The organism is Streptomyces drozdowiczii (assembly GCF_026167665.1).
Classification (GTDB): domain Bacteria; phylum Actinomycetota; class Actinomycetes; order Streptomycetales; family Streptomycetaceae; genus Streptomyces; species Streptomyces drozdowiczii_A.
This window is the reverse complement of the sequence record NZ_CP098740.1, coordinates 6,119,812-6,350,497: the sequence shown is the minus strand read 5'-3', so window position 1 is coordinate 6,350,497 and position 230,686 is coordinate 6,119,812. Positions and strand designations below refer to the sequence as shown.

The 230,686-nt window shown below is 72.6% G+C and carries 169 protein-coding genes, 16 pseudogenes and 1 riboswitch (2 of these 186 running past the window's edge); of the genes and pseudogenes, 77 read left to right on the top strand and 108 right to left on the bottom strand.

Annotated features, from left to right (window positions below):
• Window positions 1-109 carry the end of a methionyl-tRNA formyltransferase gene (locus NEH16_RS28815; protein WP_265545871.1) on the top strand. The gene continues 839 nt to the left of window position 1, outside the view, so 109 of the gene's 948 nt are visible here — the last part of the coding sequence; its start codon lies beyond the left edge, outside the window; its stop codon occupies window positions 107-109.
• A 59-nt stretch (window positions 110-168) separates the two neighbouring features.
• On the opposite strand, the gene NEH16_RS28810 is transcribed toward NEH16_RS28815, so the two are convergent.
• From NEH16_RS28810 to NEH16_RS28775, 8 genes are all read right to left on the bottom strand, one after another.
• Window positions 169-1,569 carry an MDR family MFS transporter gene (locus NEH16_RS28810; protein ID WP_265545870.1) on the bottom strand — a complete coding sequence of 467 codons (1,401 nt, stop codon included), beginning with the start codon at window positions 1,567-1,569 and terminating at the stop codon, window positions 169-171.
• Entirely contained in the window at window positions 1,566-11,549 is a 9,984-nt protein-coding gene (locus NEH16_RS28805) for a non-ribosomal peptide synthetase (RefSeq protein WP_265545868.1), read from the bottom strand. The genes NEH16_RS28810 and NEH16_RS28805 overlap by 4 nt, the downstream gene beginning before the upstream one ends.
• Window position 11,550: 1 nt before the next feature.
• A complete protein-coding gene (locus NEH16_RS28800) occupies window positions 11,551-12,336 on the bottom strand; it encodes an ABC transporter ATP-binding protein (protein WP_265545866.1) in 786 nt (261 codons plus the stop codon).
• A complete protein-coding gene (locus tag NEH16_RS28795) occupies window positions 12,333-13,328 on the bottom strand; it encodes a FecCD family ABC transporter permease (protein WP_265545864.1) in 996 nt (331 codons plus the stop codon). The genes NEH16_RS28800 and NEH16_RS28795 overlap by 4 nt, the downstream gene beginning before the upstream one ends.
• Window positions 13,325-14,350, bottom strand: a complete 1,026-nt coding sequence (locus NEH16_RS28790) for a FecCD family ABC transporter permease (RefSeq protein ID WP_265545862.1) — start codon at window positions 14,348-14,350, stop codon at window positions 13,325-13,327. The genes NEH16_RS28795 and NEH16_RS28790 overlap by 4 nt, the downstream gene beginning before the upstream one ends.
• Entirely contained in the window at window positions 14,347-15,348 is a 1,002-nt protein-coding gene (locus tag NEH16_RS28785) for an ABC transporter substrate-binding protein (protein ID WP_265545860.1), read from the bottom strand. Before NEH16_RS28785 ends, NEH16_RS28790 begins: the two co-directional genes overlap by 4 nt.
• A 94-nt stretch (window positions 15,349-15,442) precedes the next feature.
• Entirely contained in the window at window positions 15,443-16,333 is an 891-nt protein-coding gene (locus NEH16_RS28780; protein WP_265545857.1) for a siderophore-interacting protein, read from the bottom strand.
• A complete protein-coding gene (locus NEH16_RS28775) occupies window positions 16,330-16,569 on the bottom strand; it encodes a phosphopantetheine-binding protein (protein WP_073865580.1) in 240 nt (79 codons plus the stop codon). Before NEH16_RS28775 ends, NEH16_RS28780 begins: the two co-directional genes overlap by 4 nt.
• 482 nt (window positions 16,570-17,051) lie before the next feature.
• Between NEH16_RS28775 and dhbC the strand changes: the two genes are divergently transcribed.
• Window positions 17,052-18,248 carry an isochorismate synthase DhbC gene (gene dhbC / locus NEH16_RS28770; protein ID WP_265545855.1) on the top strand — a complete coding sequence of 399 codons (1,197 nt, stop codon included), beginning with the start codon at window positions 17,052-17,054 and terminating at the stop codon, window positions 18,246-18,248.
• Window positions 18,249-18,274: 26 nt separating this feature from the next.
• Here dhbC and NEH16_RS28765 read toward each other — a convergent pair whose 3' ends face one another.
• Window positions 18,275-18,937 carry a lysophospholipid acyltransferase family protein gene (locus NEH16_RS28765; protein WP_265545853.1) on the bottom strand — a complete coding sequence of 221 codons (663 nt, stop codon included), beginning with the start codon at window positions 18,935-18,937 and terminating at the stop codon, window positions 18,275-18,277.
• 112 nt (window positions 18,938-19,049) lie between these two features.
• Window positions 19,050-19,643 carry a TetR/AcrR family transcriptional regulator gene (locus NEH16_RS28760; RefSeq protein ID WP_265545852.1) on the bottom strand — a complete coding sequence of 198 codons (594 nt, stop codon included), beginning with the start codon at window positions 19,641-19,643 and terminating at the stop codon, window positions 19,050-19,052.
• Window positions 19,644-19,718: 75 nt separating this feature from the next.
• On the opposite strand from NEH16_RS28760, the gene NEH16_RS28755 reads away from it, so the two are divergent.
• On the top strand, window positions 19,719-20,513 hold the full coding sequence (locus tag NEH16_RS28755) for a class I SAM-dependent methyltransferase (RefSeq protein ID WP_265545851.1): 795 nt from the start codon (window positions 19,719-19,721) through the stop codon (window positions 20,511-20,513).
• Here NEH16_RS28755 and NEH16_RS28750 read toward each other — a convergent pair.
• Window positions 20,510-22,465 carry an acyl-CoA dehydrogenase gene (locus NEH16_RS28750; RefSeq protein ID WP_265545850.1) on the bottom strand — a complete coding sequence of 652 codons (1,956 nt, stop codon included), beginning with the start codon at window positions 22,463-22,465 and terminating at the stop codon, window positions 20,510-20,512. The genes NEH16_RS28755 and NEH16_RS28750 overlap by 4 nt on opposite strands.
• A 136-nt stretch (window positions 22,466-22,601) precedes the next feature.
• The gene (locus tag NEH16_RS28745; RefSeq protein ID WP_073969698.1) at window positions 22,602-24,092 is read right to left on the bottom strand and encodes a DHA2 family efflux MFS transporter permease subunit; all 1,491 of its coding nucleotides are present in this window, start codon (window positions 24,090-24,092) and stop codon (window positions 22,602-22,604) included.
• A 243-nt stretch (window positions 24,093-24,335) separates the two neighbouring features.
• Here NEH16_RS28745 and NEH16_RS28740 point away from each other — a divergent pair, with 243 nt between their 5' ends.
• A complete protein-coding gene (locus tag NEH16_RS28740; RefSeq protein ID WP_265545848.1) occupies window positions 24,336-24,944 on the top strand; it encodes a TetR/AcrR family transcriptional regulator in 609 nt (202 codons plus the stop codon).
• A gap of 161 nt (window positions 24,945-25,105) precedes the next feature.
• On the top strand, window positions 25,106-26,491 hold the full coding sequence (locus tag NEH16_RS28735) for an MFS transporter (protein WP_265545847.1): 1,386 nt from the start codon (window positions 25,106-25,108) through the stop codon (window positions 26,489-26,491).
• Window positions 26,492-26,546: 55 nt separating this feature from the next.
• Here NEH16_RS28735 and NEH16_RS28730 read toward each other — a convergent pair whose 3' ends face one another.
• Complete coding sequence (locus NEH16_RS28730; protein ID WP_073969700.1) at window positions 26,547-27,029, bottom strand: NUDIX hydrolase; 483 nt, start codon at window positions 27,027-27,029, stop codon at window positions 26,547-26,549.
• A gap of 30 nt (window positions 27,030-27,059) precedes the next feature.
• Window positions 27,060-28,655, bottom strand: coding sequence for an apolipoprotein N-acyltransferase (lnt, locus tag NEH16_RS28725; RefSeq protein WP_265545845.1), 1,596 nt, complete (start codon window positions 28,653-28,655; stop codon window positions 27,060-27,062).
• A 194-nt stretch (window positions 28,656-28,849) separates the two neighbouring features.
• On the opposite strand from lnt, the gene NEH16_RS28720 reads away from it, so the two are divergent.
• Window positions 28,850-29,965 (top strand): O-antigen ligase family protein, encoded by a 1,116-nt coding sequence (locus tag NEH16_RS28720; RefSeq protein ID WP_265545844.1) that lies wholly within the window; start codon window positions 28,850-28,852, stop codon window positions 29,963-29,965.
• Here NEH16_RS28720 and NEH16_RS28715 read toward each other — a convergent pair.
• Window positions 29,913-30,476 (bottom strand): hypothetical protein, encoded by a 564-nt coding sequence (locus tag NEH16_RS28715; RefSeq protein ID WP_265545842.1) that lies wholly within the window; start codon window positions 30,474-30,476, stop codon window positions 29,913-29,915. The two genes, NEH16_RS28720 and NEH16_RS28715, sit on opposite strands and share 53 nt — an antisense overlap.
• A 69-nt stretch (window positions 30,477-30,545) precedes the next feature.
• Window positions 30,546-31,328 carry a glutamate racemase gene (locus tag NEH16_RS28710; RefSeq protein WP_073969704.1) on the bottom strand — a complete coding sequence of 261 codons (783 nt, stop codon included), beginning with the start codon at window positions 31,326-31,328 and terminating at the stop codon, window positions 30,546-30,548.
• A gap of 58 nt (window positions 31,329-31,386) precedes the next feature.
• Between NEH16_RS28710 and NEH16_RS28705 the strand changes: the two genes are divergently transcribed.
• Window positions 31,387-32,559, top strand: a complete 1,173-nt coding sequence (locus NEH16_RS28705; protein ID WP_265545840.1) for a glycosyltransferase — start codon at window positions 31,387-31,389, stop codon at window positions 32,557-32,559.
• A 21-nt stretch (window positions 32,560-32,580) separates the two neighbouring features.
• Here NEH16_RS28705 and NEH16_RS28700 read toward each other — a convergent pair whose 3' ends face one another.
• Complete coding sequence (locus NEH16_RS28700) at window positions 32,581-33,885, bottom strand: TerD family protein (protein ID WP_430523773.1); 1,305 nt, start codon at window positions 33,883-33,885, stop codon at window positions 32,581-32,583.
• A gap of 168 nt (window positions 33,886-34,053) precedes the next feature.
• Window positions 34,054-35,163, bottom strand: a complete 1,110-nt coding sequence (locus NEH16_RS28695; RefSeq protein WP_073969707.1) for a DUF5954 family protein — start codon at window positions 35,161-35,163, stop codon at window positions 34,054-34,056.
• A 376-nt stretch (window positions 35,164-35,539) separates the two neighbouring features.
• On the opposite strand from NEH16_RS28695, the gene NEH16_RS28690 reads away from it, so the two are divergent.
• The 3 genes from NEH16_RS28690 (at window position 35,540) to NEH16_RS28680 (ending at window position 39,435) form a co-directional block, all read left to right on the top strand.
• Window positions 35,540-36,016, top strand: a complete 477-nt coding sequence (locus tag NEH16_RS28690; RefSeq protein ID WP_073969708.1) for a DUF6643 family protein — start codon at window positions 35,540-35,542, stop codon at window positions 36,014-36,016.
• Between the two features lie 225 nt (window positions 36,017-36,241).
• On the top strand, window positions 36,242-36,838 hold the full coding sequence (locus tag NEH16_RS28685) for an Rv1733c family protein (RefSeq protein ID WP_073969709.1): 597 nt from the start codon (window positions 36,242-36,244) through the stop codon (window positions 36,836-36,838).
• A 173-nt stretch (window positions 36,839-37,011) separates the two neighbouring features.
• Entirely contained in the window at window positions 37,012-39,435 is a 2,424-nt protein-coding gene (locus NEH16_RS28680; RefSeq protein ID WP_265545837.1) for a right-handed parallel beta-helix repeat-containing protein, read from the top strand.
• On the opposite strand, the pseudogene NEH16_RS28675 reads toward NEH16_RS28680, so the two are convergent.
• Window positions 39,408-41,767, bottom strand: a pseudogene (locus tag NEH16_RS28675) (hypothetical protein); the annotation flags it as partial. The gene NEH16_RS28680 and the pseudogene NEH16_RS28675 sit on opposite strands and share 28 nt — an antisense overlap.
• A gap of 152 nt (window positions 41,768-41,919) precedes the next feature.
• On the opposite strand from NEH16_RS28675, the gene NEH16_RS28670 reads away from it, so the two are divergent.
• Window positions 41,920-42,753: a DeoR/GlpR family DNA-binding transcription regulator gene (locus NEH16_RS28670; RefSeq protein ID WP_073969711.1), complete on the top strand. Its 834-nt coding sequence runs from the start codon at window positions 41,920-41,922 to the stop codon at window positions 42,751-42,753.
• A 48-nt stretch (window positions 42,754-42,801) separates the two neighbouring features.
• On the top strand, window positions 42,802-43,254 hold the full coding sequence (locus NEH16_RS28665; RefSeq protein ID WP_073969712.1) for an Immediate-early protein 2: 453 nt from the start codon (window positions 42,802-42,804) through the stop codon (window positions 43,252-43,254).
• 4 nt (window positions 43,255-43,258) lie between these two features.
• On the opposite strand, the gene NEH16_RS28660 is transcribed toward NEH16_RS28665, so the two are convergent.
• Window positions 43,259-44,395, bottom strand: a complete 1,137-nt coding sequence (locus NEH16_RS28660) for a PLP-dependent cysteine synthase family protein (protein ID WP_265545836.1) — start codon at window positions 44,393-44,395, stop codon at window positions 43,259-43,261.
• 226 nt (window positions 44,396-44,621) lie between these two features.
• On the opposite strand from NEH16_RS28660, the gene NEH16_RS28655 reads away from it, so the two are divergent.
• The 6 genes from NEH16_RS28655 (at window position 44,622) to NEH16_RS28630 (ending at window position 48,240) form a co-directional block, all read left to right on the top strand.
• Window positions 44,622-44,963 (top strand): hypothetical protein, encoded by a 342-nt coding sequence (locus tag NEH16_RS28655; RefSeq protein WP_073969714.1) that lies wholly within the window; start codon window positions 44,622-44,624, stop codon window positions 44,961-44,963.
• A gap of 186 nt (window positions 44,964-45,149) precedes the next feature.
• Window positions 45,150-45,668: an ATP-binding protein gene (locus tag NEH16_RS28650; RefSeq protein WP_265545834.1), complete on the top strand. Its 519-nt coding sequence runs from the start codon at window positions 45,150-45,152 to the stop codon at window positions 45,666-45,668.
• 82 nt (window positions 45,669-45,750) lie between these two features.
• Entirely contained in the window at window positions 45,751-46,326 is a 576-nt protein-coding gene (locus NEH16_RS28645; RefSeq protein ID WP_265545832.1) for a TetR/AcrR family transcriptional regulator, read from the top strand.
• 29 nt (window positions 46,327-46,355) lie between these two features.
• Entirely contained in the window at window positions 46,356-46,754 is a 399-nt protein-coding gene (locus tag NEH16_RS28640) for a (R)-mandelonitrile lyase (protein WP_265545830.1), read from the top strand.
• 11 nt (window positions 46,755-46,765) lie between these two features.
• A complete protein-coding gene (locus NEH16_RS28635) occupies window positions 46,766-47,347 on the top strand; it encodes a DUF4865 family protein (protein WP_265545827.1) in 582 nt (193 codons plus the stop codon).
• Window positions 47,341-48,240, top strand: a complete 900-nt coding sequence (locus NEH16_RS28630; RefSeq protein WP_073969719.1) for a phosphotriesterase family protein — start codon at window positions 47,341-47,343, stop codon at window positions 48,238-48,240. The genes NEH16_RS28635 and NEH16_RS28630 overlap by 7 nt, the downstream gene beginning before the upstream one ends.
• 6 nt (window positions 48,241-48,246) lie before the next feature.
• Here the strand turns inward: NEH16_RS28630 and NEH16_RS28625 are convergent, their stop codons facing one another.
• On the bottom strand, window positions 48,247-49,461 hold the full coding sequence (locus tag NEH16_RS28625) for an ROK family protein (protein ID WP_073969720.1): 1,215 nt from the start codon (window positions 49,459-49,461) through the stop codon (window positions 48,247-48,249).
• A 251-nt stretch (window positions 49,462-49,712) separates the two neighbouring features.
• Here NEH16_RS28625 and NEH16_RS28620 point away from each other — a divergent pair, with 251 nt between their 5' ends.
• From NEH16_RS28620 to NEH16_RS28610, 3 genes are all read left to right on the top strand, one after another.
• Window positions 49,713-50,840, top strand: coding sequence for an MFS transporter (locus NEH16_RS28620; RefSeq protein ID WP_265545826.1), 1,128 nt, complete (start codon window positions 49,713-49,715; stop codon window positions 50,838-50,840).
• A 79-nt stretch (window positions 50,841-50,919) separates the two neighbouring features.
• Window positions 50,920-51,291, top strand: a complete 372-nt coding sequence (locus NEH16_RS28615; protein ID WP_073969722.1) for an SCO4225 family membrane protein — start codon at window positions 50,920-50,922, stop codon at window positions 51,289-51,291.
• A gap of 43 nt (window positions 51,292-51,334) precedes the next feature.
• Window positions 51,335-52,090, top strand: a complete 756-nt coding sequence (locus NEH16_RS28610) for a maleylpyruvate isomerase family mycothiol-dependent enzyme (protein ID WP_265545825.1) — start codon at window positions 51,335-51,337, stop codon at window positions 52,088-52,090.
• A gap of 14 nt (window positions 52,091-52,104) precedes the next feature.
• On the opposite strand, the gene NEH16_RS28605 is transcribed toward NEH16_RS28610, so the two are convergent.
• Window positions 52,105-52,806, bottom strand: coding sequence for a TetR/AcrR family transcriptional regulator (locus NEH16_RS28605; protein WP_265545824.1), 702 nt, complete (start codon window positions 52,804-52,806; stop codon window positions 52,105-52,107).
• 113 nt (window positions 52,807-52,919) lie between these two features.
• On the opposite strand from NEH16_RS28605, the gene NEH16_RS28600 reads away from it, so the two are divergent.
• The gene (locus tag NEH16_RS28600) at window positions 52,920-53,414 is read left to right on the top strand and encodes a nitroreductase/quinone reductase family protein (RefSeq protein WP_374215596.1); all 495 of its coding nucleotides are present in this window, start codon (window positions 52,920-52,922) and stop codon (window positions 53,412-53,414) included.
• Window positions 53,415-53,464: 50 nt separating this feature from the next.
• Here the strand turns inward: NEH16_RS28600 and NEH16_RS28595 are convergent, their stop codons facing one another.
• Window positions 53,465-54,679: a geranylgeranyl reductase family protein gene (locus NEH16_RS28595; protein ID WP_073969739.1), complete on the bottom strand. Its 1,215-nt coding sequence runs from the start codon at window positions 54,677-54,679 to the stop codon at window positions 53,465-53,467.
• A gap of 184 nt (window positions 54,680-54,863) precedes the next feature.
• Here NEH16_RS28595 and NEH16_RS28590 point away from each other — a divergent pair, with 184 nt between their 5' ends.
• Together NEH16_RS28590 and NEH16_RS28585 are read left to right on the top strand one after the other, a co-directional pair.
• Entirely contained in the window at window positions 54,864-56,228 is a 1,365-nt protein-coding gene (locus NEH16_RS28590; RefSeq protein ID WP_265545819.1) for a dipeptidase, read from the top strand.
• Window positions 56,229-56,319: 91 nt separating this feature from the next.
• Window positions 56,320-57,045, top strand: a complete 726-nt coding sequence (locus NEH16_RS28585; protein ID WP_265545818.1) for an MBL fold metallo-hydrolase — start codon at window positions 56,320-56,322, stop codon at window positions 57,043-57,045.
• Here NEH16_RS28585 and NEH16_RS28580 read toward each other — a convergent pair.
• Both NEH16_RS28580 and NEH16_RS28575 read right to left on the bottom strand, forming a co-directional pair.
• Window positions 57,004-58,053 (bottom strand): NUDIX hydrolase, encoded by a 1,050-nt coding sequence (locus NEH16_RS28580; protein ID WP_073969727.1) that lies wholly within the window; start codon window positions 58,051-58,053, stop codon window positions 57,004-57,006. The genes NEH16_RS28585 and NEH16_RS28580 overlap by 42 nt on opposite strands.
• 111 nt (window positions 58,054-58,164) lie before the next feature.
• Window positions 58,165-58,431: a hypothetical protein gene (locus tag NEH16_RS28575; RefSeq protein ID WP_073969728.1), complete on the bottom strand. Its 267-nt coding sequence runs from the start codon at window positions 58,429-58,431 to the stop codon at window positions 58,165-58,167.
• Window positions 58,432-58,595: 164 nt separating this feature from the next.
• Between NEH16_RS28575 and NEH16_RS28570 the strand changes: the two genes are divergently transcribed.
• On the top strand, window positions 58,596-59,150 hold the full coding sequence (locus NEH16_RS28570; RefSeq protein WP_073969729.1) for an excalibur calcium-binding domain-containing protein: 555 nt from the start codon (window positions 58,596-58,598) through the stop codon (window positions 59,148-59,150).
• Between the two features lie 44 nt (window positions 59,151-59,194).
• Here NEH16_RS28570 and NEH16_RS28565 read toward each other — a convergent pair whose 3' ends face one another.
• Genes NEH16_RS28565 through NEH16_RS28555 form a run of 3 tightly spaced genes read right to left on the bottom strand, consistent with a single transcriptional unit; the run spans window position 59,195 to window position 62,323 of the window.
• Entirely contained in the window at window positions 59,195-60,106 is a 912-nt protein-coding gene (locus NEH16_RS28565) for a carbohydrate ABC transporter permease (protein WP_265545817.1), read from the bottom strand.
• A complete protein-coding gene (locus NEH16_RS28560; protein ID WP_265545816.1) occupies window positions 60,103-61,017 on the bottom strand; it encodes a carbohydrate ABC transporter permease in 915 nt (304 codons plus the stop codon). Before NEH16_RS28560 ends, NEH16_RS28565 begins: the two co-directional genes overlap by 4 nt.
• Before the next feature lie 16 nt (window positions 61,018-61,033).
• Complete coding sequence (locus tag NEH16_RS28555) at window positions 61,034-62,323, bottom strand: ABC transporter substrate-binding protein (RefSeq protein WP_265545815.1); 1,290 nt, start codon at window positions 62,321-62,323, stop codon at window positions 61,034-61,036.
• A 263-nt stretch (window positions 62,324-62,586) separates the two neighbouring features.
• Between NEH16_RS28555 and NEH16_RS28550 the strand changes: the two genes are divergently transcribed.
• Window positions 62,587-64,623 carry an NPCBM/NEW2 domain-containing protein gene (locus NEH16_RS28550; RefSeq protein WP_265545814.1) on the top strand — a complete coding sequence of 679 codons (2,037 nt, stop codon included), beginning with the start codon at window positions 62,587-62,589 and terminating at the stop codon, window positions 64,621-64,623.
• Here NEH16_RS28550 and NEH16_RS28545 read toward each other — a convergent pair.
• Window positions 64,613-65,572 carry an ROK family protein gene (locus tag NEH16_RS28545; RefSeq protein ID WP_073969732.1) on the bottom strand — a complete coding sequence of 320 codons (960 nt, stop codon included), beginning with the start codon at window positions 65,570-65,572 and terminating at the stop codon, window positions 64,613-64,615. The two genes, NEH16_RS28550 and NEH16_RS28545, sit on opposite strands and share 11 nt — an antisense overlap.
• Window positions 65,573-65,749: 177 nt before the next feature.
• Here NEH16_RS28545 and NEH16_RS28540 point away from each other — a divergent pair, with 177 nt between their 5' ends.
• Window positions 65,750-66,778 (top strand): LacI family DNA-binding transcriptional regulator, encoded by a 1,029-nt coding sequence (locus NEH16_RS28540; RefSeq protein ID WP_073969733.1) that lies wholly within the window; start codon window positions 65,750-65,752, stop codon window positions 66,776-66,778.
• 10 nt (window positions 66,779-66,788) lie between these two features.
• On the opposite strand, the gene NEH16_RS28535 is transcribed toward NEH16_RS28540, so the two are convergent.
• The 5 genes and pseudogenes from NEH16_RS28535 to NEH16_RS28515 all read right to left on the bottom strand — a co-directional run bounded on the left by NEH16_RS28535 (window position 66,789) and on the right by NEH16_RS28515 (window position 71,296).
• Window positions 66,789-68,087, bottom strand: coding sequence for a DUF6986 family protein (locus tag NEH16_RS28535; protein WP_265545813.1), 1,299 nt, complete (start codon window positions 68,085-68,087; stop codon window positions 66,789-66,791).
• Between the two features lie 171 nt (window positions 68,088-68,258).
• Window positions 68,259-69,221 (bottom strand): electron transfer flavoprotein subunit alpha/FixB family protein, encoded by a 963-nt coding sequence (locus tag NEH16_RS28530; protein WP_265545812.1) that lies wholly within the window; start codon window positions 69,219-69,221, stop codon window positions 68,259-68,261.
• Between the two features lie 59 nt (window positions 69,222-69,280).
• Window positions 69,281-70,066 (bottom strand): electron transfer flavoprotein subunit beta/FixA family protein, encoded by a 786-nt coding sequence (locus NEH16_RS28525; protein WP_093705338.1) that lies wholly within the window; start codon window positions 70,064-70,066, stop codon window positions 69,281-69,283.
• A 202-nt stretch (window positions 70,067-70,268) separates the two neighbouring features.
• The gene (locus tag NEH16_RS28520; RefSeq protein ID WP_265545811.1) at window positions 70,269-70,775 is read right to left on the bottom strand and encodes a flavin reductase family protein; all 507 of its coding nucleotides are present in this window, start codon (window positions 70,773-70,775) and stop codon (window positions 70,269-70,271) included.
• 195 nt (window positions 70,776-70,970) lie between these two features.
• Window positions 70,971-71,296: pseudogene (locus tag NEH16_RS28515) on the bottom strand (TlpA family protein disulfide reductase).
• Window positions 71,297-71,515: 219 nt separating this feature from the next.
• Here NEH16_RS28515 and NEH16_RS28510 point away from each other — a divergent pair.
• Window positions 71,516-72,238, top strand: coding sequence for a lysophospholipid acyltransferase family protein (locus NEH16_RS28510; protein ID WP_265545810.1), 723 nt, complete (start codon window positions 71,516-71,518; stop codon window positions 72,236-72,238).
• Between the two features lie 53 nt (window positions 72,239-72,291).
• Here the strand turns inward: NEH16_RS28510 and NEH16_RS28505 are convergent, their stop codons facing one another.
• From NEH16_RS28505 to NEH16_RS28495, 3 genes are read right to left on the bottom strand one after another with little or no spacing between them, the layout of a single operon-like run.
• Window positions 72,292-73,374 (bottom strand): threonine aldolase family protein, encoded by a 1,083-nt coding sequence (locus NEH16_RS28505; protein ID WP_265545809.1) that lies wholly within the window; start codon window positions 73,372-73,374, stop codon window positions 72,292-72,294.
• Window positions 73,353-74,117 (bottom strand): SDR family NAD(P)-dependent oxidoreductase, encoded by a 765-nt coding sequence (locus tag NEH16_RS28500; RefSeq protein WP_073968798.1) that lies wholly within the window; start codon window positions 74,115-74,117, stop codon window positions 73,353-73,355. The genes NEH16_RS28505 and NEH16_RS28500 overlap by 22 nt, the downstream gene beginning before the upstream one ends.
• Window positions 74,118-74,143: 26 nt before the next feature.
• Window positions 74,144-75,541: a DUF6421 family protein gene (locus NEH16_RS28495; RefSeq protein ID WP_265545808.1), complete on the bottom strand. Its 1,398-nt coding sequence runs from the start codon at window positions 75,539-75,541 to the stop codon at window positions 74,144-74,146.
• Between the two features lie 253 nt (window positions 75,542-75,794).
• On the opposite strand from NEH16_RS28495, the gene NEH16_RS28490 reads away from it, so the two are divergent.
• The gene (locus tag NEH16_RS28490; RefSeq protein WP_265545806.1) at window positions 75,795-76,481 is read left to right on the top strand and encodes a glycerophosphodiester phosphodiesterase; all 687 of its coding nucleotides are present in this window, start codon (window positions 75,795-75,797) and stop codon (window positions 76,479-76,481) included.
• Here the strand turns inward: NEH16_RS28490 and NEH16_RS28485 are convergent, their stop codons facing one another.
• Entirely contained in the window at window positions 76,482-77,036 is a 555-nt protein-coding gene (locus NEH16_RS28485) for a GNAT family N-acetyltransferase (protein WP_265545805.1), read from the bottom strand.
• 232 nt (window positions 77,037-77,268) lie between these two features.
• On the opposite strand from NEH16_RS28485, the gene NEH16_RS28480 reads away from it, so the two are divergent.
• The 5 genes from NEH16_RS28480 to NEH16_RS28460 all read left to right on the top strand — a co-directional run bounded on the left by NEH16_RS28480 (window position 77,269) and on the right by NEH16_RS28460 (window position 80,676).
• Window positions 77,269-77,862 carry a DUF5134 domain-containing protein gene (locus NEH16_RS28480; protein ID WP_265545804.1) on the top strand — a complete coding sequence of 198 codons (594 nt, stop codon included), beginning with the start codon at window positions 77,269-77,271 and terminating at the stop codon, window positions 77,860-77,862.
• A gap of 86 nt (window positions 77,863-77,948) precedes the next feature.
• The gene (locus NEH16_RS28475; RefSeq protein ID WP_265545803.1) at window positions 77,949-78,884 is read left to right on the top strand and encodes a M56 family metallopeptidase; all 936 of its coding nucleotides are present in this window, start codon (window positions 77,949-77,951) and stop codon (window positions 78,882-78,884) included.
• A 76-nt stretch (window positions 78,885-78,960) separates the two neighbouring features.
• Window positions 78,961-79,653 (top strand): phosphatase PAP2 family protein, encoded by a 693-nt coding sequence (locus NEH16_RS28470; RefSeq protein WP_265545801.1) that lies wholly within the window; start codon window positions 78,961-78,963, stop codon window positions 79,651-79,653.
• A gap of 71 nt (window positions 79,654-79,724) precedes the next feature.
• Window positions 79,725-80,426: an HAD family hydrolase gene (locus NEH16_RS28465; RefSeq protein WP_265545799.1), complete on the top strand. Its 702-nt coding sequence runs from the start codon at window positions 79,725-79,727 to the stop codon at window positions 80,424-80,426.
• A 70-nt stretch (window positions 80,427-80,496) separates the two neighbouring features.
• Window positions 80,497-80,676 (top strand): hypothetical protein, encoded by a 180-nt coding sequence (locus NEH16_RS28460; RefSeq protein WP_051083973.1) that lies wholly within the window; start codon window positions 80,497-80,499, stop codon window positions 80,674-80,676.
• A 141-nt stretch (window positions 80,677-80,817) separates the two neighbouring features.
• On the opposite strand, the gene NEH16_RS28455 is transcribed toward NEH16_RS28460, so the two are convergent.
• From NEH16_RS28455 to NEH16_RS28425, 7 genes are all read right to left on the bottom strand, one after another.
• Window positions 80,818-81,201 carry an ArsR/SmtB family transcription factor gene (locus NEH16_RS28455; RefSeq protein WP_265545797.1) on the bottom strand — a complete coding sequence of 128 codons (384 nt, stop codon included), beginning with the start codon at window positions 81,199-81,201 and terminating at the stop codon, window positions 80,818-80,820.
• Between the two features lie 55 nt (window positions 81,202-81,256).
• Entirely contained in the window at window positions 81,257-82,336 is a 1,080-nt protein-coding gene (locus NEH16_RS28450) for an aldose epimerase family protein (protein WP_265545795.1), read from the bottom strand.
• 96 nt (window positions 82,337-82,432) lie between these two features.
• On the bottom strand, window positions 82,433-83,461 hold the full coding sequence (locus tag NEH16_RS28445; RefSeq protein ID WP_265545793.1) for a LacI family DNA-binding transcriptional regulator: 1,029 nt from the start codon (window positions 83,459-83,461) through the stop codon (window positions 82,433-82,435).
• 109 nt (window positions 83,462-83,570) lie between these two features.
• Complete coding sequence (locus NEH16_RS28440) at window positions 83,571-84,635, bottom strand: ABC transporter permease (protein WP_265545791.1); 1,065 nt, start codon at window positions 84,633-84,635, stop codon at window positions 83,571-83,573.
• On the bottom strand, window positions 84,632-85,558 hold the full coding sequence (locus tag NEH16_RS28435) for an ABC transporter permease (protein ID WP_430523783.1): 927 nt from the start codon (window positions 85,556-85,558) through the stop codon (window positions 84,632-84,634). Before NEH16_RS28435 ends, NEH16_RS28440 begins: the two co-directional genes overlap by 4 nt.
• A 43-nt stretch (window positions 85,559-85,601) precedes the next feature.
• The gene (locus NEH16_RS28430) at window positions 85,602-87,257 is read right to left on the bottom strand and encodes a sugar ABC transporter ATP-binding protein (protein WP_073968810.1); all 1,656 of its coding nucleotides are present in this window, start codon (window positions 87,255-87,257) and stop codon (window positions 85,602-85,604) included.
• A gap of 118 nt (window positions 87,258-87,375) precedes the next feature.
• Complete coding sequence (locus NEH16_RS28425) at window positions 87,376-88,464, bottom strand: ABC transporter substrate-binding protein (protein ID WP_073968811.1); 1,089 nt, start codon at window positions 88,462-88,464, stop codon at window positions 87,376-87,378.
• A 512-nt stretch (window positions 88,465-88,976) separates the two neighbouring features.
• Here NEH16_RS28425 and NEH16_RS28420 point away from each other — a divergent pair.
• Window positions 88,977-91,421 carry a beta-L-arabinofuranosidase domain-containing protein gene (locus NEH16_RS28420; protein ID WP_265545787.1) on the top strand — a complete coding sequence of 815 codons (2,445 nt, stop codon included), beginning with the start codon at window positions 88,977-88,979 and terminating at the stop codon, window positions 91,419-91,421.
• A gap of 148 nt (window positions 91,422-91,569) precedes the next feature.
• Complete coding sequence (locus NEH16_RS28415; RefSeq protein ID WP_265547419.1) at window positions 91,570-93,840, top strand: AbfB domain-containing protein; 2,271 nt, start codon at window positions 91,570-91,572, stop codon at window positions 93,838-93,840.
• Window positions 93,841-93,897: 57 nt separating this feature from the next.
• Here the strand turns inward: NEH16_RS28415 and NEH16_RS28410 are convergent, their stop codons facing one another.
• Window positions 93,898-94,737 (bottom strand): phytanoyl-CoA dioxygenase family protein, encoded by an 840-nt coding sequence (locus NEH16_RS28410; protein WP_265545785.1) that lies wholly within the window; start codon window positions 94,735-94,737, stop codon window positions 93,898-93,900.
• Window positions 94,738-94,877: 140 nt separating this feature from the next.
• On the opposite strand from NEH16_RS28410, the gene NEH16_RS28405 reads away from it, so the two are divergent.
• On the top strand, window positions 94,878-95,882 hold the full coding sequence (locus NEH16_RS28405) for a LacI family DNA-binding transcriptional regulator (protein ID WP_265545783.1): 1,005 nt from the start codon (window positions 94,878-94,880) through the stop codon (window positions 95,880-95,882).
• 84 nt (window positions 95,883-95,966) lie between these two features.
• Here NEH16_RS28405 and NEH16_RS28400 read toward each other — a convergent pair.
• The 10 genes and pseudogenes from NEH16_RS28400 to NEH16_RS28355 form a co-directional block, all read right to left on the bottom strand.
• Window positions 95,967-99,241: pseudogene (locus NEH16_RS28400) on the bottom strand (LamG-like jellyroll fold domain-containing protein).
• Window positions 99,242-99,473: 232 nt separating this feature from the next.
• Complete coding sequence (locus NEH16_RS28395; RefSeq protein WP_265545782.1) at window positions 99,474-100,571, bottom strand: NADH:flavin oxidoreductase/NADH oxidase; 1,098 nt, start codon at window positions 100,569-100,571, stop codon at window positions 99,474-99,476.
• 119 nt (window positions 100,572-100,690) lie between these two features.
• Window positions 100,691-100,969: a DUF1876 domain-containing protein gene (locus NEH16_RS28390; protein ID WP_164640429.1), complete on the bottom strand. Its 279-nt coding sequence runs from the start codon at window positions 100,967-100,969 to the stop codon at window positions 100,691-100,693.
• A 63-nt stretch (window positions 100,970-101,032) separates the two neighbouring features.
• Window positions 101,033-101,413 (bottom strand): hypothetical protein, encoded by a 381-nt coding sequence (locus tag NEH16_RS28385; RefSeq protein ID WP_265545780.1) that lies wholly within the window; start codon window positions 101,411-101,413, stop codon window positions 101,033-101,035.
• Between the two features lie 39 nt (window positions 101,414-101,452).
• On the bottom strand, window positions 101,453-104,644 hold the full coding sequence (locus NEH16_RS28380) for a glycosyl hydrolase 115 family protein (protein ID WP_265545779.1): 3,192 nt from the start codon (window positions 104,642-104,644) through the stop codon (window positions 101,453-101,455).
• Window positions 104,645-104,664: 20 nt separating this feature from the next.
• Window positions 104,665-105,747: an endo-1,4-beta-xylanase gene (locus tag NEH16_RS28375; RefSeq protein ID WP_265545777.1), complete on the bottom strand. Its 1,083-nt coding sequence runs from the start codon at window positions 105,745-105,747 to the stop codon at window positions 104,665-104,667.
• Window positions 105,748-105,885: 138 nt separating this feature from the next.
• Window positions 105,886-108,299: pseudogene (locus NEH16_RS28370) on the bottom strand (glycoside hydrolase family 3 N-terminal domain-containing protein).
• Window positions 108,300-108,351: 52 nt separating this feature from the next.
• Window positions 108,352-109,245, bottom strand: coding sequence for a carbohydrate ABC transporter permease (locus NEH16_RS28365; RefSeq protein ID WP_265545776.1), 894 nt, complete (start codon window positions 109,243-109,245; stop codon window positions 108,352-108,354).
• Between the two features lie 4 nt (window positions 109,246-109,249).
• Window positions 109,250-110,179 carry a carbohydrate ABC transporter permease gene (locus NEH16_RS28360; protein WP_265545774.1) on the bottom strand — a complete coding sequence of 310 codons (930 nt, stop codon included), beginning with the start codon at window positions 110,177-110,179 and terminating at the stop codon, window positions 109,250-109,252.
• Between the two features lie 2 nt (window positions 110,180-110,181).
• Window positions 110,182-111,429 carry an extracellular solute-binding protein gene (locus tag NEH16_RS28355; RefSeq protein ID WP_079193040.1) on the bottom strand — a complete coding sequence of 416 codons (1,248 nt, stop codon included), beginning with the start codon at window positions 111,427-111,429 and terminating at the stop codon, window positions 110,182-110,184.
• 214 nt (window positions 111,430-111,643) lie between these two features.
• On the opposite strand from NEH16_RS28355, the gene NEH16_RS28350 reads away from it, so the two are divergent.
• Both NEH16_RS28350 and NEH16_RS28345 read left to right on the top strand, forming a co-directional pair.
• Window positions 111,644-112,702 carry a LacI family DNA-binding transcriptional regulator gene (locus tag NEH16_RS28350; RefSeq protein ID WP_265545773.1) on the top strand — a complete coding sequence of 353 codons (1,059 nt, stop codon included), beginning with the start codon at window positions 111,644-111,646 and terminating at the stop codon, window positions 112,700-112,702.
• Between the two features lie 111 nt (window positions 112,703-112,813).
• Window positions 112,814-113,902 carry a WD40/YVTN/BNR-like repeat-containing protein gene (locus tag NEH16_RS28345; protein ID WP_265545771.1) on the top strand — a complete coding sequence of 363 codons (1,089 nt, stop codon included), beginning with the start codon at window positions 112,814-112,816 and terminating at the stop codon, window positions 113,900-113,902.
• Window positions 113,903-113,906: 4 nt separating this feature from the next.
• On the opposite strand, the gene NEH16_RS28340 is transcribed toward NEH16_RS28345, so the two are convergent.
• A complete protein-coding gene (locus tag NEH16_RS28340) occupies window positions 113,907-114,584 on the bottom strand; it encodes a uracil-DNA glycosylase (RefSeq protein ID WP_265545770.1) in 678 nt (225 codons plus the stop codon).
• An 85-nt stretch (window positions 114,585-114,669) separates the two neighbouring features.
• Here NEH16_RS28340 and NEH16_RS28335 point away from each other — a divergent pair, with 85 nt between their 5' ends.
• Together NEH16_RS28335 and NEH16_RS28330 are read left to right on the top strand one after the other, a co-directional pair.
• The gene (locus NEH16_RS28335; protein WP_265545769.1) at window positions 114,670-115,680 is read left to right on the top strand and encodes an N-acetylglucosamine kinase; all 1,011 of its coding nucleotides are present in this window, start codon (window positions 114,670-114,672) and stop codon (window positions 115,678-115,680) included.
• Window positions 115,681-115,818: 138 nt separating this feature from the next.
• Complete coding sequence (locus tag NEH16_RS28330; protein ID WP_265545767.1) at window positions 115,819-116,742, top strand: sirohydrochlorin chelatase; 924 nt, start codon at window positions 115,819-115,821, stop codon at window positions 116,740-116,742.
• Window positions 116,743-116,805: 63 nt separating this feature from the next.
• Here the strand turns inward: NEH16_RS28330 and NEH16_RS28325 are convergent, their stop codons facing one another.
• Both NEH16_RS28325 and NEH16_RS28320 read right to left on the bottom strand, forming a co-directional pair.
• Complete coding sequence (locus tag NEH16_RS28325; RefSeq protein WP_265545765.1) at window positions 116,806-117,852, bottom strand: lactonase family protein; 1,047 nt, start codon at window positions 117,850-117,852, stop codon at window positions 116,806-116,808.
• A 114-nt stretch (window positions 117,853-117,966) separates the two neighbouring features.
• Window positions 117,967-119,420: pseudogene (locus tag NEH16_RS28320) on the bottom strand (FUSC family protein).
• Between the two features lie 372 nt (window positions 119,421-119,792).
• Between NEH16_RS28320 and NEH16_RS28315 the strand changes: the two are divergent.
• From NEH16_RS28315 to NEH16_RS28305, 3 genes are all read left to right on the top strand, one after another.
• Window positions 119,793-120,383, top strand: a complete 591-nt coding sequence (locus NEH16_RS28315; protein WP_265545763.1) for a lytic polysaccharide monooxygenase auxiliary activity family 9 protein — start codon at window positions 119,793-119,795, stop codon at window positions 120,381-120,383.
• A 140-nt stretch (window positions 120,384-120,523) separates the two neighbouring features.
• Entirely contained in the window at window positions 120,524-120,997 is a 474-nt protein-coding gene (locus NEH16_RS28310) for an Lrp/AsnC family transcriptional regulator (RefSeq protein WP_018106209.1), read from the top strand.
• Between the two features lie 204 nt (window positions 120,998-121,201).
• Complete coding sequence (locus NEH16_RS28305) at window positions 121,202-122,269, top strand: serine/threonine-protein kinase (RefSeq protein ID WP_265547418.1); 1,068 nt, start codon at window positions 121,202-121,204, stop codon at window positions 122,267-122,269.
• Here NEH16_RS28305 and NEH16_RS28300 read toward each other — a convergent pair whose 3' ends face one another.
• Both NEH16_RS28300 and NEH16_RS28295 read right to left on the bottom strand, forming a co-directional pair.
• Complete coding sequence (locus NEH16_RS28300) at window positions 122,270-123,262, bottom strand: aldo/keto reductase (protein ID WP_073968833.1); 993 nt, start codon at window positions 123,260-123,262, stop codon at window positions 122,270-122,272. It lies immediately after the preceding gene.
• Window positions 123,259-124,179 carry an aldo/keto reductase gene (locus NEH16_RS28295; protein ID WP_265545761.1) on the bottom strand — a complete coding sequence of 307 codons (921 nt, stop codon included), beginning with the start codon at window positions 124,177-124,179 and terminating at the stop codon, window positions 123,259-123,261. The genes NEH16_RS28300 and NEH16_RS28295 overlap by 4 nt, the downstream gene beginning before the upstream one ends.
• Window positions 124,180-124,525: 346 nt before the next feature.
• Between NEH16_RS28295 and NEH16_RS28290 the strand changes: the two genes are divergently transcribed.
• On the top strand, window positions 124,526-128,008 hold the full coding sequence (locus NEH16_RS28290; RefSeq protein WP_265547417.1) for a M28 family peptidase: 3,483 nt from the start codon (window positions 124,526-124,528) through the stop codon (window positions 128,006-128,008).
• A gap of 65 nt (window positions 128,009-128,073) precedes the next feature.
• On the opposite strand, the gene NEH16_RS28285 is transcribed toward NEH16_RS28290, so the two are convergent.
• Window positions 128,074-129,507 (bottom strand): helix-turn-helix domain-containing protein, encoded by a 1,434-nt coding sequence (locus NEH16_RS28285; protein WP_265547416.1) that lies wholly within the window; start codon window positions 129,505-129,507, stop codon window positions 128,074-128,076.
• Window positions 129,508-130,043: 536 nt separating this feature from the next.
• On the opposite strand from NEH16_RS28285, the pseudogene NEH16_RS28280 reads away from it, so the two are divergent.
• Window positions 130,044-132,163, top strand: a pseudogene (locus NEH16_RS28280) (discoidin domain-containing protein).
• Between the two features lie 90 nt (window positions 132,164-132,253).
• On the opposite strand, the gene NEH16_RS28275 reads toward NEH16_RS28280, so the two are convergent.
• Window positions 132,254-134,854 carry a SpoIIE family protein phosphatase gene (locus NEH16_RS28275; RefSeq protein WP_265547415.1) on the bottom strand — a complete coding sequence of 867 codons (2,601 nt, stop codon included), beginning with the start codon at window positions 134,852-134,854 and terminating at the stop codon, window positions 132,254-132,256.
• Between the two features lie 343 nt (window positions 134,855-135,197).
• Here NEH16_RS28275 and NEH16_RS28270 point away from each other — a divergent pair.
• The 3 genes and pseudogenes from NEH16_RS28270 (at window position 135,198) to NEH16_RS28260 (ending at window position 137,978) form a co-directional block, all read left to right on the top strand.
• Window positions 135,198-135,682 (top strand): annotated as a pseudogene (locus tag NEH16_RS28270) (potassium channel family protein).
• A 141-nt stretch (window positions 135,683-135,823) separates the two neighbouring features.
• Window positions 135,824-137,145 (top strand): annotated as a pseudogene (locus NEH16_RS28265) (geranylgeranyl reductase family protein).
• Window positions 137,146-137,180: 35 nt separating this feature from the next.
• Window positions 137,181-137,978, top strand: a complete 798-nt coding sequence (locus NEH16_RS28260; protein ID WP_265545759.1) for a thioesterase II family protein — start codon at window positions 137,181-137,183, stop codon at window positions 137,976-137,978.
• On the opposite strand, the gene NEH16_RS28255 is transcribed toward NEH16_RS28260, so the two are convergent.
• Window positions 137,968-138,681: a TetR/AcrR family transcriptional regulator gene (locus NEH16_RS28255; RefSeq protein WP_265545758.1), complete on the bottom strand. Its 714-nt coding sequence runs from the start codon at window positions 138,679-138,681 to the stop codon at window positions 137,968-137,970. The two genes, NEH16_RS28260 and NEH16_RS28255, sit on opposite strands and share 11 nt — an antisense overlap.
• A 79-nt stretch (window positions 138,682-138,760) precedes the next feature.
• Here NEH16_RS28255 and NEH16_RS28250 point away from each other — a divergent pair, with 79 nt between their 5' ends.
• Entirely contained in the window at window positions 138,761-140,233 is a 1,473-nt protein-coding gene (locus NEH16_RS28250) for a DHA2 family efflux MFS transporter permease subunit (RefSeq protein ID WP_265545756.1), read from the top strand.
• Between the two features lie 73 nt (window positions 140,234-140,306).
• Here NEH16_RS28250 and NEH16_RS28245 read toward each other — a convergent pair.
• The 3 genes and pseudogenes from NEH16_RS28245 to NEH16_RS28235 all read right to left on the bottom strand — a co-directional run bounded on the left by NEH16_RS28245 (window position 140,307) and on the right by NEH16_RS28235 (window position 144,161).
• Window positions 140,307-142,009 (bottom strand): annotated as a pseudogene (locus NEH16_RS28245) (SpoIIE family protein phosphatase).
• A gap of 918 nt (window positions 142,010-142,927) precedes the next feature.
• On the bottom strand, window positions 142,928-143,116 hold the full coding sequence (locus NEH16_RS28240; protein ID WP_073968844.1) for an antitoxin: 189 nt from the start codon (window positions 143,114-143,116) through the stop codon (window positions 142,928-142,930).
• A 179-nt stretch (window positions 143,117-143,295) separates the two neighbouring features.
• Window positions 143,296-144,161: pseudogene (locus NEH16_RS28235) on the bottom strand (LysM peptidoglycan-binding domain-containing protein).
• A 3-nt stretch (window positions 144,162-144,164) separates the two neighbouring features.
• A riboswitch (cyclic di-AMP (ydaO/yuaA leader) is annotated at window positions 144,165-144,349 on the bottom strand.
• Window positions 144,350-144,773: 424 nt separating this feature from the next.
• Here NEH16_RS28235 and NEH16_RS28230 point away from each other — a divergent pair.
• The 5 genes from NEH16_RS28230 to NEH16_RS28210 all read left to right on the top strand — a co-directional run bounded on the left by NEH16_RS28230 (window position 144,774) and on the right by NEH16_RS28210 (window position 153,930).
• Window positions 144,774-145,610, top strand: coding sequence for a 2,3-dihydro-2,3-dihydroxybenzoate dehydrogenase (locus NEH16_RS28230; RefSeq protein ID WP_265545755.1), 837 nt, complete (start codon window positions 144,774-144,776; stop codon window positions 145,608-145,610).
• Between the two features lie 52 nt (window positions 145,611-145,662).
• Entirely contained in the window at window positions 145,663-147,321 is a 1,659-nt protein-coding gene (locus NEH16_RS28225) for a (2,3-dihydroxybenzoyl)adenylate synthase (RefSeq protein ID WP_265545754.1), read from the top strand.
• Window positions 147,322-147,354: 33 nt separating this feature from the next.
• Entirely contained in the window at window positions 147,355-147,987 is a 633-nt protein-coding gene (locus NEH16_RS28220; protein ID WP_265545753.1) for an isochorismatase family protein, read from the top strand.
• Between the two features lie 163 nt (window positions 147,988-148,150).
• A complete protein-coding gene (locus NEH16_RS28215) occupies window positions 148,151-150,361 on the top strand; it encodes a HelD family protein (RefSeq protein WP_265545751.1) in 2,211 nt (736 codons plus the stop codon).
• Between the two features lie 263 nt (window positions 150,362-150,624).
• On the top strand, window positions 150,625-153,930 hold the full coding sequence (locus tag NEH16_RS28210; protein ID WP_374215633.1) for a GH92 family glycosyl hydrolase: 3,306 nt from the start codon (window positions 150,625-150,627) through the stop codon (window positions 153,928-153,930).
• 68 nt (window positions 153,931-153,998) lie between these two features.
• Here the strand turns inward: NEH16_RS28210 and katG are convergent, their stop codons facing one another.
• The 4 genes from katG to NEH16_RS28190 all read right to left on the bottom strand — a co-directional run bounded on the left by katG (window position 153,999) and on the right by NEH16_RS28190 (window position 160,651).
• Window positions 153,999-156,230 carry a catalase/peroxidase HPI gene (gene katG / locus NEH16_RS28205; protein WP_073968850.1) on the bottom strand — a complete coding sequence of 744 codons (2,232 nt, stop codon included), beginning with the start codon at window positions 156,228-156,230 and terminating at the stop codon, window positions 153,999-154,001.
• 180 nt (window positions 156,231-156,410) lie between these two features.
• On the bottom strand, window positions 156,411-157,010 hold the full coding sequence (locus tag NEH16_RS28200; RefSeq protein WP_265545749.1) for a class I SAM-dependent methyltransferase: 600 nt from the start codon (window positions 157,008-157,010) through the stop codon (window positions 156,411-156,413).
• Window positions 157,011-157,036: 26 nt separating this feature from the next.
• Entirely contained in the window at window positions 157,037-159,259 is a 2,223-nt protein-coding gene (locus NEH16_RS28195) for a serine/threonine-protein kinase (protein WP_265545747.1), read from the bottom strand.
• A 171-nt stretch (window positions 159,260-159,430) separates the two neighbouring features.
• Entirely contained in the window at window positions 159,431-160,651 is a 1,221-nt protein-coding gene (locus tag NEH16_RS28190; RefSeq protein WP_265545745.1) for a chitinase, read from the bottom strand.
• 176 nt (window positions 160,652-160,827) lie between these two features.
• On the opposite strand from NEH16_RS28190, the gene NEH16_RS28185 reads away from it, so the two are divergent.
• The 3 genes from NEH16_RS28185 to NEH16_RS28175 are packed head-to-tail and all read left to right on the top strand — an operon-like array spanning window position 160,828 to window position 163,618.
• The gene (locus tag NEH16_RS28185; RefSeq protein WP_265545744.1) at window positions 160,828-161,700 is read left to right on the top strand and encodes a hypothetical protein; all 873 of its coding nucleotides are present in this window, start codon (window positions 160,828-160,830) and stop codon (window positions 161,698-161,700) included.
• Window positions 161,697-162,929 (top strand): fumarylacetoacetase, encoded by a 1,233-nt coding sequence (gene fahA, locus NEH16_RS28180; protein ID WP_265545741.1) that lies wholly within the window; start codon window positions 161,697-161,699, stop codon window positions 162,927-162,929. The genes NEH16_RS28185 and fahA overlap by 4 nt, the downstream gene beginning before the upstream one ends.
• Window positions 162,926-163,618, top strand: coding sequence for an IclR family transcriptional regulator (locus NEH16_RS28175; protein WP_265545740.1), 693 nt, complete (start codon window positions 162,926-162,928; stop codon window positions 163,616-163,618). Before fahA ends, NEH16_RS28175 begins: the two co-directional genes overlap by 4 nt.
• Before the next feature lie 37 nt (window positions 163,619-163,655).
• On the opposite strand, the gene NEH16_RS28170 is transcribed toward NEH16_RS28175, so the two are convergent.
• Window positions 163,656-164,840: a cellulose-binding domain-containing protein gene (locus tag NEH16_RS28170; protein ID WP_265545738.1), complete on the bottom strand. Its 1,185-nt coding sequence runs from the start codon at window positions 164,838-164,840 to the stop codon at window positions 163,656-163,658.
• Window positions 164,841-165,200: 360 nt separating this feature from the next.
• Here NEH16_RS28170 and NEH16_RS28165 point away from each other — a divergent pair, with 360 nt between their 5' ends.
• The 8 genes from NEH16_RS28165 to NEH16_RS28130 all read left to right on the top strand — a co-directional run bounded on the left by NEH16_RS28165 (window position 165,201) and on the right by NEH16_RS28130 (window position 178,432).
• Complete coding sequence (locus NEH16_RS28165) at window positions 165,201-166,184, top strand: polysaccharide deacetylase family protein (RefSeq protein WP_265545737.1); 984 nt, start codon at window positions 165,201-165,203, stop codon at window positions 166,182-166,184.
• 136 nt (window positions 166,185-166,320) lie between these two features.
• Window positions 166,321-167,067 carry a GntR family transcriptional regulator gene (locus NEH16_RS28160; protein ID WP_265545736.1) on the top strand — a complete coding sequence of 249 codons (747 nt, stop codon included), beginning with the start codon at window positions 166,321-166,323 and terminating at the stop codon, window positions 167,065-167,067.
• An 82-nt stretch (window positions 167,068-167,149) separates the two neighbouring features.
• Window positions 167,150-168,805, top strand: coding sequence for a purine-cytosine permease family protein (locus NEH16_RS28155; protein WP_265545735.1), 1,656 nt, complete (start codon window positions 167,150-167,152; stop codon window positions 168,803-168,805).
• 30 nt (window positions 168,806-168,835) lie between these two features.
• Window positions 168,836-172,417, top strand: a complete 3,582-nt coding sequence (gene uca, locus NEH16_RS28150; protein WP_265545733.1) for an urea carboxylase — start codon at window positions 168,836-168,838, stop codon at window positions 172,415-172,417.
• Window positions 172,414-174,129: an allophanate hydrolase gene (atzF, locus tag NEH16_RS28145; RefSeq protein ID WP_265545731.1), complete on the top strand. Its 1,716-nt coding sequence runs from the start codon at window positions 172,414-172,416 to the stop codon at window positions 174,127-174,129. The genes uca and atzF overlap by 4 nt, the downstream gene beginning before the upstream one ends.
• A gap of 139 nt (window positions 174,130-174,268) precedes the next feature.
• Complete coding sequence (locus NEH16_RS28140; RefSeq protein WP_265545729.1) at window positions 174,269-175,027, top strand: triphosphoribosyl-dephospho-CoA synthase; 759 nt, start codon at window positions 174,269-174,271, stop codon at window positions 175,025-175,027.
• Between the two features lie 60 nt (window positions 175,028-175,087).
• Complete coding sequence (locus NEH16_RS28135) at window positions 175,088-176,848, top strand: PP2C family protein-serine/threonine phosphatase (RefSeq protein WP_265545727.1); 1,761 nt, start codon at window positions 175,088-175,090, stop codon at window positions 176,846-176,848.
• Window positions 176,849-176,923: 75 nt separating this feature from the next.
• Window positions 176,924-178,432: a DUF4246 domain-containing protein gene (locus tag NEH16_RS28130; protein ID WP_265545726.1), complete on the top strand. Its 1,509-nt coding sequence runs from the start codon at window positions 176,924-176,926 to the stop codon at window positions 178,430-178,432.
• A 65-nt stretch (window positions 178,433-178,497) separates the two neighbouring features.
• On the opposite strand, the pseudogene NEH16_RS28125 reads toward NEH16_RS28130, so the two are convergent.
• A pseudogene (locus NEH16_RS28125) lies at window positions 178,498-179,330 on the bottom strand (PIG-L family deacetylase).
• Between the two features lie 201 nt (window positions 179,331-179,531).
• Here NEH16_RS28125 and NEH16_RS28120 point away from each other — a divergent pair.
• Together NEH16_RS28120 and NEH16_RS28115 are read left to right on the top strand one after the other, a co-directional pair.
• Window positions 179,532-180,406, top strand: a pseudogene (locus tag NEH16_RS28120) (alpha/beta fold hydrolase).
• Between the two features lie 4 nt (window positions 180,407-180,410).
• The gene (locus NEH16_RS28115; protein ID WP_265545724.1) at window positions 180,411-181,646 is read left to right on the top strand and encodes a DUF6357 family protein; all 1,236 of its coding nucleotides are present in this window, start codon (window positions 180,411-180,413) and stop codon (window positions 181,644-181,646) included.
• Between the two features lie 12 nt (window positions 181,647-181,658).
• Here the strand turns inward: NEH16_RS28115 and NEH16_RS28110 are convergent, their stop codons facing one another.
• Both NEH16_RS28110 and NEH16_RS28105 read right to left on the bottom strand, forming a co-directional pair.
• Window positions 181,659-182,054 (bottom strand): FKBP-type peptidyl-prolyl cis-trans isomerase, encoded by a 396-nt coding sequence (locus tag NEH16_RS28110; RefSeq protein WP_265547413.1) that lies wholly within the window; start codon window positions 182,052-182,054, stop codon window positions 181,659-181,661.
• 26 nt (window positions 182,055-182,080) lie between these two features.
• Window positions 182,081-183,264: pseudogene (locus NEH16_RS28105) on the bottom strand (threonine synthase).
• 373 nt (window positions 183,265-183,637) lie between these two features.
• Here NEH16_RS28105 and NEH16_RS33975 point away from each other — a divergent pair.
• A pseudogene (locus tag NEH16_RS33975) lies at window positions 183,638-184,006 on the top strand (hypothetical protein); the annotation flags it as partial.
• A gap of 108 nt (window positions 184,007-184,114) precedes the next feature.
• Window positions 184,115-185,992 carry a chitobiase/beta-hexosaminidase C-terminal domain-containing protein gene (locus tag NEH16_RS28100; RefSeq protein WP_374215634.1) on the top strand — a complete coding sequence of 626 codons (1,878 nt, stop codon included), beginning with the start codon at window positions 184,115-184,117 and terminating at the stop codon, window positions 185,990-185,992.
• Between the two features lie 49 nt (window positions 185,993-186,041).
• Here NEH16_RS28100 and NEH16_RS28095 read toward each other — a convergent pair whose 3' ends face one another.
• The 29 genes from NEH16_RS28095 to NEH16_RS27955 form a co-directional block, all read right to left on the bottom strand.
• Entirely contained in the window at window positions 186,042-187,601 is a 1,560-nt protein-coding gene (locus NEH16_RS28095; protein ID WP_265545722.1) for a DUF885 family protein, read from the bottom strand.
• Window positions 187,601-187,792 (bottom strand): hypothetical protein, encoded by a 192-nt coding sequence (locus NEH16_RS28090; RefSeq protein WP_265545720.1) that lies wholly within the window; start codon window positions 187,790-187,792, stop codon window positions 187,601-187,603. The genes NEH16_RS28095 and NEH16_RS28090 overlap by 1 nt, the downstream gene beginning before the upstream one ends.
• Window positions 187,756-188,799 carry an ATP-grasp domain-containing protein gene (locus NEH16_RS28085; RefSeq protein ID WP_265545718.1) on the bottom strand — a complete coding sequence of 348 codons (1,044 nt, stop codon included), beginning with the start codon at window positions 188,797-188,799 and terminating at the stop codon, window positions 187,756-187,758. Before NEH16_RS28085 ends, NEH16_RS28090 begins: the two co-directional genes overlap by 37 nt.
• 8 nt (window positions 188,800-188,807) lie before the next feature.
• Window positions 188,808-190,202, bottom strand: a complete 1,395-nt coding sequence (locus NEH16_RS28080; protein ID WP_265545716.1) for an MFS transporter — start codon at window positions 190,200-190,202, stop codon at window positions 188,808-188,810.
• A 13-nt stretch (window positions 190,203-190,215) separates the two neighbouring features.
• Window positions 190,216-190,758 (bottom strand): cupin domain-containing protein, encoded by a 543-nt coding sequence (locus NEH16_RS28075; RefSeq protein ID WP_073968871.1) that lies wholly within the window; start codon window positions 190,756-190,758, stop codon window positions 190,216-190,218.
• Window positions 190,755-191,960 carry an ATP-grasp domain-containing protein gene (locus NEH16_RS28070; protein WP_265545715.1) on the bottom strand — a complete coding sequence of 402 codons (1,206 nt, stop codon included), beginning with the start codon at window positions 191,958-191,960 and terminating at the stop codon, window positions 190,755-190,757. The genes NEH16_RS28075 and NEH16_RS28070 overlap by 4 nt, the downstream gene beginning before the upstream one ends.
• Before the next feature lies 1 nt (window position 191,961).
• Complete coding sequence (locus tag NEH16_RS28065) at window positions 191,962-193,209, bottom strand: ATP-grasp domain-containing protein (protein ID WP_265545713.1); 1,248 nt, start codon at window positions 193,207-193,209, stop codon at window positions 191,962-191,964.
• Window positions 193,206-194,417 carry an aminotransferase class I/II-fold pyridoxal phosphate-dependent enzyme gene (locus tag NEH16_RS28060; RefSeq protein ID WP_265545712.1) on the bottom strand — a complete coding sequence of 404 codons (1,212 nt, stop codon included), beginning with the start codon at window positions 194,415-194,417 and terminating at the stop codon, window positions 193,206-193,208. The genes NEH16_RS28065 and NEH16_RS28060 overlap by 4 nt, the downstream gene beginning before the upstream one ends.
• Before the next feature lie 3 nt (window positions 194,418-194,420).
• Window positions 194,421-195,242, bottom strand: coding sequence for a 2,3,4,5-tetrahydropyridine-2,6-dicarboxylate N-succinyltransferase (locus NEH16_RS28055; RefSeq protein WP_265545711.1), 822 nt, complete (start codon window positions 195,240-195,242; stop codon window positions 194,421-194,423).
• 13 nt (window positions 195,243-195,255) lie between these two features.
• Entirely contained in the window at window positions 195,256-196,515 is a 1,260-nt protein-coding gene (locus NEH16_RS28050; RefSeq protein ID WP_265545709.1) for a diaminopimelate decarboxylase, read from the bottom strand.
• Window positions 196,516-196,525: 10 nt separating this feature from the next.
• Window positions 196,526-197,224 carry a class I SAM-dependent methyltransferase gene (locus tag NEH16_RS28045; RefSeq protein WP_073968877.1) on the bottom strand — a complete coding sequence of 233 codons (699 nt, stop codon included), beginning with the start codon at window positions 197,222-197,224 and terminating at the stop codon, window positions 196,526-196,528.
• A gap of 12 nt (window positions 197,225-197,236) precedes the next feature.
• A complete protein-coding gene (locus NEH16_RS28040) occupies window positions 197,237-197,998 on the bottom strand; it encodes a hypothetical protein (RefSeq protein ID WP_265545707.1) in 762 nt (253 codons plus the stop codon).
• Window positions 197,932-198,612 (bottom strand): hypothetical protein, encoded by a 681-nt coding sequence (locus NEH16_RS28035; RefSeq protein WP_265545706.1) that lies wholly within the window; start codon window positions 198,610-198,612, stop codon window positions 197,932-197,934. Before NEH16_RS28035 ends, NEH16_RS28040 begins: the two co-directional genes overlap by 67 nt.
• Before the next feature lie 127 nt (window positions 198,613-198,739).
• On the bottom strand, window positions 198,740-200,347 hold the full coding sequence (locus NEH16_RS28030; RefSeq protein WP_265545704.1) for a GMC family oxidoreductase: 1,608 nt from the start codon (window positions 200,345-200,347) through the stop codon (window positions 198,740-198,742).
• Between the two features lie 14 nt (window positions 200,348-200,361).
• Window positions 200,362-201,219 carry a TauD/TfdA dioxygenase family protein gene (locus tag NEH16_RS28025; RefSeq protein WP_265545703.1) on the bottom strand — a complete coding sequence of 286 codons (858 nt, stop codon included), beginning with the start codon at window positions 201,217-201,219 and terminating at the stop codon, window positions 200,362-200,364.
• 49 nt (window positions 201,220-201,268) lie between these two features.
• A complete protein-coding gene (gene asnB, locus NEH16_RS28020) occupies window positions 201,269-203,107 on the bottom strand; it encodes an asparagine synthase (glutamine-hydrolyzing) (protein WP_265545701.1) in 1,839 nt (612 codons plus the stop codon).
• A 272-nt stretch (window positions 203,108-203,379) separates the two neighbouring features.
• On the bottom strand, window positions 203,380-204,114 hold the full coding sequence (locus NEH16_RS28015) for a 4'-phosphopantetheinyl transferase family protein (RefSeq protein ID WP_265545700.1): 735 nt from the start codon (window positions 204,112-204,114) through the stop codon (window positions 203,380-203,382).
• Window positions 204,111-205,385: a cation:proton antiporter gene (locus tag NEH16_RS28010; RefSeq protein WP_265545698.1), complete on the bottom strand. Its 1,275-nt coding sequence runs from the start codon at window positions 205,383-205,385 to the stop codon at window positions 204,111-204,113. The genes NEH16_RS28015 and NEH16_RS28010 overlap by 4 nt, the downstream gene beginning before the upstream one ends.
• A complete protein-coding gene (locus tag NEH16_RS28005; RefSeq protein WP_265545697.1) occupies window positions 205,382-206,338 on the bottom strand; it encodes a hypothetical protein in 957 nt (318 codons plus the stop codon). The genes NEH16_RS28010 and NEH16_RS28005 overlap by 4 nt, the downstream gene beginning before the upstream one ends.
• A 31-nt stretch (window positions 206,339-206,369) precedes the next feature.
• A complete protein-coding gene (locus NEH16_RS28000; RefSeq protein WP_265545695.1) occupies window positions 206,370-206,825 on the bottom strand; it encodes a GNAT family N-acetyltransferase in 456 nt (151 codons plus the stop codon).
• Between the two features lie 46 nt (window positions 206,826-206,871).
• Window positions 206,872-207,792, bottom strand: coding sequence for a hypothetical protein (locus tag NEH16_RS27995; protein ID WP_073968885.1), 921 nt, complete (start codon window positions 207,790-207,792; stop codon window positions 206,872-206,874).
• Between the two features lie 70 nt (window positions 207,793-207,862).
• A complete protein-coding gene (locus NEH16_RS27990) occupies window positions 207,863-208,141 on the bottom strand; it encodes a hypothetical protein (RefSeq protein WP_073968886.1) in 279 nt (92 codons plus the stop codon).
• Entirely contained in the window at window positions 208,131-208,301 is a 171-nt protein-coding gene (locus tag NEH16_RS27985; protein WP_265545692.1) for a hypothetical protein, read from the bottom strand. Before NEH16_RS27985 ends, NEH16_RS27990 begins: the two co-directional genes overlap by 11 nt.
• Entirely contained in the window at window positions 208,298-209,056 is a 759-nt protein-coding gene (locus NEH16_RS27980) for a chlorinating enzyme (RefSeq protein ID WP_265545691.1), read from the bottom strand. Before NEH16_RS27980 ends, NEH16_RS27985 begins: the two co-directional genes overlap by 4 nt.
• A gap of 80 nt (window positions 209,057-209,136) precedes the next feature.
• Window positions 209,137-210,087: an amidohydrolase family protein gene (locus NEH16_RS27975; protein WP_073968888.1), complete on the bottom strand. Its 951-nt coding sequence runs from the start codon at window positions 210,085-210,087 to the stop codon at window positions 209,137-209,139.
• An 8-nt stretch (window positions 210,088-210,095) separates the two neighbouring features.
• Window positions 210,096-210,347, bottom strand: coding sequence for an acyl carrier protein (locus NEH16_RS27970; protein WP_265545690.1), 252 nt, complete (start codon window positions 210,345-210,347; stop codon window positions 210,096-210,098).
• The gene (locus NEH16_RS27965) at window positions 210,344-211,990 is read right to left on the bottom strand and encodes an AMP-binding protein (protein ID WP_265545689.1); all 1,647 of its coding nucleotides are present in this window, start codon (window positions 211,988-211,990) and stop codon (window positions 210,344-210,346) included. The genes NEH16_RS27970 and NEH16_RS27965 overlap by 4 nt, the downstream gene beginning before the upstream one ends.
• A 411-nt stretch (window positions 211,991-212,401) precedes the next feature.
• On the bottom strand, window positions 212,402-213,343 hold the full coding sequence (locus NEH16_RS27960) for a helix-turn-helix transcriptional regulator (protein WP_265545688.1): 942 nt from the start codon (window positions 213,341-213,343) through the stop codon (window positions 212,402-212,404).
• Between the two features lie 1,134 nt (window positions 213,344-214,477).
• Entirely contained in the window at window positions 214,478-214,900 is a 423-nt protein-coding gene (locus NEH16_RS27955) for a YjbQ family protein (RefSeq protein WP_073968893.1), read from the bottom strand.
• Between the two features lie 103 nt (window positions 214,901-215,003).
• On the opposite strand from NEH16_RS27955, the gene NEH16_RS27950 reads away from it, so the two are divergent.
• Window positions 215,004-216,095 carry an NAD(P)-binding domain-containing protein gene (locus NEH16_RS27950; protein WP_265545686.1) on the top strand — a complete coding sequence of 364 codons (1,092 nt, stop codon included), beginning with the start codon at window positions 215,004-215,006 and terminating at the stop codon, window positions 216,093-216,095.
• A 15-nt stretch (window positions 216,096-216,110) separates the two neighbouring features.
• Here the strand turns inward: NEH16_RS27950 and mltG are convergent, their stop codons facing one another.
• On the bottom strand, window positions 216,111-216,971 hold the full coding sequence (mltG, locus tag NEH16_RS27945) for an endolytic transglycosylase MltG (RefSeq protein WP_265545684.1): 861 nt from the start codon (window positions 216,969-216,971) through the stop codon (window positions 216,111-216,113).
• Between the two features lie 65 nt (window positions 216,972-217,036).
• Window positions 217,037-218,842, bottom strand: coding sequence for an ABC transporter ATP-binding protein (locus NEH16_RS27940; RefSeq protein ID WP_265545682.1), 1,806 nt, complete (start codon window positions 218,840-218,842; stop codon window positions 217,037-217,039).
• Between the two features lie 144 nt (window positions 218,843-218,986).
• Between NEH16_RS27940 and NEH16_RS27935 the strand changes: the two genes are divergently transcribed.
• On the top strand, window positions 218,987-219,430 hold the full coding sequence (locus tag NEH16_RS27935) for a MarR family winged helix-turn-helix transcriptional regulator (protein WP_073968897.1): 444 nt from the start codon (window positions 218,987-218,989) through the stop codon (window positions 219,428-219,430).
• A gap of 58 nt (window positions 219,431-219,488) precedes the next feature.
• The gene (locus tag NEH16_RS27930; RefSeq protein WP_265545679.1) at window positions 219,489-222,422 is read left to right on the top strand and encodes an FAD-binding and (Fe-S)-binding domain-containing protein; all 2,934 of its coding nucleotides are present in this window, start codon (window positions 219,489-219,491) and stop codon (window positions 222,420-222,422) included.
• A gap of 10 nt (window positions 222,423-222,432) precedes the next feature.
• Here the strand turns inward: NEH16_RS27930 and NEH16_RS27925 are convergent, their stop codons facing one another.
• On the bottom strand, window positions 222,433-223,152 hold the full coding sequence (locus NEH16_RS27925) for a L,D-transpeptidase family protein (RefSeq protein WP_265547410.1): 720 nt from the start codon (window positions 223,150-223,152) through the stop codon (window positions 222,433-222,435).
• 258 nt (window positions 223,153-223,410) lie between these two features.
• On the opposite strand from NEH16_RS27925, the pseudogene NEH16_RS27920 reads away from it, so the two are divergent.
• Both NEH16_RS27920 and NEH16_RS27915 read left to right on the top strand, forming a co-directional pair.
• Window positions 223,411-225,194 (top strand): annotated as a pseudogene (locus tag NEH16_RS27920) (ABC transporter transmembrane domain-containing protein).
• A 97-nt stretch (window positions 225,195-225,291) separates the two neighbouring features.
• On the top strand, window positions 225,292-227,016 hold the full coding sequence (locus tag NEH16_RS27915; protein ID WP_265547408.1) for an ABC transporter ATP-binding protein: 1,725 nt from the start codon (window positions 225,292-225,294) through the stop codon (window positions 227,014-227,016).
• A gap of 37 nt (window positions 227,017-227,053) precedes the next feature.
• On the opposite strand, the gene NEH16_RS27910 is transcribed toward NEH16_RS27915, so the two are convergent.
• Complete coding sequence (locus NEH16_RS27910) at window positions 227,054-227,845, bottom strand: metal-dependent hydrolase (RefSeq protein ID WP_073968902.1); 792 nt, start codon at window positions 227,843-227,845, stop codon at window positions 227,054-227,056.
• A 108-nt stretch (window positions 227,846-227,953) separates the two neighbouring features.
• Here NEH16_RS27910 and NEH16_RS27905 point away from each other — a divergent pair.
• Window positions 227,954-230,526: pseudogene (locus NEH16_RS27905) on the top strand (DEAD/DEAH box helicase).
• 17 nt (window positions 230,527-230,543) lie between these two features.
• A protein-coding gene (locus NEH16_RS27900) for an acyl-CoA thioesterase (protein ID WP_073969044.1) crosses the window boundary here: on the top strand, window positions 230,544-230,686 show its start. It continues 742 nt past the right edge of the window; the window shows 143 of its 885 coding nt (coding positions 1-143); the start codon lies at window positions 230,544-230,546; its stop codon lies beyond the right edge, outside the window.

Here is a 230,686-nt window from a genome sequence, read left to right as displayed (position 1 = left end):
CCGCAACCACGGCCTGGCCGTCACCCGGGTCCGCACCGAGGACGGCCGCGAGCTGCCCGCGACGGAGTACTTCACCTCCATGGGCGGCTACCTGACCAGCCGCCCCTGATCCCGCATATGGGTGTGCCCCGGCCCTCGGGCCGGGGGCACACCCATATGTCCTGCCGGTCACCCCTTCCGGGGCTGCGTACGGGGCAGCCGCGTCGCGGCGGCCGCTGCGAACAGGCAGAAGCCGAGCACCCACCAGAAGGTGGCACCGAAGGCCGCGGGGACGTCCGCGCCCGTGGCGGCGAGCCGGTTCTCCAGGATCACCGCCACCGCGGCCGTGCCGACCGAACCGCCCACGGTATTGAGGAGGTTGAGCGCGCCGGCCGCCCGGGGCAGCTGCTCCGGCTCGATCCGGCTGTACACGATGTTCATCACGGGCGCGCCGACCATCGACATCCCGAAGCCCCGCACCACCAGCGCCGAGACGACCACCGCGTCCGGGACCCCGTGCCCCAGCAAGGTGAACGGGGCGGTCCCCGCGACGATCAGCACGATGCCGGCCACCACCAGGGTCCTCGGCGCGACCTTGCTGATGGTCCGGTTGACGAGCACCGAACCGGCCGCCGCGCCCAGCCCCTGGGGAGCGAGCAGCAGCCCCGCCTCCCAGGCCGACATCCCCCGCCCCGACTGGAAGTACAGCGGCAGCAGGAACGTCGTGCCGAACACCGAGGCCCCGAGCACCACCAGCGCCAGCGCGGCGGCCCCGAAGGGCGGCCGGGCGAACAGCCGGGGGTCCACCAGCGGCGTGGACCGGGTGCGCAGCCCGTGCACGGTGAACGCGGCCAGCATCACCACCCCGGCCACCACGCCGATCGCGGCCGGGACGGCGCGGTCGTGGGCGACCTCGGTCAGCCCGTACACCAGCACCGCGAGCCCCGGCGAGAGCAGCAGCGCCCCGCGCAGGTCGAACGCGGTCCGCTGCGGGGCCGGGTCCACCACGGGCACGTAGCGGCGGGCCAGCAGGACCGCCGCCGCGCCGATCGGCAGGTTGACCAGGAACAGCCAGGGCCACGGCGCGACGGCGAGCACGGAGCCCCCGGCGAGCGGCCCGAACACCGGGGAGAGCAGCGGGACCACGGCGACGATGCTGATCACCTTGCCGGTGCGGCCGGGGCCCGCGACCCGGGCGAGCAGCGCCTGCCCGGTCGCGGGGAGCAGGCCGCCGCCGAGCCCCTGGACCACGCGGAACACGATGAGGCTGCTCGCCGACCAGGCCGAGGCGCACAGCACCGAGCCGAGCAGGAAGACGCCGATGGCCGCGAGCCAGACCCGCCGGCCGCCGAACCGGCCGGCCAGCCAGCCGGACGCGGGGACGGCGGCGACGACGGCGAGCAGGTACGCGCTGGAGACCCACTGGATCTCTGCGACCGACGCGTCGAACTCCTCGGTGAGCCGGTCGAGTCCGACGCTGACGATGGTGGCGTCGAGCGTGGCCATGAACGTGCCGAGGACCAGGATGAACGCGATCCGCAGCAGTTCCCGGTCCACGCGCTCGGCGGGCGGGGCGGGTGCCTCGGTCATCGGTCCTCCAGGAGGGCGCTCACATCGGCGTCCAGGTGCTGCTCCATGTTCCGCAGCAGCTCCACCAGTCGGCCGGCGAGTCCTTCGGTGTCGGTGCCGGCCCGGTGGGCGAGCACACCGGTCCAGCCGTCGCCGTCCGGCATGACGGTCAGCGTGGCGGGGTGGTGGGTGGACTCCCGGAAGCGCGTGGCGAGCACGGTGAGTCCGGGCGCGGGTTCCCGCAGGCGGTCCGGGTCGACCGGGTAGTTCTCGAAGACCACCATGCTGTCGAAGAGCCTGCGCCGGCCGGTGAGCCGTTCCAGGTCGGACAGGGCCGCGTGGTGGTGCTCGACCAGGTCGCGCTGGCGGCCCTGGAGGTCGGTGAGCGCGGCGGCCAGGGTGCCGGTGAGCCGGGCCCGTACCGGCACGGTGTTGGCGAGCAGGCCGATGATCTCCTCCACGCCCTCCAGCGCCGGGGGCCGGCTCGACACCATGGCGCCGAAGCAGACGTCCCGCCGCCCGGAGCGCCGGGCCAGCAGCACCGACCAGGCGCCCTGCACCAGGGTGTTCGGGGTCAGCCCGCGCCGCGCGGCGAGCCGGGTGAGCCCGGCCACGAGCGCCGCGTCGAACGTGATGACCTCGGGCTCCTGCCAGGCCGGGCCGCTCGCGTCGCCGCCGAGGTAATCGCCCTCGGGCAGCCCGTCCAGCTCGGCCGCCCAGGCGTCGAGGTCCGGCTCGTGCTCCGCGCACCAGTCGAGGTAGTCCGCGAACGGGACGGGGTCGGGCAGCCTGTGCGCGCGGTTCTCGGTGCGCGCGGTGTACAGGGCGAACAGCTCGCCGAGGATGCGCGGGGCGGACCAGCCGTCGGACAGGGCGTGATGGCTGGTCAGGACGAGGTCGGCGCGCTCGGGTCCGAGCCGGATCACGGTGATCCGGTAGAGCGGGCCGCGCGCGAGGTCGAAGGGTTCGGCCAGGTCGGCGGCCAGCACCTCGTCGGCCGGGGCGTCGGTGACCCGGAATTCGGGCCGGGGCGCCTCCGGAATGACCGCGAGCGAGGCGGGGAACACCGCGCCCAGGTTGGGGTGCCGGGCCAGCAGGTCGTCACCGGCCCCGCGCAGCGCCTCGGTGTCGAGCGGGCCCGCGAGCGAGAACACCGACTGCACGGTGTACGGGTCGGGGCGCTCGGTGCGCGAGTGCCGCAGCATCACCTCCTGCAACGGGCTCAGCGGCTGTACGGCGGCGACCGGCCGGTCCCCGAGCGCGGCGGTCTCCGGCGCGGCGGCGACCCGCAGCAGCGCGGCCCTCAGGTGTTCCGCGAGCTCCTCGACCTCGGCGCCGGTGAACAGCGCCTCCGGCCAGGTGATCCGCACCCCGAGCGCGTCGTCGCGCACCAGCGCGTTGACCATGAGGCTGTACGGCAGGGGCATCGGGCCGGAGGCGTCGGAGCCGAGCGGGTCGGCGTCCGGGGCGGGCTGCCAGGGCGTCTCGGTCTCCGGGGCGCCGGGGTACTGGCCGAGGTAGTTCCAGGCGACCTCCGGACGGACCGGGTCGAGCAGCCCCGCCGTGGTGAGGATGCCGGGGGCGAGGCCGTCGCCCTGGGCGCGCAGCCGGTCCCGGACCGCCCGCACGTCGTCGGAGGCGTCGAGCCGGACGGGGTGGATCGCGGTGAACCAGCCGACGGTCTGGGAGAGGTCGACCTCGCGCGGCCGGCCGTGGCTCTCCAGGGCGACCAGCAGTTCGGGGACGCCGCGCCAGTCGCGTACCGCCTGGGCCAGCGCCGTCAGGAGGACGGCGTCCGGGGTGGTGCGGTGGGCGGCGGGCAGGGTGGTGACCAGGGCGCGGGTGGTGTCCGCGTCGAGCCGGATCTCGTGGTGCGAGGCCGTGCCCACGGTGTCCCGGGCGGGGTCGAGCGGCTGCGCGAGGGGCGCGGTCGCCGTCATCCGCCGCCAGTGCGGGAGTTCGGCGCGCCGGTCGGCCTCGCGCAGGGTGCGGGCCCAGCCGAGGAAGGACTGCCCGTGCCGGGTCAGCTCTCCCCCGTCGTGGGCGTGCCTGAGGTCGTCCAGGAGGATGCGCCAGGAGACACCGTCGGCCACCAGGTGGTGGGCGATCAGGACGAGCCGGCCGGGGCGGTCCGGCCCGGCGTCCACCCAGACCGCGCGCAGCATCGGGCCGGTGCGCGGGTCCATGGCCGCGCGTGCGGCGGCGGTCGCGGCGTCGGCGGCGGCGCGCGGGTCGCCGTTCGCCGGGACGCGGATCAGGACGTCGGCGCCGGTCAGGTCACCGGCCGGCGGGATGTGCAGGACGTCCTCGCCGAGGCGGGCGCGCAGCACGTCGTGGCGGGCGAGGAGGGCGTCGAGCACGGCCTGCCAGGTCTTCTCGTCGCCGCCGGCCGGGACGCAGACCTCCACCCACTGGCAGAAGCCGTCGGCGGCCTTCCCCGCGCGGTGCAGCAGGTCGCGCATGACCGGGGTCAGCGGGGCGTCCCCGACGGCCGGGGCGGCCTCGCCGTCCAGGGCGCGGGCCCGGGCGGCGATTCCGGCCACGGTCTCGCCGTCGAACACGTCCTTCGGGCTCAGTCCGAGGCCCTGGCGGCGGACCCGGGAGACCAGCTGGAGGGAGACGATGCTGTCGCCGCCGACGTCGAAGAAGTTGTCGTCGGGGCCGATGTCGTCGCGGCCCAGGACGTCCCGGAACACGGCGAGCAGCAGTGCCTCCGCCTCGGTGGCCGGTTCGCGCCGGGCGGCGGAGACGGTGGCGGGGGCGGGCAGCGCCGAGGCGTCGAGCTTGCCGCTGGGGCTCAGCGGCAGCCGGTCCAGCGGGACGAGCGCGGTCGGCACCATGTGGTCGGGCAGCCGCTCGGCGAGGTACGCGCGCACCTCGGCGGTGTCCAGGTCGGCGCCGTCGGTCGGGATGACGTAGCCGACGAGCCGGCCCTCGCGCATCACGACGGCGCTGGCGCGGACGTCGGGGTGCCCGGTGAGCGCGGTCTCGATCTCGCCCAGCTCGACGCGGAAGCCGCGCACCTTGATCTGGTGGTCGGCGCGGCCGAGGAAGACCAGCTGCCCGTCGTGGCGCCACCGCACCAGGTCGCCGGTGCGGTACATGCGGGTGCCGGGCGGCCCGTACGGGTCGGCGACGAAGGCGCCGGAGGTCAGCCCGGGGCGGCCGAGGTAGCCGCGGGCGACGCTCGGGCCGCCGAGGTACAGCTCTCCGGTGACGCCGACGCCGACGGGCTGGAGTCCGCCGTCGAGCACATAGGCGCGGACGTTCGGGTCGGGGCGGCCGATGGGCAGCGGCCCCTCGTCGTCCGGGTCGTAGTGCCAGGTGGTGGAGTTGATGGTGACTTCGGTCGGCCCGTAGGCGTTGAACAGCGCCCGGCGGTCCCGGCCCCAGCGGTGGGCCAGCTCCGGGTCGAGCCGTTCGGCGCCGACGACGAAGAAGACGTCGGGGTCGACGGTGCGGTCGTCGGGCATCGCGGCGAGGAACGACGGCAGCAGGTTCACGCCGGTGACCCGGTGCTCCGCGATGTAGTCGAGGAGTTCGTCGCCGGGCACGCGCACCTCCTCGGGCGCGATGACGGACGTACCGCCGGACAGCAGCGGCACCATCGTCTGCCAGAACGCCACGTCGAAGCTGGTCGACGCGAAGTGCAGATAGCGGTCGTGCTCGGTGACGCCGACGACCTCCTCCTGGAGGGCGATCAGGTCGGGCACGCCCCGGTGGGTGACGCCGACGCCCTTGGGGCGGCCGGTGGTGCCCGAGGTGTAGATGACGTACGCGAGTGCGTCGTCGGTGAGCCGGGCGCGGGCCCCGGCCGGGTCGGTGTCCGGTACGGAGGCGAGGGTGGCCGGGTCGTCCAGGCGCAGGACGGGGATCTCGCGGTCGACGGGCAGTTCGGCGCCGGTCGTCACCACGGCCGCCGGCGAGATGTCGTCGAACATGTACGCGAGCCGTTCGCGCGGGTAGGCCGCGTCCATCGGCACGTACACCGCGCCCGCCTTGGCGACGCCGAAGAGGGCGACGGTCATCTCGATGTCCCGGCCGATGAGGACCGCGACGGGGTCCTGGGGCCGGACGCCGTGCGCGATGAGCGCGTGCGCGAGGCAGTTGGCCCGCCGGTCGAGTTCCTCGTACGAGAGGCTGCGGTCGCGGCAGACCAGCGCCTCGCCGGCGGGCTTGCGCCGGACCCAGGCGGCGAACTCGTCCAGCCAGTGGCCGCGTTCCTTGGCGGCGACGATCTCGGTGCCCGTACGCAGCATGCGGGCGCGCTCGTCGTCGTCGAGGGCGGGCAGCGCGACGGCGGCCCGGTCCGGGTCCTCGGTGATCTCGTGGAGCAGGTTGCGCAGCCAGCGGCCGTAGTCGCGCACGGTGTCCGCGTCGAAAGCGCCGGGCTGGTAGCCGAGGCCGACGGTGATCTCGTCGCCCGGGATCACGATGACGGTGAGGGCGTAGTGCGTGGCGTCGGTGATGTCGACGCCGGTGAGGTCGAGCCCGGGGGCGAGCGGGGTGCGGGTGCGGCTGGAGAGCGGGAAGTTCTCCATGACGAGCATGGTGTCGAAGAGTTCGCCGATGCCCACGGCCCGCTGGATGCCGGGCAGTCCGACGTGGTGGTGCTCGGCGAGGGCGACGCTCTCCGCGTGCACCTGGGCCATGACGTCCGTGGCCGTGCGGTCCGGGGTGTACCGGACGCGGACCGGGACGGTGGTGCCGAGCTGGCCGATCATCGATTCGACGCCGTCCACCTCGGCGGGCCGACCGGAGACCGGGCAGCCGAACACGACGTCGCGGCGGCCGGTCAGCCTGCCGAGGAGCAGGCCCCACGCCGTCTGGAGGACCGTGGTCAGGGTGATGCCCCGCTCGCGGGCGAAGGCGCGCAGCCGGTCGCTGAACTCGCGGCCCAGCTCGACGGTCTCCCGCCCCGGCCGCTCCACGGCGTTCCCGGTGCTCGCCGGGGCCAGCCGGGTCGCGTCGTCCACACCGGCCAGGGCTTCGCGCCAGGCGGCGACGGACGCCTCCTGGTCCCGGCCCGCCAGCCAGTGGAAGTACTCGGACAGCGGCGGGGAGACGGGTGCGGCGGGGCCGCCGCCGAGTTCCGCGTAGATCGCGAGGAGCGTGCGGCCGACGATGGGCATCGACCAGCCGTCGAGCAGGGCGTGGTGGTTGGTGATGACGAGCTTGTGCTCGGCGGGCCCCACCCGGGAGAGCAGGAAGCGGATGAGCGGCGGGCGCGCCGGGTCGAAGGGGCGGGCCAGGTCGGCGCGGGCCGCTTCGGCGAAGTCGTCGTCCTGCCGCCAGTCCAGGGCGACGTCGGCCGGGATGACCTGCACGACGTCGTCCCCGACGGTGCCCAGGTGGACGCGGAGCGCGGGGTGGCGGCGCAGCAGCTCATGGGCGGCGCGGGCCATCCGGTCCGGGTCCAGTTCACCGGACAGGGTGGTGACGGCCTGGACGACGTAGACGTCGGTGTCCGTGTCCTCGCGGACCATGGTGTGGAAGGACAGGCCGAGCTGGAGCGGGGTGGCGGGCAGCACGTCGCTGACCCGGCCGGCGCGCTCCAGGGCGTCGATCGCCTCCTGGTCGAGGGCCACCAGCGGCAGGTCGGAGGGGGTGAGCCCGCCCGTGGTGTGCAGGGCGTGCGCGGCCAGCGCGTCGAGCGCGGCGGCCCAGCAGTCCTGGAGGGCGGCCAGGGCGTCGGGGCCCAGGACCTCCCCGGCGGCGGTCCACTCGACGGCGAGCCGGGGCGCGTCGCCCTCGTGGACGAAGCAGTTGAGGGCCAGCACCTGTTCGAGGGCCTTGGCGTCGGGCTCGGTCACCGAGAACGCGTCGTGCTCGGGGAGCCGCCAGCCCTCGGCGGCCGGCGGGGCGAACCTGCCGAGGTAGTTGAGCAGCACGTCCGGGGGCGGTGTCGCGCCCAGCTCCGGGGCCGTCTCCGGGTCGAGGTGGCGCAGCACCCCGTAGCCGATGCCGTTGTCGGGGACGGCGCGGCGGGCCTCCTTGGCGGCGCGCAGCGTGGTGCGGACGTCGTCGGAGGCGGGCACCCGGACGGGGTATTCGCTGGTGAACCAGCCCACCGTGCGGGCCAGGTCGAGGTGTTCGCGGCCGTGGCCCTCCATGGTCACGGTGACGGAGTCGTCGCGCAGGCCCCAGCCGCGCAGGGCGAGGACGAGCGCGGCGAGCAGGACCTCGTCCACGCCGGCCCGGTAGGCGGCGGGCAGCGTGGTGAGCAGGGCCTCGGTGGCCTCGGGCGAGGCGGTCGTGACCGAGCGGTGCGCGGTGGACACGGTGTCGCGCGAGGGGTCCAGGGGGCGGGCGCCGAGCCGGGACGCGGAGTCCGAGGCGGAACGCCAGTGGGCGAGTTCACCGCGCCGGGCGCCGGTCCGGCCCTGTTCGGCGAGGGCCTGGGCGTGGCGGCGCCAGGAGGTGGTGACGGGTTCGAGGGCGCCGCCGGAGCAGGCGGTGTGCAGGTCGGGCAGGAGGACGCGCCAGGAGACGCCGTCCATGGCGAGGTGGTGCACGACGAGGACGAGCCGGTCCGGTGCGCCGTCGCCCGTGCGGAGGAGGGCGGCGCGGACCAGGTCGCCGGTACGCGGGTCGAGTGCACCGGCCAAGCGTGTTGCCAGGGCGGTCACCTCTTCGCCAGTGACCTCTTCGCCGGTGACCTCTTCGACGGCGGCCCGGACCGTGCCCCGGGGCAGGATCTCCGGCTCGCCGGCCACCCGCAGCCGCAGCGCGTCGTGGTGGTCGAGGAGGGCCTGCACTCCCCTGGTCAGCGCGTCGAGGCTGAGCGCGTCCACGTACAGGGCGGTCCACTGGGCGTATCCGGCGACCGTGTCGATGTCCGGGTGCGGGTCGAGCAGGGCGCGCACGATGGGCGGGGCGGGGACCGGGCCGACCGGCTCGTCCGCCGGGCCGGCCGCGCCGTCCAGCTGTTCGGCGGAGGCGGCGAGGGCGGCGAAGGTGCGGCGGGCCAGCAGGTCCTTGGGGCGCAGGCCGAGGCCGAGGGCGCGCAGCCGGCTGCTGACGGTGATCGCGGTGATGCTGTCGCCGCCGAGGGCGAAGAAGTCGTCGTCCACGCCGACCCGTTCGACGTCGAGCGCGTCGGCGAGGACGGTGCACAGCAGCCGTTCGCGTGCGGTGCTCGGTTCCCGGCCGCCGCCGGGCAGGGCGGGCGCGGGCAGGGCGGCGCGGTCGAGCTTGCCGTTGGGCGTGACGGGCAGGGAGCCGAGGACGACGACGGCGGCGGGCACCATGTGTTCGGGCAGCCGTTCGGCGAGCCGGGCGCGTGCCTCGTCACCGGTGAGGGACGCGGACACGATGTAGCCGACGAGCCGGGACGACAGGACCCGGGCGGCGGCCGCGGTGACCCCGGGCAGGGCGGCCAGGGCCTCCTCGACCTCGCCGGTCTCCACCCGGTGGCCCCGGATCTTGACCTGTCCGTCGCCCCGGCCGCCGTACTCCAGGCCCCGGCCGGGCACCCAGCGGGCGCGGTCGCCGGTGCGGTACATCCGGTCGCCGGGGGCGCCGAAGGGGTCGGCGACGAAGCGTTCGGAGGTGGCCCCGGGCCGGCCGAGGTAGCCGCGGGCCAGGTGCGGTCCGGCCAGGTAGAGTTCGCCGGCCGTGCCGGGCGGGACGGGCTGGAGGGCGTTGTCCAGGACGTAGACCCGGGTGCCGGCGAGCGGGTGTCCGATGACCGGGTCGCCGCCGTCGATGCGGGCGGTGGTGGCGTCCACGGTGGCCTCGGTCGGCCCGTACATGTTGCGCGCGGCGATCCCGGAGGCGGCGACGCGGCGCCACAGGGCGGCCGGGGTCGCCTCGCCGCCCAGGAGCAGCAGCGCCGGGGGCAGGTCGAGCAGCCCGGCGTCGATGAGCGGGGCGGCCATCGAGGGCGTGGTGTCGATGACGTCGATGCCGTCGCGGGCGTACGCGGCGAGCAGGGCGTCCGCGTCGCGGGCCGTGTCGGCGTCGTACACATGGAGTTCGTGCCCGCAGAGCAGCCAGACGAGGTGCTCGAAGGCGGAGTCGAAGGCGAAGGAATAGGTGTGCGCGGCGCGCAGTCGGCGGCCGGTGGTGCGTTCGGCCTCCGCGACGACGGTGGACCGCTGGTGGTGCAGCAGCGCGGCGAGCCCGCCGGAGCGGCCGAGCACGCCCTTGGGGCGGCCGGTCGACCCGGAGGTGTGGATGACGTAGGCCAGGTGCTCGGGGTGGCGGGGCCGGGAGAGTTCGGCGGTGGTCAGCGGGGCGCCGGACAGGTCCGCGGCCTCGTCCAGGAGCGCCTTCCAGGGCAGTCCGTCGACGGTGCCGTCGGTGAGGACGAGGACCGGGCGGGTGTCCGCGATGAGTTCGCGCAGCCGCTCGGGCGGGTGCGCGGCGTCCAGCGGCAGGAAGGCGGCGCCCGCGTCCAGCACGGCGAGCAGGGCCACGACGGCGTCGGCCGAGCGCGGCAGGGCGAGCGCGACGACGTCCTCGGCGCCGACGCCCCGGGCGCGCAGGGCGCGGGCCACCCGGTGCACCCGGCTGGCGAGTTGGGCGGCGGTCAGCCGTTCGGCGCCGCAGACCAGTGCGGTGTTCCCAGGTCCGGCGGCGGCCATGGCGTCGAAGGCGGTGGGCACGTCAAGAGGGGTGCCGGGCAGGGCGGGCGGGCTCCACTCGGCGAGCTGGGCGCCGGTGTCGGCGGTGAGCGCGATCCGGGCGACGGGCCGGCCCTCGACGAGCCCGGTGAGCAGGGCGCGGAGTCCGGTCATCAGGCTGTCGACGGCGGCCTGGTCCTTGGCGCGGGCGTCCACCTCGAAGCCGAGCAGCAGCCCGCCGTCGCGGGTGGGCAGGACGCTGAGGCCCATGTCCTCGGGCGGTCCGCCCGCGACGTTGCGCATGACGCCCGCCGCCCCGGCGAAGTCGAGCGTCAGGTCGAACGCCTTGAGGTTGATGCCGCGTCCGTGCAGCAGCGCGCCGGCGCCGGGCACGCCGAGGTCGCGGGGCAGGTCCTCGCCCCGGTAGCGCTGGTGGTCGCGCATCTCGCGCATGGCGGTGGTGACGCGGCGGCTCAGGTCGCCGAGCCGGTCGTCGCCGCGCACGGTGACCCGCATCGGCAGCACGTTGACCGCCATGGCGGGGGTGCGCAGCGCGACGGAGCCGGTCCGGCACATCAGGGGCAGGGCGAAGACGACGTCGGTGCGGCCGAGCATGCGGTGCAGGAAGGCGGCGTAGCAGGCGATCAGGGCCTCGCCCCAGGCGACGCCCTCGGCGTCCGCGAAGGCGCGCAGGGCGGCGGTCTCGTCGGCGCTCAGTTCGGCCCGGGCGGTGAGCGTGCGGGCGGGTGCGCCGTCGGTGTCGGGCCCGTCGTGGGCGTCGACGTCGGGCAGCGGTGTGAACCGCTCGACCCAGTAGGCGCGGTCCTCGGCGGCCCGGTCGCTCGCGCGGTAGGCGGTGTCCTCGGCGACGAGCGCCGCGAAGGCGCCGAACGTCGAGCGGGGCGGTTCGGTGCCGCGGACCAGGGCGGTGTAGTGGGCGGCGGTGCGGCGGGCGAGCTGGGCGGCGGTGTAGCCGTCGAAGACGAGGTGGTGGCCGAGCTGGGTGTACCAGACCTCGCGGTCGGAGAGCTTGATGACGGTACGGGAGTAGAGCGGGCGGTCCGTCATGCCCCGGCACGCCTCGGCGAGCCGGGCGCGTTCGGCGTCGACCAGCGCCTGGGCAGCGGCGGCGGGGTCGGCCTCGGCGCTGACGTCGACGAGCGGGGGCAGGGCGACGGGTTCGGCGCCGACCGCCTGGCGGGGGCCGTCGGGCGTCTCGTGCACCCTGAGCCGCAGGCTCTCGGCCTCCTCGGTGGTGGCCCGGACGGCCTGCGCGAGCGCGTCCGTGTCGACGGGTCCTTCGCCGGATATCTCGATCACGTCGCCGACCACGTAGTACGGCGAGTCGGGTTCGATGCGCTGGGCGTTCCAGATGCCGAGTTGGGCGCCGGTCAGCGGAAGGAGGCCGTCCTGGGACACGCTCGCGGTGGTCAACTTACTCTCCTTGCAGTGTGGGTACGACCATCGGAGTGCCGGTCACGGGGTCCGGGACGACGACGCTGGGGAGGTCGAAGACGTCCTTGATCAGCGTGGCGTCCACGATGTCCGCGGGGTCGCCCTCGGCGACCACCTCGCCGGCCTTCATGGCCACCAGGTGGTCGGCGAACCGGCATGCCTGGTTGATGTCGTGCAGGACCGCGACGACGGTGCGGCCCTCGTTGCGCAGCTTGGCGAGCAGGCCGAGCAGTTGGTACTGGTGGGTGATGTCGAGGAACGAGGTGGGTTCGTCCAGCAGCATGTAGGGCGTCTGCTGGGCGAGCACCATCGCCATCCAGACGCGTTGCCGCTGCCCGCCGGAGAGCTCCTGTACGGGCCGGTCGGCCAGGTCCGCGACGCCGGCGGCGGCCATCGCCCCGTCGACGGCCTCCTGGTCGCCGTCCGACCACAGGGCCAGCAGGGACTGGTGCGGGAAGCGGCCCCGGGCCACGAGCTGGCGGACCTTGATGTCCTCCGGCGCGGTCGGGTCCTGGGGCAGGAAGCCGAGCTGCTTGGCCAGCGCCTTGGTGCCGAACAAGCCGACCTCGCGGCCGTCGAACTCCACCTGTCCGGCGTGCGGTTTGAGCAGCCGTACGAGCGCGTTCAACAGGGTTGATTTTCCGCAGGCGTTGGGCCCGACGATGGCGGTGAACGCGCCGTCGGGTATGTCGAGGGTGAGCCGTGTGGACACGACGCGGTCTCCGTAGCGCAGGGTGATCTCCCGCGCCGTCAGGCGTGCGGTCACGCGCGCCTCACCTCCTTGGTCAGCAGCCAGATCAGATAGCAACCGCCGATCGCGGTGCTCACGACGCCCACGGGCAGCGCCACCGGGGCCAGCAGCATCTGCGCCAGCAGGTCCGCGCCCTGGAGCAGGACCGCCCCGGTCAGCGCGGCGGGGAGCAGCGGGATGCCGGCCGCGCCCGCGAGCCGGCGGCCGATCTGCGGCGCGGCCAGCGCGATGAACGCGATGGGCCCGGCCACGGCGGTCACCGTGGCGGTGCAGCCGACGCCGACCAGGACCATGAGCAGCCGCAGCCGGTCGAGTCCGACGCCGGTGGTCACGGCGATCGGGTCGCCGAGTGCGGCCTGGTGCATGGCGTGGGCCCGGGTGGTCATGAGGGCCAGCAGGACGGCGATCACGGTGAACGGGATGCCGAGGTCGTCCCAGCCCACGCCGTTGAGCGAGCCCGCGCTCCAGCCGACGGCGGCGATCGCCACCTCCAGGTCGGCGCGGAGCACGATCCACGAGTTGATCGCGGTGACCATCGCGTTGACGGCGATACCGATGACGACGAGCCGGAGGCCGGAGAAGCCGGTTTCGAGCGACAGCAGGTAGATGGCGGCCGCGACGACGAGTCCGCCGATCACGGAGCCGACGGCGAGCTGCGCGGAGGTCCCGGAGAGCACGGTGAGGGCGACCAGGGCGCCGGTGTAGGCGCCGGCGTCCAGTCCGATGACGTCGGGGCTGCCCATGGGGTTGCGGGTGAGGTTCTGGAAGAGGGCGCCGGAGACGCCGAGCGCGGCGCCGAAGACCAGGCCGGCCAGCACGCGCGGCAGCCGCCAGTCCCGGATCACCACGGAGTGCTCGGAGCCGGTGAGGACGGCGAACACCTTGCCGGGCGGCGCCCATTGCGCCCCGTAGCACAGTCCGAGCAGACCGAGCCCCAGCATCAGGGCGGCCAGTACGGCGACGAGTACCGCCGTGCGCCGTTCGAAGTGGAATTTCAGCACGTTCACAGGGACCCCGCCCCGTAGCGGCGGACCGCCCAGATCAGCATGGGGCCGCCGAGGAAGGCGGTCACGATGGCCACCGGCACCTCGCCGGTGGGCAGCAGGACCCGCGCGGCCATGTCGGCGGCGAGGAGCAGGATGGGGCCGAGGACCATGGTGTAGGCGATGAGCCAGGGCACCGATCCGGAGGCCGGTCTGCGCACCAGGTGCGGCACGATCAGCCCGACGAACAGGATGGGTCCCGCCACCGCCGTCGCCGCGCCGCTGAGCACGGTGATGAGGACGAGGGTGGTGACGCGGACCCGGCCCACGTTGGCGCCCAGGGTGTGTGCCACGTTCTCGCCGAGCGTCAGGGCGTTGAGCGCCTTGCTCAGCAGCAGCGCACCGGCCAGGGACACCGCGATGGCGGTCAACGGCCAGGACAGGGAAGCCTGTTCACGTCCGGCGAGCGTCCCCACCGACCAGAACCGGTAGAGGTCGAAGGTGTCGGGGAGCATGAGGCGCAGCCCGAGGGCGACGCCGTTGAGCACCGCGGTCACCGCCACACCGGTGAGCACCAGGCGCAGCGGTGAGGTGCGGCCGACCGCGGCGACCAGGAGCGCCGCGGCCACGGAGCCGACGATGGCGAAGCCGAGTTCGCCGGCCTGGCCGCCGGCCAGGCCCGCCGCCGACCCGAGGGTGACGGCGAACCCGGCGCCCGCGGTGACCCCGAGGATGCCGGGCTCGGCCAGCGGGTTGCGGGCGAGCGTCTGGATGAGCGCGCCGGCCACGGCGAGCGCGGCACCGACGGCGACGGCGAGCAGCGCACGCGGTGCCCGCACGTCCCGGACGACGACGTGGTCGTCGGTGCCCTGGTAGTCGAAGAGTGCGCGCAGGACTTCGCCGGGTGCGACGTGGCGGGCCCCGACGCCCATGCTGAGGACGGCGAGAACGGCCAGCAGGACCAGTCCGCCGACGAGCAGGGCGGTCTGCGGGACGGCCCGCCGGTTCTTTCCCGCGGCCTCGGACGCGCGGCCCGCGACGGTCACGGCTTCAGCAGCGGAGCGAGCGACTTGTCGATCGCGTCCAGGGTCAACAGGGCCTCACCATAGGTGGCGGCTTCGGTGTAGCGGTACGGGAATGCCTTGCCGGCCTTGACGGCGGGCAGGTTCTTCCAGAGCTTGGAGTCCAGGACGTACTTGACGGAGGGCGGGACGCTGCCGTCGGCGCTGACCGAGTACGTCAGGACGTCGGCCTCGCGGAAGGCGGCGGGCAGTTCCTCGATGGAGGGGTACTCGCTGACGGCCGCGGACCCCGGACCGGCCTTCTTGACCTTGCCGTAGTAGGTGGCGCCCAGGTCCTCGGCGATGTTGGTGCCCCAGGAGCCGTTGAACTCGCGCTGGAAGGTGCCCTTGGCGGCGTCACCGTAGGCGCCGACGTGGCCGAGCTTCAGCTTCGGCAGGATGTCCTTGTACTTGGCGGCCAGTGCGGCGGCCTTGTCGTCGTACGTCTTCTTCTGGGCGTCGAACTGCTCCAGCGCGCCGGCCGCGTCGGCCTGCTTGCGGGAGAGGTCGCGCCAGGCGGACGGGAGGCTCGGACCGATCGCGACGACGGGGGCGATCGACTTCAGCCGCTTCATGTCGATGTCGCCGAGCACGGGCGCCGGCACACCGATGACGATCAGGTCGGGCTCGGCCTCGGCGATGGCCTCGTAGTTGGTCTCGGCCGCCTGCTCGCCCGCCACCTTGGTGAGCTTCTTGTAGGTGGCGAGGTCTTCCTTGTTCATCATCGGCTCGCCGCGCTTCCACGACGAGATGCCGACCAGCGGTGCGTCGGCCTCGATCAGCGCGGGCACCGCATAGCCGGTGGCCACCACACGCTTCGGGTTCGCCGGGATCGTGATCTTGCCGTTGTCCGCGGTGAACACCCGGGTCTTGGTCTTCTCCGAGGCGGAGTCCGACCCGCCGTCCGAGGATGACCCGCATCCGGCCAGTACGAGGGCCAGCGCGACGGCGCCGACCAGGCCGGACGATCTGCGTATGGACATTCCGAAGCTCCTTGCTACTTAGGTAAGGCTCACCTTACTTGATGGCCTTTCGGGGGGACAACTCGCGGGTTGCGCACCCCGGTACCGCGATGGATCAGTGGTCGTGACCGTGGTCGTGACCGTGGCTGTGCTCGTGCTCGTGGTCCTCGTCGAAGTCCGCGACGCCCCGCTTCCAGTAGCCGGCGATGTCGTAGTCGGCCTTGTCCAGGCGCAGTTCGTCCCGGACCCAGCGGCGCAGCGGCTTGATCTGCCCGGCCTCGCCGGCCACCCAGACGTACACCCGCTCGCCCTCGGGCACGGAGACGGACATCGCGGCCCGGGTCAGCGCGTCACCGGTGCCGGCGGGCGCGCCGTCGCGGTGCAGCCAATGGACCTCGACGCCGTCGGGCGCGGAGAGCTCGATCTCCTCGGGGGCGTCCGCGACTTCGATGAACGCCCAGCCCCTGGCGGTCCTCGGCAGCTCTTCCAGCCACCGTGCGACGGCGGGCAGGGCGGTGAGGTCCCCGACGAGCAGATAGCGGTCGTAGCTGTGCGGGACGATCAGCCCGCCGGGCGGTCCGGCGATGTGGATGACGTCGCCGGGCTGCGCCTTGCCGGCCCAGTCGGAGGCGAGTCCGCCCTCGTGGACGGCGATGTCGATGTCGAGCTCGCCGGTGAGGGAATCGTAGCGGCGCACGGTGTACTCGCGCGAGGTGGGCAGGGGCCTCGGCCAGCGCAGCATCGCCCCGTTCCGTTCCGGGAGGCGCAGGGTGCCGTCCGGTTCCCGGAAGATCAGTTTGACGTGCTCGTCGGGCGCGTGGGCCTCGAACCCCTCGGTGCCGGGTCCGCCGAGGGTCACCCGCACCAGGCCCGCACCGACGGCGGCCGTGCGCACGACCTCGGCCTCCCGGATGCCGATCGGATAGCCGACCTTCTCGGCGTGCAGCCCGGCGCGCACCTCGGCGATCCGGTCCAGGTGGCGCTCGCGGTGGTCGGTGCGGCTCATGCGGCCTCACCCGCCAGCAGCGTCTGCCAGTGGCCGAGTTCGGGGAGCTCGAAGAGGTCGGGGAACTCCAGCGTGGTCGCCCCCGCCGCGCGCCAGCGCTCCACCAGGACCATGATCCGCATCGAGTCGAGACCGAGGTCGACCAGGTTCTCGTCGGGCGCGATCTCACCGGGCTCGCAGCCCAGCAGTTCGGCGATGTCGGCCCGGACACGGTCCGGCGACAAGGTCTGGCTCATCGGAGTACTCCTCAGTGGGTGGGCGCCGCGACGGGTCGGAGCGAGAGTTGCGGTGCTTACGAGGCCGGCGCGGCGATGCGCGCGCGTGAAGGCCCGCCCGGGGCGGTTCCCTTCACGGGGCGCGCGAGGGCGCGGCTCGGCCCGCCGACGGGCACGGCGGCCCGCGGCGCAGGTTGACGGAATCGGCCACAGTCCCCCCTCAGGCCGAGGCAAGGCTAACCTAACATCGACATACGCGACACGAGCACCCACCCCGCCAACCGGGCTGCCGGAAAGCGCAGTTCGGACACCGGATCCATGGCCCGAACCCCACCGCCCTCCTGCGCGAACACCTGAACTTAGGTTACCCTCACCTAACCTACCGTAGGTGCTGCTCCGGGTGAAGACCCGCCGCAGGCGTGCCGCCGCGCCGAACCGGCGCAGCTCCTCAGCGCATCCTCATCCCTGGTCCCGCCCGCGGGGCCATCGAGAACGGAGTCCCCGTGTCGACGGCATCCCGAGTCGCCACGCCCATACCCACGGCCCATCCGGCCACCGGGGCGGCCACCTCTCTGCTGGACGCCTACGCGCCCGGCGCCCGCTTCCTCGCCACCCCCAGACGCACCCTGCTCGCCCGGGGCGCCGCACTCCAAGTGCCGCACGGCGCCCAGCCGGTGGACCGGCGCGTGGCGGACACCCTGGCGGAGGCCGCCGACGCCGGACAGCAAGCGCCGGTGGTGATGGGCGCGATCCCGTTCGACCACACGGAACCGGCCGCCCTGAGCGTGCCCGCCGCGCTGCGCACCGCGCCGCCGCTCACCTCCGACCCCCTCATCGCCCTGCCCTCGCCGGGGGCGGACTCCCCCGGCTGGGAGATCCGGCCGGTCCCGGAGCCGGAGGTCTACGCCAAGGGCGTGGCCTCGGCGGTGGAGCGGATGTGGCGCGGCGAGTTCAGCAAGGTCGTCCTCGCGCGCACCCTCGAACTCACCTCGCCCGCACCGCTGGACGTGCCCGCCATGCTCCAGCGCCTGGCCCGCCGCGACCCCTCCGGCTACACCTTCGCGCTCCCCACCGGCCCCGGCCGCACCCTGATCGGGGCCAGCCCCGAACTCCTCGTCTCCCGCCGGGGCCGTCAGCTGGTCGCCAACCCCCTCGCCGGGTCCGCGCCGCGCAGCGACGACCTCGCCGAGGACGTCCGCCGGGCCGCCGCGCTCCTGGAGTCCGCGAAGGACCTCCACGAGCACGCCGTCGTCGTGGACGCCGTGCACCAGGCGCTCGCCCCGTACTGCACGGGCATGACCGTGCCGCCCCGGCCGACGCTGATCCGCACCGCGACCATGTGGCACCTGTCCACCACGGTCACCGGCACGCTCACCGACCCGGACACCTCCGCGCTCACGCTGGCCTGCGCCCTGCATCCCACCCCGGCGGTGTGCGGCACGCCGACGGCGACGGCCCGGCAGGTGCTGACCGAGACCGAACCGTTCGACCGGGGCTACTTCACCGGGATGGTGGGCTGGGGCGACGCGAGCGGCGACGGGGAATGGGTCGTCACCATCCGCTGCGCCGAGGCGGAGGAGCGCACGCTGCGCCTGTACGCCGGCGCGGGCGTCGTCGCGGCGTCCGAGCCCGAGGCCGAGACCGCCGAAACGGCCGCGAAGTTCCGCACCTTCCTGAGCGCGGTGGGCGCCGAGCTCTGAGCGGCCCGTTCACATGAGCGGCTTGTTCACGCCGTCAGGGCGGCGGGCTCGCCCAGCCGGGCGGCCGCCGTCCGCCAGGCGGCGGTGACCGCGTGCCGCGCCTGGGCGGTGGCCGCCGGGCCGTCGCCGTCGAGTCGCAACGGCGGGCCGACGTGGACGTGCAGCCGGGGACGGCGCAGCGGGGCGGTGGCCAGGCCCGCGAGCTGCTTGGCCGCCGGGCCGGAGATGACGCGGCGGGCCCCGGCCTGGCCCACCGGGATGACCGGCACGCCGGTGCGGTGCGCGAGCCGGGCGAGGCCGCGGTGGAAGGCGCCGGGAGCCGCTTCGGCCGCGTCCCCGCGGTCCGGCAGGCCGCCCTCCGCGTAGATGAGGATGTGCCGGCCCTGCTCCAGCGCCTCCTGGGCGAGGACGACGGCCCGGCCGGCGCGGGGGTCGCCGCGGTGCACCGGGATGTGGCCCTCACGCGCGAGGGCGCGGCCGAGGACCGGGACGCGCCAGAGCCCGGCGGCAGCCAGGACGACGGGCCGGGCGCCGAGGCGGCGGAGCGCCGCCAGGACGATCGCGGGGTCCGCGAGCGAGGTGTGGTTGGCGGCGATGATGCCGGCCGGGGGCAGTACGGCGTCCGTGTCGGTGGTGAGCGTCAACCGCCCGAAGGCGGGCACCAGTTGACCGGCAAGGCGGCTGAGCATGAGATCTCCGGTTCGCTCGGGCGGAGTTCCATCGTTCCGCGCCGAACGGCCGCCCGGCTGAGCGGTGGTACTCATCCGCCGTGGGTACCCGGACGGCCCCGCCGCCCGCACCTCACCGCCGTACGACGTCCGCGAGCACCGTGGTCACCAGCTTGCCGACCGCCGCCTCGTCCGGCGGACCGGGGTCGCGGTCCGCGAAGAGCAGATGCCCGCCCCCGACCAGGGACAGGGTGAGCGAGTCGATGTCGGCACCGGCCGACACCCGGCCCAGCGCGCGCTCCGCCGCGAGGTAGCCGGAGACGGCGGTCGTGATCTGGGCCAGGATCGCGATGCCGCCCCCGGGTGTCGCCTCCCTGAGGCGCGCGCGCAGCTCGTCCCGGAAGGTGATGAGGGGGATGATCGCCACCGGCACCGGCCCGAAGAGGGCGGTCAGCGCGGCGGTGAGGTTGCCCGCCACGGTGCCGGTGCCGACGCTCTCGCCCAATGTCCGGGCCCGCGCGTCGAGTTCGGCGGCCCGGTCGAGCACGAGATCGGTGAGGAAGGCGTCGAAGTCGGCGAAGTGCCGGTGCAGGACGCCCTTGGCGCAGCCCGCCTCGTCGGTGACGGCCCTGCTGGTCAGGCCGCCCGCGCCGTCCCGCAGCAGGACGCGCTCGGCGGCGTCGAACAGCTGCTGCCGGGCGTCGCGAAGGTGCACTCCGGTCGGCACGTACCCACTCCTCACGTCGTCCGCGTCCTGCCCCACACTCTGGCACTGTGGGCGCTTGCCCACTAAAGTGAACGCATGCCCACTCTACCGCGAGAGCCCCATCACGCCAGGAAGACCGCCGAGTCCTTCGGTACCGACGCACGGCGGTACGACGAGGCCCGCCCCGCCTATCCCGACGACCTCGTGTCCCGCGTGGTCGCCGGTAGCCCCGGGCCGGACGTGCTCGACGTCGGCTGCGGTACCGGGATCGCGGCCCGCCAGCTCCGGGCGGCCGGCTGCGCGGTGCTCGGGGTCGAACCGGACGCCCGGATGGCGGAGTTGGCCCGCGCGCACGGCGTCCGGGTCGAGGTGGCGACCTTCGAGGCGTGGGACCCGGCGGGCCGGACGTTCGACGCGGTGACCGCGGCCCAGTCGTGGCACTGGGTGGATCCCGCGGTGGGCGCCGGCAAGGCGGCCCGGGTGCTTCGGCCGGGCGGGCGGCTCGCGGTCTTCGGCCATGTCTTCGAGCCGCCCGCCGAGGTGGCGGAGCCGTTCGCGGCGGCCTTCCGCCGGGTGGCCCCGGACTCGCCGTTCAGCGGTCAGCCGGCCCGGCGCCCGCTGGACGCGTACCGGGCGGGGTACGCGAAGACCGCCGAACAGCTGCGCGCGACCGGGCAGTTCCACGAACCGGAGCAGTGGCGCTTCGACTGGGAGCGCCCCTACACCCGGGACCAGTGGCTGGACCTGCTGCCGACCACCGGGGGCCTCACCCGGCTCCGCCCCGACCAGCTGACGGAGATCCTGACGGCGGTGGGCGAGGCGATCGACGCGCTGGGCGGCCGTTTCACCATGCGGTACGTCACCTTGGCGACGACCGCCGTGCGCAGCTAGCCCAGAAGGTCCGGGGCGCGCAGCATCTCGTCCGGGATGCCCCAGGCGTCCACGAGGTCCACCGCGAGCGGCCGGACCTTGCGGCAGAGGTCGTTCACCTCGCGGCTGATCGCCTTGGAGCGCTGGACGGTGAGCCGGCCGTGCTCCATGAACCAGGCCCGGTCCGCCTCGATGGCGGAGAGGGCGAAGAGGTCGCACAGCAGCCGCAGCGCCTCCTTGTTGCCGCCGGCGGGCAGGGCGCGCACCCGGTCCGTGAACGCCTCCAGGACGAGCCGTTCGACGTGCGCGCGGGCGACGGCGATGACGTGGTCCTGGACCCGGGAGAAGACCGCTCCCGGGTCCTCGTGCTCGTCCATGCCGCGCTTGAGCCTGCGGGCCACCCCGGCGAGCATGTGCTCCTCGCGGAAGCGGACCATGGCGAGCTGGTACTCCGGGTCGAGCAGCCCGGCCTCCCGGTCCCACTCGTCGCCGCCCGGCAGCAGGTCCCGTACCCGCTCCAGGAGCTTGTGGGCGGAGGTCTTCTCCAGGACCGTCTCGACGGCGAGCCCGGCGACGTGGCGGACGGTGCCGAGCTGGTCCAGGTCCTCGAACTCGCTCGCGTAGTGGGTGAGCAGGCCCTTGGCGACGAGCTGGAGCAGGACGTGGTTGTCGCCCTCGAAGGTGGTGAAGATGTCGCTGTCGGCCTTGAGCGCGGCGAACCGGTTGACGCTGAGGTAGCCGGCGCCGCCGCACGCCTCGCGGCACTCCTGGACGACCCGCGTCGCGTGCCAGGTGGCGAGCGCCTTGGTGCCGGCGGCCCGGGACTCCAGGAGGCGCCGGGCCTGCGGGTCGTCCCCGGTGCCGGAGAACACCTCGTGCAGCTGGGTGCGTACGGCGTCCTGCGCGAAGTGCAGTGCGTACGTACGGGCGAGCAGCGGCAGCAGCCGGCGCTGGTGCAGTCCGTAGCCGAGGAGCAGCTGCTCCTCCGTGTCCGGGGCCGCCGCGAACTGCCGCCGCCGCACCGCGTACTTGGTGGCGACGGCGAGGGCCACCTTGGCGGCGCCGACCCCGGCGCCGGCGACGCTGACCCGGCCCTGCACGAGGGTGCCTAGCATGGTGAAGAACCGTCGCCCGGGGTTCTCGATCGGGCTCTCGTAGACGCCCTCGGCGGTGACGTCGGCGAACCGGTTGAGCAGCGCCTCGCGTGGCACACGCACCCCGTCGAAGCGGATGCGGCCGTTGTCGACGCCGTTGAGGCCCATCTTGCGCCCGTCGTCCTCGATCCGGACGCCGGGCACCACCTCGCCGTCCTGCCGGACCCGTACGACGAAGGCGTGCACGCCCTCGGCCTCTCCGCCGACCTCCAGCTGGGCGAAGACGACCGCGAACTCCGCGTGGCGGGCGGCGTTGCCGATGTAGTCCTTGCGCGCCCGGTCGTCCGGGGTGGTCAGGACGAACTCCTCGGTGCCGGGGTCGTACCGCGCGACCGTCCCGAGCGACTGCACGTCGGAGCCGTGCCCGGTCTCGGTCATCGCGAAGCACCCCATCAGGCGCCCGGTGATCAGGTCCGGCAGATACGCCTCGTGGTGGCGCCCTGTGCCCAGCTGGAGGATCGCCCCGCCGAAGAGCCCGAACTGCACCCCCACCTTGACCAGCACGGACAGGTCCCCGAAGGCGAGCGTCTCGAACGCGGCGATGGACGCCCCCACGTCCCCGCCCCCGCCGTACTCCACCGGGAACCCCATCCCGGTCTGCCCGGTCGCGGCCATCTCGACCACGATCTCCCGCACCCGCTCGCGGTACGCGTCGATCCCGAGTTCCTCGGCCTCCTCCAGCACGGAGGCGTACGCCACCAGATTGCTCCGGACGAGATCGCGGATCCCGGCGTACTCCCCGTCGAGCACCCGGGTCAGCCCCGGTACGTCGACCTCGGGCTGTACGTATCCGGCAGCGGGCGTGTTCTCAGTGACCATGCACTCTCGCTACCCCGCCCCGGGACGATCAAGCGGCCGACGTGGGCGTTCTGTCCGGTGACGCGAGAACGCCGCCGGGCCGGAGGCGGCGCGAGGCCGTTCCGGCCCGGCGGCGTTCGCCGGGTGTGCCGTGCTGTCAGTGGCCGACCATCGCGGTCGGGTCCGCCGCCTTGACCTTCCTGCGGGGCAGCAGCAGCGCCGGGATCAGGCAGACCGCGATGAGGACGGCCGCCACCAGGAACACCGAGGCGAACGCGTCGCCCATCTGGTCCTTGATGCCGTCCGGGGTCCGCGCGGTGATGTCCTTGAGGCCGTTGGTGAGGAGCACCGAGAACAGGGCGGTGCCGATGGAGGCGGCGACCTGCTGGACGATGTTCATCAGGGTCGAGCCACGGGCGACCGTGTGCTCCCTCAGGGTGGCCAGCGCCGAGGCCATGATCGGCATCATCGAGGCACCCATGCCGAGGCCCATGATGAAGAGCGCGGTGATGATGTACGCGTAGGACGTGTCGGCAGTGAGCTGCGTGAACATGCCCATGCCGACGGTGATGACCACGATGCCGGTGATGACGATCTTGCCGGGGCCGATGCGGTCGGCGAGCATGCCGGCGATCGGCATGGTGATCATCGCGCCGATGCCCTGCGGGGCGAGCAGCACACCCGAGTCGAGCGCCGACTCCCCGCGCACCTGCTGGAAGTAGAGCGGGAACAGCAGGCTGGCGCCGAAGAACGCCATCGCGAAGAGCGACATGGCGATGACGGCGACGCTCAGGTCGCGGTTCTGGAAGAGCCGCAGATCGATCAGCGGGTGGATGTTGGCGGGCCGCAGCGCCCACGGCACGAACGCGGCGACGAGCACCAGACCGATGATCGCGGGTATCAGCACCTTGGCGGCCCAGACCGTGCCGGTCTCGGGGATGGAGGAGACGCCGTACAGGAAGCACGCGAGGCCCGGCGAGAGCAGCAGCACACCGACCCAGTCGAAGGTCTCGGACGGCTCGACGTGGTCCTTGGGCAGCACGAGCGCCGCGTACACGAGGGCGATCGCGCCGATCGGCAGGTTGATCAGGAAGATCCAGTGCCAGGAGGCGATGTCGATCAGCCAACCGCCCAGGATGGGACCGAAGATGGGGCCGAGGAGCATCGGAATGCCGAGCACGGCCATCACCCGGCCGACCCGCTCGGGACCGGCCGCACGCGTCAGGATCGTCATGCCGAGCGGCATCAGCATGCCGCCGCCCAGGCCCTGGATCACCCGGAAGGCGACCAGCATCTCCAGCGAGTTGGCGGCGGCGCACAGCGCCGACCCGGCCGCGAACAGCGCGACCGCGAGCAGATAGAGACGTTTCGTCCCGAACCTGTCAGCGGCCCAGCCGGTGAGCGGGATGACGCTCGCCAGCGCCAGCGTGTAGCCGGTCATCGTCCAGGCGACCTGGGCCGAGGTCGCCTCGAACTCCTTCTGGAACGTCTGCAGTCCGACCGAGACCACGGTGATGTCCAGGATCGACATGATCCCGCCGAGCACGACCACTCCGGCCACGAGGAGGACCTTGCTGTCCAGCTTGTCGCCGGCGCCACCACCACCTCCCCCCGGAGGGCTCGACTCATTCTTCTGCAACGTGGTCATGACTCACCTTTCGGAGAAGCTGCGGGGCCACCCGGGCCCGCTCGATCTGTCCACCCCCCGCGACCTCCGGCTGGTGGCAACGGTGCGCTCCGGCGGGCGTGGATACGGAATCCGCCCTTCCGTCGGGCGGTCGGAGCTCCACCGGTGCACGGTCCACGACGGACGACTCACCGGGCGGGATTCATGCGATCCGTTGTGGAACATGAATGTACCAGCGCCGGTAGGCCAGTATCTTTTGGATTGATGACAAGAAACGGGCACCTGCGCGACCGCGTCGCGGTCGCGATCCTCGACGCCGCGGCGATGCTGCTCGCCCGGCGGGGCGAGAGCGTCAGCATGGCGGACGTCGCGGCGGCCGCCGGCGTGGGCCGCACCACTCTGTACCGCCACTTCCCCAGCCGCGAGACCCTGTTGGACGCCCTGTCCCAGGAAGCCTGTGCCGAACTGATCGGCAAGCTGGCGGACGCCGGCCTGGACTGCGTCGCCGTGCCCGAGGGCGTGGCGCGGGTGAGCCGGATCGCGATGGGCCAGGCCGCCAAGTACCAGGCCCTGATGCGCATCCACGGCAAGCCCGCCGTACCCGACGAGACCGCCCGTCAGCTCATGGCGCCCCTCACCGCCCTGTTCGTCCGCGGTTCGGCCGACGGCACCTGGCGCACGGACCTCGGCCCCGACACGCTCCTCGACCTCTACAGCGCGCTCCTCCAGGGCGCGCTGGGCCAGGCGCTGCACGCCAAGCTGGGCGTGGAGCCCGCTGCCGCGGCCGTCACCTCGGTCTTCATGCACGGCGCGGGCACCCGGCGGCCGGCGAGCGACGACCTGGTGAACAGCCCGTCACCGACAGGCTCCTGAGGCCCGTCCGCGCCCTCCGGCCACGTACGCCGCAACTCCATGGTGCCCCCGCGCACACCCCTGCCCAGAACTGTGGTGTCCCGCCACATACGCCCCTGACCTGCCCCTTCCTACGGTGTGGCGACACGTCCCCGTCCCCCGACCGCCCGGAAGTGGTACCCATGGCCGACGCAGCATCCGCTCCCCCGCCTCCCTCGCACCTCCGGCGCATCGTCGCCGCCAGCCTCATCGGCACGACCATCGAGTGGTACGACTTCTTCCTGTACGGGTCGGCGGCCGCGCTGGTCTTCAACAAGCTGTTCTTCCCGGACTCCGAACCGCTCGTCGGAACGCTGCTGTCCTTCCTGACGTACGCGGTCGGCTTCGCCGCACGGCCCATCGGGGCGCTGGTGTTCGGCCACTACGGCGACCGGCTCGGGCGCAAGAAGCTGCTGGTGCTGAGCCTCCTGATGATGGGCGGGGCGACCTTCGCGATCGGTCTGCTGCCGACGCACGCGACCGTCGGTGTGGCCGCGCCCGTGCTGCTCACCCTGCTCCGGCTGGTGCAGGGATTCGCGCTCGGCGGCGAGTGGGGCGGGGCCGTGCTGCTGGTGTCGGAGCACGGGGACGCCGAGCGGCGCGGGTTCTGGGCGTCGTGGCCGCAGACCGGTGCGCCGGCCGGTCAGCTGCTGGCCACCGGGGTGCTCTCCGCGCTCACCGCGCTGATGTCGGACGCGGCGTTCGAGTCGTGGGGCTGGCGCATCCCGTTCCTGCTGTCCGGGGTGCTCGTGATCCTCGGTCTGTGGATTCGTCTCTCTGTCGATGAATCGCCTCTGTTCAAGGCGGCCCTGGCCCGCGCCGACGAGCGGAAGGCCGCTTCCGGGGCCGCCGAGAAGATGCCCGTCGTGGCCGTGCTGAGGCACCACTGGCGCGATGTGCTGGTCGCCATGGGGGCGCGGATGGCGGAGAACATCAGCTACTACGTGATCACCGCGTTCATCCTCGTCTACGCGACGACCGCGGCGGACCTGAGCAAGCAGACGGCGCTCAACGCCGTGCTCATCGCGTCCGCCTTCCACTTCGCCGTGATCCCGCTGTGGGGCGCGCTCTCCGACCGGGTGGGCCGCAAGCCCGTCTATCTGGTGGGCGCGGTCGGCGTGGGCCTGTGGATGTTCCCGTTCTTCGCGCTGATCGACACCCGGAGCTTCGGGAACCTGCTGCTGGCCGTCACGGTCGGGCTGTTCTTCCACGGGGCGATGTACGCGCCGCAGGCAGCGTTCTTCTCGGAGCTGTTCGCGACCCGGATGCGCTACTCGGGCGCGTCGATCGGCGCGCAGTTCTCGTCCGTCGCGGCGGGCGCGCCCGCACCGCTCATCGCGACGGCCCTGCTCGCCGACTACGACAGCTCGACGCCCATCGCCCTGTACGTGATAGCCGCCGCGCTCCTCACGGTGCTGGCCCTGGTCTGTGCCAAGGAGACCCGCCACCGGGATCTCGCCGAGGTCGGTCCGGTGCCCGGGTCGGAGGCGGCGGCCGAGGCGCCCCGGGACGCCGCGCACACCGTCTGATCCGGGTCCGGAAGGAGCGGGAGCCGGGCGGTCCGCCCGGCTCCCGCTTCGTGCTCTACTGCCGCGGGGCGGTGGCCTCGAACCAGGTGGGCCCGTCGGTCAGCGCCTGCTTGATCCGGAAGAGCGCGAACTCGGCCAGGTCGGGCAGCGCGTCCACGGGGAACCAGCCCACCTCCAGCGACTCGTCGTCGTTGACCCGGGGCGTGCCGCCGGTGGCGCGGCAGCGGAAGGTGATGTCGAGGAACTGGCAGCGGTCGCCGTTCTCGTACTGGATGGGCGGCAGCGCCTGGGTGAGGACGACGCGCTCCGCCACACAGCGCACGGCGGTCTCCTCGTACACCTCGCGCTCCGCCGTCGTCGCGGGCTGTTCGCCCGGCTCGGAGATGCCGCCGATCACCGACCACTCACCGGTGTCGGCGCGCCGGCCGAGGAGCACTCTCCCCTCGTCGTCGAAGACGACGGCGGTGACGCCGGGCAGCAGGAGCAGCTGCTGCCCGGCGGTGGCACGGATCTCGCGGATGAAGTCAGGAATGGCCATGGGACGACCCTACGCGGCGCGCCGCCGCGTTCAGCGGGCCCGTCGTGCGCGCACCGCGAGGGCGCCCGCCCAGCCGAGCGCGCCGAGTGCGAGCAGGATCAGGATGCCCTCGGGGAGCGGTCCCATCCGGGTCGCGGGGGTCAGCGAGGAGCGCAGCGGCACCTCGTCCACCAGGGCGTCCGGGGTGAACATCTTCGTCTTCTCGGCCACCGTGCCGTCCGGGCGGATGATCGCGCTGACACCGCTGGTGACGGGGACGACGACGGACCGGCTGTGCTCGACGGCGCGCACCCGGGACATCGCGAGCTGCTGGTAGGTCATCTCGCTGCGGCCGAAGGTGGCGTTGTTGCTGGGGACGGCGATCAGCTGGGCGCCGTGCTCGACCGTGTCGCGTACGGCGTCGTCGAACGCGGCCTCGTAGCAGGTGACGAGCCCCGTGTAGGTGCCCGCGAGGTCGAAGACGCCGACCTTCTTGCCGGGGCCGAAGTCGCGCTGCACCCGGTCGACGTCCGAGCTGAAGATGCGGACGAAGGAGCGCATCGGCATGTACTCGCCGAACGGCTGGATGTGCCGCTTGTCGTACGTGGCGACGGGGCCCTTGTCCGGCTGCCACTGGATGAGGGTGTTGCGCAGCGGGCCCGAGTCGGGTTCGACCACCGCGCCGATGACGGTCGGCGCCCCGATCGCCTTCACGGCGTCGTCGATGACGATCCGCGCGTCCGGGTTGCGGTACGGGTCGAGGTCGGAGGAGTTCTCCGGCCACAGGACGAAGTCCGGCTGCGGGACCTTGCCGGCCTTCACGTCCCGGGCCAGCTGCTCCGTACGCTTGGCGTGGTTGTCCAGGACCGCGCGGCGCTGGGAGTTGAAGTCGAGGCCGAGGCGGGGCACGTTGCCCTGGATCGCGGCGACGGTCGCGGTGCCGTCCTCGGCGAAGTCGTCCACGAGCGGCAGCGCCGCGAAGGCCGCCGCCACCGGGACGAGGACGGTCGCCGCGGCCACGGCGGCGGCCCCGCGACGGAACTCACCGGCGGACCGGTAGCGGGCGAAGCGGCGCGCCGCCTCGAAGAGGCCGAAGCCGCAGAGCACCACGGCGAAGGAGAGCAGCGGGGTGCCGCCGAGCGCGGCAAGCGGCAGGAAGACGCCGTCCGCCTGGCCGAAGGCGATCTTGCCCCAGGGGAAGCCGCCGAACGGCACCCGGGCGCGGACCGCCTCGTCCAGCGTCCAGACCGCGGCGGCCCACAGCGGTCCGCCGGGGAGCCGGGAGACGGCGGAGACGCCGATGCAGCCGACCGCGACGAACAGCGCCTCGGCGGCGGCGAGGGCCAGCCACGGCACCGGGCCGACCTCCTCGCCGGTCCAGTGCAGCAGGGGCAGCATGAAGCCGAGCCCCGCGAGCAGCCCGAGCCCGAAAGCGGCCCGGGCCCGGCGCTCGTACAGCACCCAGCCGAGCAGGGCGAAACCGGGCAGAACCAGCCACCACAGGGGCCGGGGCGGGAAGCTGAGGTACAGCATCACGCCGGAGAGGACGGCGGCCGCGGGCCGCACGAGGCGCTTCGGCAGCCCGCCCGTCCGGGGGGCGGGGGCAGGGCTCTGCGATTCGCCGACCTGGGCGATGGTGGTGCTCACCCGGCGGAGTCTACGGTGACCGCCGGGCCACACGGGAGCCCCGTCGCGATGGCGGAATCCCGACCACCGCATCATTTCTCCGCATCTTCCGCCCATATGACCGGTGCGGCCGTTAACCTGTGCGCCAGTCCCCCGCCGACGGGCCGGTTCCGGCCCGCGCGTACGGGACGGTCACAGGCCGGGGGACGGACGTGATGGCTGAATCAGTGGGGCGGGGGCCCGAGCGGGGGAACGCTTCCGACGCCGCCGGTGCGCTGATCCTCGCCGCCTGCGCGGTCTGGTCGCTGATCAGCGCGGCGGGGCGGGAGACCCGGCCCGAAGGGGTGCTGCTCGCGCTGCTGGCCGTCGCGGCGGGCTTCGCCTGCGGGCGCATCTGCGGCACGCTGCTGCCGGTGGCGACGGCCGCCTGCGCCGCGTTGACGGCCCTGCTGCTCGCCCTGCTCTGGCGGCACGGCATGCCGGGCGCCACGGCCACCGCGGAGCACGCGCCGGGGCAGACCGGCGGAGCCGCGGCCCTGCTGGTCCTCGCCGTCGGGGCGGCGTGCTGCGCGGCGGCGGGGGCCGGGGGGCGGGTTTCGCGTACGGCCCTGCGGCTGCTGGCGTTGGGCGCCGCCGGCGCCTCGTTCGCGCTGGACTCGCCGGCCGGGTTCGCGGCGGCGCTCGGGGTGCTGGTGTGCTCGCTGGCCGCCGCCCGGACGCGGCGCCGGCTGCTCGCGCTCGGCGGCCTCGCCCTGGTGGCCGGGCTGGTCGTCGGCACCTCGTGGGCCATGGCCGAGGAGGTGCTGCCCGAGGGGCTCACGGTCTCGCTGGAGGGCGGGCTCACCCGGAACCGGGTCGAGCTGTGGCAGGACGCCGCGCGGCTGGCGGAGGAGCATCCGGTGCTGGGGATCGGTCCCGGCCGGTTCGACGAGCTGAGCCCGACCGCGCAGCAGAGCCTCGGATCGGACGGCAAGCCGCACTCGGCGCCGTGGCAGCAGGCCGCCGAGCAGGGGGTCGTGGGGGTGGTGCTGCTGGGCGCCGCGTTCGGCTGGCTGCTGTACGCGCTGTGGCGCTCGCCCCGGCCGACGGCGGTGGTCCTGGCGGCGGGGGCCGCGCTCACGGCACTGGCCGTGCTGGCGAGCGTGGGCAACGCGCTGAGCTTCACCCCGGTGACGGCGGGGGCGGGGCTGCTGGCCGGGCTCGCGTCGGCCAGGCGGCCGATCGGCGCGGACGGACCCGGTGGGCCGGACGGGGCGGAGGACGGAGAGGCCGCCGGGGTCAGGCCCCGGCCGGGAAGCCCGAGGACGGCAGGTGCAGCCGGGCCCGGATGAACCGCACGCCCGCCTCGGCGTCGTCCACCGTGATGGTGAAGGTGCGGCCGTCGCCGAGCCGCAGCACCAGGCCCTCGCCCCGGCGCACGACCACGGCCGTGCCCTTCTCGGGGCGCCAGCGGTAGCCCCAGCCGCCCCACTGCCGGGGGTTCACATGGGGCGCGAAGTCGGCGGCCACCACATGGGTGAGCAGGATGCGGCGGCGCGGGAGCCCCATGTGGCCGCAGCGCACCTCCAGGGCGTCGCCGTCGACGCGGACGGCCACGTTCACGAAGGCGAGGGTGCCGAACAGCATGAGCAGGCCGGCGGCCACGCAGCCGATCACCGACATCAGCAGCGGCGCGATGCCGGAGGTCCAGTTGGAGCTGACGGCAAGCTGGACGCCCAGCGCCAGGCAGGCGGCGCCCAGGGCCGCGAGGACCCACTGGGTGCGGTTGGTGGCCCGGCCGACCCAGACCTGCGAGTGGGTGCCGGTTCCGGTGCGCTTCGGTTCTCCGGGGTGCTCCCTCATGCCGAGCAGCGTACTGAAGAACGGGCGTCCGGGGAGGGCTGCGAAGGCTCCTGCCGGCCCGTCCGGGGGTCAGCGGACGGAGCCGACGGCGGCCAGTCCGCGCCCTTCCGGGTAGGCCAGAGCGGCCTGCGGCAGCTCCGAGACGCGTCCGCTGAGGATGACCGCGATGGACGAGGAGGGTTCGGCCGACGGAGCGGGTTCGGCACCGATCCGGCGCAGCGCCTGGGCCGCGACCGCCCCGGCGGAGCCGTGCAGGGCGACCGGGGGCCGTCCCGGCCGGCCGACGGCCTCGCGGATGCGCTCGGCGACGAGTTCGTAGTGGGTGCAGCCGAGGACCACGGCGCGGACGTCGGGCGGGGTCAGCGCGGCGGCGGCGGCGATCGCCTTCCCGATGGCGTCCTCGTCCGCGTACTGCACGGCGTCGGCGAGGCCGGGGCAGGGCACCTCGGTGACGGCGGCGGACCCGGCGAACTCGGCGATCAGCCCGCGCTGGTACGGGCTGCCGGTGGTGGCCGGGGTCGCCCAGATCGCGACGGGGCCGCCGGCCGCGGCGGCGGGCTTGATCGCGGGGACGGTCCCGATGACGGGCAGGCCCGGTTCGAGCTCGGCCCGCAGCAGCTCCAGCGCGTGCACCGATGCGGTGTTGCAGGCGACGATCAGCGCGTCGGGGCGGTGCGCGGCGGCGGCCCGGGCCACCGCGAGCGCATGGGCCTTCACACCCTCGGGGGCGCGGCCCCAGGGCATGTTGTCCGGGTCGGACGAGAGCACCAGATCGGCGTCCGGCCTCAGCCGGCGTACTGCGGCGGCGGCGGCGAGCAGTCCGATTCCGGAGTCCATGAGCGCGATCTTCACCCGGTCACCATAGTCGACCGCCCTTGCGGTCCCCGCTCAGTGGTGCAGACTTCCGCCAATGAGCGCCGTTGCCTGGATCGCCGTGGGTTCGCTTGTCGCATGGGTCTGGCTGCTGCTGGGCCAGGGGTTCTTCTGGCGCACCGACCAGCGGCTGCCGAGCCGCGCGGAGCCGGAGGACTGGCCCTCGGTCGCCGTCGTCGTACCGGCCCGCGACGAGGCCGCGATGCTGCCGGTGAGCCTGCCGTCGCTGCTGGCGCAGGACTATCCGGGGACCGCCGAGGTCTTCCTCGTGGACGACTGCAGCAAGGACGGCACGGGGGACGTCGCCCGCGCCCTGTCGGTGCGGCACGGGGGTCTGCCGGTGACCGTGGTGTCGCCGAGCGAGCCCGAGCCCGGGTGGACGGGGAAGCTCTGGGCCGTACGCCACGGGATGGCGCTGGCCCGTACCCGTGAGCCGGAGTACCTGCTGCTCACGGACGCCGACATCGCGCATGAGCCGGACAGTCTGCGGGAGCTGGTGGCGGCGGCGGAGACGGGCGGCTTCGACCTGGTCTCGCTGATGGCCCGGCTGCGGGTGGCGAGCGTGTGGGAACGGCTCGTGGTGCCGGCGTTCGTCTACTTCTTCTCGCAGCTCTATCCGTTCCGCTGGATCAACCGGAAGCGGGGGCGGACGGCCGCCGCGGCGGGGGGCTGTGTGCTGCTCCGGACGGAGGCGGCGGTGCGGGCGGGGGTGCCGGACTCGATCCGGCAGGCGGTGATCGACGACGTGTCGCTGGCCCGGGCGGTGCGGCGCTCGGGTGGCCGGATCTGGCTGGGGCTCGCGGACCGGGTGGACAGTGTGCGGCCGTATCCGTGCCTGGCGGACCTGTGGCGGATGGTCTCGCGGAGCGCGTACGCCCAGCTGCGGCACAATCCGCTGGTGCTGGTGGGCACGGTGCTCGGGCTGGTGCTGGTCTATCTCGCCCCGCCGGTGACGCTGGTCGCCGGGGTGCTGGGCGGGGGCGCGGTCGCGGCGTGGGCCGGGGGCGCCGCGTGGGCGGTCATGGCGGGGACGTACATGCCGATGCTGGGCTACTACCGGCAGTCGCTGTGGCTCGCCCCGCTGCTGCCGTTCACCGCGCTGCTGTATCTGCTGATGACCGTCGATTCGGCGGTGCAGCACTACCGGGGGCGCGGTGCGGCCTGGAAGGGGCGTACGTACGCCCGTCCCGAGGCCGCACCGGATCAGTGACTCAGGAGCATCCGGGCGGGGTCACTTGCGGCCCGGGGTCCAGTTCATGCCCCAGCCGTAGGCGTGGTCGATGGTGCGCTGCGGGCTGACGCCGCGCTGCGGCACCAGGTAGCGGGCCTCGCGCTGCACGGTGAGGTCGTTGCCCGTGTTGGTGATGAGCGCGAGCGCGCAGACGGTCGACGGGACGGTGCACTCGTCCAGGGAGAAGTCGATCGGCGCGCCGTGCTGCGGCTGGAGGGTGACGGTGGCGTGCAGGTCGGCGAAGCTGCGGGCGCCCTCGTAGATGGTGACGAAGATCAGGACCCGGCGGAGCTGCGCCTTGTGGTCGAGGTTGATCGTCAGGTTCTCGCCGGTGGCGACGGCTCCGGTGCGGTCGTCGCCGTCGAGCTGCATGAACGGCGGCTGGTGGAGCGCGCCGAAGGCGTTCCCCAGGGCCTGGACGACTCCCTTGCGGCCGTCGGTCAGTTCGTACAGGGCGCAGAGGTCGAGGTCCAGGTCCGAGTGGTTCGCCACGGCACGGCCCAGCTTGCTCCCCCAGCCCTTGAACTGCTTGCGCACCTCCCAGTTGAGGTTGACGCGCATGGCGCCGGACGTGCCGCCCTGCTTGGTGAGCGAGACGGACGGCGCCTCCTTGGTGAGCGTCACCTTGGTCAGCCGTACGGGCTGGGTGACGGGCGGTGCCGGAGGGGCCGGAGGGACCGGAGGGACCGGCGGGGCCATCGGGGGCGCCATCGGCGCGGCGAGCGTGGGCTGCTGCGGCTGCGGGTACTGCGGAGCGGGCGGGGTGGTGACCCGGGGAGCGGGCTGGGGGGCGGCGTGCGGCTGCTGGGGTTCGTCCACCGAGATCCCGAAGTCCGTGGCGAGCCCTTCGAGCCCGGAGCCGTAGCCCTGGCCGACCGCCCGGAACTTCCAGGCGCCCTGGCGCCGGTAGAGCTCGCCGAGGAGGAAGGCCGTCTCCACGGTGGCGTCGGAGCTGTCGAAGCGGGCCAGTTCGGCGCCGTTCGCCGCGTCCAGGACGCGCACGTACAGTCCGCTCACCCGGCCGAACGTGCCGCCGTCGGCCGAGGCGGCCAGCACCACGCGGTCGATGGCCGGTTCCACCCGTGCCAGGTCGACGGCGAGGGTGTCGGTCGTCGCGCCGCCGACGGTGCGCTTGCCCTCGTGGCGCACCGCGCCGGAGGAGTGGGACGGCTGGTTGTAGAAGACGAAGTCCCCGTCGTTGCGCACCTTGCCCGAGCCGAGAAGGAGAAGCGCGGAGGCGTCCACATCGGGCGTCCCCGGGGCGGTGCGCCACCCCGTCTCGACACGCACGGCCTGGGCCGCCACTGGGACATTGGTTCCCTTTTGCATGGTCATGCTCGCCCCCATCACGAGTCCGCTTCCGAGACCTTTCCGGGTCAACCTAATGCCCGCCCCGCCACGGGACCCACCGAGGTACGGATCCGCGCACGCGCCTCCTTCCTCTTCACCGGCTCAGGGGACGTCCCGACCGGGTCAGGGGGCGTCGGTGTCCTCCAGCCGTGTGCCCTCCTCGCCGTTGTGGACGACGCCGTACGCATCCAGGCGGGGGTGGAGGGCCATCGGCTCCACCATGGTGACGTCGGACGGCCGTTGGCTCTCCGGGCCGTCGGACCCCCAGCGCAGCAGGCGCCGTGAGCGGGCGATCCGGTACACGGTGCCGTGGGCCTCGACCTCGTTGAGCCGGCCCGCGCGCAGCCGGTCGGCCGCATCGGCCAGGACCTTCATGTCGGCGAGGTCGGGGTGGGTGCCCTCGGCGACGAGGCTGCGCGCGGTCACGTCCCGTCCGGCGGTGACCGGGATGACGCCCGCCTGCCGGGGCTTGAACCAGGCCAGTGAGAAGTCGAGGGCGCGCCGCGCGTCCTGCGGGGTGGCGTGCGGGCCGCCGCCGACCTGCCACCGCTCGTTGCCGGTCCGTTCCACGACCATGAAGGTCGTCGGCAGCAGCAGGATGTCGGGATGGCTGTCCACGGCGCGCGCGGAGTCGCGCAGGACGCCGCCGGGATACCGGCTCCCCTTGTACGCGAAGGAGCGCATGGTCAGCATCTCCGCCGCCTGGAGGGGCGTCACGGGCGCGTCGGGGTCCAGGACCAGTCCGTCGTCGACCTTGGCGGTGTCGGTGATGCGGTCCCACTCGGGCACGGCGGGCTCGGGGTCGGTGGGGCGCGGCAGCTCGACGCCTCCGTCGGCGTCCAGGCCCGCGTACTCCTCGGCGCGCACCACGCGGTAGCGCGTGCCGAGGACGCTGACCTCGGACGGCTTTCCGGTCTCCAGCCGGGCGACCGCGCCGAGCAGGGCCCGCCGCTCCTCCTCGGTCTCCGCCTCGTCCTTGGCCCGGAACCACAGCTTGGACTGCAGGTCGTCCCTGGCCTGCTGGGGGCAGCCATTCGTGATCGGGACGATCACCTTCCACCGCTGTCCGTCGCCCTCGGACCATGAGGCCACCCCGAACAGCGGGCCGCGTACGGCCAGTTTGTTGCGGGAAGCCGCGTCGAAGGCGTCGGCCTCGATCGCGGCCTCGACGGGTTCCACCGGAATCCTCACCAGCACCGGCCGGGCAGCGGGGGGCACACCGTGTTTCTTCATGGCGTCATCCTGGCGTCAACGGACGGCGTTGTACGCGGCTTTCGCAGGATCATCCACCGTAAGTGCCGTCCGGGATTGCGGTGTTGCCGCCTTCGGTCCACGACGAGTAAGGCTCGGGGCCGAGCCTCGGCGCTCTCGGCGCTCCATTGCCGCCCGGCGCAGGCGCGCACCGGAATTGCGGCCGGGAAATCGGCGCGGTTCACGAACCGGCGGCGCGACCCGTGGATCAGCGGTGAATCAAGGGCCGGATTCCTCTCGGCAGGGCACGGGAAGACAACGATGTTTCGGCAGGTCAGACAGGTAGGGGGAGGGTAAATCCGATGACCACAAAATTGGGACTCCCCAATCTGCACATCGTGGGCTTAACTTAGGTGTCATGACCTCCCCCCGCTCCACCTACGGTGGCGGCTACTACGCCGCGCCGTCGTTTGCCGACACCCCGATCTACGACTCCCTCGTCGCGGAGCGGGGCACCCCTCAGATCGCTCCGATCCGAGTGCCCGCCGCCTACGACACCGGCAACAGCTATCTGCCGGCGCTCCCGTCGGCCCTGCCGGCGCTTCCCGCGGCCCCCTCCCAGCCCCAGCAGTCCTACGGCTACCCCCAGCCGGCGGCTCAGCAGGGCTACACACCGATGCAGCCCGCGCAGCTCCAGCACGCGCCGGCGCCGTACATCCCGCAGCAGCCGGCCGGTGGCCGCGGCATGTACCAGGCGCCCCCGCCGCAGCAGCAGCGCCCGGCGCCGACGTCGGGCTACGAGTCGATGCGCCCCGCCGCGGCCCGGCCCGCCCCCGCGCAGTCCCCGTACGAGGACCCGTACGGCCGGCCCTACCAGGGCGGCCGGGGCTACTAGGCCCTTCGGATCAGGCGGCGCACGGCCCGGGGCGGGGTGCCCGGCAACACGGGTCCGTGCGCCGTTCCGTGTGCTCCGCATGCCCGGTCGGGGGAGCCGGGAACTCACGGGGGCGGGCCGCGCGTTGAGCACGGTGGGCCGCCCGGACCGTGCGGCCTCGGCGCGTGGACGGCACCGTACCGGGTGGGGACGGGTGCGGAAGGGGGTGCGGAGACTGTGCGAGCGATGGCGGGCGTCTGGCGCTGGCGCCACAATCCGCTGCGCCGGGCGACGGACCGGTGCGAGGCGTGGCTGGCGCTGGTCGCGTTCCTGATGCTGCTGCTGGCGGCCCCGGCGGTGGGCTGGTTCTGCGGGGCCCGGACGGACACGGCGCTCCAGGCGGCGGTGCGCGCCCAGCGGGCGGACCGTCACCTCACCACGGCCGTCGTGGTGCGGCGGGTGGCCGGCGCCCGTTATGCGTCCGATCCCGAGATATCCGGCGACTCCATGCGGCGGACCGAGGTCGTGGCCCGGTGGCACACCCCGGACGGCGCGGCCCGCACGGCCCGCGTGACCACCGCCTCGCGCAACGCGTCACCGGGAGCCCGGGTCCGGATCTGGACCGACCGCAGAGGCACCCCGGCGCTCCGGCCGATGGACATACCGACGGCGCACACGCATGCCGCGCTCGCCGGCTTCGGAGCCGCGATGCTGTCCGCCCTGCTGATCGAGTGCGTCCGGCGCCTGATCCTCCGGCGCATGACCTGGCGGCGGTACGAACGGATCGACCGGGCCTGGGCGGCGGTCGGCCCGGACTGGGGCAGGACGGGCACCGGCAGCTAGGGGGTGCACGGCCGGCGCCGGGACCTGCGCATCGGGTCAACTCCGGGCGTCCGCGCGCGCTACGGTGGACCGGCCCGCCCGTCGCTCTCCGGCAGGCGGACCCCGGCTGGTCGCTGCCGCGAGGCCGGTGACACGGGCATCACACACGCACGAGGCGGGGGCACGACAGCGCCATGGCACAGGGCACGGTCCAGGTGACGCACACCGGCACATCGCGGTGGCGGCGCCGCACGGGCGAATACGCCTCCCTCACCGCGGCGCTCGAAGCGGCGGCGGACGGTGATGTGCTCACCGTCGCCCCCGGCACCTACCGGGAGAACCTGGTCATCGCCCGCGCGGTCACGCTGCGCGGCCCCGAGGGCTCCATCGGCTCGGTGCGCATCGCCCCCGCCGACGGGGTGCCGCTGACGCTGCGCGCCTCCGCCGTCGTCCAGGACCTCCATGTGGAGGGGCAGGACTCGGCGGCCCCGGCCGTGCTCGTCGAGGACGGCGCCCCCGAGATAGCGGACGTACGGATCGTGACCCGCTCGGCGGCCGGCGTCGAGGTGCGCGGAGCGGCGCGGCCCACCGTCCGCCGGTGCACCGTCGACAATCCGGCCGGCGTCGGCATCGCCGTGCTCGACGGCGCGGGCGGGGTCTTCGAGGAGTGCGAGATCGTCTCGGCCGGGCAGTCCGGGGTCGCCGTGCGCGACGGCGGGCACCCCCGCCTCGATCGCTGCCGGATCCACCACGCCTCGGGCGCGGGCCTCTCCGTCACCGGCGAGGGCAGCGGCCTGGAGGGGCTGGGCTGCGAGGTGTACGAGATCAAGGGCAGCGGGATCCAGGTGACCGCCCGCGCCTCCGCCCACCTCACCGACTGCACGGTGCACCGCACCTCGGCGGACGGCGTCACGCTGGACACCGACGCGGTGCTGACCCTCGCGGACTGCGACATCCACGACATCCCGGAGAACGCGGTGGATCTGCGTTCGCGGGCGGTGCTGACGCTGACCCGTTCGACGGTGCGCCGCTTCGGCCGCAACGGCCTCTCGGTGTGGGACCCGGGCACCCGGGTGGACGCCAACCAGTGCGAGATCCACGACAGTACGGGCGACTACCCGGCGGTCTGGGTCAGCGACGGGGCGACGGTGATACTGGATTCCTGCCGGGTCCACGACGTGCCGGACGCCCTGTTCGTCCTGGACCGGGGCTCGCGCGCCGATGTCGTGGACAGCGACCTCTCCCAGGTCCGCAACACCGCGGTCTCGGTCAGCGACGGGGCCACCGCCCAGCTGGACGACTGCCGCATCCGGGAGGCGTCGACCGGCGCCTGGTTCCGGGACCACGGCAGCGGCGGCACACTGAACAACTGCACCGTGGACGCCGTGCAGACGGGCGTGATCGTCACCAAGGGCGCCGACCCGGTGATCGAGCGGTGCACGGTGACCTCCCCCGCCGAGGCCGGGTTCTATGTGTCCGCCGAGGGCCGGGGGACGTTCAACGGCTGCCGGGTCACGGGCAGCGAGGGGTACGGCTTCCATGTGATGGAGGGCTGCCGGACGACGCTCACCCGCTGCCGCACCGAGCGGTGCGCGCGCGGCGGCTACGAGTTCCCGGAGGGCGCCGGCCCCGGGAACGGCACCGGGAGCGGACCGGTCGTGGAGGACTGCACGAGCGACGAGAGCGGGCTGCGCACCGCCACTCCCCCGCCGGCCCCGGTCCTGACGGCCACGCAGACCTCGCCCGGGCTGCTCGGTTCGGTCCCCGCGCCGCGCCCCGCGGAGCCGGCGCCGCCCGCCGAGCCCACGCGCACCTCCGGGGAGGTCCTGGGCGAGCTGGACGCGCTGGTCGGCCTGGACAGCGTCAAGCGGGAGGTGCGGGCGCTCACGGATATGATCGAGGTGGGGCGCAGGCGCCGGGAGGCGGGCCTCAAGGCGGCGTCGGTCCGCCGCCATCTCGTCTTCACCGGTTCCCCGGGCACCGGCAAGACCACGGTGGCCCGGCTGTACGGCGAGATCCTGGCCGCGCTCGGGGTGCTGGAGCGGGGCCATCTGGTCGAGGTGTCCCGGGTCGACCTGGTCGGTGAGCACATCGGCTCGACCGCGATCCGTACGCAGGAGGCGTTCGACCGGGCGCGCGGCGGCGTGCTGTTCGTGGACGAGGCGTACGCGCTGTCGCCCGAGGACTCCGGCCGGGACTTCGGCCGGGAGGCGATCGACACCCTGGTGAAGCTGATGGAGGACCACCGGGACGCGGTGGTGGTCATCGTCGCCGGGTACACCCAGGAGATGGAGCGGTTCCTGACCGTCAACCCGGGTGTGGCGTCCCGCTTCTCGCGGACCATCACCTTCAGCGACTACGAGCCCGCCGAGCTGCTGCGGATCGTCGAGCAGCAGTCCCGTGAGCACGAGTACAGCCTCGCCTCGGGCACCGGTGAGGCGCTGCTGAAGTACTTCACGGAGCTGCCCAAGGGGCCGGCCTTCGGCAATGGGCGCACCGCACGCCAGACCTTCGAGTCGATGGTCGAGCGGCACGCCGGCCGGGTCGCCCAGCTCGCCGATCCGAGCACGGACGACCTCACTCTGCTGTATCCGGAGGACCTCCCGGAACTGCCCTGACGTCCTCGCCGACCGGCTCCGCCTGCTGGGGCAGGAGGGGGTCGAGCCGTTCCAGGAGGGCGGCGCGCTCCTCGGCGAAGACGGGGTCGGCCTGGTAGTCGGAGTGGCCGAGCACCGGCTCGGGCAGCGGGTGTTCGGGCGTCCGTCCGTAGACCAGGGGGTCCCTGAGCGGTCCCCGGTCCACCTCGGGTCCGGATTCCTCACCGAGCCGGACCGCGCCGCCGATGGGGTCGGTGGCCCGCCACAGATTGCGCCAGCAGTGCACGGAGCGGTGCAGTCCGTGGAGCTGCCCGGCTCCGAAGTAGGCCGGGAACCAGCGGCCGTAGAGCCGTTCGATCGGCGATCCGTACGTGAGCAGGGCGACCCGGGAGCGGGTGCGGGCGGGCAGCTGCCAGACCGCGGAGGCCGCGAGGACGCTTCCCTGGGAGTGGCCGGAGATGACGAGCCGGCCCCGGGTGCGGCCGGTCCAGCCGGACATGCGGGAGGCCAGGTCGGGCACGGCGCGCTCCGCGTAGCAGGGCGGGGCGAAGGGGTGGGCGGCGCGCGGCCAGAACGTACCGACGTCCCAGAGGATGCCGATCGTGCGCCGGGCGGACGCGTCCCGGTAGGCCCGTCTGCCGCAGGCGACGAAGACGAGGAAGCCGAAGCCGATCATCCAGGAGCCGGTGGACTGCGCCGCCTCGGCCACCGATTCGAGGAACGGGCCGCTGCCGTCCAGAGCGAGTCCGGGGACCTCGCCGGTGGCCCAGGACCCGGCCACCGCCCCCGCGCCCAGGAACAGGGTGGCGCCGGAGACGATCCCCACCACGCGGGGCGCCGAGTCGGTGAGCGCGGCGGTGGCCCGGATGCGGGCGATCCGCTCGGTCCGCGACGGATCGGGGAACCGTTCGCCGTACTCCGCGTCGACCACGGGCTCCAGCCTGCGGGCGGTCAGCCAGGTCCGTACGCCGAGGACGGCGCCCGGCACCAGGAGCAGCACGAGGAGGACGGGGATGACCGACGCCTGCCAGCTGAGCAGCACCGGTGGTCCCTCTATCAGCGCGCTGCGCCCCATGCCCGGGCTGCCGGGTCCGTCGAGCCAGTCGGCGACGCGCTGGGCGACGCCGCCCGTCATCACGCCGCCGAGGGCGCACGCGAGCATCGCGACGGCCGGTCCGCCGAGGCCGCGCAGGACGGTGCGCGGCTCCGGGCAGCGCCGGTACAGGTACAGGGAGATCGCCGCGAGGAGGACCACCAGGACGCCTTCGGCGACGCTGACCGCCCGGAACAGCGTGGTGTCGCCGGGGAGCCGCCCGGAGGAGGTCCAGCCGGGGCGCGGCCAGGCGGCGTGGACGGCGGCGAGGACGAGGAGGGCCAGGGCGGCGCCGGGCAGCCAGGTGATGACGGCCCGGTCGAGCCGGTTGTCGAGGCGCCGTTCGCTGCGGCCCCGGCGGCAGACCACCCAGAGCACGACGACGAGCCCGGCGGCGAGGGCCGCTTCGATGAGCCGGCCGAGGAGCGGGGCAACCGGTCCGGTGACGGCACGGTCGTGGCGGGCGGCGGCCTCGGAGACGGCGGCGGCGACGGTGAGGAAGCCGGCCGCGGTGTGCGCGGCGCGCAGCCGGGCGACGAGGCGTCGCCCGTACCAGAATCCGGGCCGGCCGAGCGCCGGGCGGACGGATTCGGCGGCGGGTGCGGGGCCGTCGTCCTCCTCGTCGTCCGGGTCCGCCCCGGTCAGCGGGCGCTGGGACTCGTAGGCGCTCCAGGTGCGGTTGGACAGGAACCAGAGCAGCCCGACCAGCGCGGCCGGCACCAGCGCGGCCAGGGCGAGGCGGCGGCCGGGCTGGGACCACCAGCCGCCCTGCTCGGCGGAGAGGAAGCCGAGCCAGGAGCGCTTCTCGGAGCAGGCGGCGACGCCCGCGCACTGCCAGGCGGTGAGGTCGAGGGCGACCTCGCAGGCGGCGGCGGTCAGCAGCACGGTGAGGCTGAGCGCGATGAGCCGCACGAGCACGCCGTACAGCCGGATCGCGCGGGGGCGGCGCCGGGCGGTGGGGCGCATCCAGTGGGCGAGGTTGATCACCATGAACGGGAGCAGCAGCAGCCACAGCGCGCGGGAGCCGTTGCCGGAGGTGAGGTTGGACCAGCAGTACGCCTCGGCGATGGGCTTCTCGCGGTACCGCTCCGGGTGCCGTTCGGCGTCGACGTCGGCGGAGCGCCGGTAGATGGCCGCGGTGGTGTCGCCGGTGACCCGGACCGTGCGCGGGTCGGTCAGCATGTCCTGGGGGGTGGTCCCGCCCACCCCGTGGACCAGTAGTTCCAGCGCGGGGCCGGGGGTGCGCGGGGCAGGGGGCACGGGCGTCTCGCTCTCGCAGGGGAACACGGCTGATGGCCGGTCACCGTTACTGACGAATCTCCCCCGGGCGGGGGCCCGCGACACCGCGCGTGGCAGGATGACTCCGTCGATACGGACTCCTGTACGGCCAGAGGGAAGGGCAAGGCCCGGCGTTGAGCGAGAATCAGAATCTGCTCGCGGAGCAGCGGCGCGCGCTGATCCTTGACGAGGTGCGCCGGCGCGGCGGGGTGCGGGTCAACGAGCTGACCCGGAAGCTCAACGTCTCGGACATGACCGTGCGCCGGGATCTGGACGCGCTGGCCCGGCAGGGCGTGATCGAGAAGGTGCACGGCGGCGCCGTGCCGGTGGTCGAGGCCAGTACGCACGAGCCCGGTTTCGAGGCGAAGTCGACGCTGGAGCTGACCGCCAAGGAGGACATCGCCCGGGCCGCCGCCGCGATGGCGGTGCCCGGCAGCGCGATCGCCCTGTCCGGGGGCACCACGACGTACGCGCTGGCCCAGCATCTGGTGGATGTGCCGGATCTGACGGTCGTGACGAATTCGGTGCGGGTCGCGGACGTGTTCCACGCGGCGCAGCGGCCCGGCGCCCCGGGCGGGCGGCCGGGTGCGGCAACGGTGGTCCTCACCGGCGGGGTGCGTACGCCGTCCGACTCGCTGGTCGGCCCGGTCGCGGACCGGGCGATCGCGGCGCTCCACTTCGATGTGCTGTTCCTCGGCGTCCACGGGATCTCGGTGGAGGCGGGTCTTTCCACGCCGAACCTCGCGGAGGCGGAGACGAACCGCCGGTTCGTCTCGTCGGCGCGCCGGGTGGTGGTGGTGGCCGACCACACCAAGTGGGGCACGGTCGGTCTCAGCTCGTTCGCCTCGCTGGACGAGGTGAGCACGCTCGTCACGGACGCGGGGCTGCCCGCGGGCGCCCGGGCGGAGATCGAGGAGCATCTGCCGGGCCTGCTGGTGGCCGGCGACGCCGCGTCGGCCGAGGGCTGAGCATTCCGCTCCGCTCGCGACGGGGCTTTCACACCCTAGGATCGTGGTGTGGCCGTGTTCCGGATCGAGCGTTTCACCTCCTTGCCCGCAGCCGAGTCCTGGCGCCGGGTGACGGACTGGGAGCGGCATGCCGCGCAGGTGCCGCTGACCGTGATCACGGTGCCGACGGGGCTGCCGACCCGGGTCGGGACGGTGTTCGTGGCGCGCACCGGGGTGGGCCCGCTGGCGTTCGACGACCCGATGGAAGTGGTCCGCTGGTCGCCGCCGGCCGGCAGCCGGGCGGGAATGTGCCGCCTGGAGAAGCGCGGCCGGGTGGTGCTGGGCCGTGCGTCGATCGATGTGTATCCGAACCGGGCGGGCTCCCATGTGGTGTGGGTGGAGGAGATGAGCGTACGGCTGCTGCCGCGCTGGGCGGACCCGGTCCTGGCCGGTGCCGGGAAGCGGGTCTTCGGCCGGGTGCTGGACGCCATGCTGGACCGCCCGGCGGGCGGCTACGCCTGAGGTATCACGCCTCCGGCCAGCTGCCGGTGGCCAGGAACTGGTCGATGGTCCGGGTGTACGGGGCGATGTCGAGGCCCTGGGCGGTCAGCCAGGAGTCGGAGTAGTACTTGTCCAGGTAGCGGTCGCCGGGGTCGCAGATCAGGGTGACGACGCTGCCCCGCTCGCCCCGGGCGACCATCTCGGCGATCAGTCTGAGGGCGCTCCACAGCCCGGTGCCGGTGGAGCCGCCCGCCTTGCGCCCGATGGCCCGTTCCAGGGCGCGCACGGCGGCGACGCTCGCCGCGTCCGGGACCTTCATCATCCGGTCGATGGCGCCGGGGACGAAGCTGGGCTCCATGCGCGGCCGGCCGATGCCCTCGATGCGGGAGCCGCAGTCGCTGGTGGCGTGCGGGTCGTGGTGGGTCCAGCCGTCGAAGAAGCAGGAGTTCTCCGGGTCGGGCACGCAGATCCGGGTGTCGTGCTGCATGTAGTGCACATAGCGGGCGATGGTCGCCGAGGTGCCGCCGGTTCCGGCGGTGGCGACGATCCAGGTGGGCTCGGGATAGCGTTCGAGCCGCAGCTGCTGGTAGATGGACTCCGCGATGTTGTTGTTGCCCCGCCAGTCGGTGGCCCGCTCGGCGTAGGTGAACTGGTCCATGTAGTGGCCGCCGGTCTTCGCGGCGAGCCGTGCCGATTCCTCGTACATCCGGCGCGAGTCGTCCACGAAGTGGCAGCGCCCGCCGTGGAATTCGATGAGCCGGCACTTCTCCGGGCTGGTGGTGCGGGGCATCACCGCGATGAACGGCACGCCGATCAGTTTGGCGAAGTACGCCTCCGAGACGGCGGTCGAACCGCTCGACGCCTCGATGACCGGTTTGCCGGGCCTGATCCAGCCGTTGCAGAGCCCGTAGAGGAAGAGCGAACGCGCCAGCCGGTGCTTCAGGCTGCCCGTGGGGTGGGTCGACTCGTCCTTGAGGTAGAGGTCGATGCCCCAGCTCTCCGGGAGCGGGAAGAGCAGCAGATGGGTGTCGGCGGAGCGGTTGGCGTCGGCCTGGACCTTGCGGACGGCCTCCTTGAGCCAGGCGCGGTAGGCCGGGTCGGAGCGGTCGACGTCGACGGTCGGCGCGGCTGCGCCGCCGTGCCCGTGCTCGGTGGTGTCCATCTGCGCGCTCTCCTCGTACGACCGGTCTCGGCGGGGCCCACGATATGCCCCCCACCTGCACAAACGTTGACTTTGATGGTCCATAGCAGTGCCTTGGTGTCGCGGCCGCGCCCATGCGCCCCCGCGCGGCCCGAATGCGCCGTTTACGTACCGTCCCGCTCTGGTGTGCACGCCCCCGGATGGGCACACTTCGTCTCAGAGGTACGTCGAAGGGGGCGAAGGGGCCATGTCGGAAACGGAGTTCAGGGCGACGGGCGTGACGGAGTTCAGCGCGACCGGTGTGCGCATCGACCGGTGGGCGCGCTCGGTCACCAGGGCGGGGCAGGTGACCGTGAAGGACGGGCGGGTGGCCCTTCTGACGAGTTACGGGCGGGAGATCGACAGTGCGCCGGTCGGCACGGTGAGCGCGGGCAGACCGTGGTTCGCGGGGTCGGACGCCACGGTGGCGCGGGTGAACGGGAGGCGGTACCGGCTGACGATGCGGCGGCCGGACGGCAAACCCGGTGACGCGGCGCCCTCGCACCGCTTCCTGGAGGCGCTGTACAGCGCGGGAGGGCGCCGCTCCTGAGGCCGGTGGGGCGCGGGACACCGCGAGTTGCGGAGGCGTATGCCCTGAGCGACATTGGAGTCACGTCACTCATGGTGTACCGGCGGTGACACTGTGATCCAGGCCGCCGGCCCGGACTCAGCAGCGAGCCATGTGCTGGATCCGTTCCTTCGCCTTCTTCCGGACCTATTTCGGGGAGTCGCAGCCGTGATCAGCGAGCCAAGCAGGCACTGCACGGTGGAGCTCCAGGCCCTGCCGTCGCGGATCGGTCAGGTCCGCAGAATCATCTCGGCGCAACTGCGCTACTGGCATCTCGATTCTCTGATCGACCAGACAGCGCTGGGCGTCACGGAGCTCCTCACCAACGTCCACCGGCACGCACAGCCGGACAAATCATGCACCGTCGAGATCGAGCTGCTGCTCGAACGGCTCACGGTGTCCGTCCACGACCACGATCCCCGGCTGCCGACCGTGCGCGAGGCCGACGACTCCAGTACGTCGGGGCGCGGGCTCGCACTGATCGCGGCGGTCAGCGAGAGCTGGGGGGTGCGCCCCCGGGGCGGCGCGGGGAAGGTCGTGTGGTTCACGCTTCCCGCACCGGCACCGCCCGCCCCGCCCTCGCACGTCGTGTACGGGGCGACGACCGACGGGCCGTTCGATCTGAGCGTCCTGAAACACCTGGAGGGCTCACCGCCCTCGGCGTCGCGATCGGCCGTGGTGGGCTGACACGACAGGAGCGGGGCATCCCCGGACGGGGGTGCCCCGCTCACGTATGCGCGACGGCGCCTCCCTTTCTGTACCTACTAGTATGTACACTGCGGGCATGAGCACTCCGGACCGTCTGATCGAAGCCACCCGGGAACTCCTCTGGGAGCGCGGTTACGTGGGCATGAGCCCCAAGGCCATCCAGCAGCACGCCGGTGTGGGCCAGGGCAGCATGTACCACCACTTCACCGGCAAACCGGACCTGGCCCTCACCGCCATCCGCCGCACGGCCGACGAACTGCGGGAGGCCGCGGACCGGGTCCTCGACACGCCCGGATCGGCGTACGAGCGGATCTCGGCCTATCTGCTGCGCGAGCGCGATGTGCTGCGCGGCTGCCCGGTGGGGCGGCTGACCATGGACCCGGACATCATCGCGAGCGACGAGCTGCGGGAGCCGGTGGACGAGACCATCGCCTGGCTGCGCGGCAGGCTCGCCGGCATCGTCCGCGAGGGCGTCGACCGGGGCGAGTTCGCCCCCAGCCTGGTGCCCGAGGAGATCGCCGCCTCGGTCGTCGCGACGGTGCAGGGCGGCTATGTGCTGGCCCGCGCCTCGGGTTCGACGGACGCCTTCGACGCGGGTGTACGGGGACTGCTCAGCCTTCTCGCCCCGCCCGCCTGACCCACCTACCGCTTCAGGAGCAACCGCACATGCGCATCACCAGGAACCGCCCCGACACCGAGCAGGGCCCCTCCGCACACTTCAACGGCACGGTGTGGCTCGACGAGATCGCCGCCCCCGAACCGCCCTCCCGGCTGCGGATGTTCAGCGTGCACTTCGCGCCCGGCGGCCACACCTCGTGGCACACCCACCCGCACGGCCAGGTCCTGCACGTCACCGAGGGCGAGGGCCTGGTGCAGCGCAGGGAAGGCCCGGTCGAGGCGATCCGGGCCGGGGACACCGTCTGGATCGAGCCGGACGAGTGGCACTGGCACGGGGCGTCGCCGCGCACGTTCATGACCCATCTCGCCGTGGTCGAGGCAGCCGAGGACGGCAGCACCATCCACTGGCACGACGACGCACACGTCGCCGACTACCCGGCGTCCTGAGGAGCCCTTCGATGCATGCCATGCAGTACGAGATCACCCTGCCCGCCGATTACGACATGGGCGTCATCCGCCACCGGGTGGCGACCAGGGGCCATCTCCTGGACGACTTCCCGGGCCTCGGGCTCAAGGCGTATCTGATGCGGGAGCGGGGCGAGGACTCCCCGGTCAACCAGTACGCGCCGTTCTACCTGTGGACCCGCCCCGAGGGCATGAACGCCTTCCTCTGGGGCGCCGGATTCCAGGGCATAGTCCAGGACTTCGGCCGCCCGGTGGTGCAGCACTGGACCGGGCTCGCCTACGAGGAGGGGCCCGCGTCGTCCGCACTCCCCCGGTCGGCGACCCGGCACCGCTCGCCCGTACCGCAGTCGGTCTCCCCGGCGGACGCGGTGGAAGCGGCCCTGGAGGAGTGCCGCGGGATCGCGAAGACACCGGGCGCCGTCGCCACGGCACTGGCGGCCGATCCCCGCCACTGGGAGCTCCTGCACTTCACGCTCTGGGACCACGACGCCCCGGACGCGCCCGGCGACCGCTACCAGGTGCTCCACCTCAGCCGCCCCGAGCAGGACCGGATCGCGAGGGGACGCCAGTGGTAGCCGCCGTCCGTACCGTCCTCGGTGACATCGCGCCCGGGGAGCTGGGGGTCTGCGACGCCCACGACCACCTCTTCCTGCGCAGCCCGATGCTGCCGGGCCAGGAGCTGGACGACCGGGAGTCGGCGGCCGAACGGCTGCGCGCCTTCCGCGCGCTGGGCGGCCGGGCCGTCGTGCAGTGGACGCCGCACGGCATGGGGCGGGGGGCCGACGCTCTGGCCGAGCTGTCCCGGACGACGGGCGCGCATGTGGTCGCCGCGACGGGGCTGCACCAGGCCGCCCACTACCCGCCGGAGCTGCTGGACCGGATCAGGGACGACCTCGCCGCGCTCTTCGTCGCGGAGCTGACCGAGGGCATCGGCACCACCGGGGTGCGGGCCGGCCTGATCAAGGTGGCCGGCGCCTTCCACACGCTCGACGCGCACGCCCGGCTCACCATGACCGCGGCGGCCGGGGCCCATCACCGCACGGGCGCGCCGATCGCCGTCCACCTGGAGCTGGGCACGGCCGCGCTCGACGTCCTGGAGCTGCTGTGCGGGGAGTTGGGCGTCCCGCCGCACCGGGTGATCCTCGGCCACCTCGGCCGCTCCCCGGACGGGGCGGTGCAGCGGGAGGCGGCGCGGGCGGGGGCCTTCCTCGCGTTCGACGGGCCGTCGCGCGCGAACCACGCCACGGACTGGCGGCTTCCGGAGGAGCTGGCGGAGCTGGCCGGGGCGGGGTTCACCGGGCAGTTGCTGCTGGGCGGTGACACGACGGTCCCGGAGACCCCCGGCATGCCGCACCTGCTGCGCCGGCTGCGGCCCCGGCTCGAAGGGGTGCTGGGCGCCGAGGTCATGGAGACGGTGCTGGTGGCGAATCCGGCGCGGGCGTTCGCCTTCGAGGCGCCGGGGGCCTGAACCCGCTCAGGCCAGCGCCCCCAGCGGATCGTCCAGGACCGGCTGCCAGGCCAGTTCCGCCGCCCCGACCAGGCTGTTGTGGTCGAGGGTGCACGGCAGGATCGGCACGCTCCCGCTGCGCCCCCACAGGCTGCGGTCGGCCACCACCGCCCGCAGCCGCTCGGGGTCGGCGTCGAGCAGGGCGCGGTGCAGCCCGCCGAGGATGATGCGGTCCGGGTTGAGGATGTTGACGAGGCCGGCGAGCCCCAGCCCGAGCCGGTCGATCAGCTCCTCGGCGGCGGTGCGCACGGCCGGGTCGCCGTACTCGTTGCGCAGCAGGTCCCCGGACTGCTTGAGCAGCGACTCCTCGGGGCCCGGGGTGCGCCCGGCGGCGGTGAGGAAGGCGAGCGGGTCGGTCTCGACGTCCAGGCAGCCGCGCCCGCCGCAGTGGCAGGGGCGGCCCTCGGGGTTGACGGTGAGGTGGCCGACCTCCAGGGCAAGGCCCGAACTCCCGGTGTGCAGGCGGCCGTCGAGGACGAGCGCCCCGCCCACGCCCCGGTGCCCGGTGGCGACGCACAGCAGGTGCTGGGCCTCGCGCCCGGCGCCGTGCCGGTGTTCGGCGAGCGCGGCGAGGTTGACGTCGTTGCCGGTGAACGCCGGTCCCCCGATGCCCGCTTCGCGCACGCAGGTGGCGAAGATCTCGCGGACCGGGGCGCCGGCGGGCCAGGCGATGTGGAGCGGGTTGAGGGCGGTGCCGTCCGGCTCGGCGACCGCCGACGGCACCGCGAGCCCGGCACCGACGCACCGCAGTCCGCTGTCCCGGAGCAGCCGTGCGCAGTGGTCCACGACCTCGCCGATGACCTGGGCCGGGTCGGCGGTGATGGTGACACTGCCGGGGGCGGTCGCGACGAGCCGGCCGCCGAGGCCGACGAGCGCGGCGCGGAATCCGTCCGCGTGCACCTGGGCGGCGACGGCCACCGGACCCGACTCCCGTACGGCCAGCCGGTGCGAGGGCCGGCCCTGCGAACCCGCCGCCGAACCGGGGCTGGAGTCCACCCTGATGAGGCCGAGGGCTTCCAGCTCGGCGGCGACCGCGCCCGCCGTCGCGCGGGTGACCCCCAGCTCGGAGGTGAGGACGGCGCGCGTGGGCGCGCGTCCGGTGTGGACCAGTTCCAGGGCGGGTCCGAGCGCGCTGCGGCCCCTCTCCAACTTCGTCCGGGTGGTGGTCGCCTTGCCGTTCATGGGGGCGAGTCTCCCATGATCCCGGAGGTGCCTTTGACGCCGTCGTGGCCGATTCGCCCCGGGCGGCGGGCCCCGGTGCGGCCCGGAACGGAGCGCTTCGGGCCGGGCGGGGCAGCCGTCTTGCACCGGCCGCCGGGCCACCCCTATGCTGAGTTTGTGCCGCAACTAAACAAACTGCGGACGGCACTCCCGGGGGACTTGGCGGCAACACCGCCCCGCTCTCGTCGGCCCGTCTCCGCACCGCGCTGACCGTGTTCTTCGCCCTCGACGGTTTCCTCTTCGCCGGCTGGGTGGTCCGTATCCCGGCCATCAAGCACCAGACCGGCGCCTCGGCCGCCACCCTCGGCCTCGCGCTCCTCGGCGTCTCCGCCGGGGCCGTGATCACCATGACGCTCACCGGCCGGCTCTGCCGCCGGTTCGGCAGCCACGCCGTGACCGTGGCCTGCGGTGTTCTCCTCTCCCTCAGCATCGCGCTGCCCGCCCAGACGCACTCGGCCCTCGCGCTGGGGCTCGTACTGCTGGTCTTCGGTGCCGCGTACGGCGGGATGAACGTGGCGATGAACAGCGCGGCAGTGGACCTGGTCGCCGCCCTGCGCCGGCCCGTGATGCCCAGCTTCCACGCCGCGTTCAGCCTCGGCGGGATGCTCGGCGCAGGGCTCGGCGGCCTCGTCGCGGCCGGCCTCTCGCCCGCGACGCACCTCTTCTTCCTGACCGGAATCGGACTGGTCGTCACCGCGCTCGCCGGTCCGGTCCTGCTGCGGCACCCGGCGCCCGTGGTGCCGGAGCGGGCGGACGCCCCGCCCGCCGACCGGTCCGGGAAGCGGCTGTCCGGGCGGGCGCGCAAGGTGGTGCTGCTGTTCGGCCTGATCGCGCTCTGCACCGCGTACGGCGAAGGCGCGCTGGCCGACTGGGGCGCCCTGCACCTGGAGCAGGACCTGCACGCCCGTCCCGGGGTCGCCGCCGCCGGATACTCGCTGTTCGCGCTGGCCATGACGGCGGGCCGGCTCAGCGGCACCGCCCTCCTCGAACGCCTCGGGCAGACCCGCACGCTGGTGGCGGGCGGCGCCACGGCGGGCGCCGGGATGCTCCTGGGTTCGCTCGCCCCGACGGCCTGGCTGGCGCTGCTCGGCTTCGCGGTCACCGGGATCGGCCTCGCCAACATCTTCCCGGTGGCGGTCGGCCGGGCCGGCGAACTGGCCGGACCCGGCGGGGTCGCGGCGGCCTCGACGCTCGGTTACGGCGGCATGCTGCTCGGGCCGCCCGCGATCGGCTTCCTGGCCGACTGGTTCTCACTGCCGGTGGCCCTGACCACGGTGGCGGTACTGGCGGGCGCGGCGGCGGCGCTGGGCTACGGCGCCCGCAAGGCGGCGCACACCTGACTGCCTGAGTAGCGGTACTCAGGCAGGAACGATTCCCCGCGCGCACGATGGAGACGCAGCCAACGACGGGGAGCAGACCATGAACAAGCCGGCCGTGAACCAGCGGACGATCCGCACGCTCGCTCGGCTCACCTTCGGAAACGCCGCGTCGCTGCTCTACCTGGGCGCGGTCGCGGCGGCCGCCGTGTTCGTCACCGCGGACACCCTGCTGGTCGGCCATGACGACGCCTCGTTCGCCGGTGTCTGGCTCTTCCTGCTGGCCGCGCCGACGGTCTTCCTGTTCCTGCTCGGCGGCTCGCTGGCCGGGGCGGAATCCTTCGGCCCGGCCTGGTTCATGTACCTGGCGCTGACGGTGTCCGTGCTGGTGCAGTCGCTGGCGCTGGGCTGGTTCGTCCGGCTGGTGCGCGGCGGTGCCCGCCGGAGTCGTACGGCCCATCCGCAGGGCGTTTGACCGCACGGCCCTCCGGACCCCGCCTGGCTGGCACAATCCGTCCATGAAGATCACGGAACACATAGCGGCCCTGGCCGCCGAGGGCCGCCTGCTGGCGGACGCGGCCGACGAAGCGGGCACCGGCGCACCGGTGCCGACCTGCCCCGACTGGCGGGTGCGCGACCTGCTCAGGCACACCACGATGGTGCACGCCTGGGCCGCCGCCTTCGTCCGCGAGGGACACACCTCGTACGTCCCCGACGGCGGTGAACCGGAGCTGGACGGGCCGGAACTGGTGGCCCACTTCCGCGCGGGGCACCGGCTCCTGGTGGAGGCGCTGGAGAACGCGCCGCAGGACGTGCAGTGCTGGTCGTTCCTCCCGGCGTCCTCGCCGCTCGCCTTCTGGGCCCGCCGCCAGGCCCATGAGACGACGATCCACCGGGTGGACGCCGAGTCCGCGCGCGGCGGCGACCTCTCCCCCGTCGGCGCCGACCACGCGCTGGACGGCATCGACGAACTGCTGCGGGGGATGCACGCCCGCCCGAAGAGCCGGGTGCGCACCGAGACCCCGCGCACGCTGCGGGTCCGGGCGACGGACACGGACACCGTGTGGACCGTACGGCTGTCCGCCGAGCCGCCGGTGGCGGTGCGCGAGGAGGCGCCGGCCGGGACGCCCCCGGTGGACTGCGAGCTGAGCGCGCCGGCCCAGACGCTCTACCTCGCCCTGTGGAACCGGCTTCCGCTCACCGCCCTCACGGTGACGGGCGACGAGGACCTGGCCCGGCTCTGGCGGGACAACTCCTCGATCACCTGGTCATGACCCGCTAGCGGGAATCAGCCGCGCCGGCCCAGGAGGCCCACGGTGCGGGCCAGTTCGGTGACGGCCTGGCGGAAGAAGACCTCGCGGGCCTCCACCACCCGGTTGAACTGGCCGAACACCTCGAAGGAGATGAGCCCGAACAGCTGGGACCAGGCCGCGACGAGTGGGGCGGCCACCGCCGGAGCCAGCCCGGGGGCCACATCGGCGGCGAGCCGTTCGGCCTCCGGGCGCAGTTCGTCCGGGAGCGGCGGAAGCGCCAGGCCCTCGTCGCGGCGGGCCTCCTCCACGAGGGCGATGAGCGCCATGCCGACGCGCGCGGCGGGGCCGACGGTGTCCTGCGGCGCCGAGTACCCGGGCACGGGCGAGCCGTAGATGAGCGCGTACTCGTGAGGGTGGGCCAGCGCCCAGTCGCGTACGGCGCAGGCGACGGCGACCCAGCGGGCGAGACCCGTGACGGGGGCGCCGGGCGACGCGGCGGCGCGCTCGGCGGCCTCGCCGACCGCGTCGTACGCGTCGACGATGAGAGCGGTCAGCAGGTCGTCCCGGCTGGGGAAGTAGCGGTAGAGGGCCGAGGAGACCATGCCCAGCTCGCGGGCGACGGCGCGCAGCGACAGCTTCGCCGCGCCCTCGGCGGCGAGCTGTTTCCTCGCCTCGTCCTTGATGGCGGCGGTGACCTCGATGCGGGCCCGTTCCCTGGCTCCCCGGATAGCGCTCATGGGGCTCAGTCTGCCATGCGTACAGAGCAGCGACCAATAACGAGAGCACTGCTCTTGCTTTTGATCGCCGCTTCCGTGCACACTGATCTCAAGCGAGAGCACCGCTCTCGGAAATGTTCGCCACCGTGGGGGTCACCATGTCGCAGTCGCACTCGCCGTCGCAGCCGTACTACCTGCAGGGCAGCCCGCTCAACGTCCGCTTCAACAGCCTCGTCGGCTGGCTCGCACGGCACGGGATCAGCCTGCTCGGCTCGCAGGAGCTGTCGGTGCGGGGCCGCAAGAGCGGCCAGATGCAGCGCGTCCCGGTCAACCCGCACACCTACGAGGGCGTGCGGTACCTGGTCTCCGCCCGCGGCCACTCGCAGTGGGTGCGCAACATGCGGGCGGCGGGCGGCGGGGAGCTGCGCCGCGGCCGCAGGACGCGGGCCTTCTCCGCCGTGGAGATCGCGGACGACGCGCACAAGGCGGCCGTCATCCGCGCCTATCTGGAGCGGTGGGGCTGGGAGGTCAACCAGTACTTCCAGGGCATCACGGCGAAGTCCACGGACGCCGAGATCCTGGCGGCCTGCCCCGACCACCCGGTCTTCCGGATCGGCGAGGAGGGCTGACGCACCGGACGGCGCGTCAGCCCTCGTAGAACCGGACCACGGGAACGGTCCTAGCGGTCCATCGCCGACAGCGCCCGCTGGGCCAGCGGGTGCGAACGGACCAGCTCGGCCAGCGAGGTCGTGCCGCGCGTGATGCCCGCGAACGCGTTCCACGCCGGACGGAAGCCCGTCAGAACGGCGTGCAGCACGCCCGGGCGCCGTTCGAACAGCTTCAGCATGCGTCGGCCCACGCCCATCTCGACGCCGAGGCCGGCCTTGATGGCGAAGGCGTAGTTGAGCGCCTGGCGGCGGGCGTCCACCGCGTCGTGCGCCTCGGCCACGCGCACCGCCCACTCACCGGCCAGCCGCCCCGACCGCAGCGCGAAGGAGATGCCCTCGCGGGTCCACGGCTCCAGCAGGCCGGCCGCGTCACCGCACACCAGCACCCGGCCGCGCGAAAGCGGCGAGTCCTCGCTGCGGCAGCGCGTGAGGTGGCCGGAGGAGATCGTGGGCTCGAAGCCGGCGAGGCCGAGCCGCGCGACGAAGTCCTCCAGATACCGCTTGGTGCCGGCGCCGTCGCCGCGCGCGGAGATCACGCCGACCGTCAGGGTGTCGCCCTTGGGGAAGACCCAGCCGTAACTGCCGGGCATCGGGCCCCAGTCGATGAGGACGCGGCCCGCCCAGTCCTCCGCCACGGTGGGCGGCACCGGGATCTCCGACTCCAGGCCCAGGTCGACCTGGTCGAGCTTGACCCCGACATGGGCTCCTATGCGCCCGGCGCTGCCGTCCGCGCCGACCACCGCGCGGGCCAGGACGGTCTCGCCGCCGGCCAGCACGACCGCGACCGTGCGCCGGTCGGGCACCGCGGCACCGTGCTGCTCCACCCGCGAGACGGTCGCCCCGGTGCGCAGTTCGGCACCGGCCTTCTGCGCCTGCTCGACCAGCCCCGCGTCGAACTCGGGGCGGTTGATGAGGCCGAAGAGCATCCGCTTGGAGCGGCGGGTGCGCGCCAGCCTGCCGTTGAGCGAGAAGGTGACCGCGTGGATCCGGTCCTTCAGGGGGAGTTCGAACCCGGGCGGCAGCGCGTCCCGCGAGAAGCCGATGATGCCGCCGCCGCACGTCTTGTAACGGGGCAGCTCCGCCTTCTCCAGGAGCAGTACCTTGCGGCCGGCGACGGCCGCCGCGTATGCCGCGGAGGCTCCCGCCGGTCCGGCGCCGACTACGACGACGTCCCACACGGACGACTCTTCGTGCTCATGTCCGGCGTCTGCGTTCTCGCTGCTCACGATGTGCTTCTGCTCCCGATCCGACCAGTGGCCCAAGCTGCTCACGGCATCCTACGGCGCGTTCCGGCCGGGAACCGCTGTGGGAGGATCGGCCGAGTCTCCGGGGGACCCGTGACGCCGCACTCCAGGCGGGCGAGTACCCGGAAACGTACACATAACGTCGCACCTACCAGGAGCGTGCCCCATGACCGGCCATCCGATTCCCGAGACCGTCGCCTCGCTGATGCCCCGCGCCAAGGCGGAGCTGACCGAGCTGGTGGCCTTCCAGTCGGTGGCGGACCCCGCGGTCTATCCGAGGAGCGAGTGCGAGGCGGCCGCCGAGTGGGTCGCCGCAGCGCTGCGTACCGAAGGTTTCCAGGACGTCGAACTGCTCGACACCCCGGACGGCTCCCAGTCCGTCTACGGTCTCCTTCCGGGCCCGGAGGGCGCGCCGACCGTGCTGCTCTACGCGCACTACGACGTGCAGCCGCCGCTGGACGAGGCCGCCTGGATCTCCCCGCCGTTCGAGCTGACGGAGCGTGACGGGCGCTGGTTCGGCCGGGGCACGGCCGACTGCAAGGGCGGCTTCCTCATGCATCTGCTCGCGCTGCGGGCGCTGAAGGCGGACGGCGGGGTGCCCGTCTCGGTCAAGGTGATCGTGGAGGGTTCGGAGGAGCAGGGCACCGGCGGTCTGGAGCGGTACGCCGAGGCGCACCCCGGCCTCCTGGCGGCCGACACCATCGTGATCGGCGACACCGGCAACTTCCGGGCGGGGCTGCCGACCGTGACCTCGACGCTGCGCGGCATGACGATGCTGCGGGTCCAGCTGGACACGCTGGAGGGCAATCTGCACTCGGGCCAGTTCGGCGGTGCCGCGCCCGACGCGCTCGCCGCGATGATCCAGCTGCTCGCCTCGCTGCGGGCCGAGGACGGTTCGACGACCGTCGACGGCCTGACCGCGGACGCCGCGTGGGACGGATTGCAGTACGAGGAGGAGGAGTTCCGCAAGGACGCCAAGGTGCTCGACGGGGTCGGGCTCATCGGCACCGGCACGGTCGCCGACCGGATCTGGGCGCGGCCCGCCGTCACCGTGATCGGCATCGACTGCCCGGCCGTGGTCGGCGCGACGCCCTCCGTGCAGGCGAGTGCCCGCGCGCAGATCAGCCTGCGGGTGCCGCCGGGGCAGAACGCGGACGAGGCGACGAAGCTGCTCACCGCGCACCTGCTCGCGCACACCCCGTGGGGTGCGAAGGTCTCGGTCGAGCAGGTCGGCCAGGGGCAGCCGTTCCGGGCGGACATCGCGAGCCCGGCGTACACCGCGATGGCCGAGGCCATGCGGGTCGCGTACCCGGGCCAGGAGATGCAGTCCTCCGGCATGGGCGGCTCGATCCCGCTCTGCAACACCCTGGCCGGGCTGTACCCGGAGGCGGAGATCCTGCTGATCGGGCTCAGCGAGCCGGAGGCGCAGATCCACGCGGTGAACGAGAGCGTGTCGCCCGAGGAGCTGGAGCGGTTGTCGGTGGCCGAGGCGCTGTTCCTGCGCAACTACGCCGCGTCGAAGACGGTCTGAGTCCTCGTCCGGTCCCGGATACGCGTTGAGCGAAGCTCGCCGAGAGCGTAGATCCGTGCGGCGGCCGGCCCGGGCCGCTTAGGTTCGCCGCATGGATCTCGTAGAGGTGCTTCCGCAGTTGCACATGTTCCGCTTCCCGATCGGCCAGGCGTATCTGTGGCGCGACGGGACGGAGCTGACCCTGATCGACGCGGGCGACGTGAACGCGGCGCCCGCCATCGAGGAGGCGGTGCGCGGCCTCGGCCACGACCCCGCCGACATCGCCCGGATCGTCATCACCCACGGCCACCGGGACCACTACGGCGCCGCCCAGGAGCTGGCCGACCGCCACGGTGCCGAGATCCTGGCGCACCGGCTGGACGCGCCGGTCATCCGGGGCGAGGAGGAGGTCGGGGAGCCGGTGCTCCTGGACTGGGAACGCCCGCTGTACGAGCACGCGCTGACCGTTCCCCCGGCTCCCCCGACCCGGGTCGACACCGAGCTGTCCGACGGGGCGGTCCTGCCGTTCGGGGGCGGGGCGCGGGTGGTCCACTCCCCCGGGCACACGCCCGGCTCCATCGGTGTGCACCTCCCCGGGCACGGCGTGCTGTTCACCGGCGACTGCGTGGCCGGGGTCGGGCAGGTGATGCTGGGCGTCTTCAACATCGACCGGGAGCAGGCCGTGGCCTCGTTCCGGCGGCTGGCCGCGCTGGAACCGGCCACGGTCTGCTTCGGCCACGGCGACCCCCTCACCGAGGACGCCGCCGCGGTCCTGCGGGCCGCGGCCGACACGTCCTCAGCCGACGGGGACGCCGGCCTCCAGGTTGAGCACGGCTGAGCGTTCCCGGGCCCGGAGCGCCCAGCGCAGCCGTTCGTAGCGGGTGGGCGGCAGCAGGGTGGCCGCCTCCGCCTCGGTGACGAACCGCCAGCCGCGCAGCTCGGAGCCCGGGAGCAGCAGCCGCTCCGCGTCCGCACGGGGCAGCAGTCCGCCGTCGAAGAGGAGGCGCAGACCGCCGTATCCGGGCGGGTCGGGCGCCTCCCAGTCGATGACGAGCAGCTTGGGCACCCGTTCCAGCTGGATGCCGATCTCCTCGGCGACCTCCCGGATCCCCGCCTGCGCGGGGGCCTCGCCCGCCTCCACGACGCCGCCGGGGAACTCCCAGCCCGGCTTGTACGTGGGGTCGACGAGCAGGAACCGGTCGTGCTCGTCGAAGAGGAGCACCCCGGAGGCGACGGTCTCCCCGGTCGGCTCCGGGGTCTGGACGATCTCGCAGGCGGGGGCGGCGTCGGTGCGTACGGCCTCCGCGATGCGCTCCGCCGTCCGGCGCGGGGTGAGCGCACTGTTGTCGATGGTGTGGGCGTCTCCGGTGATCCAGCCGAGGGCCGAGCGGTACGGTTCGATGCGGTCGTACGCCCAGCGGCCGGTCGGGTCCACACCCTCCGCGTCACCGGGGACGTCACCGGGGAACTCGGCCCGGCGGGCGATGCGCTCGCGCAGGATCGTTTCCTCAGGTGAGAGCAGTACATGGCGCACCGATATGCGCCGGGCGGCGAGACCGCCGAATATCTCGTCGCGGTACTCCTGCCGCAGGAGCGTCATCGGCACGACGAGGACTCCGCCCAGCTCGGCGAGGAGCGCGGCGGCGGTGTCCACCACGAGGCGCCGCCAGATCGGCAGGTCCTGGAAGTCCGTCACCTCGGCCAGTTTCTTCTGGGGCAGCAGGCTCCTGAGCCCCGTCCCGGTGAGTTCCGGGTCGTACAAGGTGCTGTTCGGGATCAGATCGATCAGTTCACGCGCGGCGCTGGTCTTACCGGCGCCGAACGCACCGTTGATCCAGACGATCACGGTTCCCCCTCTTCCGTAGCAGCCCCCTGTGGCTTGCCCGCAACACCCTGCCGCGAAAACACGCCCGGGGCGATGCGTTGCGCGGAGGGGGCGGCAGCCGGCCTCCCGGGGCTACGGCGTATCGCCCCGCCAGTCCCACTTGTCCGGCTCGTCCGGGCGCGGGCCGTACTCGGCTCGGCCGCCCGGTCCGTAGGCCCCGATCTCGGTGACCAGGGCGGAGCCGTCCGCCAGGGCCACCGCCGTCCACCCCGTCACGTCCAGGAGCAGTCCGTCGAGCGGTCCGCCGACCAGCTCCCGGTACTCGCGGCCCGGCCGGGGGCCCGGGTCGGGGTCTTCGTGGTCGGCGCCGTACACCCGCCGTCGCATGATCTCGTCCATGCGTGCAGGATCGCACCCGCCACTGACAACGGCGGGCCCACGCAGGCCGTGGCGGACCCTCGACTTCACGAGATGGTCACAACTCCATCACTTGCGGAGGATTGGCCTCCTCCGGGGTCCGGGCCCGGCTACGGTCGTCCCTCCACGCAACTTTGGGGGGTCCCATGTCGCACAACCCTTCGCCGCAGCCGCCGCCTTGGGGGCCGCCGCCGCAGCCGTCACCGTTCGGCCCGCAGGGTCCGGGCGGCCCCGGGGGCGGCGCGCCCCGCTGGGCGAGGAAACGCATCGTCATCCCGGCGGCGGCCGTTCTCTTCCTCGTCGGTGTGGGCATGGGGGCCGCCGGCGGGGACTCCGGGGCGGACAGGACCGAGGCGGCGGCGAAGTCCTCGCCGGCGCCGACCGTCACCGCCACCGTGTCGGTCACGCCCGCGCCGGAGCCCGCCGTGACCGAGACGGTCACCGCGAGCCCCGAGCCGGTGCCGACCGTCACGAAGACGAAGACCGTCAAGGTCACCGTCGCGCCCGAGGCCCCCGCCGACACCTCGGACGACTCCGGTTCGGACGACTCCGGTTCGAGTGGCGGGGGCTCGGGCGGCGGCTCGGCGTACTACGCGAACTGCACCGCTGTCCGCGCGGCCGGTGCGGCCCCGATCCACCGGGGCGATCCGGGGTACGGCCGGCACCTCGACCGCGACGGGGACGGCGTGGCCTGCGAGTAGGGCGCTTCCGGCCTGTCCGGCGGCACGCCGCCGGACAGGCCCTGTCACCCCTTGCCGGACCCCAGCGTGAGTCCGGCGATGAAGTGCCGCTGGAGCAGCAGGAAGACGACGAGCGTCGGCAGCGCGACGATCACCGAGCCGGCGGCGAGCAGGTTGTAGTCGGTGAAGAACTGCCCGCGCAGGTTGTTCAGCGCGGAGGTGATGGGCAGTTTGTCGCCGTCGGAGATGAAGACCAGCGCCCACAGGAAGTCGTTGTACATCCAGGTGAACTGGAGCGTGCCGAGCGCGGCGAGCGCCGGGCGGCACAGCGGCAGGGTGATCCGCCAGAACCGCGTCCACACCCCGGCCCCGTCCACCACCGCCGCCTCCAGGATCTCCACCGGCAGGGTGCGCATGAAGTTGGCCAGGACGAAAACGCAGAAGCCGATCTGGAAGCCGATCTGCACCAGGACGACGGCCCAGTAGGAGTCGAACATCGTCATCGAGTCGGACATCCAGTACGGCAGCGGGATGCGGTTGAAGACGACGTACAGCGGGGTGACGATCACCTGCTGCGGGAGCAGGTTGCCGGCTGTGAAGAGCATCAGCAGGACCAGGCCGCCGCGCATCTTCAGCCGGGCGAGCGCGAAGGCCACGAACGAGGCGAGGAACAGGGTGATCAGGACGCCCGGCACCGCGATGATCAGGGTGTTGACGAAGTACTTCGTCATGCCGGAGTCGGTGAACGCCTGCCGGTAGTAGTCCAGCGAGAGGTGGCGCGGCAGCGAGAAGTAGCCGTACTCGGAGGTCTCGTCGTACGGCCGCAGCGAGGCGTAGACCGCGAGCAGCAGCGGGGCGAGGAAGGCCAGCGAGACCGCCATCAGGAAGGCGTGCACACCGAGCCGGCCGGGCCGGAGCCCGCGGCGGGCCCTCTCAGGGGTGGCCGGGACCGCGCGGGTGGTCTGCGTGGTGGTCATCGGTCTTTCTCCCCTCGGAGCTCCTGGACCAGGTACGTCACCACGAATCCGAGGGAGACGGTCAGCAGGACGACGGCGATCGCGGAGCCGAAGCCGATCCGGCTGGCCTCGCCGATGATGTTGTCGGTGACGAGCACGGAGAGCAGTTCCAGGCCGTTGCGCCCGTGGTTGACCGCGTACACGATGTCGAAGGCGCGCAGCGACTCGATGACGGTGATGACGCCGACGATGACGTTGACCGGCCGCAGGGTCGGGAAGACGACGCGGAAGAAGGTCTGCGCCTCGCTCGCCCCGTCGATCGCCGCCGCCTCCTTGAGGGACCGGTCGACGGCCTTGAGCCCGGCGAGGTAGAGGATCATCACATAGCCGGTGTGCCGCCAGGCGGCGGCCAGCAGGACCATCCAGATGTTGAGGTCCGGATCGCCGAGCCAGTCCGTCGGCGTCTCCGTGTCGCCGAGTACGGCGTTGAGCGCGCCCTGGTCACGCGAGAAGACGAGCTGGGCGATGAAGCCGACCACCGCGAGCGAGAGCACGACGGGCATGTACAGCGTGGACTGGTAGAAGCGGCTGAACCGCACGCCCCGGTCGATCAGTACGGCCAGGAGCAGCCCGAACGGGGTGGCGACGAGGCCGAGGAAGGCGAGCCAGAGCAGGTTGTGCCGGGCGGCTGGCCAGAACTGCGGGTAGTTCGTGAAGAGGTTCGTGTAATTGCGGGTCCCGACCCACTCGATGTCGCCGATCCCGTCCCAGCTGGTGAACGAGAGGACGACGGAGGCCAGGGTCGGGCCCCAGACGATGGCGAGGTCCAGCAGGACGGGCAGGCCGAGCAGCACACCGAGCACCACGAGGTCGCGGCGGGTGTACCGCCGCGTGCCCCGTCGTCCGGTGCGCCTCCCCGAGATGAACGGCACGGTGCGCACTCCCGGTTCAGTCCGAGGCGAAGATGGTCTTCTTCTGCCGTTCGATGTCGTTGACCAGGCCGTCCACGTCGTCTGGGCTGCTGATGAACTTCTGGATCGCGGGGATCATGACCGTGGACGCGAAGTCCGGACGGGTGTCCCGGTCGAGGAACTGCGAGATCTGCTTGGCGCCCGAGACGAGTTCGACGGCCTTCTTCTGGATCGCGGAGTACCCGGAGGTGTCCGCCTCCTCGCTGACCGCGATGTTGTTGGGGTCGCTCTTGAGGTAGATGTCCTCGGCCTTCCCGGTGGCGAGCCACTTCACCAGGTCCTTGGCGCTCTCCAGCGTCTTCTTGTTCTTCAGGTTCTTGGACTTCTTGGCCAGCAGGAACCCGTCGATGGGCGCCTCCACGGCGTCCTGGCCGTGCTCGGGGTCGATCTCGGGGAAGGGGAAGAAGTCCAGGTCGGTCTGCTCGGCCTTGGGGAACTGCGCGCCGGGGTGGGGCAGACCGAGGACGGTCATGCCCGCCTCGCGCTTCTGGAGGCTGGTGGCGGCCTCCTGCCAGGTGCGGCCGTTGGCGCCGGGCTGGCAGTACGGAAGAAGGCGCCGCCAGGTGTCGAAGACGTCCCGGACGCGTTTGTCCGTCCAGGCTTCCTGACCGGCCATGAGGCTCTTGTGGAATTCGTATCCGTTGGTGCGCATGTTGATGTAGTCGAAGGTGCCCATGGCGGGCCAGCCGTCCTTGTCGCAGAACGCGATGGGGTCCAGCTTGTCCTTCTTCATCTGCTTGGCGAGCGCCACGTACTCGTCGAGCGTTCTGGGCACCTGATAGCCGCGATCGGTGAACAGGCTCTTCCGGTGGAAGACGGCCCACGGATAGTAGTAGTACGGGGTGAGGTACTGCTTGCCGTCCTCGCCGCTGGACTGGTCCTTCAAGGCGTCGGAGAATCCCGTGTAGTGCTGCCAGTTGTCGCTGATGTCGTACAGCAGGCCCTTCTTCGCGAAGAACTGCATGCGGTACCCGGCGAACCACATGAAGACGTCGTCGGGCTTGCCCTGGAGATAGCGGTTGATGTTCTCCTGGAAGGTGTTGTGGTCGACGGTGTTGACCTTCACCTTCCGGCCGTCCGACTGCGCGGCGTACGCCTTGAACGCGTCGGCGAACGCTTTCTTGGGAATGGGGTCGGAGGCATTCGATCCCAGGGTGACGGTCTTGCCGTCGCCACCGGGTCCGCCGCCGCACGCGGTGAGCAGGGCGGGAAGCGTGACCGCGCCGGCACCGAGCGCCGCGCCGCGCAGCAGGCTCCGCCGGGACATCCGGTGTCCCGCGACACTGCCGGGCAGATCCGATCTGTTGTACGAGTGTGCCATGAGCCCGTCCTCCGGAAGGCAACCGAACACAACCGAACGTGCGCTTGGATCTCACCCCCAACATGGGGCGCAGTCAAGGGTTTTGACGAGATGCGGCCGACCGGGCACCCGCCCTCTTCCAACAGACTTCAACACGCCCTAACGTATTCGCTCGCCTTGGCGTGCACATGTCGCCATCCGATCCGGCACGAGTACGGAGGAACGTAACGATGCGTCATCTTCCAAGCCGTCCCACCCGAGCGAGCCGCCGCAGAGTCCTCGGAGCCCTGGTCGCGGGCCTCCTGTGTACGGCGGGGACCGTGGTGCCCGCCGCCGCGCACGCCCCCGCGCCGCCGCCTGCCGCCGGTCCCCGGGCCGCGAACGGACTGGCCCTCACCCCGCCCATGGGATTCAACAACTGGAACTCCACGCATTGCCGCGCCGAGTTCGACGAGGAAATGGTCAGGGGAATCGCCGACATCTTCGTGGAGAAGGGACTGAAGGACGCCGGGTACGAGTACGTCAATCTGGACGACTGCTGGGCGGTTCCGGAACGCGACGCGGAGGGAAAGCTGGTAGCCGATCCGGTGCGCTTTCCGCACGGCATCAAAGCGGTCGCGGACTATGTACACGCGAAGGGCCTCAAACTGGGGATCTACACCAGCGCCGGCACCAGGACCTGCGACAGCGTGGGCATTCCCGGAGCACTCGGCCATGAATTCAGCGACGCGCGGCAATTCGCCGACTGGGGCGTGGACTACCTCAAGTACGACAACTGCAACAACCAGGGCGTGGACGCCAAGGAGCGCTATACGACCATGCGCGACGCGCTCGCCGCGACCGGACGGCCCATCGTCTACAGCATCTGCGAATGGGGCGAGAACAAGCCCTGGGAATGGGCCGCCGAACTCGGCAATCTCTGGCGCACCACGGGCGACATCAACGACAGCTGGGGCAGCATGCTGTCGATCATGAAGCAGAACCTCCCGCTGTCCGCCGCGGCCGGTCCCGGCCACTGGAACGACCCCGACATGCTGGAGGTCGGCAACGGCGGGATGACGGACACCGAGTACCGCACCCACTTCTCGATGTGGTCGGTGATGGCGGCGCCGCTGCTCATCGGCTCCGACCTGCGCACCGCGTCCCGGGAGACCTTCGACATCCTCTCCAACGAGGAGGTCATCGCCGTCGACCAGGACCCGCTGGGCAAGCAGGGCAAGGTGCTCTCCTCCGAGGGCGGACGCTGGGTCGTGGCCAAGGAGATGAAGGACGGCTCCCGCGCCGTGGCGCTGTTCAACGAGACCGGCAGCCCCCAGCGGATCGCCACCACGGCCGCGGCGGTGGGCCTCCCGCGCGCCTCCGGGTACACCGTGCGCGACCTGTGGGACCACACCACCCGCAACACGGCGGGCGGGCTCTCGACGACCGTGCCCCCGCACGGCACCGTGCTGCTGCGCGTCGCGGCCGACCGCCGCTGGGCCGCGCACCCGCCCGGCGTCGAACTCGCCCTGGAGGGCAGCCCGCTGGTCGAGGCGGGCCGCACCGCCACGCTGACGACGAAGGCCACCGACCTGGGCCGCACGCCCGCGCTCACGGTCTCCGCCGCGCTCACCGGCCCGTCCGGCTGGCGGGTGGAGGCCGCATCGCCGACGCGGACGGCCGCGCTGCCCACCGGCGGCGCGCTGGCCACCCGGTGGCGGGTGACGGCCCCCGCCGGAGCGTCCCCCGGCGGCTACGACCTGGCGCTCACCGCCCAGTACCGCTCCCCCACCGGTGAGCGGATCCGGTCCGCCGTCGCGTTCCGGGCCCATGTGGTGGTGCCGCCCCCGGCCGGCGGCGGCTACCTCGGTGACCTGCCGCAGCTCAGCGCCTCCAACGGCTACGGCCCCGTAGAGAAGGACACCAGCAACGGCGAGAGCGCCGCGGGCGACGGCCACCCGCTGACAATCGGCGGCCAGGTGTACGCCAAGGGGCTCGGTGTGCACGCGGCGAGCAGCGTCGAGTACTACGCGGGCGGCGCGTGCGACACCGTGACGGCGCAGGTGGGAGTGGACGACGAGAAGGGATCCAAGGGCAGCGTCGCCTTCGAGATCCGGGCGGACGGCAGGAAGGCCGCGTCCACCGGGGTCCTGACCAACGCGATGGCCCCGCAGCCCCTCTCGGCGGACGTGACCGGGGCCCAGGTCGTCCGTCTGGTGGTGACGGACGGCGGCGACGGCGTCGACTCGGACCACGGGGACTGGGGAGACCTGCGGATCACCTGCTGAGCGGGTCCGCGAGCGGCCGGGCGGTGGTGGCCAGCGCGGCCGCCGCCGCCCCGACCAGGCCCGCGTCGTTGCCCATGACCGCGGGCACCACGGTCAGGTGCTGGACGAAGGAGAGTGTGGCGTACCGGCGCAGGGCCGTGCGCAGCGGGGCGAACAGCAGCTCGCCCGCCCCGGCCACCCCGCCGCCGATCACCGCGATGTCGATCTCGACCAGGGTCGCCGTCGCGGCGATCCCCGCCGCCAGGGCCTGCGCGGCGCGTTCGAAGGAGGCCACGGCGACCGGGTCGCCGGCCCGGGCGGCGGCCGCGACGCCGACCGCGGTCGCGTCGCCGTCCGGACCGGGCCGCCAGCCGGCGTCCAGCGCGCGGCGCGCAATGTTGGGGCCGCTCGCGATGCGTTCGACGCAGCCGCGCGCCCCGCACGGGCAGAGGTCGCCGTCGAGGTCCACGCTGATGTGCCCGATGTGGCCGGCGTTTCCGCTGGGGCCGGGGTGCAGGGCGCCGCCCAGGACGAGCCCGCCGCCGACACCGGTCGAGACGACCATGCACAGCGCGTTGTCATGGCCCCGCGCCGCGCCGAGCCAGTGCTCCGCCGCCGTGATCGCGACGCCGTCGCCGACCAGCGTGACCGGGAGGCCGCCGGTGGCGTCCGCGACGCGCTCGACCAGCGGGAAGCCCCGCCAGCCGGGCACGTTGACCGGGCTGACCGTGCCCGCGGCGGCGTCCACCGGGCCTGCGCTGCCGATGCCCACGGCCGTCGCGCCGCCCCAGTACGGGGACGCGGCCAGGTCGGCGAGGACGCCGCCGACCGCGTCCATGACGCGTTCGCCGCTCTCCCGCGCGGGCGTCGGCCGCTGGGCGCGCACCACGAGCCCGCCGTCCCGGTCCACCAACGCGCCGGCGATCTTGGTGCCCCCGATATCGAGGGCGGCGACGAGGTCGGTCTGCATCGGTGTGGCTCCGGGTGGTGTGGGCGGGACCTGCGGCTCAGGTGCAACAGTCTGCCCAGTCTCCATTCCCTTGACAACGTTGTCCAGGGCCTATGCTCGACGCCACACCCTCCGGGAGCCCCACGGCGGCCGCCGTGGCCCGCCGGGACCGCCCGACCGACGACAGGACAGCGCACCGTGGCCGAGACCGCCCGCCATCCCGAGCCCCGTTACGGCAACCGGCCGACCATGAAGGACGTGGCCGCCCGGGCGGGGGTGGGGCTGAAGACGGTGTCGCGCGTGGTCAACAGCGAGCCGGGGGTCACCCCGGACACCGAGCGCCGGGTGCAGGAGGCGATCGAGGCGCTGGGCTTCCGCCGGAACGACAGCGCGCGGGTGCTGCGCAAGGGCCGGACCGCCTCCATCGGCCTGGTCCTGGAGGACCTGGCGGACCCCTTCTACGGGCCGCTGAGCCGCGCGGTCGAGGAGGTGGCCCGGGCGCACGGCGCCCTGCTGATCAACGGGTCGAGCGCCGAGGACCCGGAGCGCGAGCAGGAGCTGGTCCTCGCCCTCTGCGCGCGCCGGGTCGACGGGCTCATCGTGATCCCGGCCGCCGACGACCACCGCTATCTGGAGCCGGAGATCAAGGCCGGGGTCGCGACGGTCTTCGTGGACCGCCCGGCCGGGCAGATCCAGGCGGACATGGTGCTCTCGGACAGCTTCGGCGGGGCGCGCGAGGGCGTCGCCCATCTGATCGCGCACGGCCACCGCCGTATCGGCTTCATCGGCGACCAGCCCCGTATCCACACCGCGACCGAGCGCCTGCGGGGTTACCACGCGGCGATGGCGGAGGCCGGGATAACCGTCGAGGACTCCTGGGTCTCGCTGGGCTCCACGGACCCCGGCCGGGTCCGCGCCGCCGCCGATGCGATGCTCTCGGGCCCGGAGCCCGTGACGGCGCTCTTCTCCGGCAACAACCGCGTGACGGTGACGGTGGTGCGCGCCCTCGCGGACCGGGAGCGGCCGGTCGCCCTGGTCGGCTTCGACGACATCGAGCTGGCGGACCTGCTCGGCATCACCGTCGTCTCCCAGGACGCGGCGGCGGCGGGCCGCACCGCCGCCGAACACCTCTTCCGGCGCCTGGACGGGGCCGGTCACCCGCCGGCCCGCGTGGAACTCCCGACCCGGCTGATCGCCCGCGGCTCCGGGGAGCTCCCCCCGGCCTGAACGACGCCCCTCAGGGCGCGGTGACCGTCAGGGTGCCGCGCCGGGGCGAGGCGAAGGCGTCCAGGTCCGCGCGGGTCAGCCCGGTCAGCTTCGCCACCTCGTCGGTGTCCAGGGCGCCGCAGTCGATGCCGCGCAGCAGGTACCCGCTGAGCGCCTTGGCGGTGGCCGGTTCGTCCATCACGTCGCCGCCGGCCTTGGAGACGTACGCGGCGAGCCGGGCGGCGGCCTGCTCCAGTCCCTCGCGGTAGAACATGTAGACGGCCGCGTAACGGGTCGGCAGGTGGCCCGGGTGCATGTCCCAGCCCTGGTAGTAGGCGCGGGCCAGGGCGCGGCGCGTGAGGCCGTAGTGCAGCCGCCACGCCTCGTGGACCTGCGGCGTCGGCCCGACGGGCAGGACGTTGGTCGAGCCGTCGGATACGCGTACGCCGGTGCCGGCCGCGGCGACCTGCATGACGGCCTTGGCGTGGTCGGCGGCCGGGTGGTCGCTCGCCTGGTACGCGGCGCTGACGCCGACGCAGGCGCTGTAGTCGAACGTGCCGTAGTGCAGCCCGGTCGCCCGCCCCCGCGCCGCGTCGATCATGCGGGCCACGGCGGCGGTGCCGTCGGCGGCCAGGATGGACTGGCTGGTCTCGATCTGGATCTCGAAGCCGATGCGCCCCTCGGGCAGCCCGTGCGCCTGCTCGAAGGCTTCGAGGAGCTGGACGAAGGCGGTGACCTGCTCGGGGTACGTCACCTTCGGCAGGGTGAGGACGAGCCCGTCGGGGAGGCCGCCCGCCCGCATGAGGCCGGTCAGGAAGACGTCCGTGGTGCGGATGCCCCGGTCGCGGACGGCGGCTTCCATGCACTTCATCCGGATGCCCATGTACGGGGCGGCCGTGCCGTCGGCGTACGCCTCCGAGACGAGCCGGGCCGCGCGGGCCGCCGCCTCGTCCTCCTCGGCGTCGGAGCGGGGTCCGTAGCCGTCCTCGAAGTCGATCCTGAGGTCTTCGACCGGCTCGCGCTCCAGCTTGGCGCGTACGCGGTCGTGGACGGGCCCGGCCAGCTCGTCCGGGATGCCGAGCACTCCGGCGAGGGCCGCCGCGTCGGGGGCGTGCTCGTCCAGCGCCTTCAGCGCCTCGTCGCCCCAGGTGCGCAGGGTCCCGGCCGTGAAGACGTCGCCCGGTACGTAGACCGTGTGCACGGGCTGGCGGGTGCCGGGGTCGCCCGGGTAGCGGCGGGCGAGTTCGGCGTCCACCGGCGCGAGGGACGCGCTGATCCCGTCGCTGACCGCACCGGCGAGGCTCGTCGCCACCTTCTCCTGCTGACCCATCGTCCGCACCCTCCACGCTCCGGTCGTTTCCGCTTCCCGGAAACAACAATCCGTATAGTGAAGTTATAAGGCGGTCGCAGCCGAGTCAACGGTGACCGGAAACGGCCCGGGGCCGCACGGTGCGTTCACCGTGCGGCCCCGGGCCGTCGCTCGTGCGAAACCGTCCGGCGATCAGCCCTTGCGGGTGTTGATCTCCTCGGTGAGCTGGGGGACGACGGCGAAGAGGTCGCCGACGACGCCGTAGTCCACGAGGTCGAAGATCGGGGCCTCGGCGTCCTTGTTGACCGCGACGATGGTCTTCGAGGTCTGCATGCCGGCCCGGTGCTGGATGGCGCCGGAGATGCCGTTGGCGATGTAGAGCTGCGGGGAGACGGACTTGCCGGTCTGGCCGACCTGGTTGGTGTGCGGGTACCAGCCCGCGTCCACCGCGGCGCGCGAGGCGCCCACGGCGGCGCCCAGCGAGTCCGCCAGGGCCTCGATGACCGCGAAGTTCTCCGCGCCGTTGACGCCGCGGCCACCGGAGACCACGATCGCGGCCTCCGTCAGCTCCGGACGGCCCGTGGACTCACGCGGGGTACGCGAGAGGACCTTCGTGCCGGTGGCCTGCGCCGAGAAGGTGACCGCGAGGGTCTCCACGGCACCGGCGGCCGAGGCCGCCTCGACCGGGGCGGAGTTCGGCTTGACCGTGATGACCGGAACACCCTTGGAGACACGGGACTTGGTCGTGTACGAGGCGGCGAACGCGGACTGCGTGGCCACCGGGCCCTGGTCACCGGCCTCCAGGTCGACGGCGTCGGTGATGATGCCGGAGCCGATCCGCACCGCGAGGCGGGCCGCGATCTCCTTGGCCTCCGCGGAGGAGGACAGCAGCACGGCGGCCGGGGACACGGCGTCGAAGGCGGCCTGGAGCGCGTCCACCTTCGGTACGACGAGGTAGTCGGCGAACTCGGGGGCGTCGGCGGTCAGCACCTTGACCGCTCCGTGCTCGGCCAGCACGTCGGCGGTGTCGGCGGCACCGTTGCCCAGGGCGACGGCGACGGGCTCACCGATGCGGCGGGCGAGCGTCAGCAGCTCCAGGGTGGGCTTGCGGACGGCACCGTCCAGGTGGTCGACATAGACGAGAACTTCAGCCATGGGACTTCAATCTCCTGCGTGTGCGAAGTAGGCGGGGGTGGCGAACGGGATGCCGGGGCTCAGATGAACTTCTGGCCGGCCAGGAACTCGGCCAGCTGCTTGCCGCCCTCGCCCTCGTCCTTCACGATCGTGCCCGCGGTACGGGCCGGACGCTCGGTCGCGGAGTCGACCGCGGTCCACGCACCCGCCAGACCCACCTCGTCCGCGTCGATCCCCAGATCGTCCAGGTCCAGGGACTTCACCGGCTTCTTCTTCGCCGCCATGATCCCCTTGAACGACGGGTAACGGGCCTCACCCGACTGGTCGGTCACCGACACGACCGCCGGAAGCGACGCCTCCAGCTCCTCCGACGCACTGTCCCCGTCCCGGCGCCCCCGCACCACACCGCCCTCGACCGACACCTGCGACAGCAGCGTCACCTGCGGCACACCCAGCCGCTCCGCCAGCAGCGCCGGAACCACACCCATCGTGCCGTCCGTCGACGCCATCCCCGAGATCACCAGGTCGTACCCGGTCTCCTCGACCGCCTTCGCCAGCACCAGCGACGTACCCAGCGCGTCCGTACCGTGCAGATCGTCGTCCTCGACGTGCACCGCCTTGTCCGCACCCATCGACAACGCCTTGCGCAACGCGTCCTTGGCATCCTCCGGACCCACCGTCAACACGGTGACCTCCGCATCGTCAGCCGCCTCCGCAATCTGCAACGCCTGCTCGACCGCATACTCGTCCAGCTCCGACAGCAGACCGTCGACGTCCTCACGGTCCAACGTCAGGTCATCGGCGAAATGCCGGTCACCGGTCGCGTCGGGCACGTACTTCACAGTGACAACGATCCTCAAGCTCACGCCGGCTCTCCTACTGCATCGTCATTTCCGGGCTGCCTTGTTGCACGCAGCATAGGCGCCTGATGGGGCGTTTTCCGGTCGGGGCGACCGACGCTCCGACCGTCATATTACTCGCCAGTACATCCAGCGTGTGCCCAATGAGCAAGCGCTTCGCACTGTGATCTGTCCTACCCGGTATGCCCAGGAACCCCCGGGCATCGCGTCAGTCCCGCAGAGCCGTGAACCGGCCCTGGTGATAGACGAGCGGCCGGCCCGTGCCGACCGGGTCGCCCTCGACCACCTGCGCGATCACGATGTGGTGGTCGCCCGCCGGGACCCGGGCCACGACGCGGCAGACCAGCCACGCCAGCACGTCGTCCAGCAGCGGAACGCCCTCCGGGCCGCTGCGCCAAAAGGTGGAGGGGCCGAACCGGTCGGCGCCGCTCCGGGCGAAGGTGGCGGCCAGCTCCTTCTGGTGTTCGCCGAGTATGTGCACGCCCACGTACTCGGCCTCGGCCAGCACCGGCCAGCTGGAGGACGAGGTGCCGACACCGAAGGAGACGAGGGGCGGCTCGGCGGCCACGGAGTTGAGCGAGGTGGCGGTGAAACCGACCGGGCGCTCCCCGGCGGCGGTGATCACGGCGACCCCGGCGGCATGCCGGCGGAACACGGAGCGCAGGAGGTCGGGAGATGCCGTGCGCGCCTTGCCGAGCCCGGGTGATGCCGTCATGGAGATGTCCTTCTCGCGTCGGAAGTGCGGGGTCGTGGATGCTCAGGCACCCGGACAGCACGCACCGGCGCTGCGGGCGAGATCGAGGGGGGCCCGGCCATGGAGAAGGGGATCTGACGGCATAACGTCAGACTGACGATGCGGGGTCCGCGCCGTCAAGGGCGTCCCGTCAGGTGGGAGGAGCATCACGGCCCGTCAGATCGCCCGGCCGAGGGCGGCGACGACGTCGACGGTACGGGGCTGCCCCTCGGCCCGGCGGACGATCCGGCCCCCGCGTCGAGGACCAGGACGGTCGGGGTCCGGCTGATGCCGAGGTCGCGTACGAGCGCGAGACGCGCCTCCGCGTCGATCTCCACATGGGCGACGCCCTCGACCATTCCGGCCACCTCCGCGAGGGTGCGGCGGGTGGCCCGGCATGGCTGGCAGAAAGCGGTGGAGAACTGGACGAGTGTGGCCCGCTCCCCCAGTTCCGCGCCGAGTCGTGCCGCGTCCAGCCTCTCGGCGCCTGCCTGCCCGTCCACCTTCGGCCTCCTGTCAGAGTTCTACGCAAGGGGTCAGCGTCCGCGACGCCCCGGGCATTCCCGGGCGCCCTACGTGACGAGAATCTCGCGGCCCGGCGCCGCCGGGACTGGCCACCACGTCACCGCATGGGGCACGATCGGCGCAATGCCGAAAACCTACGGCTGCGTAACTTCCGCCGGGAGAACCTCCGCGGGCGCTGAAGAAAGGGTCTTCCCCAGATGGCAGAACTCGTCTATCGGCCGGTCATCGGCGCCGCTCGCACGTTTTTCAAGGCGCTCGACCTGAAGATCGACACTCAGGGTTCGGAGCACATCCCGAAGACCGGTGGCGCTGTTCTGGTCAGCAACCACATCAGTTATCTGGACTTCATCTTCAGTGGCCTCGCCGCCCTTCCGCAGAAGCGGCTGGTTCGTTTCATGGCCAAGGAATCGGTATTCCGGCACAAGGTCTCCGGGCCTCTGATGCGCGGTATGAAGCACATTCCCGTCGACCGCGAGCAGGGCGAGGACGCGTACGCGCACGCGCTGGAGTCGCTGCGTTCCGGGGAGATCGTCGGGGTCTTCCCCGAGGCGACGATCTCGGAGTCGTTCACGCTCAAGAGCTTCAAGTCCGGCGCCGCGCGTTTGGCGCAGGGGGCCGGGGTGCCGCTGATCCCGATGGCGCTGTGGGGCACCCAGCGGCTCTGGACGAAGGGCCGGCCGCGCAGCTTCAAGCGCAACCACATCCCGGTCACCATCCGCGTCGGGGAGCCCGTGGAGGCCCCCACCGACCAGTACGCGGGCGCCATCACGCGGCGGCTGCGCGAGCGGGTGCAGGAGCTGCTCGAAGCGGCCCAGCGGGCCTATCCGGTCCGGCCGAAGGACGCGAGCGACACCTGGTGGGTGCCCGCGCACCTGGGCGGCACGGCTCCGACGCCGGCCGAGGTCCGCGAGCGCGGCTGAAACGCCACGCCGGGGTGCGGACGTCCCGCACCCCGGCGACGGCCGGGCCCCCGCTAGGCGGCGGCCATCTCCTCCTTGAGCGCGAGGAGGAACGCGTCGACGTCCTCCTCCGTGGTGTCGAAGGCGCACATCCAGCGCACGTCCCCGGCCTGCTCGTCCCAGAAGTAGAAGCGGAAGCGCTTCTGGAGCCGCTCGGTCACCGCGTGCGGCAGCCGTGCGAAGACGGCGTTGGCCTGGACGGGGTGAAGGATCTCCACCCCGTCGATGCCGCGCACGCCCTCGGCGAGCCGCTGGGCCATGGCGTTGGCGTGGCGGGCGTTGCGCAGCCACAGGTCGCCCGCGAGCAGCGCCTCCAGCTGTACGGAGACGAAGCGCATCTTGGACGCGAGCTGCATGGACAGCTTGCGCAGGTGCTTCATGGCCCGGACCGCGTCGGGGTTGAGGACGACGACGGCCTCGCCGAAGACGGCCCCGTTCTTCGTGCCGCCGAAGGAGAGCACGTCGATGCCGACGGTGTTGGTGAACGTCCGCATGGGCACGTCCAGGGAGGCCGACGCGTTGGCTATGCGGGCGCCGTCGAGGTGCACCGTCATGCCGTGCCCGTGGGCGTGTTCGCAGATGGCGCGGATCTCGTCGGGTGTGTAGACGGTGCCCAGTTCGGTGTTCTGCGTGATCGAGACGACCTGCGGCATGGCGCGGTGCTCGTCGTCCCAGCCGTACGCCTGCCGGTCGATGAGCTCCGGCGTGAGCTTGCCGTCCTCGGTGGGGACGGTGAGCAGCTTGAGGCCGCCGACGCGCTCGGGTGCCCCGCCCTCGTCCACGTTGATGTGGGCGGACTCGGCGCAGATGACGGCGCCCCAGCGGTCGGTCATGGCCTGGAGCGACACCACGTTGGCACCGGTGCCGTTGAAGACCGGGAACGCCTCGGCCGTGGGACCGAAGTGGCTGTGCATGACGCGCTGGAGATGGCCCGTGTAGTCGTCCTCGCCGTAGGCGACCTGGTGGCCGCCGTTGGCGAGGGCGAGTGCCGCGAGGATCTCGGGGTGCGTCCCCGCGTAGTTGTCACTGGCGAAACCGCGGACCTGCGGGTCGTGATGGCGACGCGCGTCGGTCCTTACGGTTGCGGGGTCAGCCACAGGCGCTTTCCGTTCACTTCCGGGGCGGGCCGGTCCCAGACGCCGGCGATGGCATCGGCCAGGTCCTTGACGTCGGTGAAGCCCGCGAACTTCGCATTCGGGCGCTCGGCGCGCATCGCGTCGTGCACCAGTGCCTTCACGACCAGGATCGCAGCCGCGCTGCGGGGGCCGTCCTCGCCCCCCGCCTTGCGGAAGGAGTCGGCGAGGGCCAGGGTCCACGCCTCGGCGGCGGCCTTGGCGGCGGCGTAGGCGGCGTTGCCGGCGGTGGGCTTGGTGGCGCCCGCCGCGCTGGTCAGCACGAAGCGCCCCCGGTCGCTGCGCAGCAGGCAGTCGTGGAAGGCCAGCGAGGTGTTCTGCACCGTGCGGATCAGCAGCTTCTCCAGCAGCGTCCAGTCGGCGGGGTCGGTCTCGGCGAAGGTCGCGCTGCCGCGCCAGCCGCCCACGAGGTGGACGACGCCGTCGATGCGGCCGAACTCCTTCTCCGTCTTGGCCGCCCATTCCCGGGTGGCGGCCAGGTCGAGCAGGTCGACGGTGTCGCCGGTGACGGTCGCGCCGCCGTGGGCGTAGCGCGCCGCGTCGACGGCCTCCGCGAGCCGGGTGGGGTGGGAGTCCGACGCGACGACGACCGCGCCCGCTTCGGCGAGGCGCAGCAGCGTGGCCCGGCCGGCCGGGCCGGCGGCTCCGGCGACGGCGACCACGGCCCCTTCGAGCGCGCCCTCGTCGCCCGTGCTTGTTCCGTTCATGGCCTCCGCCTCCTTGGGACCTGTGCTCACGCGGCAGCCTTCCCCGCGTCCGAGGCGGTGATGCCCTTGGTCGAGGCGATCACGTTCTTCAGCTTCTTGGAGAGGGCCTCATAGAACATGCTCAGGGGAAACTCGTCCGGAAGCACGTCGTCCACGAGTTTCCGCGGCGGCTGGGAGAGGTCCAGGGCGTCCGGGCCCTTGGCCCAGCGGGAGCCGGGGTGCGGGGCGAGGTAGGTGGAGACGAGGTCGTAGGCCGCGAACCAGTGGACGATCTTGGGGCGGTCGATGCCGTCCCGGTAGAGCTTCTCGATCTCGGCGCAGAGCTGGTTGGTGACCCGCGGTGCGCGCTCCCAGTCGATCCGGAGCGTGTTGTCGGTCCAGCGGACCACGTCGTGCTTGTGGAGGTACGCGAAGAGGAGCTGGCCGCCGAGGCCGTCGTAGTTGCGGACGCGCTCGCCGGTGACCGGGAAGCGGAACATCCGGTCGAAGAGCACGGCGTACTGCACGGCGCGGCCGTGGGCGTTGCCCTCGGCCTCCAGCTTCACGGCCTCCTTGAAGGCGGTGAGGTCGCAGCGCAGCTCTTCGAGGCCGTACATCCAGAACGGCTGGCGCTGCTTGATCATGAAGGGGTCGAACGGCAGGTCGCCGTGGCTGTGGGTGCGGTCGTGGACCATGTCCCAGAGCACGAACGCCTGCTCGCAGCGCTGCTGGTCGCCGATCATCGCGCGGATGTCGTCGGGCAGTTCGACGCCGAGGAGGTCGACGGCCGCCTCGGTGACGCGGCGGAAGCGGGCAGCCTCGCGGTCGCAGAAGATGCCGCCCCAGCTGAAGCGCTCGGGGGCCTCGCGGACGGCGATGGTCTCCGGGAAGAGCACCGCGGAGTTGGTGTCGTAGCCGGAGGTGAAGTCCTCGAAGGTGATGCCGCAGAACAGCGGGTTGTCGTAGCGGGCGGCCTCCAGCTCGGCGAGCCAGTCGGGCCAGACCATGCGCAGCACGACCGCTTCGAGATTGCGGTCGGGGTTGCCGTTCTGGGTGTACATGGCGAAGACGACCAGGTGCTGGAGGCCGTCGGCGCGACCCTTGGCGGGCTGGAAGGCCAGCAGGGAGTCCAGGAAGTCGGGGACGTCGAAACCACTGCCCACCCAGGCGCGCAGGTCCTTCACGAGGGCGCGGTGGTACGCGGCGTCGTGCGGCAGCAGCGGGGACAGCTCCTCGACGGCGCCGATGACCCGCTCCACGGCGGCTTCGGCGAGCGCCGGGGCGGGCGCGCCCTCGGCGTCGAAGTCGATGGATCCGTCCTTCGACTGCCAGGGGCGGATCTCCTCCACGGCGTTCTTGAGCGCGGGCCAGGCCGGGTGCTCGATCACCCGTGGGGCGGCAGCTATGTCGCCGGATGCGGCGTCGTGCACAAGAATTTCCGTCATCACACTTCCTCCACGGGAGAACCTCGCGTCCGACCACCGTATCCGCGTGCGAGTCCCCAGGACAAGTGGGATTGTGGAAATTATCCTGCCGACCCCCCATGGTCACCGTCATTTTTCCTGTGGTACGCCGCTGAGGCGGCTTCTTCGGGGGTTTCGCGGGGCGCTGCGCGACCGGCCCCGCCCCTCCCCCGTACGGCGTTCCGAGGCCACTAGGCTGCCTCGGGAACAGAGCGTCGACGGAAGCGAGCGGGCCTTGTCTATTCTCACGATCGGTCATCGCGGAGCGGCGGGCTTCGAGCCGGAGAACACTCTGCGCTCGTTCGTCCGTGCCGAGAAGGAGGGCGTGGACCTCATCGAGCTGGACCTGCATCTGAGCAAGGACGGCGCGCTGGCCGTCATGCACGACGCGGAGGTGGACCGGACGACCGACGGCGAGGGCCCGATCGCGGAGAAGACGCTCGCCGAGCTGCGCGCGCTCGACGCGGGCCTGGGCGAGCGGGTGCCCGTCTTCGAGGAGGTCCTGGACGCCGTGCGGTCCCCGCTCCAGGCGGAGATCAAGGACGTGGCGGCGGCCCGCACCCTGGCCCGGGTGATGCACGAGCGCGATTTGGTCGAGCGCGTCGAGGTGATCTCGTTCCACGACGAGGCGATCGCCGAGATCGCGCAGCTGGTCCCGGGCGTGCGCACGGCGCTGGTGGCCAGCCGCTGGGGCGGGGACCTGCTGGACCGCGCGAAGGCGGTGGGCGCGACCCGGCTGATCCTGAACGTCCGGCGCATCACGCTGGAGCTGGTCGACAAGGCCCACGCCGAGGGGCTGACGGTCTTCGGCTGGACGGTCAACACCCAGAAGCAGCTGCGGCTGGCCCAGGGGCTGGGGCTCGACGGCGTGACCACCGACCACCCCGACATCCAGCGCGGGGGCGGCGCCCCCGCGCAGTGATCAGCCGGCCAGCTCCTTGACCAGCAGCTCGAAGGCCAGGTCGTCGCGCTGAGGGATGCCGAAGCGCTCGTCGCCGTACGGGAACGGGGAGAGCTTGCCCGTGCGGCGGTAGCCCCGGCGCTCGTACCAGGCGATGAGCTCCTCGCGGACGGAGATCACGGTCATGTGCATCTCCCGCACGCCCCAGCCCGCCCGGACGGTGCGCTCGGCCTCGGCGATGATCACCTTGCCGAGGCCGGCGCCCTGGAGCGCGGGCCTGACCGCGAACATGCCGAAGTACGCGGCCTCGCCGCGGTGCTCCAGCTGGCAGCAGGCGACGGGCGCGCCGTCGCGCTCCACCACGAGCAGTCGGCTGCCCGGGCTCTCGACCACCGCGCGCACGCCCTGCGGGTCGGTGCGCTGCCCCTGGAGGATGTCCGCCTCGGTGGTCCAGCCGGCGCGGCTGCTGTCGCCGCGGTACGCCGACTCGATCAGCTCGACGAGCGCGGGGATGTCCGCCTCGGTGGCGTCGCGGAACGTCAGCTCTCCCGTGTCCCGGGGCGGGGCGGTGTCCATGGCGGGGTCTCTCCGGATTCTGTGCGGGGGCGGTGCCGGAGCAGCGTAACTCCGAGGGCGGCGCCGGGGCTCCCGGCGGTCCTCAAGGGGCGCGCGGGGGCGCGCACCGGGCGCGTCGCGGAGAGACCCCCGTCGCGCGCTCCCCCAGTACCTCCGTGCGCCGCGTACGGGTGTCCGGCCCCGGGCATCTACCGGTCGACGGCGATGTCGTTCGCCCGGGGGGAGGGCCGCTGTGCACGGACCGGCGATGTCCGGATGGCTGCTGATGGCGTTGTGCGCGGGGACGGGCTCGTACTGCTTGCTGCGCACCCGTACGGGGAGAGCGGAGGAGCGCGGAGCGGCGCGGGCCGAGGCGCTGATGGGCTTCGGCATGGCCGCGATGGCGATACCGGCGGCGGCCGTCGCCCCGCCCGCCTGGGGGTGGGCGGTCTGTGCGGTGTTCTTCGGGGTCGCGGCGCTGCGGGCGCTGTGGTTCTCCCGGCGCGGCGGACACCATCTGCACCATCTGGTCGGCTCCTCCGCGATGGTCTACATGGCGGTGGTGATGGCCCGAACCGGGGCGGGCGGGCACGGCGGCGGCCATGCCGCGCACGCGATGGGTTCCCCCGGCATGGCCGGCGCGGGCGGCATACCCGTGCTGACGGGGCTGCTTCTCGTCTACTACGCGGTGTACGTGCTGCGCTCGGGCGCCCGGCTGGTGCCGGTGGCCGCGGCGGCCACCGCCGTCGGGCCCGCGCCCGGCGGCTGGGGGGCGCGCCCCGAGCTGGCGCTGGCGTGCCGGCTGACCATGGGCCTGGCCATGTTCGCGATGCTGCTCACCCTGTGAGACGGGAAGGGCCGCCTTTCGTGGTGTGCGTCACTTGGCGCGCGGAGCCATATCCGTGTGTGGCGCGGCCCTCATAGGCTGACGCCATGTGGGTCTCCCTAGCGCTGCTGCTGCTCGGTGCACTGGCCGCCGTCGTGACCCCGCGCCTGATGGCGCGGGCCGAGTGGCCCGAGCGCGAGCCGGTGGTGGCGCTGTGGGTGTGGCAGTGCGTGGTGGCCGCGGTGCTGCTGTCGTTCGCCCTCGCCATGACGATCAGCGCGGCCGCCGCCTGGCAGGCGGTACGGGGCCATGTCTTCGCGCCCGCCCCGCACGCCGTCGTGGAGGCGTACGCCCTCGCGGGCCACGGGGCGTGGTCGGCGGTGATGGCGGTGCTGCTGGCCCTCGGCGGGGTGTGGACGGCCGCCATGCTGGCCCGGGAGATCCACCGGGCGCAGCTGCGGCGCAAGCGGCGGCGGACCGAACTCCTGGTGCGCGCCCCGCTGATGCCCGGCGAGGAGCCGGGGTCCGGGCGCCTTGTCGTACTGGAGGGCGAGCGCCCCGACGCCTGGTGGCTGCCGGGTTCCGCGCCCCAACTCGTCATCACCACGGCCGCGCTGGGGCGGCTGAAGGGACGCCAGCTGGACGCGGTCCTGGCCCATGAGCAGGGCCACGCGCAGGCCCGGCACGACTGGCTGCTCAACTGCTCGGAGGCGCTGGCCTCCGGCTTCCCGCAGGTCCCGGTGTTCGCGGCCTTCCGCAACGAGATGCACCGGCTGGTCGAGCTGGCGGCCGACGATGTGGCCTCACGCCGCTTCGGCCGGCTGACGATCGCCCTCGCCCTGGTCGAACTCAACGAGGACCGGGGCGTGTTCGGCCCGTCCTCGGCCGCGGACGCGGAGCTGCCGTCGCGGGTGAACCGGCTGCTGGCCCCGGCGGGCAGGCTCACGGCGGCACGGCGGCTGCGGCTGACCGCGGCGGCGGCGCTGGTGCCGGTGGTCCCACTCCTGGTGGCGTTCGTGCCGGGGCTCAGCGCACTGAAGTAGCGAGAGCGGGCGCTCTCCCGGGCCTTCCGGCGCGCTGAAACAGCCACGGGCGGCGCGCGTCGGCGAGGATCGTGCCATGCACATTCCGCTGCTCTCCCCCGTCGGCCGGGTCCGCGCCGCCTCGCGCCTCTCGCGGGCGGGCACGGTCTGCGCCGTGTTCGGCGGTGCGGTGACGGCGCTGGTCGTCGCCCGGTGGCGGCCGCTCGTGGACCTGGACGAGCGGATCGCGGAGGCGCTGCACCGGCGGGCGGTCACCGAGCCCGGCTTCGTCCATGTCAACCGGCTGCTGACGGACTGGCTGTGGGACCCGTGGACCTTCCGCGCCCTGGTCGCCGTCGCGGTGGTGGCCCTGTGGTGGCGCGGGGCCCGCCCACTCGCGGTGTGGGTCGCGGCGACGATGTTGCTCTCGGCGCTCGTCCAGCAGGGTGTGAAGGCCGCCGTCGGGCGGGACCGGCCGCAGTGGACGGACCCGGTGGACTCCGCCCACTACGCGGCCTACCCCTCGGGGCACGCGATGACGGCGACCGTGAGCTGCGGGCTGCTGCTGTGGCTGCTGTACCGGGCCGGTGTGCGGCGCGGGGTGTGGCGGGCGGCGGTGGGCGCGGCGGCCGTCTCGGTGCTCGGGGTGGGGCTCACCCGGCTGTATCTGGGCGTGCACTGGCCGTCCGACGTGCTGGGCGGGTGGCTTCTCGGGGCCGCCCTGGCCGCCTTCGCGATCCGGGGCTTCGACCGCTGGTGCGCCGCCTCGCCCGCGCGCCGGGGGCTCTGACCAGGCAGGCGCCGTGGCCGCCGGACAGGCGCCCTTGCCCGGGGCCCGCCGGTTCGGCGAGGATCGGTGCCATGCCGATCAAGGGTGCCCTCTTCGACTTCTCCGGGACGCTGTTCCGGATCGAGCCGGTCCGTTCCTGGCTCGCCGCGACCCTCGCCGAGCGGGGGGTGCGGGTGGACGAGGCCGCCTTCGAGCGGTACGCGGCGGAGCTGGAGGCGTTCGGCGCGCTGCCGGGCGGGCCCAACCCGAAGCGGATGCCCGAGGAGCTGGCGGAGGGCTGGGCGCACCGCGACGAGAACGCCGAGCTGCACCGCGCGGTGTACACCGGTCTGGCCCGCCAGGTCGCCCTGCCCGACCCCGGTCTCTATGACGCGCTGTACGACCGCCATCTGCGCCCGGACGCCTGGCGCCCCTACCCGGACGCGGCGGAGGTGCTGGAAGGGCTGCGCGCGGCCGGGGTCCGGATCGGGATCGTCAGCAACATCGGCTGGGACCTGCGCCCCGTCTTCCGCGCGCACGGCCTGGACCGCTACGTGGACGCGTACGTCCTCTCCTTCGAGCACGGAGTCCAGAAGCCGGACGCACGCCTCTTCCGCACCGCCTGCACACTTCTCGGACAGAATCCGACGGATGTGGTCATGGTCGGCGACGACCGGCGTGCCGACGGCGGGGCCGCGGCGCTGGGCTGCGAGGTGCGTTTCGTACGCCATCTGCCGGTGGAAGAGCGGCCCGACGGGCTGCGGGAGCTCGGACTGACCGAGAAGGTTGCCTGAGACACATGTGAGAGATGTCCCTGACGCGCAATGGGTCGGATTGTCACATCGTGGCCTTAGCCTGGAGAACATGTCCCCGACTCCGTGCCCGTCCGATTCCGTACGCCCCGCAGCAGTGGTGAATGAAGACATTCGCGACCTGTGGCGGCGTTCGGGCGGCCACCTGTCCCCGGAGGACGAGGAGCAGTACCAGCGCCTGCTGGTCGAGTGGGCCGCCGCGACCGGGGGCGGCGAGCGGCCGGCGTTCTGAGACGTCCCGGCTCCGGCGATCCCCTGCGTCGCCGGAACCGGTCCGTGGCGGGGGTACAGCATGTCCCGTCATGGCTGATCGGTCAATGAAGTACTACGGTCCGTGAGAACACCGGCCCGTACGGTGACGGAGCGCGCCGCCTCACGCCTCGCCGAGGCGCTCCGCCTGGCCGGCCGCCGCTTCCAGGACGCGGTCGAGCAGCCCGGGGAACAGCGCGTCGAGGTCGTCCCGGCGCAGTCCGTTCATCTTGGCGGTGCCCCGGTAGGTCTGCTGGACGATGCCGCTCTCGCGCAGCACCCGGAAGTGGTGCGTGGAGGTGGACTTGGTGACCGGCAGCTCGAAGCAGGAGCAGGTCAGCTCGGACCCGGCGGCGGCCAGTTCGCGTACGACACTGAGCCGCACCGGGTCCGAGAGGGCGTGCAGGACCGCTTCGAGCCGGATCTCCTCACGGGCGGGGTGGGGCAGGGCGCGCGCGCCCGCTGCCGGGGCGGTGGTGCTGGCAGGGGTCACGGTCGCTCTCCGCATCGTCGCTCCGTCCGGAGCTCCCATACTACGAGACTCGTCGTAATTCGCCTCCCCCTCACCCCTGCGGCGCCGCCAGGTGCGGGAAGCGGTATTCGGTGCGGCTGCGGAGGTGTTCCCCGGGGCGCAGCACCGTGGACGGGTGGTCCGGGCGGTTGGGCGAGTCGGGGAGGTGCTGGGTCTCCAGGCAGACGGCGCTGTGGCGCTCGTGGTGGCCGCCGTCCGGGTCGGCGAGGGTGCCGTCCAGCTGGTTGGCGGTGTAGACCTGGATGCCCGGTTCGGTGGTCCACACCTCCATGACCCGTCCGCCGCCGGGTGCGGTGAGGCGGGCGGCGCGGCGGGGGGCGGCCGGTGCGTCCGCGCCGTCGAGGACCCAGCAGTGGTCGAATCCGCCCGCTCGGCGCAGCTGTTCGTCGGGCAGGGCGATCCGGTCCGCGAGGGTCTGCGGGGCGGTCAGGTCGAACGGGGTGGCGGCGACGGGCGCGGCGGGGCCCTCGGGGATGCCCTCCTCGTCCACGGGGAGGTAGTGCCCGGCGTCCACCTGGAGGGTGTGGCCGAGGATGTCGCCCCGGGCGGTCAGGTCGAAGTACGCGTGGTTGGTGAGGCTGACGACGGTGGCGCGGTCGGTGGTGGCCGCGTAGTCGAGCGCCAGGGTGCCGGCCGCGTCGAGGGTGTACGTCACGGTCACGTCCAGCGCGCCGGGGAAACCCATGTCGCCGTCGGGGCTGTGCAGCGTGAGCCGCAGGACGGCCGCCTCGTCCGTCGCGGTGCCCTCGGCCCGCCAGATCCGGGTGTGGAAGCCGTCCGGCCCGCCGTGCAGGGCGTGGCCCCGGTCGGTGGTGGGGACCTGGTGCTCCGTACCGTCGAGGGTGAACCTGCCGTGCGCGATGCGGTTGGCGTAACGGCCGACGAGGGCGCCGAAGAACGGGTTCTTGCCCGTGTAGTCGTCGAGGGCGGGCAGCGAGCGGACGACGGAGGCCGGGGTTCCGGCGGTGTCGGGCACGGTGAGCCGGTGCAGGATGCCGCCGTAGGTGAGGATCTCGGCCCGGACTCCGGTGCCGGAGTCGAGCGTCCAGATGTCGACGTCCGTGGACCCGTGGGCGCCGAACGGTTTGCTGTGCACGGTGGGGCGAGGCATCAATGATCCTTGGGGCGATCGGAAGGCCGGAGCGGCCGGACGGGCGGGGCGTGGGCGGCGGACTCCCCAGGGGTGGCGGGGAGTCCGGCCCGTGGCTCAGGCCCGGTCGGCGGCGGGCCGGGGAACGGTGGATTCGCGGACGACGAGGCGGTAGCCGGGCCGGGGCCGCCTGGGCTCCGCCACCGGCTCGCCGGAAAGGCGCTCGACCAGGCTGTCGACGGCGAGCCGGGCGATGGCCTCCTTGTCGGGCGCCACGGTGGTGAGGGTGGTCGCGCCGTAGAGGCTCTCCTCGATGTCGTCGAAGCCGACGACGGCGACGTCCTCGGGGATGCGCAGGCCGCGTGCGGTGAGGGTGCGCATGGCGCCGATGGCGATGAGGTCGTTGTACGCGAAGACGGCGTCGGGGCGCTCGCCCCGGTCGAGGAGCGCGGCCATGCCGGAGGCCCCGTCCTCGCGGCCGTAGCCGTCGGTGACGACGACCAGCGCCTCGTCGGGCTCGATCCCGGAGGCGGCCAGCTCCTCGCGCCAGCCGCGCAGCCGGAGGTGGGCGGGCTGGCGTTCGCGGCCGGTGCGGGAGCCGAGGAAGGCGATGCGGCGGTGGCCGAGCTGGACGAGGTGGCGTACGGCCTCGCGGGCCGCGGCGACGTTGTCGATGGCGATGTGGTCGTACGGGGCCTCGTACTCGCGCTCGCCGAGCAGGACCAGGGGCGCGGTCTCGGTGCGCGCCATCAGGTCCTCGGTCTCCAGGTGGATCGGGCTGAGGATGAGCCCGTCGATGACGTGGGACCGGAACCCCTGGCTGACGAGGAGTTCCTTCTCGCGCAGTCCGCCGGTGTGGTCGACCAGCACGGTGTAGTCGTGCCGGGCGGCGGCGTCGACCACCGCGCCGGCCAGCTCCGCGAAGTACGGGTTGCCGAACTCGGGGACGGCGAGCGCGATGATCCCGGTGCGGCCCTTGCGCAGATGGCGGGCGGTGAGGTTCGGCCGGTAGCCGAGCTCGTCGATGGCCTGCTGCACCTTGGCGCGCATCTTCGGTGTGACGTGCTGATAGTTGTTCACCACGTTCGACACGGTCTTGATGGACACGCCCGCCCGTTGCGCAACGTCCTTGAGGCTGACGCCCACGGCACTCCCTGAATCGACTTGTCGCGCGGTGAGGCGCGGTGGCCCGGCTCCCGCCGGTTCGGCTCGATCGGCTCGAACGGTGCCGGGGCCGTGGGGCCCCGGCACCGGTTCAGGTGGTTCTGCGGCTGCGCGCCAGATAGCGCTGGGCCACGACGACAACGATAAGGAAGCCGCCGCTGACGACCGACTGGTACGAGGAGTTCAGCGAGCCGATCTGGTTGATCAGGTTCTGGATGACCTGGAGGAGCAGGACGCCCCAGAGCGTGCCGCTGATGGAGCCGGCGCCGCCGATGAGGAGGGTGCCGCCGATGACGACGGCGGAGATCGCGTCCAGCTCCATGCCCACGCCGATGATGGTGACCCCGGAGGAGAGCCGGGCGGCGTTGAGCGCGCCGGCCAGTCCGGCCAGCAGTCCGCTGAGCGTGTAGACGAGCATCTTCGTACGGGCGACGGGCAGGCCCATCAGGGTGGCGGCGTCACTGCTGCCGCCGACGGCGAAGATCGACTGGCCGAACGAGGTGCGCTGGAGGAGGAGTCCGCCGAGGCCGAACAGCGCGAGGGCGATGAAGATCGGGTAGCCGAAGCCCCAGATCGCGCCCTGTCCGAGTTCCGCGAAGGCCGAGTCCTTGGACACCAGGTAGGTGGTGGCGCCCTCGTCCGTGATGGCGAGGAGCAGCCCGCGCGCCCCGAGGAGGGTGGCGAGCGTGACGATGAACGGGGCCATTCCGGCGCGGGCCACGAGGAAGCCGTTGAGCAGGCCGATCGCGCCGCACACCACGAGCGGGACCAACAGGGCGGGCAGGATGCCCCATTGGGAGGCCCAGGCGGCGAGCACCCCGCCCAGGGCGAAGACGGACCCGACGGAGAGGTCGATGCCGCCGGTGATGATGACCATGGTCATGCCGAGCGCGACGACGGCCAGGAACGACGCCTGGACGGTCACCCCGCGGGCGTTGTCCAGGGTGGAGAACGTCGACGGGTAGATGCAGGACGCGACGATCACGACCGTCAGGAGGACGACCAGGACGCCCTGGCGTTGCAGGAGTTCGGCGATCCGCCCGCCGGTCGTGCGCGGCGATCCGGCACCGGGCGCCGGCGTGGTGGCGCCGGAGGCGGCGGGGGTCTTGCGCGGGGCCGGGGCGGAGGCCGCCGGCGCAGGTGAGGTTTCGTTCATCGGGACCGACGCTCCCGGGCGACGTAGACGGCGGCGATGATGATGGCCGCCTGGGCGATCTGTGCGGTGGAGTCGGGCAGGTCGTGCTTGATGAGGGTGGCCCGCAGCAATTGCATGAGGAGGGCGCCGGCGACGGTGCCGAGGACCCGGATGGAGCCGCCGTTGAGCGGGGTGCCGCCCACCACGACCGCCGTGATGGCGGAGAGTTCCATGAGGGTGCCGAGCGAGGAGGGGTCGCTGGCGGTGAGCCGGGCGGTGGCCAGGACTCCGGCGAGGGCGGCGAGCACCCCGCAGAGCACGTACACCCCGATGAGCACCCGGCGTACGGGCAGTCCGGCCAGGGCGGCGGCGGAGCGGTTGCCGCCGATGGCGACGACCTGGCGGCCGAAGGTGGTCCGGGTGACGAGGAAGGCCACGGCGACGGCGAGCACGCCGGCGATGAGGACGACCAGCGGGATGCCGAGGAAGGAGCCGGTGCCCAGCGAGAGCAGGTCGGGGTTGACGATCTGCTTGAGCTGGCTGTCCGCCATCACCAGGGCGAGGCCCCGGCCGCCGACGAACAGGGCGAGCGTGGCGACGATCGGCTGGAGGCCGACGAGCGAGACCAGGGTGCCGTTGACCGCTCCGACGAGGGCGCCGGCGAGCAGCGCCATGACGAGTGCGGGGACCAGTCCGTAGCCGAGGTAGAGCGGCAGCAGCGCGGCGGCCAGGGCCATGGTCGAGCCGACGGAGAGGTCGACGCCCTCGGTGCCGATGACGAGCGCCATGCCGAGGGCGACGATGACGATCGGGGCGACCTGGACGAGCTGGGTGCGCAGGTTGTCCACCGTCATGAAGTGCTCGGTGAACAGGGCGTTGAAGACGAGGACGACCGCGACGGCGAGGTAGACGCCGTACTCCTGGTACCAGGCGGGGTCGCGCAGCCGGGCGAGCGGCCGGGCTGCGGGGTGGTGACTGCGGCCTGGGTCATCGGGGGTCCTCCTTCGCGGCCGGCGCCTTGTCCGCGGCAGCCGGTGAGTGGTCGGCGAGCACTTCGAGCAGATGGCTCTCCGCCACCTCGTCGCCCGCCAGCTCGCCCGCGACCGCGCCGCCCCGCAGGACGACGATCCGGTCGGCGCCCTCGATCAGTTCCTCGATGTCGGAGGAGATGAGCAGGACGGCCAGGCCCTCGCGGGCGAGGTCGTCGATGAGGCTCTGGACCTCGGCCTTGGCGCCGACGTCGATGCCCCGGGTGGGTTCGTCGAGCAGCAGGACCTTGGGCTCCAGGCAGAGCCAGCGGGCCAGCAGCACCTTCTGCTGGTTGCCGCCGGAGAGCTCGCCGACCTTCTGCTCGGGGCTCGCCGCCTTGATCCTGAGTCGCTTCATGAAGATGTCGACAATGCGGTCCTGCTTGGCGCGGGAGACGATGCCGGCGCGGGAGAGCCGGGGCATCGCGGCCAGCACGATGTTCTCGCGGACCGAGAGGCCGGGCACGATGCCCTCGGCCTTGCGGTCCTCGGGCAGCAGGCTGATCCCGGCCCGGATGGCTCCGGCCGAGGTGAGGCGGCGCAGGGTGCGTCCGGCCACGCTGACCTCGCCGGAGTCCAGGGAGAGCGCACCGGCGATGGCCTTCGCGGTCTCGCTGCGCCCGGAGCCGAGGAGTCCGCCGAGGCCCATGACCTCACCCGCGTACAGGTCGAGGGAGATGTCGTGCAGCTGGTGGTCGCGGGAGAGGCCGGTGGCGGTGAGGACGGGGGTGCGCGCGGCCTCGTGGCCCTCGGAGTCGAAGTTGGTCAGCCCTTCGCGGCGCACCTCGGCCATGTCGCGGCCGAGCATCATCGAGACGAGCTGCATCCGGTCGAGGTCGGCGAGGTCGCCGGTGTGGATGTGGTGGCCGTCGCGCAGGACGGTGACCCGCTCGCAGATCCGGTACAGCTCGTCCATGCGGTGGCTGACGTAGAGGACGGCGATGCCGCGTCCGCGGAGGTCCTCGATGACCCGGAAGAGCGTCTCGACCTCGCGGGGCTCCAGCGAGGAGGTGGGTTCGTCCATGATGACGACCTGGGCGTTCACGGAGACGGCGCGGGCCATGGCGACCATCTGCTGGGTGCCGATGCCCAGGGTGTGCAGGGGGCGCTTCGGGTCGACGCGGACGCCGAAGCCGTCGAGGAGTTCGCTCGCCTCGCGGTACATCCGGGGGAAGTCGATCAGGCCGAAGCGGTTCTTGGGCTCGCGGCCGAGGAAGATGTTGCGCGCCACGCTCATCAGCGGGACGAGGTTCACCTCCTGGTAGATCGTGGAGATGCCCGCTTCCTGCGCCTCGAAGGGCCGGCTGAAGGAGACCTGTTCGCCGGCCAGCCGCAGCTCGCCCTCGTCGGGCCGGTAGACGCCCGTCAGCACCTTGATGAGGGTGGACTTGCCGGCTCCGTTCTCCCCCACCAGGGCGTGGGTCTCGCCGGCGCGCAGGGAGAAGGAGACGCCGTCGAGGGCGACGACGCCCGGGAACCGCTTGCTGACCGAGCGAGCCTCCAGGACGGCGGGTGCCGCGCCGGGCTCGTCCGCGAGGGCCGTTCCGGTCGCGCTGCTCTCCTTCACGTCGGCGGCCGGCTCCGGCGGCTGCGGTACTGCTTCGGGTGGTGCCATGGCTGGTCTTGGCCTTCCGCTCTTCCAAGGATGGGGGCCCGGTGGCCGCCGTGGCGGGGGAGCGCCACGGCGGCGGTGAACCGACGGAGCCGGTACGGGCAGTTGGGGCCGGCTGGGATCAGAACGCGTTGCCGACCGTGGACTTGGCGTTGGCCTCGTCGTACGAGCGGTCGCTGATGATGACGTTCTCGGGGATCTCCTCGCCGCCGTAGAACTTCTGGGCGGTCGCGAAGGCCAGCGGGCCGAAGCGCGGGTTGGACTCGATGACGGCGTTGTACTCGCCGTTGACGATGGCCTGGACGGCGTTGCGGGTGCCGTCGACGGAGACGATCTTGATGTCCTTGCCGGGCTTCTTGCCGGCGGCCTTCACCGCGGTGACGGCGCCGAGGCCCATCTCGTCGTTCTCCGCGTAGATGGCGGTGATACCGGGCTTGGACTGGATCAGCTGCTCGGTGACCTGCTGGCCCTTGTCGCGGGCGAACTCACCGGTCTGCTGGGCGACGATCTCCATGTCGGGGGCCTTGGCCTTGAGCTGGTCCACGAAGCCCTTGGTGCGGTCGGTGGTGACGTTGTTGCCCGACGAACCGAGGAGGATGGCGACCTTGCCCTTGCCGCCGGTCGCCTTGATCATCGCGTCGGCGGCGCGCTTGCCCTGCTCCACGAAGTCGGAGCCCAGGAAGGCCACGTAGTCCTTGCAGGCGGTGGCGTTGAGCTTGCGGTCGACGGTGAGGACCGGGACCTTCTTGGCGGCGGCGGCCTTGAGGGCCGGCTCCAGGCCGTCCGAGTTCAGCGGGGCGACGATGAGGAACTGGGCTCCCTGGGCGAGCATGTCCTGGATGTCGCTGATCTGCTTGGACAGCTGCGACTGGGCGTTGGTGGTGAGCAGCTTCTTGACGCCGATCTTCTTCGCCTCGTCCTTGATGGACTGGGTCTCGGCGATACGGAACGGGTTGGCCTCCTTCTCCGACTGGGAGAAGCCGACGACCGCGTTCTTCAGGTCGAGCTTCGGGGCGCCGTAGCTCTGGAGCGAGCAGCCCGAACCGGACGAGGACTCGGGGGTCTTGGCCGCCTGCGCTGCCTGGCTGCTGTCGCTGCTCGCGTTGTTGTCCGAGCCCTCCGACTTGGAGCAGCCGGAAACGGCCAGCGTGGCGGTGGCGGCGAGGACGCAGGCCACGGCGAGGGTACGGGATCGACGCTGGATCATCATGCGCGGGAGCTCCTTGGCGGGATGACGGCACGCCGGAGGGCGTGCGGTCGGTCATGGCTGGACGATGCATCGGCCGCTGCGCGGCGGCTGATGTCACTGCACTCACGGCCCCGCTAGGAGACGGCCCCTAGCTGCACAAACTGCGGTCGTGAGAGCCTGCGCGGCCTCTCGGCGGCTCGGTTTACAACGTTATATAGGCGGTGCGGCACGGGCGGCAAGAGCGTTGTCGATGCGTTTCCAAAATGTGTCGCAGCCACTTCGTCCGGCTCCGGCACCCGGACGCGAACGTTGCCGTCGTACCTCTGGACAGCCGCCTGACGGCGTGCTGTCATACCGCCGGAACCCCATTTTCCAACGTTGCAGAAAGGTGCCGCGCCCTCCGTACGGATCGCGACGGCGCTCTTCGTCATGCGCGCAGCCGGTCCATGCCGACGCGCCGTGGCGCCACCCTCTTTTGTCATGCGCATTCCCAAGCCGGAGTTCCAGGTCCGGCAGAGCAGGAGCCCTCCCCCATGCCCCTGAACCGCAGGCAGCTCATGACCACCGCGCTCGCCACCGTCGCCGCCACCACGGCGGCCGGCCGCTGGTCGGCCACCGCGACCGCCGCCGAGCACCGGGTGCGGCCCGCGCACGGCGGCCACTACTCCCCCAACGCCGCGCCCCTGCACCCCACCGCCTTCCTGAAGCTCCCGCCCGGCCAGGTCACCGCGCGCGGCTGGCTCGCCGGTCAGCTGAAGCTCCAGCTCGACGGGCTCTGCGGCCGGTACGAGGAGTTCTCGCACTTCCTCGACTTCTCGGCCACCGGCTGGGTCCGCCCCGACCTCGGCGGCTGGGAGGAGGTCCCGTACTGGCTGCGCGGCTACACCGACCTGGCGATCGTCACCGGCGACGCGAAGGCCCTCGCGGCGGTGCGCCGCTGGTTCGACGCGATCCTGGCCACCCAGCAGTCCGACGGGTTCTTCGGCCCGAAGGCGCTGCGCACCTCGCTCAACGGCGGCCCGGACTTCTGGCCGTTCCTGCCGCTGGTGCAGGCCCTGCGCTCCTGGCAGGAGTACACCGGGGACACCCGGATCATCCCCTTCCTGAGCCGCTTCTTCCGGTACATGAACACCCAGGGCCCGGGCGCCTTCAACACCAGCTGGATCGCCCTGCGCTGGGGCGACGGCCTGGACAGCGTCTTCTGGCTGTACAACCGGACCGGCGACAGCTTCCTGATGGACCTCGCCGACAAGATCCACACGTACGGTGCCGACTGGGGCGACAACCTGGTCAACCCGCACAACGTGAACATCGCCCAGGGCTTCCGCGAGCCCGCCCAGTACGCGCTGCGCAGCGGCTCGGCGCAGGACACCCGGGACACGTACGGGACGTACGGCAAGGCCATGGACCAGTACGGGCAGTTCCCCGGCGGCGGTTTCGCCGGGGACGAGAACGCGCGGCCCGGGCACGGCGACCCCCGGCAGGGCTTCGAGACCTGCGGGATCGTGGAGTTCATGGCCAGCCACCAGCTGCTGACCCGGATCACCGGCGACCCGCTGTGGGCCGACCGCTGCGAGGAGCTGGCGTTCAACTCGCTGCCCGCCTCGCTCGATCCCTCGGGCAAGGCGATCCACTACATCACCAGCGCCAACAGCGTGGACCTGGACAACGTGCCCAAGTCGGAGCGCCAGTTCCAGAACGGGTTCGCCATGCAGGCGTTCCTGCCGGGCGTCGACCAGTACCGCTGCTGCCCGCACAACTACGGCATGGGCTGGCCGTACTTCACCGAGGAGCTGTGGCTCGCCACCCCCGACGGGGGCCTGGCCGCCGCCATGTACGCCGCCTGCGAGGTGAGGGCCAAGGTCGCCGGCGGCACCGAGGTCACGTTCACCGAGGAGACGGACTACCCCTTCACGGACACCGTCACCCTCACCCTGAAGGCCCCCAAGCGGCTGGCCTTCCCGCTGGTGCTGCGCGTCCCGGCCTGGTGCGACGCCCCCGAGATCGCGGTGAACGGGCGGCGCGTGGCCGCCCCGGCCGGCCCCGCCTTCACCCGGATCGACCGCACCTGGGCCGACGGGGACCGGGTCACCCTGCGCTTCCCGCAGCGCACCACCGTACGCACCTGGGCGGACAACCGGAACTCCGTCAGCGTGGACCGCGGCCCGCTCACGTACTCGCTGCGCATCGGTGAGTCGTACGAGCGCATCGGCGGCAGCGACCGGTTCCCCGAGTACGCGGTCCACGCGACCGGCCCGTGGAACTACGGGCTCGTCCTGGACCCGAAGAAGCCCGCCGCCTCCCTGCGCCACCACAGCGCCCGCGGGGTGAAGGCCGGCAACCCCTTCACGCTCGACGGCACCCCGCTGTCCATCACCGCGAAGGCGCGCCGCATCCCTGAGTGGACGGCCGACGACGAGCACGTCGTGGCCCCGCTCCAGGACTCGCCGGCCCGCAGCACCGAGCCGGTGGAGGAGGTCACCCTCGTGCCGATGGGGGCGGCCCGGCTGCGCATCACCTCGTTCCCGACCGCGGACCCGGGCGCGGAACCGTGGCTCGCGGACCGCTGGTACCGCATCCGCAACCGCCACTCGGGCAAGGTCCTGGGCGTCGACGTCATGTCCACCGCCAACAGCGCGCACGTCGTGCAGTTCGGGGACACGGGGACCGACGACCACGACTGGCGGCTGGTCGCGGAGGGCGACGGCTGGTACCGCATCCGCAACCACCACTCGGGCAAGGTCCTCGGCGTCGACAACATGTCGATGGACAACAGCGCCCATGTCGTCCAGTTCGACGACAACGGCACCGACGACCACCTCTGGCAGCTCGTCCCGGACGGCGGCGGCTGGTACCGCATCCGCAACCGCCACTCCGGCAAGGTCCTCGGCGTCGACAACATGTCCACGGCCGACAGCGCCCATGTCGTGCAGTACGACGACAACGGCACCGACGACCACCTCTGGCAGCTCGTCTGATTCCCGGCGCGCCGCGCCTCCCCCAGACCGCTCCCGTCCCCCGGGGGCCGAACCGAATCAAGGAGACGAACCTGTGAGCCGTTTACGAGTACCCGGCCGAAAGCCGTGGTGGAGACGGGCGATCGCGACGACCGGCCTGCTGGCGCTGGTGTCCTCCGCGCTCGTCGGGGTCGGCGCCTCGCCGGCCGGTGCCGCGTCCTGGTCGCCCAAGACGCCGCCGATGACGACGCCCTGGACCAACCAGGTCCCGGTCGACAAGCCGCTGCCGGAGTATCCGCGCCCGCAGCTGACCCGGTCCGACTGGGCCAACCTCAACGGCATCTGGGACTTCGCGGTGACCGGCCGGGACGCCGGGCAGCCGTCGTCGTGGCCGGACCAGATCCGGGTGCCGTTCGTCGCCGAGTCCGCGCTCTCGGGCATCCAGCGCAGGATCACCGAGAACGACAAGCTCTGGTACAAGCGCACCTTCACCGTGCCGTCGAACTGGAACGGCCGCCGGACCGTGCTCAACTTCGGCGCGTCCGACTGGCAGACCACGGTCTGGGTGAACGGCACCCAGGTGGGCGCGCACAAGGGCGGCTACGACTCGTTCTCGTACGACATCACTCCGCAGCTCAACGGCGGTACGAACACGATCGTGGTGTCCGTCTACGACCCGACGCAGACGGGCGGCCAGGCGGTCGGCAAGCAGCGGATCAATGATGTGCAGCCGCACAGCGGGGGCGGGATCTTCTACACCGCGGCCTCCGGCATCTGGCAGACGGTGTGGCTGGAGCCGGTCGCCGCCGCGCACATCACCCGGCTGGACATGACGCCGAACCTGGGCGACAGCACCCTGCGGGTGAAGGTGCAGGCCGACTCCGCCTCGGGGCGTACGGCCAGGGTCACCGTCTCCAGCGGCGGCACCGTGGTCGGCACGGCCAGCGGTACGGTCGGCTCCACGGTCTCCGTGCCGGTGCCGAACACGCATCTGTGGACTCCGGACGACCCGTTCCTCTACGACGTCAAGGCGGAACTGCTCGACGGTTCGGCGGTGACGGACTCGGTCGGCAGCTACACCGGGATGCGCTCGATCGCGATCGCGAAGGTCGACAACGTCCTGCGGCCGGTCCTGAACGGCAAGTTCGTCTTCCAGACGGGCACCCTGGACCAGGGCTACTGGCCGGACGGCATCTACACCGCGCCGACCGACGCTGCCCTGAAGTCGGACCTCCAGGCCCACAAGGACCTCGGGTTCAACATGGTCCGCAAGCACATCAAGGTCGAACCGCAGCGCTGGTTCTACTGGGCGGACAAGCTGGGGCTCCTGGTCTGGCAGGACATGCCGGCCATGGACACCGGCAAGTCCCCGAGTTCGGCGGCCCGCACCCAGTGGGAGGCCGAGTTCCACGCGATCATCGACCAGCACCGCAGCTCGCCGTCGCTGGTCATGTGGGTGGACCAGAACGAGGGCTGGGGGCAGTACGACCAGGCCAGGATCGCCAACGAGGTCAAGGCGTACGACCCGACCCGGCTGGTCGACAACATGAGCGGGGTCAACTGCTGCGGCTCGGTGGACGGCGGCAACGGCGACGTGGTCGACAACCACATCTACGTCGGCCCCGGCAACACCGCGCCGACCGCGACCCGGGCGGCCGTCCTCGGCGAGTTCGGCGGCCTCGGCTACAAGGTCCCCGGGCACGAGTGGTTCCCCGGCGGCGGCTTCAGTTACGAGGACCAGCCGAGCATCGCCGCGCTGAACAACCGGTTCGTCGGGCTCATCGACGGCATCCGGATCGGCCAGCTCCCGGCGGGCCTCTCCGCCTCGGTCTACACCGAGATCACCGATGTGGAGAACGAGGCCAACGGGCTGCTCACCTACGACCGCCAGGTCGTCAAGGTGGACACGGCCCGGGTGCGGGCCGCGAACCAGGCGCTCATCAACGCCTCGAAGAACCCGGCTCCGCCGGTGACCCTGCCCACCGGGGGCTACAAGTCCCTGCGGGTCACCACGCCCGGCTACACCAACAAGTATCTGCGCCACCAGGACGCGCTCGCCTTCACCGAGGTGGTCGACGGCAACAGCAGCGCGCTGCTGAAGAACGACGCCACCTGGAAGATCGTGCCGGGCCTGGCGAACGGCAACTGCTACTCGTTCGAGTCGCGCAACTACCCGGGCGAGTACCTGCGCCACCGGGACTTCCGGGTCCGCCGCGAGGCGAACGACGGCTCCGCGCTCTACAAGGCCGACGCCACCTGGTGCGCGGTCGCCGGCACCGGCGGGGTGCGGCTGACCAGCGCGAACCTACCGGGCAGCTATCTGCGGCACATCAAGTCGGAGGTGTGGCTCGCCACTCCGGGCGGCGGACACGACTGGGACAACCCGGCCACCTTCACCGAGGACACCACCTGGGCGGTGGAGGCGCCCTGGGCACCCTGAGATGAGGTGACACGCGTGTCCGGGGCCCGGCGGTTCGTCCGCCGGGCCCCGGCTCCGTCAGGCGTCGCCCATCACCAGGCCCTCGATGGTGTGCTTCTGCACGATGGGCGCGAGTTCATCGACCACCGGGCAGACCAGGTGTGCCCGGACCCGCTCGGGCAGCGACTCCCAGAAGCCCCGGGTGACCGCCATGTCGTGGTGGCCGTCGTTCCCCGCCCCCGGGGCGTCCACCCCGAGCACCAGGACCGGGCGCGGGTCCTGCGACCGGTTGGCCGTGCCCCGGTGGATGGTCAGGGCCGACCGGGCCGAGATGTCGCCCCGCTGCGGGTACTTGCGCTCGGCCAGGGCCGCGTAGCGCGGGTAGTCCTCGCGGCGCGGGAACATCGCGTGTCCGAAGCGGGCGCCGTCGTCCCACTGGGTGCCGGGCGCGATCTCGAACGGGCCCATGTCCTCCCGGGTGTCGACGGCCGTGAGGTTGAACGCCAGCGAGGTGAGCCGGCGGTCGCGGCGGGTCTCCTCCGGCATCGGGAAGTCGCGGTGCCAGGGCTGGTTCACCGCCCCGGCCAGCGGCACGTCGAAGCCCAGCTCCACGATCCGGTAGTCGGGGCCGAGGACCGCCTCGCTCACCGCGCGCACCCAGGGGTGGTCGACCAGGTCCACGAAGCCCCGCAGCTGCTCGGGGTGGATCTCCACGTAGTAGCGGTGCGGGCCGCGGCCGACCGCGCCGCCCTCCCGGCCGCGCGCCTCGGCGAACGCCGCGTCGATGTCCTCGCGCATCCGGTCCGCCCACTCCGGGGTGAACGCCCCGCGGCAGGCGGTGATCCCCGGACCGTACAGGTCGCGCACCGCGTCCTCGGCGGGCGGGAAGGGGGCGGTGGTGGTGGCGGCCTCAGTCATGGTGTGGTCCTTCCTTCGTTCGGGGCACCCTCATATTGCAACGTTGCAACCAACGTGGCAAGAGCGGGTACGGGGGTAACTCGCGCCACCTGTTACGGTCACTGCGCACAGCCCGCCGGCAGAGAGCAGGAGCACCGAACGTGGCAGCGAGACTCAAGGACGTGGCCGCGCTCGCCGGGGTGTCCGTCAGGACCGTCTCCAATGTGGTGAGCAACGCGGCGGCCGTCGCCCCCGACACCCGGGCCCGGGTGCTCGCCGCGGTGGAGGAGCTGGGCTACCGGCCCAACCTCGCCGCCCGCAACCTCCGGCAGGGCCGCACGGGGATCGTCGGGGTGGCCGTCCCTGAGATCCACTCCCCCTACTTCGGCGCGCTCACGGGCCTCCTCATCGACGCGGCCCAGGAGCGCGGCTGGACGGTGCTGGTGGAGCGCACGGGGGGCCGGGCCGACCTGGAGCGGCGGCTGCTGGACGGCTCCGCGGGGCACCAGGTGGACGGGATGATCATCAGCCCCTGGTCCACTCCCCCCGCCGAACTGGCCTCGCTCGCGGGCGGGCTGCCGCTCGTCGTCCTCGGCGAACTCGATCCGCACGGGTCCATCGACCATGTGGCGCTGGACAACGTGGCGGCGGCCCGGGACGCGGCCCGGCATCTGGTGGCGACGGGCCGCCGGCGGGTCGCCGCGATCGGGCTCCAGTCCGCGCTGGGGCACGGCACGGCCGAGCTGCGGGCGGAGGGCTTCCGGCTGGGGCTCGCGGAGGCGGGGCTGAGCCCGGTCGCCGAGGTGGAGGTGGCGGACCTGCACCGGGCGGAGGGTTCGCGGGCGCTGCGCGAGCTGCTGGATCTGCCGGAGCGGCCGGACGCGGTGTTCTGCTTCAGCGACGAACTGGCCCTGGGGGCGCTGCGGGCCGCCGGTGAGCTGGGGGTGCGGGTGCCCGGGGAGCTGGCGCTGGCGGGCTTCGACGACATCGAGGACGGGCGGTTCGCCACGCCTTCGCTGACCACGGTCTCGCCCGACCTGGCGCAGCTCGCCGAGCGGGCCGTGCAGTGTCTGAGCGAGCGCGTCCTCGGGCGGCTCTCGGGGCTGGCGGCGCGCCGGATCGTGGTGCCGCACCGGCTCCTTGTGCGGGAGAGCAGCGGGGCGTAAGGCGCCTTCTCCGGGCAGCCGGAAGCTCCCGGCGGTGCGGGCCTGTGCCGCGCACCGCCGGGAGCGGTCCTGGGTGGCGGGGTGTTACGCCTTCCCGCCGTCGTACAGCGCGGTCACCTCCTGGTCGGTGAGCGCCTTGTCGAACACCTGGACCTGGTCCACGGAGCCGTTCCAGAAGTCGGTGTTGTTGCCCGACCACTTGGCGCGGCCCACGGACAGGGCGCCGCTGCTGACGTCGGCCGATCCGGCCGGGGCGGTGGAGGCGAGCTTGCCGTCCACGTACAGCTTGATCAGGTCACCGCTGCGGACGCCGACCAGGTGGTACCAGTGGCCCAGCTCCGGGGTCAGCTCCGCCCGGGCGCGGTGGGCGCCGGGGGTGGAGAAGGCGAAGGCGCCCTGACCGTACTGGAGGTAGAACGGGTTCTCCTGGCGCCGGCCGTCCTGGCTGACGACGGTGGCGTAGTTGCCCGGGAGGGCGTCGAGGGAGGCCCAGGCCGAGACGGTGTAGTCACCGGTGGTGTCGACGACCGGGCCGCTGGTCTCCGCGTACTGGCCCTCACCGTTGAACTTCAGCGCCGAGCCGTGCACGCCGGGGGTCCAGGACGTGCCCTCGGAGAGGGTGAGGTCCTTGTGGTTGGGGCCGCTGTCGGCGGCCTTGGTGCCCTTGTTCTCGTCCAGCGACCAGGAGCCGCCGCCCTTGACGGGGGTGCGTGAGCCCGCCGCGGCGCCGGCGGCGATGACCTCGCGGTTGATCTTGCGGACCTGGGCGGCGTCGACCTTGATCTCGCGGCGGTCGTACGTCCAGAGGCCGTTGAGCTCGTTCTCCAGGTCGGTCACCTGGGTGTAGATGGAACCGGACAGCTCGGCGCCGGCCGCTTCCAGGTAGTACTTGCGGGTGTTCTCGACGTACTTGGCGGTCAGCGCGGCCTTGTCGGCGACACCGCTGTAGATGACGGTCGGGGCGCCGGGCCACATGTGGCCGGGCATCCGCAGGGTGAAGCCGCCGTGCTCGCCGTCCATCGCGGCGCGGGTGGCGTCCGGGAAGGCCGGGTCGGTGTTGTTGTAGTCGTGGTGGTCGATGATGTCGCCCTTACCCGAGTCACCCTTGGAGTTGCAGCAGTTGACACCGCTGTGGGCGTTGACGATGCGGGAGGGGTCGGCGGCCTGGACCTTCTCGGTGATCTTGCCGGTCTCGGTGCGGTCCCACTCGCCCCAGCCTTCGTTGAAGACGATCCAGGAACCGATCGAGGGGTAGTTGTGGAGCTGCTCCATCTCCTCGGCGCCCTGGTCGATGAAGGCCTGGTGGCCCTTCTCGTTGGTGAGGTTGCCGGAGACGAAGTCCTGCCACACGAACAGGCCGAGCTGGTCGGCGTGGTAGTACCAGCGGGCGGGCTCGACCTTGATGTGCTTGCGCACGGAGTTGAAGCCGAGGTCCTTCTGCGCCTTCAGGTCGAAGACCAGCGCGTCGTCACTGGGCGCGGTGTTCAGGCCGTCCGGGTAGAAGCCCTGGTCGAGCTGGGCGAGCGAGAAGAACGGCTTCCCGTTGAGGACGATCTTCTGGTAGCCGCCGACGTTGGCGATGCCGACGGAGCGCATGCCGAAGTAGCTGTCGACGGTGTCCTTGGAGCTGCCGTCCTTGAGGGTGACCTCCAGGTCGTACAGGTACGGGTCGTCCGGGGACCACAGGTGCTGCTTGGCGACCGGGAGGCTCAGCTCGCGGTTGGCCGGGCCGCTGATCCGGCCGACGACCTTGCCCTTCTTGTCCCGGGCGACGGCGGTGACCGTCGCGGACTTCGACGCCTTCCCGGAGTTGACCGTCAGGGCGAGGTTGCCCTTGTCGATGTCCGGGGTGGTCGTCAGGGAGTCGACGGCCGCCGGGGCGACGGGCTCCATCCAGACGGTCTGCCAGATGCCGGAGGAGGCGGTGTAGAAGATGCCGCCCGGGTTGGCCGACTGCTTGCCGGTGGGCTGGTCGGGGCCGGTGGTGTCGGTGACCCCGACGACGATCTCCTGCGGGCCGCTGCCCTTGATCGCGTCGGTGATGTCGGCGGTGAAGGCGGTGTAGCCGCCGGTGTGCTCGGCGACCTTCTTGCCGTTGACCCAGACGGTCGCCTGGTAGTCGACGGCGCCGAAGTTGAGCTTCAGCCGGTTGCTCTTGCCGTGCTTGTCGGCCTTGACGGCCCAGTTCTGCGGGACCGTGACGAGCTTGCGGTAGAACATGTGGTCTTCGTGGCGCTCCAGGCCGGAGAGCTGCGACTCGACCGGGTACGGCACGGTGATGCGCTCACCGAGCTTCTTGCCGAAGACGGGCTTCTCGCCCGCCTTGGCCCGGCGAACTCCCACTGGCCGTTGAGGTTCTTCCACTTGTCGCGCACCTGCTGCGGCCGGGGGTACTCGGGCAGCGGGTGGTTGCGGTCGACCTTGTCGCCCCACTTGGTGGTGAGGCGGTGCGTGGAGTTGTTGGTGGCCGTGCGGTTGATCTCGGGGACGGTCTCGCCGCCCGCCTTCAGGCCGCCCTTGCCGTCGTACGCGATCTTGACGCGCTGGTCCTTGAGGACGGCGGCGTCGAGCTTGACGACGAGTTCCTTGCCCCCGCGGGCCCGGGTGACGGACTTGACCGGCATCGGGGTGGTGTCGGCCTCGATGGTGAGGTGGTTCTTCAGGTCCGCGTAGTCGCTGACCTTGTCGTCGAAGACCGCGTGCAGCTCGGTGCCGTTGTCCGCGACGCTCAGACCGACCGGGTAGACCTCGAAGTCGGCGGGCGGGGTGAAGGCGGACTCGGGGACGAACTGCTTGGCCAGCTTCGGGCTGGACCAGCGCAGGAACATGTTGGCGCCGCCGGTGTCCTGGAACATCTCCAGCTTGAACTCGTGCGGCTCGCCGGCCTTCAGCGATATCGGCGCGCTGGTCTGCTCGTTGTCCCAGTCGGGCTCCCAGTGGTCGATGACGGCCTTGCCGTCGATGAACAGCCGGAAGCCGTTGTCGCCGCTGGCGGCGAAGGTGTAGTCGCCGTCCTCGGGAGCGGTGATGAAGCCGCTCCAGCGGGCGGTGGTGTTCTCGCTCTGGCCGGTGGTCGACTCGAACGTGCCCGCGAGACCGGGGAAGTTGATGTTCGGTTCGAGGGCGACCCCGCCGAGCTTGTCGAAGTCCCGCGCGCCGGGCGCGGACATGCTGAAGTACTCGCCCTTCAGCCCGTGGACGGTGGTGGCCGGGTCGCCGGCCTTGAAGGTGGTCGAGGCGGCGCTCGCGGGGGCGGCCGCGGCGGCCGGGACGAGCGTGGCACCGAGCGGGATGAGCAGCGCGGCGGCGCAGGCCGCTGTCCTGAACAGAGCGCGGGGGTGGGGCGTTTGTGGTCTCAAGGCGTCGTCCTGTCGAGAGAGCTGAAGTGCCTCGAACCTGTGAGGCACAGCACACAATCGAACATTGAGCCACAGCATCAAACGCAAAACAACAGTCGTGCGCGAGGATTTTTCAACGATAGAAAGCGCGTCCCGTGCGAACCGGGCGGCGGGTCCACGCAGACCGCCCCCTTCGCACACCTTGGGTGCGAAGGGGGCGGTCGGGGGCGAAAGGGAATCGCCTGAGGGTGGGTCAGATGGCGTAGCCGTACGGGGTGGGGGCGTGCACGGTGCCGTTCAGCGCGCGGGCGGCCTCCCGGGCCCACGAGGGGTTGCGCAGCAGTTCGCGCCCGAGGAGGACGGCGTCCGCGCGGCCCTCGGTGAGGATCTTCTCGGCGTGCTGCGGGTCCGTGATGAGGCCGACCGCGGCCACGGGCAGCGAGGTCTCCCGCTTCACACGCTCGGCGAAGGGCACCTGGTAGCCGGGGCCGATGGCGATGCGGGCGCGGGGCGCGTTGCCGCCGGAGGAGACGTCGAGCAGGTCCACTCCGTGCTCCCGCAGCAGCGCCGCAAGCCGCACGGTCTCGTCGGCCGTCCAGCCCTCCCGCTCGTCCTCGGGGTTCTCCGTGAGCCAGTCCGTGGCGGAGACGCGGAAGAAGACCGGCAGTTCCTCGGGCCACACCTCGCGCACGGCGTCGACCACCTCGATGGCGAGGCGCACGCGGTTCTCGAAGCTGCCGCCGTACTCGTCGGTGCGGTGGTTGCTGTGCGGGGAGAGGAACTGGCCGATCAGGTAGCCGTGGGCGCCGTGCACCTCGGCGACCTGGAAGCCCGCGTCGAGGGCGCGGCGGGCGGCCTGCCGGAAGTCGTCCACGACGCCCGCGATCTCGTCGGCGGTCAGCTCGTGCGGGACCGGGTAGCCCTCGTCGAAGGGCAGCGGGCTGGGGGCGACCGGGGTCCAGCCGTGCGCCTCGGGGCCGACGGGCCGGCCGCCGGTCCAGGGCGCGGCGGTCGACGCCTTGCGCCCGGCGTGGGCGAGCTGGATGCCCACCACCGAGCCGTGCGCCTTGACGAACTCGGTGATCCGGCGGAACGCCTCGGCCTGGGTGTCGTTCCAGATGCCGAGGTCGGCCGGGCTGATGCGGCCCTCGGGGCTGACGGCCGTGGCCTCGGTGAGGATGAGGCCGGTGCCGCCGGTGGCGCGGGCGGCGAGGTGGGCGAAGTGCCAGTCGTTCGGCACGCCCGTCTCCGGGCCCTCCACCGCGGCGCTGTACTGGCACATGGGCGCCATCCACACCCGGTTGGGCACGACAAGCGACCTGAGGGTGTAGGGCTCGAAGAGGGCACTCACGACGGACTCCGTTTCGCCGGGTACGGAAGGATCGCTAGTACGATACATCCCGTAGTACGACGCCCGTCAAATTACGACCACTCTCGTACAAGCGGCCCGCGGTCTCGGCGGAGTCCGGGTCAGCGGGGTTTCAGCGGGTACGAGCTGCGGCCGGCCGCCTCGTCTATCTCGTCGTGGGCCTTGGTCAGGAGCTTCATCGCCAGTTCGTTGAGCGCGCGGGCTCCGGCGATCTCCTCCCCCACCCGGGGCTGCTCGGCGTCGGAGGGGTGGCGGCTGGCGTAGCCGTGGGCGCGCACCTCCTGTCCGTCGGAGAGCCGCACCAGGGCGGCCGCGCGGGTGCGGTGGGTGTCCTCCTCGAATTCCAGCTCGATGTGCCAACCGACAGCGGTTCGGGTCATGGCGTTCACCTCCGGAAGGTCTCCCTTCCAGGGTGCGCCCGCCGCCGGGCCGCGCGCGAACGCTCACGCCCCCGGCAGCCGGCCCCGGCGCCGGAGCGGGATCGAGGCGTCGGCGTCGTACATCTGGTTCCAGCTGCGGCCCGCCCCGGACGCCCAGGTGACCTGGGCGGTGCCCCCTTCGACGCGGACGGCCTCCACGGTCATGGCGCGGTCGCCGTCGCGCACATCGCCCCGGCGCAGTTCGTCCGCCCGGACGGTGACGTGGCGGGCCGGCCCGCTCTCGGCCTCGTCCGCCGCGAAGCCGAGAGCGGCGGCCAGTTCCCGGGCGCGGGCGGGGGTGCACAGGAAGGTGTGCCCGCCGGACGGCATGGCGACGGTGATCCCGACCTCCGCCCCGGCGGGGGCGATCTCCAGGATGCCGCTGTCCCCGTGCTCGTCCGTCATCGCTGCGCACCTTCCCGTGTACGTTCGCGGCCCCCGGGCTCAGTCCAGCCGGAGGCTTTCCGGCGGACCCAGGTAGCTGGGTTCGAGGCCGCCGGTGTCGATCACCAGGTTCTGGAGGACCACGGTCGGGTCGACCATCCAGAATTTCAGCACATGCGTCCCGGGGGCGGCGATGCGGTGGACCGTGCCGGTGAGGGCGACGTTGTCGGAGGTGTGCCGGGCCCACTGGGCGTTCATGGTCCCGTCGTCGGCCCCCGTCACCTTCGTGACGTTCACCCGCTGCGGGGTGTCGTCGTCGAAGGAGACCGCGTAGGTCAGCCCGTCGGTCGGCAGCGCGTTGTTGCGGGGCGAGAGGTACGCGTACACGGTGACGGGCCCGGTGGTGAAGAGGCTGACCCGGTACTCCAGGCGCGGGCTCCGGCCGCCGGGGGTCCGGCGGGCGGCGGTGACCGGGAAGGGCTCCATGCCGGCCCCGGTGCGTCCGATGTCCGGGATGCGCTGCCAGGTGACGCCCCCGCCGCCGACGGCACGGTGGTAGTGGTCGGCCTCGATGGACACGTATCCCCCGGCCTCCACGAAGCCGCCGAGCCGGGCCCGGGAGAGCGTCGGGCGGTCCGCCACCGCCGTGACGGTCACCTCCGCCCCGTCGGGTCCGGTGACGGTGACCGGGACGCGGGTGACGCCCCTGGGTGCCCGGTCCCAGTCGACGCGCAGGGTGATCCGGTCCTGTGTGGTGACGCGGCCGCGCACCCGGTCGGCGGTCAGCCAGGACGCTCCGGTCCGCACCCGGTAGTCGAACGGGGCGCGGCCCCGGTTGAACACCTCGATGTACTGCGCGGGCCGGGTCTGGTACGGGCTGAACACCGGGAGCACGGCGGGCGCGGTCTCGTGCGGCCACCAGGCCGTGGAGCCGTCCACGGCGACGCCCATCGCGGCCCGTGCGGGCAGCTCGATGCGCCGGACGGCCGGGAAGAGCACGTCCTTGATGGCCACGTTGTCGATCTCGGGCTGCTGCCAGGGGGCGTTGGGCCCGTAGCGTTCGACGTCGCCGTAGTCGATGTGCGGCTGGGTCTGGAAGCCCTGCCACTTGCCGCCGGCGATCTTGCGGTTGAAGCGGTCGGCCAGCGCGAAGTCGTCGGCGAGCCGTGCCTCTGCGGTGGCCGCCAGTTCGTTGGTGAGGGCCCGGCCCTGTGCCGCGTAATGGATGTTGGTGAACTCCGCCTCGCGCAGCGCGTACAGGTTGGCGGTGGCCGCGACCTCGTAGCCGACGAGTTCGTACCAGGCGTCCTGGGCGGAGGCCGGCAGCCGGCGCCCGATCCGCCGGGCGCGCTCGCCGAGCAGGCGCCACTCCTCGGTGACGCGCTCCAGCTCGCGGTAGTGGACGAGGCCGAACGGGGACGCCTGGTCGTCGTAGACCACGGCCGAGCCGTCGGTGGCGGGGTCCTTGGCCGGGTCGAGGGTGATCCGGCGGTTGAGCAGTTCCGGCTTGCGGCGGGCCTGGAGCCGGGCGTACTCGCGCAGGACGGAGGCGATCTCGGCGGCCTGCTTCTCGCCGAAGTTCTGCCGGGCGTACGTCTCCTCCCACTCCGGCAGCCGGTCCAGAGTCCAGCGCTCCGGGTCCCAGGCGTACTCCAGGAAGAACTGCGTGGGCAGTTCGTTGCCCTTGAGATCGCCGACGTTGGTGACCCACAGGCCGTGGTTGCCGTAGGCGTGGCACTGGTGGAGCTGGTCCCACATGTTGGGGAGGGACGTGGTGTCGACCCACTTGTAGTTGCGGCCGACGCCGACGTAGTCGAAGTGGTAGTACAGCCCGTAGCCGCCCTCCCTCGGGGCCTCGGCGGGGTCGGGGAGCTTGCGGAGGTTGGCCCAGTTGTCGTCGGTGAGGACCACGGTGACGTCGTCGGGGACCCGTAGGCCCCGGTCCCAGTAGCGCTGGACCTCCTTGTAGAGCGTCCAGACCTGCGGGATCGTGGTGACGTCCTTGCCGGAGACCTCGGCGAGGATCTGCCGCTGGGTGGCGATGATCTCGGTCATCAGCTCGATGCCGTCCCCGTCGGGGAGGCTGACGTCGCCGTTGCCGCGCATGCCGAGGGTGACGACGCCCTCGAAGTCCTCGTCCTTCATCCGGCGGATGCCGTCCGCCCAGTACGCCTTGATCGCTTCGGCGTTGCGGCGGAACGACCACTCGCCGGTGCCGCCGTAGGGGTCGTGGCCGGGGGTGGTGACGGTGCCCTCGGCGTCGCGTACGGCGGCGACGGCGTGCCGGTTCCACTCCTCGATGCCGCGCATCATCGGTGCCTCGTGCGAGGTGCCCATGACGACGCCGTACGCCTTGGCGGTGGCGTGGTTGAGCGGGTCGTCCTCGGCGAAGGCGCGGCCCCAGACGGCCGGCCACAGGTAGTTGGCCTTGAGCCGGAGCATGACCTCGAAGACGCGGGCGTAGAAGTCCGCGTTGAAGCCGCCCTCGAAGCCGGGCGCCTTGCCGGGGCCGAAGTAGGCGGGGGCCCAGGTGCCGAGGGCCGGGTTCTCGTCGTTGATGAAGAACCCGCGGTACTTCACGGCCGGGGTGCCCTGGGTGTGCCGCCCGGGCCGTACGTGGATCTCGTCGCGGTGTACGGGGGTGACGTCGTCCCACCAGTACCAGGGCGAGACGCCGATGCCGCGCGAGACGTCGTACGCGCCGAAGATCGTCCCGCGCTGGTCGCTGCCGGCGATGACGAATGCCCGCTCGACGCCGGGCATCGGGTGGTCGACGACGGTCTGGAGGCTGGTCTCCCACTTGCCCCGGATCGAGGAGACGTCGAGCCGGCCCCCGGCGACCAGCCGGTCGATCAGGGGGCTGCGGCCCACCGTGCCGATGATGGTGATCTCGCGGGCCTCGGGCACCGCCCCGTGCGCGAGGCCGGGGCGGACCCCGGTGACGCGTGCGATGTCGTCGCGGAGGTCGCCGGCGACCCTGACGACGCCCGGCCAGTCCTGGTCGCTGACCAGGACCGGGGCCGCCCGTCCGCGCCTGACCAGCGGGAAGCTGCCGCGCTGTGCGGTGAACGTGATGTAGGCGCCGGGGTCGGTGGGCCGGGGCGCGGGGCCGTGTCCGGTGGCGGACGCCTCACCGGTCAGTCCGACGAGGGAGCCGAGGGGGGTGGCGGTGAGCGCGGTGAGGCCGAGGCCGAGGCCGAGGACCGCTCTGCGGCTGGTCTGCCCGGGGGTGTTGGGGATGTCGCTGTCCATGCTGCTCTCCTTCTCGGTGCTCAGCCGCGGCCGGCGGCGAGCAGCAGGTCGTCGCGCAGGGCGCTGTAGGCGGGCTTGGCCCTGTAGTTCTCGTCGTAGAGGTTGGCCGCGCCCTCGCCCTCGAAGGTGCCGGGCACCCAGGAGTACTTGTCGGTGAAGCCCCACACGGTGAAGTCGGTGCACTTGCGGGTGAGCAGGCAGCCGCGCAGCAGTACGTCGTAGCCCTCGGCCTGCGCCTCCTGCTCGGTGCTGTCGGAGGGCATCGGTACGCGGACGTCGGCCTCGGTGATCGCGGTCTCCAGGCCGAGCGCGTCGAACCGCTTCATGTTCTCGGCGATGTCGTGGGGCGCGTTGTACTGGACGGACAGGTGGCCCTGGATGCCGACGCCGTCGATCGGTACGTGCTGCTTGCGCAGCTTCACGACCAGGTCGTGGAGGGCGGTGCTCTTCGCGTTGACGCCCTCGATGTTGTAGTCGTTGATGAAGAGCTTCGCCTTGGGATCGGCCGCGTGGGCCCAGCGGAAGGCGTCCGCGATGTAGCCGGGGCCCAGCTTCCGGAGCCAGATCGAGTCGCGCAGGGTGCCGTCGTCGTTGAACGCCTCGTTGACGACGTCCCACTGCCAGATGCGGCCCTTGAAGTGGCGGGCCTCGTCGGTGATGTGCTTGCGGAGGATGGCGCGCAGCTCGTCGGCGGTGAAGTCGCCGGTGGTGAGCCAGGAGGGCAGCTGGTTGTGCCAGAGCAGGGTGTGGCCGCGCACCAGCTGGCCGTTGGCGCGGGCGAAGTCGACCAGCTTGTCGGCCTCCTTCCAGTCGTACCGGCCTCGGCTCGGCTCGACGACCTCCCACTTCATGACGTTCTCGGGGGTGACCGAGCTGAACTCGCTCGCGGCCTTGGCGCGGTAGGGCGCGTCGTCCGCCAGGGCCGCCATGTCGACGGCGGTGCCGATGCGCACGCCGGACCGCTGGCCGAGGGCGCCGAGCGTGGTGTCCCGGGGGTCCTTCGGCCCGCCGTGCTCGGAGTGGGCGAAGGCGTTGATGGTGCAGGGGGCGAGCAGGGCCGCGGCGGCGGTGCCGATCAGCACGGCCTTGATTGGCTTGCGCATGACAGAAACCTTTCGAGAGGCGCACGGCCGGGTTCCCGGTGACCGGGTGGGCCTGCGCGGGTATGGGTGTTTCGAAAGTTTCGTGGAGCCGGACCGGGCGGGGGCGCGATGCCCCCGCCCGGTGTTCACCGGGTGCGGTCAGCCCCGTACGGGGGCGGCCGCCGTGACGGGTTCGACCACCGCGTCGCACACCAGCCGCCGCCGGTGGTCGAGGGTGCGCTCGGGACCGGTGAGGCGCAGGTGCACCGTGTGCCGGATGTCCTCGGCGCCGCTGGACGCCGCGAGCCGCAGCTCCAGCGCGCCCGGCTCCACGACGCGCCGCCCGCCGATGCCGGTGAAGGACACCAGGTCGGCGTGGAACCGGAAGCGCACCCGCGCCTCCTGGCCCGCGTCGAGCGGCACCCGGGCGTAGCCGATGAGCCGGTTGTCGGGCCGGGTCGTCTGGGCGACCGGGTCGTGCACGTAGAGCTGGACGACCTCCGCGCCGGCCCGGTCGCCGGTGTTGCGGACGGTCAGCTCGATGTCGGCGGAGCCGTCGGTGGGGATCTCGTCCGGGGCGGCGGCGCCGGGCTCCCAGGCGAAGGAGGTGTACGTGAGGCCGTGGCCGAAGGGGTACAGCGGCGTCGGGTCCAGGTTGCTGACCCCGTTGGCGAGCCCGAGGGGCGGCTGGAGGTAGGTCCACGGCTGGCCGCCCGGGTGGCGCGGGACGGAGACCGGCAGCCGGCCGGAGGGGTTCACCCGGCCGGAGAGCACGGAGGCCAGGGCCGGGCCGCCCTCCTCGCCGGGGAAGAACGCCTGGACCACGGCGGCGGTGCGGTCCGCCCAGCGGCCGAGCGCGTACGGGCGGCCGGTCAGCAGGACCAGGACGACCGGCGTCCCGCTGTCGAGCAGCGCGTCGAGCAGTTCGCCCTGCACGCCGGGGAGCGCGAGGTCGTCGGCGTCGCAGCCCTCGCCCGAGGTGCCGCGCCCGAAGAGCCCGGCCCGGTCGCCGAGCACCGCGACGCAGACGTCCGCATCCCGGGCCAGGTCCACCGCCTCCGCGATGCCCGAGGTGTCGGTGGTGTCGACCTCGCAGCCGGGGGCGCCGGTGACCGTGGCGGCGGGGAACTCGCCGCGCACCGCGTCGAGCACGGTGGGGATGTCGATGCCCATGGCGGTCTCGGGGTGCAGGACGCCGACGTGGCTGGGGAAGGAGTAGCAGCCGAGCATGGCGAGCGCGTCGTCGGCGCGGGGGCCGATCACCGCGATCCGCCCGGTCCCGGCGAGCGGCAGCGCCCCCTGCGGGTTGGCGAGCAGGACCACGGCCTGTTCGGCGAGTTCGCGGGCGAGGGCGCGGTTGCGCGGCGGGTCCAGGTCGATGGTCTCGCGGGCCCGGTCCGGGTCGGTGTCGCGCAGGAGCGCGGGGAGCGGGGACCAGTCGGGGTCGAGCAGCCCGAGTTCGCACTTCTGGAGGAGGACCCGGTGCAGCGCGCGGTCGACCAGGGCCTCGGGGACCGTACCGGCCAGGACGGCGGCGGCGAGTTCGTCGCCGTAGCTGCGGACCGTGGGCAGTTCCACGTCGACCCCGGCGCCCAGGGCGAGGCGGGCGGCGTCGGCGCGGCCCTCGGCGACCTTGTGCAGGGTCTCCAGGAAGCCGATGGCGAAGTAGTCGGCGACGACGGTGCCCTCGAAGCCCCAGGTGTCCCGGAGCAGCCCGGTGAGCAGGGCGGGGTCGGCCGCCGAGGGGACGCCGTCGATCTCCGCGTACGACTGCATGACGGAGCGGGCGCCGCCGTCGATGAGGGCCATCTCGAAGGGCGGCAGGATGACGTCGGCCAGTTCCCTCGCCCCGGCCCGGACCGGCGAGAGGTTGCGGGCGCCGGCCGAGGCCGCGTACCCGGCGAAGTGCTTGAGGGTGGCGACGATGCCGGCGGACTCCAGGCCCTTCACGTACGCGGTGCCGATGGTCGCGACGAGGTAGGGGTCCTCGCCGATGGTCTCCTCGACGCGCCCCCAGCGCAGGTCCCGCACCACGTCCAGGACCGGGGCGAGGCCCTGGTGGATGCCCACGGACCGCATGTCGCCGCCGATCCGGTGGGCCATCTCGGTGACCAGGTCCGGGTTCCAGGCGGCGCCCCAGGAGAGCGGGACGGGGTAGGCGGTGGCGCCCCAGGCGGTGAAGCCGGCCAGGCACTCCTCGTGGGCGAGGGCCGGGATGCCGAAGCGGCCGGCGCCCGCGATGGCCCGCTGGGCGCGGGCGAGCGAGATCGCGCCGACGGCCGGGTCGACGGGGGCGGTGCCGAAGGGGCGGGTCAGCTGGCCGAGGCCGCGCGGGATGAGCGCGTCCCAGTCGATGGCGTCGACCATCTCGTTCTGGTGCGGGGCGACCCCGTCCCCGTCGGCATCGGCGCCCACCCAGATTCCGTACAGCTGGGCGGTCTTCTCCTGGAGGGTCATCCGGGAGACGAGGTCGGCCACGCGCTCCTCGGGGGGAGCGCGGGGTCCTGCCAGGGGCCGTCGACGGCGGTGGCCGCTTCGGTCCTGCGGGCATGCGGAACAGGGGGGTTTGCCATGGCGGCGGGGATTCCTCTCAAGAGTGCGGTGGTACGCGGCGGCATGGGTGCGCTACTTGCCGCCCACCCCCATCAGTCCGTTGACCAGTGCCTTCCGTGCCACGAGGTACACGGCGAAGATCGGTACGACGGAGAGCACGATCGCGGCGAGCACGGCCGGGATGTTCACCCCGAACTGGGACATGAAGTTGAAGAGACCGAGGGTCAGCACCCGGTTCTCCTCCGACTGGGTCAGGATCAGCGGGAACAGGAAGCCGTTCCATGCCTGGAGCGCCGTGTAGATCGCGACCGTGCTGATGCCCGCCTTGGACATCGGGATCGCCAGCTGCCACAGCATCCGCAGCGAGGAGGCGCCGTCGAGCGCCATGGCCTCGTACATCTCCTCGGAGACGTCGCGCATGGTGCCGCTGAGGATCAGCACCGCCACCGGCATCGCGAACGCGGCGGTCGGCAGGATGATGGCCGGCAGGCTGTCGTACAGGCCCATCTTGCTGATGAGCAGGTAGAGCGGCACGATCACGGCCTGGGCGGGGATGGCGACGCCGAGCAGGAAGGTGCGGAAGGCGAGTCCGGAGAGCCTGCTGCGGGTGCGTACCGCGACGTACGCGACGGGGATCGAGAGGACCAGCACGATCGCCACCGTGGCCACGGCGACGATCGCCGTGTTGGAGAGCATCGTGGAGAAGCCGCTGTCCAGGACCGTGCGGTAGTTCTCGAGCGTGGGGTCGGTCGGGACGGCCAGCGGGTCGCCGTTCAGCGCCTCGTCCTGGTGCATCAGCGAGGACGAGACCAGCGTGTAGAGCGGGACGATCACGAGCACGAGCCAGACCAGCGAGCCGAGGCCGGCCAGCGGGTTGCCCCACCTGCGCCGGCGCCGCGGGGTGGCGGGGCGGGTACGGGTCAGGGGCTGCGCGGGGCGCGTCGCGGGGCGGGTGTCGGTCGACATCGCGTCACATACCTTCCCGGGTGGAGCGCATGTTCCCGAAGCCGCTGAAGCGGACGAGGATCAGCGAGAGGGCGGTGGCCACGACGACGAGGGCGGTCGCGATGGCGGCGGCGTACCCGAGGTCGTAGGTCTGGAAACCGGTGCGGTACATCAGGTACGGCAGGATGGTGGTGTCCGTGCCCGGACCGCCCTTGGTCATGATGAGCACGGTGTCGAAATAGGTCAGCGAGCCGACGATCATCAGGACCGAGGAGGTCGTGATGGTGTTGCGGAGCTGCGGCAGGGTGATGTGGAAGAACTGCCGGAACATGCCCGCGCCGTCGATCTCGGCGGCCTGGTAGAGGACCTGCGGGATCTGCCGGGTGCCGCCCTGGTAGATCAGGGTGTGGAAGGGCATGAACTGCCAGCCGCCGACGAACGCCACGGTGAGCAGGGCGCCGGTGGACGAGCCCATGATGTTCGGGTCGATGCCGAACCAGGGCCCGATCTCCTTGATGACGCCGAAGTTGGGGTCGAGCAGCGCGTGGAACAGCATCGCGATGGCGGTGGTGGAGAGCAGCAGCGGGATGAAGAAGACCGCCGAGAGCACGGCGCGGCTGCGCTGCCGGCCGGCCGCCCAGACGCCGAGGAGCAGGGCCACCGGGGTCTGGAAGAGCCAGCTGATGGTGGTGAGGAGCAGGCTGAGCCAGGCGGCCTGGCGGAACTCGGGGTCCTTGAAGAGCCGGGTCCAGTTGGCCGTGCCGGCGGAGGTCGGGGAGTTCAGCCCGTCCCAGTGGCAGAAGGAGAGGTACACGGCGATCGCCAGCGGGACGATCGCGAAGAGGGCGAAGAAGAGGATGCCGGGCAGCGCCCAGGCGACCGGGGGGCGGCCGACGTTTCCGGCGGCCGCCTTCCGTCCTCCGCGCACCTTGGGTGACGAGGAGACGTGGGACATCGTTACTTGACGGCCTTCATCGCGGCGACGAACTGCTCGGGCGTGGACTTGCCGGCGAACAGCTTGCTGATCTCGGTGAGCAGCGGGGTGGCGATCTTGGACTCGAGCGCCTGGTCCCAGGACAGGGTGAAGTCGGGGGCCTTCTGGACCATCTCGTACTGGTCGGTGGCGAACTTCGGGTTGGGTGAGCCGCTGAGCATGGAGGCGGCGTTGGAGGTGGTGGGCACGTCGCCGTTGTCCACGAGGGCCTGCGCGTACGACTTGGACGCCATGGTCTTCAGGAAGGCTATGGCCGCGTCCTTGTGCTTGGTGCGGGCGTTCACCGACCAGTAGTTCGTGGGGTTGCCGACCACGTCGGCCGGGTCGCCGACGCCGCCCGCGACGGTCGGGAAGGGCGCCCAGCCGAGGTCCTTCTTGGCGAAGTCGGGCGCCTTGCCGAGCTGCGTGGAGTACTCCCACGAACCCATCAGGTGCATGGCCGCCTTGCCCTTGTTGAGCAGGGTGGGCGCACCGCCGTTGCCGTAGTCGACGGAGTTGAAGTTCTCCCCGAAGGCGCCGTCGTCCACGAGCTGCTTGACGGTCTGGGCGGTCTTCAGGACGGCCGGGTCGCCCCAGGCGGAGCTGTCGCCGTTCTGGATCTTGCGGAAGACGTCGGGGCCGCCGATCCGGTCGAGCAGGTACTCCATCCACATCAGCTCGGGCCACTTGTCGGAGCCGCCGAGCGCGAACGGGGTGACGCCCTTGCCCTTGAAGGTCTTGATGGCCTTCTGGAGGTCCTCCCAGGTCTTGGGGACCTGGACGCCGTTCTCGGCGAAGAGGGTCTTGTTGTAGAAGAGCATCACGGGCTGCATACCGCGCATCGGGACGCCGTAGACCTTCCCGTCGAGGCTGCCCGCGGTGACGATCGACGGCAGGAAGCCGTTCTTCAGGGTGGCGTCGTCCTTGAACGTCGAGGTGAGGTCGACCAGCTGGTTCGCGTCCACGTACGGCTTGATCGAGCCGCCGCCCCAGTTGAAGAAGATGTCGGGGGCGCTCGGGGAACCCATGGCGCTGCGGAGCTTGTTGACGTAGTCCGTGCCGGGGACGGAGACGAGCTTGACCTTGACGTCGGAGGTCTTGTTGAACTCCTTGACCGCGGCCTGCTGCACCTTCACGGCGTCGTCGCCGTAGACGTACGCGGTCAGCGTGGCGCCGCCGCCTCCGCTGTCACCGTCCGATCCGCAGCCCGCCAGGACTCCCGCCATGACCATGGCCGCACCGGCCGCGGTCCATCTCGCCGCACGCTTGCCCTGACTGAAAATTCCCGACCGCATGACCGCACCTCTGTCGAATCTTTCGGAGTTGCTTGCGAATGTTGCCGGAACCGTACGGTCGTGTTTCCGGCCAGTCAAGAGGTCGCGGACCGCGAATTTTTCGCCCGGGCTCCCGCGCCCGTTCGGGCGCCGGGCGGTTACGATTCGCTGTATGAGCCCCGCAAACGTCCAGTCACATCAGGAGAATGCGCCTGCCGCAGCGCCGTCGGACGGCACTGCCACGCTGGCGGAAATCGCCCGAGCGGCCGGAGTCTCGGCTCCGACAGTTTCGAAGGTGCTGAACGGCCGCGCCGATGTCGCGCCCGGTACGCGCACCAAGGTCGAGGAGCTGCTGCTCCAGCACGGCTACCGCCGCAGACGCGGCTCGACCACGCAGTCGCAACTCATCGACCTGGTCTTCCACGAGCTGGACAGCGCGTGGGCCATGGAGGTCGTACGCGGGGTGGAGAACGTCGCCCGCGAGGAGGGGCTGAGCCTGGTCCTCTCGGAGAGCGCGGGCCGCCTCAGCCCCGGGCAGACCTGGGTCGACGGGGTGCTGGCCCGCCGGCCGGTCGGGGTCATCCTGGTGCTGTCCGACCTCACCGCCGCCCAGCGCGCGCAGCTCACCAGCCGCAGCATCCCGTACGCGGTGGTGGACCCGGCCGGCGACCCGGGCGACGACATCCCGTCGGTCGGTACGACGAACTGGCAGGGCGGTCTCGCCGCGACCCGCCACCTCACCGGGCTCGGCCACCGCAGGATCGGCGTCGTCGCCGGGCCGTCCCGGATGATGTGCAGCCGCGCCCGGGTGGACGGCTACCGCGCCGCCCTGGAGACGGCGGGCGTGCCGATCGACCAGTCGCTGATCCGCGAGGCCGAGTTCTCGCACGAGGCGGGGTACGCGGCCGGGATGGAGCTGCTGCGCTCGGCGGACCGGCCGACCGCCGTCTTCGCGGGCAACGACCTCCAGGCGCTCGGTGTGTACGAGGCGGCGCGCGAGCTGGGTCTGCGCATCCCGGAGGACCTGAGCGTCGTGGGCTTCGACGACCTGCCGCTCACCCGGTGGATCGGGCCGCCGCTGACGACGGTGCGCCAGCCCCTGATCGAGATGGCCGAGACGGCGGCCCGGCTGGTCCTGGACCTGGGCCGCGGCCGGCAGCCCGCGACGACCCGGGTGGACCTGGCGACGAATCTGGTGGTCCGCAGCAGTACGGCGCCGCCCTGCCGCTGAGACGCGGACCGTCCGGGCCGGGGACACCCCGGGCCGTGGTCCGGGCCGCTGTCAGTGCCGGGGTGCAGACTGACCGATATCCGGCACAACGGCGTTTCGGGAGGTTCGGTCATGACCGATGTACTGCTCACCGTGGGCACCCGCAAGGGGCTCTTCATCGGCCGCAGGCGCGGCGGCACATGGGAGTTCGAGGGGCCTCATTTCAACGCCCAGGCGATCTACTCGGTCGCCATCGACACCCGGGGCGACCGGACCCGGCTGCTGGTCGGCGGCGACAGCGCGCACTGGGGCCCGTCCGTCTTCCACTCCGACGACCTGGGCGCGAGCTGGGTCGAACCGAAGACCCCGGCCGTGAAGTTCCCGGAGTTCACCGGGACCTCGCTGGAGCGGGTGTGGCAGTTGCAGCCGGCGGGGCCCGAGGCGCCGGGCGTCGTCTACGCGGGCACGGAGCCGGCCGCGCTCTTCCGGTCCGAGGACGGGGGCGAGTCGTTCGAGCTGGTGCGCCCGCTGTGGGAGCACCCGACGCGTTCGCGCTGGGTGCCCGGCGGGGGCGGCGAGGGGCTGCACACGATCCTGACCGACGAGCGGGACGCGCGCGCCGTGACGGTCGCGGTGTCCACCGCCGGGGTGTTCCGGACGACCGACGGCGGTGCGAGCTGGACCCCGGCCAACAAGGGGGTCTCGGCGGTCTTCCTGCCCGACCCGGACCCGGAGTTCGGCCAGTGCGTGCACAAGGTCAGCCGGGACGCGGCCGACCCGGACCGCCTCTACCTCCAGAACCACTGGGGGGTCTTCCGCAGCGACGACGCCGGGGGCCGCTGGACGGACATCGGCGCGGGCCTGCCCTCGGACTTCGGCTTCGCGGTGGCCGCCCACCCGCACCGCGCGGACACGGCGTACGTCTTCCCGATCAACGCGGACGCCGACCGGGTGCCCGCCGAGCACCGCTGCCGGGTCTTCCGGACCACCGACGCGGGCGCCCACTGGGAGCCGCTGTCGGCGGGCCTGCCGGAGAGCGCGCACTACGGCACGGTGCTGCGCGATGCGCTCTGCACGGACGACGCGGACCCGGCGGGGGTCTACTTCGGCAACCGCAACGGCGAGTTGTACGCGAGCGCGGACGACGGGGACAGCTGGGAGCAACTGGCCTCGCATCTGCCGGACGTGCTGTGCGTACGGGCGGCGGCGGTCGAGGTGTGAGCTTTTAGGGAAGCCGCCAGTCGACGGGCTGGGCGCCCTGGGCGACGAGCAGTTCGTTGACCCGGCTGAACGGCCTGGACCCGAAGAAGCCGCGGTCGGCGGACATCGGGGAGGGGTGGGCGGACTCGATGGCGGGCAGGTCGCCGAGCAGCGGCCGCAGGTTGCGGGCGTCGCGGCCCCAGAGCACGGACACCAGCGGCTTGCCCCGGGCGGCCAGGGCGCGGATGGCCTGTTCGGTGACCTCCTCCCAGCCCTTGCCGCGGTGGGCGCCGGGCGAGCGGGGCGCGGTGGTCAGCGCCCTGTTGAGCAGCAGCACGCCCTGGCGGGTCCACGGGGTCAGGTCGCCGTTCGACGGCCGGGGCAGCCCGAGGTCGGCGTTGAGCTCCCGGTAGATGTTCTCCAGGCTGCCCGGCAGCCTGCGCACGTCCGGGGAGACCGCGAAGCTCAGCCCGATCGCCATTCCCGGTGTGGGGTACGGGTCCTGACCGACGATCAGGACCCGTACGTCCGCGAAGGGCTGCTGGAACGCGCGCAGCACGTTCGCCCCGGAGGGGAGGTAGGTGCGGCCGGCCGCGACCTCCGCACGCAGGAAATCGCCCATCGCGGCGATACGCCCCGCCACCGGGGCCAGGGCGTCGGCCCAGCCGGGCTCGACTACTTCGTTCAACGGTCGCGCTGTCACGGAAGATCACCCTACCGGCGCAACGCGGCGCCCCGGGGATAGGGTGCTGCCCGTTACTCACCTCTGCGCACCCGGGAGCCGGTCCATGACGTCACACGGGCAACCGGACACCTATGTACTCGGCGTGGATTCGGGCGGCTCGGGGCTCCGGGTGGCGCTGGGCACGGCCGGTGCGGACGCCCCACTGGCCACCGTCGCGTGCGGCGGCCCGGTGCGCACGGGGCCGCGCGGCATCGACGCAGCGCATCTCCTGGACCAGGTGCTCCCCGCCGTACGCGGTCTGCTCGACGGGCACGCCCCCGGTGGGCGGATCACCGCCGCGGCGGTCGGCGCCGCGGGGATGGCCACGCTGGGCGACGGGTTGCGCGCCGAACTGCCGGGCGCCCTGGCGGACGCGCTGGGGGTGCGCCGGATCGCGCTCGCGGCGGACGCGGTGACCGCGTACGCCGGGGCGGTCGGGCAGCGGCCCGGCGCGGTGGTGGCCGCCGGCACCGGGCTGATCGCGCTCGGCACGGACCTGACGGAGTGGCGGCGGGCGGACGGCTGGGGGCACCTGCTCGGCGACAGCGGGGGCGGCGCCTGGATCGGGCGGGCCGGACTCGACGCCGCGATGCGCGCGTACGACGGGCGGCGCGGTGGTTCGCGCGCGCTGCTGGCCAGGCTGGAAGCGGTGTTCGGGCCGCCGCAGGAGCTGCCCGGTCTGCTCTATCCGCGCGCCGACCGGCCCGCGCTGCTGGCCTCGTTCGCGCCGGAGGTGGCCGTGTGCGCGGACCGCGACCCGGTCGCCGCGGGCATCCTGCGGGAGGCCGCCGCGCATATCGCGGAGGCGGCCGCGGCGGTGTGCCCGGAGGCGGAGGCGGACGAGGACGGCTACGAAGTCGCGCTGACCGGCGGGCTGTTCCGGATGGGCGAGCCGCTGCTCGTACCGCTGCGCGAGGAGCTGGCGCAGCTGCTGCCCCGGGCACGGGCGGTCCCCGGTTCGGGTGATCCCCTGATCGGTGCGCTGCGCATCGCCCAGGCCCTCGACACCGGGGGGCTGAGGCTGCCGCGCCACCCGACGCTGCTCTGCGTTCCGGCGCCCGGGCCCCGCTCGTAGGGCGACGGGCACGAGAGCGCTGACGACAGATCAGGGCAGTCGCCCGGTAAGCCGCTGATCGGATAAAAGCGGACAGAGGCCGCTCGACCGGACCCTCCCCGCGCAGGGAGCCGTCCGAAACCAGTAGCATGCGGCGCCATGAGCACCCCCACTGGGCCCGCTTCCGGCCTGCCTGTACGAATGCCGCGACCTCGCCAGTCCGGACGGCACCGCCGCCCGGAGCCCGTGGTCGCACCCGAGGGCGCTGCCGCGCTCGTTCTCGCCGTTCCCGGTACCCCCTCCTCGACGAGCCGCGGTCTCGCCGAAGAGGTCATCAGCATCGCCCGTTCCGAGCTGCCCGGTCTGAACGCCCTGATCGGTTACGTGGACGGGGACGACGCCGAGTACCCGGCGCTGGCCTCCGTGATCGCGCACTCCGCCGCCGAGCGCACCGCGCGGTACGAGCAGGCACTGGCCGCGGGCCGTGAGGTCGCCGAGCCCGCGGGCCCGGCCGCCGTGGTGGTCCCGCTGCTCGCGGGTCCGGACAGCGCGCTGGTGCAGCGGATACGTCAGGCGATCACCGACAGCGAGGCCCCGGCGGAGCTGACCGATGTGCTCGGCCCGCACCCGCTGCTGGCCGAGGCGCTGCACGTCCGGCTGTCGGAGGCCGGGCTGGCCCGCGCGGACCGGGCCAGGCTCTTCACGGTGGCGACGGCCGCCGACGGCATCGTGCTCGCCACGGTGGGCGGCGAGGAGGCCGTGCAGGCGGCGGGGATCACGGGCATGCTGCTCGCGGCCCGGCTCGCGGTGCCGGTGATGGCCGCCGCGCTCGACGTGGAGGGTTCCGTCGCCGCGATCGCCGATCAGCTGAAGGGCTCCGGCTCGCTCCAGCTGGCCGTGGCGCCGTACCTGGTGGGCCCCGAGGTGGAAGAGGGCCTGCTGGACGCCGCGGCGAAGGAGGCCGGCTGCGCGAGCGCCGAGCCGCTGGGCGCGTACCCGGCGATCGGCAAGCTGGTCCTCTCGATGTACACCTCGGCCCTCGGGATCGCTCCCGCCGTGGCCCAGGGGGCGCAGGCCCGCTGACCCTTCCGGCATGCGTGAGGCCCCGGCCCGGACGGCAGTCCGGCACCGGGGCCTCGCCGGTTCTCAGCCGAAGACCACGCAGGAGGCCGCCGGGGCGTCCAGGGTGCCCCCGTGGGCCGGGACGCCCGTCTCCGGGTCCACGGTGAACCAGGCGACGTTCCCGCTGCGCTCATTGGCCGCGTAGAGCCGGCGCCCGGCCGGGTCCAGCGCGAGGTCGCGGGGCCAGTGACCGCCGCAGCCCACGGTCGTGACCAGGGACGGGTGCTCGCCGGTCGCGTCGAGCGCGAGGACGGAGATGCTGTCGTGGCCCCGGTTGGCCGCCCACACGAACCGGCCGTCGTGGGCGACGACGACCTCGGAGGCGTAGCTCTCGACGGTCACGCCCTCGGGGAGCACCGGCACCTCGCGGACCGGTTCCAGGACGCCCGCCGCGGCGTCCCAACGGCACACGGTGAGCGTGGGCTCCAGCTCGTTCAGCACATAGGCGTGGCGGCCCGAGGGGTGGAAGGCCAGGTGGCGCGGGCCGGTGCCGGGGCGCAGGGCCGTCTCGCCGTGCGTGCGCAGCTCGCCGGTGGCCGGGTCGACCGCGCAGACGCGGACCGAGTCGGTGCCGAGATCGACGCTGAGCACCCAGGCTCCGGAGGGGTCGGGCAGGACCTGGTGGGCGTGCGGGCCCTCCTGGCGGTCCGCGACCGGTCCGCCGCCCTCGTGCGCGAGGACCGCGGCGACGGGTCCGAGCGTGCCGTCCCCGGCGACGGGCAGCACGCTGACGCTGCCCGAGCCGTAGTTCGCGGTGACCAGGTGTCCGGCGGCGAGGGCGAGGTGGGTCGGGCCGTCGCCGTCCACCGCCCGGACCGCGCCGAGCGGGCGGGGTTCGTCCGTGCTGACGTCCAGGGCCGCCGCGCCGCCGGGCTCGGTCTCGCTGACCGCGTAGAGGACCGTGCCGCCGGGGCCGAGCGCCAGGTAGGAGGGGTCGGGGACGGCGTCCGTGGCCCCCAGGACCGTGAGCGCGCCGGTCTCCGCGTCCACGGCGGCGACGGTGACGCCCCGCCCGCCCGCCGAGGTGAACGACCCGATGAATGCCCGTCCCGCTCCGTTGCTGCTGTCCACCGCTGCTCCTCCCCGCCGGCTGTGCGCGGCGGACGTGGCCGTCGTGATCTTTCGCGGCGACGGTAGCAGTGCGGGTGCGCGGTCTAGACCAAGGGTGGCGGAAAGGCCCTGGGGTCAGGCCGTGACGAGGGGGGCGCTCGGCGGGCTGTGCAGCGGCACGGCGAGTTCGGCGAGCGCGCGTTCCAGGCTGTGCAGGTGGGCGAGGGCGGGTTCGGTGGCGGCCGGGTGCGCCGGGACGGCGGACGCGACGGCGGTACGGCCGGTCAGGGCCTCGACCGCGTTCTCCACGCGCCAGCAGGCGGCGGCGAGCCGGGCGTCGTGGGACGCCTCCGGGTCGGCGGCCACCGAGGCGAGGCCCCGCACCTCGCGGGCGCACTCGTCCAGCAGGGCCAGGACGTGTCCGGCCCGGGCCCGGCGGGCGCGGAGCGGGCTCAGCGGGTGGACGAGCGGGGCGAGCGAGAGGCGGACGCGGCCGAGGAGCGTCTCCAGCTCGGCGATGCGCGGGGCCGGGTCGGCGGTGGCGGAGCCGGAGAGGCGGGCGGCGGCCTCCTCGGTGCAGGCGTGCACGCAGCGCAGGGCGCGCTGGATCCAGGCGTCGGTCGTGGCGTGCGTGGTGACGGGCAGCACGCACAGCACCGCGAGCATCGCGCCGAGCGCGCCGACGGCGGTCTCGCCGAGCCGCAGGGCGAGCAGCCCGGGGTCGAGCACGCCCAGCGAGCCGTAGAGCGCACCGGCCATGACCGTCACCGAGAGCATCATCCAGGTGTAGGAGACCGCGGCCGTGTAGAAGATCCCGAACACCCCGGCGGCGACGACGAGGGCGGTCGGCACGGGCGCCCCGTGCAGCGGGACGACGACGGCGAGGCCGACCGGGATGCCGATGAGGGTGCCGAGCACCCGGCGGAAGCCGCGTACCAGCGTCTCGCCGCGCGAGGCGGTGTTCACGAAGACCCACCAGGTGGCACCGACGGCCCAGTACCAGCGCTGGTCGGACATCAGCTGCCCGGCCATGAGGGCGACGGCTCCGCCGGTCACCGCCTGGACGGCCTGCCGGGTGGTGACCCTGGCCAGGCCGGTGCCGGCGGGCGGGGCGGGCGCGGCGGGGACGGTCAGCCGGCGTTCGTAGCACCAGAGGCCGAAGCGGACGGCCGCCGCGCAGAGCAGGGACAGGGCGACGGCGGAGTAGAGCTCGGGGAGCTGCCCGGGCAGGGTGTGGAGGAACTGCGTGGTGAAGAAGGCCATGAACGCGAAGACGCCGAGGGAGTGCCCGCGCGGCCCCCACCGCCTCGCGTAGACCCCCGCCCCATGACCGCGAGGAACGCGGTGTCACGGGCGAGCGGGTGGTCGTGGAGCAGGGCGGCCAGCGCGAGCACCGGGAAGCCGACGGCGGGCAGCAGGGCGGTGGTGACCGCCTGGCCCCGGACCGTGGGGTCGGTCACGGTGAAGAGGGCGAGCAGCGCGGCCAGGCCGCCGGTGATGGCCGCCACGAGCGAGTGGCCGACGAGCCCGCACACCACGACGGCGAGTCCGATGCCGAGCACCGCGCGGCAGGCGAAGCGCAGCCGCATCCGGCCGGGGTCCCGGGCCCCGAATGCTTTCCTCAGCACTGCTGCTCCCCCACTCCGGTTCACCGGCTCTCCGTTTCGGTCAAGAGTTCAGGCATGAAAAAGGCGCCGCGGAGGTCCGCAGCGCCATCGACGGATACATGAGACCATCCGGAGGGCGGTTGGCTCAAATTGAACTCGATCGACTGAGCCATTGGCCCACCCGAAAGCGCATCGGGGTGACCAGACGACAGCCAACGGACCAACCTCGCCGGAAACCCTTAGCACAAGGCACCTTTCCTTGGTCTAGACATGTCAAATTGCCACCGTTACGCTCACCCTTGGTCTAGACCGCAGCACTCTCCGGACATCACCCCACATCTCCAGGAGCGATATATGCGCAGGAAGATCACCTCGTTACTGGCCGGGTCGGCGGTCGCCGGTGCGGCCCTGCTGGCCACCTCGGCCCCCGCCCAGAGCCACGGCTACACCGACTCGCCGATCAGCAGGCAGCAGCTCTGCGGCATCGGCACCGTCAAGCGCTGCGGGCAGATCCAGTGGGAGCCGCCGAGCGTCGAGGGTCCCAAGGGCTTCCCCACCCGCGGCCCGGCCGACGGCCACATCTGCTCGGGCGGCATCGGCCGCTTCTCCGAGCTGGACGACCCGCGCGGCGGCGCCTGGCCCGCCACCAAGGTCACCGCCGGCCAGAACTACACGTTCAACTGGCGGATCGAGGCCCGGCACGCCACGACCGACTTCCGCTACTACATCACCAAGGACGGCTACGACCCCGCCAAGCCGCTCACCCGGGCCGACCTGGAGACGCAGCCGTTCCTCACGGTGCCCTTCGGCGGACGGCTGCCCGGCTCGACGGTCAGCCACTCCGGCGTACTGCCGCAGAAGTCCGGCAAGCACCTGATCCTCGGCGTATGGACGATCGCCGACACCGGCAACGCCTTCTACGCCTGCTCCGACGTGCAGTTCTGACCGTCCGGCCGGTGCCCCGCGCCACCCGCCCGTGCGCGGGGCACTTCCGGCCGGACCGGTGACACACGGCCCGCCGTGAACGGACGCCGTTGATACAGTCGCTGGCCCCCGGAGGACGCACCGAAAGAGGCCGGCGAAGCATGGCGGTGGACGCGCTCGACACCCGTATCCTGCGGCTGCTCATCGAGCAGCCGCAGACGAGCGTGCGCGAGTACGCACGCATCCTGTCCATCGCCCGGGGCACCCTCCAGGCGCGCATCGACCGGCTGGAGCGGGACGGTGTGATCACCGGGAGCGGCCCCTTCCTCTCCCCCGCCGCGCTCGGCCACCCGGTCCTCGCCTTCGTGCACCTGGAAGTGACCCAGGGCCATCTGGACGAGGTCGGAGACGCGCTCGCCGCCGTGCCCGAGATCATCGAGGCGTTCTCGACCACGGGCGGCGGCGATCTGCTGACCCGGGTGGTCGCCCGGGACAACGGCCACCTGGAGGACGTCATCCAGCGGCTCATCCGGCTGCCCGGCGTGGTCAGGACCCGGACCGAGGTCGCGCTGCGCGAACGCGTGCCGCACCGGCTGCTTCCCCTGGTCGAATCGCTGGGCGGCACCGCCCGTTGAGGAGGGCCGGTCGTACGGGGTCCGCGCGCCGGATATCCTGATCTTGCCGCGCTCCCCCCACCCCGCTCTCGCCCCGGCGAGGCCGTCGCCGCGGCAGTCGAAGCGGTCCTCGGCCAGGCCCTGGGCCCGAGCCATCGAGATTGGTGTGCACAGGTGCTGGTTGCTGGTCGGTACCGGCTGATATCCGCCATCGGCCGGGGCGGGATGGGTGAGGTCTGGCGGGCCACCGACGAAGTCCTCGGCAGGGCCGTCGCCGTGAAGCTGCTCCTCGGGGAGCACGCCGACGAGTCGGCCACCGCGCGGTTCCGTCTGGAGGCGCAGACCGCCGCCCGCCTGAGCCACCCTCACCTGGTGGCCGTCTTCGACTTCGGGGCCTGGGAGAACCGGCTCTTCCTCGTGATGGAGCTGGTCGAGGGCCGCAGCCTGGCGGATCTGCTGCTGGCCCAGGAACGGCTCGGCCCCGAACAGGCCGCCCGCATCGCCGGACAGGCCGCCGCCGGACTGGCCGCCGCGCACCGGCAGGGCATCGTCCACCGCGACATCAAGCCCGGAAACCTCATGCTGGACGGCGAAGGCACCGTCAAGATCGGGGACTTCGGCATCGCGCAGTTCGTGGACGACCCGTCCGCCGCGCTGACGACGACGGGCCACATCGTCGGTACGAGCCTCTACCTCGCCCCGGAGCGGGCGCTCGGCCGCACCGCCGACGCCGCCTCCGACATGTACTCGCTCGGCTGCGTGGTCTACCAACTGCTGCTCGGTGAACCGCCGTTCCGTTCGGACACCGCGACGGCCACCCTGTACCAGCATGTGGACACACCTCCGGTGCCGCTGCGGCAGCGCGGCGTGGACGTCCCCGCCGCCTTCGACACGTATCTGCTCGGTCTGCTCGCCAAGCAGCCGGAGGACCGGCCCACCGCCCAGCAGGTCGCCGACTGGTTCCACGGCGACGCCTGGCGGGGCCGCCCGGAACCGCTGCCCCCGCACCACCCGGCGCCCGCCCCCGCGCCCTTCCCCGCCGTGCCCGCCCCGCTGCCCGGGGCGGATCCCGGTGCGCCGACGACGTACCGACTCCCGCAGGCACCGGCAGGGCCCGCGCCGGCCCCCGCACAGGGACACGGGCGCCGTGCGGCCGCCAGGCCCGGGAAGGCCCGGCGCCGGACCGCCGGTGAGGCGATCCGGCGCCGGCCCCGGGTGGCGAGTGCCATCGCGGGGGCGATCGCCTTTCTGGTGGCCGTGTTCCTGGGGATGAGCCTGTTCTCCGGGCGGTGACTACCAGCGGCCGTGGACCGTCGCGCGGAACCGCCGGTCGTAGAGGTCGCGCACCGCGTCCAGCGTGCTCTCCGGGAGCGGGTCGAGTCCGGCGGCGGCCGCGTTGGCCCGCGCCTGCTCCGTCGAACGCGCGCCGGGGATGACGCTGGTGACGCCCGGCTGCTGGATGATCCAGCGCAGCGCCGTCTGCGCCGGGGTCGCGCCCTCGGGGGCGAGGGCGGCGAACTCGGCGGCGGCGGCCACACCGGTGCCGTAGTCGACACCGGAGAAGGTCTCGCCCTGGTCGAACTGCTCGCCGTGCCGGTTGAACGTGCGGTGGTCCTCGGGCGCGAAGACGGTGTCCGCGGTGTACTTGCCCGAGAGCAGACCGGAGGCCAGCGGCACCCGGGCGACGATGCCCACCCCGGCCGCGCGCGCCGCCGGCAGGACCTCGTCCAGCGGCTTGAGGCGGAACGGGTTCAGGATGATCTGGACGCTCGCGACGCCCGGCCGGGCGATGGCCGCCAGCGCCTCGGCGCACGTCTCGACGCTGACCGCGTAGGCCGCGATCCGCTGCTCGTCGACGAGGGTGTCCAGCGCGTCGTACACCTCGTCGGAGGAGTAGACGGCGGTGGGCGGGCAGTGCAGCTGGACGAGGTCGAGGGTGTCGACGCCCAGATTGGCGCGGGAACGGTCGTTCCAGGCGCGGAAGTTGTCCAGGGTGTAGTTCTCCGGCACCTGGTCGACGCGGCGGCCCATCTTCGTCGCGACGAACACCCCGGCGTCGGGCCGCTCCTTCAGATAGCGGCCGATGAGCTGTTCGCTGCGGCCGTCCCCGTAGACGTCCGCCGTGTCGAAGAAGGTCACCCCGGATTCGACGGCCGCGTCGAGCACCCCGAGGGCGTCCTCCTCGCGGACCTCGCCCCAGTCCCCGCCGAGTTGCCAGGTGCCCTGTCCGATGACCGATACGTTACGTCCGGTCCTGCCCAGTTCGCGCTGTTCCATGGGGATCATGCTACGTCCGCCCCGGTGGCCCGGCCGAGCGCGGTGAGGCGGGCCGTCTCCTCATCGGTCAGCCGCAGGGCGCCCGCCGCCACATTGGCCTCCAGGTGGGCCGGGTTGCCGGTGCCCGGGATGGCCAGGACGTGCGGGCCCTGCCGGAGGGTCCACGCCAGCCGGATCTGGGCGGGCGACGCGTCGTGGGCGCGGGCCACGTCGAGCACCTCCTCGTGCTCCGGGACGGCCCCGGACTCGCGGCCGGCGCCCGCGATGGCGAAGAAGGGGACGAAGGCGATGCCCAGTTCACCGCACAGGCGCAGGACCTCCTGGGAGTCGGCGCGCCGCTCGCCGATGCCGTAGCGGTTCTGGACGCAGACGACGGGGGCGATGGCCCGGGCCTCGGTGATCTGCTCCGGCCAGACGTTGGAGAGGCCCAGGTGGCGGATGAGCCCTTCCTCGCGCAGTTCGGCCAGGGCGCCGAAGAGGTCGGAGACCGGACGGTTGCCGTTCATCCGGAGGTTGACGACGTCGAGGTGGTCGCGGCCGAGCTGACGGATGTTCTCCTGCACCTGGCCGCGCAGCTGCTCGGGGCGGGCCCAGTCGAGCCAGTCGCCCGAGGGGCCGCGGCCCGGGCCCACCTTGGTGGTGATGACCAGGTCGTCCGGGTAGGGGCCGAGCGCCCGGTTGATCAGCTCGTTGGCGGAGCGCAGGGGCGAGAAGTAGAAGGCGGCCGTGTCGATGTGGTTCACGCCCAGCTCGACGGCGCGGCGCAGCACCGCGACGGCACGGTCACGGTCGTGCGGGGTGCGGTCGTCGCTGAACGCCCGGCCGTTCTGGGTCAGCCGCATGGCGCCGAAGCCCATCCGGTTGACGGTCAGATCACCGAGCCGCCAGGTGCCGGCTGCCGCTGCGCTGAGGGAGTGCGAGGTCAAGGCGTGTGCCTTCCTTGTGGGTTCGAGCGAGGAGAAGGGTCCGCGTGAAACGGGTCTGCGTGAAGGAGGGCCAGAAGTGCTTGTGCGCTTGCCGATTCAGTGATATGCTCGCTTCGACAGTTGCGTGTAGATCGCCGTTCTGGTGAGAGTGCAGAATAACTTCCGCCTCCCCGCCTGTCCATCCCCTTTCTTTCGCGTGCGCTTCCGTGGCGCGTCCGCCCGACTTGACGAGACTTGCCAACTCCCCTGCGGGCGCTCGCAGTTCGTTGACGGGGTCATGACCACATGTGAGTGTTCGGTCGCTCGTTCACGGACACCACGAGGAGCCTCGATGAAACGCAGACCGATGACGGCCGGGACGACCCTGGCCGTCCTCGCCGGGATGCTGGTCGCCGTCAGCGGCCCGTCCGCCTCGGCGGACCCCGCACCGCCGCCCGCCCCCAAGGCGCTCACCACCGCCGTCTCGGCCGCCGACAAGGCCGCGGCCAGCGGGCTCGACACCCTGGCCAAGGGGCCGGAGGAGCGCTACGAGCGCCGGATGGTCACCCCGTGGATCAACGGCCTCTACTCCGTCGCGTACGAGCGCACCTACCGCGGCCTGCCCGTGGTCGGCGGGGACGCGGTCGTGGTGGCCGACTCCAAGGGCCGGGTGCGCGGTTCTCAGTCGGCGGTGTCGCGGCGCATCAACGTGCCCACCACCGCGACCGTCTCCGCGAAGGCCGCCGAGGCCGCCTCCCGCAAGCGACTGCGCACGGTGGACGAGGTCGAGAGCCACCGGCTGGTCGTACGGGCCACCGGCAAGCGCTCCCGGCTCGCCTGGGAGACCGTGCTCACCGGCCGGACCGCGAAGGCGCCGAGCCGGCTGCACGTCTTCGTGGACGCGGGCACCGGCGCCGTCATCGACAGCTACGACGACGTCCGGGCCGGCACCGGCAACAGCCAGTGGAACGGCCCCAACCCGCTCACCATCAACACCACGTCGTCGGGTAGCAGTTACTCGCTCCGCGACCCGAACCGCCCCGGCCTCAGCTGTGCCGACTACAGCACCGGCGGTGTGTTCACCAAGTCCACCGACTCCTGGGGCACCGGCAACGCGTCCAGCAAGGAGACCGGCTGCGTCGACGTCATGTGGGCGGCCCAGCACGAGTGGGACATGCTGCGCGACTGGCTCGGGCGCAACGGCCACGACGGCAACGGGCGTAGCTGGCCGGTCAAGGTCGGCCTCAACGACGTCAACGCGTACTGGGACGGCTCCACCGTCTCCATCGGCCACAACCAGGCCAACCAGTGGATCGGCGCGATGGACGTCGTGGGCCACGAGTTCGGCCACGGCATCGACCAGTACACCCCGGGCGGCGCCAACAACGAGTCCGGGCTCGGCGAGGCCACCGGTGACATCATGGGCGCGCTGACCGAGGCGTACACCAACGAGCTGGCCCCGTACGACGACCCGGACTACACCGTAGGCGAGAAGATCAACCTCGTCGGCAACGGGCCGATCCGGATCATGTACAACCCCGGCCAGATCGGCGACCCGAACTGCTACAGCTCCTCCATACCCAGCACCGAGGAGCACGCGGCGGCCGGGCCCCTCAACCACTGGTTCTATCTGCTCGCCGAGGGCTCCAGCCCCGGTGGCGGCAAGCCCTCCAGCCCCACCTGCAACAACTCCTCGGTGACCGGCGTGGGCATCCAGAGCGCCGGCAAGGTGTTCTACGGCGGCATGCTCCTGAAGACCAGCGGCATGACGTACAAGCGCTACCGCACGACCACCCTCACCGCGGCCAAGAACCTCGACGCCACCTGCACGCTGTACAACCGCACGAAGGCGGCGTGGGACGCGGTCAGCGTGCCCGCCCAGAGCGGCGACCCGACCTGCTCGCCGAGCGGCAACAACGACTTCTCGCTGTCCCTGGACCCGGCCTCCGGCTCGGTGAAGCCCGGCAGCTCGGTGACGTCCACCGTCCGTACGACGATCTCGTCCGGCGGCGCCCAGACGGTGAACCTCTCCGCGAGCGGCCTGCCCGCCGGCGTGAACGTCTCCTTCAGCCCGTCCTCGGTGCAGTCCGGCGCCACGTCCACGATGAACGTGTCGACCACCTCGGCCGCCGCCCCCGGCGCGTACACCTTCACCGTGAAGGGCGCGGGCACCCAGGAGCACACCGCCCAGTACACGCTGACCGTCAACGACGGCGGCGGCAACCCCGGCGGCACCGCGCCCGACATCAGCGTCGCCAATGTGCAGGCCCACCTCACCCAGTTCAACACCCTCGCCTCGCAGAACGGCGGCAACCGGCGGGCCGGCAGCAGCGGGTACAACGCCTCGCTCGCCTATGTGAAGGGCAAGCTCCAGGCGGCCGGTTACACCGTCACCGAGCAGACCTGCGCCACCTGCACCTACACCGGCAAGAACCTCATCGCGGACTGGCCGGGCGGGCCCTCCGGCAGCACCGTGATGTTCGGCGCCCACCTGGACAGCGTCTCCGCCGGGCCCGGTATCAACGACAACGGCTCCGGCTCGGCGACCCTGCTGGAGAACGCGCTCGCCCTGGCCCAGCAGAACCCCACCATGACCAAGCACGTCCGGTTCGCCTGGTGGAACGGCGAGGAGCAGGGGCTCCAGGGCTCCAAGTACTACGTCAGCCAGCTGAGTTCGGCGCAGCGCAGCGCCATCACCGCGTACTACAACTTCGACATGGTCGCCTCGGTCAACGGCGGCTACTTCATCAACAACCTCAACTCGGCCGCCTCGGCGCCGATGAAGGAGTACTGGACCTCGCTCGGGCTCGCCCCGGAGGAGAACGTGGAGGGCCAGGGCCGCTCCGACGACTACTCCTTCCAGCAGGGCGGGATCGCCACCTCCGGCTACGCCACCGGTGCCAGTGACACCAAGACCTCGGCGCAGGCGGCCAAGTGGGGCGGCACGGCAGGCCGTTCGTACGACCCGTGCTACCACCAGTCCTGCGACACCACCTCCAACATCAACGCCACCGCCCTCGACCGCAGCGCCGACGGGGTCGCGTACACGCTGTGGAAGACGGCGGTCGGCTCCACCGCGCCGGCCGACGACTTCTCCGTCTCGGTGAACCCGGTCTCGGGCAGCGTCCAGCCCGGCTCCTCGGTCACCGCGACCGTGTCCACGGCCACCACCGGCGGCTCCGCGCAGAGCGTGCGGCTGACGGCGTCCGGTGCGCCGAGCGGTGTCACCGTCTCCTTCTCGCCCGCCTCCGTGCAGTCGGGCTCGTCGGCCACCATGACGGTCTCCGCGAGCGCCCAGGCCGCGGCGGGTACGTACACGCTCACCGTGACCGGCACCGGCACGGCCACCCACACCACCACGTACTCGCTGGTGGTCGGTGGCGGCGGCAGCTGCCAGCCCCGGCAGGTGGTGGCCAACGGCGGCTTCGAGAACGGGACTTCGCCCTGGACCCAGACCGACGGTGTCATCAACAACCGGACCTCCGAGAAGCCCGCGCACAGCGGCTCGTACCAGGCGTGGTTCGGCGGCTGGGGCAGCACCCACAGCGACACCGCCACCCAGTCGCTGACCGTTCCGGCCGGCTGCTCGACGTACCGGCTGTCGTTCTACCTGCGCACCGACACCGCCGAGACGCCCGACGGGAACGCGTACGACACGTTCACCGTGAAGCTGGGGTCCCGGACGCTGGCCACGTACTCGAATCTCGACGCCACCAACGGCTATGTGCTGAAGACCTTCGACGTCGCGTCGGCGGCCGGGCAGACCGTGACGCTGGGCTTCACCAGTAAGGAGGACGCCTACTTGCAGACCAGCTTCGTCGTGGACGATGTCGCCCTCGACGTGAGCTGATCCACCGGCGCGTACACGGGGGCGGGGCGTGGTCCACACGTCCCGCCCCCTGCCGTCGTCCGTGCTCAGTGGACGACGGCGGCCAGTCTGCGGACGAAGTCCTCGGTCTCCGCGCGCCCGTCGGCGCGGCCGGTCAGCCGTCCGTGGAGTCCGCGCAGCTCCTGGCCGAGCAGGGTCGCCGGGTGCACCTCGGTGCTGTCCAGGACCGGTCCCGCCACCGCCGAGGCGGCTGCGGGTTCGCCCGCGCAGACGTAGGCGTCCGCCGCGCGGGCCAGGAACAGTCTGCGGGCCGAGTGCAGGCCCGGCGGCAGCAGCCGGATCGCGCTGCCGACCGCGTCCAGGGCCCGCAGCGCGTACCGGCGCTCCCCCGTCGCGGCGGCGAGGTCGCGCAGGGCGCCCGCCGCACCCGACTCCACCCGCAGGCGCACGGAGGCGACGGAGAGCCAGGGCGCCTCCGCCTCGTCCCCCTCATCGGCCAGGTCCATCTGCGACCAGGCCCGGGCGATGTGGTGCAGGGTGCGGCCCGCGTCACCGCGCACCGCGTGGCCGCGCGCCTGGTACAGATCGCTCATGGCCCCCGCCCAGGGCCGGCCCGCCGCGGCCGCGTGGATGGCTTCGCCGTACGCGAGGGCCGAGGGCCCGTCGCCCTCGAGCCGGGCGAGGGTGCTCATGTCGCTGAGCGCCGCGACCCGCACGCCGACATGGCCGGACACGGCCGCCCACACCAGGGACCGGTCCAGCCAGGCCATCGCCGTCCCGTTGCGGCCCCACAGCAGCCTGAGGCACCCCGCCGACTGCGCGTACTCGGCTGCCAGGGGCGCGAGTTGGCGTTGGTACGGGGCGGCCGGGAGCGCCATCCAGCGGAGCATCGCGTGCAGGGTGCGCTCGACCACGGCGGTGGCCCCGGGCCAGGCGCGCTCCTCGTCGGCACGCAGGCAGACGGCGAGCAGCGCGGTCAGGGCGTGCACCGTTTCGGTGTCCAGGGCGGGGTGGCCGGCGGCGTCGGGCCCCAGGGCGCAGAACCGCGCGTGCAGGGCGACGACGTCCGGGAGCGCGGGGACCACGCAGCCGTCGCGCCCGTGCAGCGGGCAGACGAGGCCGTACGCGGGCAGCCGCCCGGGCAGGACGGTCCCCGGCGGGAGCATCGCCGACAGCTCGGCGCCCGCGGGTTCGCCGGGGAGCGGGCCCTGCCGGACCGGATCGGGCAGCGGCCCGGGGGCGACCGGCAGCACCTCGGCCCGCTCCCGCTCCTCGGCCTCCTCGCAGGCGGCGACGAGGTCGCCCTCGGCGCTCAGCAGCTGGTCCAGGCGGCGGGCCAGCCGAAGCGGGGTGCGGCGGCTGCCGTGTTCGAGTTTGCTGATGGCGGTGTGGTCGTAGCCGACCCGGGCGCCCACCTGGGCCTGGGTGAGACCGGCCCGCCTGCGCCGGAGACGGAGCCGGGCGCCGAACGCCCGCCATGCCTCGGCACTCCGGGCGTCCGCCGGCGCGGGGCCCGTCATCTCGGTCACCCCGGGCCTCGTCGTGCCTGGTCAGCGGTGCTTCTCGCGCCACGCTCACGGCTCATGCCCCGGAGGATAGCGAGGGGCCGGGCCCGCTGTCCCCGGGGCGGGAACAACATGTCCGGTAACTGGCGTGGGCGTGGGCGGCGGAGGGGTCCGCGCGTGCGCCGGGCGCGCGTGACGATTGCGGTGGCAACGATCAGCGCAGCCTCACCCACTCCCCGTACGCGCTCCGTCATCACCTGAACCGACGCCTCGTCAGTTCCCTTGCGGTGGGCGCTGTCAAGATGGCCGCAACACGGACACTCGTGAGCTTTCCGTCGTCAACTGTTGTCCGCAAGGCCACCCGAACAAGCAGTCACTGCACACCTATTGACGTGTCGTGAGCCGGGGGTGAAGTATCCCCCTCGCCGGAGAGAGCGCTCTCCGGCTTCGTGTCGTGCACCCGTTCCGCGACTCAGGAGACAAGCCCCCATGTATGGACCCCCTCGCTCCGCAGACCCGCATCTTCGACCGGAAGAAGACGGACCGGCGTACTGGCCGCCGTCGCCGGTCTCGTCGTCTCGCTCCTCGCCTTCGTGCCCTCCACCTCGGCCAGCGCGGCCCCCACCCTGCTCTCGCAGGGCAAGACGGTGACCACGTCCAGCCAGGAGAGCGCCGGCACCCCCGCCACCGCCGCCGTCGACGGCGACAACGGCACCCGCTGGTCGAGCGCGTTCTCCGACCCGCAGTGGATCAAGGTCGACCTCGGCGCCTCCGCCTCGGTCAGCCAGATCGCGCTGCGGTGGGAGGCCGCCTACGCCAAGAGCTACAAGATCGAGTTCTCCACGGACAACAACACCTGGAGCACCGCCTACTCGACCACCACGGGCCCCGGCGGCAACGAGACGCTGAACGTCTCGGGCACCGCCCGCTACGTGCGGCTGACCGGTACCGCCCGCGCCACCGGATACGGCTACTCGCTCTGGGAGTTCCAGGTGTTCGGCACCACCGGCGGAGACGGTGGCCCGCAGCTCCCGGGCGGCGGTGACCTCGGCCCGAACGTCCTGGTCTTCGACCCGTCGACGCCGGGCATCCAGGCCAAGGTGGACGAGATCTTCCACCAGCAGGAGTCGGCACAGTTCGGCAACGGCCGCTACGCGCTGCTCTTCAAGCCGGGCACGTACAACAACATCAACGCGCAGATCGGTTTCTACACCTCGATCGCCGGTCTCGGTCTCAAGCCCGACGACACCACGTTCAACGGTGACGTCACCGTGGACGCGGGCTGGTTCAACGGCAACGCCACCCAGAACTTCTGGCGTTCGGCCGAGAACCTGGCGCTGAACCCGGTCAACGGCACCGACCGCTGGGCCGTGTCCCAGGCCGCGCCGTTCCGCCGGATGCACGTCAAGGGCGGCCTCAACCTCGCCCCGAACGGGTACGGCTGGGCGAGCGGCGGGTACATCGCCGACAGCAAGATCGACGGGCAGGTCGGCCCGTACTCGCAGCAGCAGTGGTACACCCGTGACAGCTCCATCGGCAGCTGGGGCAACGGCGTCTGGAACATGACGTTCTCCGGCGTCGAGGGCGCGCCCGCGCAGAGCTTCCCCAACCCCCCGTACACCACCCTCCAGAACACCCCGGTCTCCCGCGAGAAGCCGTTCCTCTACCTGGACGGCAACAACTACAAGGTGTTCGTCCCCGCCAAGCGCACCAACGCGCGCGGCGTCTCCTGGAACGGCACGCCGCAGGGCGAGTCGATCCCGCTGAGCCAGTTCTACGTCGTCAAGCCGGGGGCCACCGCCGCCACCATCAACGCGGCCGTCCAGCAGGGCCTGCACCTGCTGTTCACGCCCGGCATCTACCACGTCAACCAGACGATCAACATCGACCGCGCCAACACCGTCGTGCTGGGCCTCGGCCTCGCCACGATCATCCCGGACAACGGGGTCACCGCCCTCAAGGTCGGTGACGTGGACGGCGTGAAGCTGGCCGGGCTCCTGGTCGACGCCGGTCCGCAGAACTCCCAGGTCCTCGTGCAGGTCGGCCCCGACAACGCCTCCGCGAGCCACGCGGCCAACCCGACCAGCGTCCAGGACGTGTTCGTCCGGGTCGGCGGCGCGGGCGCCGGCAAGGCGACCACGGGCATGGTGATCAACAGCAACGACACGATCATCGACCACACCTGGCTGTGGCGCGCCGACCACGGCGAGGGCATCGGCTGGGAGACCAACCGCTCCGACTACGGCCTCCAGGTCAACGGCGACAACGTCCTGGCCACCGGGCTCTTCGTCGAGCACTTCAACAAGTACGACGTCCGCTGGTCCGGCGAGAACGGCAAGACGATCTTCTTCCAGAACGAGAAGGCATACGACGCCCCCAACCAGGCGGCCGTGCAGAACGGCAACATCAAGGGCTACGCCGCCTACAAGGTGGACGACTCGGTCAACACCCACGAGGGCTGGGGCTGGGGAGCTACTGCTACTTCAACGTCGACCCGAGCATCCGCCAGGACCACGGCTTCGAGGCCCCGGTCAAGGCGGGCGTGAAGTTCCACGACCTGCTCGTCGTCTCGCTCGGCGGCCAGGGCCAGTACAACCACGTCATCAACGACACGGGTTCGCCGACCTCCGGGACCTCGACCGTGCCGTCAAACGTGGTGTCCTACCCCTGACGGGGGCGCACAGGACATGAGGCACCCGAGGTGAAGCGGCGCGGGGCCCGGCAGTCCGCCGGGCCCCGCGTCCGTCGTCCGGCACGTCGTCTACAGCAGACCGGCCGGCGGAGGGCCGCCGACGGTCTGCTCGGACCAGATGACCTTGCCCCGGTCGGTGTACCTGGCGCCCCAGCGCTCCGCGAACTGGGCGACGAGGAAGAGGCCCCGGCCGCCCTCGTCCGTCGTGGTGGCGTAGCGCAGATGCGGGGAGGTGCTGCTGCAGTCCGACACCTCGCAGGTCAGGGCCCTGTCGTACAGCAGCCGGACCGTGATGGGCTCGGAGCCGTAGCGGATGGCGTTGGTGACCAGCTCGCTCAGGATGAGTTCGGTGACGAAGCCCTCCTCGTCCAGGCCCCGGTCGGAGAGCCAGCGCATGGCCTGCTTACGGATTCCGGCGACCGCGGCGGGGTCCGGGGGCACGTCCCACTCGACGCGCCGGGACGGATCCAGGGTGCGGGTCCGGGCGACCAGCAGGGCGACGTCGTCGCCGGGGCGGCTGGGCAGCATGGCCTCCAGCACGTCGTCGCAGGTCTCCTCGGGGGTGCGGTCGCGGTCGGCGAGTGAGCGGCGCAGCAGCTCCATGCCGTCGTCGATGTCCCGGTCCCGGCGCTCCACCAGGCCGTCCGTGTACAGGACGAGGCGGCTGCCCTCGGGGACGTCCAGCTCGGTCATCTCGAAGGGCATGCCGCCGATCCCGAGGGGCAGTCCGGCCGGGATCTCCGGGAAGCTGACCGTGCCGTCGGGCAGCACCAGCGCGGGTCCGGGGTGGCCGGCCCTGGCGACCGTGCAGCGGCCGGACACGGCGTCGTAGATCGCGTACAGGCAGGTGGCACCGGTGATCGCGGCGCCGCCCGACTCCTCGTCCTGGTCCATCCTGACCACCAGTTCGTCCAGGTGGCCGAGGAGTTCGTCGGGCGCCAGGTCGAGCGTGGAGAAGTTGAGGACCGTCGTGCGCAGCCGGCCCATGGTGGCCGCCGCGTGCAGCCCGTGCCCGACGACGTCGCCGACGACGAGGGCGACCCGGGCGCCGGAGAGCGGGATCACGTCGAACCAGTCGCCGCCCACGCCCGCCTGCGCCGGCAGATAGCGGTAGGCGACGTCAAGGGCGTTCTGCTCGGGCAGGCCGCGCGGCAGGAGGCTGCGCTGGAGCGTGACGGCCATCTCGTGCTCGCGGGTGTAGCGGCGGGCGTTGTCGACGCTGACCGCGGCCCGGGCCACCAGTTCCTCGGCGAAGGAGAGGTCGTCCAGGTCGAAGGGGTCCTCGTGGTGCCCGCGCCAGAAGTTGGCGACGCCGAGGATGACGCCCCGGGCGCGCAGCGGGACGGAGAGGAGTGAGTGGTAGCCGTATCGCAGGACACGGTCGGCCTGTTCCGGATCAGTGTCGCGCCACGGCCGGGAGGCGGCCAGGTCGGAGACGATCCAGGTGTGCCCGACGCCGGTGCCCAGGCCCTCGGCGGTGGTCGGCCGGTAGCCGATGACGTGGCCGGGCGGGAGGAGCGGGTGGTCATCGGCGGCGCTGCGGACGGCGGTGCGGCGGAGCTCCAGGGTGTCGCCGGTGGGCGGTGTCGGCTCCCCGCCGCGCAGGACGGCGTCGGCGAGGTCGACCGTCACGCCGTCGGCGAATCCGGGGACGGCGACGTCCGCGAGTTCCTGGGCGGTGGTGGTGACGTCGAGGGTGGTCCCGATCAGGGCGCCCGCTCGGTAGAGGAGCGTCAGCCGCTCGCGTACGGTCTCCGCGCGGCCGGTGAGGGCCCGCAGTTCGGTGGTGTCGCGGAGGGTGGCGACCATGCCGGGCTGGCCGCCGCGCTCCTCGGTGGGGCGGAGGTTGACGGCGAGCAGCCGGTCCCCGGCGGGCCGCAGCTCGTCCGTGGCGACCTGCCCGGAGGCCAGCAGCTCCGCGGTGCCGGACGCGAGCCCGATGTCGGTGACCGCGCGGCCCTCGGCGTCGGGCGGGAGGTCGAGCAGCCGCCGGGCCTCGTCGTTGGCGAGCAGCAGCCGGTGGTCGGCGCCGATGATGAGGACGCCCTCGCGCACGGCGTGCAGGACGGCGTCGTGGTGTTCGTACATCCGAGTCATCTCGGCCGGGCCGAGGCCGCGCGTCTGGCGGCTGAGCCGGCGGCTGACCAGGGCGGCGCCGACCGTGGTGAGGGCGAGGGCGGTGACCCCGGCACCGATGGTGAGCGGGACGCTCGGATACGCCAGCCTGTTCACGGCCTCGACCTTGATGCCCACGGCGACCAGACCGGCCACTGATCCGTCCCGGCGTTCGACGGGCACCGCGGAGGCGACCGATCTGCCCCGGCTGGCCTCGACGGTGCGGGTGACGGCGTCTCCTTCGAGCGCTTCCTTGTAGGGGCCCGGGATCTTCTTGCCGATGAGCGCAATGTCCCGGTGCGTGTACCGGATGCCGTTGTCGCCGGCCACCACGACGTATTCGACGCCGGTGCTCTGCCGGATCTCCTCGGCGCGCGGCTGGAGGACGGCGGTGGGGTCCTTGCTGTCGAGCGCCGCCGCCACGCCCGGGGCGTGGGCGAAGGTCTCCGCGACGCTCAGCGCCTGGGCGCGCGCCGCGCTCATGCTGTCGCGCCGGCCCTGTACGACGAGGGCGACGACGGCGGCGGCGTCGAGCAGGACGACGATGCCGAGCATGAGGACGAAGAACTGTCCGGCGACGGTGCGGACGCCGAACAGGGAGCGCAGGCCGCGGCCCGGGGCGCCGCGCCGACCCGGCGGCTCGGCGGGCGCGGGCGCGTCGCCCCCCGGGCGGCCGCCCTCGTGTCGCTGCGGACGCCGGGCGGAGCGGTGGAATTTCGCCCGGAACCGACCTGTGCCACCCACATATCCAGGTTTAACACGGATTGTCGCAGGGCGATCGGCGTGCGGCACGGGTCCGCCTTCCCCGGCGGGCCGGGCCGGGCGCGATCGGGTGACGCGCGGGCGGCGGGCGCGTGCCCGGGCGCCGGGACCGCCACCGGCGCCCGATGATCCGGAAATGGTGCCTGTATTCCTGACCAAGGCGGTCGAGCTGCTGCTCGGCCGGGAGAACCGCTCGCTGCATCTGAAGGCGGCGGGCTGGGCGACGGTGCTGCTCGCCGTGACCATGCTGGCCGGATCGTGGCTGGTGGTCCTGGCCGAGCGGCACGCGCCGGACGCCACGATCACCTCGTATCCGCGGGGCTGTGGTGGTCGGTGGAGACCGCGACGACCGTCGGTTACGGGGATCTCTTCCCGGTGACGCTGTGGGGGCGGGTCGTGGCCGCCGTCGTGATGGGTGTCGGCATCACGACGTACGGGATGGTCACGGCCGCGCTGGCGACCTGGTTCGTCGGGCACGAGCAGCGGCGCCGTCACCGGCTGGCCGCCGAGGCCGAGCACGCCGCGCGCCGGATGCGGGACGACACGGAGCGGCTGCTGCACGAGCGCTTCGACCGCATCGAGCGGCTGCTCGCCGACGCGGGCCGCAGGCCCCCGGACTGAGCGGCGGGCGCTCCGGGTGTGAACGGCCCGGGGCCGGGCACCCCTTTTTCGATCACCCGCCCCGGGGCCCGGGAAACCGGCAGGATGTCGGTGTACAGGGCCGTCGTCCCGGCGGCGGTGCCGAGCGAGGAGAGGAGCCCCATGCGGGATTCGCGTGCAGAGCAGTCGCCGTCGGACGAGGAGACCGCTCACGGCGCGGCCGAGGAGGCGCAGGTCATCGTGGTCGGCGCGGGCCCGGCCGGTTCGTCCGCCGCCTACCACCTCGCGAGGGCCGGGGTCGATGTGCTGCTCCTGGAGAAGTCCCGCTTCCCGCGCGAGAAGGTGTGCGGGGACGGGCTGACCCCGCGCGCGGTGCACCAGCTGATCCGCATGGGCGTCGACATCCAGGCCCCCGGCTGGACCCGGTCGCGGGGGATGCGCTGGGTGGCCGGTCCCCGGCAGGTGGAGATCGACTGGCCGGCGCTGGGCGGCTTCCCGGATTTCGGGCTCACCCGCAGCCGGCACGACTTCGACGACATCCTGGCCCGGCACGCCGTGGCGGCCGGGGCCCGGCTGCGTACCGGGGTGAAGGTGAAGGAGCCGGTGACCGACCGGGCGGGCCGGATCACCGGGGTGTCGGCGGTGTCCGGCGCGGGCACGGTGGTGCACCGGGCCCCGGTTGTGATCGCCGCCGACGGGGCCTCGGCCCGGATCGCACTGGCCATGGGCCTCGAGCGGGACGCCAAGCGGCAGATCGCGACGGCCGCCCGGCGCTACTACCGCAGCCCGGAGCGTTCGCGGGAGGACTTCCTGGAGCTGTGGGCCGACCTCCGCTTCCCCGGGAGCGACGCCTACCTGCCCGGGTACGGCTGGATCTTCCCGATGGGGGACGGCCGGGTCAACGTCGGCCTGGGCGCGCTCCCCCACCGCCGGCACGGCAGCGCGGACCTGCGGGCCACGCTGGACCGGTGGCTCGCCCGTACGCCCGAGGAGTGGGGGCTGCGGGAGGAGAACGCGGAGGGGCCCGTGCGCAGCGCCGCCCTGCCGCTCGGCTTCAACCGCCACCCCCTGTACACCCGGGGGCTCCTGCTCGTGGGTGACTCCGGGGCATGGTCAGCCCGTGGAACGGCGAGGGCATCGGGCAGGCGATGGAGGCGGGCGAGGTCGCCGCCGAGACGACGGCCCTCGCGCTGGCGCTGCCGCCGGGACCGCGGCGGGAGCGGGCGCTGTGCCACTACCCGGCCGAGATGAACCGGCGCTGGGGCCGCTACTACCGGCTCGGCAACACGGCCGCCGATCTGATCTTCAGCCGGTCGGGCTTCCAGCCGGTGCTGAACCGGTACGTGATGGGCTCGCCGGCCCTGCTCAACACCCTGGCCCGGCTGCTCACCAACCTCACGGAGCACCCCTCGCGCGACGCGATCGACCATGTCCTGAACACGGCGGTCCGCCTGGTGCCCGCGCCGGGCGCCCGGCGCCGCTGACCCCGCACACCAGATGTGAGAACCGAAGGCGATCCATGCACAAGCAAGAGACCGAAGAGGCCGGCCGGGGGGCGGGCGCGCGTCCGGAGACGTGGCTGCGCCGCTACCACCCCACGGACGCCCGCGCCGAGCTGGTGTGCTTCCCGCACGCGGGCGGCGCGGCCGGGTTCTGGCGCCCGCTGTCCGAAGCCGTGCGGCACGCGCTGGACGTGCGTGCCGTGCAGTACCCGGGCCGGCAGGACCGCTACCGGGAGGAGCCCCTCGACGATCTGCACCGGCTCGCCGACCTGATCGCCGAGGCCCTGGCGGCCGGCCCGGCCCCGGCCGGGCCGCGTGTCCTCCTCGGGCACAGCATGGGCGCCTCGCTCGCCCACGAGGTGGCGCTGCGGCTGTCCGGCGTCCCGGGACAGGAGGTGGCGGCGCTGATGGTGTCCGGTCGGCGGGCCCCCTCGTGCCTGGGATCCGGCCGGCCGGAGACGGACGAGGCGCTGCTCGCCCGGGTCCGCGAGCTCGGCGGTACGGACCCGGCCGTGCTGGCCCATCCGGAACTGCTCGACGTGATCCTGCCGGCGTTGCGCGCCGACTACGCGGCCGTCGCGGGGTACGTGCCGGGCGGGGGCCTCCTGTCGTGCCCGGTCGTCGCCCTCACCGGGGACGGTGACCCGGAGGTGGCGCCGGACGATGTGGGGCCGTGGCGCGAGACGACCACGGGCCCCTTCGCGATGCGGGTCCTGACGGGCGGGCACTTCTTCCTGAACGACCATCTGCCGGCCGTCTCGGAGCTTGCCGTGTCCCTGTCCGCGGCTCCGGCGCGGGGACCGCTCAGCCGCTGACCCCGCCCGAAGCCCCCGACGCCGCCGCCCCCGGCGCGTCGGGGGCTTCCTTGTGGGTGCCGAAGGCGCGCAGGAAGGTGTCGACCCCCGCCCTGACGACCTCGGCGACCTCCGCCGGGTCGAGGGGGCGGGTGCCGAGCGCGCTCATCCCCGGCAGCTCGTCGTAGACCAGCGCGATGAACTGGTTGGCCGCCCTGACCGGGTCCTCGACCCGCAGGTGACCGGCGTTGGCCAGCCGGGCGAGGCGGCCCGCGAGCGCCTCGGTGAACTGGTTGGGCCCGCTGGCCCGTACCGCGTCGAAGAGGTCCGGGAAGCGCACGGCCTCCGCGTACAGCAGCCGGCGCACGGCCTCGGACTGCTCGTCGCAGTAGCAGTCGACCAGCTTGGCGGCCAGGTCCTCGAGCGCGGGGCGCAGCCGGTCCGGGTCGGTGGGGAAGTCGGTGAGGACGTCCAGGGTCTTGGCGTTGGACCGGGCCGCCGTCTCCGTCAGGACGTACCGGAAGAGCTTCTCCTTCGAGCCGAGGTGGTTGTAGATCGTCGGCTTGGAGACCCCGGCCTCGGCGGCGATCACATCCAGGCTCGCCTGGGCGTATCCGACCTGCGCGAAGACCCGCAGGGCCGCCTCCACGATCGCCCGGCGCTTGTCGAGGCGCCCGCGGTCCGCCGGGCGCCCGCCCGTCTCTTCCTTCTCGCCAACGCTCATGCGCCCATGCTACGGTGCCAGCCACCTGATTTAACTACCCAGTTAAATTTACTGACTGAGCTGGTTCAAAGGAGTTGCCGTGCCTGTACTGAAGCCAGGGGGGAGCGAGCCCGCCCGGCTCGATGCCGCTCTGCTCACGCTCGTCGGTGTCATGGTGCTCGGCGGGATGATGTCGTACCTGGACGCGACGATCGTCAATGTCGGGATCAGCACGCTGGGCGGGGAGTTCCACGCGACGCTGGCCACCATCGAGTGGGTCACCACCGGCTATCTGCTCGCGGTCGCGCTGGCGATTCCGCTGGCCGGCTGGGCCGTGGTCCGGTTCGGTGCCAAGCGCATGTGGCTGCTCGGCCTCTCGGTGTTCCTGCTCGGCTCGACGCTCTGCGCCTTCGCCTCGAACGCGGAGAGCCTGATCGCCTTCCGCGTCGTCCAGGGCTTCGGCGGCGGCATGGTCGACCCAGTCATGATGACGGTGGTGGCGGGCGCCGCGGGACCCGCCAGGATCGGCCGGGTCATGGGCCTGGTCTCCGTACCGATCACGCTGGGCCCGGTGATCGGCCCGGTGGTCGGCGGGCTGCTGCTGGACCACTTCTCCTGGGAGTGGATGTTCCTGGTCAACGTCCCCTTCGCGCTGGCCGCGATCGTCCTGGCGGTCCGGGTGCTGCCGGCCGACCCGCCGCGGGGCGGGGACCCCGTCCCGTTCGACGCGCTGGGCGTCGCGCTGCTCTCCCCCGGATTCGCCGCGATCGTGTTCGCGCTCTCCCGGGCGGGCGGCGACGGCTTCGGCAGTACGACGGTGATCATCGCGCTCGCGGTGGGCGCCGCCCTGTTCGTCGCGTACACCGTGCACGCGCTGCGCACCCCGGTGACGCCGCTGCTGGACCTCCGGCTGTTCGGCGGCAAGGGGTTCAGCGCCAGTGTGACCACGATGTTCCTGCTCGGCGGCGGGCTGTTCTCGCTGCTGTTCCTGCTGCCGCTGTACTACCAGCAGGTGCGCGGCCACACCGTCCTGGAGTCCGGGCTGCTGCTCGCCCCGCTGGGCCTCGGCACGCTCATCGGGATGCCGGTCGCGGGCAGCCTCGCGGACAAGGTGGGGGCCCGGCGGCTCGTCCCGACCGGTGCGCTGCTGATCGGCGCCGGCGCCCTGGTCTTCACCGGCTCGGGCTCCGGCACCTCCCAGGCCGCCCTGACCGCCGCGCAGTTCGCCGCCGGCTTCGGCATGGGCCTGGTGGGCGCGCCCACGATGGGCTCGGTCTACAAGACGGTTCCGGGCGAGTCGGTCGCCGGTGCCACGGGCGCGGTCTTCATCCTCAACCAGATCGGCGCCTCGCTCGGCATCGCCGTCGTCGCCCTCATCCTCCAGGGCGGCGGCTCCCACGCGGCCCCTACCGCCGACTCCTTCTCCGACGCCTTCTGGTGGCCGGTGGCCGCGGCCGTCGTGGTCTTCGCCGCGGGGCTGCTGCTGCCCGGGAGGCCCGGACCCGCACCGGCCGCCCCCGATGCACCGGAGGAGGCGGACACCGGGCCGGAGCCGGTCACCGGCCGGACCTGAGTCGTCCCTACGGCGCCGTGGCGCGCGGGACCCGGGAGCGGGCTGCCCCCGGTGTTGCGCGCCGAGGGCGTGCTCAGCCGTCGCCCCCGGTCCACCGCGCCGCGAGGAGCAGCGCGATGTCGTCGGGCCGGTCGGCCGCCTGGCGGGCGCGGCGGATGACGTGGTCGGCGGTGTCGGCGAGCGGGGCGGTGCCCAGGCCCTGGAGGGTGGAGCGCAGCCGCTCGACCCCGACGTCGATGTCGATGCCCGCCTGCTCGACCAGGCCGTCGGTGTACAGGGCGAGCGTGGCGCCCGGGTCGAGGTGCAGTTCGGTGACGGGGTAGCCGGCCTCGGCGTCGATGCCGAGGACGATGCCGCCCGGGAGGTCCATGACCTCGGCGGTGCCGTCGGGCCGGCGCAGGACGGGCTGGGGGTGCCCGGCGCGCACGGCGTGCGTCCGGCCGGTGGCCGGGTCCGTCACGATGTAGCAGCAGCTCGCGAACTGGCCGGTGTCCAGGTCGATGAGCAGGCGGTTGGTGCCGCTCATGACCTCCTGGGGTCGTGGCCGCTGAGCGAGAAGGCCCGTACGGCGCTGCGGAGCTGGCCCATGGTCGCGGCGGCGGCCACGCCGTGGCCCTGCACGTCCCCGATGACGAGGGCGAGGCGGCCGTGGGTCTCGATCACGTCGTACCAGTCGCCGCCGACGTCCATGCCCTGGGTGCCGGCGAGATAGCGGCCCTGGGTGTCGATGCCGCGGACGGCGGGCAGCCGGTGCGGCAGCAGGGCGTCCTGGAGACCGCGGGCGAGGGCTGCCTCGGTGTCGTAGCGCTGGGCCCGCTGGAGGGCCTGGGCGATGAGGCCGGCCAGGGCGGTCAGGACCGTGCGCTCCTCGGGGCTGAAGCCGCGCGGCTGGTCGAAGCCGAGGATGCAGGAGCCGACGAGCCGCCCGGAGGCGATGAGCGGGAGGAAGGCGCGGGCGCCGACGTCGGCGTCCATGGGGATGCCCGGGTAGGCGGCGGCCAGGCGCTGCATGGACTCGAAGAAGATGGGGCGCCCGGTGGTGAGCGTTTCCACGCCGGGGATGCGGGCGTCCAGGCCGACCGCGTCGAACCGGTCGAGGAAGCCCTGGGGGAAGCCGGTCTCCCACTCCAGGTAGAGGTGGCCCTCCTTGAGCAGGTAGATCGCGAGCTGCCGGCCGCCGAACGCGGGGAGCAGCTCGTCGGTGACCACCCGGGAGACCTGCCGGGCGGTGACGGCCTCGGTGAGCGCGATGGCGAGGGCGACCGGCCGGTAGAGGGCGGCGGACCGGTCGGCGGGTGAGCCGAGCCCCAGTCCGGGCGAGACGACGGAGTCCGGGGCGTAGGCGGGTGTGTCGCTGGGCGTGAGGACGGCGGTCAGGCCGTCGTGCCCCGGGTACAGGGAGACGGACAGCCAGGGGGGCGGGTCGCGGCGGGCGAGGAAGTGGACCGGGGCGTCGGAGATCATCGCGGCCCGGTAGTGGTCCTCGTACGCCGGGTTGGCGAACCAGGGCAGTGCCTCCCAGAACACCCGGCCGACCAGGGCGGCGCGGTGCCGGCCGAGCATGTCCTCGGCGAGCGGGTTGACGTAGGTGATCCGGCCGAAGCGGTCGAGCGAGAAGATGCCGCGCGGCAGCCGGTCGGCGGCCTCGGCGACGACCGGGCCGATGCCCAGGTCCACCAGGAAGCCGGTCAGGTGCCCGCCGCGGCCGGCGCCGTCGTCCCGGCGCCCGGAGACCTCCAGCAGGTGGGAGCGGCCGTCCGGGCCGCGTAGCCGCATCCGGCGTACGACGGGGCCGTGCGAGTCCGCCGCCTGCCGGGCCAGCGCCCAGAGGCCGTAGACGTCCTCCGGCGCCAGTCTGGCCGCCAGGGCCCCGATGGTGCCGGGGAAGCCGCCGGTGCCGGTGCCGAGGATCGCGTCGAGATCCGCGTCCGCCTCCACGGCGCCGGTGGCGAGGTTCCAGTCGAAGCGGCCGATGCGCACGGGCGGCGAGGTCCTGGCGGGCAGCTGTACGGGGAGCGGCTCGCCCTCCCACTCGGGCCGGATGCCGGCGTCCGCGAGGCCGGCCAGTTCGGTGCTAAGGCGGTCGGCGATCCGCTGGAGGCGGTCCCGCTCGACGGCGGGCACCGGCTCGTCGGCCGTCGCACCGCGCAGGACGACGAGGACGCCCACCGGTGCGCGGCGGCGCAGTACCGGCATGTACAGGGAGCCGAAGGGGAACGGCAGTCCGGCCATCAGCTGCGGGAAGCGCCGCATGGCGTCCTCCGCGTCGGTGAGATACACCGGGCTGCCGGTGCGGAACGCCTCGGCGACCGGGAACGGCCGGTTGACGTGCATCCGCCACCAGGGCGGAGCAGGGGGCCGGGGAATCCGGCGAGGACGGCGAGCCGGAGCAGGCCGGGGGTGCGCGAGGGGAGGTAGATCCCGCCGGCCCGGCCGCCGACCGCCTCGATGGCGTGTACGACGGACTGGGCGAGCACCAGGGACAGGTCGTCCGGTGCCCGGCCGTCCTCCGGTCCTGCGGGCGGGCCGTCGCTCGGGCCGAACGGCAGCTGCCCGGCCGCGCCGTGCCAGGTCACACAGCAAGGATGCTCCCGGGCGGGCCGCGCGGCACGTCGGAGGCCGCCCCGGACGCGCGGGAGCGGTGGACACCACCGGCTGTGGCGTCCACCGCTCCCGTACGGTCCGTGCGAGCGCCTACCGGCCCTGGTCGGGCGGGCGGCGGTCGCCGAGCTGGTCGTTCATCTTCTGCTGAGCCGAGTCGACCTGGCCGCCGTACTTGCCGCCGGTCTTCTTGTCGACGTAGTCGCCGCCCTTCTCGACTCCCTGGCGGGCCTGGTCCGGATGCCCCTTGATCATGTCCTTGATCTTGTCGAGCATGCCCATGACTGACCTCCTAGAGACGCTGACCGTTCCAGCATCCACGTCCTGCCGTGCCCTCGCATTCCGGGACGGGCGCCGGCGCCGCCGCGGGCGGCAGGGCACGCGAAAGGGGTGGAAAGAAGCGCTTCCGCTTCTTTCCACCCCTGCTCACGGCCCTGCCCCGAGCGCGGGGCCGGTGTGGATCAGTACGCGCCGAAGACGTTGTCCATCGAGCCGTACGTGGCGGCGGCGTAGTTGCACGCGGCCGTGATGTTGGCGACCGGGTCGTAGATGTCCGTCGACGTACCGGGCACGTGGTAGGCGTCGAAGGTGGGCTGGATCACCTGGAGCAGACCCTTGGAGGGGGTGCCGTTGACGGCGTTGATGTCCCAGTTGTTGATCGCCATCGGGTTGCCCGAGGACTCGCGCATGATGTTGCGGTAGATGCCGTCGTAGCTGCCGGGGATGCCCTGCTGCCCCATGATCGCCAGGGATTCCTTGATCCAGCCGTCGAGGTCGTCGGTGTACGTGACGGACGCCTGGGTCTCGGCGGGCTTCTCGGCGGCGACCGGGACAACCGTGCGCTCGGAGCGGTCGGCGCGGTCGGCGCTCTCGGTCCGGGGGCGGTGTCGCCGTTCTTCTCGGCGGTCTCCGCCTTGAACGCGCTCTTCTTCGCGGCCTTCGGGGCGGCGGCCTCGGACTTGGCGCCGATGGTGAGCTTCAGGCCCGGGTGAATGAGGTCGGGGTTGCTGCCGACCGCACCGCGGTTGTCCTTGTACAGCCGCTCCCAGCCGCCGCTGAGGGAATGCCCCTGGGCGATCTTGTAAAGCGAATCGCCGGACACCACGGAATAGGTGGTGGGCGTGGCCTTGCGCACGGCAATTTCCTTGCCGGCGACGGAAGTCGGGGCCGCGGCCTTTTCGGCGACGACGGTCTTGGCGGGGGCGGCGGAAGCCGATCCGGCCGAGATCAGGGGGAGCGCGAGAACGGCTCCGCCCGCGCTGACGGCGATGAAACCGCGGGTCAGGGACGCGGACTTGGCACGACGGTGCTTACCCGTGATGGGCATGGCGTATTTCCTCTCCGTCGCCTGCGAGGTGAGCTGTCGGGTTCGGACTGGAGATGTCCGGTCGCGCATGGCGACTTCACCCCTAGCCGCTCCGGATTCCGGACCGGCGGCAAACCTGGGTCCCCCGCTCCTGCCGTACGTGAGTGGTCGGGTTCCCGGACGGCGGCAGGATTCGGCGTTCCATCCGGATTGATGACGGGACCGTAAGCGAGAAACGACGGCCGGAACAAGCCCGGAATTGCTGATCACAATTGTTTTGCAAGATCAATCAAAGGAAATGCTCATGATCGCCCGCGCCGGGGGAAGTCAAATTTCTTGGCACGACTGGGAACCGGGAGATCGGATTGCGCGTCAGAAACGGCTGACGTGACGCTGCCCACTGAGGACACAATGGCAGCATTCGTCCGTTTTGAGATCATCTGACATCATCAAAACCACCCCGAACGCCCGCAATTGACCTTTTGCCTAAATAGGCTCAAAAGGGACATGAGGCAACCCGGGAAACGGCCGGGATCGCGGATTCGGACCCCCTCGTCGGCGTGATCACTCTATGGTTAGGCTTACCTAAGTGTTGCCGCCCCTCGTTCACCGTCACAGGGAGACCCCAAGACCATGGCGCCGCGTTCCGCCCCTTCTTCCCGTCATTCCGTCGCCCCCGCCGACCAGGAACTCGCCGGGCGGCTGGCCCTCGTGACAGGAGCCGGACGCGGTATAGGAGAGGCGGTCGTGCGGGCGCTCGTCGCGCGCGGCTGCCGGGTCCTGGCGACCGACGCGGCCCCGGAGGGCGTCGACGCCCTCGCCCGGGAGTACGAGGGGAGCGTCGTGGCCCGGACGCTGGACGTCACGGACGCGGCGGCCGTCGAGGCCCTGGTCGCGGATGCGGAGGACACGCTCGGCGCCCTCGACATCGCGGTCAACGTGGCCGGGATCCTGCGCTGTTCACCCGTCACCGAGCTGACCGACGAGGACTGGCGGGCGACCTTCGCCGTCAACACCGACGGGGTCTTCCACGTCTCGCGGTCCGTGGCGGGCCGGATGGCGGACCGGGGCGCGGGCAGCATCGTCACCGTCGCGTCCAACGCCGCCGGCATCCCCCGTACGACCATGGCGGCGTACGCCGCCTCGAAGGCCGCCTCCGTCATGTTCACCAAGTGCCTCGGCCTGGAGCTGGCCCCCCGGGGCGTCCGCTGCAACACCGTCTCGCCCGGCTCCACGCTCACCGACATGCAGCGCGGGATGTGGCCGGCCGGTGAGGCGCACGACGACGGGCCCGCCGCGCGGCGCGTCATAGCCGGGGACCTGGCGAGCTACCGCACGGGCATACCGCTGGGCAGGATCGCCGAGCCGGCCGACATCGCCGAGGCGGTCGCCTTCCTCGTCTCCGACCGGGCCCGCCACATCACCCTGCACGACCTGTACGTCGACGGCGGCGCCACCCTGCGCGCCTGATCCGTCCGCCCGGCGCCCCCGAAAACGGCCCTCCCCCTGGAGACCTGGAACGATGACTGCTGCACCGTACGAAGACGCCCCGACCTGGCCCGCGGAGTTCGCCGCCCGTTACCGCGCGGCCGGGCACTGGCGCGGCGAGACCTTCACCGGCATGCTGCGCGAACGGGCCGAGGCCCACGGCGACCGCGTCGCGCTGATCGACCCCGCGCCCGAGCGCCGCGCCTGGACGTACCGGGAGCTGGACGAGCGCGCGGCCCGGCTGGCGGCCGGCTTCCGGGCGCGCGGGATAGCCAAGGGCGACCGGGTCGTCGTCCAACTGCCCAACATCGCCGAGTTCGCCGAGGTCGTCTTCGCCCTCTTCCGGATCGGCGCGCTCCCGGTGTACGCGCTGCCCGCCCACCGCGAGACGGAGATCGGCTACTTCTGCTCCTTCGCCGAGGCCGTCGCCTACGTCATCCCGGACCGGCACGCCGGATTCGACCACCGCGCGCTGGCCACCGCCGTACGGAAGCAGGCGCCCACCCTGAAGCACGTCTTCGTCGTCGGCGACCCGGGCGAGCACACCGCCCTGTCCGATGTGCCGTGCGACGCCGCCGGGGAGCCCGAGGACGGGCCCGAGCCGCACGACCTGGCCTTCCTCCAGCTGTCCGGCGGCACCACGGGGGTGCCCAAGCTCATCCCCCGTACGCACGACGACTACATCTACTCGCTGCGCGGCTCCAACGAGATCTGCGGCGTCGACGCGGACACCCGCTTCCTCGTGGTCCTGCCCGCCGCGCACAACTTCCCGATGAGCAGCCCCGGTTGGCTCGGCACGCTGTACGCGGGCGGCACCGTGGTCCTCTGCCCGCGCCCCGACCCGGCCACGGCGTTCCCGGTCATCGAGCAAGAGCGCGTCACCATGACGGGCATGGTGCCGCCGCTCGCCCTGGTGTGGACGGACGCGGCCGCTTCGGCGGAGCGGGACCTGTCGAGCCTCGAACTGATTCTGGTCGGCGGCGCCAAGTACAGCGAGACGGCCGCCCGGCGCCTCGAACCGGCGCTCGGCTGCCGGCTGATGCAGGTCTTCGGCATGGCCGAGGGCCTCGTCAACTACACGCGCCTGGACGACGACTACGAGACCGTCGTCTCCACCCAGGGCCGGCCGATCTCCGAGGACGACGAGATCCGCATCGTGGACGACGCCGGACAGGAGGTCCCCGAAGGGCAGTTCGGGCACCTGCTGACCCGGGGGCCGTACACGATCCGGGGCTACTGGCGCGCCCCCGAGCACAACAGGACCGCGTTCACCGAGGACGGGTTCTACCGCACGGGCGACATCGTGCGCCGCACCCCGAGCGGCCATCTCGTCGTGGAGGGGCGGGCCAAGGACCAGATCAACCGGGGCGGCGAGAAGGTCGCGCCGGAGGAGATCGAGAACATCATCCTGGCCCACCCGGCGGTGCACGACGTGTCGGTGGTCGGGGTGGCCGACCCGTATCTCGGTGAACGCACTCTGGCGTACGTAATTCTGCGCGAGGGCGCCGAATCGCCCGGGGCGCTCGCCGTGAAGCGGCATGTACGTGAACGCGGAATCGCCGCGTACAAGGTGCCCGACCTCGTCGAATTCGTGGACGTGTTCCCGCAGACGGGGATCGGCAAGGTCAGCAAGAAGGGCCTGCGCACCGATTCCGTCCCCACCTCCGCGTCAACTCCCCCCGCACAGAACTGAGTCCGCCCCGCGCGGCACCGAAAGGCTTCCCCCATGGCACTTCCCGCCATCGCCCCCTATCCCCTGCCCGGCGCCGACGAGCTCCCGGCGAACCGGGTCGCGTGGACCGTCGACCCCGCGCGCGCCGTGCTGCTCGTCCACGACCTCCAGAACCACTTCCTGCGCGCGTACCGCCCCGGCGAGGAGCCGCTGACCGGCATGCTCGCGAACACCGCCCGCGTGATCGAGGCCGCCCGCCGCGCCGGAGTCCCGGTGGTGCACTCGGCGCAGCGCGGCGGCCAGACCCCGGAGGAGCGCGGCCTCCAATTGGACTTCTGGGGGCCGGGGATGGCGGACGACCCGGAGGCACTGGCGTCACCGGACGAGGTGGCGCCCGCGCCGGGCGACACGGTGCTCACCAAGTGGAAGTACAGCGCGTTCGTCCGCACCGAGCTGGAATCCCTCATCCGCGACGCCGGCCGCGACCAGCTGGTGATCACCGGCGTGTACGCGCACATCGGCGTCCTGATGAGCGCCGCCGACGCGTGGATGCGCGACATCCAGGCGTTCGTGGTGGCCGACGCGGTCGCGGACTTCTCGCGCGAGGAGCACGACATGGCGCTGCGCTGGGCGGCGGGCCGCTGCGCGGTCGTGACGACGACGGACGCGCTGCTGAAGGAGATCTGAGCGGACAAGCACGCGAAATCCCCGGTGCGCAATTGCGGACCGGGGATTTTCTCACGTATATTTAGTGGTTCTGTGCGCCCACAGAAAAGGCCCCTCACCGGGGGCCAACAAGAATCACCATATCCGTCAGGGAGCTGTTTTGTCAACTCGGGAAAGCGCCGAATTGCAGAAGGAACAGGAATACATCGACCGGCTCCACCACCGTGTCGACGTACTGCGCGGTGACGCCGCCGAGCAGGTCCAGGACGCCCTGACGCCGGTCGGCACCGGCCAGCAGGCCCGGCTCGAACGCGATGTCCTGGTCGCCGAGCGCTCCGGTCTGCTCGCCGCGCTGAACGCGGTGGACGGCTCGCTCTGTTTCGGGCGCATCGATCTCACGAACGGCGTCGCGCACCATATCGGCCGTATCGGAATCCGCGAGGACGACACCGAGCACACGCCTTTGCTGATCGACTGGCGCGCCCCGGTCGCCCGCCCCTTCTATCTCGCCACCAGTCACACCCCGATGGGTCTGCGCAGGCGCCGCCACCTCACGACCGAGGGCCGCACGGTCACCGAGCTGCACGACGAGATCCTGGACGTCGGGGACCGCGAGCGCACCGGTTTCGAGGACCCGAGCGGCGACACGGTCCTGCTCGCCGCGGTGAACTCGGCGCGGACCGGACGCATGGCGGACATCGTGCGGACCATTCAGGCCGAGCAGGACCGCATCATCCGGGCACCGCACCGGGGCGTCCTGGTGGTCGAGGGCGGGCCCGGCACCGGCAAGACGGCCGTCGCCCTGCACCGGGCGGCGTTCCTGCTGTACGAGCAGCGCGAGCTGCTGGCCAAGCGCGCGGTCCTCATCGTGGGCCCGAACCCGGCCTTCCTCGGCTACATCGGCGAGGTGCTCCCCTCGCTCGGTGAGACCGGCGTCCTCCTCGCCACCCAGGCCGAGCTGTTCCCCGGTGTCCACGCGCGCGGCACGGACACGCCCCGGGCGGCGGCGGTGAAGGGCGGCGCGGCCATGGCCGAGGCCCTGGAGCTCGCCGTGCGGGACCGGCAGCTGCTGCCCGAGCCGGGTGCCCCGCTGATCGTCCCGCACGACGACGGGGACCTGATCCTGGACTGGGAGATCGCCTACGAGGCCCGGCAGGCGGCCCGCGACACCCGGCTGCCGCACAACCTCGCCCGGCCGCACTTCGCGTTCCGGATCATCGACGCGCTGACCGCCCAGCTCACCGAGCGCATCGGCGCCGACCCGTACGGCGGGCCGAACTTCCTGGGTCCGGACGACATCGCCCAGCTCGGCAAGGCGGTCGCGGTCAGCCAGGAGGTGCACGCGGCGATCGAGGAGCTGTGGCCGGCCCTCACCCCCGAGGGCTTCCTCGCCGACTTCCTGGCCGAGCCGGTCCACCTGCCGGAGGCGGACGCCGAGGCCATCCGGCGGGCGCCCGGCGAGAGCGCGTGGACACCGGCGGACGTGCCGCTGCTGGACGAGGCCGCCGAACTGCTCGGGACGGACGACAGCGCCGAGCGGGCGGCGGCCGAGGCGGAGCGCCAGGAGCGGATCGCGTACGCCCAGGGCGTCCTGGAGCTGTCCCGGGGCTCGGAGTCCTTCGAGTTCGAGGACGAGGAGTCGGAGCTGCTGGCCGCGCACGACATCATCGACGCGGAGCGGATGGCCGAGCGCCAGGAGGAGGCCGACCACCGCAGCGCGGCCGAGCGGGCCGCCGCCGACCGGACGTGGGCGTTCGGGCACATCATCGTGGACGAGGCGCAGGAGCTGTCGCCGATGGCGTGGCGGCTGCTGATGCGGCGGTCGCCGACCCGGTCGATGACGCTGGTGGGCGACCCGGCGCAGACCTCGGAGGAGGCCGGGGTCGGCTCGTGGCAGGACATCCTGGAGCCGTACGTGGGCGACCGGTACGAGCATGTGCGGCTCGCGGTCAACTACCGTACGCCGGCCGAGGTGATGGAGGTCGCGGCGAAGGTGCTGCGGGCCGAGGACCCGTCGTTCGAGCCGCCGGGCTCGGTGCGCTCCACGGGCGAGGTGCCGTGGGTCCGGGACTCCGGGGCGGACCTGGCGGGTGCGGTGGCGCGGGCGGTCGAGGAGCTGACGCCCGCCGAGGGGCGCCTCGCGGTGATCGCGCCGCGCGAGCTGCACGAGGAGATCGCGGCGCCGCTGGACGGGGTGGTGCCCGGCGGCGAGCCGGATCTGACCCGCACGGTGGTGCTGCTGGGGCCCCGGCAGGCCAAGGGCCTCGAATTCGACCACGTCCTGGTGGTGGAGCCCGGCCGGTTCGGGACGAGCGACCTGTACGTGGCGCTGACCCGGGCCACGCAGCGGCTGGGCATCCTGCACCGGGAGGCGCTTCCGGCGTCCCTGCGCTGACGGACGCCCCCGGATCAACCGGGTGCGCGGGCCGGGCTGTTGTACGGGGGGGCGGCCCGGCCGGACGGGCGGGTTCCGGGGAGCCTTGACACCCCGGACCGGCAGGAGGAGCATCCTCACGTCGTTGACAACGTTGTCGGGTCGTCGCCGTTCCTCCGCGGTCACGGCGTCGGCCTTCCGCCGCGTTGACCGTCCGTCACATCAGAAGGGCAGGAACGGTGCCACAGACGCACAAACGCCGTACGCACACCGCGATCCGGGCCGTGGGCTCCGTCACGGCCGCCGCCATGGCCGTCGCGGGGCTCGCGGTCGCCGCCGCCCCGGCTTCGGCCGCGCCGGGCAGGGACATCGTGAAGAACCCGGTGTCGTACGTCGATCCCCTCATCGGCACGTCCAACGCGGGCAACACCTACCCGGGCGCCGTGCAGCCGTTCGGCATGCTGGCCTGGAGCCCGCAGAACTCGAGGGGCAAGCAGGTCTCGACGCCCGCTCCCGGCGGCTACCAGTACGACGCGAAGAAGATCCGCGGCTTCAGCCTCACCCACCTCAACGGGGTGGGCTGCTCGGGCGCGAACGGCGACATCCCGATCATGCCGTACGTGGGTGACGTGGACTCCTCCCCCACTTCGGACACCACCGACGCGAAGTACGCGAGCGACTTCTCGCACGACGACGAGACGGCCACCCCCGGCTACTACAAGGTCGGCCTGGCCAGCGGTGCTTCGGCGGCGCTGACCACGACCGCCAGGACGGGGTCCGGGGAGTTCGGCTTCCCGGCGGACAAGCCCGCGAGCCTGCTGTTCCGCACCTCCAACTCGGAGACCGGCAGCACCGACGCCACCGTGCGGATCGACAAGGCCGCCCGGACGGTGACCGGTTCGGTCACGGCCGGCAACTTCTGCGGGCCGCAGAGCGCGAACAACCGCAAGGACCTCTACACGCTGTACTTCACCGCCCACTTCGACAAGCCCTTCGCGAAGACCGGCACCTGGAAGGACGGCACCCTCACCCCCGGCTCCACCTCCGCCTCCGGCGGTACGGGCTACAGCTCGTCCGGCAACGCCGTGGAGGGCAAGGGCTCCGGCGGGTACGTCACCTTCGCGGACGGCACCACCGAGGCGCGCGCCAAGGTGGCCGTCTCGTACGTCAGCGCCGCGAACGCCGAGGCCAACCTCCGCAAGGAGAACGGGCCCGGCAGGAGCTTCGACGCGGTGAAGCGGCAGGCCGCCGCCAACTGGGACAAGGCGCTGAAGGCCGTCGAGATCGGCGGCGGCACCGAAACGCAGCGCACCGCCTTCTACACCGCGCTCTACCACTCCATGCTGGAGCCGACCCTCACCAGCGACGTGGACGGCCGCTATCTCGGCGCCGACCGCAAGCCGCACCGGCTGTCCAAGGGGCAGAAGGCGCAGTACGGCACCTTCTCCGGCTGGGACCAGTACCGGGCGCAGGTGCAGCTGATGGCCCTGCTCAACCCGCGCGCGGGCAGCGACTACGCGCAGTCCCTCTTCAATTACGCGAGCCAGCGGGACGGCGAGTGGGACCGCTGGCTGCTGGAGAACGGCAAGACGAGCGTGATGTCGGGCGACCCGTCCGACGCGGCGCTCGCCGGGATCTATGCCTTCGGCGGCCGTGACTTCGACGTCAAGGGCGCGCTGAAGTCGCTGGTGAAGGCGGCGACCGTGCCGACCGCCAACGACTCCGACAGCTCAGGCTGCAACGTCGAGTGCGTGGGCCAGCGCCCCGCCCTCGACAAGTACCTGGAGCTGGGCTACGTACCGGCGGACAACTGCCACTGCTGGGGCGGGGCGGCCGAGACGCTGGAGGACGCGGCGGCCGACTACGGTCTGTCGGAGCTGTCCCGGCGGCTGGGCAACAAGGGTGACGCCAAGAAGTTCCTGGACCGGTCGGGCAACTGGACCAACGTCTTCGACGCCAACGCCACCGAGCACGGCGGGTACATACGCGACCGGAAGGCCGACGGCAGCTGGGCGGGCACCTTCACGCCGGGCACCGGCGCCGGGTTCGTGGAGGGCACCAGCGCCCGGTACACCTGGATGGTCTACTCGGACGTGGCCGGTCTCGCCGGTGCGATGGGCGGCAACGAGCGCGCCACGGAACGCCTCGACGCGTTCTTCCGTACGCCGGACGGGAAGTTCGACTTCTCGGCGAAGGACGCCACGCGTTACGACCCGACGAACGAGCCCGACATCAACGCCCCCTACCTGTACAACTACTTCGGCGCCCCGTACAAGACGCAGGAGACGGTCCGCGCGGAGCTGGACCAGCTGTGGACCGACGGTCCCGGCGGGATTCCGGGCAACGACGACGCGGGGACCATGTCGTCCTGGTACGTCTTCTCGGCGCTCGGCATGTACCCGCAGAACCCGAGCCGCGCCGATCTGACGCTGACCGCACCGCTGTTCCCGCACGCGGTGGTGCGCACCGGGCACGGCAAGCGGATCACCATCGAGGCACCGGCCGCCTCGGCGGACCACACGTACATCCACGGGCTGAAGGTGAACGGCCGTACGTCCACGCAGTCGTGGGTCGGTGACTCGCTGGTGGAGCACGGCGGGCGGCTGGACTTCACGCTCGGCACGACTCCCGACACCTCCTGGGGCAGCGCACCGGCCGACGCTCCGCCGTCCTTCCCCGGCGGCGGGCTGAAGTACTTCACGGGCGCGTCGCCCGACCAGCTGAAGGTCGAGCCGGGCGGCGCGGGCGCGCCGACGGTCGTCAAGGTGCAGAGCCTGGAGACGAAGGCCACCACCGTGCACTGGAAGGCGGAGGCTCCGGAGGGGGTCACCGTGACGCCGTCCGAGGGCGACTTCACGGTCCCCGCGAGCGGCGCGGCGCAGGCGAAGCTCACCGTGTCGGCGGGCAAGGACACCGCCGAGGGCTACTACACGGTCCCGGTGACACTGACCTCGTCGGCGGGCACGGAGCTGCCGAAGACGTCGGCGGCGGTGACGGTCGCCGAGAAGAACGGCCTGCTGTGGAACCGCAACAGCACCGGCATCTCGGCGGACGACGAGAACCCGCAGGCCAACTTCGACGGCGAGGGCTGGAGTTACTCGGCCCAGGCGCTCGCGGCGGCCGGTGCGCAGCCGGGCGGCACGGTCTCCTCGGGCGGCTTCGACTTCACCTGGCCGAAGGTGGACGCCGGTGACCCGGACAATATCGAGGTGGTCGGTACGAGCCCCCAGGTGCTGGACGTTCCCTCCGCCGAGGGCGACACGAAGCTGGCGTTCCTCGGGAGCGCCGCCGAGGGCAAGGCGTCGGGCACGGTGACGCTCACGTACACCGACGGCACCACGCAGCAGGCCGAGATCGGCTTCAGCGACTGGACGCTGGGCGGCGGCTCGCAGCAGCCGTCGTACGGGAACACGGTGGCGGTGCACACCGAGTACCGCGATGTGCAGGGCGGCGGAAAGGACCCGGTGGGCACGGAGGTCTTCACGACCGCGCCCATCGCCCTCCAGGCCGGGAAGCGGCTCGCCTCCGTGACGCTGCCGGCCACCACGGACGGCGGGATCATCCACGTCTTCGCGGTGGCCACCGCCTGATCGGATCCGCGTGACGGAAAGGGCCGGTCGCCCCGCGCGGGGTGACCGGCCCTTTCGGTGTCGTCGGATCAGACGAGGTCGAACCGGTCCAGGTTCATGACCTTGTCCCAGGCGGCGACGAAGTCGCGCACGAACTTCTCCTTGGCGTCGTCGCTCGCGTAGACCTCGGCGACGGCGCGCAGTTCGGAGTTCGAGCCGAAGACCAGGTCGGCGCGGGTGCCGGTCCAGCGGACCTCACCGGTGACGGCGTCGCGGCCCTCGAAGGCGCTCTGGTCGTCGGCCGTGGACTTCCACGTCGTGCCCATGTCGAGCAGGTTGACGAAGAAGTCGTTGGTGAGGGTCTCCGGCGCGTCGGTGAGCACACCGTGCGAGGTCTGCTGGTGGTTGGCGCCCAGGACGCGCAGACCGCCGACGAGGACCGTCATCTCGGGCGCGCTCAGGTTGAGCAGGTTCGCCCGGTCGAGCAGCAGGTACTCGGCGGGGAGCCGGTTGCCCTTGCCCAGGTAGTTGCGGAAGCCGTCGGCGACGGGCTCCAGCTCCACGAAGGACTCGACGTCGGTCTGGTCCTGCGAGGCGTCGACCCGGCCCGGGGTGAACGGCACCTCGATCTCCGTACCGGCGTCCTTGGCCGCCTTCTCGACCCCGGCGGCGCCCGCGAGGACGATCAGGTCGGCCAGCGAGACCTGCTTGCCGCCCTGCTGCTCGGCGTTGAAGGACTCCTGGACGGACTGGAGGGTGCGCAGGACGCCCGCGAGGCGGTCCGGGTCGTTGACCTCCCAGCCGTTCTGCGGTTCGAGGCGGATGCGCGCGCCGTTGGCGCCGCCGCGCTTGTCGCTGCCCCGGAAGGAGGAGGCGGAGGCCCAGGCGGTGGAGACCAGCTCGGAGACGGACAGGCCGGAGGCGAGGACCTTCTCCTTGAGCGCCGCGATGTCGGCGGCGTCGATCAGCTCGTGGGTGCGCTCGGGCAGCGGGTCCTGCCAGATCAGCGTCTCCTGCGGGACCTCGGGGCCGAGGTAGCGGACGACGGGGCCCATGTCGCGGTGGGTCAGCTTGTACCAGGCGCGGGCGAAGGCGTCGGCGAACTCCTGCGGGTTCTCGTGGAAGCGCCGCGAGATCTGCTCGTACGCCGGGTCGAAGCGCAGCGAGAGGTCGGTGGTGAGCATGGTCGGGGCGTGGCTCTTCGACGGGTCGTGCGCGTCGGGCACGGTGCCCGCGCCGCCGCCGTCCTTCGGCCGCCACTGGTGGGCGCCGGCGGGGCTCTTGAACAGCTCCCACTCGTAGCCGAAGAGGATGTTGAAGAAGCTGTTGTCCCAGGTGGTGGGGGTGTCCGTCCAGATGCCTTCGAGACCGCTGGTGATGGCGTCGGCGCCCTTGCCGGTGCCGTACGAGTTCTCCCAGCCGAAGCCCTGGTGCTCCATCGGGGCGGCCTCGGCGTCGGGGCCGACACTTTCGGAGGGGCCGGCGCCGTGCGTCTTGCCGAAGGTGTGGCCGCCGGCGATCAGGGCGACGGTCTCCTCGTCGTTCATCGCCATCCGGCGGAACGTCTCGCGGATGTCGCGGGCCGCGGCGATCGGGTCCGGGTTGCCGTTGGGGCCCTCCGGGTTGACGTAGATGAGGCCCATCTGCACGGCGCCGAGCGGTTCCTCCAGCTCGCGGTCGCCGGTGTAGCGCTCGTCGCCGAGCCAGGTGGTCTCGGGGCCCCAGTACACGTCCTCGTCCGGCTCCCACACGTCCGCGCGGCCGCCGCCGAAGCCGAAGGTCTCGAAGCCCATGGTCTCCAGGGCGACGTTCCCGGTGAGGACGAGGAGGTCGGCCCAGGAGATGCTCTGGCCGTACTTCTTCTTGACCGGCCACAGCAGGCGCCGCGCCTTGTCGAGGCTCACGTTGTCCGGCCAGCTGTTGAGGGGGGCGAAGCGCTGCTGGCCGGAGCCCGCGCCGCCGCGGCCGTCGCTGATGCGGTACGTGCCGGCGCTGTGCCAGGCCATCCGGATCATGAGGGGGCCGTAGTTGCCGAAGTCGGCGGGCCACCAGTCCTGGGAGGTCGTCAGCACCTCGGCGATGTCCCGCTTGACGGCGGGCAGGTCCAGCGCGTTGAACGCGGCGGCGTAGTCGAAGTCCTCGCCGAGCGGGTTGGCCACGGCGGGGTTCTTGGCGAGAATCCGCACGTTGAGCCGCTCCGGCCACCACTGGCGGTTGCCGCCGCCCTGGGTGGGGTGCGGCGCGCGACCGTGCGCGACGGGGCAGCCGCCGGCCTCCTCCGACTTGGGGTCGGTGACGAGCGCGTCGTGGTTCTCAGTCATGGAATTCCTTCCGGACGGGGCGGATCTCGGTGCTCTGAGAATGCGGGGCTGGCCTGACCGGTCTCGCCCGGAGGGCGTCCTGCCCTGGCTTCGGCCGGAATCGATCCTACGATGGACCTAGTCCAAGTCAATACGAACACGCGATGGAATGGATCAACGGCCCTCCCGTCCGCGGCCGTCCTAGTCCTCGCCCCGCCGGTGCACGCTGACCGCGTAGCCGCCGCCGTCGTACGGGGCGGCGTCCCAGGTGGCGAAGCGGTCGACGGGGGTGAGCCCGGCGGCGGCGCAGTGGGCGTCGTACTCGGCGAGCGTGAGGCCGGGCGGTACGGGGAGGTGGGCCGCGTCCAGGCCGAAACCGGCGACCAGCAGACCGCCCGGGCGCAGCGCTCCGGCGAGTCGGGCGACGACGGTGGCCTCGGTGCCGGGGGCGAGCAGCGCCATCACGTTGCCCGCGGCGACGACGAGGTCGAACTCCGGTTCGACGGACAGCTCGGCCAGGTCGGTGCGGTACCAGGGCAGCTCGGGCGCCTGCTTGCGCGCGACGGCCAGCATCGAGGCGTCGACGTCCACCCCGGTGCAGTCGTACCCGAGTTCCGCCAGCCGGATCGCGACCCGGCCGGTGCCGCAGCCCGCGTCCAGCACCCGCGCCCCGGCGGGCACCAGAGCGGCGCAGAACCGTGCCTCGCCGTGCATGTCCTTGCCGCTGCGGGCGAGGGCCGCGAAGCGGGCGGCGTAGTCCTCGCCCGAGGTGTCTCCGGTGAGTTCGGTCCAGCGGTTCATGCGGGCCACTGTAGACGGGGCCCGGGTCAGCCCGACTTCGGCGGGCGGTGGGCGTCGAAGGCGAAGACGGTGTTCCGGGCGGCCGTCACGACCACCGCGCGTCCGGCGACGGTCACACGGGGGCTCGCGCCCTGCTCGCCGTTCAGGCCGTCGGCCCTCGGGTCCGTCGCCCACAGCACCGTGCCGTCGGCCGGCGAGAGGGCGACCACGCGGCCGGTGGCGGAGCTGAAGAACAGGGCGCCGTCCCCGGCCGCGGGGCCCGACGCGCCCTCCACGCTGGTCTGCCGGGACCACTTCCGCCGGCCGGTGGCGGGGTCGAACGCCGTGACGCGGCCGGTCTGCCCGCTCACGTACACGGCGCCGTCCGCCATGCCGGGCGTGCCCTCGTACGGGGCGGGCAGCGGGGCCTTCGCGACCTTCCCCGAGGCCGGGTCGACCCGGACCACCGCGTCGTAGCCGGTGAGCGCCGGTCCGTCCCGGTGCTCCCGGAGCAGCACGAGCCGGCCGCCGGTGACGCCCACCGGGACGGCGGGTCCGTCGACGGCGATGACCTCGCCCCAGCTGCCGGAGGCCGGGTCGAGCGGGTACAGGGCGGGGTGGCGCACCTCCGAGGCGTCGAGCTCGGCGTCGGTCGCGCACATGGCGAGCAGCCGGGTGCCGACCGGGACGGGGGCGCAGCGGGAGCCGGCCGGGAAGGGAGCCGTCCGCGTGAGGTCGCCGCTGTGCGCGTCCCGGACCTCGAAGGCGGTGTCGGAGGCGTTCACCGTGATGACGTCGCCGCCGAACACGACGGCATCCCGGGTCCGGCCGGTGACGGCCGTCGACTGGGCGCCGGAGACCGCGGACCACAGCTCCTTGCCGCTGTCGGCGTCGACGGCCACCACCTCGTCGCCGCGCGCCTCGGGGTCGTCCTGGGCGGGGAACCGGTAACCGAGCACGGTGTCGTCGGTGGCGCCCACGAGGTGCATGCCCTGGACGGGGACGCCCGGGCTCTTCACCGTCCAGGCGCGGGAGCCGTCCCGGACGTCGATCCGGGTGGCGACGACGCCGCCGCCCCCGCAGAACACGGCGTCGGCGCGGGCGACGCACCGCAGTTCGTCGGGGATGTCCTCCTGCCCGCCGGGCACGGTCACGCGCCAGGGCGTGAAGCCGTGGGGCAGGGTGCCGGCGGGCGCGGCGACCGTGCGGGCCTTGCCGTCGTCCGGCTCGTCCCCGAAGCCGCCCGCCTTGAGGACTGCCACTCCCCCGCCAATGGCGGCCACGGCGACCGCCGCCGCGAGCACGGGCCGCCAGCGGCCGCGCAGCCCGCGTCCGCCGGGCGAGCCTGTCTGCTCCGGGGCGGGGGCGCCCGGCGCCTCGGTGTCGCGCGTGGCCAGGTGGTGCTGGGTGGCCACGTCCCGGGTGCGGCCGGGGGCGGGCCCGGGCGCCGCCGCGCCGCCGAGGTCGACGGGCAGGTCCCGTAGCAGCTCCAGGAGCTGGTCGGCGGACGGCCGGCCCTCGGGCTCCTTGACCAGGCACGGTTCGACGACCGTGCGCAGCGCCGTCGGCACGGCGTCCAGCGAGGGTTCCTCGTGCACCACCTGGTAGGCGGTGAGATAGGGGCTGTCCGCGTCGAAGGGGCCGTGGCCCGTGGCCGCGTACACCAGGAGGGTGGCCAGCGAGAAGACGTCGGAGCGGGGTCCGACGCCGCGCGGGGCCTGGAGCTGTTCCGGCGACATGAAGGGCGGGGTGCCGATGACGCGTCCGGTCATCGTCAGGGTCTGCTGGTCGGCGGCGCGCGAGATGCCGAAGTCGATGACGCGCGGCCCTTCGGGCGACAGCACGACGTTCGACGGCTTCAGGTCGCGGTGGACGACCCCGACGCGGTGGATGTCGCGGAGCGCCTCGGCGAGCCCGATGGCCAGGCTGCGCAGTCCGGCGCCGTTCAGCGGGCCCTCGGCGGCGATGCGCTCGGCGAGGGTGGGGCCCTCGATGTAGGTGGTCGCCATCCAGGGCTGTTCGGCCTCGGGTGCGGCGTCCACCACGGCGGCGGTGAAGGCGCCGCTGACCCGGCGCGCCGCCGCGACCTCCTGGCGGAAGCGGATGCGGAACTCGCTGTCGCCGGCGAACTGCTGATGGATCAGCTTGATCGCGACGGGGCGGCCGGAGCTCGTACGGGCCAGGAAGACCGTGCCCATGCCACCTGAACCGAGCCGCGCCTCCAGCGGATAACCGCCGATCTCGGTTGGATCGCCTGCGCGCAGCGACACTCTTCCCGACCTCTCGTCCCCGTGCACCTCTGCCGTCACGGACCGCCCGTCTGTGCTGCACACAAACTAGCCGCAGGGTGGCGGGGCGGAGCAAAGCGGGTGACGCGTGCGGGCACCTACGTGGTACGGGCCGCCCCGGCCGGGACCGGGGCGGCCCATCGGGTCGGCGGGTCAGCAGGGGCCGAGGTCCTGCCAGACGCCCCATTCACCGGTGGAGCCGGGCGTCTCGTTCTGGGTCCACCACTTGGCCTTCCAGGTGTGTCCCCCGTACGAGACGGTGTTGCCGCCGGTGTAGACGGCGCTGCTGCTCCACGCGGCGGCGGCGCAGCTGCCGGTCGGGGGCGGCGTGGTCGGCGGGGTGGTGGTGGGCGGGGTGACGCCCGCGAACCTCACCGAGTACTTCGCGAAGTCCCAGTCCGCCTGGGCCACGCTGCTGCACGTACCGGAGGTCTTGCCGTTGTTGTCGGGCGGGCTGCACTGGCGGTCGCGGTTGAGGGACCAGAAGGTGAAGCGGTCCATGTGGTGGCCGGTGGCGAAGTCCAGGACGGTCTGGAAGTCGGCCTGGGTGAAGTACTCGCCGGTGTCGCTGCGGCCGTTCATGCCGGAGAAGCCCTCGTGGGCGTAGGCGGTGGCCTCGTCCCAGCCGAAGGTGGTGCGCAGGATCGCGTTGAAGTTCGTCAGGGCGCTCGTCTGGGCGGCGGCCCCGTTGAAGCCGCCGTCGAACGGCATGATGGAGAAGTTGTTCGGTGTGAAGCCCTGCGCCTTGGCCTCGTTGAGCATCTGCTTGCCGAACCAGCCGGTGCCGTCGGCGGTCCCGGCCGTGGTGACCGAGACGTAGAGGCCCGGGTTGTTCTGCTGGAGGATCTTGGCGGCGCCGATCTCGCGGGCGATGGCGGCCGTGTTCTCGTACTCCGGCTCCTCCAGGTCGAAGTCGATGGCCTTCAGCTGGTACTTGGTGATGACCTGCTGGTACGCGGCGGCGGTGGCGGCCGCGTCGGAGCAGGTCTGGCCGAGCTTCGTCCCCCCGTAGCCGCCGATGGACACCGACACGTCGCCGCCCTTGGCGCGGATCGCGCTGATGACGGAGGCGACCGCGGTGTCCGAGGAGACCGGCGACGTACCGTCCCAGGTGGGGCTGCAACCGCCGCCGTTGGGGGCGAGGACGAAGGCGAGCTGGAACGCCTTGAGGCCGGTGGCGTCCATGATGGCGCCCGCGTCCGGCGGATTGTTGTCGTGCGGCATCAGATAGGGCGCGGCGGCGTACCAGCGGTTGGAGAGCGCGGTGGCGTCGGCGGACGCACCCGATGCCTGCTGTGCGGCGAAGGCCGCGAGTCCTGCGGTGGCCAGGGCGGCGGTGGCCACGCCGGAGAGCAGGGCGCGAAGACGTCTCATGGAGGCTCCTGTCGGGAGAAGGTGCCGCCAGAATCGAAGGATGACGCATTCACGTCAATGAGTTGGCCTAGACCATTGCGCATTCTTGAAGATCCCACCGGATCTCCGCGAGCCCGGTGACCGATATCGGAACAGGTACCGTCCGTATTACGGGTCTCTCGGCTAGGGTGTCGCGCGTGTCCTTCCCTCTCGCCTTCCGTCATCTCGTGGACGACGCCGCGGTCTTCCCGCCCGGCCTGGCTCCGCTGCCGCGTGCCGTGACCGAGCACGCCGGGCATCTCGCCTCCGGCCACGCCGAACTCGTCGGTCCGTTCGTGATCGGCGCCGACCGGCTCGGCGAACTGGCGGGGCTGGCCGAGCCCCGGCTGTTCCCCGGCGGACTGCGGGTGAGCGTGGTGGCCGGGCCGGCCGCGCTCCCGGCGGTCCCGGCCGCCTTCGCGGGGAGCGACCGGCTCGTGCCGGCGGCCGTCGAGTTCAAGACGGACCCGGCCCTGCCGCTCGGGCCCCAGATCGAGGAGCTGGCCGCGCTCGGCCTCCCCGGCACGGTGTACGTGGAGGTGCCGCGCCCCGGTACGCCGGAGTGGGAGCAGGCGCTCGCGGCGGCGGCACGCCACGGCTTCCGGCTGAAGTTCCGCACCGGCGGGACCGAGGCGGCGGCGTTCCCCACCGAGGACGAGGTGGCGGCGTGGATCCACGGGGCCGTCGCCGCCGGGGCCGCCTTCAAGTGCACGGCCGGGCTGCACCACGCGGTCCGGCACACCGCCGCCGCCACCGGCTTCGAGCACCACGGCTACCTCAACGTGCTCCTGGCGACGGCCCGGGCCCGCGCCGGGGCGCCCCTGTCCGAGGTCCGCGCGGCCCTCGCCGAGCGCGACCCGGAGGCGCTGGCCCGTGCCGTGAGGGCGCTCCCGGCCACCGAGGCCGCCGCCGCGCGGGAGGCGTTCGTCTCGTACGGGTCGTGCAGCGTGCTCGAACCGCTGGAGGACCTGACCGCTCTGGGCCTGCTCGGCCCCGCGACCGACAACGATTCCGAAGGACTTCACGCATGAGCACCCACCCCGTCACCTGGGTCGAGGCCGCGGCCGGCAGCGCGTACGACGTCGACAACCTCCCGTACGCCGTCTTCTCCACCGAGGACACCGCCCCGCGCATCGGCGTCCGCATCGGCGACCACGTCCTGGACCTGGGCGCCGCCGCCACCGCCCTGCGCCCCGACCTGGCGCCGCTGCTCGACGCGCCCGCGCTCAACCCGCTGATGGCCGCGGGCGCGACGGTGTGGGCCGAAGTCCGCTCCTGGGCCACCGAATTGCTCACCGACACCGCGCACCGCGACCGCGTCCGCCTCGTACCGCTGGCCGATGTGACGTTGCACCTGCCGTTCGAGGTCGGGGACTACGTCGACTACTACGCGTCCGTGGACCACGCCACCAACGTCGGACGGATCTTCCGGCCCGACGGGGACGCCCTGATGCCCAACTGGCGCCACCTGCCGGTCGCTTACCACGGCCGCGCGGGGTCCATCGTCGTCTCGGGCACCCCGGTGCACCGCCCCGCCGGACAGCGCAAGGCCCCCGCCGACCCGGCGCCCACCTTCGGCCCGTCGCTGCGCCTGGACATCGAGGCCGAACTCGGCTTCGTCGTCGGGCGTACGGTCCCGCTCGGGCAGCGCGTCGCGACCTCCGAGTTCACCGAGACCGTGTTCGGCGTCACCGGCGTCAACGACTGGTCCTCGCGCGACATCCAGGCGTGGGAGTACGTCCCGCTGGGCCCCAACCTCGGCAAGTCCTTCGCCACCAGCATCAGCGCCTGGGTTACCCCGCTCGCCGCCCTCGAACACGCCCGCACCGAACTCCCCAGCCAGGAACCCGCCGTACTGCCCTACCTGCGCGAGGAGGGCCCGTCGGGCTACGACATCGACGTGGAGGTCGAGGTCAACGGCACGGTGGTGGCACGCCCGCCGTACGCGTCCATGTACTGGTCGCCCGCGCAGATGCTGGCCCACCTCACGGTCAACGGCGCCTCGCTGCGGGTCGGCGACTTCTACGCCTCGGGCACCATCTCGGGCCCCGAGAAACACCAGCGCGGCTCGTTCCTCGAACTGTCCTGGGGCGGCAAGGAGACCTGGACGGCGGGCGGCGAGGAGCGCACCTTCCTGGAGGACGGCGACGAGGTCGTCCTGCGCTACTCGGCTCCGGGCGCGCGGGGGCGCATCGGCCTGGGCGAGGTCCGTGGCAGGATCCTCCCCACCATCCGGCCGCTCCCCGAAGAGGTGGAATGACACCGTCGAACGACTCCGAGAGCGGCGGCTCGCAGACCCTGGAGCGCGGACTCGCCCTCCTGGTCGAACTGGGCCGCCACCCTCAGGGGCTGACGACCAGTCAGCTGTCGGCCGCGACGGGTTTCCACCGCTCGATCGCGCACCGCCTGCTCGTCTCGCTCCACCGGACGGGGTTCGCCGCACGCGACGACAGCGGCCGCTACACCGTGGGCCCGGCCGTGACCGGGCTCCTCGGCGGCTCCGTCCCCAGCCTGCGGACCGTCGCGGAGCCCGTCCTGCACCGCCTCGCCCGCCGCCTGGACGCCACCGCGAGCCTGGTCGAGGCGGTCGGCACCGCCGCCGTCACCACGGTGGTGGCCGAACCGCCGACGGACGGCCCCCTGTTCTGGTACCGCAAGGGCAGCCGCGACCCCCTGGACCACGGCTCCGGCGGCCTCGCCGCCCTGGCCTCCGGTCCCCCGCGCGCCGCCGAACCGCCCCGCGTCCAGGCGATCCGCGAGACCGGTTACGTCATCACCCACAGCGAGGTCAACATCGGCGCCCACGGCATCGCGGCCCCGCTGCCGGGCTGGCCGGTCCGGGCCGCGATCAACGTGGTCACCTCCGACCCCGACCTCGCGGACCGGGCCGTCCCGCACGTCCTGGAGGCCGCCGCCGCGATCGGCACGCCGGGCGACCACCTCGGGTGAACGGCGTACCGGCCGGGGTGGCCGGTACGCCCGCCCGTCAGCAGCCGATCGGCGCGGAGCCGACCGCCACGTCGTCGAACCACAGAGTGTCGTCGCCGACCCCGTAGCTCTCCCAGCCCAGCCGCAGGGCGGTGGGCCGGGGCGGGGTGGTCCGCGAGAGCCACTGGTCGTCCACGTCGCGCGTGGGGACGCCGTCGGCGTGCAGACCGGGCACCTGCTCGTCGCCCAGCCAGGTGTCGAGCCCCGGAGCCGTGGTGTCGACCTTGAAGCGCAGGCACTGCCAGCTGCCCGTCGGCAGGGGCCTGCTCAGCCCCACCCCGGTCGGGCTCTGCGCCGGGAGCGTCGCGTCGTCGCTCTCCCGGTTCCACTGGAGCGCCCCGTTCTGCCCGCCGATCCGCAGGGCCTTGCCGCCCTGGGAGCTGTCGGGCATCGACACGAAGGCGACGTGCGCCGCCGGGAGCGCCGTGGTGTGCCGCACCCACATGCGTACGTACAGCACGGGGCCGACCGTCGAGAGGTCGGCGGTGGAGGCCACGAAGGCGTGGTTGCAGTAGCCCGCCTTCCCGTCCAGTCGCAGCGAGCGCGTGCCGCTGTGCGCGGTCCCCGTGTCCACGGCCGCCGTTCCGGTGCCCTGGCAGTCGGGCGCGGTGAACCGCCAGTTCCCGGCCGGGGCCGGGCCGGCCTGGTCCTCGAAGTCGTCGCAGACGACCGCGTCACCGCAGTCGGCGGAGGGCGGGGTGGTGGGCGGCGGTGTCGTGGGAGGCGTGGTCGGGGGCGTGGTGTCCTCGCCGCCGCAGGAGACGCCATTGAGCGCGAAGTCCGTGGGCGCGGGGCCGCCCGACCGCGAGGTCCCCTGCACACCGAAGGAGACCGTACCGCCTTCGGCCACCGACCCGTTCCAGGCCGTGGCGACGGCGGTCACGGCGTGGCCGGACTGCGTGACGGTGGCGTTCCAGCCGGAGGTGACGTGCTGGTCGCCCACGTATGTCCAGGTCAGCCGCCAGTCGCTGAGCGCAGGGCCCTCGTTGGTGACGCTCACCTCGGCGGTGTAGCCGCCGGTCCACTCGTTGGCGGTGTAGTCGACCTGGCAGCCGGGCGCGGACTCCGCCGCCGCGGCCGGCCCGCCGACGGGCATGGCGACGAAGAGCGACAGGGCCAGCGCGACGGCGGAACCGGCCGCGGCCCGGGGTCTGCTCAGTAAGCGGCGGGGGTGGATGGGCATGTGCGCCTCCTCGGGGCGTGGGGAAGTCATATGGGAGCGCTCCCATGTATGACAGCGAGTTGACGGCACACTGTCAATACGTCGGTAGGTTGCGACTTCTGGCGCCCCGAAAGTTTCGGCGTACGATCCCCTGCCGCGACATCTGCACAGGCCGACCCGCCCCGGGGTGGCGGGGCGAATCACGCCGCACCCCCGCTGACATGCGCGACTGCGGTCCGGACCCGGCGCAGCACACGGCCGACGCTTTCGAAATACCTGCCGAAACTCTTGACAGCCACCGGAGGCGGCCCAAAAACTCCGTGCTCAGGCCCGGCCGCGCCGCCCGTGCGGCCGGACCTCCCCTCACCTGGAGGACAGTTCATGCGTCTCCGCTTCCACCGCCGCCCGGCCGCCCTGGCGGCGGGGCTCGTGCTCGCCTCGGCGGGTTCCCTGGGGCTGACCGCCACGGCGACCGCCCCGGCCCAGGCCGCCGCCTGCAACGGCTACGTGGGCCTGACCTTCGACGACGGCCCGTCCAACGACCACACCCCCGCCCTGCTCAACGCCCTCAGGCAGAACGGCCTGCGGGCCACCATGTTCAACGAGGGCCAGTTCGCCGCCTCGTACCCGGCGCAGGTGAAGGCCCAGGTGGACGCGGGCATGTGGGTCGGCAACCACAGCTACACCCACCCCCACCTCACCCAGCAGAGCCAGGCCCAGATCGACTCGGAGCTCTCCCGGACCCAGCAGGCCGTCGCGGCAGCCGGCGGCGGCACACCGAAACTGTTCCGGCCGCCGTACGGGGAGACCAACGCCACCCTCAAGGCCGTCGAGGCCAAGTACGGGCTCACCGAGGTGATCTGGGACGTCGACTCGCAGGACTGGAACGGGGCGAGCACCGACGCGATCGTCCAGGCCGTGTCGCGCCTCACCGACGGCCAGGTCATCCTGATGCACGAATGGCCCGCCAACACCCTGGCCGCCATCCCGCGCATCGCCCAGTCGCTGACCGCCCGGGGCCTGTGCTCCGGCATGATCTCGCCGCAGACCGGGCGCGCCGTCGCCCCCGACGGCAGCAGCGACGGCGGAGGGAACACCGGCGGCTGCACGGCGACCCTGTCCGCCGGCCAGCGCTGGGGCGACCGCTACAACCTCAACGTCGCGGTCTCCGGCGCCGGCAACTGGACCGTGACCATGAACCTCCCCTCCCCGGCGAAGATCCTCTCCACCTGGAACATCAGCGCCTCCTACCCCAGCGCCCAGGTGCTGACCGCCAAGCCCAACGGCAGCGGCAACAACTTCGGCGTCACCATCCAGTCCAACGGCAACTGGACCTGGCCGACGGTCTCCTGCGCGAAGGGCTGACCACCCGCCCCCATGGTGAAGCGCCCCGCGTACGGGGCGCTTTGCCGTGTGCCCGGGCCGCCGTGAGCTGCCCGAAACCAGTCGTTCACCCCGCCGTGGCCTCCGGCGAAACAACCGGTTCCTAGCGTCTCCGCCCATGGATGCGACGCTGGATACGACGCTGTATACGCCCTCGGACACGGCGCGGGTCACCGACGCGGAGCCCGCGCCCTCGCTCCGCGAGACGGTGTACGGACAGTTGCGCGCGGCCGTGCTCGACGGCGAGTTCGGGCCGCGCGAGCGGCTGGCCGAGACGCGGCTCGCCGCACGCTTCCGCGTGTCGAGGACGCCGGTGCGCGAGGCCCTGGCGCGCCTGCTCGCGGACGGCCTGATCGAGCGCGGCGACGGCGGCTTCTTCGTCACGATCCCCAACCTGGCCCAGCTGCGCGATCTCTACGAACTCCGGGTCACCCTGGAACTGCGCGGCATCGCCCGGGCGATCGACGACCCGTCCGTGCGGCACGATCCGGCCGTCCTCACGGCCGAGTTGGACCGCTGGTACGCCATGCGCGAGCGGCCCCCGGACCCCGACCCCCGCTTCGTCGTCCAGGACGAGCGCTTCCACGCCCAGCTCTCCCGTGCCTCCGGTAACCCGGCGCTGACGGACGCCCTGGTGGCCGTGGGCGAGCGCATCCGCCGGGTCCGGATGTACGACTTCCTCACCCCGGACCGGGTCGGCACCACCATCACCGAGCACATCGCGATCATGGAGGCCGTCCGCGACGGACGCCTCGCCGACGGCCACCGCGCCCTGCACGTCCATGTCGGCGACTCCATGGCCGTCGTGCTCGAACGGGCCCGGCGCGCCATGACGCAGATGGCCCTGCACGCCGACCGCATCTGAGACCCCGGCGGCCGACGACGTCCGCCCCCGCCCGTCCTCAGCACGGCCTTCCCTCCGCGCACCGCTCCCCGAGAGGCTGCCCATGAGTACGACCGAGTCACGCGCGACGTCCACCCCACCGACCACCACCGAGAGCCGGGCGACGAGCGAGACCCTGGAGGACTACACCCTCCGGTTCGCGCCCAGGAGTTACCGCCGCTGGACCCCCGCCGTCGTGGCCACCACCGCCCTGGGCGGCATCGCCTACATGGCCGACTTCTCGATCGGCGCGGGCATCGGCCTGGCCCACGGCACCGGGAACGCGCTGCTGGCGATCGCGGTGGCCGCCGTCGTCATCTTCGCCACCGGCTTCCCGCTGGCGTACTACGGCGCCCGGTACAACCTCGACCTGGACCTGATCACCCGTGGCTCCGGCTTCGGGTACTACGGCTCGGTCCTCACGAGTGTCATCTTCGCCAGCTTCACCTTCATCTTCTTCGCCCTCGAAGGCTCGATCATGGCGCAGGGCCTGAAACTGGGCCTCGGGCTGCCGCTCTGGCTCGGCTATCTCGTCTCGACGCTGATGGTCATTCCGCTGGTGATCTACGGAATGTCGGCGCTCAGCAAGCTCCAGGTGTGGACGACCCCGGTCTGGCTGCTGCTGATGGTCGGCCCGCTGGTCTATCTGGTCGCCACCGACCCCGGCACGGTCGACCGGTTCCTCTCGTACGCCGGAACGGACGGCCAGGGCGGCATCGACACCGCGTCCGTGCTCCTCGGTGCCGGCGTCTGTCTCTCGCTCATCGCGCAGATCGGCGAGCAGATCGACTACCTGCGCTTCATGCCGCCGAGGACCGAGGCCAACAAGCGCGGCTGGTGGACCGCCGTGGTCATGGCCGGACCCGGGTGGGTGGTGCTCGGCGCGCTCAAGCAGGCCATCGGGGTGTTCCTCGCCGTGTACATCATCGCGGAGGTCGGGGCCGACGCCGCGCCCGAGCCGATCCAGCAGTTCCGGGGCGCCTTCGACGCGATGCTGCCGTCCTGGCTGGTCGTGCCGCTGGCCGTGGTCCTGGTGGTCATCAGCCAGATCAAGATCAACGTCACCAACGCATACTCCGGCTCGCTCGCCTGGACCAACTCCTTCACCCGGGTCACCCGGCACTACCCGGGCCGGCTGGTGTTCGTCCTGGTCAACCTCGGCTTCGCGCTCGCGCTGATGGAGGCCGACATGTTCAGCTTCCTCAACGACATCCTCGGCTTCTACTCCAACTGCGCCATCGCCTGGATCGTCACCGTCGCCACCGACATCGGCGTCAACAAGTACCTGCTGCGCATCTCGCCGCTCCGGCCGGAGTTCCGCCGGGGCATGCTGTACGCGGTCAACCCCGTAGGCGTGATCGCCTTCACCGCCGCGTCCGGCCTGTCGATCGCGATGTACTTCCACGCCCTGGGCGACACCCTCCAGCCGTACTCCCCCGTCGCCGCCGCCGTCATCGCCTTCGTGCTGACGCCCCTGGTCGCGTACGTCACCAAGGGCCGGTACTACCTGCGCCGCACCGACGACGGCCTGGACGAGCCGATGCTCGACGCGGACGGCAACCCGAGCGCGGTGACCTACGACTGCCACGTCTGCCACCAGTCGTACGAACGCCCCGACCTCGCCGCCTGCGCCACCCATGACGCGGTCGTCTGCTCGCTCTGCCTGAGCACCGACGGCGTGGGTGACCACCTGCTGCCCGCACAGCCTCCGCTCGCCTGAACCCCGGCCCCGTACCCAGGAGTTGCCGTCATGTTCGACACCCTGCTCATCGCCAACCGCGGCGAGATCGCCTGCCGGGTCATCCGCAGCGCCGAAGCCCTCGGCCTGCGTACGGTGGCCGTGTACTCCGACGCCGACCGCACCGCCCCGCACGTCCGCCTCGCCGACGAGGCCGTGCGCCTCGGCCCCGCCCCCGCCGCCGAGAGCTATCTGCGGGCCGACGCGGTCCTGGAGGCCGCCCTCGCCACCGGGGCCGGGGCCGTCCATCCGGGGTACGGCTTCCTGTCCGAGAACGCGGAGTTCGCCGCCGCCGTGGAGAAGGCGGGCCTCGCGTTCGTCGGCCCCACGCCCGCCCAGCTGGAGGTGTTCGGCGCCAAGCACACGGCACGGGCCGCGGCGCTCGCGGCGGGCGTGCCGCTGCTGCCCGGCAGCGGGCTCCTCGCCGACGAGGAGGACGCCCTGCGCGCGGCGGAGCGGACCGGATACCCGGTGATGCTCAAGGCGACCGGCGGCGGAGGCGGCATCGGCATGCAGGCGTGTGCCGGGCCCGAGGAGCTGCGGGACGCCTTCGCCCGGGTGTCGCGGCTGGCCCGGGGCAGCTTCGCCGACGGCGGGGTCTTCCTGGAGCGTTACGTGGAGCGCGCCCGCCACGTCGAGGTGCAGGTCTTCGGGGACGGCGCCGGCTCCGTCGTGGTCCTCGGCGACCGCGACTGCTCCCTCCAGCGGCGCAACCAGAAGGTGCTGGAGGAGGCCCCCGCGCCGGACCTGCCGCCGCACCTGCGCTCCGTACTCCACACCGCCGCACGGGAGTTGTGTGCCTCGGTGGGCTACCGGTCGGCCGGGACCGTGGAGTTCGTGTACGACCCGGTGCGCGAGGAGGCGTATTTCCTGGAGGTCAACACCCGTCTCCAGGTGGAGCATCCGGTGACCGAGGAGATCCACGGCATCGATCTCGTCGCCTGGATGCTGCGACTGGCGCGCGGCGAGCGCGGGTTCCTCACGGAGCCGCCCGCCCGGGGCCACGCGGTCGAGGCGCGCGTCTACGCCGAGGACCCGGCCCGGGACCACCGCCCCAGCTCCGGCCTGCTGACCCGGGTCGCCTTCCCCGAGGGCGTACGGGTGGACGGCTGGGCGGAGACCGGGCAGCACGTCTCCACGGCGTACGACCCGATGCTCGCGAAGGTCGTCGCGACCGGCGACACCCGCGCGGAGGCGTTCGCCCGGCTGGCCGAGGCCCTGGACGGGACGGTGGTGGACGGGGTGGAGACCAATCTCGGGCTGCTGCGCGCCGCCTGCCGCGCACCGGTCGTGCTCGACGCCCGGCACACCACGGCGACCCTGGCCGGTCTGCGCGACCCGCGCCCCCGGATCGACGTGGAACGCGGGGGCGCGCAGACCACCGTGCAGGACTGGCCGGGGCGCACCGGCTACTGGGAGGTCGGCATCCCGCCGGGCGGCCCGATGGACGACCTCTCGTTCCGCCTCGGCAACACGGCCGTCGGCAACCCGGAGGGCGCCCCCGGCCTGGAATGCACACTGGAGGGGCCCGCGCTGCGCTTCTCCGCCCCGGCCACCGTCTGCGTCACCGGCGCCCCGGCCGCGGTCACCGTCGACGGGCTCCCCGCGCCCATGTGGGAGCCGGTCGAGCTCGCCGCCGGGCAGCTGCTCGACGTCGGCACCGCGCAGGGCCCCGGGATGCGCACCTACGTCCTGGTGCGCGGCGGTCTCGATGTCCCCGCCTACCTGGGCAGCGCGGCCACCTTCACCCTCGGTGCCTTCGGCGGCCACGCGGGCCGCGCCCTGCGGACCGGTGACGTGCTGCGGCCCGTCCGGCCCGGGAGCGATGCCCCGGCGCCCGCTCCCGTCCCGGCCGCCTCGCGTCCGCACTTCGCCGCGCACTGGCGCATCGCGGTCAGCGAAGGGCCGCACGCCGCACCGGACTTCCTCACCCGGGACGGCATCGGGACGGTGTACGGGACGCACTGGAAGGTCTCCGCGCAGTCGGCGCGCACAGGGGTGCGCCTCGTCGGCCCCCGCCCCGAGTGGGCCCGCCCGGACGGCGGCGAGGCGGGACTGCACCCGTCCAACGTGCACGACACCGCGTACTCGGTGGGCGCGGTCAACCTCACCGGCGACACCCCGGCGATCCTCGGCCCGGACGGGCCCAGCCTGGGCGGTTTCGCCTGCCCGGTCACCGTGGTGCGCGGCGAGCGGTGGAAGACCGGCCAGCTCCGGCCCGGCGACACCGTCCAGTTCGTCCCGGTCACCGAGCGGACCGCCGACGCGCTGCGCCGCACCCCGGCGCTGCTCACGCTCCCGGCGCCGGGCGGCCCGGACGGTGACGACGGCGTGCTCGGGCGCCGCCCCGCCACCGATGCCGCCCCCGAGGTCACCTACCGGCGGGGCGCCGACGACAACATCCTCGTCGAGTACGGCCCGATGACCCTCGACCTGGGCCTGCGGATGCGCGTCCACGCCCTCGCCGAGCACATACGGGCGCTTGCCCCGCGCGGACTGGTCGACGCCACTCCGGGCGTACGGTCGCTGCATCTGCACACCGATCCGGACGTGCTGCCCCTGCGCACCCTGCTCGGTCTGCTCCGGGAGGCCGAGGACCAGCTGCCGGCCACCGCCGAACTGCGGGTGCCCAGCCGGGAGGTGCACCTTCCGCTGTCCTGGGACGACCCGACCGTGGACGAGGCCATCGACCGCTATGCCGCATCGGTGCGCGGGGACGCCCCCTGGAATCCGTCCAACATCGAGTTCATCCGCCGTATCAACGGCCTGGCCGGCGTGGAGGACGTACGCCGTACGGTCTTCGACGCCCGCTATCTCGTCCTCGGCCTCGGCGACGTCTATCTCGGCGCGCCGGCCGCCACCCCGCTCGACCCGCGCCACCGCCTGGTGACCACCAAGTACAACCCGGCGCGCACCTGGACGGCGGAGGCGGGGGTGGGCATCGGCGGCTCGTACCTGTGCATCTACGGGATGGAGAGCCCCGGCGGCTATCAGCTCATCGGCCGGACGGTCCCGGTCTGGGGCGGCCTGCGCCCGCCCCGCTCCTTCGCCGACGGCACGCCCTGGCTGCTGCGGTTCTTCGACCGGATCGTCTGGCACCCGGTGGATCCGGCCGAACTCCTGGACATCCGGGGCGATCTCGCCTCCGGGCGCACCGCTCTCGACATCCGCCCGGGCGTCTTCTCGCTCGCCGAGCACGAGGCGTTCCTGCGGGAGAACGCGGCGGACATCGCCGCCTTCCGGCACCGCCAGTCCGCCGCCTTCGAGACCGAGCGGCGGGCCTGGGAGGCGGCGGGCGAGTTCGCCCCGCGCGCCGAGCCGGAGCCGGCCGCCGAAGCCACCGCCCCGCTCGCCCTCCCGCCGGGCTCGGGCCTGGTCGAGGCCCCGCTCAGCTCCACCGTATGGAAGGTGGAAGCCGGGCCCGGCACCCGAGTTGAGCCGGGACAGGCACTTCTGGTCCTGGAAGCCATGAAGATGGAGGTCGTGGTGCGCGCCCCCGCGCATGGCGTCGTCACCGACGTCCTCGTCACCCCCGGACAGCAGATCGACGCCGGCACTCCGCTGGCCGTCGTCGCACGAGAGGAAGCAGCGTGACCCAGAGCTGCACCGCACGCGTCACCGCCGCCTACCGCCGCATCGCCGAGACCGACCGGCCGGAGGTGTGGATCCTCCTGCGCCCGGAGGAGGAAGTCCTCGCCGAGGCCACCGCCCTGGACGCCCGGCTGGCCGCCGGGGAGCCGCTGCCGCTGGCGGGCGTCGTGTTCGCGGTCAAGGACAACATCGACGTGGCGGACCTGCCCACGACGGCCGGCTGCCCCGGCTTCGCGTACCACCCGGACGCCTCCGCGACGGCCGTGCAACGGCTGCTGGACGCGGGGGCGCTCCTGCTGGGCAAGACCAATCTGGACCAGTTCGCCACCGGTCTGGTCGGGACGCGGAGCCCGTACGGTGCCGTGCGCAACGCCCTGTTGCCCGAGAAGATCTCCGGCGGATCCAGCTCCGGTTCGGCGGTCGCCGTGGCCCTCGGCATCGTGGACATCGCGCTCGGCACCGACACGGCGGGCTCCGGTCGCGTCCCCGCCGCCCTGAACGGCATCGTCGGCATCAAGCCCACGCTGGGCATCGTGCCCACCACCGGCGTGATCCCCGCCGCCCGCTCCTACGACGCGGTCACGGTGTTCGCCCGCACCCTCACCGAGGCCCAGACGGCCGTGGGCTTCATGACGGGCGCGGACCGGCACGACCCGCGTAGTCGGACCTGGCCCGACGACGTCCGCCTGGCCGCCCCGGCGCGGCCCCGGATCGCGGTGCCCCGGGACGAAGACCTCGCCCCGCTGTCGCCAGGGGGGCGAGCGGCGTTCGCGGCGGCCGTCAAGCAGTTGGAGGCCGCCGGCGCCACCACCGCCGTGGTGGACGTGTCACCGCTGCTGGAGGCGGCCCGGCTGCTCTACGACGGGGCGCTGGTGGCCGAACGCTACGCGTCCGTCGGTGACTTCATCGCGGACAACCCGTCGGCGGCGGACCCCACGGTGGCCCGCATCATCCTCGCCGCCGCCTCTCTGCCCGCCCATGCGCTGGCCACCGACCAGGAACGGCTGGACCGGTACCGGGTGCACGCGGACGGTCTCCTGTCCGGTTACGACGCGCTGGTGCTGCCGACGACCACCGGGCACCCGGACATCGCCGAGGTGCTGGCCGATCCGGTGGTGCTCAACTCCCGGATGGGCACGTACACCAACTTCGTGAACCTCCTGGACATGGCGGCCGTCGCGGTCCCGGCCGGGGAGGCCGACGGCAGCCCGTTCGGCGTCAGCGTCATCACCCGCGCGTTCCGGGACCAGCCGGCCATCGACATCGCCGCCCTGCTCACCGGGGAACAGGCGCCGGGTCCCCTGCCGGACGGGGGCATCGACCTCGCCGTGTTCGGCGCCCACCTGACCGGGCAGCCGCTCAACCACCAGCTCACCGATTCCGGTGCCCGGTACGCCGGTGAGGTGACCACCGCCGCGTGCTACCGGCTCACGGCACTGGCGACGGCCCCGCCCAAGCCGGGCCTCGTCCGGGTGGGGCCGGGCGACGGCGCCGCGATCACGGGCGAACGCTGGACCCTCTCCCCCGCCGCCCTCGGGCGCTTCCTCGCCGCCCTCCCGGCGCCCATGTCCCTGGGCCGCGTCGAGGTGGCCGGGGGCAGCTGGGTCCTCGGCTTCCAGTGCGACCCGCACGCCGCGGCCGGGGGCACCGACATCACGGAGCACGGCGGCTGGCGCGCCTATCTGGAGGCGACCGGGGAGGCGACGACCGCCTGAGGTGCGCGGGTGCGGGGAGAAGGACCCACGCCGTAGGGACATTGGTCCCGGTTTGTCCCTGCGGCGGCGGGCATCACCCCGGGAGCCCGGCCCCGCGCCGGGCCCGTCCGAGCCCCGCCGCCCAGTGGAAGCGATACGCATGTCCTCTCAGCACCTGCCCCGGATCGACGCAGACGGCCTCGCGGACCTCGCCGTCGCGGCCTTCACCCGCGAGGTGTTCCTGACGCCCAAGCCGGGACTGCCGGACTGCCGCACCGCGCAGACCCCCGCCAACTCGGTGTTCTCCTCGCTCGTGGACGTCGGGGCACGGCTCCACGGCCCGTTGCGCGCGGCCGCCCAGGCCGGGCCGGACACCGGGAGGCTCGCCGCCGCCTGCCGCGCGGCCGAGAAGCTGCTGCCGCCCACCGCGTCCCCGCACGGCTTCGACCTGGCGGCCCGGGCGCTCTGCCTGCTGACGGCCGCCTGGGCGCAGGGCGCCGCCGACCCCCGGGACGCCTGCATGCGGGCCGTCGCCCTCGATGAGCGGGCGGGGCCGTCCGGCGGCTTCCGGGACCTCGGGACGACCGAGGTGGCGCTCTCCGCCGTGCGCGAGGCCCGGGCGCGGGGCCTCGCCGAGGAGACCGCCCAGCTCGACGCGCTGCTCACGCTGATGGCGGCCATGGACGACGAGCGGGTCGTACGCGACAAGGGGCCGCTGGCCCTGCGGATCGTCCGCGAGGACGCCGCCGCGGTCCTGGCCGCCGGGGGCGCCGGGATGCCCGAGGGGCGCCGGCGCCTGGCCGAGCTGGACGAGCAGCTGACCCGGTACGCGATCTGCCCGGCGACCAGCGGCGCGCTGCACACCGTGGTGCTCTTCCTGGACTCGGTGGACAGCCGGCCGCTCGCCGTCGCGGGCTGACACAGACCGGGCCGCCGCCACCCGGCGTACACCGAGTGGCGGCCCCGGTTCCCCGCCCCGATGCTGTTCCGGCGCCGCCCGTACACCCGCACCGAGAGGCCCGACATGCCCGTGGACGAACCCCCTTCCGCGGGCAGCGCACGCGCACGTCTGGAACTCCAGGCGATCCGGGCGCTGCTGGACGCCCAGCGGCGGCGCGTCACCCGGTACGCCGAGCGGTACGGGCCCCCCGCGCCCGCCACCGTGCCCCGGGCCCCGCAGGCCCTCGCCACTCCCCCGCCCTCCGGACAGGAGGTGCTCGACGCCCTCCCGGTGGCCGCCCTGCTGCTGACCCCGGTGTTCGGCGAGGACGGCGAGGTCCGGGACGTCGTCCTCCTCGCCCGCAACGCCACGGCCCGCGCCGACGAGGCTTCCCGGTTCCCCGGCGAGGCGCTGCCCCCGTGGACCGGACCGGTGTCGCTGTTCGAGCGGGTCCCCTCGCTGGCCGCCACGGCGATCCCGCGCATGCTGGCCGAGGCGCGCCGCCTGGGTGTGCCGCAGCAGAGCGACACGGTGGAATGGCTGGTGAACACGCGCACGGGGCCGGTCCGGGTCAGCGCGGAGGTCCGGGTCGCGCCCTGCGGCGACCACTTCCTGCTGACCTGGGAGCCGGGCGGCCGGCTCAGCATGGCCGCCGCGGCCCAGCAGCTGGTGCGGACGTGCTGGGCGGAGTGGAATCTCGCGGACGACGGCATCCAGCCGTCCCGGGGGTTCCGCCAGGTGCTGGGCCTGGCGGAGAGCGCCCCGGTGCCCAGCCTGTCCGGCCTGGCCGCCGCCACCGCGCCGGAATGCCTGACCACCCTGTACCAGGCGCTGTACGACGTCCTCCTGCGCAAGCGGGTCACCCAGTGCGAGCTGCGCCTCCGCGGCAGCGAGCGCGTCTTCCGCATGGTCGCCGAGCCCGTGCGCATCGTGCCCGGCGGCCTGGTGTGGGCCCTGCGGGCGGTGCTGACCGACGTCACCACGGACCGGCGCAGGCGGGAGGCGGCCCAGCGGGCCGAACGCGCCGCGCGCCGCGAGCACGAGCGCGCCGACGCGGTGGCGGAGATCGCCGATGTCCTGCGTGACGCGGTGCTGCCGCACTTCCAGGACGAGCTGGACGGCTACGGTCTGGAGGCGGCGGCCGTCTACCGCCCCGACGCACCCGGAGCCGGGGTCGGCGGCGACTGGTACAAGGCCCGCGGGCTGCCCGACGGGCGGCTGCTGCTCGCGCTGGGCGATGCCCGGGGCCACGGCCTGGAGGCGGTCACCCTGATGGCCAAGCTCCGTTACGCGCTCGCGGGGCTCGCGTACACCTCGCAGCCCGTGGAGCGGCTGACGCAGTGGCTCAACGAGGTGGCGTGCGCGGACGCCCGCGAGTCCACCGCCACCGCGATCATCGCCCGCTACCACCCCGAGCGCTCCATGCTCCGCTGGACGTGCGCCGGGCACCCGCGCCCGGTGCTGCTGCGGGAAGGCCACGCCGCTCAGCTGCCGGCGCCCGCCGGAGGGCCCGGGCTGACCCTGGGCGTGCTGCCGGGGACGACGTACAACGCCACGGAGACGAAGCTGGAGACCGGCGACATCGTCCTGATGTACTCGGACGGGCTGACCGAGCGCCGTCCCGCCGACCCCGACCAGGACACCCTCCGCTTCCTCGGCGCGGCCGAGAGCTGCTTCCGGGAGTCCGCGCCGGGCCCCGGCCACGCCGGGCTCCAGGACTACGTCGAACGGCTCGTGGCCCGCCTGGACGGCCCCCACTGCACCGACGACGCGACCCTCCTGGCCCTGCGCCGCCCCTGACCGGCGCCCGGGGCGGTGTCAGTGGGCTCCCGTAACCTTCCGGCCATCACTCACCGCCTGGAAGGACCAAGAGAGTTGACTGGCCTGTCCGCCTTTCTGCTGCCGTTCCACTCCTCCCGCGCCCGCGGGGTCGCAGAGCCCCGGACCCTGCGCGAGCTGGAGATGATCGCGTGCAGCGCGCACCTTCGGGCGAAGCCGGGATGGTCCGAGAAGATGCACGACACCGCCATAGCCGCCAGATGGACGCGGGAGGCGGTCGACCAGGGGCTCACCGAGGCGCAGGCCCGCTATGTGCTGGCCGAACTGGCGCACTACGCGCGGCTGCGGGACGCCCGTACCGGCATCGAGGTCTCCGCCGTCGACGGGGTCTGGCAGTCGGACACGCTGATCGACGCGGAGCTGCGGTCGCGGCTGCGCGAGGCGGTCCGGGTGCTGGAGGAGGTCCCCGAGGAGGAGAGGGACTGGCATCCGGGATCGGACGGCCAGGTGCTGGACCTGGTGCATCCCTCGCTGTTCTGCCTGGTACGGGACGTGAGCGGCGGCCCGGAGCGGGCCTGGGAGAACCCGACGAGCCACTACTCGGCGTACGAGTTCTCGGACCGGTTCCAGTGGCTGCCCACGGACGTCGACGTCAGCGCGGACGGCGAGGCCGCCTTCCTCTCGTACGTGAACAACGTCCACCCCGAGGACCACCGGGAGCTGGCCGCCGTCCTGCCGGAGCTGGTCACGCGGATGCTGCCGCTGTGGGAGAACGTGCTCACCGATCTGCGCCGTCCGCGGCCCCCGCGGATCGAGGCCGACCCGTACGGCTGGTACGACTCGGAGCCGGAGCATCCGGACGAGGACGACTTCGGCGACGGGGCGGCGTACGACGAGGCGGTCGAAGCGTACGAGCTGGCCCTTGACGACTGGTACCAGAACCGTCGCCCGGTCGTCCCGGACGCCCCCGAATTCACCGCGCCCGAGCCGGTCGACGCGTCCGACCGGGTCGTCCTGCGCGGTCGCCGGCTCCAGGTCGTCGCCAAGCTGGCGACCATCCACCTGACGCCCGAGAAGCCCGAGTACGCCGGTGGTTCCTGGCACGTCGAGGGGATGCTGAACGAGCGGATCGTGTCGACCGGCATCTACTACTGGGACAGCGAGAACATCACGGACAGCCGGCTGAGCTTCCGTGCCGCGGTCGACGATCCGGACTACGAGCAGAACGACCACAACGGCGTGAGCGACGTGTACGGCCTGGACGACGAGGGTCCGCTGAACCAGGTGCTGGGCTCGGCCGCGACCCCGGCCGGGCGCTGTCTGGCGTTCCCCAACGTCCTCCAGCACCGCGTCGGTTCGTTCCGCCTCGCGGACCCGAGCCGCGCCGGGCACCGCAAGATCGTGGCCTTCTTCCTGGTGGACCCGTCGGAGACGATCGTCTCGACCTCCGACGTGGCGCCGCAGCAGCCCTGGGCCGGGACCTCGACCATGACCCTGGAGGAGGCGAAGGCGTACCGCGAAGAGCTGATGCGGGAGCGGAAGTTCTTCGTGGACGAGCACAACGAGCAGCTGTTCGAGCGGGAGTTCTCCCTCTGCGAGCACTGAGTACGCCCTCCGGCTCACACCCGGGCGGGGTGTGAGCCGGAGGACGGGGCCGGGCGGCCCGGAGGTCAGCGCAGTCCGGCGAAGAGGTCGTTCTCGGGGAGGGGGCGTCGGTGGTGTCCCTGACGCGCACGAAGGGTTCCACGCCCATCATCTCGCCGAACCGCTCCTTGCCCATCTTCAGGAAGAAGATGTTCTCGCCCTGGCTGGCGTGCGCGGCCAGGGAGTCGAACTTCTGGCCGCTGAACGCGGTGGTGTCGACCCAGGTGGTGATCTCGTCGTCGGGCAGGCCGATCTCCGCCATCGCGGCGGCCTCCTCCGGGTCGGGCTCCGGCAGGTCCTCCCCGAACTCGCGCATCATCTCGCCGAAGCGCTGCATCATCGAGCGCGGTGCCGTCGTCCAGTAGACCTTGGGCGTCAGCCCGGTCATCTCCAGGGCGGCCATCGTGATGCGGTTGGCCTGGATGTGGTCGGGGTGTCCGTAGAAGCCGTTCTCGTCATAGGTGACGACCACGTCGGGCCGGTAGTGGAGCATCAGCTCGGCGAGCCGGGCGGCGCCCTCCTCCACGGGCGTGCCCCAGAAGGAGCCGGGCGCGTCGTTGGCCGGCCAGCCCATCATCCCGGAGTCGGCGTAGTCGAGCATCTCCAGATCGCTGATCTTCAGGACCTCGCAGCTGGCCTCCAGCTCCCGGCGGCGCATCACGGCGACGGCCGCCGGGTCGTGCCCGGGATCACCCGGCTTCACGCCTCCCGGCCCGTCCCCGCAACCGCCGTCGGTACAGGTCACCAGCACCGTGCGGATGCCTTCCGCCGCATACCGGGCGAGCACGCCCCCGGTCCCGGTGGCCTCGTCGTCGGGGTGGGCGTGCACTGCCATGAGGGTCAGCGGCCGGTCAGTCATCACACAGTCCTCCAGCGGAAACAAGCATGCGGTACGGGGGCACGACGGACGCACCGGGCCCCCTGACATGCAACCGCCCCGACCGGACCAGGTGTTCCCGGCGGGGCCGATCCGTATGGCCGAAACCCGCCGCCCGACCTCCCCGGCGGTGACAGATTCCTCAGGGAGACGGTGGACGCGCGTACGGGGAGGCGATGGGACATGGCTGAGGCAGACCTTTCGGCCGGGACGGTCGAGTATCTGGACACCGGCGGCGAGGGGCCGGTCGTGGTCCTGCTGCACGGTGTGGCGATGGACGGCTCCCTGTGGCGGAACGTGGTGGAGCCCCTGCGATCCGATGTCCGCTGCGTGGTGCCGACGCTGCCGCTGGGGGCCACCGCCGGCCGATGCGCCCCGACGCCGACCTGTCGGTCGCGGGCGTGGCCCGGCTGGTCGCCGAGTTCCTCGACCGGCTCGACCTGCGCGACGTCACGCTGGTGATGAGCGACTGGGGTGGTGCGCTGGCCCTGGTCTCCGAGGGCAGGGACGAGCGGATCGGGCGGCTCGTCATCACGTCGTGCGAGGCGTTCGACAACTTCCCGCCGGGCGTGCCGGGCAGGAACCTGTACGCCTCGGCGAAGCTGCCGGGCGGCATCGGCCTCGCCTTCAAGCTGCTGAAGCTGAAGCCGATGCGCCGGCTGCCCGTGACCTGGGGCTGGATGACCAAGCGCCCGGTGCCGCACGAGGTGATGGACGCCTGGTTCACCCCGCTGTGGACCTCCGGGGAGATCCGCCGGGACCTGCGCAAGTACGTGCTGGGCGTCCCGCCGAAGAACGAACTGCTGGGCTGGACGGAGAAGCTGCGGGACTTCGACCGGCCCGCCCTCGTGGTGTGGGCGGCCGAGGACAAGGTGATGCCCCCGGAGCACGGGCGCAGACTCGCCGAGCTGCTGCCCAAGGGCCGGCTGGTGGAGATCGAGGACAGCTACACCCTGATCCCCGAGGACCGGCCCGCGGAGCTGAGCGCCCACATCCGGTCCTTCGTGCTGGACGACGGGGGCGCCTCCTCCAGGAGCCGGGACCGTGGGGAAGACTGACGCCATGAGCGAGGTCGTATTCACGCGTGGGAGTGGCTGGATCCCGCGCGTGGTCCGCGAGGACGGGGTGCTGAAGCTGACGCTCGGGGCCGGGGCGGATGCCAATCACGAGCCCCGGACGTTCACGTTCCCGATCGGGGAGGAGCATCTCGCGGTGATCCGGGAGGACCTGGGCAGGCACCTGCTGCTGTGGAGTGCGGTGCTGCCGCTGTGCGACGCGGCCGGGACGCGGGGCCGGCTCGATGAGGACGCCGCCGTCGCGCTCCTGGACCCGGTCCTTCTCGCCGCACCCGCCGAGGTCGACGCGTACTTCCGGCGCATCCCCTGGGACAAGGGCCGGCTCGTCGCCCACGGGGCCGGCATCGACCTGCTCGAACAGGGCCAGGTCTGTGCGGCGATGCGTACGGCGACCGAGGCGTCGGACGCGAACCGGGCCCAGGAGTACCGGGCCGAGCGCCGTCGGGCCGAGCGCGGCACCGTACTCGGTCCGCTCGACGCGGCGGTGCTGAGGTACACGGGCCAGTACGTGCACGGCGCGACCCTCCCGAGGCGGCTGCCCGACGCCGTCGAGCCGGCGCTGCTGCCCGAGGTCATGCGGGTGGTCGCCACCGCGGAACGCGCGTGCGCCGGTCTGCGGATCGGCCGCGACCCGCGGCGGGGCAGGCGCGGCACGGACAAGCGGGACTGGGAGCGGATGGCGGCGGCGGTCGAGTCGGCCGTACGCCGGGCGCACCCGGAACTCGCCGCTGACGCGGTGCGCACCCTGGGCTTCCTGATGTGCTCGGAGGCCGTCGACCGCGCCAGGAGCACGCCCCTGGAAGCCTACGAGGAGGCGGCCGACGGCCGCGGGGCCCTCTCGTTCACCGACGACAAGGGCGCCGAGCGGACGTGGCGCCCGGGCGGTCCCCGTACCGCCGCCGTGGCGTTCTGGGAGTTCGTGGAGGACCGTGTCGCCTCGGGCAACGAGGTCTTCACGATCGAGGACGAGGAGCGGGGCGAGGGGGTCCAGGTCCACTTCTACGCGGACTCGATCGCCCGGATCACGACCGTGCGCGAGGGCCGGGGCGGGGCCGATCCGGAGTACCGCGTCGAGTACAGCCTGGTCGACGGGATGAGCGGGTACCGGCGCCTGGTGAGCGCCTTCGTCCGGGGCGGCTGCGCCGCGCTCGACGGGCTGGGTACGTGGATGTCGGACCACGCCGAGTTCGAGCGCGCGCGTCGGCGGCGGGGCGGCCGGTAGTCCGCGCCGGGTTCAGGCCGAGCCGCCCGGGCCCACCACGGTGAGCAGGTCCACGACGAAGACCAGGGTCGAGTTCGGCGGGATGAAGGCGGACGGTGACTGCTTGCCGTAGCCGAGACGCGGGGGAACGATGATCTCGCGCCGACCGCCCGCCCTCATACCGCGCAGGCCGCGGTCCAGGCCCTTGATGGCCTTGCCGCCGCCGATGGCGAACTTGAACGGCCGGTCCTGCTCCCAGGAGGAGTCGAACTCCCTGCCGGACGCGAACGTGACGCCGACGTAGTGGACCCGCACCACCCTCCCGGGCAGTGCCTCCGGCCCCTCTCCCACCACGAGGTCCCGGATCGTCAACTCGGTGGGCGCGGCGCCCTCCGGCACCTCGACCTCGGGCTTGGCCGGTTCGCTCATCATGGATCCCCTGCTCGTCGGCACGGCTACTCGGTGCTGTCCGCTTCCCGGACGCCGTCACCGTAACCGGCGAAGACCGCGGCCATCCTCTCGGCGGACTTGAGCCCCGCGCCGGTGAGCACGACGACGGTCGTCTCGTCCGGTGCGATCTCGCCGGACGCGATGAAGTGGTCGAGGGTCGCCGCGGCGACACTGCTGGTCGGCTCGGCGTACAGGCCGCGCGCGCTCAGGGCGCGGACGGCGGCGTGGATCTCCGCCTCGGGCACGGCGTACGCGGCTCCGCCGGAGCGGCGAACGGCCTCCACCGCCTCGGGCAGCCGGACCGGGCGGGCGATGGACGCGCCCTCGGCGATGGTCGGCACCCGCTCGCCGCGCGAGGCCGGGTCGATGCCGTTGAACGTGTCGGCGATGGTCGCCCAGTGCTCGGGCTGCCCGACGAAGAGGCGCGGACGCCGGTCGATCTGCCCGGCGGCGAGCAGCTCGCCGAAGGCGAGGTCGCACCCGATGACGTTGCTGCCGGCCCCGGCCACGAGGACCACGTTGTCGGGCGCCGTGAAGCCCAGGGACTCCCACATCTCGTAGGCGACGGTCTTGGTGCCCTGGATGAACATGGGGTGCCAGTTGTGGCTGGCGTACGGAATCCGCTCCGACTGCCGGACCGCCTCCTCCGAGACCTCGTCGCGGGTGCCTTCCACGAGCTCGATCTCGGCCCCGTACGCCCGGGCCTGGAGGATCTTGGCCGCCGAGGTGGCGGCGGGGACGATGATCTTGGCGCGGATCCCGGCAGCGGCGGCGTAGGCGGCCACGGCGGAACCGCCGTTCCCCGAACTGTCCTCCAGCACCCGGTCGACACCCTGCGCCACGAGGTGGGAGACCATCACGGACACCCCCGGTCCTTGAAACTGGAGGTCGGATTGAACCACTCCAGCTTGAAGTGGACCCGCCGCCCGCCCCAGTCGACCGGGATCATCGGCGTACAGCCTTCCCCGAGACTCACCCGCCGGCCGGCCGGCACGGGAAGGGCGGCCCGGTAACGCCAGAGCGACCGCTCGGCGCCATCGATCTGCTCCGGCCGCAGCCCCGGCAGGGCACTGACGGCGAGAGGTCCCCCGTCGTCACCCCGCCAGCGCGGATCGTCCAGCGGGTAGCGCCCGCCGGACCGATCGAGGAGAACGGGCGCGTGGAGGCCCGAAGGCTGTTCAGAGGTCATGGGCGATCCCGGGTGTTTGTCGACGGCCGCCATGTCACAGCCGATGCACATCAGTACCCGACATCGCGGGCCGCCACCATCGGATTGCTGGTCCTTCAGGCCACACTGCGGCTCAAGCGGGCACAGCGCGCAAAAAGCGTTCAAGACTTGAAGCCTGTGCATCTTCTTGACGGCTCACCCCTGTCACCCAACACTGCCTTGACGGCGCCAGCACCTCGCTCATCCGTAGATTGAGAGCGTTTTCAAGAGGTTCATTCAAAGGTCCGCAGAGTTGGCAAGGCGATGCCCGCACAGTGTCGAGACCGTCTGCACCTGTCCTCCGCAGCGTTGATCCGGTGTTCACTTCACAAAACCAGGTGAAAGGACTCCCCCCATGCGCACAACCGTCCCACCCGGCCGCATGAGATCCCTGCAAGGTCCGAAGCACCGCGTCATCGCTCTACTGAGTGCCCTCATACTCGCGCTCGTCGGACTGCTCGGCCTCGATCAGAGCGCCGCTCCCGCGTCGGCAGCCGCGCCCGACTACACCCAGAGCGTCGCTCAACTGAGCTCCACACAAGCTCAGATCGCGTTCACACCGGCCACGTCCGCGGTCTACGTAGATGTGCACTACCTGGTCAACAGCGCCAACCAACAGAACGTCCGTATGACGAACAATGCGGGCACATGGACCCAGACCGTCGGCTCGCTCGCCAACGGAACGGTCCTGGAGTACTGGTTCACCTACGAGAAGAGCGGGCCGCAGTACGACACACCCCACTTCACGTACACCCAGGGCGGTGGTGGAACCGGCACTGTTGCCACACCCACCTTCACTCCCGCGGCGGGCACCTACGCATCGGCCCAGAGTGTGACGCTCGCCGACGCGACCGCGGGCGCGAGCATCCGCTACACGCGTGACGGCTCCACCCCCACCGCGGCGTCCACTCTGTACAGCGGGCCGATCAGCGTCACGGCCACCACCACCATCAAGGCCATCGCCATCAAGTCCGGACTCGCCGACTCCGCGGTCGCCAGCGCGACGTACACGATCGGCGCGTCGGCAAGCTGCCCCGCCCAGTCGGACACGCCGAACTTCGGCCCGAACGTGCACATCTACGACCCGAGCATGTCCAGTGCCACCATTCAGGCGCAGCTCGACGCGCAGTTCGCCCAGATGAAGGACACCGCCTCCGCGCAGTTCAGCGAGAACCGAGTGGCACAGCTCTTCAAGCCGGGTACGTACGCCGTCGACGACAATGTCGGCTACTACACCTCGGTGGCGGGTCTCGGACAGAATCCGGGTGACGTGACGATCAACGGACACGTCACCGTGGACGCCTTCAACGCCTCGGACGCCGGCAACGCGACGCAGAACTTCTGGCGCTCGGCCGAGAATCTGGCCATCAATCCGGTGGGTGGGAACCGTTGGGCCGTGGCGCAGGCGGCCCCGTTCCGCCGGATCGACGTCCGCGGCGACCTGCAGCTCTACCCGGCCAGCTACGGCTGGGCGAGCGGCGGCTACATCGCCGACACCAAAGTCAGCGGCCAGGCGGCGTCCATCTCGCAGCAGCAGTGGTACACCCGGGACAGCAACCTGGGCAGCTGGGCCGGCGGCGTGTGGAACATGGTCTTCTCCGGCACCGTCGGTGCTCCCGCGAACACCTTCCCCAACCCGCCCGAGACCACCCTGGCCACCACCCCGGTCTCCCGTGACGTGCCGTATCTGTACGTCGACGGCGCCGGAAAATACCGCGTGTTCCTTCCGTCGCTGCGCACCAGCGCATCGGGGGCGAGCTGGGCGAACGGCAGCACTCCCGGCACCTCGCAGCCGATGAGCCAGTTCTACGTGGTCAAGGCCGGCGACACTGCCGCGACCATCAACAACGCCCTTTCCCAGGGCTGCAACCTGTTCGTCACGCCGGGCGTCTACCACCTGAACCAGACGCTGAACATCACCCGGCCCAACACGGTCGTCCTCGGCATCGGCTACCCGACCTTCGTCCCGGACAACGGCGTCAACGCGATCCAGGTCGCCGACGTGGACGGAGTCCGTCTCAAGGGCCTGCTGATCGACGCAGGAACCACCAACTCGGCGGCGCTGCTGACCGTCGGCCCGTCCGGATCGTCCGCGAGCCACGCGGGCAACCCGACGACCGTCCAGGACGTGTTCTTCCGGATCGGTGGCCAGATCGCCGGCAAGGCGACGACCAGCCTGATCGTCAACAGCAACAACGTGATCGTCGACCACATCTGGGCCTGGCGGGCCGACCACGGCAAGGCAGGAAGCTTCGGCTGGACGACCAACACGGCGGACACCGGCGTGATCGTCAACGGCAGCAGCGTTCTGGCAACCGGTCTCTTCGTCGAGCACTACCAGAAGCACGAAGTCGTCTGGAACGGCCAGAACGGCAAGACGATCTTCTTCCAGAACGAGATGCCGTACGACGTGCCCAATCAGGGCGCGTGGATGAGTGCGGCAGGGGTCAACGGATATGCCGCTTACAAGGTGGGCGCGGGCGTCACCACCCACGAGGCGTGGGGACTCGGCAGCTACTGCTATTTCAACGTCAACCCCGCGGTGAACAGCTACCACGCCTTCGAAGTGCCCAACACCCCCGGCGTGAAGTTCCACAACGCTCTGACGGTCTCACTCGGCGGCGTGGGCACCATCACCCACGTCATCAACGACACGGGGGCGGTGACCGCCTCGAACACCACTCCCAGCAATGTGGTCGCCTACCCATGAGGCAATGACCTGAAGTGAAAGGTGGTCCGCCGCGCGCGGTTGTGGTCGTCTACGGCGCCTGCGCCGCGCCCCCGCGCGGGGCGAGGTCGCCCACGACCGCCCTCTCCAGCAGGCCGATCGGGGGCATGCCGAGGGACAGCAGCGTGTCGTGGAAGCGGCGGTGGGTGTAGCGGTGGCCCCAGCCGGTGCGTGCCAGGGCACGCACCCGCAGGATCTCCGACTTGCCCAGGGTGTAGCGGCCGTACGTGGGCTCGACCGCGCCCCGCAGGGCCTCGGCGCGGGCGGAGCGGCCCCGCAGGAACGCGTCCGCCTCGAAGCGCGCGGTGGCCTCCTCGGTGGTCAGGGCGCCGGTGTGCAGGCCGATGGCGCAGAACAGGCGGGTGACGCGGAGCAGTGCTTCGAGGGCGGTGCCGACGACGTAGCGCGGGTCGTGGTCCCGGAAGCCCTCCTCGACGTACAACTCCTCCGCGTAGTGCGCCCAGCCCTCGACGAAGGCCGGGGACTCCAGGGACCTGCGCACGTCGCTGGTGAGGGCGCGCAGGGCGCGGCCATGGGCGTAGTGGCCCGGGGTGACCTCGTGGACCGTGATGGCGGGCAGTGAGGTGGAGCTGAAGACCGCGAGCCATTCGGCGGCCTCGTGCGGCGGCCAGCCGGGGTCGGGCGGTACGACGTAGTACCAGCTGGGCGCGTCCTGTTCGTACGGCGCCGACCAGGACATCATCGCCTGCGCGTAGGCGCGCGAGGCCGGGGCGGGGCCCACCTCGCACCGGCCGCCCGGGTCCGCGATCAGGTCGCGCGCGACCGCGAAGCCGGTGACCTCGCCGAGCAGCGCCCGGGCCGCCGTGAACACGCCCTCGGTGGTGGCCGGGTGGTCCGCCAGCAGGGCGGGGACGACCTCGCGCACCCGCCCGCCCGGCTCAAGGCGCTCCACCGCGTCCTCCAGCAGGGCCCACAGGCGGGCGCGTTCGGCCTCGGCCGCGGCCGTCAGCGCGCCGGTGTCGTACGTCATGGCCTCGCCCGCGCCCAGCAGGCGCAGGAACACGGCCTCGCCCAGCGCGGCCGACGGGTCGCCCCCGGCCGCCGCCGCCTCGACGTGGGCGACCAGGCGGCGCACCGCCGCCAGGGCGGGCGCGTCGTCGGCCGCGTCCTGCGCCAGGCCCCGCAGCGCGGGCAGGGCGGCCAGCGCCACCGGGGCCGGGACCCGGTCGAGCGCGGCCACCGCGTGCTCCACCGCGTCGGGCCAGGCCGCCAGGTGGCGCAGCCGGGCGCGCCGGCGCTCCCCGGCCGGGGCGTACTCCCGGTCGTAGCAGGCCAGGTCCATGGCGGCCAGGTGGAGCAGCGGGTCGCGGCGGTGCAGCAGGGCCTCGCCGAAGCGGGCGCGCAGGCCGTCCTCGTGGACCGCGAGCACCTCGGCGTCGAAGGGGTCGGCCGGGAGCGGGCCGGTGCCGAGGCGGGCGAGGGCCGCGGACACTCCGGCGGGCGACAGGTCCTGGAGGACGCCGTCGTACTCGTGCAGCCCCGCGTACTCGCGGGCGCGGGCGTGGTCGAGTTCGACGGCCGCCCTGACCCGGGCGTCCCGCAGGCCCGGCGCGGCCGTACCGCCCGCCATCAGGGCGCGCCGAGGCGCGTCGCCACCCGCAGCGTGCTGCGCACGTCGTCGAGGGCGACCTCGAGCGAGCCGGGGTCGGGGGCCGAGAGCAGCACATGGCCGACGCGCTCGACGGAGGAGCGGGCCGGGGCGACCGCGTCCCCGGGTGCCGCCGTCACCCGCGCCGCCACGACGTGCGGGTGGGCCAGCACCTCGTCGAGGCCGCGGATCTCGGTGACGGTGCCGGGGCGGGCCGCGGGCAGGTAGCTTGCGGTGCGGCGCAGCGGGGCGGCCGGGGGCCCGGCAGGTCGGCGCCCAGGGCCAGGCGCACGACCATCTCGTACCAGTCGATGCCGTACGCGTCGCCGAGCAGGTCCATCAGGTGGTCGCCCGGCGTGCGCACGGCGACCTCCATGACCGAGGGGCCGCGGGCGGTGAGGCGGAACTCCAGGTGCACGATGCCGGTGCGCATGCCGAGCGCGGCAAGGACCTCGGCGCCCAGCCGGTCGACCGTGGCGCGGGTGGGGGCGTCGACCTCGGTGGCGACGCGGTGCGCGACCTCCACGAAGTACGGCGGGCCCGTGGTCTCCTTGGCGGTGAGGTTGGCGAACCACACCTCGCCGTCGCGGACGAGCGCCTCCCAGCTGTACTCGGGGCCCGCCGCCGCGCGCTCCACGAGGAGCCGGCCCTCGTCGTCCCTGCGGGCCACCACCTTCTCGAACGCGCCCTGGTCCATGACGAGTTCGACGCCCGCGCTGCCCGCGGAGGACAGCGGCTTGACGACGACGGGCAGGCGTTCGGCGGCCCAGTCGCGGCCGTCGCCGAGCCGGTCGGCGACCATGAAGTCGGGCTGGCCGATGCTCGCGGCGGCGAACCGGCCCCGCTGGAGCGCCTTGTTGCGCGACAGGACGGCGGCCCTCAACGAGGGTCCGGGGAGGCCCAGTTCGTCCTGGACGAGAGCGGCGGCCAGGACATGGGGTTCGCTGAAGGCGACCACGCCGTCAGGGCGTGCGTGGCGCACCGCCGCGCTGGCGGCCTCGTACCACAGCTCGTCCGAGCCGCCCCGGCAGACCGTGACGTCGTCGGCGACCCCGGCCAGGTCCGCGGCCCTCGGCTCCGTCTCCACGGCGTGGACCCGTACGCCGAGGCGCCGGGCCGCTTCGAGGTAGGGCCGTCCGGTCATGCCCACCCCGACCAGCAGCAGTCTCTGCCCCTCCATGGGATGGATCACCTCTCCTTCGCGATGGTCTCGTGCGGCTCACGCGGCTCGTGAGCCTTGTGTGGCCCAGATGGCTCATGTAGCGCATGTAGCTTTTGTGGTTCATGCGCCGTCGCGGGTGGCTCGGGGGCCGTCTCGTGCGGCGTCTCGTGCGGCTCGTGCGCCTTCCCGGGCGGTTCGGGGGTGCGGATGCCCCGGGCGGCGCCCGCCGCGATCACGACCACCAACGACCCGGCCACCGCGAAGCCCGCGGCCAGGGCCGCCCAGCCGGTCGTGCCGTTCCCGGCGACCGCCCAGGTGATCAGGGCCGGTCCCACGGCCGACGCGGCGCTGGTGCCCAGCTCGTACACCGACAGGTGGTAGGCGCGCGACTCCGGCGGCGAAAGCGCGTACGACAGGCGCCAGGCGCCGACCGACTGCCAGATCTCGCCCAGCGTGAGCACCAGGGTGGCGGCGGCCACCAGGACCGTCGCCGCGACCGGGCCGACCCGCGCGGTCAGCGCGGTGAGCAGGCAGCAGGCCGCCAGGCACCAGCCCGCCCAGCGCTGGCGCCTGGCGGCGTTGCGCAGGTCGTCGGCGCCGCCGCTCAGGCGCACCTGGAGCAGGATGACCAGGGCGGTGTTGAGGACGACGACGCCGCCGATGACCCAGGTGGGCGCCTCGGTGCGGGTCGCGATCCAGAGCGGGAGCGCGGCGGCGAGCAGCACCGAGTGCAGGAACAGCACCCCGTTGAGGAACGCCAGCGCCAGGAAGCGCGGGTCGCGCACCCGGGTCGGTGCGCGGCCGTCGCGGGCGCGCGGGGAGCGGACGTTGGCGGCGGCGGGCAGCCGGGTCAGCACGGCCGCCGCGGCGAAGAAGGTCAGCGCGTCGGCGAGCACCAGTGCGGAGAACGCCGTGGTGTCGTCCAGCGCGAGGACCAGGGAGGCGAGCACCGCGCCCGCGCTGAAGCCGACGTTGCGCACGGAGGCGATCACCGCCATGGTGCGCACCCGGGCCGCGTCGCCCTCGACCGCGCCCACGATGCCCTGCACGATCGGCCCGCCGCCCCACTCGGCGACGCCGATGAGGAAGGCGACGACGTAGAAGACCTCAGGTTCGCGGGCGAAGGGGTAGACGCAGAAGCAGGCGCCGCGCCACAGGTAGAGGGCGACCAGGGCGCGTTTGCCGCCGATGCGGTCGGCGAGGCGGCCGGTGGGCACCATGCCGAGGAACCCGGCCAGGCCGGTCAGGGACAGGCCGATGCCGACCTGCACGGTGGACAGGCCGAGGGCGCGGGTGAAGAAGAGGGCCGATCCGGCGAGGAACAGGCCGGTGCCGAGGGAGTCGACGAGCGCGGCCGCGACGAGCCTGCGGGCGGGGCCGCCCGCGGGCAGCCACGACCGCACCGCTGCCTTGGGGTCCATGGGTCGCCTCCGATCAGCTCTCGCGCTCGGCGCCGATGCCGACGAAGCACATCAGGGCGGCGCTGGTGCCCCGGTTGTGCCAGGTGTGGCGGGTGCCGAGCTGGACGACGCAGGTGCCCGGGGTGACCAGGACCTCTTCGCCGTCGTCGAGTTCGAGGTGCAGCTCGCCCTCCAGGCAGACGCCGTAGTCGACGGTGTCGGTGGTGTGCATGCCGGTGCCGCCGGGTTCGAAGACCTCCCACAGGCCCGGCAGCCGCTCGCGGACCTCGGCGGCGTGCTCCTCGGGGTCGCCGGCGGGCGCGGGCGTGGCGGACTGCGGCTCGTAGCGGGCGAACAGCAGCCGGGTGCCGCCGGGTCCGGGGAAGAAGGGCAGGGTCACGGGCGCGGCCGGTCCTTCGCCGACCCGGGCACCGCCGTCCGGCGTCCCCCAGGCCAGGTGGAAGCGCGACCCGGGCCAGGCGGCCACGGTGACGGCGGGCACGGGCCCGTCGCCGGTGACGGCGGAGGTGCCGTCCGCGGTGCGGGACGCCACGACGAGGCGGGGGGTGAGGGTCATCGCGGGTCCTCCCCGGGGGCGACGGTCACCGAGGCGAAGAGGTCGGTGAGGAAGCGTTCGAGTACGGCGCTGGGCGCGGGGCCCACGACGCCTGCGAGCGGGACGTCGGCGTCCGCGTAGGTGACGGCGGTCTTCACCGGTTCGTGCGGGGCGCGCTGCACCCAGCGGTGCACCAGCGGGTCGTCGCGGAAGGGCTTCTCGCCCTCGACGCGGCAGAAGCGCGAGCCCAGCGTGTGGCCGGGGACGACGAACCAGCCGTAGCGGGCGTCGGGGGCCGCGGCGGGTGCGGCGGCCGGGACGTGCGACTCGCCGGTGAGCAGGCGCAGGTGGACCGACGACATGTGCACGCCGGTGGCCAGTTCGAAGGTGTCGGACACGTCCGCTCCCCCGACGCGCGCGCCCACTTCGAGGAAGACCGGGCCGTCGGCGGTCTCGATGGCCTCCAGGTGGAAGGGGCCCTCGGTGATGCCGACCGCGCGCAGGCAGGCCAGCGTGAAGTCGACGGTGGCGGGCGGGGTGTCGACCTGCAGGGAGCCGAGCGGCGCGCCCTGCGCGTAGCCGAGGCAGGTGCCGACGTACCGGCTCGCCTGGACGGCGAGCGGGCGGCCGTCGGCGAGCACGCCGTCGACGTGCACGACGTCCCCTTCGACGAACTCCTCGACCTCGTGGTCGTCGACGTCCACGGCCACGGCCCCGCCGCGCACCGCGTCGAGGGCCTCCCTGACCGTGGGGTAGGCGGTGACGCCCTCGCTGGACGCGCCCGCGAGCGGCTTGAGGACGGTGCGTCCCGTCCACTCCACCCCGGAGGCGAGGGCGCGGGCCAGCGGGGCGTAGCGCGGGGTGCGCAGGCCCGCGGCGGCGACGGCGGCCTTCATGACGACCTTGTCGCGGGTGGGCAGCACGTCGGCGACGCGCGGGCCGGGGACGCCGAGGGCCTCGCGCACGCGGGCGGCGGGCAGCAGGTCGTACTCGGACAGGGCGACGACGAGGTCGGGGCGCGGCAGGTCGTGGACGGCGGCGACGACCTCGGCCGCGGTGTCGCCGGTGCCGGGGCGTTCGAGGCGCAGGGCGGGGACGTCGGCGGGCAGGGTGGCGGCCCGCTCGGGGGTGCTGACGTACGTGACCCGGTGGCGGGCGTGGTCGAGGTTGTCCGCGTAGCGCGCGAAGGGGTCGGGCACCCGGTGCATGACGAGGATGTGCACGTCAGGAGCCCTCCACGGTGAGCCGCAGCGCCCGCGCGGCGTGGTCGATGGCGGCGGCGCACTCCGCGGCGGTGTCCGCGACGGCGGTGGCGAGGGCGATGCGGCCGTCGATGAGCCCCTTGCGGGGCGGGGAGACGACGTCGCCGGGGCCGACCAGGGGTTCCAGCAGGTCGATGGCCGCGGGTAGCTCGGTGCGGTCGAAGTCGAGCGCGGCGATCCTGGTGTCGTCGGCGGGCGGGTAGAAGAAGCGGATCGCGGCGTGGGCGTCGCGGCGGGGCGCGGTGTCGGGCTCCGCCCCGCAGGCGACATCGGCGGCGGCCAGGCCGGGGTCGGTGCCGGTGGCGCGCAGACCGAGGTAGGGGATGAGGTCCCCGCCGACCCGGCCGTTGACCTCGATCAGCTTCGGTCCTTCGGCGGTGAGCCGCAGCTCGGTGTGGGTCCAGCCGTCGGTGACGCCGAGCGCCCGGTGGATGCCGGTGAGCAGGCGCAGCGCCTGCGGGTCGTGGAGCAGCGGGTCGTCGGCGGACACGCGGTGCCCGGTCTCCTCGAAGTACGGCGGGAAGCCGACCTCCTTGCGGCCCACGAACAGGGGGGTGACGCGGCCCTCGCGCACGACCGCGTCGACGCTGACCTCGGGGGCGTCCAGGTACTCCTCGACGAGGACCAGTTCGGCGAAGTCGGGGTTGTGCGGGACGTGGACGTCGCGGGTGGCCGCGAACTGGTCGGCCAGCTCGTCGGCGTCGTGGACCAGGACGACGCCCTGGCTGCCGCCCGCGGCGCGCGGCTTGATGACGACGGGCCAGCCGAGCTTGTCGGCGGCGGCGAGCGCCTCTTCGAGGCTGCCGGCGAGGGCGAACTCCGGCTGGGGCAGGTCTGCTTCGGCCAGTGCCGTGCGGGTGGCGTACTTGTCGCGGCAGCGGCGGACCGCGTCGGGCGGGGTGCCGGGCAGGCCGAGTTCCCCGGCGACCAGGGCCGCCTGCACGATGTGCTCCTCGTGCCAGCTCATGACCCCGGCCACCGGCTGCCGGGCCGCGACCTCCCTGGCCGCGGCGAGGACGGGTCCCGCGCCCGTGTCGGGGACCACGGAGTGGCCGGACAGGTACGGGAGTTCCCAGGTGGGGGCGGTCGCGTCGATGAGGTGGACGCGGTAGCGGCCCGCGATGGAGGCCAGCAGGTACTCGCGGTAGCGCCGCAGCCCGCTGGTGATGATCAGCAGGAGCGGCTTGTCGTCGGGTCGTGTCAGCGTCATGCGGGGACGTCCTCGCGGAGAAGGGGGTCGGTTCGGGTCAGGCCGGCGCGCAGGCGCAGCAGTGCCCTGCGCATCAGCGGCCCGTCGTGCACGAGGGCGACGCGCAGGTGTCCGGCGCCCGGGTTGGTGCCGTCGGGCCCTTCGGCGGCCAGGTAGCGGCCGGGCATGACGGACAGCGCCTGGTCGCGCCAGAGGTGGCGGGCGGCGGCCTCGTCGTCGTCGACGGGCAGCCAGAGGAAGAACCCGGCGTCGGCGCGGCGGTAGCCGGGGACGTCGGCCAGCAGCCGGTCGGCGAGGGCCCAGTTGGCAGCGAGTGCGGCGCGGGCCCGCTCGACGTGGGCGTCGTCGTCCCACAGCAGGGCCGCGGCGGCGCACACCGGCAGCGGGGTGGAGACGCCGCACGCCTGGTTGTGCCGGGCATAGTCGGCGACGGTCGCGGGGTCGCCGGTGACGAAGCCGCTGCGCAGCCCCGGTGCGCCGGAGCGCTTGGACAGGGTGTGCAGGACGAGGAACCGGTCCGGTTCCAGCACGCCCCGCTCCACGAGCGTGAGGTACCCGGCCGCCGGGTGGGTGAGCCACAGGTCGGTGTAGCACTCGTCGACCAGGAGCAGGGCGTCCCGGGCGACGGCGGCGCGGGTGGCGGTGCGCAGGAAGCCCGGGTCAAGGAGTTCGCCGCGCGGGTTGCCCGGGTCGCAGACGACGACCGCGGCGACCGGCGCCCCGGCCGCGGCGACGGCGGCGCGCAGTGCAGGGCCCCCGCCGCGCGGGTCGTAGAACACCGGCCGCGCGCCGACGGCCTCGGTGGCGGCGTGGTAGGTCGGGTAGAACGGGTTGGGCATGACCACGGCCGCCCCGCCGCCCCCGCCGCCCGCGCCGCGCACCCGCTCGACCGCGCGGGCGACCGCCACGGCCACGGCCTGCTTGGTGCCCGGGGTGGGCTCGACCGCGACGGTGCGCCGGTCCAGCAGCCGCCCCGCCGCGAACCTGCGGCGCAGCCACCCCGTGTACGCCGCGCGCAGCTCGGGGGTGCCGCCGAGGACGGGGTAGCGGGCCCAGCCGTCGGCGTCGGCGAGGAGCGTGGCGTCGACGGCGCCCGCGCCGAGCCGGGACTCGCCCAGGTGGAGGTGGACGGGGGCGAGTCCGGCCGGGGCGTCGATGCCGTGGTGCAGGGCGCGCAGCCGGGCGAAGGCGCTGGCGAGGGGGGTCATGGGTCAGTCCCGCACCAGGTCGTTCAGGGCCGTCTTGCCGCGGGTGCGCTCGTCGGCGTACTTCACGATGACCGCGGCGTACGTGGCGAGGCCGGGGTTGCGGGGGTCGGTGCGGGTGCCGGGCACGACGACGGCGTCCTCGGGGACCTCGCCGCGGGTCACCTCGCCCGTCGCGCGGTCCACGATCGGGGTGGAGGCGCCCAGGTAGACGCCCATGCCGATGACCGCGCCGCGCCGTACCCGTACGCCCTCGGCGATCTCGCTGCGGGCCCCGACGAAGACGTCGTCCTCGATGACGACGGGGCTGTCGCCGATGGGTTCGAGCACGCCGCCGAGGCCCGCGCCGCCGGAGATGTGGCAGCGCTCGCCCACCTGGGCGCAGGAGCCGACCGTCGCCCAGGTGTCGATCATCGTGCCCGCGCCGACGTGGGCGCCGATGTTGACGAAGGAGGGCATGAGGACGGCGCCGGGGCCGATGTGCGCGCCGCGCCGGACGACCGCGCCGGGCACCACCCGGATGGCGGCCTTCTGGAAGTCGGCCTCCTGCCAGTGCGCGAACTTCAGCGGGATCTTGTCGTAGCTCTTCGGCAGTCCCGCGCCCGCCTCGGCGACGGCGTTCTCGCCGAGGGGGAAGGAGAGCAGGATCAGCTTCTTGACGAAGGGGTCGGCGGCCCAGGAGCCGTCCACGGGGTGCGCGGCGCGCAGTTCGCCGCGGTCGAGCGCGTCGATCCCGGCCTCGACGTGCGGGGCGAGCGCGGCGAGTTCGGCTTCGGTCAGCTCGGCCCTGCGGGCGAAGGCGTCCTCGATGAGCGGTCGGGAGTACATGGGGGCGCTCCTGTCAGGCGTGGCGTGCGGCCGGGAGGACGGGGCCCGGCCGGTCGGGGACGGTGGCGACGTAGTCGTCGTAGGTCTCGGCGCGGCGGATCTCGACGACGTCGCCCTCGCGGGTGAGCAGGAGTTCGGCGGGGCGCAGGCGGCCGTTGTAGGTGAAGCCCATCGCGAGGCCGTGCGCGCCGGTGTCGTGGACGAGGAGGATGTCGCCCTCGCGCGGGTCGGGCAGCGGCCGGTCGATCGCGAACTTGTCCATGTTCTCGCACAGGGAGCCCACGACGTCGTACGGGGCCTGGGCGCGGCCGTGCGCGAAGGGCAGGGTGACGTGGTGGTAGGCGCCGTAGAAGCCGGGGCGCATCAGGGCGGACATGGAGGCGTCGACGCCGACGATCTCCCGGCCCTTGCCGCAGCGGTTGACGACGGTGGTGACGAGGACGCCGTGCGGTCCCGTGACGTAGCGTCCGCACTCCATGAGGATGCGGGGCGCCGAGCGCGGGAATGCGGCGCGGCGGGCGGCCAGGACGGCCTCGGCGTAGCGCCGGAAGTCGACGGGCCGGTCGCCGGGGCGGTAGGGGATGCCGAGTCCGCCGCCGACGTTGACGTAGTCCAGCTCGATGCCGACCTCTTCGGCGATCCGCGCGCCGAGTTCGACGACGTCGGTGGCGGCGCGTGCGGCGCGGTCCACGTCCAGTTCGTTGGCGCAGGTCATGCCGTGGATGCCGAACCGGCGGGCGCCGCGCGCCTTGGCCTGCCGGTAGGCGTCGGCGAGCTGGTCCACCGGCACGCCGAACTTGGTGGCCTGCGCGTCGCCCATGAGGCGGGACCCGGCCGCGAGGCCGTGCGGGGAGACGCGGAAGGCGACCGTCTCGGGCAGCGGGTCGGTGCGGTCCAGGGCGGTGCGGTCGTCGAAGGTGATCAACGAACCGGTTTTGAGGGCGAGTTCGAACTCGGCGCGGGTGGTGTTGTTGGAGGTGAACACGGTGTCGCCGGGGCCCGCGCCGAGGCCGGCGGCGAGTTCCAGCTCGACCGGGGAGGCGCAGTCGAGGCCGCTGCCCTCGGCGAGCAGCAGGGCCAGCACGTGCGGGTTGGGCAGCGCCTTGACCGCGAAGTACTGGCGGAACGGCTCGCCCGCGAAGGCGTCCGTCATGGCGCGGTAGGTGTCGGCGATGCCCGCGGCGTCGTAGACGTGGAAGGGCGTTCCGTAGGCGGCGACCAGGTCCCCCAGCAGGGGTTCGAGGCGCGCGGCGAAGGCGTCGGATATGGGCACGGGTTCCCCTCTACGGCACGCGGGCGATGCAGATGGTGCGGTTGCGCATGCCGCTGACCGGGCGCAGGTAGGGGAAGTAGTAGCTCTCCACGGCGCGGTAGCCGCGGTCCTCCAGGCGTTCGGCGAGGTAGTCCTTGGACAGGTACCAGAAGTCCTCGACGCGCTGGTGTGGGGCGAAGCGCGCCTCGCGGTCCTGCGGCGCGTCGTTGGAGAAGACCAGGTGGGCGCCGGACTTCAGGCCGAGGGTGGCCAGTTGGTCCAGGGCGGGGCCGGTCTCGTGCTCGGCGTCGAAGAGGTGGCCGAGGAAGCCGTCCGCGTAGACGATGTCGGTGCCCGCGACGTCGGCGGCCCGCAGGGCGTAGTAGTCGGCGGCGAAGGCGTCGACGCCCTTCTGCCGGGCGAGGCGTACGGCCTCCTCGTTGAAGTCGATGCCGCGCACGGTCCTGCCGAGGCCGACGACGACGCCCTCGACGGCGGCGTTGCCGCAGCCCAGCGAGAAGACGCTGGCGCCCTCCTCGGTGAGGGAGAGGAGTTTGAGGGCCATGTGGGAGCGGTACTCGGGCACGTACGTGGACGGCGTGACGGAGTCGTTGTAGGCGCCGCCCTTCTCCCAGATCGCGTAGATGCTCTCCTCCTCGCCGCCGGTGGAGCGCTGCGCGGTGTAGTAGTCGCGCACCCTGGCAAGGTTCTGGTTCGCCTCGGTGATCATGGTGTCTCGCTTTCAGCGGTCGGTGGTGGCGGCGGTGTGCAGGTGCTCCTGGCCGTACTCGACGGACCGGAAGGGCTCCGGGCGCAGCCGCTCGACGAGCGGGGCGAGCGGTCCCGCGGTGGCCGGGCCGTACTCGGCGTACAGCTGGGCGGCCCGGTCGGCGTCGGTGGCCAGGAGCGTGTCGGCCAGCACGCGGGCCAGTGAGCGCAGGCCCGCGAGGACGACCTGCGGCTCCCCGGCCAGCGTGGCGTCCTCGGTGAGTTCGAGGGCGCCGAGCCGGACGAAGTAGGACAGCTGGAGGAACATGCCGTCGCTGTCGGGGAAGTGGCCCAGGCCCCGGTCGGTGTAGCGCAGGCACTCGGCGAGGTAGTACGCGACGCAGTCGGCCGGGTCGATGCCCATCCGGGGCGCCCAGACCTCGGCGAGGATCAGGATGCCGAAGACGTCGGCGGCGACCTCCTGGAGGACCACGGAGGCCCAGCGGTCGGCCGTGTTCAGGGCTTTGTAGTCGGTTGCGGGACGGTGCGCGAAGTGGCCCAGTTCGTGGCTGAGGACGCCGAGGGTGGGGATGGCGGCGAACCGCGCTGCCGCCGGGTCGAAGTCCACGCCGACATCGAGGAAGCGGCGGGCGAGGGGGGCGGAGACGGTTTCGAGCAGGGCGCGGTGGGTGTTGGCGAAGTAGTAGGTCTTCTTGAACGGGGAGTACTTCACCCCCTCGTCCTCGGGCAGGAAGTAGGCGATGTGCTTGGGGTGGAGGTTGCCCTCGCCCGCCATGAAGAACAGTTCGGCGGCCCCGAAGGCCGGCAGGTCCCCAGGCGCAGGTCGGCGTGGAGGCCGCGCAGGTGGGCGGCCGCCTCGTCGCGGTCGGCGAGGGCCTCGGCGACCAGTGCCTGGCGGGTGTCGTCGGTGCGGCAGCCGAAGGCGGTGGGCAGGCCGCGCACCTCCTTGCCGTACCAGGTGGAGACCTGGCCGGCGACGAGCGTCACCTCCTCTTCCAGGGCGGCGAGTTCGCGCAGGATGTCGTCGTCGTAGCCGTCCTGGACGGCGTTGGCGCGCAGTTCGGCGGCGCGCCGGTCGGCCTCGCCCGGCAGGTGCTTGGCCACGCCGCGCACCGCCTCGGCGATCGCCATCGGTTCGTTGAAGCGGCGGCGGGCGGGGATGCCGATCTCCTTGACGCGCTGCCACTCGGCCTCCACGGCCCCGCGCAGGCCCCCCAGGGCCCGGCGGAAGCCGTCGCCGAGGTCGGGGGTGGCCGCGGCGAGGTCGAGGCAGCCCAGGGCGTAGGAGGCCGCGGGCGGCCAGAAGGCGCTGCGGTGGGTGCGGTACGAACCGGCCCTGGCGAGGTTGGACGGGTAGTCGAACCGGTCCGGCATCGGGTGTTCAGGCATGTCAGTCACCGTTGTGGTCCCGTTCTGGTCGGTCACCCTGCTGGATTCGGGTGCGGGGGCGGTGTCCGTCCCCGCACGCGCTCATGCGTCCGGGGAGGGCGGCGTGTGGCGCGGGGGGGCGGGGTTGCTACGCGCGGGTCCTGGCCCGGTGGTCGGCCAGGACGAGGGCGGCGCCCTTCTCGCCGATCATCATGCTCGCGGCGTTGGTGTTGCCCGAGACCATGGCGGGCATGATCGAGGCGTCGATGACGCGCAGGCCGTGCAGTCCGTGCACCCGCAGGCGGGCGTCGACGACCGCTCCCGGGTCGTCGCCCATCCGGCAGGTGCCCACCGGGTGGTAGGAGGTGTCGCCGTTGCGGCGCGCGTAGTCGAGGAGTTCGTCGTCGGTGCGGACCTCGCTGCCGGGCAGCAGCTCGAACGCCCGGTACGGGTCCATGGCCGGCTCCTCGACGATGCGGCGGCCGATGCGCATCCCGGCGACCAGGGCGGCCCGGTCGGCCTCGGACTCCAGGAAGCGGGTGCGGATCGCCGGCGCGGTCAGCGGCTGCCGGGAGCGGATGTGGACGGAGCCCTTGGACTCGGGGCGCAGCGGGTAGACGCCGAGCGTCATGCCGGGCACCGTGTCCAGGCGGCGGCTGCGACCGCCGCCGTAGCTGGCGGGCGCGAAGTGGAACTGCAGGTCGGGACGGGTCAGCGCGGGGTCGGAGCGGACGAATCCGTGGCCGAGGGCGATCGGCAGGCTCAGCAGGCCGCGCCGTTCGCGGGCGTAGCGGCCGATCTCGCGGACCAGGCCGAGTCCGCGGGAGCGCTCGTTGAAGGTGATCGGGCGCCGCACCCGCCAGCGCAGCCGGGAGGCGAAGTGGTCGCGGAAGTTCTCGCCGACGCCCGGCAGGTGGTGCGCCACGGGCACACCGACGTCGGCGAGGTGGTCCGCGTCGCCGATCCCGGAGAGTTCGAGGAGCTGCGGGGACTGCACGGCCCCGGCGCTGAGGATCACCTCGTGGGCGGCGTCGGCGGTGTGCTCGGTGTCGCCGCGCCGGTAGGAGACGCCGACGCAGCGCTTGCCCGCCAGGCGCAGGGCGGTGACGTGCGCCTCGGTGACCAGGGTGAGGTTGGGGCGGGTGCGGGCGGCCTTGAGGTAGGTGCCCGCGGCGGAGGAGCGGCGGCCCTCCTCGTGGTTGACCTGGTAGTAGCCGAAGCCCTCCTGGTCACCGGAGTTGTAGTCCGGGTTCTCGGGGTGGCCCGCCTTGACCGCGGCGGTGAGAAACGCGTCCGTCAGCTCGTCGCGGTCGCGCGGCAGCCCGACGGCGATGCGCCCCTCGCGGCCCCGGCTCGCGCCCTCGATGCCGGTGACGCGCTCCATGCTGCGGAAGTGCGGCAGCACGCCCTCCCAGGACCAGCCGGGGTTGCCCAGGGCCTCCCAGTCGTCGTAGTCCTCGCGCTGGCCGCGCACGAAGATCATGCCGTTGATCTGGTTGGAGCCGCCCAGCAGGCGCCCGCGGGGGATGCCGACGCTGCGGCCCTCGATGGTCGGGTCCGCGTCGGTCTCGAAGCACCAGTCGTACTTCGGGTTCCCCATCAGGATCGTCTCCGCGGCGGGGACGTTGAGCAGCGGGCTGCGCCGTTCGCTGCCGGACTCCAGGAGCAGGACGCGGACGGAGGGGTCCTCCGTGAGCCGCCCGGCGAGCACGCAGCCCGCGGCGCCCGCGCCGACGACGATGTAGTCGTACGTCACCGGTGCCCGCCCCCTCACGCGGCCGAGGCCGCGCCGGCGCGACGACCCGTGATCGTCGTGCGGTGCAGCAGGCGGCGGTGGTTGACGTGGTCGTACGGGGTGGCCCGGTGCATCGCGCTGCGGTTGTCCCACAGGACGATGTCGCCGACCTGCCACTGGTGGCGGTAGGTGAACCGGGGCTGGACCGCGAACTCCTGGAGGAACGTGATCAGCGGGGCGCTCTCGTGCTCGGAGAGGCCCTCGATGCGCCAGGGCACGTTGCCGCCCGCGTAGAGCGCCTTGCGGCCGTTCTCCTCGTGGACGCGCACCAGCGGGTGCGAGACGTCGGCCCACTCGGCGCGCTCGCGCTCGGTGGGCGCGGGGCGGTCGGGGTAGTTGTAGGGCCGGGACTGGACGCGGCTGATGACGACACGCAGGTCGGCGATGCGCTCCTTGACCCGCTCCGGCAGCGCCTCGTACGCGGCGAACATGTTGCCGTACCAGGTGTCGCCGCCGGCGGGCGGTATCTCGCGGGCGTAGAGCATGGAGCCCACCGGCGGGTCGGTCAGGTAGGCGCCGTCGCTGTGCCAGACGCGCCCGCTGTAGGCCGAGCCGATCGGCTTCCCGTCCTTGGTGAGGTTGGACAGGATGAGGATCTCGGGGTGCTCGACGTCGTTGAACTGCGAGCGGGTGTAGGCGTACACCTCGCCGAAGTTCCGGGTGAACGCGATGTGCTGCTCCGGGGTCATGTCCTGGCCGCGGATGAGCAGAATGGTCGTGTCGATCCAGGCCCGGTGGATGCGGTCGGCGTCGCGGTCGGACAGCGGCCGGGTGACGTCGAGGCCGCGGACCTCGGTGCCGATGCCGTCGGTGATGGGGACCAGTTCGAGCATGAAGGGGTACTCCCTGGGGTGTGCGGTCGGGACGTCGGCGGGGCCTGGGTCAGGGGAGGGACACCTGGTACTCCTCCATCCAGCGGCGCAGTTCGACGAGCTGGATCAGCAGCGCGGCCTGGTTGGAGCCGCCGGGCAGCTCGCCGTGGACGGCGCCCGCGGAGATCTGCGCGATGAGCCCGTTCGTGCGCCCGGTGTCGAACAGGTCCTTCAGCGGCGAGGCGTCGTCGTTGACGATCCAGGTCGCCTCGCGGACCAGGGTCCGGTCGTAGTCGGGGTTCTGCACATGCGGGTAGGCGCTCTTCTTGCGGTGGACGGTGGCGGGCGGCAGGACGTCCGCCATGGCCGCCTTGAGCAGTCCCTTCACGCCGCCGCGCGACTTCAGCTCCCAGGGCACGTTCCACACGTACTGGAGCAGCCGGTGGTCGCAGAAGGGCACCCGGACGTCGAGCCCGTGGGCCATGCTCATGCGTTCCTTGCGGTCCAGGATCACCGAGAGCGGTCCTGACAGGCCTAGGAAGAAGACCTCCCGCAGGCGGGCGTCCGCGGCGCTCTCGCCCGCGAGCCGGGGCACGCGCGCGAGGGTGTCGGCGTAGCGGGCCCGCTCGTCCTCCTCCGGGTCGATCGCGGCGAGCAGGTCGGGGGCCAGGTAGCGGGAGAGCTTCGGTCCGTCGAAGAGCCACGGGAAGCGGTCGGCGCCCAGCACCTCGGGCTTGGTGAAGTACGGGTAGCCGCCGAACACCTCGTCGGCGGCCTCGCCGGTCAGCGCGACGGGGCAGTTGTCCCGGATCCGCTGGAAGATCAGATACATCGAGGCGTCGAACTGGCCCCAGCCCGGCAGGTCGCGGGCCCGCCGGGTGGCGGGGATGACGTCCAGCAGGTCCTGCACCGACGCGGTGAGCGTGGAGTGGCGGGTGCCGAGGAACGCGGCGGCCTGCGCGGCGTAGGGCGCGTCGATGTCCGGGCGCAGCTCGGTGGCCACGAAGTGCTTGGGGTCGCTCTCGAACTCCACGCAGAACGTGGCGAGTTCGCGGTCCGGGTCGTCCTTGCGCAGGGCGTCCGCGGCGAGGGCGGCGACGGAGGTGGAGTCGACGCCGCCGGAGAGCATCGCGCCGAGCGGCACGTCGCTGGTGAGCTGGCGGCGCACGGTGTCGTCGAGGAGTTCGCGCACGCGGCGCGCGGTCTGCTCGAAGGTGTCGTGGTGCGGCTCGCTGACCAGCTGCCAGTAGCGGCGCCTGCTGGACCCGGTCTCGCCGTACGTCACGACGTGGGCGGGCTCCACCTCGTACAGGTCCTTCAGCGGCGTCTCGCCCGGCCTGGCCAGCCTGGGCTGGAGGACGACCGGCAGCGCGGAGAGGTCGAGGCGGGGCCGGAAGAGGGGGTTGGCGAGGATGCCCTTGGGCTCGGAGGCGAAGAGGACGCCGCCGTTGTAGGGGTGGTGGTAGAGCGGTTTGACGCCCATCCGGTCGCGGCCCAGGTGCAGGCGGCGGGTGCGGCCGTCCCAGATCGCGAAGGCGAAGGCGCCGTTGACCCGTTCGACGAAGTCGGTGCCCCACAGCAGGTAGGCCCGGAGCAGGGCCTCGGCGGTGGTGCCGCCGCGCGGCGCGCCCCCGGCCGCCTCTATGTCGCGGCGCAGTTCGTCGCCGTTGTAGACCTCGCCGGTGTGCGCCGCGTACACGGTGGCGCCGCCCAGGGTGACGCGTGCGGGGCGCACCGCGTCGGGGTGACCGGTGGCCAGGCCGCGGTGCCCGATGGCGGCGTGCCCGTCGATCCAGACGTCCTCGGTGTCCGGGCCGCGGTGGAGCATGGTCCGCGTCATCGAATGCAGCAAGCTGTGCTGGTCGCCCAGTTCGCGCCGGAAGTCGATCCAGCCCACCACGCCACTCATTCGGTTCACCTCCAGGAAGTACGAAGAAAGCTTCGGCAGTTCGGCAGTGCGGCGGCGCGGGGGACGCCGGGGGCCGGCACGGCGGTCGTGGACAGCAGGCGGGGACGGCCGGCGGGGACGGCGCCGGGCCGGGGGCGCCGGGCGAGGGAATCGGGTGACTGCTTCTCGGCCGGTGTCGGCGCCGTGGACGACTGTGCCAGACCGGGCGCCGCCACAGCTCGCCCGGCCGTGGGCATCAAGCTGCGTGGCAACTTGATGCCCGTGGAGACAAATCAGACATGCGCGGGTACGGCGACGGCCGTGCCCACCAGGGCGCCGCCGGGCCCGTCGAGGACCCGCCAGCGGCCGGTGAACCGCTCCAGGCGGACCCCGGCCACCTCCGGCCCCGGCACGCGCAGCACGGCGGTGAACGTCCCGCGCGTCGGATCCGGTGCGCCGGCGCGGTCCGGGAGGACGGCGCAGTCAAGGAAGCCCAGCCAGCGCCCGGTCAGCGGGAACCAGGCCTTGTAGACGCTCTCCTTGGCGCTGAACAGGACGCTGTCCCAGGCCACCAGGGGGTGGGCGCGGGCCAGGCGTGCCAGATGCCGCCGCTCCTCGGGCAGCGTCAGCGCCTCGACCACCCCCGCGGGCAGCGGGGCGTGCGCCTCGGCGTCGACGCCGAGGGAGGCGAGGTGGTGGTCGCGGGCCACGGCGGCGGCGCGGTAGCCGGTGCAGTGGGTCATGCTCCCGACGACGCCCTCGGGCCAGACCGGGGCGTGCCGCGCCCACGGGTCGGGCCCGCCGCGGGGCAGCACCGGGGCCGGGGGGACCCGCAGGCGGGCCAGGGCGGTGCGCGCGCACGTCCGTACGGTGGCGAACTCGCGGCGGCGCTCCTCGCTGGCGGCCAGGTCGGCCAGCGCGCGCTCCTCGGGGAACAGCTCGGCGTCCGGGGAGTCTTCGAAGGCCTCGGCGAGTTCGGCGCCGGGGGGCAGCAGCCCGGCCAGCGGCCCGTGGCGGGCCGGGGTCACCCGCGGGTGCCGGCCACCGCGCGCGCCCCGCGTCCCGCGGCGAGGTCCGGGTCGAGGAGCGCGGGCGCGCCGTCGCCGCGGCCCATCAGGCGGCCGAGCAGCGGGCCGGTCATGACGGTGGTGACGACGGCCATGACGACGAACAGGGAGTACAGGCGCTCGTCGATGAGGCCCGCTTCGAGGCCGACGCCGAGCGCGACGAGTTCGGTGAGCCCCCGGGTGTTCATCAGGCCGGCCAGGACCGCGGAGCCGCGGGCCGGGACGCCCTGGGAGCGGGCGCCGAGCCAGGTGCCCGCGAACTTGCCGGTGACCGCCACGACCATGATCCAGGCGAGCTGGACGAGTCCTTCGGTGCCGATGCCGGAGAGGTCCACCTTCAGCCCGGCGACGATGAAGTACACCGGCAGCAGCAGTGTGGTGGTGTGCTCGGTGCGGCGCAGCAGCCCGTCGTGGGCGGCTGTGTGCAGCCGGGGCATGGCGAGCCCGAAGAGGAACGCGCCGATCACGAAGTGCAGTCCGAGCAGCTGGGTCACGGCCGCGGAGCCCAGGGCGCCGCTGACGACGACGGTGACGTCACCGGCGGACAGGGGCGTGCCGCTCCCCCGCCGGGCCAGGTACCGGGCGAGCAGCGGCCGTACGCCGAGGAAGAGCACGAGGGCGTACGGCAGGACGAGCAGGACCAGCCAGGGGTGGGCGCCGCCCGCACCGGCCAGGGCCTGGAGTCCGGCCAGGGTTGTCCAGGCGGCGAGGTCGCAGAACGCGGCGGCGGACAGGGCGACGGCGCCGAGCCAGGTGCCGTTCATGCCGCGGTCGGCGAGGATGCGGGCGAGGACGGGGAAGGCCGTCACGGACACCGCGACCCCGATGAACAGGACGAAGGCGGGGCGGTTGGCGGGGTCGTACGAGCGCAGCAGGTACGCGCCGAGCAGGACGCCGAGCGCGAACGGCACCAGCGTGGAGCCGAGGACGGTGGCGCCGGTGACCCGGCCGGAGCCGCGCAGCCGCGCGAAGTCGAACTCCAGGCCGATGACGAACATGAAGAGCACCAGGCCGAGGTTGGCCACGGCGCCCAGGTAGGGCCGCACCTCGGTCGGGAAGAGCGCGGCGGACACGGCCCCGTCGAGGAGGGTCGGGCCCAGCAGGACGCCCGCCGCGATCTCGCCGGTGACGGAGGGCTGGCCGAGGCGGCGGGCGAGGCGTCCGGCGACCCGGGCGACGGCGATGATCAGGGCGATGTCGGCGAGCAGCACCGCCGTCTGGAACTCGCTCACGCCCGCCCCCCGGCGCCCGCGGCGGCGTGTAGCCGCGGCAGGAGTTCCCGCTCGTCGCGCCGCAGTCCGAGGCACGCGTCCGCGGTCCAGCGCGCGTCGAGGGCGCCGGTCACCTGGGCGAGGAGCAGGTGGTTCATGACCTCGGACGCGCCGCGCACGAGCCGGTCCAGGAGGTCGTCGGCGGCCGGGTCGCCGCCGGCGTGCCGCAGGTACTCCCTGAGGACGGTGCGCGAGCCCTGGTAGAGGGAGAACGCGGCGTGCAGGGAGGCGACGACGCGCTCCCGGGCGATCCAGGCGCAGGAGATGAGGTCCGCGGCGCCGGTGAGGAGTTCGTGGCTGTCGCGGTGCCCGTCGAGGAGCGCGGCGAAGGCCGCCCGGGTGCCCTGCTCGGCCCGCCCGGGGTCGAGGTCCTTGGTCGCGTAGAAGCGGAGGCGGCGCAGTGCGCCGTTGTCGAAGGAGGCCGCGATCACGTCCTCGGGGTAGCGGTAGGAGCAGAGCAGGCTGGCCGGGTTGTCGTCGACGACGTCCCAGTGGCCGGTGTCCGCGTCGTGGCCGGTGAGCACGATGGTGTGCACCAGGTGCTGCTTGCGGTACTCGGGGCAGTGCGGCCAGTAGAAGACGTCGCCGACGAGGATCGCGTAGCCCTCCCGAGCGACCACGTCGAGGAGGAGGTCACGGGCTTCGGCGTACGACTCGAAGGCCGCCTCCTCCTTGACGACGCCGAGGTGCGCGAGGTCGTCCTGCCCGGCGATCCCGCTCTCGAAGTCGTACTTGGGGCGCTGCTCCCTGATGACCTGCCGCAGGATCTCGTCCGTGCTGACCAGGCCGCGGAAGAGCAACCGGTGCACGGGGCGGCCCCGTTCGGCGAGCATCACCAGGGACTGGCGCTGGTAGCAGTTGAGGAACAGCCGGCTGTAGAGCGTGGTGTCGTACGGGTAGGGGGTGTCCTTCATCGACCGTTCCTCGTCGGGGGAGGGTGGGATGTCAGAGGAGGCGCGTCATGAACGCGCTGTTGGGGTCTTCCTTGTAGTCCGCGAAGGGCGCGCAGTAGGTGAACTGGAACTTCTCGTAGAGCGCGCGGGCCGGGGCGAAGAAGTCGGTCGCGCCGGTCTCCAGGCTGAGCCTGCGGTACCCCATGGCGCGGGCCTCGGAGATGATGTGGGCCAGCAGCAGCGAGGCCACGCCGGAGCGCTTGCGGGTGGGTTCGGTGCGCATCGACTTGATCTCGGCGTGGCCCTCCTCGATGCGCTTGACGGCGCCGCAGCCGACGAGGGCGTCGCCGTCGTGCGCGGTCCAGAAGGTGACCTCGGGCACCCGCAGTCCGTCGAGGTCGAGGGCGTGCTTGCTCTCCAGCGGGGTGATGGCCCGCATCTCCTCGACGTGCGCCTGGAGGAACTCCGCGATGTCGCGCCCGGAGAGGTCGTCCACTGAGATCTTCATGCGTCTCGCCTTCGCTGTGTTCGTCTGCTTGGTCGTCCGGCCCGGTTCAGGCGCCCGCGAGCAGCCCGCAGGCGAAGAAACCTGGGGCCGAGGACAGGGCCAGGTACGTCTCGTCCGGGCGGATGCCGACCTGGTCGTGGTAGTCGGCCAGGTTGATCATCCAGTCGGAGTTGCCGCAGTGGCCATAGTGTTCCAAGGGGCCGCTGAAGTGCAGCTGTTCCCGGCCGATCCCGGCGATGGTCGCATTGAAGAGCGCGACGGGGCGGTAGAGGTTGGTCGGGAAGACCTTCGTCACGTCGCCCGGTACGAGGTCGTGCGCGCCGAGGGCGGCGGCCAGGGCGGTCTGCGCCACCTGCTGGCGGGACAGGAACGAGTCCTGGCCGCGCAGCCCCGCGTGGTCCACGCCGACGGCCGAGGACAGCAGCCGTACGAGGCCGTCGCCGCGGGTCAGCAGGCAGCTGGCGACGGCGTCGCCGAACAGGGCGAACGAGCGGACGCGGTCGGCGTCGTCGGGCGTGTAGTCCAGCGAGACGAGGACGACGTTGCGCACCTCCTCGTCGGCCAGCAGGTCCCTGGCGTGGCGCAGCGCGGCGAGCGAGCTGCAGCACTGCTGGAAGGAGAGGACCACCGGTACGCAGTGGACCAGGCCGAGGGCGCCGAGGACCTCGGCGGCGAAGTCGGGCCGCAGCGAGGCGAGCCGGGCGTCGCTGGTGGCGAAGACGACGCGGTCCACGTCGGCGGGGCGCACCGAGGCGTCGCGCAGGGTGGCGCGCACCGTCTCGACGACGTGGTCCTCGACGGGGCCCGCGAAGGCGCGGAAGGTCCCGCAGCCCATGGTGGCGAAGTCGGCGTCCGAGGACTGCTCCTGCCACAGCCGCTCGAAGTCCGGGATGTCCTGCGCCTTGCGCTCCAGGGCACCGAAGGTGCACGCGAAGGAGCCGAGGCCGATGGTCGGGTGTGGTGTCACTGTCTCCCGTTTCCATGGGCCCGGACGCGGCGGGGGTACCGCCGCGTCCGGGTGCGCGGTGCCGTGCGCGTCACTTCGCCGCGGCGAGTGCGCAGGCGTCGATCTCGCGGACGACGGAGACGATGCCCTCGACGTCGCCCAGCCTGGACACCCACTCGGGGCGCAGCTGGACGCTGTCGTTCGTCTCCTCCTTGATGTAGTTCACGAGCAGCAGGATGATGTTGAGCGAGCTGATGCCCAGCTCCTCGCGGGTGGTGGCCCGTTCGACGTCCTCGCGGGTGATGCCCGCCGTCATGGGCTGGGTGGCGAGGAAGTCGGCGAACTTCGCGCGGCCGTCGTCAGCGCTCATCGGTCTCGACCTTCTTGAAGGGGACGCCGTTCAGGTTCTTGTCGAGGATGCGGTTGTGGCCGTAGGCGTCTTCGCCGGAGACCAGGACGCTGCCGTGGTAGTCCAGGCTGATCGTGTCGCCGAACTCGCTGAGGCTGTCGACGTCCTCGTAGACCTTCACCGAGGGGCGACGTAGCGGGAGGCGTAGCCGAGGCGGGTGGTGTCGCTGACGTTGGGCAGCGAGCCGTGGATGCACTTGGCGAGGAAGATGACGAACTGGCCGGGCTTCATCTCCATCTCGAAGACGTCTTCCTCGTCCGGGTTCCAGTCCTTGTCGAGCTGGAGCTCGGAGTAGTCGTAGCCGAAGAAGTCGTGGGACTTGCTCTCCACGTCGTAGGTGAGCGGCTTGGACTCGTCGTAGTACCACTTCTTGTGGCTGCCGGGGATGTAGCGCAGGCAGCCGTTCTCCTTGCCCGCCGGGGAGAACGCGGTCCACACGGTGAGTTCCTGGGTGTAGGCCTGGCCCTCCTCGGTGTACTTCAGGGAGGGCGTGGCGTCCGTGGTGGTCTCGCCCACCACGAAGGTCTCCACCTGGTGCCAGCCGGTGCCCGCGTCGCCGGGCGCCTTCTTGAAGATGTTGGTCTTCCAGCACAGGATGTCGTCGCCGATCAGGCTGCGCAGTTTGTGCACGATCTCGGGGCGGCCGACGTGCGCGGACAGCGTGTCGCAGTCCAGGTGGCGGTCGTAGTTGATGACCGTGGAGTTGTGCGGCTTGTTCTGCGAGGTGACCATCTCGATCATGGCCTGGTTCCACAGCAGTGGAGCCTCTTCCTCGCCGTACAGGTCGAACGGGCCGACGAAGCCGTTCTCCTGGAAGAACTTCACCTGTTCGTCGGTGAGGCCGAGGAACTCGGTCTCGGTCGAGCTTTCAGACACGACGCTGCCCTTCTGTAACCGGAAATGATCTTCTGCGACCGGAATGGGGTACGGGGGGATGGGGCGGGTCCCGCGGCGGTTCACGCGGCGGGCGGCGCGCCCTGCTTCAGCTTGTTCTTGGCGAGCAGCCGGGCCGCGTTGCCGTGGAAGAAGAGGTCCCGGTCGGTGTCGCTCATCGACTCGGGGAAGGCCCCTTCCTTCTCCAGCTTCTCCACCAGGTTCACCTGGCGCCCCTGGAGCCGGAAGACCGGCCAGTCGGTGCCGAAGAGGACCTTGTGGTTGATGCCGCGCCCGAACAGCGTGCGCAGGGCCGTGGCGCCGAACGCCTCGTAGCCGCTGACGTCCACGTAGACGTTGGGGCGGTTGTTGCACAGCATCGCGACCTCGTCCGGGTAGTGGACGCTGCCGTGCGCCAGGACGAAGTCGACGCCGGGGAAGTCCTTGGCGGCCCGGTCCACGTAGATCGGCTGGGCGATCTCGAAGTCGAGGACCGGCGAGGTGGCCCCGATGTGCGAGAGCACGGGCAGGGAGTACCGCTCGCAGATCTCGTAGTACGGGTAGAGGGCTTCGTCGGAGAGCTTGTAGCCGCACGGCGGGTACAGCTTCATGCCGTCGAAGCCGTACTCCACGATCGACCGCTCGAAGAGCGCGAGCCCGTCGGCGCCCCAGCGCGGGTCCACGCCCACCAGGACCCGGAAGCGGCCGGGGTGGCGCTCCACGACGGCCCGGTGGTGGTCGATGAGCTGCTCGATGGTATGGGTGCTGTCCCTGAGCGCGTACGTGAAGTCGGGCAGCAGCAGGACGGACTCGGAGATGCCCGCCTCGTCCATCTGCCGCACCAGTTCGTCGCAGTCGGGGTCGGTCAGCGTGCCCGCGTGCATGCGCGCGACCTTGTCCCGGGAGACGGGCAGGCCCTTGCTGGTCAGCGCCACCGTCATGTTGTCCACCACGCCGTCGTTGAACGACCTCGGGAAGCACATCCCGGAGGCCACGTGGGTGTGGAAGTCGATGATCTTCTGCTTCTCGTCCATGGCGTCCCTCAGCCCCGCCGGACGATGGCGATGACGTCCGCCACCGATTCGGCGGCGACGAACGCGTCGACCCGGCCGAAGGCGTCGATGCCGGTCTTCTCCTCCAGGACGAAGACGATGCTCATCAGCGCCAGGGAGTCGACTCCCAGGTCGCCCCTGAGGCTCATGTCGGGGCGCACCCCGCCCTTGGCCGCCTTCTTCGGGATGGCGCCCGCGATGATCCGGCACATCTCTTCGTCGCTCGCTTGGCTCGTGTTCAACGTCCCACTCCGGTCCGTTCGGCGAAGACCCTTCGCGTGACCGCATTGCGGTCGATCTTGAAATTCCTCGTCAACAGGCCCTCTTCGACGGTCAGTTCCGCCGAGGGCCGGAAGACGGTCCGCGCGATCCTGAGCGCGGACTCCCGCTTCCCGTTCGCCTCCTCCAGGTACGCCTCCACCTGCGCGACCCGGTCCGCGTCCGCCACGTCCTCGACCCAGACGACGCAGCTCAGCAGTCCGCCGCCGTCCGGCGCCGCGACCATCGCCCGCACGCCGGGGCATGCCTTCTCCAGGGCGAGTTCCAGCTCCTCGGGGTTGATCTTCACCCCGCTGCGCGTGATGATCACGTTCTTCTTGCGGCCCTTCAGCCGCAAGAAGCCCGCGCGGTCGAACTCCCCGAGGTCCCCGGTGACGATCCGGCCGTCGCCGAGGAAGACCGCGTCCTGCGTGCCGACGCCCTCGAAGACGTACCCCAGGCACTGGGGCAGTCCGGTGCGCACGGTGATCTCGCCGTCGTCCGCGACGTCCACGCGCACCCCGTCCACCGGGCGCCCGGCGCTGCCGATCCGGTGCCCGCCGGGCAGGTTGAAGGCGATCCAGCCGATCTCGCTGCTCCCGTAAACCTCGAAGAGCGGTGCGCCCAGGCGCTGGAACACCCGCACCGTGCGCGGGGGCACCGGGGCCGAGCCGGTGAGCATCAGCCGCACCCGCGACCCGTACACCCCCGTCCAGCGGCGCCCGAGACGGGCCCGCAGCCGGCGGCCGGCCCGCCCGGGGACGAGCGCGTGCAGGGCCGTGGCCAGGAGGTAGGGCAGCCGCTCGCGCGGGCCCGCCGAGCCGACCCGGTTGGCGGGCAGCTCGAAGAAGGACGGCGGCCCGAGGACGACCGTGGGCGCGAGTTCGCGCAGCTTCTGGAGCATCCGCTCCGGGGGGACCACCGTCACGTCGGTGCCGTACCGCACGGCCGTGTACAGCAGGTACCGCTGCTGGAAGTTGGAGAACGGCATCACGATCAGCAGGTCGTCGTCGGCGGTGAGCCGCCACGCCTCGGCGGAGATGCGCATGGTGTTCTCCACCCCCGCTGCGGACATGAGCAGGCCCTTCTTGCTGCCCGCGGTGCCCGAGGAGAAGGCGATGGTGAAGGCGTCCCCCGGCAGGGTCGGTCGCGCACCGGCCGGGACGTCGCGCCGGACGAGCTTCAACGGCCGCGCGGTGAGCGCCGCGACGCCGTCCGGCAGCTCCCCGTCCGGCAGCTCACCATTCGGCAGTTCTCCGGCCGGTCGTTCTCTGTCCGGCGCGGGCGCCCTGGTCGTGAAGACCGCCGCGAGGCCGTACGCGTCGGCGAGGGCCGCCAGCGCCCGGCCGTCGGCGCCCTGCTCCAGCGCCAGGGCCACCGGGACGCAGCCGAGGCCGAGCAGGGCCAGGTCCGCGAGGACCCACTCGTAGGAGTTGGGGCCCGTCACCCCCACCAGGTCACCGGCCCGGCACCCGGATTCCCGCAACTCGTCCATGAGTTCCATGACGTCCTTGTAAATCTCCGGGAAATTCCTCGTTTCGAGTTTCCCGGCGAAGGACACGAAACGCATCCGGCGTTCGGGGTGCTCCGCCAAGCTCCGGTACAGGTCATTGATCGAATTCGACACGGAATTATCCCCAGCCGGTGTCGCCGGCCGGAGCGGCGGTCGCGGTCGCGGGAATTCCCCGCTGCCCTGCGGCGGAAACCTCCGCACTGCCCAGGACGGCCACGATGATCGCGATTCCCGCAGCAGTCACCTTGCCGAAGCGATGCACTGTCCAGCCCCTCACTACGTCCGTTGCCGCGCCTTGTCACCGGTTCTCGCGAATTCCGCCGTACCGCGCTGCGGGCCGCTCACCGTTCTGGCATCAACGTGCCAGGAGCGCGGGCCGAGTAGTGAAAAACCGGTGGAGCATCAAGCTGCATGGCAACTTGATGTCCACGAGAAGGAAAGGGGCAAGCCGGACGAGGGGGAGCCAATCGGGCTGCGGTGTGAAGGAACCGTGGCGACGCGGCGGCACTGGCGCGTCACCGCAGGTCACTTGGGCTGTTCCTGCAGAGCGAGCAGGTAACCGGCCTGGAAGCGGCTCTCGGCGTCGAGGGACGTCATGATCTCGGCGACGTGGCGCCGGCAGGTGCGTACGGACATCCCCAGGCGGCGGGCCACGGCCGCGTCGGTCATCCCCGCCGTGAGCAGGCGGACGATGGCGTCCTTGAGGTCGTCCATGATCTCCGGCTGGGCGTCGCCGTCGGCCTCGAAGGGCTCCGCGGTCAGCCACAGGCGCTCGTACGTCTCCACCATGAAGGCGACGACGAACGGATTGCGCACCACCACCGCGCCGTTGGGGTCGGCGGGGTTCGCGAACACCGCGCACTCCCGGTCGAACACCAGGAACCGCATGAACTGGTCGTCCAGCGTGCGCACCTGGGCCCCGCGGCGCGTGACCTGCTCCACGTAGGACTGGGTGCCCCGGCTCGAGCGGGCGGTGTGCTGGTAGAGGATCCGCATCACCACGCCCCGGTCGAGGGTGTCGTAGTCCCGCGGCGCCGCCTCGACCAGCACGTCCTCGCGACGGCCGCCGCCCGGCTGGGCCGTGAGGATCTCCCGGCCGGCCTTGGCCGACAGCTCGGCGATCGCGGCCCGCACGTCGGGGAGGTTGTCGATGGTCTCGATCTGGCGCCGGTTCTCGCGCGCCAGCAGGCTGGCGTCGAAGACCGGCGAGAACGACACCAGGCGGCGCCTGACCTCCTCCACCCGCGCGCGCCGGGTGCGCAGTTCGGACTCCAGGGGGAGCAGTACGCGGGTGGTCGCCTCGTCGGGGGACACGGCGACGAAGCCGCGCCCCGGCCGGTTCACCAGCAGGCCGAGGGCGACCAGGTCGGCCAGCGCCTCCCGGAAGTGCTCCTCGCGCACCTCCAGCTGTGCACACGCCGTCTCCACATCGAGCGCGTCCCCGTCACACCTGCTGGCGTCGAGCATGAATCCGTACACGCGTCGGAGAAGTCCACTGTCCAGGAACTCCCCCGGAACATCCTCATGTGTCTTCAATTTCCGCCTTCTCGCACCCATGGCAACTAAATGCCGTGCAGCAACCGGACACGGAGACGATAAAGCGCGACGGAAGATCTTGTTAAGGCGTGGTCCGACAGATGGACAGGCCCCCCGCGCAAAACGATCACGGGTCTCGCCGGTTCCGGCCAGGCGGGCCGCCGGGCACCGACCCGTACGGCGTCCGGGAGCGTGAAGACCCCAGGTCATCCGGGGGTCCTCACCGCCATGACGAAGAAACACTGCGAAATCAAGACACGGCCCGGCGCCGGACGGCAGGAAAATAACGGCCGGTACCCGTTGGGCGCCAGGATTCTTCGCGTACGGCGGGCCGCTGGCCGAACTTCACCCCCGCCGGATTTCCCCGCTGCCCCGTATCGGGGGCCGGGACGCCCCCGGCGTGCTTCAATTGGCTGCGCGCGAGTACGGGGGTGCTGTGGGGGTGCGCTGCGACGCCTGACGTCCGAAGGAGCCACGGCGAGAACCTGTACGCCCGCATCGCCGCGGACCCGCTCCGGCGGCCCGATCAGGTGCGCCGCGAACTGGACTGGTCTGGCGAGGAGTTCGCCGCCGCGCCGGCGGCCCTGGCCGAGCCGCGACTGGTCGCCGCGTCCCGCACCGCCCCCAGCGGCTGGACGGTGCCTCGGCTCAGCCTCGAGAGCGGCCAACTCCCGTCCCGACGCGGCGTATCGGTCCCGGAACCACACGGCGTGGTACGGGCCGACAGTGTCGCGCCTGAAGCCGGCCCTTGTTCCGCGCCGTACACGAGCAGCGCGGTGGGGCGCCCTGTGACGTCTGGGTGCAGAGCCGCGTATGGCACTGCCCGCACAGGGCGACCGTGGTCAACAGGTATTCACGGCTGCGGCGACCAAACCGTCGTACGGGCCCTTCTCGTCACGGAGCCACGGGCCCAGGCTGGGGCGGGTCACGGGATCGGTGGCCCCGGAGACCTCCCAGTCGTCCGCCCAGCCGATGACGTGAGCCCCGACGGAGGCGGCGGCAGAGAGTCGTTCGAGCGCGCATGGTACGGAGAATCGGCGGTACGACCCAGCTGAACGATCTCGATCAGCCCAGGAAGCTCAGCCGCACCTGCCGCTCCGCGTTGTCCACGTTCGTGTCGACCAGGCACACCGACTGCCAGGTGCCCAGTTCCAGTCGGCCCGCGATCACCGGCAGGGTCGCGTGCGGGGGGATCAGGGCCGGGACGACGTGGTCGCGGCCGTGGCCGGGGTGGCCGTGGCGGTGCTGCCAGCGGTCGTCGGCCGGGAGCAGGGTGTGGAGGGCGGAGAGGAGGTCGTCGTCGCTGCCCGCGCCGGTCTCCAGGACCGCGATTCCGGCGGTGGCGTGCGGGACGAAGAGGTTGAGCAGGCCGTCGCGGCCGGAAGCCGCGCGGGCGAGGAACTGTTCGCAGTCCGATGTCAGGTCGGTGACGGTCTCCGTGGAGCCCGTCGTGAGGTGCAGGACCGTGGTGGTGAAGGCGGAAGGCATGGGCCCCATCCTGCCGTGGCCCGGGGCCGGAACCGTTGAGCGACGGGCGCGCGGGAAGTTCCGCGGGACCGTCGGAGTTGGTAGAAGCGTGAACGATTTGGCGATGCGGTCGGTGGACGTCGTGGTGATCGGCGCCGGGCAGGCGGGGCTGTCCGCCGCGTACCACCTGCGGCGCGGCGGTCTGGAGCCGGACCGCGACTTCGTGGTCCTCGACCATGCCCCGGCCCCGGGCGGCGCCTGGCAGTTCCGGTGGCCTTCGCTGACGTACGGCAAGGTGCACGGGATGCACGCGCTGCCGGGCATGGAGCTGACCGACGCGGACGAGGAGCGGCCCTCGTCCGAGGTCATCGGCGCCTACTTCGACCGGTACGAGCGTGCCAACGGGCTGCGCGTGCACCGACCGGTCGACGTCGTCGCCGTGCGCGAGGGCGACAGCGGCCGGCTGCTGGTCGAGACCTCCGAGGGCACGTACGCGACGCGCGCCCTGATCAACGCGACCGGGACATGGGACCGGCCCTTCTGGCCGCGCTACCCGGGGCAGGAGACGTTCCGGGGGCGGCAGCTGCACACGGCCGGCTATCCGGGCCCCGCCGAGTTCGCCGGACAGCGGGTGGTCGTCGTCGGCGGAGGCGCCTCCGGTACGCAGCATCTGATGGAGATCGCCGAGGTGGCGGCGGAGACCCACTGGGTGACGCGCCGGCCTCCGGTCTTCCGGGAAGGGCCCTTCGGGGCGGACCAGGGGCGGGCCGCCGTCGCCATGGTGGAGGAGCGGGTCCGGCGCGGGCTGCCGCCGCAGAGCGTGGTGAGCGTGACCGGGCTGACCGTCAACGACGCCATCCGGCGCGCCCGCGAGTCCGGGGTGCTGGACCGGCTCCCCATGTTCGACCGGATCACGCCCTCCGGGGTCGCCTGGGACGACGGCCGCCACATCGAGGCCGACGTCATCCTCTGGGCCACCGGCTTCCGCGCGGCCATCGACCATCTCGCCCCGCTGCGGTTGCGGGAACGCGGCGGCGGTATCCGGGTAGAGGGCACCAGGGCCGTGCGCGACCCGCGTATCCACCTCGTCGGCTACGGCCCCTCCGCCAGCACGATCGGCGCCAACCGTGCCGGGCGTGCCGCCGTGCGGGAGATCATCGCGCTGGTGCGGGACGGGGTGCCTGCGGGGCCCGCGAAGGCGCCCGCCCTGGTCTGAGGCCGGGGCCCGCTCTCATCCCCCTCCCCCGCGGTTCCGGTTGAACTCCGCCACGTTCCGCTGCTGTTCCGCGTAGTCGTCCGTGAAGCGGGTGTCGCCCGGGGCCACCGTGACGAAGTACAGCCAGGGGCCCGGGGTGGGGGTGATCGCGGCGGTCATCGCCTGTTCGCCCGGGTTGCCGATGGGCGTGGGCGGGAGTCCCTTGTGGGCGTAGCTGTTGTAGGGGCTGGCGAGCTTGGTGTCGCCGGTGGTGGTGTCCAGGGTGCTGCGGTTCAGCGCGTAGTTGAGGGTGGAGTCCATCTGGAGGGGCATGCCCCGGTCCAGGCGGTTGTGGATGACGCGGGCGACCTTGCCCATGTCGGCCTCGGTGTCCGCCTCGGCCTGGACGATGCTGGCGATGGTCACCGTCTGGTACACGGTCACGTCGTTGCGGCGGGCGCCCGCCGTGATGTGGTCGGCGCCGAAGTGCCGGCCCGCCGTGTCGGTCATGTAGCGCAGCAGGCTCTTCGGGGTGGTCGCGGAGGTGACCGGGTACGTCGCCGGGTAGAGGTAGCCCTCGGGGTTCCCCTTAGCGGCGGCCGGGAGCGGCAGGTCCGATGTCGGCGCGGCTGCGGCGGTGGTGCCGGCGGGTACGCCGAGGGCTTGGTCGACGGCCTCGTAGACCTGGGGCGCCCGGCGGCCCTCGGGGATCACCAGTGTGCGGGGTGTTTCCTCGGTCTTGGTTTCTCGTGTGAGCAGGGGGACGAGCACCGCTGCGGCCACGACGAGGACGAGCAGGGAGCCGATGAACAGCGTCAGGCGGCCGCGCCGGGTCAGGCGCGTGCGGCGGCGGGGCGGGGTGACCGGGGGCGGGGGATCCGGGGTCTCGTGCGCCATGCGGGCACGCTAACCCGCGCCGGTCCCGGGGCCGGGGACGCCATGCCCGGCGGCAAGCCTCCCGGTCAGCCCGCCACGGGGGCCATCTCCGTGTCCCGGCGGACCAGTGCCGCGTACCGTCCGTCGAGCCGGAGCAGCTCCTCGTGGGTGCCGCGCTCCGCCGTGCGGCCGCCGTCGAGGACGACGATCTGGTCGGCGTCGCGGACGGTGGAGAGCCGGTGGGCGATGGTGATCGTGGTGCGTCCGGCGGAGAGCGCGTCGATGGCCTCCTGCACGGCGTGTTCCGTACGGGTGTCGAGCGCGCTCGTCGCCTCGTCCAGGATCAGCACCGGCGGGTCGCGCAGGATGGTCCGCGCGATGGCGAGGCGCTGCTTCTCGCCGCCGGAGAAGCGGTATCCGCGCTCGCCGACGAGGGTGTCGTAGCCGTCGGGCAGTGAGGCGATGTGGTCGTGGATCTGCGCGGCGCGGGCCGCCGCCTCGATCTCCTCGTCGGTGGCGTCCGGTTTCGCGAAGCGCAGGTTCTCGGCGACCGAGGCGTGGAAGAGGTATGTCTCCTGCGAGACGACGCCGACCGCGCGGGCGAGGGTGTCGAAGTCGAGGTCGCGCACGTCGACCCCGTCGAGGGTCACCCGGCCGCCGGTCACGTCGTAGAGCCGGGGCACCAGGTAGCTGAGGGTGGACTTGCCGGAGCCCGTGGGCCCGACGACGGCCAGTGCGGCTCCGGCGGGCACGGTGACGTCGACGCCGCTGAGGGTCGGGCCGCTCTTCTCGTCGTAGCTGAAGTCCACGTTCTCGAAGCGGACCTCGCCGCGGATCTTCTCCAGGCGCACCGGGTTCTCCGGCTCCGTGATGTCCACGGTGAGGTCGAGGTATTCGAAGATCCGCTGGAAGAGCGCGAGGGACGTCTGCATCTGCACCCCGGTGGAGAGCAGGCTCACGGCGGGGCGGAAGAGGCCCTGCTGGAGGGAGACGAAGGCGACCAGGGTGCCGATCGAGACGGCGGGCCCGCCGGACTGGAGGGCCATGCCGGCGGCCCAGTAGATGACGGCCGGCATGGCGGCCATGACGATGCCGATCGTGGACATCCGCCAGCGTCCGGCCATGCTGGAGCGCACTTCGAGGTCGACCAGCCGCTCGGACTCCTCGGAGAAACTCTGGGTGAGCGAGTCGGAGCGGCCCATCGTGCGGCCGAGCAGGATGCCGCTGACGGACAGCGACTCGGTGACGGTGGCGGCCATGGCGGCCATCTGCTTCTGGCGCTGGGTGGTGATCTTCTTGCGCTCGCGGCCGACCCGGCGGCTGATCCAGACGAAGACGGGCAGCAGGAGCAGCGAGACGACGGTGAGCCGCCAGTCGAGCGCGAGCATGGCGACGACGGTGGCGATGACCGCGGTGAGGTTGGAGACGAGCGAGGTCGCCGTCGAGGTGACGGTGGCCTGCATGCCCCCGATGTCGTTCGCGATCCGGGACTGGACCTCACCCGTACGGGTCCGGGTGAAGAAGGCGAGCGGCATCCGCTGGAGCTGGGTGTAGACGGCCGTGCGGAGGTCGTGCATCACGCGCTGGCCGACGGTGGTGGAGATGAGCGTCTGGAGCACACCGAAGACGCTGTTCATCACGGCGGTGAGGACCATGCCGAGGGCGAGCAGCGTGAGCAGCCCGGTCCGGCCCTGCGGGAGGGCGGTGTCCAGGATCTCGCGCAGCAGGAACGGCGAGGCGACCGACACCAGCGAGGAGGCGCCGACGAGCAGTCCGACCACCGCGAGGCGGCCGCGGTACGGGCGGAAGAGGCGGAGGATGCGGCGCAGCTCGACGGGCGGCTGGGCGGCGTCCTTGGGCGGGGGTGTCCACATGGGTTCGTCGGGTTTCATGGGCTCCTTCGTCGGACGTGCGGCAATGGGGCGGGCGGGGCCGCCCGGACGCGGGGATCGCGACCGTGACAGTCGAGCCGAATGAGAGCATAGCTCATTGTTACCCCTACTCACAATGAACCAAGTCCTGATACTGTTCCTCCCATGGACTCCCCCGACCCCGACGGCATGCTCGCCGAACAGCTGCTGCGGCTCACCCGCAGGCTCCAGCGCATCCAGGGCCGCCAGCTGGAGCCGATCGGCATCACCCCCGCGCAGTTCCGGCTGCTGCGGACCGTCGCCCATTACGACGGACCGCCCCGGATGGCGGATCTCGCGCAGCGCCTCGACGTGGTCCCCCGCGCCGTGACCACGCTGGTGGACGCCCTGGAGGCGAGCGGCAGGGTGCGCCGCGTCCCCGATCCGGACAGTCGTAGGGTGGTCAGGATCGAGATCACGGACGAGGGCATCGCCACGCTCCGCTCGCTGCGTGACGCGCGCCGGGCGGCCGCGGAGGAGATCCTTGCTCCATTGACCGCCGGCCAGCGCGAGGTGCTCGGCGGCCTGCTGACCGCCCTGGTCGACGGAATGCCGGAGCGCCGCTGCTGACCGGTCACGGGACGCGGCGCCGAGCCGCCGGACCGACGAACCGCCGAGGAGAACCACCATGCCGCTGCTGGAGCCCGACCCCGACACCCTGCGCCCCGCCGCGGTCCGCCCGCCCTCCCACGACCGCGTCCCCGACGCGCAGGCGCCGGGCACCCCGGAGACACTGCGCACCGAGCTGACCGCCCTGCTCGGCGCGGACAAGGTGCTCTGGAAGGTCTCCGACCTGGTGAAGTACGCCTCGGACGCCAGCCCGTACCGCTTCGTGCCCCAGGTGGTGGTCGTCCCCGAGGACCTGGACGACATCTCCGCGATCCTGTCGTACGCGCACGGCAAGGGCCGCAACGTGGTCTTCCGCGCCGCCGGCACCAGCCTCAACGGCCAGGCCCAGGGCGAGGACATCCTCGTCGACGTCCGGCGGAACTGGGCGGGCATCGAGGTCCTGGAGGACGGCGCCCGCGCCCGTATCCGCCCGGGGACGACGGTCGTGCGGGCCAACGCGGCCCTCGCCCGGTACGGCAGGCTGCTGGGCCCGGACCCGGCGAGCGCCATCGCCTGCACGATCGGCGGAGTCGTCGCCAACAACGCCTCGGGCATGACCGCCGGCACCACCCGCAATTCGTACCGGACCGTCTCCTCGCTCACCTTCGTGCTGCCGAGCGGCACCGTCGTGGACACCGCCGACCCGGCGGCCGACGCGGACCTGGCCCGGGCCGAGCCGCAGCTGTGCGAAGGGCTGCTGGCGCTGAAGGCGGAGATCGAGGCGGACGCGGCGCTCACGGCCCGCATCCGCGCCAAGTACGAGATCAAGAACACCAACGGCTACCGGCTGGACGCGTTCCTCGACGGCTCGACCCCGGTGGAGATCCTGCGCGGCCTCATGGTCGGCTCCGAGGGGACGTTCGGTTTCATCTCCGAGGTCGTCTTCGACACCCTGCCGCTGGACCGGCGGATCTCCACGGCACTGCTGTTCTTCCCCTCGCTGACCGCCGCTGCCGCCGCCGTCCCGCTGTTCAACGAGGCGGGGGCCATCGCCGTCGAGCTGATGGACGGCAACACGCTGCGCGCCTCCGTGAGCGTGCAGGGGGTCCCGGCCGACTGGGCCGGGCTGCCGAAGGAGACCACCGCGCTCCTGGTGGAGTTCCGGGCCCCGGACGAGGCGGGCCAGGAGGCGTACGAGCGGGCGGCGGCCGATGTGGTGCGGCGGCTGGAGCTGGTCCGGCCCGTCACCTCGGTGACCAACGAGTTCACCCGGGACGCCCGCACCATCTCGGGGTACTGGAAGGCCCGCAAGGCGTTCGTCACCGCGGTCGGCGGCTCCCGCCCCTCGGGTACGACGCTGATCACCGAGGACTTCGCGGTCCCGCCGTCCCGGCTGGCCGACGCCTGCGAGGCGCTGCTCGCCCTCCAGGCCGAGCACGGCTTCGACGCCGCCGTCGCCGGGCACGCCGCCCACGGCAACCTGCACTTCCTGCTGGCCTTCGACGCGGCGCGGCCCTCCGACGTCGACCGGTACGCCGCCTTCATGGCGGACTTCTGCCGGCTGACGGTCGAGCGGTTCGACGGATCACTCAAGGCGGAGCACGCGACGGGCCGCAACATCGCCCCCTTCCTCGAACTGGAATGGGGCCCGCAGGCCACCGAGCTGATGTGGCGTACGAAGCAGGTCATCGACCCCGACGGGGTCCTGGCGCCGCGGATCGTCCTCGACCGCGACCCGAAGGCCCATCTGCGCGGGCTGAAGACCATCCCGAAGGTCGAGGCGATCGCCGACCCCTGCATCGAGTGCGGCTTCTGCGAACCGACCTGCCCCAGCCACGACCTGACGACCTCACCGCGTCAGCGGATCGTGCTGCGCCGCGAGATGATGCGCCAGCCCGACGGCTCGCCCGTCGAGACCGGCCTGGTCGACGCCTACGGCTACGACGCCGTGGACACCTGCGCCGGCGACTCCACCTGCAAGCTGGCCTGCCCGGTCGGCATCGACACGGGCGCCATGATGAAGAACTTCCGCCACCAGCGGCACTCCCCGCGCGAGGAGCGGATCGCCGCGCTCGCCGCCAAGCACTTCCGTACGGCGGAGACGGCGGCGCGGCTCGCGGTCGCCGCGGCGAGCCGGATCGACGACCGGCTGCTGCAAGGGGTCACCCGGCTCGCCCGCCGGGCGGTGAGCCGCGATCTGGTCCCCGAGTGGCTTCCCGAGATCCCCGGCGCCGCGCCCCGCAAGCTGCCGCGCACCTCCAGGGCGGGGGCGAGCGCGGTGTACTACCCGGCCTGCGTCAACCGCATCTTCGGCAGCCCGGACAGCCATCGCGGCCCGTCGCTGCCGCAGGCCGTGGTGGCCGTGTCGGCCCGGGCGGGAAAGCCCGTCTGGATCCCGGACGACGTCAACGGCACCTGCTGCGCCACCATCTGGCACTCCAAGGGCTACGACTCCGGCAACGCCGTGATGGCCAACCGGATCGTGGAAGCGGCCTGGGGCTGGACGGCCGGCGGAAAGCTGCCGCTGGTGGTCGACGCCTCCTCGTGCACGCTGGGAATCGCCCATGAGGTGGTCCCGTACCTCACCGAGGACAACCGGGCGCTGCACCGCGAACTGACCGTGGTCGACTCCCTGGTCTGGGCGGCGGACGAACTGCTTCCGGAGCTGACGGTGGTGCGCAAGTCCCGTTCGGCCGTGCTGCACCCGACCTGTTCCATGGAGCATCTGGACGATGTGGACCGGCTGCACGCGGTCGCCGATGCCTGCGCGGACGAGACCGTGATCCCCGACGACGCCGCGTGCTGCGGTTTCGCGGGCGACCGCGGGATGCTGCACCAGGAGCTGACGGCGTCCGCGACCGCCAAGGAGGCCGCCGAGGTGGGGTCCCGGGAGTACGACGCGTATCTCTCGGCCAACCGGATGTGCGAGATCGGCATGGACCGGGCGACGGGCCGCTCGTACCACTCCGCTCTGATGGAGCTGGAGTGGGCGACCCGCCCGGGCCCCGCCTGAGCGGCGCGCGTCAGGCGCGGAGGCTGGCCCGGTCGCCCATGACGACGACCGGGTGCTGCTTCGGGTCGAGGGTGCGCAGCAGCTTCTCCATGGCCTCCTTGGAGACACTCACGCAGGCCGAGGTGCCGCTGCCGTGGTCCATGTGCAGCCAGATGCTGCCGCCCTTGGTCTGGCCCTGCGGGCGCGTCGGGTCGTTGGGCGGGGTGCCCTTGACCCGGTTGTAGTCGATGGCGATGACGTAGTCGAAGTCGTGCCAGTGCGACTTGGCCCAGTAGTGCGGGGCCTGGATCGAGGCGGTCTGCGTGTACGGAAGGCGGGCGCCCGGGTCGGGCAGGACACCGGCCGCGTCGCTGAGGGTGTAGACGCCGACGGGGCTGCGGTTGTCGTTCTCGTGGTGGTCGGGCGTCCAGCCCTTCTTGCCGTTGTGGCCCTTCCAGGAGGCGGCCTTGTCCCAGGTGGAGCCGGACTTGGTGTAGAGCACGACGGTGGAGTCCGCGGAGTCCTTGCCCTCGCCGTAGACGGCGACGACCTGGCGGGACTCGGCGGGGATCTTCGACTGGAGCCGGTCGCCCACATCGGGGATGCGCTTCAGGTCCTTGACGGGGGCCTTCGTACTGCCCTTCCCTGCGGCCGGGCGCTCGGCGGCGGCGCCCTTCTTCGTGTCCCCTCCGTCACCGCAGGACGTCAGGGTCGTGAGCAGGACACCACAGGCGGCCGCCGAGGCCACCATCCGAACCGCACCGGCTATACGCATCCGTCCATGCTCGCACCTGGCGATGTACGCCGTTGTCCACCCCGGGCGGCCCCGGGGAAAGCGTGCCGAATCTTTACCCGCGCCGCGTAAAACCGTTTGCCGCGATCCCGGTGACCGGCAAGGCTTGCTCGGTCCGGTTCCCCCCGCCCGCGTATTCCGCGGGCTACTCGGTGCTGCCCCGACGCGCTTTCGCGGCGCCTCGCGGCCCTGCCTCTTCCGATCCTTTGGGATGTCATGCACATTCGCGATCTTCCGTTCTCGGACCCCGGCGATCCCGATGTCCGTTCAGGTCCCCGCTTCCTGCTGTGGCTGGGCCGCAATCAGATCCGCGGGCAGCTCAAGTCCTTGTTCTGGGGGCTGGTGCACCACTGTTCGATCGCGGGTTACCCGCTGGCGGTGGGGCTGGCCGTCCAGGCGGTCGTGGACCGGTCCGGCGGCAGGCTCGCGCTGGCCTGTGGGCTGACCGCGCTGCTGGGCGTGCTGACCGCGTTGGGCGACGCGATGCTCCACCGGGCCGCCGTCACCAACTGGATCACCGCCGCCGCCCGGATCCAGCAGCTGCTGGCCCGCAAGACCGCGGAGCTGGGCTCGCTGCTGACGCGCAGGGTCGCGGCCGGCGAAGTGGTCGCCGTGTCGACCGGCGACGTCGAGAAGATCGGATGGTTCGTCGAAGCGCTCTCGCGCTTCCTGGCCGCCGCCACGGTCCTCGTCGTCATCAGCGTGGGGCTCGTCCTCTACCTTCCGTCGCTCGGCGTTCTCGTGGCGATCGCCATGCCGTTCCTCGCCCTCTCCGTCCTGCCGTTGCTGCCGCGCGCCACCCGGCGGGCGGACGTGCAGCGCGAGAAGGGCGGCCGGGCCACCGAACTCGCCTCGGACACCGTGGCCGGGCTGCGGGTCCTGCGCGGCATCGGCGGCGAGGAGCTGTTCCTGGACCGCTACCGGCGCGCCTCGCAGGAGGTCCGCGAGGCCGCGGTGCACAGCGCCCGCATGTGGTCCCTGATCTCGGCGGTCCAGGTCCTGCTGCCCGGCGTACTGCTGCTCGCCCTGGTCGTCCACGGGGCCTCGCTGGCCCGGGACGGCCGGATCGAGGTGGGCCAGCTGGTGACGGTGTACAGCGCGGTCACCCTGGCCCTGTTCCCGCTGCGGAACTTCGAGGAGATCGCGATGGCGTACTCCTTCTCCCGCCCCTCCGCGCAGCGCGCCGTACGCGTGCTGTCGCTGAGCCGCAACACCCGCCCGGCGACCGTCGACACCGTCCCGTCCGGCGACCTGTACGACCCGGTCACCGGGCTGCTGGCCCCGCAGGGCCGGTTCACCGCGGTCGTCTGCGGCGACCCGGACGAGGCGGGCCGGCTCGCGGAACGGCTCGGCGGACACGCCCAGCCCGGGGAATCCGACGCTCCCGTGGCGCCCTCCGTCCTGCTGGGCGGCGTGCCGCTGGACGAACTGGAGCCGGCCGCGGCACGGACCGCCGTGCTCGTCCAGGACAAGGACCCCGTGCTGCTCTCGGGCACCCTGCGCGAACTGCTGGACGTGCCGTCGTCCGGGCAGGTGGAGGCGGCGGCCGCGCTGTCCGCCGCGCAGTGCGACGACGTGCTGGCCGCGCTGGCACAGGCTTCCCCGAGCGGGACCGCGAGCCGCTGGACACCCGGATCACCGAACGCGGCCGGTCCCTGTCCGGCGGTCAGCGCCAGCGGCTCGCCCTGGCCAGGTCGCTGCTCACCGACCCGGACACGCTCGTCCTGGACGAGCCCACCTCCGCGGTCGACTCGCACACCGAGGCCCGGGTCGCGGCGGGCGTCAAGGCGCTGCGTACGGACCGTACGACCGTGGTGTTCTCCTCCTCGCCCCTGCTCCTCGACCTGGCCGACCGGGTGGCGCTGGTGCACGGCGGCACGGTGGTGGCGGTCGGCACGCACCGCGAGCTGCTGCGCACCGAGGAGCGCTACCGCGCGGTCGTCACCCGCGAGACCGACGACGTAACAGCCGCACACCAGGAAATCGAGGAACGGGCATGAGAGGAACGGGCATGAAAGGCCAGGCAGTGACCGGCGCCGCCCCACCGGCCCATGTACCCCCGCTTACGACCCGGCGGCCCCCGAGACGGCCACCACCCTGCCGGTCGGCCGGCCCGCCACCGTCCGGGCCTACGTCCTGGAGCTGATGCGGCGCCACCGCAGGCCGTTCGTCGTGGTGACCCTGCTCAACACGTTCGCGGTGATGGCGTCCATCGTGGGCCCGTACCTGCTGGGCGGGATCGTGGAGGACCTGTCCGACGGGGTCCGGGACCTGCATCTGGAGCGCACCGCGATCGTGTTCGCGTGCGCGCTCTTGGTGCAGACGGTGGCCACCCGGTTGATGCGGCTGCGCAGCGCCATGCTGGGCGAGGAGATGCTCGCCGACCTCCGCGAGGACTTCCTGGTCCGCTCGGTGCGGCTGCCTCCGGGCGTGCTGGAGCGGGCCGGTACGGGCGATCTGCTGTCCCGGATCACCACGGACATCGACCGGCTGGCCAACGCCATGCGCGAGGCCGTCCCGCAGCTGACCATCGGCGTGGTCTGGGTGGGCCTGCTGGTCGCCGCCCTCACCGTCACCGCTCCCCCGCTGGCCCTAGCGGTCGTCGTGGCGCTGCCGCTGCTGCTCATCGGCTGCCGCTGGTACTTCCGCCGGGGCCCTGCGGCGTACCGCTCGGAGGCCGCCGGTTACGCGGCGGTCGCCGCGGCGCTGGCGGAGACCGTGGACGCGGGGCGGACCGTGGAGGCGCACCGGCTGGGGGGCCGCCGGGTCGCGCTGTCGGACCTGCGCGTCAAGCAGTGGACGGCGTGGGAACGGTACACGCTGTTCCTGCGGACGGTGCTGTTCCCGGTCGTCAACATCACGTACGCGACGATCCTGGGCGCGGTCCTGCTGCTGGGCGGCTGGTTCGTCATCGAGGGGTGGATGACGGTCGGGCAGCTCACCACGGGGGCGTTGCTCGCCCAGATGATGGTGGACCCGATCGGTCTGATCCTGCGCTGGTACGACGAGTTGCAGGTGGCCCAGGTGTCGCTGGCGCGGCTGGTGGGCGTCCGGGAGATCGAGCCGGACGCGGGTGACGCGTCGGTGTCCCCGGACGGCCGGGACGTGCGCGCCGACGAGGTGCGCTTCGGTTACGTGGACGGGGTCGACGTGCTGCACCGGGTGTCGCTGGACGTCGCACCGGGTACGCGGCTGGCGCTGGTCGGCCCGTCGGGGGCGGGCAAGTCGACGCTGGGCCGGCTGCTGGCGGGGATCTACGAGCCCCGGGACGGCGAGGTCACGCTCGGGGGCGCGCGTCTTTCGCGGATGGTGACGGAGCGGGTGCGGTCGCATGTGGCGCTGGTCAACCAGGAGCACCATGTGTTCGTCGGCTCGCTGCGGGACAACCTGCGGCTGGCCCGTACGGACGCGGAGGACGCGGAGCTGTGGGCGTCGCTCGCCGCGGTCGACGCGGACGGCTGGGCGCGGGCCCTGGAGCAGGGGCTCGACGCGGAGATCGGCTCGGGCGGTCTGGTGATCACCCCGGCGCAGGCCCAGCAGATCGCGCTCGCCCGGCTGGTGCTCGCCGATCCGCACACCCTGGTCCTGGACGAGGCGACCTCGCTGCTCGACCCCCGGGCGGCCCGGAACCTGGAGCGGTCGCTCGCCCGGGTGCTGGAGGGCCGCACGGTGGTGGCGATCGCCCACCGGCTGCACACCGCGCACGACGCGGATGTGATCGCCGTGGTCGAGCGGGGCCGGATCACCGAGCTGGGCAGCCATGACGAGCTGGTGGCGGCGGACGGGGCGTACGCCGCGCTCTGGCGCTCCTGGCACGGCTGACGGGGTCCGGGGGCCGGTGCGCCGGCCCCGGGGCGGCTCAGATGACGTTCATCGCGGCCGCCGCGCCCACGCCTCCGAGGATCATGAAGACCGGCATCAGCACCTTGATCTCGACCCAGCTGCCGGCCTTGAAGCGCATGGCCTTGGGCGGGCCGAGCGGGTACCAGCGCTTGCGGCCCACCGGGATCGGCCACAGGATCGGGCAGCCGGAGACGGTCAGCGCGTCGCCGATGTCGTGGACGAGGGCGCCGAGCACGATCGGCAGCCCGAGCCACAGGTATTCCTGGCCGGGGTCGGTGAAGAGCCAGTCGGCGCCGTTGCCCGGCTTGTCGAGGATGCCGGCGAGGATCCAGGCGCTGGTCGCGCCGAGCAGCCACACCAGGACGTCGCTGGAGACGCGGGCGGCCCGCCAGAGCAGCCCCTCGACGGCGAGGACCAGGTGGACGAAGAGGATCGCGAGGACCCCCCAGCGCCCGCCGCTGTAGGCGACGGCGGAGGCGCCGGCTCCGATCAGGACGGCCCAGACCCAGGTGTGGGTGAGGGTGCGGTGGCCGCCGTTGCGGTGGGAGTCGCCGCGCAGCCTGGTGGCCTTGTAGACGGCGTGCGAGAGCTTGTCGACGATCTCGCAGACCCCGCGCGAGAGGGGCCCGAAGGCGCGCGAGATGGTCGCGGACTTGTGGTCGAGGTCGGGGGCGAGCGCGGCGCCCGCGCTGATCAGCGCCCCGACGACGAGGACGGGCCACGGCATGGTGTGGCCGGTGGCCGCCGCCGCGGCGCCCACCCCCAGCCAGGCCGCCGCCCCCGACAGAGAGTGTGCCGGTCCCATCATGACTGCCGAGCCCCCGTAGGTGTCGCCGAGTGCGCCCGCGGTGCCCGGGCGCGAGATCCGGCCACCGCCGGTGCGGCGCGGCCGAGTTGAGAGGGAAGCGTATCGTCCGTGATCTTCGGGCCGTCGTCCGGTTCCCTCATCGGGGCGGAAGACAGGCAAGATGGGGGCGTGACCCTTATCGATCAGCTGCCCCCGACCGACGATCCCGACGCTCTCTTCGAGGCTTTCTCGTCCTGGACCGAGACGCAGGGGATCACCCTCTACCCGGCTCAGGAGGAGGCGCTGATCGAGGTGGTGTCCGGGGCCAACGTGATCCTCTCCACGCCGACGGGGTCCGGGAAGAGTCTGGTCGCGGCGGGTGCGCACTTCACGGCGCTGGCGCAGGACAAGGTCACCTTCTACACCGCGCCGATCAAGGCGCTGGTCTCGGAGAAGTTCTTCGACCTGTGCAAGCTGTTCGGTACGGAGAACGTCGGCATGCTCACCGGGGACGCCTCGGTCAACGCCGACGCCCCGGTGATCTGCTGCACCGCCGAGGTGCTGGCCTCGATCGCGCTGCGTGACGGGAAGTACGCGGACATCGGCCAGGTCGTGATGGACGAGTTCCACTTCTACGCGGAGCCGGACCGGGGCTGGGCGTGGCAGATCCCGCTGCTCGAACTCCCGCAGGCGCAGTTCGTCCTGATGTCGGCGACGCTCGGTGACGTCCGGATGTTCGAGGAGGACCTGACCCGGCGCACCGGCCGCCCGACCTCCGTGATCCGCTCGGCGACCCGTCCCGTACCGCTGAGCTACGAGTACCGGCTGACCCCGATCACCGAGACGCTCACGGAGCTCCTGGACACCCGGCAGTCGCCGGTGTACATCGTGCACTTCACCCAGGCGGCGGCAGTGGAGCGGGCACAGTCGCTGATGAGCATCAACATGTGCACCAAGGAGGAGAAGGAGAAGATCGCCGATCTGATCGGCAACTTCCGCTTCACCACCAAGTTCGGGCAGAACCTCTCGCGGTACGTGCGCCACGGCATCGGCGTGCACCACGCCGGCATGCTCCCCAAGTACCGCAGGCTGGTGGAGAAGCTGGCGCAGGCGGGTCTGCTGAAGGTGATCTGCGGTACGGACACGCTGGGCGTCGGCGTCAACGTACCGATTCGCACGGTGCTGTTCACCGCGCTCACCAAGTACGACGGCACCCGGGTGCGGACGCTGCGGGCGCGGGAGTTCCACCAGATCGCCGGCCGGGCCGGGCGGGCGGGTTTCGACACGGCGGGCTTCGTGGTCGCCCAGGCGCCCGAGCACGTCATCGAGAACGAGAAGGCGGTCAAGAAGGCGGGTGACGACCCGAAGAAGAAGCGGAAGGTCGTCCGCAAGAAGGCCCCGAGGGCTTCGTGGCCTGGTCGGAGACCACGTTCGACAAGCTGATCCAGTCCGATCCGGAGCCGCTGACCTCGCGTTTCCGGGTCACGCACACGATGCTCCTCTCGGTGATCGCCCGTCCGGGCAACGCGTTCGAGGCGATGCGGCATCTGCTGGAGGACAACCACGAGCCGCGCCGGGCGCAGTTGCGGCACATCCGCCGGGCCATCGCGATCTACCGGTCGCTGCTGGACGGCGGTGTGGTGGAGCAGCTGGACGAGCCGGACGCGGAGGGGCGCATCGTGCGGCTCACCGTGGATCTCCAGCAGGACTTCGCGCTGAACCAGCCGCTGTCCACGTTCGCCCTGGCCGCGTTCGAGCTGCTGGACCCGGACTCGCCGTCGTACGCGCTGGACATGGTCTCGGTGGTGGAGTCGACGCTGGACGATCCGCGCCAGATCCTGGCCGCGCAGCAGAACAAGGCGCGCGGTGAGGCGGTCGGGCAGATGAAGGCCGACGGCGTCGAGTACGAGGAGCGGATGGAGCTGCTCCAGGAGGTGACGTACCCGAAGCCGCTGAGCGAGCTGCTGTGGCACGCGTACGACGTCTACCGGCGCAGCCACCCGTGGGTGGGCGACCATCCGGTGTCGCCGAAGTCGGTGATCCGGGACATGTACGAACGGGCCATGACCTTCACGGAGTTCACGTCGAACTACGAGCTGGCGCGGACCGAGGGCATCGTGCTGCGGTATCTGGCGAGCGCGTACAAGGCGCTGGAGCACACCATTCCGGACGACCTCAAGTCGGAGGACCTGGAGGATCTGATCGCCTGGCTGGGCGAGATGGTCCGGCAGGTGGACTCGAGTCTGCTGGACGAGTGGGAGCAGCTGGCCAACCCCGAGGTGGAGACCGCCGAGCAGGCGCAGGAGCGGGCGGACGAGGTCAAGCCGGTCACGGCGAACGCCCGTGCCTTCCGGGTGCTGGTGCGCAACGCGATGTTCCGCCGGGTGGAGCTGGCCGCGCTGGACCGGGTCCGCGATCTGGGCGAGCTGGACGCGGACGCGGGCTGGGACGAGGACGCGTGGGGCGAGGCGATGGACGCGTACTGGGACGAGTACGAGGAGCTGGGCACCGGTCCCGACGCGCGCGGCCCGAAGCTGCTGAAGATCGACGAGGACGCGGCGCACGGGGTGTGGCGGGTCCGCCAGACGTTCGCCGACCCGAACGGCGACCACGACTGGGGCATCAGCGCGGAGGTGGACCTCGCCGCGTCGGACGAGGAGGGCCGGGCGGTCGTGCGGGTCACGTCCGTGGGCCAGTTGTGAGAGTGGAGAAGAACGGCATGACGAACCCCGCCGAGCGTCTGGTCGACCTGCTCGACCTGGAGCGGATCGAGGTCAACATCTTCCGGGGCCGGAGCCCCGACGAGTCCCTGCAACGGGTCTTCGGCGGCCAGGTGGCGGGGCAGGCGCTGGTGGCGGCGGG

Coding starts and splice junctions, on each gene's coding strand:
- NEH16_RS28810 (WP_265545870.1), bottom strand. CDS start 1,569: ATGACCGAGGCACCCGCCCCGCCCGCCGAGCGCGTGGACCGGGAACTG.
- NEH16_RS28785 (WP_265545860.1), bottom strand. CDS start 15,348: ATGTCCATACGCAGATCGTCCGGCCTGGTCGGCGCCGTCGCGCTGGCC.
- NEH16_RS28780 (WP_265545857.1), bottom strand. CDS start 16,333: ATGAGCCGCACCGACCACCGCGAGCGCCACCTGGACCGGATCGCCGAG.
- NEH16_RS28775 (WP_073865580.1), bottom strand. CDS start 16,569: ATGAGCCAGACCTTGTCGCCGGACCGTGTCCGGGCCGACATCGCCGAA.
- NEH16_RS28765 (WP_265545853.1), bottom strand. CDS start 18,937: ATGCTCAGCCGCCTTGCCGGTCAACTGGTGCCCGCCTTCGGGCGGTTG.
- NEH16_RS28755 (WP_265545851.1), top strand. CDS start 19,719: ATGCCCACTCTACCGCGAGAGCCCCATCACGCCAGGAAGACCGCCGAG.
- NEH16_RS28750 (WP_265545850.1), bottom strand. CDS start 22,465: ATGGTCACTGAGAACACGCCCGCTGCCGGATACGTACAGCCCGAGGTC.
- NEH16_RS28745 (WP_073969698.1), bottom strand. CDS start 24,092: ATGACCACGTTGCAGAAGAATGAGTCGAGCCCTCCGGGGGGAGGTGGT.
- NEH16_RS28740 (WP_265545848.1), top strand. CDS start 24,336: ATGACAAGAAACGGGCACCTGCGCGACCGCGTCGCGGTCGCGATCCTC.
- NEH16_RS28735 (WP_265545847.1), top strand. CDS start 25,106: ATGGCCGACGCAGCATCCGCTCCCCCGCCTCCCTCGCACCTCCGGCGC.
- NEH16_RS28730 (WP_073969700.1), bottom strand. CDS start 27,029: ATGGCCATTCCTGACTTCATCCGCGAGATCCGTGCCACCGCCGGGCAG.
- NEH16_RS28720 (WP_265545844.1), top strand. CDS start 28,850: ATGGCTGAATCAGTGGGGCGGGGGCCCGAGCGGGGGAACGCTTCCGAC.
- NEH16_RS28715 (WP_265545842.1), bottom strand. CDS start 30,476: ATGAGGGAGCACCCCGGAGAACCGAAGCGCACCGGAACCGGCACCCAC.
- NEH16_RS28705 (WP_265545840.1), top strand. CDS start 31,387: ATGAGCGCCGTTGCCTGGATCGCCGTGGGTTCGCTTGTCGCATGGGTC.
- NEH16_RS28695 (WP_073969707.1), bottom strand. CDS start 35,163: ATGAAGAAACACGGTGTGCCCCCCGCTGCCCGGCCGGTGCTGGTGAGG.
- NEH16_RS28690 (WP_073969708.1), top strand. CDS start 35,540: ATGACCTCCCCCCGCTCCACCTACGGTGGCGGCTACTACGCCGCGCCG.
- NEH16_RS28685 (WP_073969709.1), top strand. CDS start 36,242: ATGGCGGGCGTCTGGCGCTGGCGCCACAATCCGCTGCGCCGGGCGACG.
- NEH16_RS28680 (WP_265545837.1), top strand. CDS start 37,012: ATGGCACAGGGCACGGTCCAGGTGACGCACACCGGCACATCGCGGTGG.
- NEH16_RS28660 (WP_265545836.1), bottom strand. CDS start 44,395: ATGGACACCACCGAGCACGGGCACGGCGGCGCAGCCGCGCCGACCGTC.
- NEH16_RS28655 (WP_073969714.1), top strand. CDS start 44,622: ATGTCGGAAACGGAGTTCAGGGCGACGGGCGTGACGGAGTTCAGCGCG.
- NEH16_RS28645 (WP_265545832.1), top strand. CDS start 45,751: ATGTACACTGCGGGCATGAGCACTCCGGACCGTCTGATCGAAGCCACC.
- NEH16_RS28640 (WP_265545830.1), top strand. CDS start 46,356: ATGCGCATCACCAGGAACCGCCCCGACACCGAGCAGGGCCCCTCCGCA.
- NEH16_RS28635 (WP_265545827.1), top strand. CDS start 46,766: ATGCATGCCATGCAGTACGAGATCACCCTGCCCGCCGATTACGACATG.
- NEH16_RS28625 (WP_073969720.1), bottom strand. CDS start 49,461: ATGAACGGCAAGGCGACCACCACCCGGACGAAGTTGGAGAGGGGCCGC.
- NEH16_RS28615 (WP_073969722.1), top strand. CDS start 50,920: ATGAACAAGCCGGCCGTGAACCAGCGGACGATCCGCACGCTCGCTCGG.
- NEH16_RS28610 (WP_265545825.1), top strand. CDS start 51,335: ATGAAGATCACGGAACACATAGCGGCCCTGGCCGCCGAGGGCCGCCTG.
- NEH16_RS28605 (WP_265545824.1), bottom strand. CDS start 52,806: ATGAGCGCTATCCGGGGAGCCAGGGAACGGGCCCGCATCGAGGTCACC.
- NEH16_RS28600 (WP_374215596.1), top strand. CDS start 52,920: ATGTTCGCCACCGTGGGGGTCACCATGTCGCAGTCGCACTCGCCGTCG.
- NEH16_RS28590 (WP_265545819.1), top strand. CDS start 54,864: ATGACCGGCCATCCGATTCCCGAGACCGTCGCCTCGCTGATGCCCCGC.
- NEH16_RS28585 (WP_265545818.1), top strand. CDS start 56,320: ATGGATCTCGTAGAGGTGCTTCCGCAGTTGCACATGTTCCGCTTCCCG.
- NEH16_RS28575 (WP_073969728.1), bottom strand. CDS start 58,431: ATGGACGAGATCATGCGACGGCGGGTGTACGGCGCCGACCACGAAGAC.
- NEH16_RS28570 (WP_073969729.1), top strand. CDS start 58,596: ATGTCGCACAACCCTTCGCCGCAGCCGCCGCCTTGGGGGCCGCCGCCG.
- NEH16_RS28565 (WP_265545817.1), bottom strand. CDS start 60,106: ATGACCACCACGCAGACCACCCGCGCGGTCCCGGCCACCCCTGAGAGG.
- NEH16_RS28555 (WP_265545815.1), bottom strand. CDS start 62,323: ATGTCCCGGCGGAGCCTGCTGCGCGGCGCGGCGCTCGGTGCCGGCGCG.
- NEH16_RS28550 (WP_265545814.1), top strand. CDS start 62,587: ATGCGTCATCTTCCAAGCCGTCCCACCCGAGCGAGCCGCCGCAGAGTC.
- NEH16_RS28545 (WP_073969732.1), bottom strand. CDS start 65,572: ATGCAGACCGACCTCGTCGCCGCCCTCGATATCGGGGGCACCAAGATC.
- NEH16_RS28535 (WP_265545813.1), bottom strand. CDS start 68,087: ATGGGTCAGCAGGAGAAGGTGGCGACGAGCCTCGCCGGTGCGGTCAGC.
- NEH16_RS28530 (WP_265545812.1), bottom strand. CDS start 69,221: ATGGCTGAAGTTCTCGTCTATGTCGACCACCTGGACGGTGCCGTCCGC.
- NEH16_RS28520 (WP_265545811.1), bottom strand. CDS start 70,775: ATGACGGCATCACCCGGGCTCGGCAAGGCGCGCACGGCATCTCCCGAC.
- NEH16_RS28510 (WP_265545810.1), top strand. CDS start 71,516: ATGGCAGAACTCGTCTATCGGCCGGTCATCGGCGCCGCTCGCACGTTT.
- NEH16_RS28500 (WP_073968798.1), bottom strand. CDS start 74,117: ATGAACGGAACAAGCACGGGCGACGAGGGCGCGCTCGAAGGGGCCGTG.
- NEH16_RS28495 (WP_265545808.1), bottom strand. CDS start 75,541: ATGACGGAAATTCTTGTGCACGACGCCGCATCCGGCGACATAGCTGCC.
- NEH16_RS28485 (WP_265545805.1), bottom strand. CDS start 77,036: ATGGACACCGCCCCGCCCCGGGACACGGGAGAGCTGACGTTCCGCGAC.
- NEH16_RS28475 (WP_265545803.1), top strand. CDS start 77,949: ATGTGGGTCTCCCTAGCGCTGCTGCTGCTCGGTGCACTGGCCGCCGTC.
- NEH16_RS28470 (WP_265545801.1), top strand. CDS start 78,961: ATGCACATTCCGCTGCTCTCCCCCGTCGGCCGGGTCCGCGCCGCCTCG.
- NEH16_RS28465 (WP_265545799.1), top strand. CDS start 79,725: ATGCCGATCAAGGGTGCCCTCTTCGACTTCTCCGGGACGCTGTTCCGG.
- NEH16_RS28460 (WP_051083973.1), top strand. CDS start 80,497: ATGTCCCCGACTCCGTGCCCGTCCGATTCCGTACGCCCCGCAGCAGTG.
- NEH16_RS28455 (WP_265545797.1), bottom strand. CDS start 81,201: ATGCGGAGAGCGACCGTGACCCCTGCCAGCACCACCGCCCCGGCAGCG.
- NEH16_RS28450 (WP_265545795.1), bottom strand. CDS start 82,336: ATGCCTCGCCCCACCGTGCACAGCAAACCGTTCGGCGCCCACGGGTCC.
- NEH16_RS28440 (WP_265545791.1), bottom strand. CDS start 84,635: ATGAACGAAACCTCACCTGCGCCGGCGGCCTCCGCCCCGGCCCCGCGC.
- NEH16_RS28430 (WP_073968810.1), bottom strand. CDS start 87,257: ATGGCACCACCCGAAGCAGTACCGCAGCCGCCGGAGCCGGCCGCCGAC.
- NEH16_RS28425 (WP_073968811.1), bottom strand. CDS start 88,464: ATGATGATCCAGCGTCGATCCCGTACCCTCGCCGTGGCCTGCGTCCTC.
- NEH16_RS28420 (WP_265545787.1), top strand. CDS start 88,977: ATGCCCCTGAACCGCAGGCAGCTCATGACCACCGCGCTCGCCACCGTC.
- NEH16_RS28410 (WP_265545785.1), bottom strand. CDS start 94,737: ATGACTGAGGCCGCCACCACCACCGCCCCCTTCCCGCCCGCCGAGGAC.
- NEH16_RS28390 (WP_164640429.1), bottom strand. CDS start 100,969: ATGACCCGAACCGCTGTCGGTTGGCACATCGAGCTGGAATTCGAGGAG.
- NEH16_RS28385 (WP_265545780.1), bottom strand. CDS start 101,413: ATGACGGACGAGCACGGGGACAGCGGCATCCTGGAGATCGCCCCCGCC.
- NEH16_RS28380 (WP_265545779.1), bottom strand. CDS start 104,644: ATGGACAGCGACATCCCCAACACCCCCGGGCAGACCAGCCGCAGAGCG.
- NEH16_RS28375 (WP_265545777.1), bottom strand. CDS start 105,747: ATGCGCAAGCCAATCAAGGCCGTGCTGATCGGCACCGCCGCCGCGGCC.
- NEH16_RS28365 (WP_265545776.1), bottom strand. CDS start 109,245: ATGTCGACCGACACCCGCCCCGCGACGCGCCCCGCGCAGCCCCTGACC.
- NEH16_RS28360 (WP_265545774.1), bottom strand. CDS start 110,179: ATGTCCCACGTCTCCTCGTCACCCAAGGTGCGCGGAGGACGGAAGGCG.
- NEH16_RS28355 (WP_079193040.1), bottom strand. CDS start 111,429: ATGGTCATGGCGGGAGTCCTGGCGGGCTGCGGATCGGACGGTGACAGC.
- NEH16_RS28350 (WP_265545773.1), top strand. CDS start 111,644: ATGAGCCCCGCAAACGTCCAGTCACATCAGGAGAATGCGCCTGCCGCA.
- NEH16_RS28345 (WP_265545771.1), top strand. CDS start 112,814: ATGACCGATGTACTGCTCACCGTGGGCACCCGCAAGGGGCTCTTCATC.
- NEH16_RS28335 (WP_265545769.1), top strand. CDS start 114,670: ATGACGTCACACGGGCAACCGGACACCTATGTACTCGGCGTGGATTCG.
- NEH16_RS28330 (WP_265545767.1), top strand. CDS start 115,819: ATGAGCACCCCCACTGGGCCCGCTTCCGGCCTGCCTGTACGAATGCCG.
- NEH16_RS28315 (WP_265545763.1), top strand. CDS start 119,793: ATGCGCAGGAAGATCACCTCGTTACTGGCCGGGTCGGCGGTCGCCGGT.
- NEH16_RS28310 (WP_018106209.1), top strand. CDS start 120,524: ATGGCGGTGGACGCGCTCGACACCCGTATCCTGCGGCTGCTCATCGAG.
- NEH16_RS28305 (WP_265547418.1), top strand. CDS start 121,202: ATGGGTGAGGTCTGGCGGGCCACCGACGAAGTCCTCGGCAGGGCCGTC.
- NEH16_RS28300 (WP_073968833.1), bottom strand. CDS start 123,262: ATGATCCCCATGGAACAGCGCGAACTGGGCAGGACCGGACGTAACGTA.
- NEH16_RS28290 (WP_265547417.1), top strand. CDS start 124,526: ATGACGGCCGGGACGACCCTGGCCGTCCTCGCCGGGATGCTGGTCGCC.
- NEH16_RS28285 (WP_265547416.1), bottom strand. CDS start 129,507: ATGACGGGCCCCGCGCCGGCGGACGCCCGGAGTGCCGAGGCATGGCGG.
- NEH16_RS28275 (WP_265547415.1), bottom strand. CDS start 134,854: ATGCTCGGCATCGTCGTCCTGCTCGACGCCGCCGCCGTCGTCGCCCTC.
- NEH16_RS28260 (WP_265545759.1), top strand. CDS start 137,181: ATGCACAAGCAAGAGACCGAAGAGGCCGGCCGGGGGGCGGGCGCGCGT.
- NEH16_RS28255 (WP_265545758.1), bottom strand. CDS start 138,681: ATGAGCGTTGGCGAGAAGGAAGAGACGGGCGGGCGCCCGGCGGACCGC.
- NEH16_RS28240 (WP_073968844.1), bottom strand. CDS start 143,116: ATGGGCATGCTCGACAAGATCAAGGACATGATCAAGGGGCATCCGGAC.
- NEH16_RS28230 (WP_265545755.1), top strand. CDS start 144,774: ATGGCGCCGCGTTCCGCCCCTTCTTCCCGTCATTCCGTCGCCCCCGCC.
- NEH16_RS28225 (WP_265545754.1), top strand. CDS start 145,663: ATGACTGCTGCACCGTACGAAGACGCCCCGACCTGGCCCGCGGAGTTC.
- NEH16_RS28220 (WP_265545753.1), top strand. CDS start 147,355: ATGGCACTTCCCGCCATCGCCCCCTATCCCCTGCCCGGCGCCGACGAG.
- katG (WP_073968850.1), bottom strand. CDS start 156,230: ATGACTGAGAACCACGACGCGCTCGTCACCGACCCCAAGTCGGAGGAG.
- NEH16_RS28200 (WP_265545749.1), bottom strand. CDS start 157,010: ATGAACCGCTGGACCGAACTCACCGGAGACACCTCGGGCGAGGACTAC.
- NEH16_RS28190 (WP_265545745.1), bottom strand. CDS start 160,651: ATGAGACGTCTTCGCGCCCTGCTCTCCGGCGTGGCCACCGCCGCCCTG.
- fahA (WP_265545741.1), top strand. CDS start 161,697: ATGAGCACCCACCCCGTCACCTGGGTCGAGGCCGCGGCCGGCAGCGCG.
- NEH16_RS28175 (WP_265545740.1), top strand. CDS start 162,926: ATGACACCGTCGAACGACTCCGAGAGCGGCGGCTCGCAGACCCTGGAG.
- NEH16_RS28170 (WP_265545738.1), bottom strand. CDS start 164,840: ATGCCCATCCACCCCCGCCGCTTACTGAGCAGACCCCGGGCCGCGGCC.
- NEH16_RS28165 (WP_265545737.1), top strand. CDS start 165,201: ATGCGTCTCCGCTTCCACCGCCGCCCGGCCGCCCTGGCGGCGGGGCTC.
- NEH16_RS28160 (WP_265545736.1), top strand. CDS start 166,321: ATGGATGCGACGCTGGATACGACGCTGTATACGCCCTCGGACACGGCG.
- NEH16_RS28155 (WP_265545735.1), top strand. CDS start 167,150: ATGAGTACGACCGAGTCACGCGCGACGTCCACCCCACCGACCACCACC.
- uca (WP_265545733.1), top strand. CDS start 168,836: ATGTTCGACACCCTGCTCATCGCCAACCGCGGCGAGATCGCCTGCCGG.
- NEH16_RS28140 (WP_265545729.1), top strand. CDS start 174,269: ATGTCCTCTCAGCACCTGCCCCGGATCGACGCAGACGGCCTCGCGGAC.
- NEH16_RS28135 (WP_265545727.1), top strand. CDS start 175,088: ATGCTGTTCCGGCGCCGCCCGTACACCCGCACCGAGAGGCCCGACATG.
- NEH16_RS28115 (WP_265545724.1), top strand. CDS start 180,411: ATGAGCGAGGTCGTATTCACGCGTGGGAGTGGCTGGATCCCGCGCGTG.
- NEH16_RS28110 (WP_265547413.1), bottom strand. CDS start 182,054: ATGAGCGAACCGGCCAAGCCCGAGGTCGAGGTGCCGGAGGGCGCCGCG.
- NEH16_RS28095 (WP_265545722.1), bottom strand. CDS start 187,601: ATGGCGGGCGGTACGGCCGCGCCGGGCCTGCGGGACGCCCGGGTCAGG.
- NEH16_RS28085 (WP_265545718.1), bottom strand. CDS start 188,799: ATGGAGGGGCAGAGACTGCTGCTGGTCGGGGTGGGCATGACCGGACGG.
- NEH16_RS28080 (WP_265545716.1), bottom strand. CDS start 190,202: ATGGACCCCAAGGCAGCGGTGCGGTCGTGGCTGCCCGCGGGCGGCCCC.
- NEH16_RS28075 (WP_073968871.1), bottom strand. CDS start 190,758: ATGACCCTCACCCCCCGCCTCGTCGTGGCGTCCCGCACCGCGGACGGC.
- NEH16_RS28065 (WP_265545713.1), bottom strand. CDS start 193,209: ATGACGCTGACACGACCCGACGACAAGCCGCTCCTGCTGATCATCACC.
- NEH16_RS28060 (WP_265545712.1), bottom strand. CDS start 194,417: ATGACCCCCCTCGCCAGCGCCTTCGCCCGGCTGCGCGCCCTGCACCAC.
- NEH16_RS28055 (WP_265545711.1), bottom strand. CDS start 195,242: ATGTACTCCCGACCGCTCATCGAGGACGCCTTCGCCCGCAGGGCCGAG.
- NEH16_RS28045 (WP_073968877.1), bottom strand. CDS start 197,224: ATGATCACCGAGGCGAACCAGAACCTTGCCAGGGTGCGCGACTACTAC.
- NEH16_RS28040 (WP_265545707.1), bottom strand. CDS start 197,998: ATGGCGGGCGAGGGCAACCTCCACCCCAAGCACATCGCCTACTTCCTG.
- NEH16_RS28035 (WP_265545706.1), bottom strand. CDS start 198,612: ATGCCTGAACACCCGATGCCGGACCGGTTCGACTACCCGTCCAACCTC.
- NEH16_RS28025 (WP_265545703.1), bottom strand. CDS start 201,219: ATGCTCGAACTGGTCCCCATCACCGACGGCATCGGCACCGAGGTCCGC.
- asnB (WP_265545701.1), bottom strand. CDS start 203,107: ATGAGTGGCGTGGTGGGCTGGATCGACTTCCGGCGCGAACTGGGCGAC.
- NEH16_RS28005 (WP_265545697.1), bottom strand. CDS start 206,338: ATGAAGGACACCCCCTACCCGTACGACACCACGCTCTACAGCCGGCTG.
- NEH16_RS28000 (WP_265545695.1), bottom strand. CDS start 206,825: ATGAAGATCTCAGTGGACGACCTCTCCGGGCGCGACATCGCGGAGTTC.
- NEH16_RS27990 (WP_073968886.1), bottom strand. CDS start 208,141: ATGAGCGCTGACGACGGCCGCGCGAAGTTCGCCGACTTCCTCGCCACC.
- NEH16_RS27975 (WP_073968888.1), bottom strand. CDS start 210,087: ATGGACGAGAAGCAGAAGATCATCGACTTCCACACCCACGTGGCCTCC.
- NEH16_RS27960 (WP_265545688.1), bottom strand. CDS start 213,343: ATGCTCGACGCCAGCAGGTGTGACGGGGACGCGCTCGATGTGGAGACG.
- NEH16_RS27955 (WP_073968893.1), bottom strand. CDS start 214,900: ATGCCTTCCGCCTTCACCACCACGGTCCTGCACCTCACGACGGGCTCC.
- NEH16_RS27950 (WP_265545686.1), top strand. CDS start 215,004: ATGCGGTCGGTGGACGTCGTGGTGATCGGCGCCGGGCAGGCGGGGCTG.
- mltG (WP_265545684.1), bottom strand. CDS start 216,971: ATGGCGCACGAGACCCCGGATCCCCCGCCCCCGGTCACCCCGCCCCGC.
- NEH16_RS27940 (WP_265545682.1), bottom strand. CDS start 218,842: ATGAAACCCGACGAACCCATGTGGACACCCCCGCCCAAGGACGCCGCC.
- NEH16_RS27935 (WP_073968897.1), top strand. CDS start 218,987: ATGGACTCCCCCGACCCCGACGGCATGCTCGCCGAACAGCTGCTGCGG.
- NEH16_RS27930 (WP_265545679.1), top strand. CDS start 219,489: ATGCCGCTGCTGGAGCCCGACCCCGACACCCTGCGCCCCGCCGCGGTC.
- NEH16_RS27925 (WP_265547410.1), bottom strand. CDS start 223,152: ATGGTGGCCTCGGCGGCCGCCTGTGGTGTCCTGCTCACGACCCTGACG.
- NEH16_RS27910 (WP_073968902.1), bottom strand. CDS start 227,845: ATGATGGGACCGGCACACTCTCTGTCGGGGGCGGCGGCCTGGCTGGGG.